Raw genomic sequence first — 217636 nt, forward strand, 5'->3', positions numbered from 1 at the left:
CGTGGTCGCCGATCCGCATCCGACCACGTTCGCGGCGATCTCTGAGCGCAAGAACGGCACTTATCTGTTGCCGGCCTGCACCCAGTTCGAAACCTCGGGCTCGCGCACCGCTTCCAACCGGTCGCTGCAATGGGGCGAGCAGATCGTCAAGCCGATCTTCGAATCCAAGGACGATTACGAGATCATCTACCTGCTTTCCAAGAAGCTCGGTTTCGCCGATCCGATGTTCAAGAACCTCAAGGTGGAGAACAACCGTCCGTCGCCGGAAGAGCTGCTGCGCGAAATCAACCGCGGCGGATTCTCGACCGGCTATTCCGGCCAGTCGCCGGAGCGGCTGAAGGCGCACATGAAGAACCAGGGTAAGTTCGACCTAGTGACCCTGCGCGCCAAGGCCGACGAGCCCGAAATCGGCGGCGACTATTACGGCCTGCCGTGGCCGTGCTGGGGCACGCCGGAGATCAAGCATCCGGGAACGCACACGCTCTACAACACCAACCTGCACGCCAAGGACGGCGGCGGCACGTTCCGGGCGCGCTTCGGCGTCGTCTATGAAGAGAAGCAGCCGGACGGTTCGGTGAAGAACGTCAACATGCTGTCGGAAGGCTCCTACAGCAAAGGCTCGGAACTCACCGACGGCTATCCGGAGTTTACCTACGGCGTGCTGAAGAAGCTCGGCTGGGACAAGGATCTCACCGCGGCCGAACTGGCGACGATCAACAAGATCGGCGGCAACAATCCCGACGGTGTCGGCTGGGCCGTCGACCTGTCGGGCGGCATCATCCGCGTCACGCTCGAACATGGCGTGATGGCCTATGGCAACGGCAAGGCCCGCGCGGTGGCGTGGAATCTGCCGGATCCGGTGCCGGTCCATCGCGAACCGATCTACACTTCTCGTCCCGAACTCGTCGCCAAATACCCGACGCGCCCGGATGGCCGCCAGTTCCGGATGGCCAATCTCGGCTTCTCGGTTCAAAAGGCCGCGGTGGACAAGGGGCTTGCCAAGCAATTCCCGATCATCCTCACGTCAGGACGTCTGGTCGAATATGAAGGCGGCGGCGAGGAAACCCGGTCGAACAAATGGCTTGCCGAGTTGCAGCAGGACATGTTCGTCGAGGTCAACACGTCAGATGCTGCCGAACGCGGCATCAAGGATGGCGGTTGGGTCTGGGTCTACGGCCCGGAGAACTCATCGAAGGCTCGGGTGAAGGCGCTGGTCACCGACCGCGTCGGCAAGGGCGTCGCCTTCATGCCGTTCCACTTCTCCGGCTGGTTCCAGGGTGTCGACCAGCGCAGCAAATATCCGAAGGGCGCCGATCCGATCGTACTCGGCGAAAGCGTGAACGGGATCACAAGCTATGGCTACGATCCGGTCACCGGCATGCACGAGGGCAAAGTGACCCTGTGCCAGATTCAATCGGCGTGAGGGGAGAATAGATCATGGCTCGCGTCAAATTTCTCTGTGATGCCGACCGTTGCATTGAGTGCAACGCCTGCGTGACGGCCTGCAAGAACGAACATGAAGTGCCGTGGGGCATCAATCGCCGCCGCGTCGTCACCATCAATGACGGCAAGCCCGGCGAACGCTCGGTGTCGATGGCCTGCATGCATTGCACCGATGCGCCATGCGCCGCGGTCTGTCCGGTGTCGTGCTTCTACACCACCGCCGACGGCGTGGTGCTGCACTCCAAGGACCTGTGCATCGGCTGCGGCTATTGCTTCTACGCGTGCCCGTTCGGCGCGCCGCAATATCCGAAGGTCGGCAATTTCGGCTCGCGCGGCAAGATGGACAAGTGCACCTATTGCGCGGGCGGCCCGGAAGCGGACTCCAGCCCGGCCGAATACGCCAAATACGGCGCCAATCGCCTGGCCGAAGGCAAGCTGCCGATTTGCGCCGAGATGTGCTCGACCAAGTCGCTGCTCGCCGGCGACGGCGCCATCATCGCCGAAATCTACAAGGAGCGCGTGATGAAGCGCGGTTACGGTTCGGGCATGTGGGGCTGGAAAACGGCTTACGCGGATTCACCGACCGGCTGATGCCTTGGCCGTCGCGCGGCGCGCGGCGGCGCACATGTCACGAGAAACGGGCGAGAAATTAGGAAGGTCACGGGCCTATGCCAAGCTCTCTTTCACACCTCCGGGCGCTATGCGCCGCCATCGCGCTGCTGTTTGTGTTCGCGCATCCCGCGGCCGCGCAGCTGACGTTCAAGCCGACCGCTGAAGCTGTTCAGGAAGACAAACTCCTGAACGCGCTGAAGGAGGGCGACAAGATCACCGGGCGGGTATCGATCCCGGATACCATGGCCTCCAGCCTGATCCAGCCTGCGGGCCGCGACTGGCGCGATTTCCAGCGCAGCACGCTGCCGATCATCGGCGGCATCGCCATTCTTGGAATGCTGGCGCTGCTGGCGATCTTCCTGATGGTGCGCGGCCGGATCCGCGTCGATCACGGTTTTTCCGGCACCAAGATTCTTCGCTTTGCGAGCTTCGAGCGCTTCACCCATTGGCTGACGGCGAGCTGCTTCATCGTGCTGGCGCTGTCGGGCCTCAACATCAGCTTCGGGCGGATCCTGATCATGCCGCTGTTCGGCGCCCAGGCATTTGCGACCATGTCGGGCTGGGCCAAGATCGCGCACGATTACCTGGCGTTCCCGTTCATGCTTGGCCTCGCGATCATGTTCCTGATCTGGATCAAGGATAACATTCCCGGCAAGCTCGACTGGCAATGGCTGAAACAGGGCGGCGGCATTCTGGCCAACGGCAAGCATCCGCCGGCTAAACGCTTCAATGCCGGACAGAAAGGCATTTTCTGGATCGTGATCATCGGCGGCACGCTGATGTCGGTCTCCGGCTGGTACATGCTGTTCCCGTATCTTCCGGGCAATGTCACGGCGTTGCAGTTCTGGACCGTGATCCATGCCGTGATCGCGATGCTGTTCATCGCGGCCATGCTGGCCCACATCTATATCGGTTCGGTCGGGATGGAGGGCGCGTTCGATGCGATGGGCACCGGCGAGGTCGATCTGAACTGGGCCAAGGAGCATCACGCGCTCTGGGTCGCGGAAGAGCAGGCCAAGGGCCGCGCCCCGTCGAAAGATGGCACGCACGCCGTGCCGGCCGAATGACGATGCGAGTACAGAACAGTTCGAGGGAAATGCGATGAAGAGCTTTCTGGCGGCTTTGGCGTTTGCGGCGATCGCCGCGTTTTGTGTGTCGTCCGTGCTCGACACCATTCAGCAGTCGAGTTCGGTTGCCTACACGACCAGCGGAGCGAGGGTCGGCGATCCCGGCAAGAATCTGATCGGACCGAACTGATTTTTGGATCGGATGTTGAACGCGCCCAAGGAGGTTAAGGCAGTTGCGGCGTGGCCGGTGGAAATCCGGCTGGTGAAGGACCGCCGCGCCCTTCACGTCACCTTTGACGACGGTGCGGATTTCAATCTGTCGGCGGAACTGCTCCGGGTGACCAGTCCGTCCGCTGAAGTGCAGGGGCATTCCGAAGCGCAACGCAAGACGGTCGGCGGCAAGCGCAACGTGACCATTCTCTCCGTCGATCCCGTCGGCAATTACGCCGTGCGGCTCGGCTTCGACGACATGCACAATACCGGCATCTACTCCTGGGCGTTCCTGCACGATCTCGGCAGCAACGCCGAGCGGCGTTTTCAGGATTATCTCGACGAGCTCCAGGCCAAGGCCCTCGACCGCGACAGACCGGGCATGCGCTGACCCCATTCAGCAATGCTTGCCTTGACGGCGACACGAACGGACGAAACGATCGCCGCGAATGCTCCGTGCTCTCACCATCCGCCGCCTCGTAGCGCTGACCTGGACTGCTTTGCTGGTCCTGCCGGCGCTTGGAACCAGCGCCGCCCACGCGCAGTTGCGCGGCCATGGCGGGCCGGTGCGCGCCTTGGCGATTTCTCCCGATGGTGCGAGCGTCATTTCAGGCAGCTTCGATTCAACCGCGATCCGCTGGTCGCTGACATCGAATGCGGCCGAGCAGGTGCTGCGTTTCCACGCCGACGCCGTCAATGCGGTGGTGTTGCTGCGGGATGGCCGGGCCGCGACGGCGGGCGCCGATGGCCGCATTGCGATCTGGACCGCCGGCAACACCCGGCCCGACGCGGTGCTGGAAGGCCATAGCGCGCCGATCGCAGCCCTTGCGGTTTCGCCCGATGGCGCAACATTGGCCTCCGTGTCGTGGGACCAAACGGTGCGCCTGTGGCCGCTCGCGGGCGGCGCGGCGCGCGTGCTGGAAGGGCATACCCAGAACGTCAACGGCGTCGCTTTTTCGCCCGACGGCCGCACGCTGGTCAGCGTCAGCTATGATCAGAGCGTTCGCATCTGGCCGCTGGCGGGCACGTCGCCGCCATCAGTCATTGCGATGCCGACCCCGCTCAACGCCGTCGCGATTGGCCGAGATGGCGAAATCGCGGTCGGAGGCGCCGACGGCAGACTGTATTTCTTGGGCAGCGACGGCGTGCGCGCCGGTGACGTTGAAGCCGGACCCAGGCCCGTGATCTCGATGGCGATCTCGCCCGACGGCGCGTGGGTCGCGGCCGCCGGTATTGGCGGCGCGGTCGCGGTGATCGATCGCAAGGCGCGCAATCTCGCGCGCACATTGGTAGGTCCGGGGCTGCCGGTCTGGTCGGTGGCGTTTCTGCCTGACAGTCGCACGCTGCTCACCGGCGGTGCTGACAGCACCATCCGCCGCTGGAACGCGGTGACCGGAGAACCCGTCGATCCCTTGCTGTTTGAACACACCGCGGACCCACTGGCCGCGTATGCCGGCGACCGCGGCGCGGATATTTTTCGTGCCTGCGTCGCCTGCCATACGCTTGGCGCCGATCAGGCCAACCGGGCAGGGCCGACGCTGGCCGGTCTGTTCGGCCGGCGCATCGCGACCTTGCCCGGATATGATTTCTCCGACGCGCTCAAGCGGCTCGATATCGTCTGGACGCCGGAGACGGTTTCGAAATTGTTCGAGATCGGGCCCGCGGCCTACACGCCGGGCACCAAGATGCCCGAGCAGCGCATCGGCTCCGAACAGGACCGTGCCGCTTTGGTGCAGTTCCTGGAGCGCGCCACGAAGCGCTAGGCGTCACGACTACCGGCTACGTGTATTCCGGGCCGGAGCTTCCGCTTTCGCTGCAATCGTTTCAAGCAACCAACCCTTGAACGACAGCATCGCAGGTGATGGTTGCCGGGAATGCAGCGACGTAATCCAGTAGTCGCCGAGCGTCACTTCGGTCTTGAACGGACGTACCAGCCGCCGCTCACGGACCTCGTCCCGAAACATCTCCGCCGGCAACAACGCAACGCCGGTACCGCGCGCTGCAACGCTTGCGATCGTGATCGATGAGTCGAACACCATTCCCTTGATGACGGGACTAAGCAGTCCTGCCGCGGCAAACCAGCGCGACCATTCGTCCTGTCGATAGGAACGCAACAGCACCTCGCGTTTGAGATCGGCCGGCCGGCTCAGCCTGCGGGCCAGCGCCGGCGCGCAGAACGGAGTAAACGACGCCCCCATCAGGCGGGTCGCGTCGGTACCGTGCCAGAGGCCGTCGCCAAACCTGATGGCGTAATCGAGGCCTTCGCCCGCTATGTCGACGCGATTGTTGTTGACGAACAGACGCAAATCGATCCGCGGATACGCCTTCCTGAAAGAGTCGAGTCGCGGCAGCAGCCATCCCGACGCGAAGGTGCCGACGACGCCGATCGTGATGACGTCCTGGTAGCGACCGTCTTCAAAACGATTGACCGCTTCGTTGAGCCGCCCGAAAGCCTCGACGATGCTGGGCAGCAGTGCTTGTCCTTCGTCGGTCAGTGCGACGCCGCGCGGTAACCGGCGAAACAGCTGCGCGCCAAGCCTGTCCTCCAGCGCTTTTACCTGCTGACTGACGGCGGCCTGCGTAACGCGGAGTTCAAGGCCGGCACGGGTGAAACTCAGGTTGCGCGCCGTCGCCTCGAAGGCCCGTAATGCATTCAGCGGAAGATGTGAAAGCTTCGTCCTGCGGCGCATCGTTCGACCCTAGTTTTTCTAATGCCTGCATTCAAAACTGATCGTTTGTCAAGGCAGCGCCTTCTGGGCACGTTCCCGCCCGCAACCCGGAGGGATTCGAAATGATCAGCAGGAGACAGTTTCACCTTGGTTTCGGCGCAGCACTGATAGCCGCTGATCTGACCGTCTTGCCAAAGGCGGCACGCGCAGCGGGCACGGATCAACGACTGATCGCCGAGATCAAGCGTCTGGAGAGCGAGAGCGGTGGCCGGCTCGGCGTTTGTGTGCTGGAGACGGCAACCGGTGCGCGTCATGTCCACCGGGGCGACGAGCGTTTCCCGATGTGCAGCACATTTAAAGCGCTGGCGACCGCGGCGGTGCTGGCGCGGGTGGATGCCGGGAAGGAGCAATTGACGCGGCGCATCACCTTCGACGCATCAGCCATCGTGGTGAATTCGCCGGTCACTGAAAAGCACACCGGGGACGATGGCATGACGCTCGCCGAAATTTGCGACGCGGCGATGACACGGAGCGATAACACGGCGGGCAACCTGCTGCTCGCCAGCATCGGCGGGCCCCCGGGGCTGACCGCCTTCGCGCGAGGGCTCGGCGATCAGGTCACGCGGCTGGACCGGAATGAACCTTCGCTCAACCAGGCACTGCCCGACGATCCCCGCGATACCACGACACCGAATGCGATGGCTTCGAACCTCGAGAAGCTCGTCCTTGGGACTGCGACGCTGTCGGCTTCGTCGCGCGAGCAATTGACGGCATGGCTGGTTGCCAACAAGACCGGCGATACACGATTGCGCGCAGGGTTTGCGAAAGGCTGGCGTGTCGGCGACAAGACCGGCGCCGGTGACCACGGCACGAACAATCACGTTGCCGTGGTGTGGCCTCCCGACGGCGCCCCTGTCATCGTCGCGGCCTATCTGACCGGCGCCAGCGTTCCCAGCGCGCAACAAAATGCCACCATCGCCTCGATCGCGCGCGCGGTCGCGGCGATGAGACCGGGCTAGGTGCGGAATGCCGGCAAATCTCTCAGCGAAAACGACCGGCGCGCTATCGATGACCGTCGTCGCCGTTTGCCTTGTGATGCCGAGTTCGGTTGCATCGCTTGCGTCGGACCGGATGTTCACCAAGCGGCCCGCGTTCTCGGAGGCGGACCAGCCTGCGCGGATGGCCGCCGAGTGCAGAGAGGTGAGGCCGATGTCGGATGGCGTTCCGGAACTCGACTACCGGATCGATCTTTCCGTAGCCGGCAGTCTCACGGCGGTGCAGACAGATGGAGTGTTGTGGTATCTCGTGCTGTGTTCTCCGCCCGATGTCCGGATCATGTGCGTGACCTACCAGTCCAATGGCATGGAGATCGGTGACAGGATTATCGTGAGAGGCGGATACCGACGACGCGATGCCGATCACGTCCTTCTGGATCCTTGTTTGGCAACTAGGCCGGAGCCTTGATCTCGCTCCTGAGTGGGGTTTCGAACGTGCCGCTTTGATACAGTTCCCCGAGCGCGCCACGAGGCGGTCGATAAAGCGTGAACGCTGTCTGTGATTCAGTTCACATCGGCGCTGCGGGCCTCACGCTAAGGGACAGACGGGGTGGGCTTCTCCGAACGGAGGTTTGCCATGAACCGTTTGATGCTCTCTGGAGTCATTGCAGTCGCTCTGCTTGCCGCTGCCATCACCATGTTGCCGTCGCACTCGCTTTGGGGCCATCGCGACACCGGGACAACCGGTCTGGCGTCGTCGCAGCAACGTTCCGTTTCGACTGCCGCGAGCAAACTCCCGATCGAGGAGTTCGAGGATATGTCGTTCGTCTTTTCGCACCCGCCCAAGCGCTGAAGCGCGTGGCGACGGCGAGTCTTACGGGCCGCTCTTCTTCTGCCGGGTGCTGGCGATCAGCACCAGCAGGAACGAGGCTGCGGTCATCAGTGTGCTGATCGCGGCAATGGTCGGGTCGATCTCGTCGCGCAACGCGGTGAACATCCGCTTTGTCAGCGGCTGATACTGGCCGCCTGATATGAACAGGCCGACCACCGTCTCGTCCATCGCCGAGATGAAGGCGAAGATGGCTCCCGTCAGCACGCTGGCCTTGATCTGCGGCAGCGTGACGGCAAAGAAACTGCGCAAGCGGTTCATGCCGAGGCTGCGCGCCACCATCTCCTGCGCCGGATCGAAGCTCTGCAGGCCGGCCACAACCGACGTGATGACATAGGGCAGGCCGAGCATGACGTTGGCCAGCACCAGCCCCGACATCGTCGCCACCAGCCCAACTTTGGCATAGACAAAGAAGATGCCGACCGCGGTGATGATGATCGGCACCACCAAAGGCAGCATCAGCATCATGTGAACGATCCGCATGATGCGCATTTTCGAATTGCTGATGGCGTAGGCGGCGGCGACGCCGAGCGGCGTTGCAATCAGGACGGTGAGGGCGGCGACTGCAAAGGTGACGCGGGTCGCCTGCATCCAGGCCGCATTGCCGATATATTCCTGGTACCAGCGCAGCGACAGCGACGGCGGCGGGAAGGTCAGGAAGCGCGTGCTCGAAAACGACATCGGCACGATGATCAGCACCGGCAGGATCAGATACAGCAGCACCAGCGCGCAGAACACGACGAAGACGATGCGGGGGAGCGAGAACGTTTTCATTTTTGCCCCAGGATCCGGTCGAGCGGAATGAACCGGCCGACGATGAGGAAAATGACGAGAACGCTGACCAGCAGCACCACGCCGACGGCGCTTGCGGCGCCCCATTGGTCGTAAAGTTCGACATTGCGGCTGACCAGCAGCGACACCATCACGGTACGGCCGCCGCCGAGCAGTTCGGGCGTGATGTAGAAGCCGAGACACAGCACGAACACCAAGGTCGTGCCCGCGAGCACACCGGGCAGCGACAGCGGCAGGAAGATCCGCCAGAACGTATGCGACGGACTGCCGCCGAGGCTGGCCCCCGCCTGCATCAAATCGTGCGGGATTTTCTGCATGGTGGCGTAGAGCGGTAGCACCATGAACGGCAGCAGGATATGCACGGTCGCCACCACAGTGCCGAACGTGTTGTGCACCAGCGCCAGCGGCTCGTCGATAATCCCGAGATATTGCAGGAACTGGTTGACCACCCCGGTCCGCTGCAGCAGCGCCAACCAGGCATAGGCGCGCACCAGGGCGCTGGTCCAGAACGGCAGGATCACGAGCGCGAGAATCAATACGCTCCATCCCTTCGGCACCACGCTGGCGGCATAGGCGATGGGATAGCCGAGCAGCAGCGCCAGCAGCGTCACCAGCAGGCTGATCTGGAAGGTCAGTGAGAAGCTGCGCCAGTAGATGGCTTCGCTGAGGATGCGGCGGTAGTTCTCCAGCGTGAAGCCGTCATGATAGATCGATTGCCAGGCGAGCCAGCCGACCGGGAGCACGATCAGCAGCAGGATCACCAGCAGCGCCGGCGACGCCAATGCCAGCATCAGGCCCTGTTCGCGGCGATGGTGACGCAACGAGAGGTCTGGTGTGGAATGGGTCAATGCCGTTTTCCTGTCATGGCCGGATGGCTGGAGCGGGGTGCGCCGGCCGAACCCCGCTCCGGATCATTTTCGCCTATTTCTGCACGAACGAGACCCAGCGCTTCTCGGCGGCTTCGCCGTCTGGCGACGCCCACCACGCATAGGACATCAGCGCCTGCTTCTTGGCATTGTCAGGCGCGCTCGGCAGCTGCGCGACGCGCTCCGGCTTGACCACGCCGGTATCGAACGCCTTCGGGTTCGCCGGGCCGTAATCGATGTGCAGCGGCAGGTTGGCCTGATGGACGGGATCGACGGCCTCGTTGAGGAATTTGACCGCTGTCGCCAGGTTCGGTGCGCCCTTGAGAATGCAGAGCGAGGTGCTCTGCAGGATGCCCTGATTATAGGTATAGGCGACTTTGGCACCTTCCTTGGTCAGTGCGCTGACGCGGCCGTTCCAGGCCATCACCATGTCGACCTCGCCGTCGTTCAGGAGTTGCGCGGATTGCGCGCCCGAGGTCCACCACACCGTGATGTTGGGCTTGATCTCCTCGAGCTTCTTGAAGGCGCGGTCGACGTCGAGCGGATAGAGCTTCTCGGGCGCGACGCCGTCGGCCATCAGCGCAGCTTCCAGCGTCGCGATTGGGTGGTTGCGCAGCGCGCGGCGGCCGGGGAATTTCTTCACGTCCCAGAAGTCGGCCCAACTGTTCGGCGTAGCGCCTTCCGGATATTTCTTCTGGCTGTAGGCGAGAACGCTGGAATAGAACTCGTACGCCACCGAATAGGCGTTGCGATAGGCTTCCGGCATCGCAGCCGCGTTGGGGATCTTGGAGAAATCGAGTTTTTCGATCAGTCCCTGTTCGCCGCCGCGCAGGCAATAGCCGGTCGGCACGTCGACCACGTCCCAGATCGGTTTGCCGCTCGCGACCTGCGATTTGATCACCGGCCAGGCATCGGGAATGCTGTCCTGGTTGATGGTGATGCCGAGCTTCTTGGCTGAGGGGTCGAGGATCGCAACTGTCTGCGCCTTTTGATAGGCGCCGCCCTGCGACACGAAGGTGATCTGCTCGGCGGCGTTGGCCGTGATGCTGGTTGACGCGAAGAGCCCGAGCGCTGCGCCGAACAACGCGCGTCCTAATCCTGTGTTGGAAGCAACTGCCATTTTACGTTCCCCTCCTGTTATGATCGGGCCTTTGCGTTGCTATTGCCCGATCGCGTCCAAAAACTGGTACCAGCCGGCCACCATTCGGACGGCCGGTTCACGCAGCGGATAAAATGGAATGATCTTGAGACGGCGTGCGTCGAGCAGGCCGACATCCGGCTGTTCGCCACGGACGAAGGCCGCGAGGTAACGCCCCATCAGGCTGGACATCGCGACCCCTGCGCCGTTGTAGCCCATCGAGAACAGGGTGTTGTCGTCGAGCCGGCCGATATGCGGCATGGAATCCAGCGTCATGCCGACGAGGCCCGACCATTTGAACCCCAGCGGCGTGTCGTTCAGTTCCGGGAAGATACCGACCATGGCCTTGCGCAGCGCGTCGAAGGCAGCTTCGGAATCCTGTTTACCGAAGGCGCCGCGGCCGCCGAAGATCACGCGATCGTCGACCATGCGGAACCAGCGCATCATGCGCTTGGTCTCGGTGTAGGTTCGCCCTGATGGCATCAGGCTGCCGGCGAGATTATGCGGCAGCCGGTCGGTGGCGATGATGGCGCTGCGGAACGGCACCAAAGTGTGCTGCATGTGACGCGTCGCGTCGGTCAGGTCGGAATAGCTGTTGGTGGCGATGATGACTTGCCGCGCCCGCACCGCGCCCTGCGGCGTCTCGGCAATGACGCGCCCGTTCTCGCGCCGTAGCCGCAGCGCCGGGCTTTCCTGATAGATCGCGACACCGCGCGCCGCGAGCCCTTCGGCTAGGCCATGCAGATAATTCAGCGGATGGATGCCGCCGGAGCCCGGATTGAGCACGCCGCCGACGAACGCCTGCGAGCCGGTTTCCTCGCGCACTTCATGGGCGTCGAGGATCCGGACATCGGCATCGCCCATCTCGCGTTTCATCCATTCGGCTTCGTCGATCGCAGCTTTCAGCGTCGCCTGGTTATGCGCGGCCTTGACCTGTCCGGTTCGCGTCAGCCGCGCGGCGGTGATGCCGAATTCCGAAACCAGTTCCTCGACGATTTCGGTCGACTCATACGCGATCTCGTACATGCGCTTGGCCATCGCGCGGCCGTGGGCCGCATCGATGCCACGGAAGGATTGCCGGAATTTTGCAGTGATGACGCCGCCATTGCGGCCGCTGGCGCCCCAGCCGGGACGGTTGGCTTCGAGCACAACAGGCACGATGCCGCTTTTGGCGATGTGATGCGCGGCGGAGAGCCCGGTATAGCCGGCGCCGATGATCACGACGTCGGCCTGAACCTCGCCTGACAGCACGGGAAATGTCCGCAACGGCGTCGCCGTGCTCGCCCATAGCGAGTTCGCCGACGCCATTAGGGTCCAGGCTTGTGCCATCGCCGTGCGCCCCTCAGTGCCCGACCGCCGCGTCGGCGAAGGCTTTCATGGTGGCGAAATGAAAATCGGGTTTCGTCAGTTCGGGCACTTCGGGCGTACCGCCGAATCCCGCCATGCCCTGGCGGCGCTCGATCCAGCACACTTTGTAGCCGAGTTTTCGCGCGATCCCGATATCATGATGCTGGCTCTGTGCCACATGCAGGATGTCGGACTGCTTGTAGCCGAAGGCCGATTGCCGCCCCTTATTGTAGGCGAAGAATTCCGGGTTCGGCTTGGCGACGCCGGTCTCGTCGGCGCAGACGCTGTCGTCGAAGGGGTCACCGAGCGCGTGGGCGTAGCAGGACAGCGCGACGCGATCGGCATTGGTCATCGCCACCAGCCGGAATTTGGTGCGCAGCCGCTTCAGCGCCTCGACCGAATCCGAAAACGGCTGCCAGCGCAGCACCGCCAGTTGGAAGGAATCGCAGGCCGCATCATCGGCCGGCAGGCCGAGTTCCTTGGCAAGATAGCGGTAGACGTCGAACATCACTTCGCTCGATCGCTCCGGATGCGCATCGCGGCCGCGCTTGTAGGAGGCAAAGATCTTGTCGTCGCTGAGTTCAGCGGCGCTCCTTCCGGATATCTTGCGGACGGCGTCGAGCACGCCGGTTTCGAAGTCGATCAGGGTGCCGACGACATCGAAAGTGAGGACTTTGAAATTGCTGAACGACATGGGCGTTTCTTCTCTGGTGTTGGAACTGCGTTGGTGGTGGACGTTCATTCCGCTGCTTTCGGTACGATGATCGTGTCCTCCGGGTGGAGGGTCACGGTGAGGGGGCCGCCGACGGGCGGGATGCGGCGATAGGCTTCGTGATGGCTCGGCTGGCGCAGGCTCAGCGCGGTGCCGTCGGGCAGCGCGATGAAAATGCGCAGGCTTTCGCCCTGGTAGACGACGTCGGTGACGGTGCCGGTCAGCCGATTGAGCGCGGCATTATCAGCGCCGTCATCGATCAGCAGCTTTTCGCTGTGCACCGCCAGGATCAGCCCGTCGCCGTTCGGGATCGGCCGGGCACTGCGCAGGGTGGCGGGGCCGAGCGCCACGCTGCCCGTATCGATGCGGCGGACCGGCAACAGGCTCGCCTCGCCGATGAAACTGGCGACAAAGGAATCCGCGGGATGATCGTGCAGCCGCGCGGGCTGGTCGATTTGGATCAGGCGGCCGTCCTTGAGAATGGCGACGCGGTCGCTCATCGTCAGCGCCTCGCGCTGGTCGTGGGTGACGTAGATGATGGTGGCGCCGATGCGCTTGTGGAGCTGGCGCAGCTCGATCTGCATCGATTCCCGCAGCTGCTTGTCGAGTGCGGAGAGCGGCTCGTCCATCAGGATCAAACGCGGCTCGAAGATCATTGCCCGCGCCAGCGCCACGCGCTGGCGCTGGCCGCCGGAGAGTTGCGCCACGCCGCGTTCTTCGTAACCGGCGAGGCCGACCATCGCGAGCGCGCCGCGCACTTTCGCAGGCCAATCGGCCTTCGGCAGCCGCCGCGCGCGTAGCGGGAAGGCGACGTTCTCGCCGACGCTCATATGCGGAAACAGCGCGTAGTTCTGGAACACGACGCCGATGTTGCGCTTGTGCGGCGGCTCCAGCGTGACGTCACGCTCGCCGAAGTGGATCGAACCTGATGTCGGCTGGATGAAGCCGCCGAGCAGGCCCAGGAGCGTGGTCTTGCCGGATCCGGATGGCCCGAGCAGCGAGACGAACTCGCGCGGCGCGACGTTCAGCGTGACATTGTCGAGCGCCACGACAGCACCATAGTGCTTGCTCGCGGATTTGATTTCGACGCTTTCGCCACCGCTGCCCAATGAACGACCTTCCTGTTGCGCTTCGCCGCTGGCCCGCATGAATGCGGCTTCCCGGCGCCCCTGCCGCAAGGCCAAGGGGGTTGAACTGGCATGATCTCAATTTATAGGCGGACGCTTCCCGCGCGACAGGGGCGATCCCCCCGACCGCAGTTTGCTCGGAATGCTCCGCTTCCCGGCAGGCCTCCTTGATCGGCAAGGCAATCAAAATTAGCGCGGCCGGGCAATTGCCAAATTATCACTTGCGTCATAATCTGAAGTTATGCCTGAGCTTCGCCGGATGCTGCCTTCGAGCAATGCGCTGTTCGTCTTCGACGCCGCCGCGCGCAACGGCAGCTTCACGGCGGCGGCGGCCGAGCTGAACGTGACCCAGCCGGCGGTGAGCCGGATGCTGGGACGTTTCGAGGATTACCTCGGGGTCCGCCTGTTCGACCGCACCGCCGGCGGCGCGACCCTGACGGAAGAGGGCGAGCTGCTTTATCGGCGCGTCACCGACGGTTTTCGCAGCATCGAGAGCGGCCTGGTCGAAATCGAGCGGCGGCGCCGGGGCACCGAAACCGTCACGTTGTCGGTCTCCTCGGCCTTCACCAACCATTGGCTGATGCCGCGCATCGACAAGCTGCAGCGCGCGTTTCCGAACGTCGACCTCCGGTTCCAGTTGATCTCGGGCTCGCTGCGCGGCGCCGTCGAGAACGTCGACGTCGGCATGCGGTTTCGCGATCAGGACGATCCTGAGACCAGCGGCGCCCTGGTCATGAAGGAAGTCATGCTGCCGATCTGCAGCCCCGGCTATCGCGACACCAATGTTTCGCGCAAACCGGCCGAAGGGCGCACCATCATCAAGCTGGCCGACACGCCCGAAGACTGGGTGCTGCAATATCCGGGCGCGCTCACCGGCGCATCCGGTCCGGCCAAGGCGTTGAGTTTTTCGGATTACGCGGTCGTGGTGCAGGCGGCGCTGCTCGGGCAGGGCGTGACGCTCGGCTGGATCACGGTCGTCGCGCATTGGCTGCTGACCGGCGCGCTGGTGCCGGCTTCGGCAAAACTCGTCAGCACGCGCCGGGTCTGCGAACTGGTCACGCCGCGCAACCGGCCGATCCGTCCCGTTGCCGTCGAGATCAGGGACTGGATCATCGCGCAAATGCGCAGCGACATCGTGGCGATCGACAAGCTTTATCCGCGCCTGAAATTGATGGCGGCGAGCTATTGATCATGTTGCCGGCCGTCAGAATGTCGGCGGCGTGCAGGCGCTGATCACTTCGCACGGCTTGTCGCCGACGCAGCGAAACCGATGCGGCCGGCGGCTCTCGAAATAATAGGCGTCGCCGGGCCCGAGAATGCGGCGTTCGCTATCGACGGTCACTTCGAGCCGGCCGGAGAGAATGATGCCGCCTTCCTCGCCGTCGTGCACCAGCGGAATGCGTCCAGTGTCGCCGCCGGGCTCATAGCGCTCTTTCAGGATCTGCAAGCTCCGGCCGAACAGATTGTCACCGACCTGGCGAAACGAGATCTTGCCCTTGCCGATCTCGCTCAATTCGTCGGCGCGGTAAAACGCCTTGCGCGGCTGGTCGGGTTCAAGGGCGAAAAACTCCGCCATCCCCATCGGAATGCCGTCGAGGATACGCTTGAGCGCGCCGACCGACGGGTTCATCTGGTTGGATTCGATCAGCGAGATCGTCGAGTTGGTCACCCCCGAACGCTTGGCGAGTTCACGCTGCGAAATCTTGTTGCGGGCGCGGACGAAGCGTAACCGTTCGCCGACATCTATGCTCATCGCAGCCTCGAGGGGTTGGTTTGGGGTGTTGAGTGTGTTGCGGATCGAACGAATGCTACCCAACACCCTCAGCAAATTCAATGGCTTGGATGGTATCAGAAAAGGACTTGCTGCACATCATCAACATGATGTCGGGTAGGGAAACCGCACAGGAGCGCCCCATGACGATTCACCAGATTCCGAACACCGTGAAGCTCGAATCGTTCTGGATGCCGTTCACGGCCAACCGGCAGTTCAAGGCCGAGCCGCGGCTGTTCGCCTCCGCCTCGGGCATGCATTACACCACCATCGACGGCCGCAAGGTGATCGACGGTTCCGCGGGCCTGTGGTGCGTCAATGCCGGCCACGGCCGCAAGGAAATCGCTGCCGCCGTCGAGCGCCAGCTGATGAACCTCGATTTTGCGCCCTCGTTCAATATGGGCCATCCCTTGGCATTCGACTTCGCCGAGCGCCTCGCCGAAATCGCCCCAACGGGACTTGATCGCATCTTCTTCACCAATTCCGGTTCTGAATCGGTCGATACCGCGCTGAAGATCGCGCTGGCCTATCAGCGCGCCGCCGGCCAGCCGACCCGTACGCGCCTGATCGGCCGCGAGCGCGGCTATCACGGCGTCGGCTTCGGCGGCATGTCGGTCGGCGGCATGGTGAACAACCGCCGCGCCTTCGCGACCCATCTGCCGGGTGTCGACCATATCAGCCACACCCATGATCTCGCCCGCAACGCCTTCGCCAAGGGTCAGCCCGAGCACGGCGCCGAACTCGCCGACGATGTCGAACGGCTGGTGGCGCTGCATGGCGCCGAGACCATCGCCGCCGTCATCGTCGAGCCGGTGCCTGGCTCGACCGCCGTGCTGCCGCCGCCGAAGAACTACCTGCAGCGGCTGCGCACCCTGTGCGACAAGCACGGCATCCTCTTGATCTTCGACGAAGTCATCACCGGTTTCGGCCGCCTCGGCGCGCCGTTCGCCGCCAATTATTTCGGCGTCACGCCTGACATGATGACGACCGCCAAGGGCATCACCAACGGCACGGTTCCCTGCGGCGCGGTGTTCGCCAGCCGCAAGATCCACGACACGCTGATGACGGGGCCGCAGGCCCAGATCGAGCTGTTCCACGGCTACACCTATTCGGCGCATCCGGTGGCCTGCGCGGCCGGTATCGCGACGCTCGACATCTACAAGGACGAGGGGCTGCTGACCCGCGGCGCCTCGATGGCCGATTACTGGGAACAGGGCCTGCATTCGCTCAAGGGCCTGCCGAACATGATCGACATCCGCAATGTCGGCCTGATGGGCGCCATCGAAGTCGCACCGCGCAAGGACGCGCCGGCCGCGCGCGGCTATGATCTGATGGTCGATTGCTTCAACAACGGCCTCTATTTGCGCCAGAGCGGCGACTCCCTTGCGGTGTCACCGCCGCTGATCGTGGAGAAGAGCCACATCGACGAGATGGTCTCGATCCTCGGCGACGCGATCAAGCGCGTGGCCTGATCCTTGCTCTAACTGCGGCATCGACTATCGTGCGGTGATCGAACGATGCCGCGGCAGAAGCATGAGGGATCGTGAAAGTCTTGATTCTCGGCAGTGGCGTCATCGGCGTCACGTCAGCCTACTATCTCGCCAAAGCCGGCCATGAGGTGACGGTCGTCGACCGTCAGCCGCATCCCGCGCTTGAAACCAGCTTTGCCAATGCGGGCGAGGTCTCGCCCGGCTATTCCTCGCCCTGGGCGGGGCCGGGCGTGCCGGTCAAGGCGATCAAATGGCTCCTGATGCGGCATGGCCCGCTGGTGATCTGGCCCAAGCTCGATCCTGTCATGTGGATCTGGGGCCTGAAGATGCTGCGCAACTGCACCGAAGAGCGGTACGCCATCAACAAGCGCCGGATGATCCCGATCGCCGAATACAGCCGCGACTGCCTGCGCGCGCTGCGCGCCGAGATCGGCATCAAATATGACGAGCGTAGCCTCGGCACGCTGCAACTGTTCCGCAAGCAGAAGCAGCTCGACAGCACCGGCGGCGATATCGCGGTGCTCAAGCAATACGGCGTTCCCTACGAGGTGCTGGATCGCAACGGCTGCATCGGTGCGGAGCCGGCGCTGTCGGCCGTCAAGGACAAGTTTGTCGGTGGCTTGCGGCTGCCGCAGGACGAGACCGGCGACTGCCACATGTTCACGCAGGCGCTCGCCGTGGAGGCCGCAAAGCTCGGCGTGCAGTTCAAATTCAACACCACCATCGAGCGGCTGGTCGCCGACGGCGGCAGGATCACCGGCGTCGTCACCAGCGCAGGCTTGTTGCAGGCCGACACCTATGTCGCCGCCCTCGGAAGCTGGTCGACGCGGATGCTCAAACCGCTCAGTATTTCCGTCCCGGTCTATCCCGTCAAAGGCTATTCGATCACGGTGCCGGTGGTCGATGCCGACGGCGCGCCGGTGTCGACCGTGATGGACGAGAGCTACAAGGTCGCGGTCACGCGGCTGGGAGACCGCATCCGCGTCGGCGGCACCGCGGAGATTTCAGGCTATTCCAATAAGCTCGACGCGGCGCGGCGGGCGACGCTCGATCATTCGCTGACCGATCTGTTCCCGCGCGGCGGCGATGTCGGCAAGGCAACCTTCTGGAGTGGGCTGCGGCCGATGACCCCCGACGGTCCGCCGGTGATCGGCCCGACGCGCTACGCCAACCTCCAGCTCAATACCGGCCACGGCACGCTCGGCTGGACCATGGCGTGCGGTTCGGGGCGGGTGCTCGCGGACATGCTCTCGGGCCGCAAACCGGACATCGATGTGAAGGAGCTGGCGCTCACGAGATACGATCACCGGTTTGGGTGATCTCCGAGCTTTCGTCATGGCCGGGCTTGTCCCGGCCATCCACGTCTTTCTTATCTAAGTGAAGCAAGGCGTGGATGCCCGGGACAAGCCCGGGCATGACGACGTCGAGCGCGTAGCCCGCATGAGCGTAGCGACATGCGGGGCCGTGCCGGGAAAAACCCGGATATCGCTCTGCTCATCTTGGCTACCGGCTGGAACTATCTCTGGCGCAGCAGGTTCTGGTAACCGAGGCCCAATCTGTTACTTGCGCAGCGTGGGGCCAGGAGTACTCTGCGGAGAGCCGCCGTCGAGGGAGGGGTTTTCCCGTGATGGAGCCCACTACCAGGGTAGGTAATCGACTGTTAGCTGCGTTGCCGGCGGCAGATTTCGATTTGCTCGCGCCTCACCTCCGCAAAGTGTCGTCCGAACGTGACGTCGTTCTGCTTCGATCGGGAGACCTGGTTGAACAGATATATTTCCCCCTCAGCGGGACGATCGCGTTCATCATGGACATGCCAAACGGACAAACGGTGGCAACCGCGCTCGTCGGGAATGAGGGCGCCGTGGGCATCCTGTCCGCATTGGGACCTACCCGTTCTCCGATCACGGCGGTCGTCCGCGTCGCCGGAACCTCGTTGCAAATTTCTCCGGCAAGATTTCAGGCGGCGCTCAGCCGCAGTTGCGCCATCAGAGACGCGGTCCAGATCCACACCAGGGCGCTCTTGGCGCAACTCCAGCATGTCGCGGCCTGCAACGCGCTGCACTCGGTCGAGGCCCGTTTGGCCCGGTGGTTGCTCCACATCCACGACCGAATTGACGGTGATTTCCTGCCGCTCACGCAAGAGGCGCTTGCGGAGTTGCTTGGCGTACGTCGAACGACCGTGACGCATGTCGTGCACAAGCTACGGACGTTGCGGGCTATCCGGTCCAATCGGCGCGGCCTGATCGAGATTGACAGGCCGCGGCTCGAAGCCGCGGCATGCGAGTGCTACGACGTCATGCGCCGCAGAATCGATCAAATCGTTTCGCCTGAAGGAATGAAGCCTCACATCCCGCCGGTACATAAAATCTTGCGCGCTACAGACCCGCTTTTGGCCAAGGTGGATGTCGCCCAGCGGCACCCGCGAACGCATGGGACTAGCCCGCGGCCAAGAGGCCATTGATGTCAGCCATCTCGCTTGGCTCGTAAACCCAGGCTTCCTTGACCCAGGCATCCCTGGCGAACCATTCGTGATTGGCTTTGCAGAGTGAGCAGAAGGCGCGCGCGAAGAACACCACGCTGCATCGAAATTTTTCAGGGTCCGCCTTGATGCCTGTCGGGATCTCGCGTCCCGTTTGAGGGCACTTGATCATGACGATACCCATCTTGTTTCTCCCTCGGCTGTTGTGAAGATATGGCGGACTAGCGCGGGCGCTTCCGTTCGCTTTCTGACTCTCACGTCGGATTTTTTCGCTACAGGCCGCGACCGCTTTTGCCCGACGGCACGGGCGCTCCATCCGCCATCATGTGCTGGCCCCTTCGTTCGACAATCAACCCGTAGGCATGGGGCTGCCGGTGGACGTCGAAGTTGAAGGTGGTGCGCTTGTAGGAGTTGCATAAATCCAGATCACAGCGCGCCAATGCGATTTCGTCACCTTTGGTCGTGCAAGCTGCGACGATTTCACCTGATGGCGCCACAATGCAGCTACCGCCGATCTGGTCGACGCCCTCTTCGATCCCAGCCTTGGCGACGCCGACGACCCAGGTCCCGTTCTGGTAGGCGCCGGACTGCATCACAAGACGATTGTGGAACAGCGAGAGGTCGTCGTGCTCCGGTGCCGGCGGATTATGCACCGGCGTGTTGTAGCCGATCAGAACCATTTCGACGCCCTGCAGTCCCATCACGCGATAGGTTTCGGGCCAGCGGCGATCATTGCAGATTGCCATGCCGATCGTGCCGTTGAATGCGTCGGCCACGCCAAAGCCGGAGCCGGGCTCGAAGTAACGCTTTTCCAGATGCTGAAATCGGCGCCAGGGCTCGTGTTCGGCGTGGCCGGGCAAATGCACTTTGCGATACCTGGAAATGGTATTGCCGCGCTTGTCAACGAGGATAGCGGTGTTGTGCCGATGGGTTTCGCCGTTCTCGACCGCCAGTTCGGCGTAACCCAGGCAGAATCCGATGCCCAGTTCCCGGGCCAGGTCGAACAGGGCACGCGTCTGCGGACCGGGCATCTCATGCTCGAAGAAGGAATCGATTTCCGCCTGATCCTCCATGTACCAGCGCGGAAAGAACGTCGTCAGCGCCAGTTCGGGATAGACGATGAGGTCGCATCCGTTGGCGTGCGCCTGGCGCATCAACGCCATCAGCCGCGCGACAACCTCGGTTCTCGTTTCGCTTCGGGCGACAGGACCCAACTGTCCCGCTGCGACGTTCACAAATCTTGCCACTGTGTTTCCCTTTGATCCGTTATCGCTCGATCCTCTGCATGCAGAACCCATGCCGCGACTGCGATCGGTGCCGCCTGAGTGCAAGCGCATTCTCGCAGCATGCGTGCGACAAAACAACCCGACGGGCAAATCACTTCCGATTTGCGGAAATCATGTCAAGTCCAAAATTTCCGAAAATCAAAAACATTTCTCTTCCCTTCGAACCAAATCACCGGCACATTCTCACCCATCCCGTCCCACTCAGAGGGACGTCGGCCGTCGTCATGACGAGGGGCGGGTTGCGGTGGACGCTGACGTTGCGATTGACGGTCGCGGCTGATGCGTACGGTGAAAGCGTGTGGTCCTGGCGCCCGTAACGGCGTCAAGCTCTGAGGAAGCTAACGCTTCCGAGGGGTGACGGTGGCAATAGAGGCCGTCTCACCGGGGAGAGCGCGCTATAAGCCGTAAAGCCACTGCGCAGGGAATGTCGGATGTTCTCCGCTGCCCTGTATGCTCATGTGCAGCATTCTTATGCACAATCGCACATGAGACCGCGGGTGCAGCGCGCATCCGGCATTCCCTGCGCCCTCTGAAATTTTGGGGGCGGGAGATTTTCAGCAAGACTCGGGCGCAATGCGTAGCGGGAATGCGAAGGCGTGTGTCACACCCACAATTGTCGTCCCCGCGAAGGCGGGGACCCAGTATCCCCGAGACAGTAGTGATTGAACCGAGAAGCCGCGGCGTACTGGATCCCCGCCTGCGCGGGGATGACAGCGTTGTTGGGGGCCGCACTCTCCCCGTCATTGCGAGCGAAGCGAAGCAATCCATGTCTCGGCAGGGCGGCGCGATGGATTGCTTCGCTGTGCTCGCAATGACGTGGATAGGCCGGTGGGTATGGGTCCGGCCCCCCGTGCGCAATTGCGCAACTAGGCCGGGACGACAGCTACTACGCCGAAACGCAATTCACCCACAGCACAACCGCCTTGGCCTTGTCGGACGGATTGCTGAAGCGGTGCGGGCGGCGGCTGGCGAAACGGAAACTGTCGCCGGTCTTGAGCGTCCAGCTTTCGGCATCGACGGTGAGGTTCATTTCGCCTTCGAGCACGAGACCGGCTTCCTCGCCGTCATGCGTATACAATTCGTCACCGGTGCTGCCGGCGGGTTCCATGTGGACCAGAAACAGATTGAGACGGCCTTCGGAGCCGGAAGGGCGGAGCAACTGCTTGGAGATGCCGGTGCGCCACAAGTTCAACTCGGCGCGCTGCGGTTCGCGGGTGACGATGGCTTCCGGGCCGCTTCCGGCGGTGTCCTTGGCGCCGAACAGTCCGGCGATGCCGACGCCCAGCACGTCGGCGATGGTCGCCAGCACGCGCAGCGAAGGCGAGGAGAGGCCGCGTTCGATCTGGCTGAGGAAGCCGATCGACAGATCGGTGCGGGCGGCGATCGTTTCGAGCGACAGCTTTCGGCTTCGCCGCAACTCGCGGAGGCGCTGCCCGACCGCGACGTCCACCGCGGGCTCGGCCTTGACGGCCTTCTTGTTCATGCGCTTGCCGCCGCTCACGTCAGACCGAGTCCTTCATGTGTATGAAAATCCCGCTTGCGCAATTCCGGGCAATGTGTCCATAATTTCATGGTTGTGAAAATAGGCTTGGACGGCGAAACCTGCAACTGGCTTGTTGAGAAGAGGCACATTCGCCGCCCGGTGCCCAAACAGTTGAGGGGTACGATGCTTTTCAAACGTCTCGTTCAGGCCGCGGCCGCGGCGCTCGTCCTTGCCGCCGCCACGCCTTTGTCGGCGCAGCAGGTGCTCAAGGTGGGCTCGACCCCGACGGGCGTGCCCTTCACCTTCCTCGAAACCAAGTCCAACAGCATTCAGGGCGTGATGGTCGACCTGATCACGGAGATCGGCAAGGACGCCGGCTTCCAGGTCCAGATCGAACCGATGCAATTCTCCGCGCTGGTGCCGTCGCTGACGTCGAACAAGATCGACATCATCTCGGCGGCGATGTTCGCCACCGCAGCGCGCAAGGAAGTGATCGATTTCTCGGAGGCCGTCTACACCTATGGCGAGGGTCTCGTGGTGCCGAAGACCGACGCCAAGAACTATGCCTCGCAGGAAGATCTGAAGGGCGAGGTGGTCGGCGCCCAGGTCGGAACGGCCTTCGTCGATGCGTTGAAGAAGACGGGATTGTTCAGCGAGGTCAAGGTCTACGACACCATTCCTGATATTTTGCGTGATGTGAACGCGGGCCGTCTCAAGGCCGGCTTCGCGGACTTTCCGATCCTCGCTTACAATCTGAAGCAGGGCGCGTTCGGCGAAGTCCGGCTGGTGGATTCCTACAAGCCGGTCACCGTCGGCACGGTCTCGATCGGGGTCCGCAAGACCGACGGGGAATTGCTCGGCAAGATCAACGCCTCGCTCGCCAAGCTCAAGGCCAATGGCGCGCTCGACAAGATTCTCGACAAATGGGGTCTGCAGCCCAAAGCGTCCTGATTGAGGCGCACTGAAGAAGGTATCTTGGACAGGCCTGGCCGGCAACGCGTGATGAACTGATGCAAAATTTCCTGCGCGATGCCGTCGAGTTCATGCCGATCCTGCTGCAGGGCGTCTGGCTGACGGTCGTCGTCACCATCGGCTCGCTGCTGCTGTCGACCGTTCTGGGCCTGCTATGGGCCCTGATGCGGGTCTCCGGCATTCGGGTCCTGTCGGGCCTCAGCGCCGGCCTGATCAACGTGATCCGCGGCATCCCGATCATCGTGCTGCTGTTCTACCTCTATTTCGTGATGCCCGACTTCGGCGTCGCGCTGACGGCGCTGCAGGCCTCGATCATCGGGCTCGGCATTGCCTATTCGGCCTACCAGGCCGAGAATTTCCGCGCCGGCATCGAGGCAATTGACAAGGGGCAGATCGAGGCGGCGCAGACCATCGGCATGGGCTGGTGGCTGACCATGCGCCGCGTGGTGCTGCCGCAGGCGGTCAGGATCGTGCTGCCGCCCTACGGCAACGTCATGATCATGATGCTGAAGGATTCCTCGCAGGCCTCCACCATCACGGTCGCCGAGCTGGCGTTGCAGGGCAAATTGATCGCTTCCTCGACCTTCAAGAACACCAGCGTGTTCACGCTGGTCGCGCTGATGTACCTGACCATGAGCATCCCGCTGATCCTGCTGGTTCGCCATTTCGAGAACAAGGCGAAGCGCAAATGATCGAGCTCAGCAACGTCCATAAGAGCTTTGGTTCCAACGAGGTACTCAAGGGCATTACAGCTTCGGTTGAGAAGAGCGAGGTGGTCTGCATCATCGGTCCGTCAGGCTCCGGCAAGTCGACCATCCTGCGCTGCATCAACGGCCTGGAAAGCTACGACTCCGGCGAGATCCTGGTGGAGGGGGCAAAGGTCGACAACAAGGCGCCGTCGATCGTGGCGATCCGGACCCAGGTGTCGATGGTGTTCCAGCGCTTCAACCTGTTTCCGCACCGCACCGCGCTGGAGAACGTGGTCGAAGGTCCGATCTATGTGAAAAAGGAACCGCCGGCCGAGGCGCTCGAGCGCGGCCGCGCGCTGCTGGCGCAGGTCGGCCTTGCCGAGAAGGCGGACGCCCATCCGGGTCAGCTTTCCGGCGGCCAGCAGCAGCGTGTCGCCATTGCCCGCGCGCTGGCGATGCAGCCCAAGGCGATCCTGTTCGACGAGCCGACCTCCGCGCTCGACCCTGAACTGGTCGGCGAGGTGCTCGGCGTGATGCGAAAACTTGCCGATGACGGCATGACCATGGTCGTGGTCACCCATGAGATGGGCTTTGCCCGGGACGTCGCCGACCGCGTGCTGTTCATCGACGGCGGCGTCATCGTCGAGCAGGGCGCGGCGAAGTCCGTGCTCAACGCGCCGCAGCACGCGCGGACCCAGGATTTTCTGCACCGCGTGCTGCATCCCCTGTGAAACGAATTTGCCGGACCTGATGAACTTGACCCATCAATCCCTTGCCCTGCCGCCGAGCCTCTACGCAGACACCGCCGTTGCGCCGGTCCCGACGCCGCTACTTGATGTCGATAAAAACGTGTCGGTCGCGATCATCGGCGGCGGCTTCGCCGGACTATCGACCGCGCTTCATTTGGCCGAGCAGGGCACCGACGCGATCGTGCTCGAAGCCCAGCAGCCCGGCTGGGGCGCATCGGGCAATAATGGCGGCCAGCTCAATCCCGGCCTGAAGCTCGACCCCGATACGATCGAGGCGACGTTCGGCGCGGATCTCGGCCGGCGCATGATCGCGTTCGGCTACAACACGCCGGTGTTCACGCTCGAGCTGATCCGCCGTCTCGGCATTGAATGCGAGGCGCGGCAGAACGGCACCTTGCGCGCGGCCTATCATCCGTCCAGCACGGCTGGTGTCGAGACCACCGCCGAGCAATGCATCCGGCGCGGCATGCCGGTCACGGTGCTCGGCCGCGACGCCGTCCGCGAAGCGACCGGGACGGATCGCTATCTGCTGGCGATGAAGGACGCACGCGGCGGCGACGTGCAGCCGCTGAGCTACGCGCGCGGTCTTGCGCGGGCGGCGATGGCTGCCGGTGCGGCCGTTCACGGCGAGACCCCGGCGACCTCGCTGCGGCGCGAGGGCGGACGATGGCGCATTGAAACCCCTCGCGCGGTGGTTCGCGCCGAAAAGGTCCTGATCGCCACCAACGGCTTCACCGACGACCTCTGGCCCGACCTGCGCCGCACCATCGTGCCGGTGTTCAGCTCGATCGCCGCGACCGAGCCTTTGCCCGATGAGGTCGCGCGAAAAATCATGCCGACGCGGTCGGTGCTGTACGAAAGCGGGCATATCACCGTCTATTATCGCATCGATGCGTCGAACCGCCTGTTGATGGGTGGCCGCGGTCCGATGCAGTGGATCAAGGATCCGGCGCCGGTCTCATACCTCATGCGTTACGCGGAGCGGCTTTGGCCTGGAATCCGCGGCGCGCGCTGGACGCACGGCTGGAACAGCCGACTCGCCATGACGCCGGATCATTACCCGCATGTGCACGAACCCGGCGTGGGCGCGCTGGCCTATCTCGGCTGCAATGGCCGCGGCGTCGCGCTTGCAACCGCCATGGGGCAACAGCTCGCGAAACGGTTGATCGGCGGCGAGAAGGCCGAGATCGACATGCCGATCACGGGCTTGAAACCCATTCGTTTTCACGCATTGTGGCCGGTGGCGGTCAAGAGCGTGGTGATGACGGGCCGGATCCGCGATCGCCTTGGGCTTTAGGACATGAAGAACATCACGATCGGCGTGATCGGCGCCGGGCTGATCGGGCGCAAACATCTGCGCAAGCTCGCCGAGCGCGAAGATTACGAGCTGGTCGGCATCGCGGACGTGAACGCCGATGCGGTCTCCGCCGAGCACCCCAGGACGCGCGTCTTCGCCGATTACCGCCAGCTGCTGGACGAAGCACGGCCGGAGGCCGTGATCATCGCCTCGCCCAACCAGCTTCATGCCGAGAATGGCATCGAATGCGCCCGGCGGGGCATCCATATCCTGATCGAGAAACCGGTCACAGATACGCTCGATACGGCGGCCACTCTGATAACGGAAGTGCGCAAGGGCGGCGTCAAATCGCTGGTCGGACATCACCGCCGCCATCATCTGCCGGTCAAGACGCTGCAAGCGCTGCTGCGGGATGGCCGGTTCGGGGATGTCGTCGGCGTATCGGCGATCTGGGCGACGCATAAGCCGGCGGATTACTTCAAGATCGCGCCGTGGCGGCGTGAGGCCGGCGGCGGCCCGATCCTGATCAACCTGATCCATGAGATCGATTTCCTGCGCTACACCGTCGGCGAAATCGTAGCCGTCGAAGCCATTGCGTCTAATCGCCAGCGCGGCTTTGCGGTCGAGGATAGCGCCGCCGCGCTGATCGAATTCGACAATGGCGCGCTCGGCACCTTTTTCATCAGCGACAGCGCCGTCTCGCCCTGGACGACGGAGCAGGGTCTGGGTGAGGCGCCGGAATTCCCGTTCAGCGGCGAAAGCAGCTACCGGTTCATGGGCCGCCGCGGCGCGATCGAGTTTCCGGAACTCGTGCAATGGACACAGGCGGGCGACGCGCAGGACTGGAACAAGCCGATCCAGGCCCAGCGCCTCCACGCGCCAACGATCGATCCCTATGTCGCGCAGCTCGATCATTTCCGCGACATTATCCGCGGCACCGCTTCCTCGTTGCAGCCGGTCGAGGATGGCGCGCGGTCCTTGCTCGCAACGCTTGCGATCGCCGAAGCCGCCACCGCCGGGCGGCGCATCGACTTGCGGGACCGGTATGCGGCGCTTTCGCCATAGGTCCGCTGTGAATCAGTGAAAGTTATCGAAGACCAGAGCTAACAATTGGTCCAAATGGTTGAAAACGAAGATGCTTTAGCTCTATCGTGCGGCCCTCGGGACGCGCCTGGGACCTTCCGGAGCTAATCGCATGACCAAACGCTCGATCGCCACGGTTTCGCTGAGCGGCTCGCTCGACGAAAAGCTGCGCGCCATTGCTGGCGCCGGTTTCGATGCCGTCGAGATTTTCGAGAATGACCTGCTGACGTTCAACGGCAGCCCGCGCGACGTCGGAAAACTCTGCCGCGACCTCGGCCTTGCAATTTGCGCGTTCCAGCCGTTTCGCGATTTCGAGGGCATGCCCGAACCGCAGCGCGCCCGCAACTTCGCGCGCGCGGCGCACAAGTTCGATCTGATGCAGGAATTGCGGACCGACTTGCTGCTGATCTGCAGCAACGTTTCACCGGCATCGCTTGGAGGCATCGACCGCGCCGCCGCGGATTTCCGCGCCCTTGGCGAACTCGCGGCTTCGCACGGCCTGCGCGTTGGTTTCGAGGCGCTGGCCTGGGGGCGTCATGTCAATGACTATCGCGACGCCTGGGAAATCGTGCGCCGCGCCGATCACAAATCGATCGGGGTCATTCTCGACAGTTTTCACGCGCTGGCGCCGGGATTTCCGGTGAGCGCGATCCAGTCGATTCCGGCGGACAGGATCTTCCTGGTTCAGCTTGCCGACGCGCCGAAGCTTGGTCTCGACGTATTGTCCTGGAGCCGGCACTTCCGTTGCTTCCCGGGGCAGGGCGACCTGCCGGTGGGGGCCTTCATGGACGCTGTGGCCGCGACCGGATACAGCGGCCCGCTGTCGCTGGAGATATTCAACGATCAGTTTCGCTCCGGCTCGCCGGTCCGCACCGCGACCGACGGGCTGCGTTCGCTCATTTTGCTGGAGGATGAGCTGGCCAAGAGCTCCTCCAAGGCATCGACGCGGAGGCTGCAGCCCAAAGCGCAGAGCCGCGGCGTCGGCTTCGTCGAATTCGCCGTCGATGAAGCCAAGGCGAGGAGCCTGTCGGCGTTGTTGAGCCAGCTCGGCTTTCGCAAGACCGGCTCCCATCGCAGTAAGGATGTCGAGCGCTGGTCGCAAGGCCACATCGAGCTGGTCATCAACTGCGAACCGGACGGCTTTGCGCATTCGCACTATGTCACGCACGGCCCGGGCGTCTGCGCCATCGCGATCGACATCGACGACGCCGGGAAAACCATGGCCCGCGCGGAAGCGCTGAAGGCCCACACCTTCTACCAGCCGGTTGGGCCCGGTGAACTCGAGATCCCCGCGATCCGGGGCGTCGGCGGCAGCCTGCTGTATTTTCTGCAAGCCGCGGGCAAGAACTGGGACACCGATTTCGAACCATTGCGCAGCGATGCCGCGAGCGACCGTCTCGACGCGGTCGACCATATCTCGCAGTCGATGCCTTATGACGAGATGCTGTCCTGGCTGTTGTTCTACACCGGCATACTTGATCTGCAGCGCCTGCCGCAGATGGAAATCGCCGATCCGGTCGGGCTGGTGCAGAGCCAGGCGCTGATCAACGGTAATCAGGGCTTGCGCGTGATCCTGAACGGCTCGTCGGCGACGCGGACACTGTCGGCCCGTTTCATCAACGAATTCTTCGGCTCCGGGGTCCAGCACATCGCATTTTCATGCAGCGATATTTTCACAGCTGTCGCTGATATGCGCTCGCGCGGTGCGGATTTCCTGAAGATCCCGGACAATTACTACGACGATATCGAAGCCAAATACGATCTCGATGCCGCGACGATGACGGCGCTGCGCGACAACCAGATTTTGTACGACCGCGAAGGCGACGGCGAATTCTTCCAGGTCTACACCCACACCTTCGATGACCGGTTCTTCTTCGAGATCGTCCAGCGGCGGGACTACCAGGGATTTGGTGCCGCCAATGCCGCGGTTCGCCTCGCGGCGCAGACGCGGGAGTCGCGGCCCTTGACCATTCCCCGCGCGTGAAAGAATCTAAAGCGCGATCGATCCGATGCTGGCGCCACCGCACACATAGAGCGCCTGGCCGGTGATGAAATCGGCATCGCGGCTCGAGAAGAACATCACGGCGCGCGCCACATCGCTCGGCCGGCCGATGCGGCCGACCGGTATAGAGCGGGCGAGTTGATCGACCTTCGGGCTGCCCTGCGGAATGACTTCGTGGAACATGTCGGTCTCGACCGGTCCAGGCGCCACCACATTGACGGTGATGCCGTGCGCGGCGGTTTCCAGCGCCCAGGTCCGCGCCATGCCGAGCATGCCGGATTTCGTCGCCGAATAGGCGGTGCGGGTGACAGCGCCGAGCGCGGCGCGCGAGGCGATCAGGACAATGCGTCCGAAATGCCGTTGCTTCATGCCTGGCAACGCGGCCTGCACCAGCGTCAAGGCCGCTCCGAGATGAAGCTGGCTGAGCGCTGCGATGTCGTCTGGCGTTACCTGTTCGATCAGATTGGGCCGGATGATCCCGGCATTGTGGACGATGTGCGAAACCTCATGCCGCGCAGCTACATCCCGGGCCGCATCCGCCGTCGCCTTCGGATCGAACAAATCCACCACAACCGGCTCCAGCTTGGCGTGCGTCCAGTCCGGCAAGCGCCGGTCGAGCGAGATGACCTGGTGACCGGCGGCCAGCATCGCCTCGGCGATGCCCCGGCCGATGCCGCCGCTCGCGCCCGTGATGATGGCAACGTTGCTCTCGCTCATGATGTCTCACCCGGCCTTCTGCACTGTCCGCCGCTTCAGCGGACGGGTATCAACACACATCTCGGAGCCGATCGTGGCAGTGACCAGCTCCTTGAGCGCGCCGCGCTGGATCTTCTGCGTCGAGGTCAGCGGCAGCGCCGACACGAACGCGACATAGCCGGGCGCCTTGTAATAGGCGAGGCGGCTGAGACTCCATGCGACGAGATCGGCCGCGATCCGGTTACGCGATGCGGCGTCGGGCAGGTCGCCCTCGCTGACCACGCAGGCGAAGACCTCGTCGCCCCGCACCGGGTCCGGGGCAGGCGCCACCGCAACCTGCCTCACGGCCGGATGCTGCATCAGCACGCTCTCGACTTCGACCGCCGAGATATTTTCGCCGGAGCGGCGGATCACGTTCTTCTTGCGGTCGACGAAATGAAACGCCCCATCCGGACCGCGCCGCACCACGTCGCCGGTGTGAAACCAGCCGCCGTCCCATGCCTCCGCGGTGGCCTCAGCGTCCTTGAGATATTCGCGGAAGAAGCCGTAGCGGGGCGCTGCGCCGGTGTGGCGGACGAGAAGTTCACCGGGCTCATCGACACCGGCGTCTGCGCCGCCTTCAACAACGATGCGGGCCTCGAGTTCGGATCCGAGGCGGCCGAAGCAGCTTGTGCCGGTGTGGCGCGGTTCCGCGGAGGCGACGACCACGGCGCCGGCTCCGGTTTCAGTCATCGCCCAGGCTTCGACCAGAGGAAAGCCGAACCGCGCCTCAAACGAATCGTGCAGCGCCTTGTCGACACCGGCGCCAAAACCGAAGCGAACGCCATGGCGCCTGTCGTCGGCGCTTTCGGGCGCGCCCATCAGCATCGGCGGCATCACGCCGAGATAGTGCACGATGGTGGCGCGGCTATCCCTGACGCTGGCCCACCAGCTCTTGGGGTGGAAACGGTCGAGCACGATCAGGCAGCCGCCGGTAGTCACCATCGCCATCGCGGAATAGGCCATCGCATTCATGTGGAATACCGGCAGCGGCGTCAGCATCCGCTCCGAGCCGTTGTTCAGCGCGATCAGACCGCCGACGGTGGCGTACCAATGTCCGGCATAGAGAAAGTATTCGTTCGGCAGCACGCAGCCTTTGGGCCGGCCGGTGGTACCGGACGTGTAGAGCAGGGCACACTCGCTGTCGCGATCGGGCGTGCCCGGCCGCGGCGCAGAGGCGTGGATTGCCGCCGGTTCGTCATCCGGCCCGACGACAGGAATGTCGCGGCCGATCGCCTTGGCTGCGGCCGCGACATCGTCCTGACGCGATGCAATCACGATCGCCGCGACGATCTCGGAATGGCCGATCAGATATTCCAGCTCCGCTGCACGCATGTCCGGATTGATCGGCACCAGCGACACGCCGATCGCATTGAGCGCAAACCAGTGCAGGAAGAAGCCCGGGCGATTCTCCATGAGGATGCCGACCCGGTGGCCTCGGCCGTAGGCCTTGGCCCGATAGGCGTCGGTCAGCGCTGTAATCCGTGCGAACGCCTCGCCATAGCTGATCTCGCCGGCCGCGATGCCATAGGCCTGCGCAGTCTCGGGCAGCACCGCGAGAAATGGCTGGTCGCCGTGGCTCGCCGCGGCGCGCGCGAAAGCCTCGAAGACGGTTGCCGGAGACTCGATCGGGAGCTGCATCACCGTCTCACATGAACAGCTGAATGTTGCCGAAGGCGGCATCGCAATTGACGATGTCGACCCGCTTCAGCTTGATCTTGAGCGCGCCGTCCACCATGGCCAGGGTGTGCGTGGCCCAGGCTGCGTAAAGGTCCTGCTGGTCGAGGCGCGTCTCGACATAATGCATCGGCGTCCATGTGACATATTCGTTGGCCGCCTCGTTGCGGCTATCGACCTGCGGCGTCTGCAGCACGTGATGACAACGGCTCTTGGGTTTTTGCGAGAAGGTGCGATTGCCCTTGAGCCGCTCGACGCGGATCTTGAGCAACAGCTTGTCCTCGTACATCAGCGACGTCGTCAGCCGCGGATCGGTCTGGCCCCATTCGAGCGGCATCCAGTAGAAGCCGTCCTCGGCGAACAGGTCGAGCCATTCCTCAAACCGGTGCTGGTCGATCAATCGGGTTTCGCGAATGACGAAATCGATCAGTTGCTGGTCGGTGGGCGCGGTCATGGCAGCACTCACATCGACATCGTCATGAATTTCGACCAGGCGCGGAACTGGTTCCGCATCTGCCATTCGGTGGTGCCGTTGGTGACGGCCGTCGTATCCGGTACTTCGGAAGGGTCGTAGAGCCTCTGCAGATTGACCCATTGGTTGGCGTCGACATGCAGGCCTTCCTGCGCGCGTTCGTACATTTCGAGATCGTCATGGCCGACCACAGAAGTGGGGGCGTTGATCAGCCGGTTATACATCAAGGTACGTTCCAGCAGCATGTCGGGCGCATCGACGAGGCGGAAGGTCCAGCTCTCCACCAGCGTCTTGTTGGCCGCGATCGGCTTGAACACGCGAACCAGCTGGATCGGTCCCTTGATCATGATGTTGGGGAAATACACCGTGTTGTGGCGGTTCTCATTGAGAATCGCCTTGGCGCGTTCCTCGCCATGGGCCGCCGCCATTTTCTCGAAATAGCCGGGCACCGCGGAATAGTCGGAATGGATCGAGTGGTGCACGCCGGTATGGCCGTGACCGTTGGGCCAGACGCGGATGCCCATATTCTCGAAGAACTCGTAAGGCGCCATGAAGGGCGCGTAGATCTCCACTGCCATCGGCTTCTTGGCGCCGGGAGGCGCGTTCTTCCACACCTCGATCGCGGTGCCGGCCGAGGATTCATGCGCGACCATGGGATGGCAGGTGTCGGTCTGGTTCTCGACCAGCATTTTCCAGTTGCAATTGTGCATGTAGCGCAGCACGCCGCCGGCGACTTCGAGCCGGCCGGCCGGGGAGCGGTCGACCATGTTGTCGAAGCTCGACAGGCTGTCGCCGAAAAATTCCTCGAAACCAGGACCGACATCGTTGAGCTTTGCAAATACGAAGCCGCGATAATTGTGCACGTGCTTGACCGGGCTCATGCCGCGCCCGGCGTGGCTCTGCTCGACGCCGGTGTTTTCATAGCCCTTCTTCAGGGGGATCGCGAGCAGCGAACCGTCGGTCTTGAAGCTCCAGGCGTGATAGGGACAGCGGAAGAATTTTCCGGTGTTGCCGCAGGATTCGGTGGTGATGCGGGTGCCCTTGTGCGGGCAGCGGTTGTGCAGCACCTTCACGGTGTTGTCGGTGTGGCGCACCATCAGGATCGGTTGGGTGCCGATGGTAGTGCCGTAATAGTCGCCCGGTTTCGCCACCTGGCTGTCATGGCCGACATAGGCCCAGGTGTTGGCGAAGACATGCTCCATCTCGAGCTGGAACACCTCTTCGTCGATATAGACGTCGCGATGCACCTCGGTCTCGCGCACGAGGCCTTTGATTGCTTCGAGATTTCCGCGATATCTGGCCATCAACACCTCCTCAGGAATCAAAGATCGAGCACGAGCCGCGGGCTTTTCGACCGCGAGACGCAGATTTGCATGAGTTTGCCGGCCGCTTTCTCGGCATCGGTCAGGATATAGTCGCGATGGTCGGGCGTGCCTTCGATCACGCTGACCTGGCAGATGCCGCAATCGCCGCGCTGGCAGTCGTGCATGGGATCTTCACCCGCTTCGATCAGCACGGCGAGAATGGTCTTGTCGGGCGGAATAAGGAAGGTCTTGCCGGAATTGTTCAGCACCACTTCGAACGGCTGATCGCCGGCAAGGGGGGCTGCGGTGGCAAAAATCTCGAACCGCAGGCGACCATCAGCCCAGCCGAGATCCTTGGCGCTTTGGATCGCCGCATCGATCATCGGCTTGGGTCCGCAGACGTACAGCGGTTCCTCATCGGTGAGCGAGCTCATCAAGCGCTTCACGTCGAAGATGCCGCTGGCGTCGTCGGTGTGAACGGTCAAATGTTTGCCGCACAACGCTTCCGCTTCGCCGAGAAAGGCGAGCTGGTCGCGCGAGCGGCCGGCATAGATGAAGCGGTAGGGATGCTTGCTGGCGGTGAGCGTCGTTGCCATCGAGAGCACGGGCGTCACCCCGATGCCGCCGGCAAGCAGCACGACCGGTTTCGAGGTCGGCTCCAGCGGAAAATTATTCCGTGGCGCGGCGACCGAGAGGACGTCGCCGACCTTGAGCGCATGCATGAATTGGGAACCGCCCTGGCTCGGCTGTTCCAGCCGCACGCCGAGCCGGTAGGCGTGCGGGCGCGTGGTCGCTGCCGGATCGAGCGAGGTGTTGATCAGCGAATAGGATCGTTCGCCGCCATCGGGCAGGCGCACTTTCACATGCGCGCCGGCTTCCCACGAGGGCAGCGGCTCGCCATGCGGACGGGCGAGCTTGATCGCGCGGATCAACGAGGTTTCTGCGTGGATATCGGTCACGGTGAGGTCGAACTGGTCCATCGTATCAATCACAGAAAGGTTTCAACCGTGGCAAGCGCGCCGTCGAGCGCCTTACCCTCTTCATCTGATAGTGCGGCCTTGCAAAGCCGGCGCAGCCACTCCGCACCGTCAGCGCGGCCGGCGAGACGTGGTGCAACCGCAATCACCCTGTCGAATTTCGAGGCGCCGCGCGCATGGGTGTCGGAATAGCCCTTCACCAGCCGGCGCGCTTCGAGAATGGCGACGGCAAGCTCGTAATCCTTTGCGGCGGTCGTGCGGGCGAGATCGAGCCAGGCATCGCGATGGGCGATTTCACGCTTATGACGCAGCGTGCCGCGGCGAAAACGCTTCAGGCCACCCAGCACGTACAGCGGCAGGAACCACCTGATGGTACCGGTCTGCACGCGTCGCCCGCGATTGACCACGCGATCGAGCGTCTTGCACAGGCCAGGCTTGCCTTCGAGCCAGAGGCCGAGGCCCGCGGGAAGCGTGCCCAAGACCTCTTCCATGCGCGGATGCATGAATTCGGTGGTGTAGACGAGCTGGTCGGGCTTTGCGAGAACCTCGCTGCGGACGCGTTCGAAACGGCTCGCGCGGGTCTTGAGGTCGGCGACGCGGATGACGTCATCATAGGCCATGGCCACGGCGACATGTTTTGCCGCCGCCCGCGTCAACGCAGGATCGCTGCCGCGTTCCAGGCGCATAAAGCCTGCGACGAGGTCGAGGTATTCCCGGCCATAGCCAACGTCCTGAAAATCGACGACCTTGCGCAAGCCTGCAGCGATCATGCCGTGCAGGGACGCGGGAAAAGCCGTGCTTGCGTCGGCGACGAGTGCATCGAAAGCGGCATCGCCGACCGGTGCGAGCGTTGGATAGAGCTTGCCGGCTGAAGCAGGCTTGGGCGGCGCGGGCGGTGTCGCGGATGCGGCATCAGCCTGCGTGCGCTCAAAACCCGCCGCGAACGCGCGCAGGCTCGGTTCGATGCCGATGCCGGCGGCGCGGATGGTTGCTTCATAAGCCTCGCGGCCGAACGGCAGCGCGCCGCTGCCGGCAAGCGCACCGAACAACACGGCCGAGATGGCGCTGCCGGTGCTGTCGGCGAGCGTGGCCATGTCGAAGGCGACGAAACGTTTTGCGGCGGCCCCTGCGGCCTCATAAACCCTGCTGGAATCGCTGATGCCATCGCCGGGCACCAGCTTTTCCTGGATCGCGAACGAACGATGCGACGAGGCGATCAATGTCGTCTTGTCTGGCGTGACGAGACCGCGCTGGATGGCGCGGCCGGCCTCCATCAGCTCGGCGCCGACCACGACGTCGACTTCGCCGGGCACCGGCATCAGCGACAGCACCGGGTAGGCGGCGTCCGCGCGGGCAGGGATCATCTCGAGATAATAGATGGTCGCGCCGGTGCGCTGGGCGACGCCCGGCACCGAGGTGGACTGCGCGATCCAGTTCTGGCTTTCCGCCAGCGCCACGATCCAGTCGACCAGCACGCCGCCGCCCTGGCCGCCCATCGCGAGCACGGCGATCGAAAGCGGGCGGGTCAGGTCGATGGCGGGGGGCTGCAGCATGATGTTCATCCGGCCAGCCCTCAAACCAGCGCGAGACGGCGACGGTCGCGGCGTCGCTGCAGGAAGCCGATGACGCCGCCACGAAGCTTTGCCATGAACTGATCGAAGCCGGTCGGGTTGTGGATGATGTCGGCGCGGTAGAATGACGGGCACAGCACGGCCGCCTCCGCCACTTCACCGCAATTGCCGCAACCGACGCAGCTATTGTCGATCGCGGCGACCGGATCGTCCTTCAGGGGATCGCTGGTGTGCTTCACCGAAAGCGAGGGACAGCCGGACAGGCGGATGCAGGCATGGTCGCCGGTGCAGACGTCCTCGTCGACACCGAAGCGCTCGCGCACGACGCGCTCGCCACCTTTTACGGCCTTGTTGAACAGCGGCTTGATCCGGCGCTGCTTGTTCAGCATGCATTCGGAGGAGGCGACGATGACCTTCGGCCCCTTGTCAGGGCTAGTCAGCGCTTCCTTCAACGTGTCGCGCATTTTGCCGACGTCGTAGGTGCGGTCGATCTGGCGCACCCATTTGGCGCCGATGCCTTTGACGGCTTCAGTGATCGGGTGGTTGGTCGAGCGCGATTTGTTGTCGGCGCGGGACGACAGGATGTCCTGGCCGCCGGTGGCCGACGTATAATGGTTGTCGACCACCAGGATGACGCCGTCATGCTGGTTGTAGACGGCATTGCCGATGCCGCTGCTCAGGCCATTGTGCCAGAAGCCGCCGTCACCCATGATCGAGATCGAGCGCTTGTCCGCCTTCACATTGAACGCGGACGCCGAGGCCGGGCCGAGGCCATAGCCCATGGTCGTCGCGCCGATGTTGAACGGCGGCAGGATCGAGAACAAATGACAGCCGATATCGGCGGCGACATGATGCGGTCCGAGCTCCTTTTCGACCAGCTTCATCGCCGCGAAGATCGGCCGCTCCGGGCAGCCGGTGCAGAATCCGGGCGGTCGCGCCGGCACCACTTCAGCCAGCGCCTTGATCTTGTCGTGCGTCAGGATCGACGGGTCGTTCGGCGCGCGGATATGGTCCGGCAGCACTTCGGGCGCGGCAGCGGTCAGGAATTTACGAACACCGGCCGCCATCACGGCCGCGGTATATTCGCCGCCGATCGGCAACTCGCCCTTGCCGTAGATTTTTGTGGGGACATCGGCCTTGCGCAGGACCTTGTGCAGGGCCTGTTCGATGTAGTCAGGCTGGCCTTCCTCGACCATCAGCACCGCGCGCTTCGACTGGCAGAAGGCGATCAGCTCATCGTCGATCAAGGGGTAGGTCACGTTCATGACGTAGAGCGGAATGCGGGTGTTGCCCCAGACGTCAGCGAGGCCAAGCCCCTGCAGCGCGCGGATCACGCCGTTGTACATGCCGCCCTGCAGGATGATGCCGACGTCGTCGATATCACCCTCGAACACCTCGTTGAGCTTGCGTTCCTTGATAAAGGAAACCGCGGCCGGCCAGCGCTGCTCGATCTTTTCCTTCTCGTGCATGTAGGAGGCCGGCGGCAGCACGATGCGGTTGGTATCACGCCGCGGATTTTCCAGCGCCTGCGCCATCGTGAATGCCGGGCGCTTGTTGTCCTTGGCGGCAAAGCGGCCGTGCACATGGCAGGATCGGATGCGCACTTCCAGCATCACGGGCGTGTTGGTCGCTTCCGACAGCTCAAATCCGTCCTCGACCGCCTTGACGATGGATTCGAGGTTGGGGCGGGGATCGAGCAGCCAGATCTGGGATTTCATCGCAAAGGCGTGGCTGCGCTCCTGCATGATGGAGGAGCCTTCGCCGTAGTCTTCGCCGATCACGATCAACGCGCCGCCGGTGACACCGCCGGAGGCGAGATTGGACAGCGCATCGGAGGCGACGTTGGTGCCGGCGGTCGATTTCCAGGTCACTGCGCCGCGGATCGGGTACATCACGGAAGCCGAAAGCATCGCGGCCGCCGCGGCCTCGTTCGCCGAAGTTTCGAAGTGCACGCCGAGATCGCCGAGAATGTCCTGCGCATCCGCCAACACGTCCATCAGATGCGAGATCGGAGCGCCCTGATAGCCGCCGACATAGCCGACGCCGGACTGCAGCAGCGCCTTGGTGATGGCCAGAATCCCCTCGCCATGGAAGACATCCCCGTTGCCTAGTTTGAGGTCCTGGACCTCTCGGGCGAAAGAGCGTTCAGCCATGACGCATTTCCTTCGGCTCAAGCGACGGCGGCAGATCGGTCAAAATGCTAAGCCGACATATTTTAAGTGTCAAATAATTATGCATTACACGGCACCCCGCTTCAGGCGGTAGCCGGCCGCTTCGCGATCCCAGGTCGATGCGGTCACGCCGCGTTCGCGCAACTCGTATTTCCGGAGCTTGCCGTTCTCAGTCCGTGGCAGGTCCGCGACAAAATCGACAAAGCGAGGCACCGCGAAATAGGGCAGCCGCAGCGCGCAGAATTGCATCAGCTCGACAGGCGGAATCGCCGCTCCCGGCCGCACCACGATCGCGGCCATCACTTCATCCTCGGCAAGTTCCGAGCGCACGGGAAAGACCGCCGTCATTTCGATGTCAGGGTGAGCCAGCAACACCTGCTCAACCTCATAGGACGAGATGTTCTCGCCGCGGCGGCGGATCGCGTCCTTGAGCCGGTCCACGAAGCGGAAATAGCCGTTCTCGTCACGGATAACCCGATCGCCGGTATGGAACCAGAGATTCCGCCAGGCTTCCACGGTCTTCTCGGCCATGCCGAAATAGCCGCTCGCGAGCGCAAACGGCTCGTCGGCGCGCAGGACGAGTTCACCGGCCTCGCCATCCGGCAATTCAACGTCATTGATATCGACCACGCGGGCCTGAAAGCCATCGACGATACGGCCCATGGTTCCCGGCTTCTGCGTTTCCGGCGATGCGCCGATCACGAAATTGGTTTCGGTCGAGCCGTATCCCTCGAGCAGCGCAACCCCGGTGCGTGCAGCAAACGCTGCGCCGAGACCCGCGGGAACGCCCGGTCCGAGTCCGGTGCGCACTCTGTGTCCGCGCTCCTCCGCTCGCGGTTCACCCGTCAGCAGGATCGGCACCATGGCGCCGAGCAGATAGATCACGGTTGCTTCGCTCTGGATCATGGCCGGCCAGAAGCCGGAGGCGGAGAAGCGCGGTTCGAGGACCATGCGCGCGCCGCTGAGAAGCGCCTGCGCAAACGTATTGAGGGCATTGATATGGAACAGCGGCAGGGTTGTGCAAAGCACGTCGTCTGCTGTCAGGCCAAAAATGCGGCCGGAGTGGATGCCCCACCAGTAATATTGCGCATGCGGGCACATCACGCCTTTGGATGGACCCGTGGTGCCGCTGGTATAGATGATGGCGAGCGTGTCGCCGGGGCTGACGGACGCAGCTGCAATCGGAGCGGCGCGCGGCGGCATGACCTCCATCGATGGCACGACACCGTCGGGCAGGGCATCGGCGCCGATCACCCAGATTGAGCCAAGCGATGCCATGCCTTCGGAGACATGGGCCAGGCGTTCGACGAATTGCGCCTCGATCGCGAACAGCCGCGCGCCGCTATTCGACAGGTAATAGCCGATCTGCGGTCCCATCGCGGCGGTGTTGATCGGGACCGCGATGGCGCCGATCCAGCCACAGCCCAAAACTATTTCCAGCATCTCCGGGCGATTGGAGCAGAGGATCGCGACCCGGTCACCGGCCGCAACGCCGGCCGCGCGTAACGTCGCGGCACGGCCGGCCGCGATGTCGCGCGCCTCGCGGAACGTCCATGAATCAGTTGCGCACGAGAGCAACGTCCGCTCGCCATGGCTGCCCGCCTGAATCTCGAGCATGCGCGGCAGCGTCCGGTCGTCCGGTGGTAGCCGAATCATCCCGGGCGCATGGAGGCTCATGGGCGAGACGCTCCTGCCTGACTTGAAGGCACCAGCGCCAGCACCCGCAACGGGCTGCCGCTGCCTTGCTGGATCTTCAGCGGAGGTGCGATCAGCGAGCTGCCGGTCGGCGGCAGCAGGTCGAGATTGGTCAGGCATTGCAGACCATAACGCCCGGCACCGTGCATGTAGTAGTGGCAGGGATAGGGAGGCAGGAAATGCGCCGCCTGACCCGCATCGGTGCCGATGGTTTCGGTGCCGAAGCCGAGCACGTCGCGCTCGTTCAGCAGGAAACGCACGGCGTCAGGATCGGGACCTGGCGTGTGCTGCCCGACCTCATCGAAATTCTGATAGGCCGCCGGATCGGTCTTCTTCGACCAGTCGGTGCGCATCAGCACCCAGCACCGCGGCGGGATCTTGCCGTGCACGGCTTCCCAGGCCTTGATGAAATCCGGCGTCAGCAGGAAGTCGGCATCTGCAGCGGATTCCTTCGAGCAGTCGATCACCACGGCGGGCGCAATGAAATCGGCGACCGGGATCGTATCGGTGGAGCTGTTGGGAAGGTCGCGGCCCGAGACCCAGTGGATCGGGGCGTCGAAATGTGTGCCGGTATGTTCGCCAAAGGACAGATTGTTCCAGTACCAGGCGCCACCGCGTTCGTCGTAACGCGAAATCTCTTCCATGCGGAAGGCGCGGCTCTGGCCTATTTCAGGCGGCATCACGATGCTCGGAAAATCCGGACCCAACGTCTGCGTCAGATCGATGATCCGAATCGCGCCGGTCGCGAGTGCTGCGGTGAAGCCCGCCAGGATTTCAGGGCCTGGCGCTGGATCGTTCGGTTTCATCGGCCAAGCTCCCGTTCCAATGCCTTGGGATTGTCGCGGAAACGGGCGAGCCAGTCCTGCGCGATATCGCCGGGATAGACGTCCTCGACCGATCCTTCGAGCGCGCCGACGATGGCGCGGGCGACTGCGGATGGCGCCAATTTCGGCGGCAGCAGCAGCTGATTCCATTCGTCGTCGATCGGTCCCGGAAAGATGTTGACGACCCTGATGCCGGCGACGCGCATTTCGGCGCGCAGCGCCTGCGCGACCGAGAGCGCCGCGGCCATCGACGCCGAATAGGTCGCGTGCTGCGGAAAATTGGATAGCGCATAGATCGACAGCAGATTGACCCAGGCCACCGCGCTGGTTTCGCCATCAGCGCCACGCGACTGCATGACCGGACCGAACGCTTGCGCCAGCCGCAACAGGCCGAAGCAGTTGGTCTCCATCTCCGCCCGCGCGGTTTCGACGCCGGCGCGGCCGAAAATGCCAAACGTGCGATGGTGCTCTGATGTGTTGATCACGATGTCGACCTTGAAGCCGAGTTCGGCCGCAAGCTCATTGACCGACTTGGTGTCGGTGACATCGAGCGGGACCAGCGTCACCTTGGGCAGTTGCGCAATCGCCGGCCAGCCCGGCGGGTTCTTCCAGGGTTCGCAATGGCCGGCCCAGACGAGGTCGGCGCCGGCCTCCAGCACCGCTTTCACGACAGCCTGGCCGACGGGTGACTTGGCGTCGGTGACCAGCACTTTGCGGAATCTTGGATCCGACGTGAAGTTGCGCAGTTTCGGCTCGTCGGCGAGGGCAGTATTGCCATCATCCGGCTTGGCGACGAGCGCGGCCTGGCCGGCGCGGTCGAGCACGGCCTCCACGATGACCGGCGACGGCGCCGGGCCGCAGCGGGCGTCGAGGTGGACGACGAGGCTGACACCTTCGGCGAGACGGACCAGTCCAAGCCGCCAGGGCATGCGTTCGCGAAAGAACAGTTCCTGGGAATGATGCAACGTGGTCTCGCTGACGAGTTCGCCGCGTCCGCTCATGACAGTCCATTCGAGTTCGGCCGACAGACAGCGAACGCAGGCCTCGCGCGGCGGATATTGCACGGCGCCGCAGGCCGCGCAGCATTGCAGTTCAAGCTTGCCCATCGCCGCGCCGCGAACGAGGCCGAGCGCGATCCGGCTGCGGCGGTCGGGCGGCAGCGTCGGCGCCCGCGTCTTCAGGATCGGGTTCTTGCGCTTCGGCCGTTTGATTGTTTCACTCATCATCAAGTCCCAATCATGTTGCGGCGAGAATGGCGGCACCGGTGCATAGGCCCCGGTCGAAGTTGATCATGCCGAATCCGGAGACCAGCGCATGACGCGCGTTCTCGACCCGGGCGCCGAGCGGCTGTCCGGTGACCTGCCGGAGCGCTTCGACGATCCCGAGCGTGCCGCCGGCGGCGCCGGCCTGGCCGACAGATAATTGGCCACCCGAGGTGTTGAAGGGAAAGCTGCCATTCGCCTCGAACGTGTTGCGTCGAATGAAGTCCGGCCCTTCGCCCTTGCCGCAGAATCCGAGATCCTCGATCTGCAGCACGCAGATCACAGGATAATCGTCATAGGCCTCGAGCAGGTCGATGTCTTCAGGCCCGATGCCTGCGCTTTCGTACAGGCGATCGCGGTCCATCGCCCAGCCGCCGCGGTGCTGCACGGGATCATCAGGGAATGCGTTGTGCCGCTCGATGGCACCTCGCAGCCGCGCGTGCGGCAATCCGAGGCGCCGGGCCCGATCCTCGCTCATGACAAGAAATGCCTCGGCGCCGGCGCAAGGCATCACGCAATCGAACAGCCGAAGCGGGTCGGCCACCGGCCGGGCGTTAAGATATTCGTCCAGCGTCAGCGGTTTCTTGAACAGCGCATGGGGGAACTGCAACGCGTTCGAGCGCTGCGCGACGCAGAGCTTGCCGAAATCCTCAGGCTTCGCGCCATAGGTGCGCATGTAATAGGCTGTGAGGAAGGCGAAACTGGTGTTCGGCCCGCCGGCGCCATAGGGATAGACCGCGTCCTGCGCGAACATGCTGAAGGTCGCCGTGCTGAGCCGGAAGCTGTCGACATGGTTGGTGTCGCCGGCGATGCAGGCAACGATCTCGGCGTCACCCGCCTGAACCGCGCGCGCGGCGCGGCGGAGGCTGACAATGCCGGAAGCGCCACCCATCGGCACGTGATCGAGCCAGCGTGGCGAGAGGCCGAGATGCTGGGTCAGGCCGACGGCGCTGTCGGGCGCCAATGTAAAACTCCCCACGCACAGGCCGTCGATTTCGTCCTTGGAAATGCCAGCGCCATCGACCAGGGCCTTGAGCGCGCGGGCGATGAACCAATGCGCGCCGCGGATGGAGAAGCGCTCATAGGGCACGGTGACGGGTACCGCGACGGCGACCCCGTCGTAATTTGCGATGCGGTTTGCCATGGCGGTCAATGCCCTCCGCCCAGATAAGTTGCCTGCACGCGGGTATCGCCGAGCAGGCTAGCGGCTTCACCATCCAGCACGATTTCGCCGGTTTCCAGCACATAGCCGTAGTCGGCGATTTCGAGCGCCGCCTTCGCATTCTGCTCAACCAGCAGGATCGAGACGCCGGCATCGCGCAGGCCAGCGACGATGCGCAGGATGTCGCGTACGATCAGCGGCGCGAGGCCGAGGCTGGGTTCGTCGAGCATCAGGAGACGTGGCGCCGACATCAGCGCGCGGCCAAGCGCCAGCATCTGGCGCTCGCCGCCGGAAAGCGTGTCGGCGCGTTGCGCGCGACGCTCGGCGAGGCGTGGAAAACGTCCATAGGTCTCCTCAAGCGCGCGGGCGACGAAGGCACGATCCGAACGGCGCGGGTAGGCGCCGAGCACGAGATTGTCATAGACCGTCAACTCTCCGAACAATTCCCGCGTCTCGGGTACCAGGCAGAAGCCGTGCTCGACGCGCGCCTCGACGTCCAGCTTCAACAGATCCTGGCCCTCGAAAATCAGCCGGCCGCGCGATGGCAAAAGGCCGATGGTGGCCGCAAGGAGCGTGGTCTTGCCCGCGCCGTTCGGCCCGATCACCGTGACGATCTGGCCTCTCTGCAGCGACAGCGACACGCCGCGCACGGCTTCGACCTTGCCGTAAGCCACATGAAGATCTGTTATTTCGAGCATCGCGCTCATAATACGCCTCCGAGATAGGCTTCCTGCACCTTCGGATCGGCGCGGACCGCTGCCGGATTTCCCTCGACCAGCTTGCAGCCGAACTCCATGACCACCAGCCGGTCGACCAGGCCCATGACGAAATCCATGTCATGCTCGACGATCAGGATCGTGACGCCTTCATCGCGGATCTGGCGCAAGACCTTGGCCAGCGCTTCCTTCTCGGGCGGCCGCAAGCCTGCGGCCGGTTCATCCAGCACCACCAGCACGGGATCGGCCGCCAGCGCGCGGGCAACTTCCAGGATGCGCTGTCCGCCGAGCGGAAGGTTACCGGCGAGTTCGTAAGATTTGTCGCCGAGGCCGACGCGCTGCAATTGCCGCTGGGTCTCGTGCAGCGTTCGCCGCTCTTCGGCGCGATCGAGGCGAAGCGCGCTCTTCAGGAAACCGGTCGCGGTGCGCGCATAGGCGCCGAGCGCGACGTTGTCGATCAGGCTCATGTTGGGCCGCAGCTTCACGTGCTGGAACGTGCGCGCGATGCCCATGCGTGCGATTTCCATCTGTGGACGGTAGGTGATGTCCTCGCCCAGGAAACTGATCCGGCCGGCGTTGGCCTGCAACGCGCCGGTCAGGAGGTTGAACATCGTGCTCTTGCCGGCGCCGTTCGGACCGATCAGGCCCAGGATCTCGCCGGCCTTGAGATCAAAACTCACCTTGTTGACGGCGGTCAGTCCGCCGAAGGTCCTCACGGCATTTTCGACGCTCAGAATCAGCGCGCCATTTTCCGGCAGCGCGCGGCGCGGCATCGCCTCGGCGGCCGCGGGTGCCGGGCGCGTTCCCTTGGGCAGGCGCTTGGCGATGAACGCGATGAGGCCACCCCGGGCGTTTTGCAGCAGCAGGACAAGCAGAACGCTGAAGGCGATGATCTCGAATTGCGCCGGGTTCTTCGTCACCAGCGGAAGTACATCCTGCAACCAGTTCTTGAGCAGCGTGATCAAGGCGGAGCCGGCAACCGCGCCCGCGATATGGCCGGCACCGCCCGCCATCGCCATCAGCAGGTATTCGATGCCGGGCTTGACGTCGAAGGGAGCCGGGCTGATGAACCGGTTCATGTGCGCATAGAGCCAGCCGGCCAGTCCGGCGAGCAGGGCAGCAATCACGAAGGTGACTAGGCGAATTCGGAAGATGTTGACGCCGAGGCTTGCGAGCAGAACCCCGCCGCCACGCAGGCTTCTGATGGCGCGGCCCTCGCGGGAATTGAGCAGATTGGCGCTCGCCAGCATCGCGAGGCCGACCATCAGCCAGATCAGATAGAAGATCATTTGCGAGGAAATCAGTGAGACCGACGCGATGGTGATCGGCGGGATGCCGGCCATGCCGGTGTTCTGCCCGAGGCCCGGGACGTTGCCGAACAGGAAATAGATCGAGATGCCCCAGGCGATTGTGCTGAGCGAGAGAAAATGCCCGCCGAGCCGCAGCGTCAGCGCGCCGATCGCCAGTGCCGCAAGCCCGGTCATTGCCAGCGCCAGCAGCAATCCGACCCACGGCGACAAATCGAGCGTCACGGTGGCCCAGGCCGTTGCATAGGCCGCGATGCCGACAAAGGCGGCTTGCCCGAACGACGTCATGCCGCCGATGCCGGTCAGCAGCACCAGCCCGAGCGCGACCAGCGCGGAGATGCCGATATAGTTGAGAAGCGTAATGGCGAAGCTGCCGAGCAGTGCAGGGGCGACCAGCAGGGCGATGACGGCGGCGCTGATCAGGCCGATGCGAAGCGGCGTGCTCAGCACGATCGCGTCGGGCATTTCCATTTCCTCGCCTTCCTCGTCGGCATGCCCGGCCGATTTCCAGGACTGCCAGAGCAGCACCGGGATCAAGAGGCCGAACACGATCACTTCCTTGTAGGAACTGCTCCAGAACGAGGCGAAGCTTTCCATGATGCCGACGAACACGGCGCCGAGCGCTGCGATCGGATAGCTGGTGAAGCCCCCGATGATGGCGCCGATAAAGGCTTTCAGCCCGATCATGAAACCGGAATCGTAATAGATCGTGGTAGTCGGGCCGATCAGGATGGCGGAGACGCCGGCGAGCAGCGAGGCAATGAAATAGGCGATGGTGCCGGTGCGTGCCGGCCGGATACCGACGAGCCGGGCGCCGATGCGGTTGACCGCGGTGGCGCGCAGCGCCCGGCCCGACATCGACCGCTCGAAGAACAGGAAGAACAGCAGGCTGAGCAGGGCGGCGGTGACCAGCATCAGCAGCACCTGCGCCGATACGATGACGCCGCCGAAGCTGTAGATGCCATTGACCAGTGGACGAATGCGGAATCCTTCCGCGCCGAAGGCCATCAGGCCGAGGCCACTGATCGCGAAATGAACTGCCAGCGCGATGATGAGCAGGACCAGCACGGAAGCATCGGCGGCGGGCCGGAACGCGATGCGGTCGAGCAGCGGGGCGATCGGCAGCACGAGCACCAGCGCAAGGACGATCTGCACCGCCTGGGGCAGGGCGTACGATGCGGCGACCCAGGCCAGCACGCAGGGAATAAGCGGCAGCAGGCCATACATGAAAAACGAACGCGGGATCCGCGCGTGTTCACCTGATCGGTAGTGACTGGCGGCATCGACTACGGTCGCGATGACGGCCAGGATCGCGACCACCCAGATCGTGCCCGGCACCCGGCCAAGTTCGAACGCGGCGATCGAGAGCACGCAGAACGCGGTGATATCGCCGAACGGCACGAACACGACGCGGGTGACCGAAAAGATCAGCACCAGGCCGAGGCCCGCCAGCAGGTAGATCGCGCCATTGGCGATCCCATCGAGCAGCAGAATGATGGCGATTTCAGTCGTCATGCGATCCAGCACCTTGATTAGTCAAGTTAATACATTAAATTGCTGTTTGAAATTGATATTTGAGGAGGCATTCTGTGGCCAAAAAACAAGCAAGTTCGGCGCAAATATCGGCAGTATTCACGGAGCCTGTCGCCGAAATTTCGCCGATCGAGCAGACCGTGAACGCGTTCGAATATGCCGCCTGGCATTTCGGTTCGGCGTTCGCGCGCTGGCGGCGCGACTGTCTCGGGGCCATGCCAACGAACGCGCTGGGCGGCACGGAGGCCTCGATCCTGCACGTGCTTCATCTCAATGGCACGCCGAAGGGCCTGAGCGATGTGGCGCGGCTTCTGCACCGCGATGACCTTGCCAATCTGCAATACGGACTGAAAAAGCTGCTTTCGCTGGGCTTTATCGAGAAAGCCAGCAATGGAGCCTCGCGCCGCAACACCACTTACGTGCCCACCGAGTCCGGGCGTGCGATCGTCGACGCTTATCTGCAGCACCGGCGCGATACTCTGGTGCGTCTCGTCGGCAGTATGTCCGGTACCCAGGATGCGCTGCAGCAGGCGACCTCGATCCTTCACGTGATGACCGGTCTCTACGATCAGGCCAGCACGATCCTGTCGAGCCAGATAGGCGACACCCTCGGCCTTCGGCCATAAGGCATGAATTGCAACTTTAATCGGTAAGTTGATCATGTGAATTGCCTCTTGACTGAGGCCATACTGCACGCTTTTATATTTTATGTCTAAAACAATTTTTGTCCGGAATGGCGGATGGCGCGGCTGTGAACAATAAATCAAGCCACGACGCGGGGATGAAGCGGCGGCCATGCCGCCGTCGGCCTGCCATCGCTCCGGTCTCTCACTTCTTCAGTAGCCCGGCCCCCGTCGACTGACCGGCGGCCCCAACAGGAGGTAGCGACGATGAGCAGACAGATGATTTCGCGCCGAAACGTTCTCGTCGGCGGTGCAGCACTCTCCGGTTTCGTCGCGGCTCCCGCGATCCTTCGGGCGCAGTCCGCCCCCATCTCCGTTGGCTTCGTGACGGGTCAGACCGGACCGGGCGCCTCCATCGGCATTCCCTATTCAAGGGGAATTGCCGCTGCGATGGCTTACCTCGACACCATCGAAGGCCATAAGATCAGGCTGGTCCAGATGGACGATGGCGGCGATCCATCGGCTTCCACGCGCAATGCCCGCAAGCTGGTCGAAGAAGAAAAGGTCGACCTGTTGATCGGAACGTCAGGCCTGCCTGGATCGGTCGCGATGGCGGCGGTCGCCGGCGAGCAGAAGGTGCCGTTCGTTTCCATCTCGCCGCTTCCGCCGACAGCGGGCAAGGGTGACGGCGGCTTCTGGGCGATTTCGATTCCGCAACCGCCGCCGCTGATGGTCGCGGCGGTGGTCGCGCAAATGCAAAAAGCCGGCATCAAGAGCCTCGGCTATATCGGCTTCAGCGACGCCTGGGGCGATCTTGTCTACAACGCGCTGTCCAAGACGGCCGCGCCCATTGGCATCAAGATCCTGACGGACGAACGCTATGCGCGTCCCGATACCACGGTGACCGCACAAACGCTCAAGATCATCGCCGCCCAGCCTGATGCCGTCATGACCGGCGGTTCGGGAACGCCGGGAGCGCTGCCGTTCCTGGCGCTGCGCGAGCGCGGCTTTCGCGGCCCGATCTATGGCACGCATGCCCTGATCAACCCTGACTTCATCCGGGTCGGCGGCGCAGCGGTCGAAGGCGTTCTGGCGCCAACCGGCCCCGTGATCGTCGCCGAACAATTGCCCGACAGCAACCCGGTGAAGAAGGTCGGTCTGGAATTCCGCGCCGCTCACCTCAAGGCCAACAACGTGGCCTCGACCGATGCCTTCTCGGCCTATTCCTTCGACGGCTGGCTGGTTTTCGCCGCCGCGGCCAAGCGCGCGCTCGCGTCGACACCGCCCGGGACGGCTGCCTTCCGGTCGGCGTTGCGCGATGAGCTCTACCGCACCAAGGACGTGGTGGGCTCGCATGGCGTCTACAACTATACCCAGAACGACAATTCCGGTGTCGACGAACGCGCACGCGTCATCGTCACGCTCGAGAAGGGGGCGTGGAAGCTGCTGGCCTGAGCCACGGGCCCGGCGATCGCGCCGCATTCATCAAACGCCGCGCCGTCCGCATGACGCGCGCGGAAGGAGACGCCTGCCATGAAGCCGATCCGCATCTGGTATCAGAGCTACGTCGATTACGAGAACGGCAAGACCTATTGGGATCGTTTGCGCAAACATCTCGATGACATTGTCGAGCCCGGTACCACGATCGACATCAAGGGCATTACGCCGCACGATTCCTATGCCCACGCGATCGTCGAATTTCGTTGTGCGCGCGAAGTGATCTGCAATGCGGTGCGGGCCGAGCGCGAGGGATACGGTGCCTTCGTGATCGGCCACTTCCAGGATGCCGGTCTCTACGAAGCGCGCTCGGTGGTCGATATTCCGGTGCTCGCACTTGGCGAATCGTCGATGCTCCATGGCTGCCAGCTCGGCCAGCGCAGCGGCATCATCACGATCAATCCGCGCTACATTCCCTGGTTTCACCACCAGATCACCAAATACGGACTGGAACGCCGGGTTGCGGGCACCCACGCCATGACGTTCGAGCCGGGGCAGATCCTGAAGGCCTATGAATCGGAAGCGCTGGCGCGTGAGGTCGAAGAGCTGTTTGCCGAACAGGCGCGGCCGCTGGTGGCCAAGGGTGTCGAAGTGCTGATCCCGGGTGGCGGCATTCCGATGCTGCTGTTTGCCGCGCTTCGCAATCACGAGATCGACGGCGCGCCTGTCATCAACGGCATACCGATCGTGGTGAAGATGGCTGAAATGGCGGTAAAACTTCGCCGTCTCACCGGCCTCGGCGTCAGCCGTGCGGGGGAATTCGTCAAGCCGCCCGCTGAAATCATCGAGGAGTTCATGACGCATCCGAAGCTGGGTTAGCGAGTTTCCCACACCGCGAATTCGGGGGCCTCGTGGTTCGAGACGCGCGGCTTTGCCGCGCTCCTCACCATGAGGGTTTAAGATCGCATGCTGAGCCGCCAGACCTCATCCCCGCGTGAGCGTAAGCTCATCGCTGGAGGAGCGCGAAGCGCGTCTCGAAGGATGAAGCCGCCGAACTGGAGTAACCTAAAGCTCCGTTCTTACTTTCCAAAGCTCCGGAAACAGTTCGACCTCGAGCATCTTGCGCAAATAGGATACGCCCGATGTGCCGCCGGTGCCGCGCTTCAGGCCGATAATGCGCTCGACCGTCGTGACGTGGTTGAAGCGCCAGCGACGAAAATAGTCTTCGAAATCGACCAGCTTTTCGGCCAGTTCGTACAGCATCCAGTGTTTGTCGGGAGATGCGTAGACGGTCTTCCAGGCTGCCAGCACCTTGTCATTCGCCGTCCGCGTCGTGCGCCAATCCGTTCGTTGCGCATCTTCGCCGATGTCGAAGCCATTGCGCGCCAGAAGAAGCAAGGCTTCGTCGTAGAGACCGGGCTCGCCGAGAATTTCTTCGAGTTTCGCGATGACGTCACTGCGGTGGGCATGAGGGCCGAGCATCGCAACATTGCGGTTGCCGGCGAGGAACTCGATCGCGCGGTACTGGTACGACTGGAATCCCGACGATTGACCGAGCTGACCGCGAAATTCGGTATACTCGCTCGGCGTCATCGTCCGCAAAACGTCCCAGGCGCCCGTGAGCTGTTCGAAGATTCGGGCGATGCGCGACAGCACCTTGAAGGCGTGCTGAAGCTCGTCGTTGTGGATCGCCTTGATGGCGGAGCGGATCTCGTGGATCGCCAGCTTCATCCAGAGTTCGGAGGTCTGATGCTGTATGATGAACAGAAGTTCGTCATGCGCACCCGAAAGCGGTTCCTGCGCGTCCAACACGCGTTCCAGATGCAGATAGTCGCTGTAGGACATCCGCCCGTCGAACGACATCTGGGCGCCCTCGCCGGAGGGGTCGTAAGGTTTTTCGGTCATGTCACGACAGCCATTTTGCGATACTCCGCGGCATCCCAGCGGCGATTGTTCACGACGTCCTCGATCGCATCGACCGCCGCGCGAACCTCGGCCTCACCGATATAGAGCGGCGTAAAGCCGAAGCGGATAGCGTCAGGAGCCCGAAAATCGCCGATCACGCCGCGCGCGATCAGCGCCTGCATGATCGCGTAGCCGTTGGCGTGGCGAAACGAAACCTGGCTGCCGCGCTTGTTGCCATCCCGCGGCGAGGCTAGCGTCAACTCCGGACAACGGCCTTCGACTTCGCGGATGAACAGGTCCGCCAGCGCAATCGACGCCTTGCGGACCTCGTTCATGCTGACGCCCTCCCAGACATCGAGCGCGGCGTCGAGTGCGGCCATCGCAATGACGGGAGGCGTTCCAACCCGCATCCGCTCTATGCCGGCGCCGGCCCGGTAATCGAGATCGAAGGCAAACGGCGCCTGGTGCCCCAGCCATCCGGAAAGGGCGGGCCGTGCCGTGTCGGCATGTCGAGGTGCGACATAGATGAAGGCCGGCGCGCCAGGGCCGCCATTGAGATATTTGTAGGTGCAGCCGACCGCAAAATCTGCCCTGGCGCCTGACACGTCGACCGGAATGGCGCCCGCGGAGTGGGCGAGGTCCCAAACCGTCAATGCGCCGGCGGCATGCGCTTTCTGCGTCAGTGTCTTCATGTCGTGCAAGCGGCCGGTGCGATAGTCGACCTCGGTCAACATCAGCACCGCAATCGTTGCGTCGATGGCGTCTTCGACTTCCTCGGGGGCGACAATTTTGAGCTGATATCCGCGGTCGAGCGATCTGAGCAGACCCTCTGCCATGTAGAGATCGGTCGGAAAGTTGCCGTTGTCGGACAGGACCACACGCCTGCTGGAATTGAGTTCGAGCGCTGCGGCAAGCGCCTGATAGACCTTGATCGACAGGGTGTCGCCGATCACCACGGTACCCTCGGGCGCGCCGATCAGCCGGCCGAGGCGGTCGCCGATACGGCGCGGCTGATCCATCCAGCCGGCGCTGTTCCAGCCCCTGATGAGCTGATTTCCCCATTGCTCGGACATCATGCCGCGGACGCGATCGGTCGCCGCAACGGGCAGGGGACCGAGCGAGTTGCCGTCGAGATAGATGATGCCATCAGGCATATGGAACAGGGATCGCGTTCGCGTGAAATCGGTCATCATCGGCCTCATTCGCTGAGCTAGATACTCGCATGGCGGCGAAACGTTTCAAGCGCAGAAGTTATATGCCTAAAATACTTTTGGACTTGTCCTGCGGGCGGCCGATGTGAGTAGATGTTGTCGAACAGAATCCTGATCGTAGGCGCCTGCGCCGGCTACTCAAGACCAAACGGAAAACCGACCCGCATGATCTTTCATCAGATTTCCGACTGGAACGACGCCTACGCCAACGGTCCCAACATCCCCGGTGGCGAACGCTGGCCGGCGGCCTGGGTGCAACCCGCCCAGACCTATCGCGATGAACTAGGGGCTAGTGGCCGCGCGACGCTTGATATCGGCTATGGCGAGCGGCCGCGAAACCGCTTCGATCTGTTCCGTCCCGAGGGCCAGCCCAAGGGTCTGGTCGTTTTCGTCCATGGCGGTTTCTGGCGCGCCCTTGACAAGAGCTTTTGGTCACACCTCGCGCGCGGCGCCGTCGAAAGCGGGTATGCGGTGGCGATGCCTTCCTACACGCTTTGTCCGTCGGTTCGCGTGGCCGATATTACGCGCGAAATTGCCGCCGCGATCGCGCAGGCGGCCTCGATGGTGGAAGGCCGGATTTTCCTGACAGGCCACTCCGCAGGCGGGCATCTGGTCACGCGCATGATTTCGGCGACTTCGCCGCTGTCGGAGCCCGCCCGCGCGCGCATCCGCAATACCGTCTCGATCTCGGGCGTCCATGACCTTCGCCCAATGCTGAAGACCGCAATGAATTCCGATCTGCGGATCGACGACGCCGAAGCGCAAACCGAAAGCCCCGTGCTGTTGCGGCCTTTGCCTGGCGCCCGGGTAACTTGCTGGGTGGGCAGCGCGGAGCGCCCGGAATTCGTCCGCCAGAACGCCTTGCTAGCCAATATCTGGACCGGGCTCGGCGCGCAGACCTGCACGATCGAAGAACCCGGCCGCCACCATTTCGACGTCATCGACGGCCTGGCCGACCGGAATCATCCGCTTCTCCGGACTCTCCTGGCCGATGCCGCGTAGCCTGCGCTTGGTGGGTTATCTGGTGCCGTAAGCGCGGTCGCCGGCGTCGCCGAGACCAGGCACGATGAAGGCATTGTCGTCCAGCCCCTGGTCGATCGCGGCGAGCCAGATCGGAACGTCCGGGTGTATGCCGCGCATGCGCTCGACGCCTTCCGGCGCGCCGATCAGGGACACCAGTCGGATGTCGTTGGCGCCGCGCTCTTTCAGCCGGTCGACCGCGGCGACGGCGGAGTTCGCCGTTGCCAGTATCGGTGAAATCACGATCACCAGTCGCTCGTGCAGATCGCTCGGGGCCTTGAAGAAATATTCGACGGCAACGAACGTTTCCGGCTCGCGGTAAAGGCCGATATGCGCGATACGCGCGGTCGGCACCAGATCGAGCATGCCGTCGGCAAAAGTAATGCCGGCGCGCAGTATCGGCGCGAACACCAGCTTCTTGCCCGCGATCTGCGGCGACTTCATGTGCGCGAGGGGTGTTTCGATTTCGACGTCGGCCAGCGGCAGGTCACGCGTGACCTCATAGCAGATCAGCATCCCGATCTCCTTGAGGAGTTCGCGAAACGACTTGGTCGAAATGTCTTTTCTCCGCAACAGCGTGAGCTTGTGCTGTACCAGCGGGTGACTAACGATCGTGACGCCGTCCATGTTGCTAATCCCAGATCTAGAAAACAGTGCCGTCGCTGATAATCTTCACCGGCGGCGAAGCGTCGGCGCGACGTTCGCGCGCCAGCAATCGACCCGCCGCCCAGGTGCCGCCCTCGAGAATTTTTGCCAATGGCATCGAGGTGGCATCGACTTTGAGCCGGTGCCGCAGCCCATCGGCGATGCGGTCAAGCAGCGCCACCGTCAGCGCACGCCATTCCACGACCAGCGGTGAGGCGACCTCGTGTTCCCTTTGCGCGGATTGCGGATCGCGAAACGCGAGCACGCCGATATCGATGAACAGTCCGCCATTGCGATATTCAGCGAGGCCGGTGAGGCCATCGATATCGGTCACGGTGATCCCAGCCGTTTGCAGCGGCTCGATCAGGGAGTAAGCCAGCCATTGCGAGAGCTTGTGCAGCGGCACGAGTCCATTAGTCGCATCAGCTGTCGTCAATGCCGGATGCTTCCAGCAGTCGCCGAGCGGGATTCCTCCCAGTGTCAGCCGCGATGGCCAGATTGGGCCGAGCTGTTGCAGCAACTCCGCAAGAATGGTTGGCGCGGGAAGCTGTCCGCCGTAGGCGAGTTTCGCCAACCGATCGAACAGGCCGCCGGGCCGCGGCGTGTCCTGGCTGCCGAACACATCCGGCTTCGAGACCACCAGCCGGCCCAGCCGGCGCAATAGCTCAGCGCGACCGTCCATCGCGACCATTGGATTGGCATCCGAGACCTGCATGCCACGCTCGAGGTCGGCGACATCAAGATTTGCAAGGATCTCGCCATCGGCGCGCAGCGGCTCCTGCGGATCGGCCGAGAAAGCGCCGCCGGCGAACATCGCGAGGCTGGCGAGCCCCAATCCTTCCGAACGGCCGATGTCAGATCCGGTTTTCGGATCGTGGTAGCGCCACGACGGTCCGGCGCCGGCATCGAGGAAGACGCTGACGATCGCCAGGTCGAATTCGGCCCGGGCGCGGGCCGCCCGACCGAGCCATTTGGTCCGGCCGGCGATATCGGCCCAGCGATTATCCCCATTGGCGACGAAGTGCCGCCAGCGCGAATGAAAGGGAACGTCGAAGGAGGGATAGGCCTTGCGCGTCGTCTCCAGCACCAGATCGACGGCGCTGTCCATGCGATCGAGGTGAACACGGAAATTCGGCAGCTTGTCGTCAAGGCCGATTGCGAGCATGCGATGCGCCCGCTCACGGACCGCGCTGGCGTTCAGCAATGACAATGCAGCCGAAATCTCCGGGTTTGCGGGGGACACTGCCGTCCTCAATATTTTTCGAGCGGGCGGCCGACCGGATTGTCCGGGCTTTCCTGCGGCTCGGGCGTGTAGTAGCCGGCGGCCTTCTTTGCCGCGATTTCCACATGCGCGTCGGCCGGGATCATGTCGTCGGGGATGGGCACACGCTCGACGATTTCGATGCCCTGGCCGGTCAACGCATCGTGCTTCATGTCGCTCATGGACACGAAGCGGTCGATCCGCTTCAGGCCGAGCCAATGCACCACATCCGGCATCAATTGCTGGAAACGGGCATCCTGCACGCCGGCGACGCATTCGGTGCGCTCGAAATACTGGGCCGCGGCATCGCCGCCCTCCTGGCGCTTGCGTGCATTATAGACCAGGAATTTTGTGACTTCGCCGAGCGCGCGGCCTTCCTTGCGATTGTAGATGATGATGCCGAGACCGCCGGTCTGGCCGGCGCGCGCGCATTCCTCGATGCCGTGAATGAGGTACGGGCGGCAGGTGCAGATATCAGAACCGAACACGTCAGAGCCGTTGCACTCGTCATGTACGCGGCAGGTAATCTTGGTGCGGTGGTCTGGCAGCTTGGTGACGTCCCCGAACAGATAGGCCGTGGTGCCGCCGATCGGCGGCAGAAAAACCTGCAGATCGGGCCGTGTCACCAGTTCCGGAAACATACCGGCGGTCTGCTCGAACAATTGCCGCCGCAGATTGTTTTCGGTGGTCGCGAAGCGCTCCGCCAGGCCCGGCAGATACCAGACCGGGTCGATCGCGATCTTGACCACGGAGACACTGCCGTTCTTGTGCACGAACTCGCCGTCGTGCTTGAGCCGTCCGGCTTTGATCGCGTCCTGCAGCTCGGGTAGATCGAGGCGCGCGCGCGTGATGGCGATGCTGGGGCGGATATCGATGCCCTCGGCGATTTCGGTTGCAAAGTTTTCGGCGGCGAGATGCCCCCATGGATCCAGCGAAACGATTTTCTGCGGATCCGACCATTGCGGAAACGGCCCGACGGTCTCGGCGGGGTGGGTGTTGGTAAGATCCGGACGCCGGATCGGGTCGAGCGCGCCGGAGGAAACGGCCAGTGCCCGATAGACTGAATAGGAGCCGCCATGGGTGCCGATGACGTTGCGGTCCTGCGGGCGCGACACGGTGCCGATGATTGGTCCGCGTTCACGCGCGCTGGCAGCCCCCCAGGCGATGGGGAAGTTGAGTTTGGCACCCGGTGCCGGGTGCGACGTAATGCGAATATGGTCAACCCGATTGGAACGAGTCATCGCTACGAACCCTGAAACGGCGACGGCCCGCCTAGAATAAGACGGGCCCGGTCACGCCAACGTTAAAATCAGCAGCGGTTGCAGCTGAGATAGCAATATAATCAAGTTTCGGCCGAATTCAACGGCGATCGGAAAGCGCAATGCAGGTCTGTACGCCCCGTTAACCTTTTGGGTGCGGTGCCGCGATGCCTGTTTTTATGCCCCCGCGGTATTGCAGGGCAGATATCGGCATCGGTCGATGCCTCCCGACTTTACGATCCCGTGTTTCGCGGCGAAGGTGACGTTCAATTGCGGACATCAGCAACGCCCAGGAGACCGCCATGCCAACCGTCGACCTCAATTCCGATCTTGGCGAAGGATTTGGGACTTATCGCTGCGGCGACGATGACGCCATGCTCGCTATCGTTACCTCGGCCAACGTGGCCTGCGGGCTTCATGCCGGCGACCCCGAGGTGATGGCGCGGACGTTCGCCATCGCGCGCAAGCGCGGCGTCGCGGTGGGGGCCCATCCCGGGTTTCCCGATCTGTGGGGTTTTGGCCGCCGCCGTCTCCCATTCTCGAATGGCGAGATCGAAAGGCTCATCGCCTACCAGATCGGGGCGGCCATGGCGCTTGCGGCTTACGCCGGCCATCGCATCACCTATGTGAAGACCCACGGCGCGCTCGGCAACATCGCCTGCGAGGAACGCGACGTTGCGGACGCGGTGGCGCGGGCGGTTCGGGCAGTCGATCCCAATCTGGCATTGCTGGCCATCGCAGTGACGGAACTGGTCGCGGCCGGTGAAGCCGCGGGTCTTGAAATCCATCAGGAGATCTATGCCGACCGCGGCTACACCGAAACCGGGCAATTGATCCCGCGCGGCCAGCCCGGCGCAATGATCGAAGGCGCGGAAGAAGCGGCCGCTCGCGTGCTCGCGATGGTGCAGGCCGGGGCGGTGATCACCGCAAGCGGCAAGCATTTGCCGACGCCGATCCGTTCGATTTGCGTTCATGGCGATTCCGACCATGCGGTTGCGACCGCCAGCCTCGTGCGCGAGCGATTGGAAAAGGCCGGTGTTACGCTGAAGCCGTTCAAGCCGATCGCCGCATGACGCTGCAGTTCGATCCACGCTTTCTCGACGCGGGGGAAGCCGCGCTTGTCGTCGAATTCGGTGACACCGTTGATCCCGTGATTAACGACAGGGTGCTCGCCCTCGACGCGGCCTTGCGTGCCGATCCTCCGACAGGAGCGCGTGAATTCGTGCCGACCTATCGCTCGCTGATGATTCACTATGATCCGCTTGGGATCGACAGGGAAACGCTGGTTGCGATCGTGCGCCGTATGATGACGGGTCTTACCGAATGGCGGGGCGAGGGCACTACCTGGACGTTGCCGTGTTGTTACGATCCCGCGCTGGCCGAGGATCTCGACGAGGCCGCCAAGATTCTCGGCCTCACGCGGGATGACGCCGTCGCCTTGCACACGAAGGCGACGTATCGCGTCTATATGTGTGGTTTCACACCTGGCCAGATCTATCTGGGCGACGTACCCGAGCAGCTGAAGATCTCGCGCCGCGCGACACCAAGACCGCCGCATCCGGCCGGCGCGGTGTCGATCGGCGGAGGTCTTGGTACCGTCGTGCCGTTCGTGATGCCGACCGGATGGTATGTCATCGGCCAAACGCCGGAGCGCCTCTTTGCCGCGGAACGCCAAGATGCCTTCCTGATCCAGGCCGGCGATCTCGTGCGGTTCGAACCAATCGATCTTTCGACCTTCCGCGATCTGGCGCAACGGGCCGCGAGCGGCGAAATCGTTGCCCGCAAGCGTGCCGCATGAGGACTGACGCTTCGGAGGCGATCCTTCGCATCCTGTCGGCCGGGCCGGGTGCGACGCTGCAGGACGCCGGCCGGCACGGCTATCTGCGCTTTGGTGTCACCGCCGCAGGCCCGATGGATCAACTGGCGCATGCCACGGCAAATCTTGCGGTCGGCAATCCCGCGGGCGCAACCGCGATCGAAGTATCCGTCGGTGGTATCGAACTGACCGCCGAGGGCGCCCCCCTCAGTATCGCCGTTGCCGGCGGCGAATTCTCGCTCCGCCTCGACGGCAAGCCGTTGCCGCCTGCGGTGCTACTCAATCTGGAGGCAGGCGCCGTGCTGAAAGTTCGCGCCGGCGGTCGCGGCTCCTGGTGCTACCTGGCGGTGGCGGGCCGCTTCATCGTGCCGACGGTGCTGGGCTCTCACGCCACCCACACGCGCACCGGCTTCGGCGGCCTGAACGGCCGCGCGCTTGCCGCGGGCGATCGTCTCGCCATCGAACGATCCGTTTCTCCGACACCGTCGCTGAGCGCCATCGCAGCACCGTGGCTAGACCGTCCCCTCGACGCTATTTGCGTGGTCCTTGGCCCTCAGCACGACTATTTCGCCGACGACCAGATCGCCGCCTTTCTTGCCGGGCCATGGACCGTCTCCGCCAAGGTCGATCGCATGGCGTATTACCTCGACGGACCGGGGCTGACGCACGCGCGTGGCTACAACATCGTGTCAGACGGAATTGCCATGGGGGCGATCCAGGTGCCGGGAGACGGCCGTCCGATCGTTCTGATGGCCGATCGTCAATCCACCGGCGGCTATCCGAAGATTGCCACCATCATCGGTCCCGATCTTGGCCGGCTGGCGCAGGCGCGACCGGGAGCGGTATTCCGATTCGAGGCGGTCACGATCGGGCAGGCGGTCGAAGCGCGCCGCAGCGAGGCGGCGTTGCTGGCGCGCGGCATTGTCGTCGAACCGCTGATGCGCACCGAGCTCAGCTCTGAATTCCTGCTCGGCCTCAATCTGATCGACGGTGTTGTCGGCGCTGAGGGTTCTGGATGACGCTCCAGCGATCAACGCGGTTCAATGCCTAAGCGCCGTCCCGGTCCAGGGCGCGGCTCGCCTGCCGGACTTCGTTCAGGAACGCCTTGGCCAGCCGCGATAGAGGCTCCGCCTCAGACCACAGCATATACGCCACGGCCACGGTCTTCGGCGTGAAAGGCCGCACGATAAGGCCCTGGCCGCCGCCCTGGCGTGGCGAAAAGGGATCGACGACCGCAGCGCCGACGCCGGCGGCCGCCAGCACGCAGGCGGTATTACAATATCGCACCTCGACGGTCGGCTGGAACGGCGCGCCGGCTTGCGCAAAACTCTCGCGCACGGCTTCACCCAATCGCGTACCGCGCTCCAGCCCGATGAAGGGCAAGCCAACGAGGTCGGTGGCTGAAATGACCGGCCGTTCGGCCAGCGGATGGTTTGGCGGCAACACGCAGACCATCTCGCCGGTGTGAACCACCTCGTGCGCGATGCCGGGATGATGTGACAGCCCGAGCGCGAAGCCGAGTTCTGCGACCCTGCTCGTGACGCCGTCGATGATTCCCTCGTAGCGCCGCACGTCGAAGAAGACACGCGTCTGCTGACGGCGGCGCAGGAAGTCCGATAGAGCGCGCGGAATGATGCTGTAGGCCAGTGGCGGCGTCGCCACGATCGATAGAAGGCCGGTGCGGCACTCCCGCAAATCGCGCACGCGATTTTCGAGCTTGGCATGGAGCGCAAAGATCGCTTCGCTTTCCTTGTAAAGCGTCATCGCCTCCGATGTCGGGAACAGCCGGTTGTTGACGCGCTCGAACAGGGCGAAACCCGCCTGTGCCTCCATTGCCTTCAGCGCATTGCTGATCGCTGGCTGCGACAGCGCCAGTTCGTCGGCCGCCGCGACCGTCGTCCGATGGCGGATGACCGCCCGCAGGATCTCCAATTGGCGCAGGTTCATATAACCACCGGTTATTGTCTCGGTGAAAATATCATAGCACGAGTGATTGCGTTTTGGCCCGCGCTTTCGCGTAATCACCTCTGCATCGGGGCGTTGCCGGAGCGGGCTTGTCCGCCTCCTGCGTAAGCAATCCGCTCAGATTGGAGGCACTGTTGGTTCGAGTTCTCCGCGCCGCCGCAGCTCAGATGGGGCCGACGCAAAAAGCGGATCCGCGAGAGCATACGCTTGGCCGGATGCTGGAACTGCTGGAGGCGGCAGCGGCGAGTGGCGCAACGCTGGTGGTTTTTCCCGAACTGGCGTTTACGACCTTCTTCCCGCGATGGCTGATCGAGGGCGAAGCGCTCGAGCATTATTTCGAGCGCGGCATGCCGAATCCCGCCGTGCAGCCCCTGTTCGATCGCGCCCGGGCGCTGCGCATCGGCTTCTATGTCGGTTACGCCGAGCTGACATCGGACGGTCAGCGCTTCAATTGCTCGATCCTGGTCGATGGCGACGGCGAGATTCTCGGCCGTTATCGCAAAGTGCATTTGCCGGGTTCGGTCGAGCCGCGGGCCGGCGCACGCTACCAGCAGCTCGAAAAGCGCTATTTCGAATATGGCGACCTCGGGTTTCCTGCCTTTCGGGCGGGCTCCGACTGGCGCCACGCCATCATGGGCATGATGATCTGCAACGATCGCCGCTGGCCGGAAGCCTGGCGCGTGCTCGGCCTGCAGGGCGTCGAGCTGGTCTGTATCGGCTACAATTCCGCGGCCTACGATCCCAACGGCGGTGTTTCCGAAGATGCGGCGCTGCGGACCTTCCATTCAAAGCTCGTAACCCAGGCCAACGCCTACATGAACGCGACCTGGGCGATCGCAGTCGCCAAGGCGGGGAACGAGGACGGCTCCGGACTGATCGGTGGCTCCTGCATCGTCGATCCGAATGGCCGGATTGTTGCAGAGGCGCAGACACTCGCGGATGAGATCATCGTCGCCGACCTTGACCTCGATCTCTGTCGCCAGGGCAAGGACAAGATGTTCAATTTCGCCGCGCATCGGCGCCCGGAGCAATACATGGCCATTACGGAGCGCGCCGGCGTCGTCGAACCGGTCGATCTCGATGCGATTTAACATGATGCGTCCAGTCGCGGCCGCGGGCCGAAGGAGCTGATATGACACGCCTCTGGTACACCGCTGGCTTCGCCGCTCTCCTTGCCATTACAACTGCACAGGCCGCCGAACTGCCTGAAACAATCAAGCAGGCGGGCACGTTGCGGCTGACGGTCAATTCGACCTACGCGCCCATGGAGTATCGTGATCCGACGACGAACCAGCTCGTCGGGCTCGACATCGATCTTGCGAACGAGCTTGCGAAACGCCTCGGCGTGAAGATCATCTGGAGCGAAACGCCGTTCGCCGAACTCATCCCCTCATTGCAGACCAAGCGCGCGGATTTCATTATCAGCGGCATTTCGGATCGCGCCTCGCGGCGCGAGACTGCTGATTTCATCGACTATCTGGCGACAGGTCCGCAGTTCTTCGTTCTGGCTGAAAATGCAGCGAAGACCGCCATTGATCTCTGTGGCAAGAAGGTCGGGACCACGCGCAGCACCAGTTTTCCGATCGAGATCGAGAAATGGAGCAAGCAGAACTGCGAAGCGGCCGGCAAGCCCGCCGTGCAATATGTTCCGGGCGAAAACAGCATCGATGTCCGCAACCAGCTCAAGCAGGGCCGCATCGACGCCGCGGTGCAAGGCAGCGAAACCTTGCCCTACGCCCAGGCACAGGAGGCCGGGAAATACCGTATTATCGGTGAGCCGTTCTCCACCGGCTATCAGGGCATCATGTTCCGGAAAGACGATGCGGCGCTGCGCGAGGTGGTGACGGAGCATCTCGCCGCGATGATGAAGGATGGTTCGTACAAGGCCATCCTCGACAAATGGGGCCTCGGTGCCAACGCAGTCGCCCAGCCGATGATGAACGCGGCCACGCAATGAGAACGGCGCCCGCGCTGGCCGGAGGCTTCCCCGACATTTCCGGCATGACGGTCGCGCGTCAGGCGCATTGGCAGCGCTGGCTCGCCGCGGCAGCTATTCTCGTGGTGCTGGCGGCGATCGGCCGCGCCTTCGTCAACGGTCAGATTGAATGGAGCTATGTCGGCCGCTTCCTGACTGCGAAGGCGATCCTCGAAGGCATCGTCAACACCATGGTGATGGCGGTGCTTGCGATGTCCCTCGGCATCGTGCTCGGCGTCGTCGCCGCGATCATGCGACTGTCGCCCAATCCAGTGCTCAAATCGGTCGCTGCCGGCTATACGTGGCTGTTCCGCGGCACGCCGCTGATCCTGCAGCTGCTGCTCTGGTTCAACATCGCGCTGGTGTTTCCGACGATCGGCATTCCCGGCCTGTGGGAGGCCCGGGCGGTCGACGTCATGACGCCGTTCCTTTCAGCCCTTCTCGGACTCGGAATCAATCAGGGCGCCTATACGTCCGAAGTGATGCGGGCGGGCATGCTGTCGGTCGACGTCGGACAATATGAGGCCGCGCAGGCGATCGGCATGGGACGATTGCGCGCGCTGCGCCGGATCATTCTGCCGCAGGCGATGCGGGTGGTGACCCCGCCGCTCGGCAATGAATTCATCGGCATGGTCAAAGCGACGTCGCTGGCGAGCGTCATTCAGTATCCGGAGGTGCTGCACGCCGCGGAGAATATCTATTACGCCAATTCGCGCGTGATCGAACTCCTGATCGTCGCCGGCTCGTGGTATCTGCTGGTCGTATCAATTCTGACGCCCCTGCAGATGCTGCTCGAGCGACGCTTTGCGCGTGGCGCATTGCAGATCACCCGATGACCCAGCCCCTCGTCGCCATACGATCGGTCAGCAAGAATTTCGGGGAGTTTCAGGCCCTGAACAAGGTCTCGCTGGACGTCCGGGCAGGCGAAGTGCTTTGCCTGATCGGTGCGTCGGGGTCGGGCAAGACGACGCTGCTGCGTTGCATCAACCAGCTTACGCCGGTCGACAGCGGCGGCATCTGGCTCGACGGTGAATTGCTGGGCGTGCGGGAAGAGGGCGGGCGATTGCATCGTCTCACCGAGCGGCAGATTGCGCGCCAGCGCCTGAAGACCGGCATGGTGTTTCAGCGCTTCAACCTGTTTCCGCACAAGACAGCGCTCGAAAACATCACCGAAGGTCCGGTGCAGGTGCAGGGCCGCAACCGGGCTGAGGTGCAGGCGGAGGCGATGGAGCTGCTGCGGCGCGTCGGGCTGGTGGCGAAAGCCGATGCCTATCCCTCACAGCTCTCCGGCGGGCAGCAGCAGCGGGTGGCGATTGCTCGTGCGCTTGCCATGAAGCCGATGCTGATGCTGTTCGACGAGCCCACCAGTGCGCTCGATCCCGAACTGGTCGGAGAGGTGCTCAGCGTCATGAAGGAGCTCGCCCGCAGCGGCATGACGATGATGGTGGTGACGCACGAACTCGGCTTCGCGCGCGAGGTCGCCGACACCGTCATCTATATGGACCATGGCGCGATCGTGGAGTCCGGGCCCGCCGCCGAAGTTCTCGGCGCGCCCCGTGAGGTGCGCACAAAATCGTTTCTTTCCGCGGTAATCTGATGGGGACATTTTCATGATCAAACGTATTCTTGCAGCGGCGTTCCTCTGTGCCGCCGATGGCTCAGCCATGGCGGTCGAGCTGCCTCCAGAAATCGCAAAGCAGGGCAGTATCAAGGTTGCTATTGTGCCGAACTATCCCCCGTTGGAATTCAAGGATCCGGCGACCAACACGCTGGCCGGTTTCGATGTCGAACTCGGCGAGGCGCTCGGCCGCAAGCTCGGGCTCAAGATCGTCTGGCAGGAAACCAGTTTTGACCAGATGATGCCCGCGATTGCGACGGGGAGGGTGGATGCGATCCTGTCCGGGATGACCGACATGGCAAGCCGGCAGGATACGGCGACCTTTGTCGACTACCTCCGCAACGGTCCGCGCTTCTTTGTGCAGCAATCGCGCGCAGCCGAGTTCAAGGACACGAAGGCGTTCTGCGGGAAAAAGGTCGGCGCCAGCCGCCGCACGTCGTTTCCGAAATTGATCGCCGCCTGGAGCGATGCGAATTGCGGCGGCAATCCGATCGTATATGTCGGCACCGAAGGCTCGGCCGATGCGCGGACCCAGCTCAGGCAGGGGCGGCTCGACGCGGCCGTTCAGGGCGGCGAGACGCTTCCCTACATCATGGACCTCGAGCCTGGGACTTATGTCCCGGTCGGCGAGGTTTTTGCGGTCCAGTTCACAGGACTTGCATTGGGCGTGAAGGAGACGGTGCTTCAGAAGGCGTTCGTGGAGGCCCTCGACGGCTTGATTGCCGACGGTTCCTACCGCGCGTTGCTGGCGAAATGGAAATTGACCGACTACGGCGTAGAAAAGGCGATGATCAATGCAGGACAGTAAAGCGCTCGCGAGCATTCCGCTGGTTCCGGCGAACACCGCGCCGATGGCGCCGGAGTATCCCTGGCCGAAACCCTATACCTCAGCGATGTTCCTCTCCTTCGACGTGGACGCGGAGAGCGCCTGGACCAGCAAGGATGCAGCCCATGCCCAGCGCCTGATCACGATGAGCTACGGCGGCTACGAGGCGCGCGTCGGCACGCCGAAACTGCTGGAACTGCTCGCTCAGCTTGATCTGAAGGCGACGTTCTTCATCACCGGCTGGTCTGTCGATGCGCATCCCGCGATGGCCGAGGCCATTCTCAAGGCCGGCCATGAGATCGGCCATCACGGTTATCATCATCTGCTGCCGGACCCGGGCGATCCCTGGATCGAGGAAGAACTGGAGCGGGGTTTTGAGGCGCTGAAGCGCCGGCTCGGCGTCAAGCCGACCGGCTATCGGGCGCCTTACGGCGAATTCACTGAAGAACTACGCGTGGCGCTGGTGCGCCACGGTATCGTCTACACCTCGTCATTTCGCGACGACGTGCGGCCTTACCGCCATCGCCTTGCGGATGGCAGGCCTGGCACGATCGAGCTGCCGGTGACCGCAAGCTATGACGACTGGATGCACGGGCTGTCCGCCCGGTTCAGCCCGCGGCCGATCTTTCCGAAGGAGCATGTGCTCTCGATCTGGAAGGATGAGCTCGACGAGGTCAGGGATTGGGGCGCGATGGTCACGACCGTGCTGCATCCGCAATGCAGCGGCCGCCCGATGCGGCTGCGTCTGCTGCGTGAATTTCTCACCTACGCCAAATCCTGCCCCGATCTGTGGATCACGACCGGAGAGGCGATCGCGACGAATTTCAGCCGTCACGAAGCCGCCGGTCGCTGAAACCTGCGGCGCCGATTGATTATTCCAGGAGTCCTCGATGATTGTTTCCCGCCGTTCACTGTTGAAGGCCGCCGCCGTAGCGCCGGCGCTCTCGCTGCCGGGGACCGTGCGGGCGCAGTCGCAGACCACACTGCGCTTCATTCCCGTGATCGATCTGACCTTCATCGACCCGATCTACTCCACGGCGCAGGTCTCCCGTAACCATGGCTTCATGGTCTACGACACCCTCTACGGCATGAACTCGGCGCTTGAGGTCTCGCCGCAGATGGTGTCCGGGCATGTCGTGTCCAACGACGACAAGCAGTGGGACCTCACATTGCGCGACGGCCTGCTATGGCATGACGGTGAGCGCGTGCTGGCGCGGGATTGCGTCGCCAGCATTCGCCGATGGGCGGCCCGCGACGGATTCGGCGCCGAGCTGATGGCGGCGACGGATGAACTGTCGGCACCGGACGACCGCACCATCCGTTTTCGGTTGAGCCGGCCTTTCCCGCTGTTATCAGCGGCGCTCGGCAAGGCCGCGATCCAGGCGCCGTTCATGATGCCCGAGCGGCTGGCGAGCCAGGATCCGTTCAAGCCGCTGACCGAGGTCGTGGGCAGCGGTCCCTTCCGTTTCGTGGTAGACGAGCGGGTGCAGGGCGCGCGCAACGTGTACGCCCGCTTCGATCGTTATCACCCCCGTCAGGATGGCAAGCCGGATTGGACCGCCGGTCCCAAGATCGTTCACTACGACCGCGTGGTCTGGACGACGATGCCGGACGCGGCGACAGGCGTTGCTGCGCTGCAAACGCGCGAACAGGACTGGCAGGAAACAACGCCGCACGATTTGCTGCCGGTGTTGAAGCGTAGCGGCGTCACCACGCGGATTCTCGACCCGCGAGGCTACACCTGCATGTTGCGGGTGAACCACCTGCAGCCGCCATTCGACAATCCGGCTATCCGTCGCGCGCTGCTCGGCGCGATCGACCAGTCCGCCTTCATGACGGCGGTTGCGGGCGAAGATCCCGTATATCAAACCGCGCCGATCGGCTTCTTTGCGCCGGGGACGCCGATGGCGAGCGATGTCGGCCTGAACGTGTTCCGCGGGCCGCGCGACATGGCGAAGGTCAAGGCCGATCTGAAAGCGGCCGGCTACAATGGCGAGAAGGTGGTGCTGCTCGTCCCAACCAATTCGCTGGCACAAAAGCCGCTCGGCGACATCGCCGCCGACATGCTGCAGCAAGCCGGCATGAACGTCGAATATGCCGGACTGGATTTCGGCATCGTGCTGCAGCGGCAGTTGAAAAAGGAGCCTGTCGCCCAGGGCGGCTGGAGCGCCGGCGTCGGCAACTGGCAGGGCATCGATTGGCTGAATCCGGCCGGCAATTCGAACCTGCGCGGCGACAGCAAAGTGGCCGGCTGGTACAAGAGCGAGAAGATGGGCGCGCTCCGAAGCCAATGGCTCGCCGCTCCCAACCTTGCCGAGCAACAGCGGATCTGCCGCGATATCCAGGCGTTGTCGTTCGAGGAAATTCCCTATTTCCCGATTGGCCAGTATAAACAACCGACCGCCTACCGCTCTGGTATCACCGGTATCCTCGACGGCACGGCCGTGTTCTGGAATGTGAAACCCGCATGAGCACGATCGCAATCTTCGGCAGCTATGTGTTGTCGCGCAAGGACGGTGCGCAGGAGGTGCTGCGCGATCATTGGGTGCTGCTCGAAGGTAAGCGGATCGCCGCCGTCACGCGCGACCGTCCGTCCGCTACCGAAGTGTTCGACCGCCCGGGCCGCTTCGTGCTGCCGGGGCTTTTGAATCTGCACAACCATTGCTTCAGCGAAGCTGTCGCCCGGACCCATACGGAGGACGGCAACGGTCGCAAGAACAACCAGAGCATCGTCTATACGGTGCTGCTGCCGCTGACCAAGCGCGGCGCCGACATGCTGTCGCCGTCGGAACGCCTTGCCATCGCACGGCTCGGTATCTTGCAATTGCTGAAGGGCGGCGCCACCACGGTCATGGAGCCGTTCCGCAACACCATCCCTGAAATGTTCGACGCCGCCGAGGAGATGGGCATCCGCTTCTATGGGGCGCCGTATCTGTTCTCCACTTCGGACGCCAAGGCCGGGCCGGACGGCGTGGTGCGCTACGCCGGCGATGACGGCCAGGCCGATATGGATACCTGGAATGCGCTGTACCATCGCTGGAATGGGCGCGGCGATGGGCGGATTGGCCTTGCGATGAGCCCGCACGCGACCGACACCTGTGGTCCGGACCTGCTGCGGGCATGTGCCGCCCGCGCACGCGAGCTCGGCGTTCCCATCACCACTCATCTCGCGCAAAGCCAGGCCGAAGTCGCGACGATCGGCAGCCGTCACGGTGGCCGCACGCCGGCCGAATACCTCGACTGGCTGGGCCTGCTGGCACCGGACCTACTGGCCGCGCATTGCATCGCGAGCAGCGATGGTGATTTGAAGCTGATGGCGGCGAGGGGCGCCACGGTGCTGAACTGCCCGCGCGTGTTTGCGCGCGCAGGCGTTACCGCGGCGTTCAGCCGGTTCGCCGAGCACGGCGTCCGGACGGTGGTCGGAACCGACGGCTACAACATGGACCTGCTCGGCGAACTCAACGCTGCGTCGATGATCTCGAAGATCGTGTCTGCTCGGCCCGACGTCGCCAATGCACCCGAATTGATCGAGTCGGTCACGGCAACCGCGGCCGCGGTCATCAAGCGACCGGATCTCGGGATCATCACGCCGGGCGCCACGGCCGACCTCACCGTCGTCGATTTGACCCATCCCCATCTGCAGCCGCTGTTCGATCCGCGGCGCGGGCTGGTGGCGCTTGGCAATCGCGCCAATATCGACCAGGTCATTGTTGACGGGCGTGTGCTGATCGATGGCGGCCAGTACATTCACGGCGACGAGGCCGCGACGATCTCGGCGGGAACCGCCGCGATCGGCAAAATCTGGGATTTGCCAGAAGCCCAGGCGGCCTTTAATGGCTGACGGTCAGCACACGCGCAGTGTTGGAAGGGCGTGACACGCTCCCGCCGCTTCCTTGACCGTCATATCAGGAGTTCGCAATGCCTTTCGATTTGATCTTGCGCGGCGGTCGGGTAATTGACCCATCCCAAAAACTCGACGCCGTGACGGATGTGGCCTTCGCCGGTGGCAAGGTGGCTATGGTCGGAAGCGAGCTCAAGGCCGATCCCGGCACCGACGTGCGCGACGTCTCAGGTTACATCGTCACGCCGGGCCTGATCGATCTGCATACCCATGTTTATTGGGGCGGCACTTCGCTCGGCATCGACGCGGAAGAGTTCTGCCGCACGTCTGGCGTCACGACGGCGGTCGATACCGGCAGCGCCGGCCCGGGGAATTTCGCGGGTTTCCGCAAGCATGTGATCGAGCCGAGCCAGGTCCGCATTCTCGCTTATCTGCACGTCTCGCACGCCGGCATCTTCGGCTTCTCGCATCGCATCATGGTCGGTGAGAGCGAAGAACTGCGGCTGATGAACCCGATCGATGCGGCAAAAGTGGCGGATGAAAACCGGGACCTCATCGTCGGCATCAAGGTGCGGGTCGGCCTCCATTCCTCCGGTACATCGGGGGTCGTGCCGCTCGATATCGCGCTCGAAGTCGCCGAACAGGTCGGCATGCCCTTGATGGCGCATATCGACCATCCGCCGCCGAGCTACGAGGAGGTGCTCGCCCGCCTGCGTCCGGGCGACGTCCTCACCCACGCATTCCGGCCGTTTCCCAATACGCCGGCCACGGCACAGGGCACGGTGAAGCGAGCGGTGCTGGAGGCGCGCGAACGCGGTGTGTTGTTCGACATCGGCCACGGCAAGGGCTCCTTCGCCTTCAAGACTGCACGGGCGATGCTCGCCAACGGTTTCTATCCCGACACCATCTCTTCGGATGTCCATCTGCTGTGCATCGACGGCCCAGCTTTCGATCAGGTGACGACCATGTCCAAGTTCCTGTGCATGGGAATGCCGCTCCCTGACGTGGTTGCCGCTTCAACCGTCAATGCCGCGATGGCGCTGCGGCGTCCCGAACTCGGAAGCCTCAAGCCGGGCAGCGCCGGAGACGCCACCCTGATCTCGATCGCGCAAGGCCAGTTTGACTATGTCGACGTCATCGGCGAGCATCTGATCGGCGACCGCAGGATCGTGTCCGAAGGTGTCGTCATTGGCGGTCGCTGGTGGCACCCGAAACCGTCGGAGAAGTTCAGGGAGCTCGCGGGCCAGAGCTAGCCATAAAAGGACATAATCGCTCAAAAATATGATCGCTTGAAAAGGCATTCTGCTTCATGCTGGGCGAGGGCCCGGCGACGGAATGAGCAGGCGTACTGGCACATCACTTGCAAGAATACAGGGACAGATCACAATCGGTTTGACCGGCCCATTTCACCTCACTTCTTCACCTCCTTTGCGCCGAACCCTCGGCCATTGAAACGGGCGGAATCACTACAAACAACGCCAGACTGGGAGAGCATGATGGATCGCAGGACTGTGTTGAAGGGATTGGCCGGGGTGGGCAGCCTGGCGGCGACGGGCGGCCTTTCGATGCCGGCTCTATCCCAAGGCGCTGCGGCGCGCACCTTGCGCTTCGTGCCGCAGGCCAACCTCGCCAATTTCGATCCGATCTGGGGGACCCAGTATGTGGTGCGCAATGCCGCTGCGATGGTGTGGGACACGCTCTACGGCGTCGACGCCAAACTGCAGCCGCAACGTCAGATGGTCGAGTCCGAGCAGGTGTCCGATGACGGGCTGGTCTGGACCTTCAAGCTTCGGCCGGGGCTGAAGTTCCACGACGGCGAGCCGGTGCGGGCCAAGGACGTGGTGGCGAGCCTGACGCGCTGGTCGGCGCGCGATCCGATGGGACTAATGCTCAAGGCCATCCAGAACGAACTGACCGCCGTCGACGACAAGACGTTCAAATGGTCGCTGAAGCAGCCTTATCCGAAGATGCTGCTGGCGCTGGCCAAGAACAACGCGCCTTGCTCATTCATTATGCCGGAGCGGCTGGCCCAGACCGATCCGTTCAAGCAGATCAACGACTATGTCGGCTCCGGACCGATGAAGTTCGTGAAGGGCGAATGGGTGCCCGGCGCCAAGGCGGTGTTCGAAAAGTTCACGGACTATGTGCCGCGGCAGGAGAAGGCGTCCTGGCTTGCCGGCGGCAAGCAGATGCTGATCGACCGCATCGAATGGGTTGTCATTCCGGATCCGGCCACGGCGGCGGCCGCGTTGCAGAATGGCGAGGTCGATTGGTGGGAAAATCCGCTCTCCGATCTGGTGCCGACGCTGAAGAAGAACCGCAATATCAGTGTCGACATCGCCGACCCGCTCGGCAATATCGGCTCGTTCCGGATGAATCATCTGCATCCGCCCTTCGATAATGTGAAGGCGCGGCGCGCCGTGCTGATGGCGATGAGCCAGGAAGACTACATGCGTGCGGTGGTCGGCGACGACACGGCGCTATGGAAGCCGATACCGGGCTTCTTCACGCCGGATACACCGCTCTATACCGAGCAGGGCGGAGAAATCCTGAAAGGCAAGCGGGATTTCGATGCGGCCAAGAAGCTTCTGGCCGAGAGCGGCTATTCCGGCCAGCCGGTGACATGCGTGGTGGCGCAGGATCAGCCGATCACCAAGGCACAGGGCGATGTCACCGCCGATTTGCTGAAGCGCCTCGGCATGAATGTCGACTTCGTCGCCACGGATTGGGGCACGGTCGGCTCGCGCCGTGCGCAGAAGACCCCTCCGGGACAGGGTGGCTGGCAGATGTTCCACTCCTGGCACGCCGGGGCGGACTGCATCAATCCCGCCGCCTATACGGCGATCCGCGCCAATGGCGAGAAAGCCTGGTTCGGCTGGCCGACAAGCCCGAACGTCGAAAAGGAGGTCGTGAACTGGTTCGAGGCCAAGAGCGTCGATGAAGAGAAGGCCGCGGTGGGCCGTCTCAATCAATCCGCGCTGGAGGACGTCGTGTATGCGCCGACCGGCTTCTTCCTCAGCTACACAGCGTGGCGCAAGAATGTCTCGGGGATTGCCAAGGGGCCGCTGCCGTTCTTCTGGGATGTGTCGAAGACCGCATGACGGCGCGGTAAATCGACATGCTCTCGTATATCCTGCGGCGTATTCTCTCGACCTTGCCCGTGATGGCGATCGTCGCGTTGTTCGTCTTCAGTCTGCTTTACATCGCGCCGGGCGATCCGGCTGCGGTGATCGCGGGCGATCAGGCGAGTCCAGCCGACGTCGAGCGGATACGCCAAAGCCTCGGCCTCGACCGGCCGTTCCTGGTCCAGTTCGGCAGCTGGGTATGGGACATTCTGCACGGGAATCTCGGCACCTCGATCTTCACCAATCTCCCGGTCTCGAAGATGATTGCGCAGCGGATCGAGCCGACGCTTTCGCTGATGGCGATTACGCTGGTGCTGACCATCCTTGTCGCGGTTCCGCTCGGCGTGGTGGCAGCATGGAAGGCGGGAAGCTGGATCGACCGCACCATCATGGCCTTCGCCGTGTTCGCGTTCTCGCTACCGGTGTTTGTGGTCGGATACGTGCTGGCCTACGTGTTCGCGTTGCAGTTCGAATGGCTTCCGGTGCAGGGCTACACGCCGCTGTCCAATGGCGTCTGGCCATGGTTCCAGAATTTGATCCTTCCATCGCTTGCGCTCGGCAGTGTCTACATCGCGCTGATCGCGCGCATTACCCGGGCTTCGATGCTCGAGGTGTTGCAGCAGGATTATGTCCGCACCGCCCGCGCCAAGGGCCTTGACCAGCGCAGCATCCTGTTCGTTCACGCGTTGAAAAACGCGGCCGTTCCGATCGTGACGGTGATCGGCATCGGCATCGCGCTCCTGATCGGCGGCGCTGTCGTGACCGAAAGCGTGTTCGCCATACCAGGCCTTGGCCGGCTGACCATCGATGCAATCCTGCGCCGCGACTATCCGGTCATCCAGGGAATCGTGCTGGTGTTCAGCTTCGTCTATGTGCTCGTCAATCTGATGGTCGACGTGACCTACACCCTGGTTGACCCGAGGATCCGCTATTGACCGTCCTGGACACCAACACAATGCGAGTGCCGCCGGGCCTCGTGGTCGCGCCGCAATTGCCGGATTTGATGGTGCCGGTCAAAATCCGGCGCGGTTTCCTCGGCTTTCTGCGCAATCACCCAACGGTGGCGATCGGCGGCGCATTGCTGATCTTGCTTGTACTGGTCGGAATCCTCGCGCCTTGGCTCTGGACCGTTGACCCGACCGCGATCGCGCCGGCCAGACGCACGCGCGTACCATCTGCGGATTACTGGTTCGGGACCGATCTGCTGGGCCGCGACATCTATTCGCGCGTGATCTACGGCGCGCGGGTCTCGCTCACGGTCGGTATTTCGGTGGCGGTGCTGGCCTCGCTGGCCGGTCTCGCCATCGGCCTCGTCTCCGGCTTCGTGCGATGGGCCGACGGCATCATCATGCGGTTCATGGACGGGCTGATGTCGATCCCGCCGATCCTGCTTGCGGTTGCACTGATGGCGTTGACGCGCGCCAGCGTCGGCAACGTGATCCTGGCGATCACGATAGCCGAAATCCCGCGCGTTTCCCGTCTGGTGCGCAGTGTCGTGCTGTCGCTACGCGAGCAGCCCTATGTCGACGCCGCGACGGCTTCCGGCACCCGAACGCCGATGATCATCCTGCGCCACATCCTGCCCAACACGCTGGCGCCGATGCTGGTGCAGGCGACCTATATCTGCGCCAGCGCCATGATCGTGGAGTCGATCCTGTCTTTTATCGGCGCCGGTACGCCGCCCACCATTCCGTCCTGGGGCAACATCATGGCCGAGGGCAGGGCGCTGTGGCAGATCAAGCCCTACATCGTATTCTTTCCCGCCGCGTTCCTGTCCGTCACCGTGCTTGCCGTCAACCTGCTCGGCGACGGCCTGCGTGACGCGCTCGATCCGCGCATGGCCAAGAGCTTGTAATCTGATGGCATTGCTCGAAGTCGAAAATCTGCAGACCCATTTCCGTACCCCCGAGGGCATCAACCGCGCCGTCGACGGTGTTTCCTTCCATGTCAATGAGGGCGAGACGCTGGCCATCGTCGGCGAATCCGGTTGCGGCAAGTCGGTCACCTCGATGTCGTTGATGCGCTTGATCCCCGAGCCCCCCGGCAAGATCGCAGGCTCGATCCGCTTCCAGGGCAAGGATCTGCTGCAACTCTCCGAGCGCGAAATGCGCGCCATCCGCGGCGACGACATTTCGATGATCTTCCAGGAGCCGATGACAAGCCTCAATCCGGTGCTGACCGTCGGCCGTCAGATCGGCGAGACGCTGCGCCTGCACCAGGGGCTCGACAAGCAGGCCGCAGAGGCCCGCGCCGTCGAGATGCTGAACCTGGTCGGCATCCCGGAGTCGGTGCGGCGCGTGCGCGAATATCCGCATCAGCTTTCCGGCGGCATGCGCCAGCGTGTGATGATCGCGATGGCGCTGGCCTGCAACCCCAAACTCCTGATCGCCGACGAGCCGACCACGGCGCTCGACGTCACGATCCAGGCGCAGATCCTGCAATTGATGCTGGACCTCAAGCGCCGGGTCGGTGCGGCGATCATTCTGGTCACCCATGATCTCGGCGTGGTCGCCGAAATCGCCGAGCGCGTCATGGTGATGTATGCCGGCCGCAAGGTCGAGGAGGCGCCGGTGGCCGAGCTGTTCCGCTCGCCGCGTCATCCCTATACGCAGGGCCTGCTCGGCGCGGTACCCAAGCTCGGCTCCTCGCTGACAGGGGCCGCGCGGCGTCTCGCCGAAATCCCGGGCCAGGTGCCCAGCCTCAAAGGACGGATCGAGGGCTGTGTGTTCGCGGGGCGGTGCGCGCTGGCGACCGATCTCTGCCGGCAGGTCGCGCCAGGTCTTGAAGAGAAGGGCCCCCGCCATATCGCAGCCTGTCACTATGCCGCCAAGGAGGCGGCTGCGGCATGAGTATCCCGTTGCTGCAGGTCAACGATCTCAAGAAGCATTTTCCGGTTCGCGGCGGTTTGTTCAGCCGCAAGTCCAAATGGGTCTATGCGGTGGACGGCGTGTCCTTTGAGGTCGCGCGCGGCGAGACGCTGTCGCTGGTCGGCGAGTCCGGTTGCGGCAAGTCGACGGTCGGACGCGCGATCCTGCGCCTGTTCGACATCACGGCAGGCCAGGTGGTGCTCGACGGGCAGCGTATCGACGACGCCTCACCCGCAGCCCTGCGCAGCATGCGCCGCCGCGTGCAGGTGGTGTTCCAGGATCCGTTCTCCAGCCTCAATCCGCGCATGCGCGTGCGCGATATCCTGGCCGAGCCGATCCGCAATTTTGGTCTCGCCAAATCTTCCGCCGAACTCGAGGCCAAGGTTGCGGCGCTGATGGACACCGTGCGCCTGCCGCGTGACGCGCTGGGCCGCCGGCCGCACGAATTCTCGGGCGGCCAGCGCCAGCGCATCGGCATCGCCCGTGCATTGGCGGCGGAGCCCGAACTGATTGTCTGCGACGAGGCGGTCTCGGCGCTCGACGTCTCGGTCAAGGCGCAGATCGTCAATCTGCTGCAGGACCTGCAGCGCGAGTTCGGCCTCGCGCTGCTCTTCATCAGCCACGATCTGGCGATCGTCGAGCACATGACGCACCGCGTCGCCGTGATGTATCTCGGCAAGATCGTCGAGATGGCGCCCCGGCAGCAGATCTTCACCGCGCCCAGGCATCCCTACACCAAGGCGTTGCTGTCGGCGGTGCCGGTGCCGGAGCCTGGGGCGATCCGCAACCCGATCATCCTGAAGGGCGACGTGCCGAGCCCGATCAATCCGCCGAGCGGTTGCCGATTCCACACCAGGTGTCCGTACGTGTTCGATCGCTGCCGGACCGAGGAGCCGAAACTGCGATCGGTTGCCGACGACCAGTGGGCCGCGTGTCATCTCGACGCACTGCCGGTCTGATCGCTTCGAAGGGCTTCATGAATCGTCTGGCAAATCTGAAGCGATTGGGGTTCTTCACGCGGCTGCTCGACGACGTGGGTCCGGCGGAACGATATCGCCTCGCGGCAGCGCAGATCGTCCACGCGGAAACAGCAGGTCTTGATTCCGCATGGATCGCGCAGCACCATTTTCATGAGGCTGAGGGCGGGCTTCCGGCGCCCTTTGCTTTTCTCGGCTTCGTCGCGGCACAGACGTCCCGTATTCGCCTCGGCACCGGCATCGTTACCCTGCCGCTGGAAAATCCCGTACGGGTGGCGGAGGACGCTGCGGTCCTCGACCTGTTATCGAACGGCCGTTTTGAGCTTGGTGTCGGCACCGGCGGAAACCCGTCGGCCTTTGCCGCCTTTGGGCTGGACAGCGCGCAACGCGCGGAGATTTTTGCCGACAACCTCGACGTCGTCCGCACCGCCCTGGCCGGCGCGGCGCTGGCCGGTGGCGATACGCTTTATCCACCGAGGCCGCAATTGTGCGACCGGATCTGGCAGGCGACCTTTTCTGTGAGCGGTGGGGCGAGGGCCGGCAAAGCGGGCGACGGCTTGCTGTTGTCGCGAACGCAGCCACGATCCAAGGAAGCTCCGCACGCGTCGCTTGCCGAGATTCAACACCCCATCATCGACGCCTATCTCGCCGCACTGCCGCCGGGGCGCGAGCCTCGGATCATGGCATCGCGCAGTATCTTCGCCGCTGACGATCGCGCCGAAGCGCTGCGGCTGGCCGACATCGGATTGCGGCGTGCGCGCGCGAGCTTCATCGCAGGCGGTCATGCCCCGCCGGGGGAAGCGTTGAGCGACATGATCACCGCATTCGATACCCATGTCGGGACGCCCAATGATGTCATCGCTTCGCTTCGCGCCGACAGCATTTTGGAGCGGGTGACTGATCTTGTGTTTCAGGCGCATTCGGTCGACCCGCCGCACCCGTTCATTCTGCGATCCATCGAGCTGGTCGCGGAAAGAGTTGCGCCGGCACTGGGGTGGACGAAAGGGACCATATCGAGCCCGGACACAGAATCGCGAAAACAACCCCATGCAAAGAAAGATCGTCCAGGGTTCGAGGTGTTATAACACCATTCGCGGTGCGGAAATCAGCAAGGCAGCGAACGTCCGTCAGGCGTCAACCGCCACCTTCAATGCCTCGGCTCGGATCTCCTCCACCAGCCGTTCCTTCAGCTGGACGAATTCGGGCGCGGTCTTGATCTTGTAGGATCGCGGGTGGGGCAGGTCGACCGCGATCTCGGTCTTGATGCGGCCCGGGCGGGCGCTCATGACGATGACGCGGCTGCCGAGGAAGATGGCCTCCTCGATATCATGGGTGACGAACAGTACGGTCTTCTGATCGCGCTCCCAGATGCCGAGCAGCATTTCCTGCATCAGCACGCGGGTCTGATTGTCGAGTGCGCCGAACGGCTCGTCGAGCAGCAGGATCTTCGGATCGTTGGCAAGCGCACGCGCGATCGCCGTGCGCTGCTGCATGCCGCCGGAGAGTTGCTTCGGCCAGTGATTTTCAAAGCCGGACAAGCCGACCCGTTGAATAAATCCATCGGCGATCTTGCCGCGTTCGGCCTCGGAAATTCCGCGCTCGCGCAGCCCGAACGCGATGTTCTCGCGCACCGTCAGCCACGGGAACAGCGTGTAGGACTGAAACACCATGCCGCGATCCGCGCCGGGGCCCGTTACCTCCTGCCCGTCGAGAACGACGCGGCCGCTGGTCGGCCGGTCGAGCCCGGCGATGATGCGCAGCAGCGTGGATTTTCCGCAGCCCGAGGGCCCAAGGATGGTGACGAAGTCGTTGTTGCCGACGTCGAGATTGGTCGGCTCCAGCGCCCGTGTCGGCGCATTGCCCTGGCGCGCAGGGAAGGTGCGCGAGACCTGATCGATCTTGAGCGTGGTCACGCCAGTCTCCACGGAAACAGCCAGGCGTTGAAGGCCTTGAACAGGAAGTCCGAGATGAGGCCGATTAGCCCGATGACGATGATGCCGAAGATGATCTGCCCGGTGTTGAGCAGCGCCTGGCTGTCGGTGATCATGTGGCCGATGCCCGAGGATGAGCCGATGAGTTCGGCGACAATGACGTAGGTCCACGCCCACCCCAGAACGAGCCGGAGTATTTCCGCGATCTCGGGAGCGGACGACGGCAGCAGGACGCGGCGGATGATACCGCTGTCGCCGGCACCCAGCGTATAGGCGGCTTCAACGAGATCGCGCCTCGTGTTGCCGACGTTGACGGCGATCATCAGGATGATCTGGAACACCGAGCCGATGAAAATCACCAGCAGCTTCTGCAGTTCGCCGATGCCCGCCCACAGGATCAACAGCGGGATGAAAGCCGAGGCGGGCAGGTAACGGGCGAACGAAACGAACGGCTCGAGAAAAGCCTCGATCGGCTTGTAAGCGCCCATCAGCACACCGAGCGGCACCGCGATGATGGCCGCGAGAACAAAACCGCCGATCACCCGCCATATCGTCATTCCGATATCGTACAGGAAGCCGTGCTTGATCAGCAGTTCCCAGCCTTCCTGCAACATGGTCAGCGGGTTGGCGAGAAACGTTTTCGAGACGTAGCCTCCAAACGTGGCCCATGCCCACAGGGCAACGAACAGCACGAAGAACGCCAAGCCATAGGCCACGCGCTGCTTCGATGTCACGGGATCGAGGGGTCTTATCAAAGGCTAATCCTCAAGGCGGAGCGCAGTGCGCGAAAGGTCCCGCTTCCAGATCGCGAAGCGGGACCGTCGCGGCGTCGCCTGGTCTACTTGATGAAGCTCGCGTCAAAGAGGTCTTCGGTCTTCGGGATCGCTTTGATGATACCGATCTCGAGCAGCAGCTCGCCGGCTTCCTTGGTGAAAACCTGGAACTCGCCTGCGAAGAATTTCTGGTTCGCAGCCTTGTCCTGCCAGCGCAGGTATTTTGCCGAATTGCCGAACTGCTCGCCGGACTGCTTCACGTCCGAGCCCATGATCTCGTACGACTTGGCCTGGTCTTTTTCGATCAGCGCCACGGCCTCGAAATAGCTGTCAGCCAGCGCTTGCGCGGCTTTCGGATTGTCGGTCAGGAATTTCGGCGTGCAGCCGAACGTGTCCATGATCATCGGATAGTCGAGCGTGGTGGCGATGATCTTGCCCTTGTCCGGCGCGGCACGCACCGTCGAGAGGTAAGGCTCATACGTCATCGCGGCATCGTTCTGGCCGGCCACGAAGGCTTGGGCGGCCGCGGCGGGCTCCAGGTTCACCACCGTCACGTCCTTGACCTTGAGACCATTCTTCTTGAGCATCCAGGCCAGGGTGAAATAGGGGGCGGTGCCGGGTGCGGACGCAGCGACCGTCTTGCCCTTCAGATCCTTGATCGCGGCGACGTCGTTTCGTGTGGCCATGCCGTCAGCGCCGTAGCTCTTGTCGAGCTGGAAGATCTGCTTGGTCGCGACGCCATTGGCATTCCAGGAAATCCAGGTTTCCACCGTGGTCGCCGCGCATTGGATGTCACCTGACGCAATGGCCAGGTGGCGATCTTTTTGCGGGATCTTCTTGATCGTCACGTCGAGGCCGTTCTTCTTGAAGATGCCCGCCTGGTTTGCGAGCGTGAGCGGTGCAAAGCCGGTCCATCCCGAGATGCCGATGCCGACCTTTACGTCCTGCGCGACGGCTGGTGCCGACACCAGGAGAGCGGCGGTGGCGGCGAATACTCTAAAACTAAGCATGGCTGTATCCCTTTTCTGGTTCATGGATGGCGTCTTGCTCGTCTGTGCAGCGTTGCTGCTTTGTTTATTGCTGTTGCATAAATTGTGCCGGACCCTATGCGCATTGATATCCCTCTCAGCCGCCCTTGAAGCGGGCAACCAGCTTGTGGGACTCGCCCGGATAAACGAGCCTCACGGCCGTTAGTGTCCGTGCACTGCGCCAGGTGTGGCGGTCGATCACGAGGCAGGGCGCACCGATCGCAATGTCCAGTGCGGCTGCGGCCTTGTCGTCGGCCACGATAGCGCTGATCGAATGCTCTGCTTCCGTCCATGGGACATGGTGAAGCAACCACGTGCCGGGCGGTTCGACCGCAAAATCGGCCGTGGCGGCTTCAGGCACCGCGTCGAGATCGATCAGCCTGTCCTCGATCGCGAACGGCACGCCATCGGCGCTGTGACGACAGGCAATCGCGATCACTTTCCCGGTTTTCCGCACACCGAGACGCGCGCGGTCGGCGGCATTTGCAGCGCGGCGCAAGCACTGGATCAGCTGATAGCCATAGCTGCGGCCGAGCGCGGTGATCTCCGCTCGGATGTCGGGAATCGTCAGGACTGCTGACAGAAATTTGGGACGGCGTACAAAGGTGCCGGCCCGCCGCCGCCGCTCGATGAGATCGGCTTGCGCCAGTTCCGACAGGGCCTTGCTCACGGTCATTCGCGCGCATCCATAGTGCGCCATGAGTTCGTGTTCGAACGGGATGCGGTGACCCGGCGGCCATTCACCGGTCAGGATGCGCCGTTCGATGTCGAGGCGTATCTGCTTGTACAGCGTCGGCTTGTCGGCTGTCTGGTGTTTGTCGCGATCGATCGAGAGGCTCATGCGACGAGCCTTCGCACGGCCGCATTGAAGGTCTCGCGCGCCTTCTGGCGAAGCCGGTGATGCCCGCCTTCAACGAGCTTGCTGCCGCCCGCCCAGACACAGTCGATGGCATCAGCATTGGCCGCAAAAATCCAACCGTCGAGGACGGCATCCCTGCGGCGCCCGGCGAGCGAGGGATGCGCGGTGTCGAGCGTGACGATATCGGCGCGCGCGCCTGCCAGAATTCCTGTGGTCGGTTGTGCGAGCGCCTGGGCGCCGCCGGCCAGCGCGGCGTCGAACAGCGCCCGTCCGGTCGAAATACCTGGACCGCCGGACAACACATTGCGCTCGCGGTGTTTGAGCCGCTGGCCATATTCGAGCTGGCGCAGTTCGTCGGCGACGCCGACGAGGACGTTGGAATCGGTGCCGACGCCGAAACGGCCGCCTGCGTCGAGGAATTCGCGCGCCGGAAAAATGCCGTCGCCAAGGCTTGCTTCGGTGATCGGGCAGAGCCCTGCGACGGCGCCGCTTTTGGCAAGCGCGGCGATCTCGGTCGCGGTGGTGTGCGTCGCATGGATCAGGCACCAGCGCCGATCAACGGCTGTATGTTCGAGCAGCCACTCGACCGGCCGCCGGCCCGACCACGCGATGCATTCCTCTACTTCTTTGGTCTGTTCGGCGGCGTGGATATGGACCGGCCCGCCCTCGGCCAACGGCACGATGGCCGCCAGTTCGTCCGGCGTCACGGCGCGCAGGCTGTGCGGAGCGATACCGACGTTGGCCCCGGGCAATTCGCGAAGGGCCCGCTTTGTAGCGTCAATCAGTTTGGCAAACTGGTCGACCGAACAGATGAACCGGCGCTGGCCGGCATGGGGCGGGGCGCCACCAAAGGAGCTGTGCGCGTAGAAACTCGGCAGCAGGGTGAGTCCGATGCCGGTGGCCTCGGCGGCTTGCGCAATTCGCGTCGTCATCTCGGCCGGATTGGAATAGGGCGTGCCGTCGTGGTCGTGATGGAGATAGTGGAATTCCCCGACGCGCGTAAAACCTTGCTCCAGCATCTCAACATAGAGCAACGTTGCGACGGCTTCGGCATCGTCGGGGGTCATATCAAGCGCAAAGCGATACATCGTCTCGCGCCATGTCCAGAAGGTATCGGCGGTATTGCCGCGTGTTTCGGCAAGGCCCGCCATGCCGCGCTGGAACGCGTGGCTATGCAGGCTCGCTATTCCCGGGATGGCCAGCTGGTGGCGTTCATCTTCGGCTTCCGGCGCCGCGCCGGCGGTAACCTTGGTGATGATCCCATTGCTCACAACGACTTGCACGTCATCGGCCCACCCGGATGGGAGCAGCGCTGACGCGAAATGCAGAGTGGACATGTTTTCCAAACCGGCTGGACAGAACACCGGCACGATAATATGTATAGACATATCGTCCCGTCAAGCTTCTGCCGTTGAGGGAATGCTGCATGGCCGAGCGCTTTGATCGAATTTGGAAGAATGCCCGGCTCGCCACCATCAGGGAGGATCTGCCCGACCTCGGCCTGATCGAGCAGGGCGTGATCGCCGCGCGGGATGGCCGCATCGTCTTTGCCGGCAGCCGTTCCGATTTTCCATCTGACGCCGATGCGGCTGAGCGGATCGATTGTGCGGGGCGCTGGATCACGCCGGGACTGATCGATTGTCATACCCATCTGGTGTTCGGTGGAAACCGCGCCCATGAGTTCGAGCTGCGGCTGCAGGGCGCAAGCTACGAAGAGATCGCGCGCGCGGGCGGCGGCATTGTCTCGACGGTCGCCGCGACGCGGGCGTCCAGCGAGGCTGAACTCGTTGCCGGTGCGCTACCGCGGTTAGATGCGCTGATCGGTGAGGGCGTGACGACGGTCGAAATCAAGTCCGGCTACGGGCTCAACACCGAAACCGAAATGCGGCAGCTGTCAGCTGCGCGTGCGGTAGGGCGCGACCGCCCAGTCAGCATCCGAACCACGTTTCTCGGCGCGCACGCACTGCCTCCGGAAGCCGATGGCGACAAGGATCGCTACATCGAGCTTGTTTGCCGTGAGATGCTGCCGGCGGTGGCGCAGGCCGGACTTGCGGACGCCGTCGACGCCTTCATGGAAGGCATCGCTTTTTCGGGCGAACAAACGGCGCGGGTGTTTCGTGCGGCCAAGGCGCTGGGACTGCCGGTCAAACTGCATGCCGATCAACTGTCGAACCTCGGCGGCGCGGCCCTTGCTGCGGAATTCTCCGCTCTGTCCGCCGATCATCTGGAGCACACGGATGAAGCCGGCGCCGCTGATATGGCGCGGGCTGGCACGGTGGCCGTCCTGCTGCCGGGCGCGTTCTATTTCATTCGCGAAATCACAAAACCGCCGGTCGAACTGTTCCGTGCCCACGGCGTCAACATGGCGCTCGCGACCGACTGCAATCCCGGCAGTTCGCCGCTGACCTCGCTCCTGCTGGCCATGAATATGGGCGCGACGCTGTTCCGGATGACTGTTGCCGAATGCCTCGCCGGTGTGACGCGGGAAGGGGCACGCGCACTCGGCATTCTCAATGAGACCGGCACGCTCGTAACAGGCAAATGGTGCGATCTGGCGATCTGGGATATCGAACGGCCCGCCGAGCTCGTCTACCGGATGGGCTTCAACCCGTTGCACACAAGGGTTTGGAGGGGACGATGAGCGACCGCGTCGCATCCATTGTTGTTTCGCCCGGCAGGGTTGGCCTCGACGATCTGGCGCAGGTGCTTGCTGGCGCGGCCGTCGTGCTCGAGCCATCGTTCTGGCCCCGCGTCGAGGCGGCTTCGGCCATCGTTGCGAAGGCCGCGGGCGCTGACGTTCCGGCGTACGGCATCAATACCGGGTTCGGAAAACTGGCGTCGAAGCGAATTCCTCCGGACCAGACGACGCTGCTGCAGCGAAACCTGATCGTATCGCATTGTTGTGGCGTAGGGGCGCCGACGCCGGAGCCGATCGTGCGCCTCATGATGGCGCTGAAGATCGTCTCTCTGGGTCGGGGAGCGTCAGGTGTTCGCCGCGACATCATCGAGCAACTGCAGGCCATGCTGGCGCGGGGCGTTTATCCGCTGGTGCCGCAGCAGGGATCGGTGGGCGCGTCGGGCGATCTGGCACCGCTGGCGCATATGACCGCCGTCATGATCGGTGAGGGGCAGGCACTCATGGATGGCAAGGTCGTGCCCGGCCTTGATGCGCTGACCGCCGCCGGCCTCTCGCCGGTGACGCTCGGGCCGAAGGAAGGGCTCGCTTTGATCAACGGCACGCAGTTTTCGACGGCCTATGCCATTTCCGGACTGTTGCGAGCCTATAGCCTGCTCTGCGCGACGCTGGTGACCGGCGCGTTGTCGGTCGATGCGGCGATGGCTTCGACGGCGCCGTTTCGCGCCGAGATCCAGCAATTGCGCGGACATGCCGGGCAAATCGCCGCCGGGGCGGCGCTGACAGCCTTGCTTGATGGCAGCGACATCAGGAACTCGCATCTGGAAGGCGACGAGCGGGTGCAGGATCCGTATTGCCTGCGCTGCCAGCCGCAAGTGGCCGGCGCCGCGCTTGATCTCCTGACGCAAGCCGCCCGCACATTGACGATTGAGGCCAACGCGGTCACCGACAATCCGCTGGTGCTGGTAGAGAGCGGAGAGATCGTCTCGGGTGGAAATTTTCACGCCGAGCCGGTCGCGTTCGCCGCTGACCAGATTGCGCTGGCCTTGTCGGAGATCGGCGCGATCAGTGAACGGCGCATCGCTACGCTGGTTGATCCTGCGCTGAACTTTGGTCTGCCGCCATTCCTTACCCCGGATCCCGGCATCAATTCCGGCTTCATGATTGCCGAAGTGACGGCGGCCGCACTTTATGCCGAGAACAAGCAACGTGCCGCGGCCTGCTCGATCGATTCGACACCGACCAGCGCCAACCAGGAAGACCATGTGTCGATGGCCGCGCACGCCGCGCGCCGGTTATCCGACATGGCGGATAATCTTGCGACCATTCTCGGCATTGAGCTGCTGGTGGCGGCGCAGGGCATCGGGCTGCGCGCGCCGCATACGACCAGCCCCGCACTTGCCGCGGTGATTGCTACGCTGCGCGAGCAAGTACCGGCGCTCGGTGGCGATCGCTACATGGCCGACGACATTGCGAAAGCAACGGCGCTGGTCGCAGCCGGTGCATTGCCACCAGCCGCGATTTCGATTCTCAACAACAACCCGTTTCCAATGCTTGCCTGAACAAGACTTACCTAAACAAGACTTGCCTCAACAAGACTTGCCGAGAAAGGTCATCTGTCATGAACCGCCGACTGGACAACGACCGCATCATCCGATCGCCGCAGGGGTCCGAGATCAGCGCCAAGAGCTGGCTCACCGAAGCGCCGCTGCGGATGCTGATGAACAATCTAGATCCTGACGTTGCTGAACGGCCGAGCGAACTCGTCGTCTATGGCGGCATTGGCCGCGCAGCCCGCGACTGGGACAGCTTTGACCGGATCGTTGCGTCACTGCGCAAGCTGGAAGGCGACCAGACGCTGGTCGTTCAATCGGGCAAGCCGGTTGGAATTTTCCGCACCCATGCTGATGCGCCGCGCGTGCTGATCGCGAATTCGAACATCGTGCCGCATTGGGCAACGCTCGATCATTTCAACGAACTCGACAAGCTGGGCTTGATGATGTTCGGCCAGATGACCGCCGGCTCCTGGATCTACATCGGCAGTCAGGGCATCGTGCAGGGGACGTACGAGACCTTTGTCGAGGTGGGCCGACGGCATTACGGCGGCAGCCTCGCCGGCAAGTGGATCCTGACCGCAGGGCTCGGTGGAATGGGCGGCGCCCAACCGCTTGCCGCGACGATGGCCGGTGCGTCGATGCTCGCGGTCGAATGCCAGCCGAGCCGCATCGAGATGCGGTTGCGCACGGGTTACCTCGACCGTCAGGCCGCCACGCTCGATGAGGCACTCGCGATCATGGCGGAGGCGGCGCAGAGCAAAAAGCCGGTCTCGGTCGGCTTGCTCGGCAATGCCGCGGATATTTTTCCCGAGCTGGTGCGCCGCGGCGTCAGGCCCGACATCGTCACCGACCAGACCAGCGCGCACGATCCGATCAACGGTTATCTGCCGAAGGGATGGACGCTCGCGGAGTGGGCGTCGAAGCGCGAGGCCGACCCGAAAGCGGTGGAGGCGGCGGCCAAAACCTCCATGGTCGGCCACGTCCAGGCCATGCTGGATTTCCACGCCCAGGGCATTCCGACGCTCGACTACGGCAACAACATCCGCCAGATGGCGAAGGACATGGGATTGAAGAACGCGTTCGATTTCCCCGGCTTCGTTCCGGCCTATATCCGTCCGCTGTTCTGCCGAGGCGTCGGACCATTCCGGTGGGCGGCGCTATCGGGGGATCCCGAAGACATTTTCCGCACCGATGCCAAGGTCAAGGAGCTGATGCCTAACGACAAGCATCTGCACAACTGGCTCGACATGGCCCGCGCGAGGATCAAGTTCCAGGGCCTCCCGGCGCGGATCTGCTGGGTCGGACTTGGCGATCGCCACCGGTTGGGTCTCGCGTTCAACGAAATGGTGGCAAGCGGCGAGCTGAAGGCGCCCATCGTGATCGGTCGCGATCATCTCGACAGCGGCTCGGTGGCGAGCCCGAACCGCGAAACCGAAGCGATGCGCGACGGCTCGGATGCGGTGTCCGACTGGCCGCTGCTCAATGCGCTGCTCAATTGTGCGAGCGGAGCCACGTGGGTCTCGCTGCATCATGGCGGCGGCGTCGGTATCGGCTATTCGCAGCACGCCGGCATGGTGATCGTCGCTGACGGTACGCCGGAAGCTGCGCGCCGCCTCGAGCGGGTGCTTTGGAATGACCCGGCGACGGGGGTCATGCGCCATGCCGATGCTGGATATGAGAGCGCGATCGAGTGTGCAGGGATCAACGGTCTCGATCTGCCTAGCCTGACGTCGTAGCTCGGAGTCCTCACTGAGGCACGATGCCCGCTTTCGGTAGCGAGCGGAAACCGGGACGATGCGGTCGACCGGAACAAGAAAGTCATACTAATATGATAATATGCTATACAAGGCCTGCAGGGTGTGGCATGGGGGACATCGCGCCAGCTTGATCTTGCCCGAAGAGGCGGGACGGTCCGCATAGGGAGCGAAACCAGCCATGACACTCAAAGACCTGTCATGAGGTCCGACCGGGTTGTGATTGCGCCAGGCCGCGGTCATTTCAGCCAGGTTGAAGTGACCCGGACGATCGGGATCGACATCATTGTCGGCCGCTATCCGGAAGGCGCCAGCTTGCCGCGGGATGCGGAGCTGACGGCCATGTTCGACGTCTCGCGCACCGTATTGCGTGAAAGCGTCAAGACGTTGTCCGCCAAGGGATTGCTCAACGCCAAGGCGGGCGTCGGCACGCGGGTCAGGGAACGTTCGGCCTGGAACATGTTCGATCCCGACGTGCTCGGCTGGCACCTCGAAGCCGGGATCGACAAGCGGTTTCTCCGTGATCTCGCCGACATTCGCCTCGCCGTCGAACCGCATGCCGCGGCCCTCGCCGCCGAGCGACGGGCGGATGATGCGATCGCTCAGCTGCGCGACAGCATTGCCAAAATGCGCAGCTTTGCTTCTGATTCAATTGAATTTGCTGACGCCGATCTTCGGCTGCACCTCGACATCGCGACCAGTTCGGCCAACCCGTTCATGCGATCGATCGGTGCCGTGATCGAGGCGGCATTGCGCGCGTCGTTTCGGCTGAGCGCGCCGACCGAGGAGCGGGAGCGCGAACTCACCATCGCAGCCCACGAACGAATTGTCGACGCAATCGCCGAGCGGAATGCCGAGGCGGCTTCCGCGGCGATGAAGGAAGTCATCTTCAACGGCCTGCGTCGTCACGGCGCGGCTGGCTAAGGAAAGCGGAGAATGGTTATGGCAGGTTCCACCGTCGAGCGAGCTTATAGAGGCGTGTTTCCGGTCGTCCCGACGGTGTTCGACGGCGACGGCCGGCTCGATCTCGACGGCCAGAAACGTGCCGTCGATTGCATGATCGATGCCGGCTCGCAGGGACTGTGCATCCTCGCCAACTTCTCCGAGCAGTTCGTGTTGACCGACGCCGAACGTGACACGGTGCTCGACGCCGTATTGAAGCATGTTGCGGGACGCGTCCCCGTCATCGTCACGACCACGCATTTTGCTTCGCACATCTGCGCCGAACGTTCGCGGCGAGCCCAGCAGGCGGGCGCCGCCATGGTGATGGTGATGCCGCCCTATCATGGCGCGACCATCCGGGTCGGGGAAAACGCCATCTATGAGTTTTTCCGCACCGTTTCGGATGCGATCTCGATTCCGATCATGATCCAGGATGCGCCGGTCGCCGGCACGGCACTGTCGGCGGCCTTTCTCGCCCGCATGGCGCGCGAGCTTGAGAACATCGCCTATTTCAAGATCGAGACGCCGCAGGCCGCCGCCAAGCTGCGCGATTTGATCGTGCTCGGTGGCGCGGCGATCGAAGGTCCGTGGGACGGCGAGGAGGCGATCACGCTGATGGCCGACCTCGATGCCGGTGCGACTGGCGCCATGACCGGCGGCGGTTATCCCGACGGCATTCGCCAGATCACCGATCCGTATTTCGCCGGCCGACGCGCCGAAGCGGTTGCAGCCTATGAACGTTGGCTCCCGCTGATCAATTATGAAAACCGTCAGTGCGGTCTGATCGCATGCAAGGCGCTGATGAAGGAAGGCGGCGTCATCCGACACGAAACCGTCCGGCTTCCGCTCCAGCCGCTGCATCCGGCCGTTCGGGCCGGGCTGATCGAAATCGCGCGCCCGCTGAATCCGCTCGTGCTGCGCTGGGGCAAGTGAGCCGCTGACATCGTTCCTCGAACGTCGAGAAGAGTTGACGTGACCACCATTCGCATTGCCATCGTCGGCCTCGGCAAGATCGCCAGGGATCAGCATATCCCGGCGATATCAGGCACCGACGGCATCGAACTTGCGGCGATCGCCAGCCGCAATGCTTCGATCGACGGGATCGTGCATTTTGCGACGCTCGACGAACTGCTGGGCGCCAAACTCGATATTGATGCCGTTGCGCTCTGCACGCCGCCCCAGGCGCGCCATGCGCAGGCGGCGGCTGCGTTGAAGGCCGGCAAGCATGTGCTGCTCGAGAAGCCGCCGGGCGCCACTATCAGTGAACTCGATCCGCTGGTCGCTGCGGCCAGGCAAACCGGACGAACGCTGTTTGCAACCTGGCATTCGCGTTTTGCGCCGGCCGTCGAACCCGCGCGCGCTTTCCTCGCTGGCCGCCAGATCAAATCCGTTGTTGTTGAATGGAAGGAGGATGTCAGAGTCTGGCATCCCGGCCAGGCCTGGATCTGGGAGCCGGGCGGACTTGGCGTGTTCGATCCCGGCATCAACGCGCTCTCGATCCTGACCCGCATCCTGCCGCGGCCGTTCTTTCTGACGGAGGCCGAGTTGTCCTTCCCGCGCAATCGCGCGGCGCCGATCGCGGCCGATCTCGTCTTTTCGGACGAGACGGGGCTTCCGATCCGGGCGGAGTTCGACTGGCGCCAGACCGGCCCGCAGACCTGGGACATCCGGGTCGAGACCGATGCCGGGCGGTTGACGCTCTCTTCCGGTGGCAGCCATCTCTCGCATGATGGCCATGTCCTGGTTGACGAAAAGCAGGCGGAGTATCGCGGCATCTATCGGCGTTTCGTCGAACTGATCGCAAGCGGTGCGTCCGATGTCGATCTGTCGCCGCTGGTCCATGTCGCTGATGGCTTCATGCTCGGCCGGCGCCGCGACGTCGAACCATTCATCGAGGTATGACGTGACGCAATCAGGCCAATCACAGACGGCGAAGATTGCTTGCGAGATATTCGGGCATCTTCCGGACGGCACCGCGATCGAAATGGTGCGGCTGCGCGGCGACGATGGCTTTGAGGTGCGTCTCATCACCTATGGCGCGGCGCTGCAGTCGATCTTCGTGCCTGACCGGGCCGGGCGCCTTGCCGATGTCGTCCTCGGCCGCGATGACCTTGCAGGCTATCTCGCGGTTCGGCGTTTCCTTGGCGCCACGGTCGGGCGCTATGCCAACCGGATCGCGGGCGGCACGTTCGAACTGGATGCCGAGCGCTTTCAGCTGCCCACCAATGACGGAGCCAATGCGCTTCATGGCGGGCTATCAGGCTTCGATCGCAAACCATGGACCATCACGGCGATGGGTGAAGACCCGTCGCCGTTCGTCACGCTGTCCTATGTCAGTCCTGATGGCGAGGAGGGTTATCCCGGCACGCTGAAGACCGAGATTACCTATCGCATTTCCGGTGGCAGCGAGCTTTCGCTCGAATTCTCAGGGGTGACCGACAAGCCGACCATCGTCAATCTGACCAACCACAGCTTCTTCAACCTCGCCGGCGTCGAGTCCGGTGGCGACGTGCTCGATCATCATCTGACCATCGCGGCGGACAAATATCTGCCGATTAGTGCCGCCGGCATTCCGTTGGGCGCGCCCGGCAAGGTCGATGCAACGCCGTTTGATTTTCGAAAATCCTGTCCTGTCGGCGCCCGCCTGCGCGATGCGACCGAACAGGTTCAGATCCGGCAAGGCTACGACCACAATTTCTGTCTGCCCGGCGGCGCGACCACCGAGCCGCGCTTTGCCGCCCGCGTGGAAGACCCGAGCTCGGGCCGGGTTCTCGAACTCTGGACCAACCAGCCCGGCGTCCAGTTCTATTCCGGCAATTTTCTCGACGGGTCCGTGACCGGCAAGTATGGCCGCGTTCACCGACAATATGACGCGCTCTGTTTGGAACCACAGGTCTATCCTGACACGCCAAACCGTCCCGATTTTCCATCGGCGCGGCTCGATCCCGGGCAGACCTATCGTCACACGTCGCTGTATCGATTTTCGGTGAGCAAGGTTGCAGGGGAATAAAGGAGCTCGCGTGGAAGAAGTCGGCACCAGCATCCTGAGCGATTGGCATTGCCATCTCGGCGAGGGCTGCACCTATGATGCGGCGACCGACACCGCATGGTGGTTCGATATCATCGAGCGCAAATTGTTTCAGGCCGACCTTGCATCTGGCGCGGTGACTTCGCACGCGCTTCCACTGATGGCCAGCGTCCTGGTGTTCATCGACGACCAGCGCCAATTGCTTGCGACCGAGAATGGGCTCTATGTTCGCGACATCGCGGATGGCCGCCTCACGCTTCATATGCCGCTCGAAGCGGACAATGCGGCAACCCGCTCCAACGACGGACGCGTTCATCCCTGCGGCTCGCTCTGGATCGGGACCATGGGCCGCAACGCAGAAAAGGGAGCCGGCGCGATCTATCGCTTCTTCCGCGGCGAACTGCTTCGGATCTATGCCGACATTAGCATCCCGAACGCAATCTGCTTTTCGCCCGACGGCGCCACGGCCTATTTCACCGACAGCAGCGAGGGGGTCCTTTACCGCGTCGCCATCGATCCGACGAATGCGGTGCCGATCGGAGACCCCGAGACACTCTATGATAACAGGGGCGGGCCAGGCGGCCTGGATGGCGCCGTGGTCGATGCTGAAGGGTTGATCTGGAATGCGCGCTGGGGCGGATCCTGCATCGACGTCTACACCCCAGGAGGCGATCGGGTTCGCACCATCGGGATTCCGGCGAAGCAGCCGAGCTGCCCGGTCTTTGTCGGCCGGAATTTCGCTTCGCTGCTGGTCACCACGGCCTGGGAAGGCATGGACGAGCATGCCAGGGCTGCCGACCCGCACCACGGCCAAACCTTCGTTCTCGACGTCGGCGCACGGGGGCGGCCGGAACCTCGCATCAGGCTCGGTTCGACATGATGGGTCGCTTTACGATACGGCGCATGAGCGCTGCATGTACTTGCGGAACCACAAGGTGTGACCGATCATCCGTTCACGTCTCCGCCGACCCGACGTTCCCCAATGATGCGCCGATACGTTACCGGCGCCAAAAGCAAACCGCTGATAACGCGGCGATTAACGCTCAACACCTGGGAGTGAAACATGAAACTACTCAAATCTGCCCTATCGGCCATCCTGCTCGGCGCGGTCGCCCTTGCGGAGCCCGCGCTCGCGCAAACCAAGCCCACTGTCGGCATCGCCATGCCCACCAAGGCTTCGGCGCGCTGGATCGATGACGGCAACAATATCGTCAAGGTGCTGAAGGAGCGCGGTTACAATACCGACCTGCAATACGCCGAAGACGATATTCCGAACCAGCTCTCTCAGATCGAGAACATGGTGACCAAGGGCGCCAAGGTCCTGGTGATCGCTTCGATCGACGGCACCACCCTGTCGGATGTGCTCAAGCAGGCCAAGGACAAGGGCATCACCGTGATCGCCTACGACCGGTTGATCCGCGACACCCCCAACGTCGACTACTATGCGACCTTCGACAATTTCCAGGTCGGCGTGCAGCAAGCGCAGTCGATCGAGGGAGGGCTGAAGCTGAAGGAAGGCAAAGGCCCGTTCAACATCGAGCTGTTCGGCGGCTCACCCGACGACAACAACGCCTATTTCTTCTACAACGGTGCGATGTCGGTGCTGCAGCCCTATATCGACAGCGGCAAGCTCGTGGTCGTGAGCAAGCAGATGGGAATGGACAAGGTCTCGACGCTGCGCTGGGACGGCGCCACGGCGCAGGCGAGGATGGATAATCTGCTCAGCGCGTTCTACACCACCAAGCGGGTCGATGCGGTGCTTTCGCCCTATGACGGCCTTTCGATCGGCATCCTGTCGTCGCTCAAGGGCGTCGGCTACGGTAGCGGCAATATGCCGATGCCGATCGTGAGCGGTCAGGACGCCGAAGTGCCTTCGATCAAATCGATGCTGCGCGGCGAGCAATACTCCACGATCTTCAAGGATACCCGCGACCTTGCCAAGGTCACCGCCGACATGGTGGACGCGGCGTTGAGCGGCAAGACCGTCACGGTCAACGACACCACCACCTACAAGAATGGTGTCAAGGTCGTGCCGTCCTATTTGCTCAAGCCTGTCGTCGTCGACAAGACCAATTGGGAGAAAATCCTGATCGACGGCGGTTATTACAAGAAGGCGCAAATCAACTAAGACGAGTTGTGACAAAGCGGATGGCCGTGGCAAAAGTGCGAAGCGCGTGCCCCGGCCATCCCTGTCTTACTGCCTGTTCCAGGGAATTTGAATGGCCACATTGCTTGAAATGCGCGGTATCGGCAAAGCCTTCGCCGGCGTCAAAGCGCTCGACGACGTCAATTTTACCGTGAGGCAAGGCGAGATCCACGCGCTGGTGGGCGAGAACGGCGCCGGCAAATCGACCTTGATGAAGGTGCTGAGCGGCGTCTATCCCGATGGCAGCTATGACGGCAGCATCATCTATGACGGCCAGGAGCGCCACTTCCGCGACATCAATGATTCCGAGGCGCTCGGCATCATCATCATTCATCAGGAGCTTGCGCTGATCCCGCTGCTCTCGATCGCGGAGAATATCTTCATTGCCAATCCGCCGTCGCGCTTCGGTATGATCGATCGCGACGCAGTCTACCGGCGGTCGCAGCAGCTGCTGGCGAAGGTGGGGCTCAATGAGGCGCCGGACACGCTGGTCACCGATATCGGCGTCGGCAAGCAGCAGCTGGTGGAGATCGCCAAGGCGCTGTCCAAGGAAGTGCGCCTTCTGATTCTCGACGAGCCGACCGCGAGCCTCAACGAAAGCGACAGCGCGGCGCTGCTGGACCTTCTGCTCGAGTTCCGCTCCCACGGCATGTCCGCGGTCCTGATCTCGCACAAGCTCAACGAGGTAGCCCGCGTCGCGGACCGCATTACGGTGCTGCGGGATGGCCGGACTGTCGATACGCTGGATTGTGAACTGGGCGCGGTCGAGGAAGATCGCATCATCCGCAAGATGGTGGACCGGGATCTGGAGCATCGTTTCCCCAAGCGGGAGCCTGCGATAGGCGAGGTGGTGTTCAAGGTCGAGAACTGGTCGGTCTATCATCCCCAGCATGCCGATCGGCAAGTCATCAAGAATGTGGACTTCCAGGTTCGGCGTGGCGAGATCGTCGGCATCGCCGGCTTGATGGGCGCAGGGCGCACCGAATTCGCCATGAGCCTGTTCGGCCGCTCCTGGGGCCGCAACATCACGGGCCGCGCTCTGCTGCATGGTCGCGAAATCGACCTCTCGACCGTGAGCCGCGCTATCGACGCCGGTCTGGCCTACGTCACCGAGGACCGCAAGCAGCTCGGCCTGCTGCTCGCCGAAGACGTGCGCAAGAACATCACGCTTGCCAATCTCGATAGTGTCGCAGCCGGCCGCATCATCGACGACATCAAGGAGTTGCAGGTGGCGAGCGATTATCGCAACCGGATGCGCATCCGCTGTTCTGATGTCTATCAGACGTCCGGCAACCTGTCCGGCGGCAACCAACAAAAGGTGGTGCTGTCGAAATGGCTGTTCACCGATCCGGAAATCCTGATCCTGGACGAGCCGACCCGCGGTATCGACATCGGCGCCAAATATGAGATCTATTGCATCATCAATGAGCTGGCCGATGCCGGCAAGGCGGTCATCGTGATCTCGTCGGAAATGCCGGAATTGCTCGGGATCTGTGACCGCATCTGCGTCATGAACGGAGGAGCCTTTGTCGGCGAGTTCGATCGCGCCGAGGCGACGCAGGAAAAAATCATGCGGGTCATCGTGCGCAAGGGCGAACAACTGGTCGACAGAGACCTGGAACGAAAGCTGGAAGAGAAGTTGTTGGGAGAGGCGCATCCATGAGCGATAACACCGTGATGCTTCCCGAGGCGCGCAAGCATGCGGGCTTTCTCAAGGCCAATCTGCGCGAATACGGCATGTTGTTGTCGCTGTTCGCGATCATGCTGTTCTTCGAGATCGTTACCGACGGCACGCTGCTGCGTCCGCTCAACCTCACCAATCTGGTGCTGCAGAACAGCTATATCGTGATCATGGCGCTCGGCATGCTCTTGGTCATCGTCACCGGCCACATCGATCTGTCGGTCGGATCGGTCGCGGGTTTCATCGGCGCGATCGCCGCGGTGCTGATGGTACGTTACGGCATGCATTTCATTCCAGCCGCGATCATCTGCCTCGCGCTCGGTGGACTGATCGGCGCGGCGCAGGGCTATTGGGTCGCCTATTTCAAGATTCCGTCCTTTATCGTCACGCTGGCCGGCATGCTGGTGTTCAAGGGGCTGGCGCTGGCGGTGTTGCAAGGTCAATCGGTCGGCCCGTTCTCACCGACGTTCCAGAAACTTTCCTCCGGTTTCATTCCTGAATTGTTTCCCGGCGCCGGCTCGCTTAACCCGACGTCGCTATTGATCGGCGCCGTGCTGGCGCTTTGCCTGGTGTATGTCAGCGTCACGACGCGCGCCCGGCGCGCAAGCCATGGCGTCGAGGTCGAGCCGACCGCGTTCTTTGTGCTCAAGAACGCAGTCCTGTTCGGCGTGGTGATGTATTTCACCTATCTGATCGCTTCGCATCGGGGTCTCCCCAACGTACTGGTGATCATGATCGCGCTGATCGCACTCTATGGTTTCGTCACCGCGCGAACCACCATTGGCCGGCAGATCTATGCCGTCGGCGGCAACGAAAAGGCGGCCAAGCTTTCCGGCATCAAGACTGAACGGCTGACCTTCCTCACCTTCGTCAACATGGGTGTGCTGGCCGCGCTCGCCGGCCTGGTGTTCGCGGCAAGGCTCAACACCGCCACACCAAAGGCCGGGGTCGGCTTCGAGCTCGACGTGATCGCCGCCTGCTTCATCGGTGGGGCCTCGGCCTATGGCGGTGTCGGGCGGGTCGCCGGCGCCGTGATCGGCGCGCTGATCATGGGAGTGATGAACAATGGCATGTCGATTCTCGGCATCGGGATCGACTACCAGCAGGTGATCAAGGGCCTCGTGTTGCTGGGCGCGGTATGTCTTGACGTCTACAACCAGCGACGCTGAGGTGGGGACAGTTCGCCCAGCCGGGCGCCTATCGCGCCAATCTGCGGTTTGATACCGTCCGCCATTCCGGTCTTGGGGAACATCGAGAAGTAACGCCATGTATGACGTCATTGTAGTCGGCGGCGGTTCTGCCGGTGCCGCCGTTGCGGCCCGGCTCTCCGAGGATACGGCGAGGCGCGTGCTGCTGCTGGAGGCTGGCCTCGACTGGCGCGCCGATGAGGCGCCCTGGGAAGTCCGGACGCCGAATCCGATTCCGATCATTCACCAGCGCGAATATCAGGAGAAATGGCAGTGGCCTAACTTGCTGACGCGCCGGGTGGCGGGGCAGGAGGCGCGCTTCTATTGGCGCGGCAAGGGTCTCGGCGGCAGTTCGATGATGAACGGCCAGATCGCCATCCGCGGTGTGGCTGACGCGTTCGACGAATGGGCGGCCGCCGGTTGCACGGGCTGGTCCGCAAAAGAGGTCATGCCGCTGTTCTCGGTCATCGAGGATGATTTCGAGTTCGGCGACCGCGCGGGCCATGGTCGCGGCGGGCCGTTGCCCGTCTACCGCGCGCCGCCGCAGATGTGGGGCCCGATCGATCGTGGGCTCCGCGACGCCGCGCTGGCATCGGGATATCCGTGGTGCGCCGATCTCAACGGACCTGACGGAGAGGGCGTCGCCTGCTATCCGATCAACAGCCGCGACAGCCGCCGCATCACCACCAATGAAGCCTATCTGGAGCCGGCGCGCGGCCGCGCCAATCTGGAAATCCGCGGGCACGCGCTGGTCGATCGCCTCTTGATCAAGGACGGCCAGGCCACCGGTGTACGGGTTCATATCGAAGGGCAGGGCAGTTCGGAGATCAACGCACGCGAAATCGTACTGTGCGCCGGCGCCATCCACAGCCCGGCGATCCTGCTGCGTTCGGGCATCGGTCCCGCCGATGAGCTGAAGGCGATGGGCATCGCGGTCGAGCGCGACCTGCCGGTAGGCAAGCATTTCTTCGACCATCCGCTGTTTCGCGCGACCATCAAGCTGCGCGACGAATTTCAGCCGACAGATCCGGATACGCGTCATACCAATTGCTGCGTGACGTATTCGTCCGGGCTTGCGGATGGCGGCAAGCGCGACATGATCCTGATTGCTTTCAACCATCGCGGCATCGGCAACCCCGGCGCCATCGGTGCGGGGCTGTTCAACGCCTATTCGCGCGGCACTCTGAAGCTGGCTTCGACTGATGCTTCGATCGACCCGATCGTCGAGGAAAACATGCTCGCCGATGACCGCGACCTGCTGCGCATGGTCGATGCGGTGAAGCGGCTGGCCGTGCTCACCACAAGGCCGGCGCTGGCTGACATCGCCGAATGGATTCGCTTGATCGACACCGACCTGACGCTGCCGCAGGCCGCGGCGCTGCCGAACGGGGAACTCGAAGCGCTGCTCCGCCGCGACACCGGCGATATCCAGCACGCCGCCGGTTCCTGCCGCATGGCTGATTTCAACGACGCCAACGGCGTGGTGAATCCGGATGGCACCGTGAAGGGCATCGCCGCGCTGCGTGTGGCGGACGCCTCGATCATGCCGTCCGATTGCCGCGCCAACACCCATTTCACCACGGTGGTGATTGGCGAGGCGATTGCCCGCTGATGATGCGGAAGACGGGCGTGTCGAACGCCGCCGCCATGGTGCTTTAAGAATTGGCGCTATAGGAATGGGCATTGTAAGAACCGAGAGCCGCTCCGTCCCCCAAAAGGAGGCAGGCCCGGCTCGATAGATTGCCACGAAGGAAATGCCATGCCCACCAGCACCGAAGCGCAGATCACCGAATGGATCGCGTCGCAGAAGCAATCGATGATCGATCTGCTGCGCGACGCCGTGAACATCGATTCCGGTTCCTACGACAAGGCGGGCGTCGATGCAGTGGGCGCACGATTCGAGCAGCATTTTGCGGTGCACGGTATCGAGGCGTGGCGCGAACCTCATGACGTGTTCGGCGATGCCGTCCATGCGCTGGTGACGAAGCCGGGGAGCAACGAGAAGCCGATTTTGCTGATGGGGCATCGCGACACGGTGTTTCCCAAGGGCGAGGTGGCGCGCCGGCCGTTCACCATCGAGGGTGACCGGGCGTATGGACCGGGGGTCGCCGACATGAAGGCCGGGCTGGTGATCAACGCCTTTGTCGCCACGGCATTCCACAAATTCGGCGGCGCGCCGTGTCCGATCAAGCTGCTGCTCACCGCCGACGAGGAGATCGCTTCCCCGTCGTCGCGGCCGGTGATCGAGCGTGAAGGCCGTGCGGCGCGTGCGGTGTACAATTCCGAGCCCGGCCGACCGACCGGCAACGTCGTCACCAGCCGCAAGGGCGGCGTGTTCATGCGCTTCGAGATATCAGGCAAGGCCGCGCATTCCGGCGGCAATTTTGCGGAAGGAATCAGCGCGATTGGCGAACTCGCGCACAAGATCGTGCAGATCCATGCTTTGACCGACCTTGCAAAAGGCATCACCCTCAATGTCGGGTTGGTCGCCGGCGGCCAGTCGGTCAACACCACTGCGCCGCATGCCGAGGGCCAGATCGACATGCGCTACATCGATCCCGCCGATCGTGCCACCACGCTGGCGGCGATCGAGGCCATTATCGCCACGCCGACGGTACCGGGCACGACGGCGAAGCTGCACATCAACGGCGAATTCCTGCCGGTGGTGCAGAGTGAGACGTCGAAAATCCTGTTTGATGGCTACCGCGCGGCGGCGAAGGATGCAGGCCTGCCCAACCTCGCAGGAGAATTCGCCGGCGGTTGCGCCGATTCCGGCTTCACCGCGAGCGTCGGCACTCCGACGATTTGCGGTGTCGGCCCGGTCGGCGGCAATGCCCACACCGCGCAGGAATATCTCGAGCTCGATAGCATTGTCCCCCGCGCCCAGGCGCTTGCGCTGGCGATCCTCAGGACTGGCGTCGATTAATCTGCCTGATCCGCGACCGCAATGGCACCGTGAGCGGCATTGCGGAGCTGAGCTTCATCGACTTCGCGGGCGCTCACTCCGACCGTGAGGGCGTGAAAGATTTGCGCGCGATTGCAGATTGCGCAGTAGGCTAAAAAGCACGCGCGCCGAGCCGGAAGACTGTGGGCTTCCTGTCGTCGCTGCCTGACGAACGAAAGCTATTTCTTTCTGGCGGCACCTGTCGAAGCCGTTTGCTGTGGCGCGCGGCTGAGTTCGTTGCCGGCGGCGATGGCCTTGCGCAAGAGTCGCATGAGTGTCGCGGCCTCGGCATTGGACAGGCCGGCCAATATGATCCGCTGCGCCGCTTCGACGGCCGGCTCTATCCCGTCGAGGGTCCGATGTCCTTCATCGGTGATCTGCAACGCGTGGGCGCGTCTGTCGGTGCGGCTGGCCTGCCGAACCAGCAAGCCTTTCTGCACCAGCCGATCAACAACGCCGGTGATGGTCGTCCGGTCATACGCGATCAACCCGGCAAGCGTCGCCTGATCGATTCCGGGCTGCGTCCCGATGGTGGTGAGCGCCGCGTATTGAACAGGGGTGAGGTCATAGCCGGCTTCCTCGACCGCGGCATGGAAGACCGCCACCGCAATCTGCTGGAACCGGCGCGCCAGGTGCCCCGGCTTGTCGTCGTTCTCGGTCACCCAAACCCTCCAGGTCGCTCGCTTGACAAGTATACTGATAATAAGCATACTGATTAAATTCAGCAACGGCTTTTTGGAGCCCCAGCAAGCTAACGGCCCGGAAGTCGCGTCAGGCGCGGGGAGGGTTTTGTGCAATTTCATCTGAACGGATTCGAACCGGGCGACCCCGAGATTCAAGATCCGGCACAACGGGTTGTTGCGTCAGGATCTGCCGGCGCCATTCCGGCGGAGGTCGACATCCTCATCGTCGGCTGCGGTCCGGCCGGGCTGACGCTGGCGGCTCAACTGTCCGCCTTTCCCGATATCAAGACCTGCATCGTCGAACAGAAGCCGGGCCCTTTGCTCCGCGGACAGGCGGATGGCGTTGCCTGCCGCACGATGGAAATGTTCGAAGCCTATGGCTTCAGCGAGCGTGTGCTGAAGGAAGCCTGCTGGATCAACGAGACCACCTTCTGGAAGCCCGACCCTGCGCAGCCCGACAACATCGTCCGCAGCGGACGGGTGCAGGACACCGAAGACGGGTTGTCGGAGTTTCCGCACGTGGTCCTGAACCAGGCGCGGGTGCATGATTTCTATCTCGAAATCATGCGCAAATCGCCGTCGCGGCTCGAGCCGTATTATGCACGGCGCCTGCTCGATCTTCAGCTCGACCCTGCGGTCACCTCCGGCGACGATGCCGGTCCTCATCAGGTGAGCGCGAGATTCGAACGGCTCGATTCCGCGCACAAAGGACAGATCGAGACCATCAGGGCGCGCTATGTGGTGGGCTGCGACGGCGCCCGCAGCACGGTGCGCGCGAGCATCGGGCGCACGCTGCACGGCGACTCCGCCAACCATGCCTGGGGCGTCATGGACGTGCTGGCCGTCACCGACTTTCCGGATGTCCGCTTCAAGTCATTGATACAGTCCGCCAACCACGGCAGCATCATCATCATCCCGCGGGAAGGCGGCTATCTTTTCCGGCTGTATATCGAACTCGACAAGCTCGATGCCGGGGAGCGGGTTTCCGATCGCAACATCACGTCCGACGACCTGATCGCGGCGGCGCGGCGCATTTTCAATCCATATTCGCTCGACGTGAAAGAGGTTCCGTGGTGGTCGGTCTATGAGATCGGCCAGCGCCTGTGCGACAAGTTCGATGACGTGCCGGAAGCAGACGTCGCAAACCGTCTGCCGCGCGTGTTCATCGCCGGCGACGCCTGCCACACCCACAGCCCGAAAGCGGGCCAGGGCATGAACGTGTCGATGCAGGACGGCTTCAATCTCGGATGGAAGCTGGCCTCGGTGTTGCGGCAACGCTGCGCACCCAGCCTCCTGCACAGCTATTCGGCGGAACGCCAGGCTATCGCCAAGGAACTGATCGACTTCGACCGCGAATGGGCCGCCTTGCTCGCGTCGAGCAAGGGGTTCGATCCTGCCGAGACGCAGAGCTATTTCGTGAGGCACGGCCGTTACACCGCGGGAACCGCGGCTCGTTACCGGCCCTCGATCCTGACCGGCGAGCCAACCCATCAACATCTGGCCGAGGGGCTGACGATCGGCATGCGCTTTCATTCCGCGCCGGTCATCCGCCTGGCCGACGCCAAGCCGGTTCACCTCGGCCACGCGGTCAAGGCCGACGGCCGCTGGCGCATTTTTGCGTTTGCCGGCGCGGAGGATCCCGCCGCGTCCAGCTCCGGCATCCGGGCCCTGTGCGACTTCCTCGCCGAGGAGCAGGACTCTCCGGTGCGGAAATACACTCCTGATGGCGAGGACATCGACTCGGTGATCGATGTCCGCGCGGTTTTCCAGCAGGATCATCATGTGCTCGCCATCGAGGCGATGCCGTCCTTCCTGCTGCCGGGGAAAGGACGATATGGACTTCGCGACTACGAAAAAATGTTCTGCGCCGACCTGACAGGTGGCCACGATATCTTCACGATGCGTGGCATCGATCGCGAACGGGGATGCATGGTGCTTGTGCGGCCGGACCAGTACGTGGCGCACGTTCTGCCGCTCGATGGCTATGGGCTGCTGACGACATTCTTCGACGGCTTCATGACCCAACCGGACTGAACGCAGCCGGCGCCGATGCGTGACGGCGCGCAGAAACGCAGAACTGACGTGCATCACGAGGACTGTCTCCGGAATTGACTTCGGGTGAACCAAAACTTTAACTGCTGGCTTCGATTGAGCCGGATAAGACTCCGGGCTTCACTGGCTGCTTCATTTTCATGCAAGCGCCGTCTTAAATGGAAGCGCCCAGAAAGGTATCATGCGCGTCATCAATGTTGCCGCCGCCCAGCTGGGTCCGATTCAGAAAGCCGACAGCCGCGAAACCGTCGTCAGGCGCATGATCGCGCTGATGGATGAAGCCAAGGCGAAGGGCGCCGATCTGATCGTCTATCCGGAGCTCGCCCTCACCACGTTCTTTCCACGCTGGTACATGGAGGACCAGGCCGAGGTCGACACCTGGTTCGAACGCGAGATGCCGAATGCGGCGACGAGGTCCTTGTTTGAAAGGGCGGCCCACCACAAGATCGCAATGAATTTTGGCTACGCCGAACTGACGCCGGATGGGCATCATTTCAACACCAGCATCCTCACCGACAAGTCCGGAAAAATTGTCGGCAAGTACCGCAAGGTTCATCTGCCCGGTCATTCGGAGTTCGATTCGAAACGCGCGTTCCAGCATCTGGAAAAGCGCTACTTCGAGCCCGGCGATCTCGGTTTCAACGTCTGGCGTGCGCTCGGCGGAATCTTCGGCATGGCCGTCTGCAACGACCGGCGCTGGCCGGAAACCTACCGCGTGATGGGTCTGCAGGGCGTCGAGATGGTGCTGATCGGCTACAACACGCCTTCGGTCAATGCCGAGAAGAGCGAGGAGGGGCCGGAAAAGCGGCTGTTCCACAACCGGCTGTCAGCGCAGGCCGGCGCCTACCAGAACTCGAGCTGGGTCGTCTGCGTCGCCAAGGCCGGGGTCGAGGATGGCCATCCCCTGATCGGCGGCAGCCTGATCGTCAATCCGGACGGAGAGATCGTCGTCGAGGCGAAAACCGAAGAGGACGAGTTGCTGGTGTATCCTTGCGACCTCGACGCCACCGATTTCGGCAAGAAAACCATCTTCAACTTCGCCAACCACCGCCGCATCGAGCATTACGGCCTGATCACCAGCCGCACCGGCGCGGTGCCGCCTCCGGAAAACTAAATGTCGGGCATCTCCGCGCAGTGGCTTGCACGCAGCGGTGCGCGTGAACCGTCGGGCGAAAGTCAGTGATGGGCGAACTGCACCGTACCCAATGCCATGGCCACGGCCGCCTGCGTCGGGTCGATCACGGGAATCCCGAGCGCCTGTTCCAGCGGCCTTCGGTGACGCGCCATGCCGGCACAGCCCATCACGATGGCGCCGGATCCGTCTTCGTCCTTGAGCGCGCGCCCGACCTCGATCATCTTGGCGAGCGTTCCTTCGCCCGACGCCGTCTCCGCCACGCTCATGTTGAGCGGCCGCTCCCGCGTCAGGCGATCCATCAATCCCATTTGCCTGAGATAACGGACGTGGCGGCGAATCGAGCGCTGCGCGATCGCAATGACGCCGAAGGTTTCGGCGCGCGCGAGCGCCGTCAGCACGCCGCATTCGGCGATGCCGAAAACGGGCCGGTCCGTCGCTTCGCGGCAGACATGCAGGCCCGGATCGCTGTAGCAGGCAATGACAAAGGCGGCCGAATGGTTGTCCCCTTCGACGAGACGGCGCAGCGGCATCGCCACGCCATCGACGTCGGCCTGGCTTTCGATCCCGTAGGGGCCGTCGGCCAGAGTTTCGCAGACGATCTCCGGTCCACCCTCAAAGCCGAGCGGCTTCAAGGCTTGCTCCAGCCCTTGTGTCACGAGCTGGTTGGAATTGGGATTGATGACGAGAATGCGGGGCCGGGACATGGTATTTTCCTGCGGGTGACGCGTCCGTTGATACTGCGAGATCGGCGCACAACGGGATGACAATGGAAGCAATGACCATGCCATCCAGTGATGCATGGTCTACTGCCTGCTGCGAAAGCGCAAGGGAGTGTGAAGGCACGATCTGTGCTTTCATGAGGTGAACGCAAGGCTTAGGATTTCAGAGACTTAATTGCTGGGGAGTTTGCCATGACCGAACCCGTCTATGATGTCCTCATCCGTGGCGGACGTGTCGCGACCGTCAGCGACGTGTTCGAAGCCGATGTCGCCATCTCCGGCGAGACGATCGTCGCGGTCGGCCGCGGGCTGCCGGCCGGGCGACGCGAGATCGACGCGCGCGGCAAGCTGGTGCTGCCCGGCGGCGTCGATAGCCACGCCCATATCGAACAGCTTTCAGCCGCGGGTATCATGAACGCCGATACGTTCGAGAGCGCGACGGTCTCGGCGGCCTTCGGCGGCACTACCAGCGTGATCTCGTTTGCGGCCCAGCACGTCGGCATGAAACTGCCACAGGTGCTGGAGGACTATCATGCGCTGGCTAGAAAGGGCGCGGTGATCGACTACGCCTTTCACATGATCATCGCCGACCCGACCAAGGAAACGCTGGAGACGGATCTGCCGGCATTGATCAAGCAGGGGCACGGCTCGATCAAGATCTTCATGACCTATGACCGCCTGAAGATCGATGACGAGCCGCTGCTCGACATTCTGCTGGCGGCGCGTGACGGCGGTGCGATGCTCTGCGCCCATGCCGAGAACCACGGAATCATTTCCTGGATGGTGAAGCGGCTGCTCGCGCGCGGCTATACCCATCCGAAATATCACGCCATCAGCCATGCCCGCGTTTCGGAAGCGGAGGCGTTCACGCGGTTGATTGGCATGGCTGCGCTGATCGACCAGCCGATCATGATCTTCCACGTCTCGACGGCGGAAGGCGCCAAGGTCATCCGCGATGCGCGCGGGCAGGGGCTGAAAGTGTTCGCGGAGACCTGCCCGCAATATCTCTTTCTCACCGCCGATGATCTCGACAAGCCCGGCGTGGAAGGCGCCAAATGGATGTGCAGCCCGCCGCCGCGCCGCGCCGCCGACCAGGAAGCGCTGTGGCAGGCGCTGGCGCTCGGCGATCTCCAGACCGTGTCCTCCGACCACGCGCCGTACCGGTTCGACGAAACCGGTAAACTGCGGGCCGGCCCCAATCCCAATTTCAAGCAGGTGGCGAACGGTTTGCCGGGCCTTGAAGTCCGGTTGCCGCTGCTGTTCGACGCCATGGTTTCCAGGGGGCGCCTGGGACTTGAGAAATTCGTCGAACTGACCGCAACGGCGCCTGCAAAGATCTACAATCTGCATCCACGGAAAGGCTCGATTGCGGTTGGCGCCGATGCGGATATCGCGATCTGGGATCCGGCGCGGGAGGTCACGCTGAGTGACGCGATGATGCACGACCTGACGGGCTATACGCCCTTTGCCGGCCGCAAGCTGCGCGGCTGGCCGGTCACCGTGCTGTCGCGCGGGCGCGTCATCGTGTCGGACGGCAAACGTTCGGTCGAAGCAGGCTCAGGGCGTTTCCTGGCGCGCACGGGCGGCGAGGCGGCGAAACCGACCGGGCGGCTGGTCGCGGATATGGACCCGGAACAGAATTTCGGGGCGAGGCTCTTGTGATCTGTCCGCGACCATCTGATCAGCCATGACCTCGGTCTCGCCGCTTGGCGTTCCATTCCGTAGGTCTTCTTTTTCGATGCGCAATGGCGGCCGAGTGCGGCAAATCAACCCGACGGGCAAATCAATTCTGATTGTCGGAAATCGTGTCAAGCCCCGAAATGAAAAATATTTCTGTTTACCAGAATAGAAATCAGGTGCATACATTCGGCCATCCCGTCCTACTCAGAAGGGCGTCGGCCGTCGTCACGGACGTTGGACGGGTTGCGGTGGACGCTGGTTTACGCCTCGACGACGGCGTGGATAAGCGTACGGCAAAACCGTGTGGTCCTGGCGCCCGTTGCTGGCGTCAAGCTGTCGGCTAGGCGCAAGCTGAACCGGTGGTGACGGAGTCAACCAAGAACTCGTCTCCGGGGAGATCACGGCATAAGCCGTAAAGCCATTGCGCAGGGAAGGCCGGGTGTTCTCCGCTGCCCTGTATGCTCGTGTGCAGCCTACTTAGTGCAAACCGCACACGGGACCGCGGGTGCAGCGCGCACCCGGTCTTCCCTGCGCCCTCTGTCTTCGAGAGGGCGGGAGTTACCTGCAAAACCTCGGGCGCAATACGCCGCGGGAATGCGAAGTCACGTTTTGAATGATTGCGCATCTACAATCACCGCTGTCGTCCCGGGCTTGACCACAGATGCGCAATTGCGCATCGGGGGGACCCATAGCCACAGGAAGAAGTTTTGCGGAAGGTCTCTGCTACCGAGCCTATATCGAGAGATCACGCGGTATGGGTCCCGACCCCCGTGCGCAATTGCGCACTAGGCCGGGACGACAAAACTCACGTCCCACAGGAATTCGCGGATATGGCGGTCGAATTATTCCTGCACGGGTTTGTGTCCGGAGTTTCGAGCCATTCAAATTTTGAAACGCAGGCGATAGCTTGATGGCGATCACATGAGGGCGTATCGATTGTCCGGCGCTGACGTTGGTCGCGCAGAGTGCGTTTCTCTGAGCACATTGTGGCCTGCGCGGCGGCCCGCCACGGCGCAAACGAGGAAAGAGGATGTGAGCAGTCATGCAATCAGACACGGATAGCGAATCTGCCAGCGTCGAGATGCATCGGTCCATCATGATCGCCTTCTGCGATGTCCTTCGCACCACCCAGCTGTCGCCGATGACGGTAATGAGTCTCGCTGCGTCCGCTCTCGGTGCCGTCTACAAGGAAGTCGCCGATCAGCATCGTTGTGACGGCGGATGCACCTGCGGCTGGAAACCGAATCTGCGTGCAGATGTCGAGGCGTTGCAGGCGGCGCTGGCAGCGAAAACACAGACTGTCCCGTCCAGTGACTTGCGCGTCATGGAAGCCGCCGGACGTGCATGAGTCATGCGCGACCCCGGCCGACCTTGTGCATAGCGGTTGGCTTTGAACGCCGCCGTCTACGCTGATCCCACCGTCTGCTTCGGAAATTTTGTCATGTTCACGACGGGGTCGGATCAAAGGCGTGCCCCAAGCCTGTGCTCGCCGGTATGCTTGCGGCGGGCGCCAAAATGGCAAATGACGGCATCGAGGCTTTCGCCGGGCATTCGCAACCTGCGCCCATGCTCGGCCAGCCACACCTCGATCGTTGCGATCGACGCCTTCCCAAGCCCAGGTATTTCCGAAAGCTCCTGCCTTGTGTGCAACGATAGAATTTCCGGCAGGAAAGCAGCGCGATCGGCCGTGTGCCGTACCACCAACAGTGCGTGCGGCGCATTTTCCGTCAACTGAATGATCCGATCCGGCAAAACTGATTCAGGTTTGACGGTCGTGCTCTTTGTCTTGGCCATATGAGACAGACTCACCTTTGACATGACGGGCAGGCTGAATTGGATCGCTTCTAAGTCTGCTCGCAAAAAAGCGCGGTTGCGTCAAATCTCACGGCGCATTCATGCGTGTGCGTTGCAGGAGAGGTTTGGAACATTTCTAATGGTGGCAGGACGTTCGGCTTGTTGCTCCAATGACTGGCTTTTTAAGAACGGCGAGCGAGCCGTCTGGATCGTTTTCGATGGTTCTTTCAAACTGTTCTAAGCCTGGTTCGGTGCCAAGTTTTGATCGATTCAAGATCGGCATCGTCAGATGCGATCGTCTTGATGTGCGTGACAACGATCGGGTTGCTGTCCTTGCGACTCGTTCCTGGTGCTATGTGATGTCATGATCAATGCCCGAACCTGGGCTTATTGAGCTGAACGTGATGAGCATGAGCATGAGCATGTTGTTGGCTGAGCGGGAATTGACGGAACTGATTGCGTGGCGGCAGGAGCTCCACAGCAAGCCTGAACTGTCAGGGCAGGAAGAGAAGACCGCGCAAGCCGTGCAGGCGCTTCTCCACGCAACTGGCGCCGACAAGGTCGTCACGGGACTTGGCGGGCATGGCCTGCTCGGGATCTACCAGGGAGATGCGCCCGGCCCGACGATCATGCTTCGCGCCGAGCTGGATGGATTGCCGATACAGGAGATCTCGGCTCTGCCGTATCGGTCGGCGGTACCGGGAAAAGCGCATCTTTGCGGTCACGACGGTCATATGACGATTTTGGCGGCGGTGGCGCGCGGCCTGGGTCGTCAACGCCCGCAACGAGGGCGGGCGATACTGCTGTTCCAGCCGGCGGAAGAGGATGGATCTGGCGCCGCTGCTGTCCTCGCCGACGAGAAGTTTGATCAGATCAAGCCCGATTTTGTGTTCTCTTTGCACAATTTGCCGGGACTTCCGCTTGGGCAGGTTTCGATCGCCGAGGGGCTGGTCAACTGTGCCTCTCGCGGCATGCAGATCAAACTGTCCGGGCGAACCTCGCACGCGTCGAGCCCCGAGCTTGGTGTATCGCCACAAGCCGCGATTGCGAGGCTGTTGAGCGAGATCGATGCGCTCGGACGGGGCGGGGCGCTCGACGAAGATTTCTCAATGGTGACGGTCACCCATGCGAGGTTGGGGGAACCGGCGTTCGGCATCTCGCCCGGTCATGCCGAGGTCTGGGCGACACTCAGGACGCTGACCGATTCGAAGATGGATGCCCTTCGCGCGCAGGCCGAAAGCCTGGTCCGGAGCGTGGCGGCAAGCGAAGAACTGAAGGCGGAGATTGTCTATCGCGATGTGTTCCATCATTGCATGAATGACGCGGAGGCCGTCGTCCATCTCCGGAACGCGCTGGACGCAGAAGGCGTGCCGTATTCCGGGCAGGGGCTGCCGATGCGGGGGTCGGAGGATTTTGGACGTTTCAACCACCGGTCAAAGGCCGCGATGTTTTTCCTGGGGGCGGGCACGCGGCATCCCGGCCTGCATCAGCCGGACTATGATTTTCCGGACGAACTGATTGAGATCGGCTCGCGGGTCTTCATCCGTGCGTTGCGTAACTTGTTGGGATGAGATGACGCGCGGTTTGGAGTTGACGTCGCGCATGTGATTCAATTTCGCGCGCAACTTGCAAATTTAGAACGCTTAAAAAATGTTAGTGCGATTGTTTAGAACGACTCGAAAGTATTCGGTGTTGCTCGATCGCCACTGATGCAATCTGTTGTTCGCACGGGCCGTTACCTTAGATAGCTTCTACTCGCTGTTTCCACTCGCGAAGATAGAACGGCCTCAGGGACCTGCTTATGGGCTTTGGGGTGGAAGTATGACGTATAAGATTGCGGCCAGAAATGTTGCGCGCGCTGTTTCGCTGGGGGCGGTGAGTTATCTTGCGCTCTCTCTTGATTTTGCCAGCGGTCAGAAAGCGTTCGCGCAGAGCTTGCCGCCCGTCACGGTGGATGCTCCGACGCAGCAGCGAGCGCGGCCCGCGGTACGGAGAACGCAAACGTCGACATCGCGCGTGCAACGCCGCGTCGCCGCGGCGCCGCTTCGCCGCGTCGAACCGGTTCCGTATCTGACACCTTCGACCGGAGCGCTCGGTGCGCCTCCGGCCCCCTATGCGGGCGGGCAGGTTGCGACGGGATCCCAGCTCGGATTTCTAGGCAATCGCGGCGTCATGAACACGCCGTTCAACCAGACCAGCTATACTGCGCAGACGATTCAGAACCAGCAGGCGCGGACCGTCGGCGATGTCCTGATGAACGATCCCTCGGTCCGGATGAAGACGCCCAGCGGCAACGGCATCGACGGCGCCTATATTCGCGGCTTCTACTACGACAGCGGCGACTATTCCATGAACGGCCTCTATGGCATGGCACCGTTCTATTCAACGTCGGCGAATTACCTCGAGCGGGTCGAGGTTCTGAAGGGGCCGGCCGTACTGCTGAACGGCATGCCGCCCGCAGGGGCCGTCGGGGGAAGCATTAATCTGGTAACGAAGAGCGCTCCCGACTACGACATCACGCAGCTTACCACTAGATATATATCCAAGTCTCAAGTCGGAGCGCTGGTCGATGTGGCGCGGCGCTACGGCGAGAACAAGGAGTTCGGAATCAGATTCAATGGCGGTGGAGGTGGCGGACAGACCGCGTTCGACCGGCAGACTGACCAGATCGGCAATGCCGTGCTCAATATGGACTACCGTGGCGAGCGTGTGCGCTTCTCCACGGATCTCGGTTATCAGGCCGAAAATCTGAACCCTCCGCTGCGGTTCCTGACGTTCACCACCAGCCCTCCGTTTGCGACCACCATTCCGGTTCCAGCCTTGCCGAAGCCCGGCACCAATTACATGCCGGACTGGGCGACATGGAAGCCCAGGGACGCGTTCGCGATGGCACGCGGCGAGGTCGATCTGACCGATTCGGTCACTGTATATGGCGCGGTCGGGTACCATAAGAGCGAGATCGACTACATCTACCCATCGCCACGCATCACGAACGCCAACGGCGCCTGGACGGCCGCGCCCTTCAATGGTCGCGACGTCTATGACAATTATGCGGGCGAGGTCGGGGTTCGTGCCTCGGTCGATACCGGCCCCGTCAACCACCTCGTGACGGTCAACTACTCCGCCTTCGAGCGCGACTACAGCTCGTTCGGCAGGGCGGGCGCTGCGGTCAATTCAAACCTGTATAACCCGGTCGCGATCCCGTACCCGAACTTCGCCACCATCGTCCAGAATCTCGAAAGCCAGACAAAGCTTAGCAGTGTCGGCATCGCCGACACGATGTCGATGTTCAACAATCGACTTCAGGTGATCGTTGGGGCCAGGCGACAGACGGCAGGCGCGGACAGTCTAAACCGCCTGACAGGCATCCCATCTAGCGTTGAAGTTCCGACGTGGAGTCCCGGCTATGCAGTCATCGTGAAGCCGCTGGACAACATCGCGCTTTACGCCAATTACATCGAAGGACTGAAGGCGCCGGAAGTCGTCGCCGGAGCCACGACGTACTCGAATATCGGAGAAATCCTCCCGCCCGCTCAGACCAAGCAGATGGAGGCCGGCGTCAAGATCGATATGGGCCGCATCACCGCCACGGCGAGCGTGTTCGATATCACCAGCCCGAACGCGATAGCGGTTGCCGTGCCGGGGCAGGTTCTGCCTGCGAGACGACTGTCCGGCGAGCAGCGCAATCGTGGCATGGAGCTGTACGTCTTCGGTGAGGTGACGCCCGCGATCCGGGTGCTGGGTGGTGTGACCTTGATCGATGGCGAAGTGGTCAGGCAATCGACCTCGGCCGGAGCATTGATTTTCAATTACAATGGCAAGACACCTGTCGGTGTGTCGGCGGTCAATATCAATTTCGGCACTGAATGGGACACGCCTTTCCTGAACGGGCTCACGCTGACGAGTCGGGTCATCTATACCAGCGAGAGCTACGCCAACGATGCGAATACGCAGGAGTTGCCGTCATGGACGCGGGTTGACCTCGGTGCGCGGTACACGTTCCTGTCTCCCTGGAACGGCAAGCCGATCGTCATTCGCGCTAGTGTCGAGAACGTCTTCAACGAGGCGTACTGGAACTCTTATCGCACGGTGAGCAGCGCCGTATCTCTCGGCGCTCCGCGTACCTATCTCCTGTCGACGACGTTCAACTTCTGAGCGCTGCGTCGCTCTTATTGCCAGCAAACATGTGCCGTCGCGGATATCATCCGCGACGGCATTTTCTTGTTTGGTCGTTGTCGTTGTTTCGTTTCAACGGAGTTGATGACAAGACGATGAAAAAAATCTGGAGTTGGTGCACGATTTTCGGGAACGAAAAATGTTCCAGCTCGGGCAATTAGAATTCGACAAAATAGGGATCGCTTTGCAAATCAGCCAGTTGTCGCACGCGCTCCATCGCTGCGCGGAGGTTGTAATCTTCTTCAACGCGCCAGTTTGGAGCTATTAAAAACTGCATCACCGATATTGCTTTGACCATCATTTGCTTCTGACCTAGTCAGACGCCGTTGCTTCGTTTTTCTGAAAGGTGCCGGCCATGATGGTTTTTGACAGAGACGACGTCACCTTCACCGTCGTCATCAATCACGAAGAGCAATATTCGATCTGGCCAACGTTCAAGGAGATTCCGAACGGCTGGACGGCGGTCGGCAAGACCGGCACCAAGAAGGAATGCCTCGATCACATCGAACAGGTGTGGACCGACATGCGTCCCCTGACGCTGCGCAAATTCATGGACGAAGGGGCTCCTTCGCCGAAATCGGCTTAGCAAACGGAGCCCGTCTTCCGATGCGGCTTTTTTGTCTGCCATACTCCGGCGGAAGCGCCATGTTCTATGCACGGTGGCGCAGGCTGCTGCCGGCGTGGATCGACGTCCAGCCGGTCGAGTGGCCCGGACGCGGCGCACGCATGGACGAGCCATTGGCGACCGATCCCCGCAAACTTGCCGCGCAACTCGCCGCGGAGATTCATGCGCGACTCGACGGTCCTTATGCGTTGTTTGGGCACAGCCTCGGCGCGCTGATCGGGTTTGAGGTTGCCCACAGTTTGCTCGATCGCGGTGCACCGGCGCCGGCCATTTTCTTCGGGTCGGGCACGGAGGCGCCGGCCGTTCGAGACGGAAGCAGATGGCGCCTACCGCTGAGCGACGAAGCGCTGCTGCATGAACTGCGCAACCTTCAGGGGACGCCTGACGAAGCACTGGCGAATGCGGAACTCATGCGATCGGCGTTGCCGGTGCTGCGCGCCGATTTCCTGATGTGCGGCGCCTATAACTATCGGCCGCGTCACCCGTTGCCGTGTCCCGTCCACATCTTCGGCGGTATCGACGACGAGACGAGCCGCGCATCGCTGGAAGCCTGGCAGCAGGAGGCCGCAGCCGAGTTCGCGCTCGACATGCTGCCGGGACATCACTTCTTCATTCACACGCAGCAAGCCGAACTGCTCGACCTGGTCGGATCGGCCCTGGCCCGGCAATCGGGACGGTCGATGGGTTCGCATTGGAGCAAGGATCATGAGCGTATTCTCCGTCCAGCCACTCGTTGAGGGCAAGAGCCTTCCGTTGTTGTTCAAAGCCGACAAGGCCGGGCAGCCGCTCGGCGCGGCGCTTCCGATGCTGCGCGATACCGTCGACCGGCACTTGACCGATTGCGGTGGCATCGTGTTTCGCGACTTCACCCTCGATGGCCCCGACGCATTTCGGGCGTTCGCGGCCGATTTCGGCCATCCGCTGCTCAGCTACGAGTTCGGATCGACGCCACGCTCGCAGGTCACTTCCGGCGTCTACACGTCCACCGAATACCCGCCGCACCAGCATATCCCGCTGCATAACGAGCAGGCCTATACGAGGGATTGGCCGATGAAGATCTGGTTCTATTGCATGCAGCCGGCACAAGAGGGCGGCGAGACGCCGATCGCCGACAGCCGCGCGATCTATCGCGACATGCCGTCAACCATTCGGGAGCGTTTCGCCGAGAAGGGCGTGATGTATGTCCGCAATTACGGCAACGGCCTAGATGTCGACTGGCAGCAGGTGTTCGGCACCGATTCCAGGCCGGAGGTCGAGGCCTATTGCGCCCGCCATGACATCGACTGTGAATGGAAAGAAGACGGCGAGCTGCGGACGCGCCAGATCTGCCAGGGCACGGCGCGTCACCCCGTAACGGGCGACTGGGTCTGGTTCAATCAGGCGCATCTGTTTCATGTCTCGAATCTCGAGCCGGAGGTGCGTGAGAGCTTGCTCGACGTCGTCGGCGACGAGGTCGAGCTGCCGCGTAACGTGTTCTACGGCGACGGGTCGCGGATCGACGACGAGACGTTGACCACCGTGCGCAACGTGCTGGAGGCGCACAAGATTAGTTTTCCCTGGCAGGCCGGCGATGTCGTCATGCTCGACAACATGCTGACCGCGCATGCGCGCGCGCCGTTCAAGGGCCCGCGCAAGGTGATCGTCGCCATGGCTGAGGCACATCGGCAGAGCTGATTGCCCCTTGCTGACCGCGAGGCGAGGATTTCCGGACTGGATTTCGAGAAAATGTATCAAGACAATCTCGTCGAACGACTGCGCGGCCACGCAGCATTGCGTCCGGATCGGGTGGCGTTGCGCTTCCTCGAAGGAGATGATGTCGCCGGCGAATTGACATTCGCCGCTCTCGATACGAGGGTTCGCGCCGTCGCGTCCCGGTTGCAACAGTTGGGCTGCGCGGGCGAGCGGGCGGTCATCCTGCTGCCCAGCGGGCTCGACTATGCCGTGGCATTCTATGCGTGCCTGTATGCGGGTGTGATCGCGGTTCCGGCGTATCCACCCGAGGGTGCTGCCGATCGCTATGCGGGCCGTTTCAACGGCATTATGCGCGATGCGGCGCCACGCTTCATTCTGACAGAATCGAATTTGAGTGCTGTCGTGGAAGCAGCGCTTCCCGGACTGACCAATGTCCGGATGATCGAGGTTGACGCGATTTCGTCTGAACTTGCTGCGGATTGGCGAGAGACAAGTCCCGCGGCGAATGCCGTCGCTTTCCTGCAATACACGTCTGGGTCGACGTCGCAACCGAAGGGGGTTTGCGTCTCGCACGCCAATTTGACGGCTAACGAGAAGGCCATCCAGGCGGTCGCCGGAGGAACGCTCGACGATGTTTTCGTCAGCTGGCTGCCGCTCTATCACGACATGGGACTGATCGGTGGATTGTTGAATCCGCTGTTCACCGGGTTTACCGCCGTCCTGATGTCGCCGCGCAATTTTCTTGAGCGGCCGCGACGCTGGCTTGAGGCGATCCATCGTCACGGCGGAACGTTGAGCGGTGGACCTGATTTCGCCTACGCGCTGTGTGCCGACCGCGTTTCCGATGAAACGATCGGAGGGCTTGACCTGAGTCGTTGGAGATTCGCATTCTCCGGCTCGGAGTTTGTCCGCAAAGCCACGCTTCAGAGATTCGGCGAGCGATTTGAGCCGGCCGGTTTTGATCGACGCGCGCTGACCGCCTGCTACGGTCTGGCTGAGGCGACGCTGCTGGTGACGGCAGGCAACCCGGCGACCAAAGCCGTCAGCTATACGCTCGATACAGCGGAGCTCGCGGCGGGCCGCATTGCGAACGCCGGTGAAGGCACCGACCTGGTGGGCTGCGGTCAAACGATTGCCGGTCATGCCACGCGCATCATGCGCACCGATGGATCGACGGCTGCAAGGGCAGACGAGGTCGGCGAGATCTGGTTCGCCGGCCCCAGTGTCGCGCTTGGATATTGGAATAACCCGGAAGCCACGCAGAAGGCATTCGTCGAACGCGATGGCATGCGCTGGCTGCGCACCGGAGATCTCGGCTTCGTTCGGGACGGCACACTGATCGTCACCGGCCGGCTCAAGGATTTGCTGATCGTCCGGGGTCAGAACGTCTATCCGACAGATGTCGAGCAGGCGGTGGAGGCCGACGTCAAATTGGTTCGCAGCGGCCGGGTGGCCGCTTTTGCGGTCGAGATCGACGGACGGGAAAGCATTGGAGTCGCGGCCGAGTTCAGCCGCGTTGTTCTCAAGCGCAGCGATCCCGAGGCTCTTGCTCAAGCCATCGGCGAGGCTGTGCTTCGGCAGGCTCAGGAATATCCGGCTGTCATCATCCTGTTGAATCCGCAGGGGATGCCGCTGACGACCAGCGGGAAGCTGCAGCGTTCGGCCTGTAGCGGGCGTTGGGCCGACAACACGCTCGACAGTTTCATGGTCTTCGAAAGAGGGCGTCGTCGCGATGGCGTCGCATTGACGGCGCCTTCGAGCGATACCGAGCACGCTCTGGCGTCGATCTGGCGCGACGCGCTCGGCTTGCAGGCTGTCCACCGGGAAGACGATTTCTTCGTATTGGGCGGAAACTCGATTGCGGCCGGACAGACCGCCGCCGCGATCCGCGAACGGTTCGGCGTCGAGCTGGAACTGCGCAGCTTCTTCGACGCGCCGACGCTTGCAGCCTTCGCAGGCCGGATCGATACCCTGGTGGGTGAGGGCGCAGGACGGGCGCTTCCGCCGATCCAGCGGGCGGCGCCGGCAAGTCGCATGATCTTGTCCCATGCCCAGGAACGGCTGTGGTTTCTCTGGAACATGGACCCTGGCGGAACGGCCTACACGGTTGCCAGCACGGTCCGTTTGAAAGGAAAGCTCGATCATGCCGCCTTGTCGCGGGCGATTGCGGAAACCGTCCAGCGCCATGAGGTGTTGCGCACCACGTTCGTCGCGCAAGAAGGCCGCGCAGGGCAGGTGGTTCACGACTCGCTTAGTGTTGGCATCCGGCACGAGGATCTCCGCTCATATCCCGCACACGCCCGTGCCGAACAGGCCGCGGGGCTTGGTCAGTCCGAACTCGCCAAACCGTTCGATCTCGTCATCGGGCCGTTGTTGCGGGCGACCCTGTTGCAGTTCGCTGACGACGAGCACGAATTGTTGCTGCTGGCCCATCACATTGTCGTCGATGGCTGGTCGCTCGACGTGATGCTCCAGGAGTTGGCTGGACTTTATCGCAGCTTCATACGGGGCGACGTCGGTCCGCCGCCGGTGCCGATGGTTCAATATGTGGATTTCGCAACCTGGCAACGCGATTGGCTCGCGGGAGGTGAGGCAGACCGGCAGCTTGCATACTGGCGTTCAAAGCTGGGTGACACGCACCCGGTGCTGGCTCTGCCCCATGACCGGCCGCGTCTGGCGGCGCAAAGCCATGGTGGAGATACGATCGGGCTTGCGATCGAAGGCACGCTGGCCGCCCGGCTTCGGGAAACTGCCGGAAAACATCGCGCGAGCGTATTCATGCTGCTGCTCGCGGCCTATCAGGCGTTGCTGTACCGCTATACGGGCCAGAGCGATCTGCGCGTCGGTGTGCCCGTAGCCGGGCGTCGTCACGCGCAGCTCGAACGATTGATCGGTTGCTTCGTCAATACGCTGGTGTTGCGTGCCGAGATCGTCGATGGAACGACGTTCCCGAGCCTGCTCCGGCAGGTCAAGGAAGCGGTGATCGAAGCGCTGTCCCATCAGGATCTTCCGTTCGAGATGCTGGTCGATGGTCTGCGGCCCGAACGCAGCGGCGGTCACAACCCGCTGTTCCAGGCCAAGTTCAACTATATGAAGGCGCCCCGTGGATTTGAGGGCGTCGAAGGACTTGTGGCCGAAATCGACATCCTGGACCTCGCGGGCTCGCACTTCGATCTCGCGCTTGATATTGTCGATGGCGCCGAAGGCATGAAGGTGACCTTCAACTACGCGACCGACCTGTTCGACTCCGCGACGATCTCGCGGCTGGCGACACAGTTCGGCTCGCTGCTCCGCCAGATCGCGGAAGACGCAGAACGCCTTGTGTCGGACTTCGTCATCGACGATGCGAACCGGCAGGTGGTGCCAAGCCAGTCTGCTGCGTTCCGATTCAATGATGTGGTCAGCCTTTATCGCGCATCGACAGCCGATCGGCAGACCGCGGTTGCCGTCCAATGCGGCAGCGACAGATTGACCTTCGCGGAGTTCGAGCGGAAGTCGGAGGGTATCGCGCGCATGCTCGCGGCCAGGGGCGTGACACGGGAAACGCCGGTTGGACTCTGGATCGAGCGATCGCCGGCCTTCGTGACGGCGTTGCTTGGCGTGCTCAAGGCCGGCGGCGCCTATGTGCCGCTCGATCCGAAATGGCCGGTGGAACGGGTCCGAAGCATACTGGCGGATGGCGGCATCGAGATCGTGCTGGCGTCCGGTGAGAAGTTGGCCGAGGCGCTTACGCTTGATTGCCTTGTGCTCGATGCGGACACCGACACCACCTCCGAAGAGTTGGTGAGCGTGCTTCCGGACAGCACGATCCATCCAGCGCAGACCGCTTATGTGATCTACACGTCGGGATCGACAGGGGCGCCCAAGGGCGTCGCCGTGTCGCACGGTGCGCTGGCCAATTATGTCCAGGCCCTGCTGCAGCGCGTGCAGCCGTCGCCGAGCGCGAGCATGGCGATGGTTTCTACCGTCGCGGCCGATCTCGGCCACACCGTGCTGTTCGGCGCACTTGCCTCCGGGGCGACGCTGAATCTATTGGCCCCGGAAGCCGTCCTCGATGCGGATTTGTTTGCGACGGCGATGCGGGATGGCAACGTCGGCATTCTCAAGATCGTGCCCAGTCATTTGCGCGGCCTGTTGCAGGCGTCACGCTCGGCCGATCTCTTGCCCCGCGATGTCCTGATTCTCGGCGGGGAGGCCTGCGATCCGGCGCTGCTAAACGAAGTCCGTCAGTTGCGGCCGCACTGCCGAATTCTCAATCACTATGGCCCTACGGAAACGACGGTCGGGGCGGTTACGCATGAATGGGAGCCTGCAGGTGAGGCACGTCCGGTTCCGATCGGCTTGCCACTCGCTAATCTGCGCGCCCATGTGCTGGACGATGCGCTAAACGAGGTGCCGATCGGCGTCATCGGTGAACTCTATATCGGAGGCGCCGGGCTGGCGCGGGGCTATCGTGGCCAACCCGGCCTGACCGCGGAACGCTTTGTCCCGAATCCGTTCGGACCGGCTGGGGAACGGCTGTACAGGACGGGCGATCGGGTTCGTTGCGATCAGTCGGGGCGGTTGGTGTTCCTCGGCCGTGGCGACGATCAGATCAAGTTGCGTGGCTATCGCATCGAGCTTGACGAGGTGGCGCGCGCGATCAAGGCGTTGCAGGAGATCGTTGACGCGGTGGTGATGGCCCGCGCCATCGGAGCGGGTGCCGAACGGCAGGAACTCGTTGCGTATTGTGTTCCCCGCTCCGGCATGACGCCGACGGCGGACGCGATCAAGCAGCAACTGGCTGCCGTCCTGCCGGAATACATGGTGCCGTCGCGGGTCGTTCTGCTGGAGCGTCTGCCGCTGACGCCAAACGGCAAGGTGGATCGCAAGGCGCTGCCGGAGCCGGACCAAGACACGGTCGTCGTGAAATACGCAGCGCCCGAGGGAGCGACCGAGGAGGCGATCGCCGCGGTCTGGCGCGAGGTGCTCGGCCGGGAGCGAATTGGCCGCAACGACAATTTCTTCGAACTCGGCGGCGATTCGATTCTCAGCCTGCAGATCATCGCGCGGCTGCGCAAGCGCGGCATTCGCCTGACGCCGAAACAGGTCTTTGGACAGCAAACCGTGGCCCGCCTGGCAACGGTAGCGACGATCACAGCGGTGCCTGTCGCAAGGAAAGAGGGGTCAAAGGCGGAGACCAGCGCCGGAAGCGACCGGGTGACCGGTGGGCATCGCCTGCTGCCGATCCAGACCCGCTTCTTCGATGAGGACGCCGGCAACCGGAATCACTGGAATCAGGCCGTGCTGCTGGTCCCGCAGTCGCGCCTGGACTGGGAGGCGCTGCGACGTGCGCTCGTTGCGGTCGTGGATCACCACGATGCGTTGCGCTTACGCTTCGAGCAGGTCGACGGCAAATGGCGGGCAGAATATGGCGCCACGCCGGCGCCGTCAGACTTGTTGTTGGTTCGCACGGATGTGGGCGACGCGGCGCAGGTCACTGCGATTGCTTCCGCGGCGCAGGCGAGCCTGTCGCTGTCATCCGGTCCCTTGTTGCGCGCGACAGCCATGGATCTTGCCGATGGCAGTCAACGACTGCTGATCGCGATTCATCATCTGGCGGTTGACGGCGTGTCGTGGCGGGTTCTGCTGGAAGATCTGGCCGCAGCTTACGGCGAGCTGAAGCAGGGAGCGGCCACCGTTTCGCTGCCGCCGAAGAGCGAATCCTATGCGTCGTGGGGAGCGCGACTGCACGCCTATGCGGCCGCCCCGGCGCTTGCAGGTGAAATGCCGTTCTGGCTGATGAGCGGAGCGGGTGCAGATCTTCCATGCGACAACGAGCACGGTGATCCGGATCTCGTCGGGGACGGCGAAGAGGTGCCGCTGGTACTCGATACCGACCTGACGTCGAGGCTGCTGCAGGAAGCGCCATCCGCCTATCGGACGCAGGTCAATGATCTGTTGCTGGCGAGCCTGGTGCGCGCTGTCTCGCGCTGGTGCGGGGTCGAAGATTTGACGATCGAACTCGAGGGGCATGGCCGTGAGGACATTTTTCCCGGGACGGATATTTCCCGTACGGTGGGCTGGTTTACAGCAGCGTTCCCGGTGCGGCTCCATGGTGGATCAGGCGACGACGCATCACTGATCAAATCGGTCAAAGAAGAACTCCGCGCCGTCCCGAACCGCGGACTTGGCTACGGCGTGTTGCGCTATCTCGGTTCCGAGGAGCAACGCAGTGCGTTGGCGCGACTGGCGGAACCGCAGATCGTGTTCAACTATCTCGGCCGGTTTGATGGCAGCGTGGGTGCTTCCTCGCTTTTCGACTTCGCACCTGAGAGTTCAGGCCCATCACGAAGTGATGCCGCTCGCCTGAGGGGCTGGCTGAACATCACGGGGCAGGTGCGTGAGGGACGTCTGCTTCTATCCTTTGGATATGGGCGCAAGCGCTATCGGCGAGAGACGGTCGAGCGGCTGGCGCACATGTACGAGACCGCCCTGCGCGAACTGGTGATGCATTGCTGCAGCAGCGCGTCCGGCATGACGCCGTCGGACGTTGCGTTGTCCGGCCTCGGCCAGGCCGATCTCGACCGGCTGGGGACGGCTCTGGACCTGCGCGGCATCGAGGACATCTATCCGCTTTCGCCGATGCAGCAGGGCATGCTGTTCCACGCGCTCCGGGATGGTGCTGACGATGTCTACGTCAACCAGGTCGGACTCGAAGTGTTCGGCTTCGGTGCCGGCAAGCTGAAGGCGGCGTGGCAGGCGGTGAGCGATCGGCACGCCGCGTTGCGGACCGGCTTCGTATGGGAGCATCTAGCGGGGGCGACGCAGCAGGTGGTGTATCGTCATGTGGCGGTGCCCTTCGTCGAGGAGGATTGGCGCGATCGCGCGGCGGCGCTGGAACGCAGCGGCGGGCTGAAAACCGCGCTGGCCGATGCGTCACGTCGGGAGCGCGAAAGCGGTTTTGACGTCTCCCGTCCACCGTTGCAGCGGGTGCGGTTGATCCGGCTCGATGACACCAGGCACTGGCTGATCTGGACCCATCATCACATTTTTGGCGATGGCTGGAGCTCGGCGCGGCTGCTTGCGGAGGTGCTGCAGCACGTGAATGGTGGCACGCTGCCGACGGTGCAGGGCAGCTATCGCGACTACATCGCGTGGCTGCAGGGTCGCGATCATGCGGGAGCCGCCACGTTCTGGCGCGATGCGCTGGCAAAGCTTGATACGCCGACCTTGCTGGCGAATGCCCTGCCATCGAGCGACAGGGCGCCGGAGGACGCAGGTCACGCCAGCATCGCGCTAGCGGTGAGCGCGGAGTTGACCGAACGGTTGAAGTCATTTGCAAAGCGGGAGCGGGTGACGCTCAATACGCTCCTTCAAGGGGCGTGGGCGCAGTTGCTGCGGCGGCATTCGGGGCAGGGCGCGGTCTGTTTCGGGGTGACCGTATCGGGCCGGCCGGCGGAACTGGCAGGCTCCGAGGAGATGGTCGGCCTGTTCATCAACACGTTGCCGATCGTCGATGCTCCGAACCCGGAAGCCGCTGTCGGCGATTGGTTGCGCCAGTTGCAGGAGCAGAACCTGGCCTTGCGCGAGCACGGCTGGACGCCGCTGTACGAGATCCAGCGTCTTGCCGGTCATGCCGGGCAGACGCTGTTCGACACAATCCTGGTGTTCGAAAATTATCCGATCGATGAAGCGTTGCGGAAAACAGGGGAAGATGGTCCTCGCCTCGGGCGTGTGGAGCACGTCACGCCCACCAACTATGCGCTGGCGGTCGCCGTGTTTGCCGGAGCGGATGCGCTCAATCTGGAGTTTAATTACGACCGGGCTCGTTTCGACGGAGCCGCGATCCTGCGCCTACGCGACGCCTTATACGGATTGCTGCAGCAGGTCGTGGCCGATACCGAGCGACCGGTGGGTGATATCGGATTGCCCGACAACGATGAAGCAAGGCGGCTGCTGGACTGGAGCGGCGCTAGGAACTTGGCGGTATCGCGATCGCTTCATGTCGGCGTCGTCGCGCATATCGAGGTGCGGGCCGCAGAGGCGCCTTCGTCGGTTGCGCTGGTGTGGGGCGAGACATCCGTCAGCTATGGTGAGTTGAACGCCAGGTCGAACCGGCTGGCGCGGCGGCTTCGCCGGTGGGGCATTGGTCCGGATCGCCTGGTCGGCCTGGCGCTGGCGCGCAGCCCGGACATGATGGTCGCGCTGTTAGCTGTCTTGAAGGCCGGCGGCGCCTATCTACCACTCGATCCGGACTATCCGGACGATCGCCTCGCCCTCATGCTGCGCGACAGTGGGACGAAGTTGGTATTGACGGAAGGCGCGCTGCTCAAACGCTTTGCGCCAGTGTTCCGCGACACCGGGGTCGAGGCCTTGCGCCTGGACGAGCCGCAGCAGTGGCGCGCCGGTGACGATGCCAGCAACCTCGATGTCGAAATCCATCCGGACAGCCTGGCCTATGTGATCTACACGTCGGGTTCGACGGGAACACCGAAGGGCGTGACGGTCTCGCACGGTCCGCTCGCCATGCATTGTGAGGCGATCGGCCGGCTGTACGGCATGAACTCGGGCGATCGGGAGTTTCAGTCGGCTTCGATCAACTTCGACATTGCCCACGAGCGTTGGCTGGTGCCGCTGATGACAGGTGGATCGCTGATCCTGCCGTCCAGGCCGGGTCTGCTGATCGATGACCTCGTGCGCGAAATCGAAGGCAATTCGGTCACGGTGCTCTTCCTGCCTCCAGCCTATGCCGACCAGTTGGGTGAAGCGCTGCGGCACAGCGGCCGACGCCTTTCGCTGAGGGTTTGCATCGTGGGCGGCGAGGCCTGGTCCGATACCTCCATCAAGGCGTTTCGCCGGGCAGCCAATGTCGGCGTTCTGATCAACGCCTATGGCCCGACCGAGACGGTGATCGCGCCGACGGCATGGACGGTCGACGAGGCTGCGCTAAGGCCGGGTCAATACGCGCCGATCGGACGGCCCGTTGGTCTCAGGTCCGCCTACATTCTCGACGCTGAACTCAACATGGTCCCGGCCGGCGTAACGGGCGAGTTGTTCATCGGTGGTGTTGGGCTGGCGCGGGGGTATCTGAAACGCGGCGCGCTGACGGCGGAACGGTTCATTCCGGATCCGTTCGGCGGCGACGGCGGGCGTCTCTACCGGACCGGCGATCTGGCGCGGTGGCGGGCTGACGGCGTAATCGAATATGTCGGGCGCGCGGACCATCAAGTGAAGATTCGCGGTTTCCGGATCGAATTGGGAGAGATCGAATCGCGTTTGCTGGAGCAGCGCGGCGTAAGCGCCGCCGTCGTGGTGGCACGCGAGGCGAGGGCCGGACGTCAGCTGATCGCCTACGCCAGCGGCGAGCGGACGCTCGACGGCCAGGCGCTGCGCCAGGCGTTGTCGGCCATGCTGCCGGATTACATGGTTCCGGCGACAATCGTGATGCTCGAACAACTGCCGCTGACGCCGAATGGCAAGATCGACCGGCGGGCATTGCCGCAGCCAGATGAGGACGCTGCGTCGCGTCGCACCTATGCGGCGCCCGAGGACGAGATCGAGATCGCGCTGGCGAATATCTGGACCGAGTTGCTGGGCGTCGAGCGGATCGGACGCAACGATCATTTCTTCGAGCTCCGCGGACACTCATTGCTCGCGGTGCGGCTGCTCAGCCGGGTGTCGCAGGATCTCGGCGTGTCGATCCAGATTTCGGATCTGTTCGTTCATCCGGAGCTCGCCCAGTTCGCCCGGATCGTTTCGATCAGGCTGATCGAACGCGAGTTCGATGCGGAAGAACTTCACGATCTGATCGCATCGGGACTGTGACAATGGCGGATTCATTGAAACCCGATTTGCGGGAACTGGATGCTGGAGAGTTGAGAAAACTCCTGGCGCTGGCCAAGGACCGGGGCCGAAGCGCCGGCAGGGGCGAACCGGCCTCCATACCAGTAGTGCCGCGCGACGGGCCGCTGGCATTGTCCTTTGCGCAGCAGCGGCTTTGGTTGCTGGCGCAGCTCGACGGCAGCAGCACCAACTATCACATTCGCGGCGCGCTGCGCCTCTCGGGCGACCTCGATGTCACCGCCTGGCGCCGCAGTCTGGATCAGCTGTTTGCGCGTCACGAATCCCTGCGCAGCATTTTTCGTGCGGCCGATGGACAGCCTTGCGTCGAGCTGTTGCCGGCCGGTCAGGGTCTGCCTTTGCTTGTGCATGATTTGCGGGCCGAACCGGCGCGCGAGCAGGTACTCAAGCGTCTATGCAGCGAAGAGAAGGATACACCCTTCGATCTCACTCAGGGGCCGTTGATCCGCGGGCGCCTCATCCGGATTGCGGAGAGCGAGTATCTGTTCCTGCTGACCCAGCACCATATCGTTTCGGACGGCTGGTCCATCGGTGTGCTCGTGCGCGAGCTGGGCGCCCTGTATCGCGCCTTCATGGCCGGCGAGGGCGATCCGCTACCGGCGCTGCCGATTCAGTATCCGGACTATGCCGCCTGGCAACGCCAGTGGCTTGCGGGCGAACGGTTGCAGCGGCAGGTCGACCATTGGCGGCAGACGCTGGCGGGTGCGCCAGCGTTGCTCGAACTGCCGACGGATCGGCCGCGGCAGCCGGTCAGGTCTCTCGCCGGTGCGTCAGTTCCGATCGAGATCGACGCCGAGCTTGCACGCGGCATCAAACAGCTAAGCCAATCTCATCGCACGACCGCATTCATGACGGTGCTGGCGGCGTGGGCGGCCGTGCTGTCGAGGCTGTCAGGTCAGAGCGATGTCGTGATCGGTACGCCGACGGCCAATCGCAACCGGCGTGAAATCGAGGGTCTGGTCGGCTTCTTCGTCAATATGCTGGCGCTTCGCGTTGATTTGTCGGGCGAACCTGACGTGGCGGAGCTACTGAGCCGCGTGCGCGGTGCTGCGCTGGCGGCTCAGGACCATCAGGATTTGCCGTTCGAGCAACTCGTGGAGATCATTCAGCCGCCGCGGCGTCTGGACCATGCCCCGGTGTTTCAGGTCGTATTCGCCTGGCAGAACAACGAGGCGGCGACGTTTGAATTGCCGGGCCTGAAGGCCGAGATCACGGACACGGCTCTGAGCGAGATCAAGTTCGATCTTGAACTCAACCTGGGCGAGGCCGATGGCCGCATCGTCGGAGCCCTGAACTACGCAACAGCGCTGTTTGACGAAGCAACCATCGAGCGTCATCGGGACTATCTGCTTGCCGTGCTGCGAGCCATGGTCGCCGATGCTGAGCAGGTCATCGACCGGATCGATGTGGCTGATGTCGGAGAGCGCGAACTTGTTCTGAAAACGTGGAACCAGACCGCTACGCCGTACCCGTCCGAATATTGCATCCATGAACTGTTTGCGGAGCAGGTCCGAAGGTCACCCGATGCCACTGCGCTGGTGCGCGAGGATATTCGCCTGAGTTACGGCGAACTGGATGCAAGGGCCAACCAACTCGCGCACTATCTGATCGAACGGGGCGCGGGCCCGGACCAGCCGGTCGCGATCTGCCTGGAACGCAGCATCGCCATGGTCGTCAGCCTGCTGGCGGTACTCAAGGCCGGCGGCGCCTATCTGCCGCTGGATCCCGCCTATCCAGCCGAACGGTTGCGGCAGATCGTCGATGACGCAAAGCCAAAATTGTTGATTTGCGATGATGCCGGGCGCGCGGCGCTCGCGGGAACGGCGTGCGAGATCGTTGATCTGGAAGCCGCCGCGCCTGTCGTCGCCGGGTTGGCGAAGTCAAGTCCGGAGGTCGCGGGCCTGACATCGCGTCATCTGGCCTACATTATCTATACGTCGGGTTCTACCGGCACGCCAAAGGGCGTGATGGTCGAGCATCGCGGCGTGGTGAACCTGGCGCTGGCCCAACGGGCGCTGTTTGAAGTTTCCGCGCGCAGCCGCGTCGTACAGTTCGCTTCCTTCAGCTTTGACGCCAGCACCTGGGAAATCGTCATGGCCCTGTGCTCCGGGGCCGAACTGTTTCTGCTCGGCCCGCGAGAGCATCGCAACGCGGCGGAGCTGCTGGATTATCTGGCACACAACGGCATTACGCACGCGACCCTGCCGCCCGCCTTGCTCCAGGGGCGCACGGACCTTGATCGCTTGGCATCGCTGCAGGTGCTTGTCCTCGCCGGTGAACTGCCCAAGGCCGAGTTGATCAAGGGCGTGCCTTCGGGCGTGGCCGTTTTCAACGGCTACGGTCCCACGGAGACAACCGTCTGCGCCACCACCTGGCTGCGGCCGATGGGCTTTCAAGGCGGCGTCGTCCCGATCGGTCGTCCACTACCCAACACGCGGATTTACCTGCTGGATGGATTTGGCGCCCCGGTTCCGCTCAGGGCGATCGGCGAGATCTATGTCGGCGGAGCGGGGGTCGCGCGAGGGTATCTCAATCGCGCCGATCTGACGGCGGAACGGTTCGTGTTCGATCCCTCCAGCGGCGACGCAGGCGCGCGGATGTATCGCACCGGCGATCTCGGGCGCTATTTGCCGGATGGCAATATCGAATTCCTCGGCCGCAATGACCATCAGGTCAAGATCCGCGGCTTCCGCATCGAGTTGGGCGAGATCGAATTTCACCTGAACGAGCACGCCGGCGTTGCCGATGCGGTGGTGCTGGCCCGCCAGGGTCGCGACGGTGACCCGCGGTTGGTTGCCTATGTTGTGCCGTCGGCGCCGGATGACGACGGCGGTGGTCTAGCGGCTGCACTGCGCAGCCACCTCCGGGCCTGCTTGCCGGAATATATGGTGCCGTCGGCGTTCGTGCGCTTGAAAGCGTTGCCGCTCACGCCGAACGGCAAAGTCGATCGAAAGGCGTTGCCGTCGCCCGAGGACGATGCCTTCGTGCGCCGGGACTATGAAGCGCCGCAAGGCGAACGCGAAGAGACGGTTGCCAAGGTCTGGACCGAGCTGCTTGGCGTCGAGCGCATCGGGCGTAACGATCACTTCTTTGAACTCGGCGGCCACTCGCTGCTCGCAGTCCGCATGCTGGAGCGGTTGCAGCGGCATTCGCTCAGCGCGGACGTGCGCACGCTGTTTGCCAAGCCGGTGCTGGCTGATTTCGCGGTGAGCCTTGATGGCGGCGGCGTGGCTGACGTGCCGGCCAACTTGATCCCGATGCAGGCGACGGCGATTACACCTGGGATGTTGCCGCTGATCGCGCTCGAGCAATCCGATATCGACAGCATCGCGGCAAAAGTTCCCGGTGGCGTTGCCAACATCCAGGATATCTATGGATTATCGCCGCTTCAGGACGGTATCCTGTTTCACCACCTGCTGGCAGCAGAGGGCGACCCTTATCTGCTGGTCGGGCAGATGGCGTTTGCAAGCCGCGATTTGCTCGACCGCTATCTCGCCGCCGTGCGGCAGGTGATCGATCGCCACGACATTCTCCGCACCTCGATTGAATGGGAGGGCCTGTCCACCCCGGCGCAAGTGGTGTGGCGACAGGCTCCGTTGATCGTCACCGAGGTCGAGCTGGACCGCGAAAGCCCGGCGCACGAACAGCTTGCGCAGCGTTTTGATCCGCGAGGGAACAGGATCGATCTTGGTCAGGCGCCGCTGTTGCGCTTTGCGGTGGCCCGCGATCCCGGCAAGGATCGCTGGCTGCTGCTGGTCTTGCTGCATCACCTGATCGGCGATCATTCCACCCTTGAGGTGATGCATGACGAAGTCCGGAACATATTGTCCGGGCATGGTCATGAACTGCCGGCTCCGTATCCGTTCCGGAACCTCGTGGCCCAGACGCGGGGAGCGGAAGCTACGGCCGGGCACGAGCGCTTTTTCCGCAGCATGCTGTCTGACATCGATGAACCGACCACGCCGTTTGGTCTGGACAGGGTGCATGGCGACGGCCGTGGCGTGGCGGAAGCCCGGCGAACGCTGTCGCAATCGCTCAACGGACGGCTGCGGGTTCAGGCGCGTCGTCTGGGAGTGAGTCTCGCCAGTCTCTGCCATCTCGCCTGGGGTCAGGTGGTGGCGCGGAGCAGCGGACGCGAGCGCATCGTGTTCGGCACGGTGCTGTTCGGCCGCATGCAGGCCGGCGCTGGTGGCGACCGCACCATGGGCCTGTTCATCAATACATTGCCGCTGCGGCTCGACCTCGATGGCACCGCGGTCGAAGACAGCGTTCGCCTTGCGCACGCCCGGCTCGCCGAACTGATGGCGCATGAGCATGCCTCGCTGGCGCTTGCGCAACGCTGCAGCAAGGTTGCGGCGCCGGCGCCATTGTTCAGTTCGATCCTGAACTACCGCCATAACGCCATGCCGGCCAGCTCGACCGCGGGTGAGACCGCCGCGGGCGTCAACGGCATCGAGTGGCTCGGCGGCGAAGAGCGTACCAATTACCCCTTGATGCTGTCGGTCGAGGATTACGGTCAGGCATTGGGTCTGACGGCGCAAGCGATCCATCCGATCTCGCCCGAACGCGTCTGCGCGTTGATGCAGCATGCGCTCGAGCAACTGGCCGATAATCTGGAGCGACGGCCGCAGATTCCCGTCCGGCAACTGGATATTTTGCCGCCTGACGAGCGCGAGCTTCTGCTCGAGACGTGGAATCGAACGGATGCCCGGTATCCGCGAGATCGCTGCCTTGTCGCGCAGTTCGAAGAGCAGGTCCGCCGGTCTCTGGATGCGATCGCGCTGGTGTTTGGCGATGCGGCGTTGAGCTATGGCGAGCTGAACACGCGGGCCAACCGGCTGGCGCGGGGCTTGCGGGATTACGGTGTTGGGACGGATTCGGTGGTCGGTCTGGCGCTGGAGCGCGGCGTCGCGATGATGGTGGCGCTGCTGGCGGTGCTTAAGGCGGGCGGCGCGTATCTGCCGCTCGATCCGGATTATCCGCCGGAGCGGCTTTCCCACATGCTGCGGGACAGTGGCGCGGGACTGGTGCTGACGCAGACGACATTGCTGGAGCAGTTTGCGCCAGTGCTGAAGGAGACCGGCGCCGAGGCGTGGCTGCTCGATGAGGTGGATAGCGGTGACGGCGGTGATGCCGGTAATCTTGATCTCGCGATCCACCCCGAGAGCCTGGCCTATGTGATCTACACCTCGGGCTCGACCGGGATGCCCAAGGGCGTGATGGTCCGCCATGACGCGGTGACGAACTTTTTGGCGACGATGGCGGAACAGCCGGGAATGACGCCACAGGACCGGGTGCTCGGCCTGACCTCGCTGTCGTTCGACATTGCTGTGCTGGAACTGTGGCTGCCGCTTACGCTGGGAGCGCGCGTGGTGCTGGCGGATCGCGCCGCGGTGCATGATCCGGGCCAGCTCCAGGCGATGGTAGCAGCGCAAGGCGTGACGATGATCCAGGCAACGCCGTCGACCTGGCGGATGCTGCTCGATCACGATGGCCAATCGCTTCCGCGAAGCTGCCGGGTGCTGTGCGGCGGCGAGGCGTTGCCACCGGACCTTTCGCGGCGGCTGGTAGCGCAGGCCGGCGAGGTCTGGAACCTGTACGGCCCGACCGAAACCACCGTGTGGTCGGCCCGCCATCGCCTTGATGCACAGGACGATCGTCCAGTGCTGGGTGGCCCGATCGGTAACACCACGCTGCACATCCTGGACAACGATCTCAACCTGGCGCCGGTCGGGGTTGCCGGCGAGCTCTATATCGGTGGCGAGGGACTGGCGCGCGGCTATTGGCAGCGCGGCGCACTGACGGCGGAACGTTTTATTCCCGATCCGTTTGGCCCTGCCGGTGCGCGGCTGTACCGCACTGGCGACGTGGCGCGGTGGCGCGCCGACGGCGTGATCGAATATATCGGACGTTCCGATCACCAGGTGAAGATCCGCGGCTTCCGGATCGAGCTTGGCGAGATCGAGGCTCGCTTGATGGAACAGGCCGCGGTGCGCTCAGCCGTGGTGGTGGCGCGCGAGGTCGGCGCTGGCCGCCAGCTGGTGGGCTATGTCAGCGGCGACGCGTCGCTGGATGGGTCGGTACTCAAGGCAGCGCTGTCGTCGGTGCTGCCGGATTACATGGTTCCCGCTCGCATCGTCGTGCTGGATCGATTGCCGCTGACGCCGAACGGCAAGATCGACCGCAAGGCGCTGCCGGCGCCGGATCAGCTTGCCACTGCCGAGCATGTCGCGCCGCGTACGCCAACCGAGGCGGCGCTGGCCGCGATCTGGGCCGACCTGCTGCGCCAGCCCAATATCGGCGTCACCGACAATTTCTTTGAGCTCGGCGGGGATTCTCTCACCGCCGTCCAGCTCATCAGCCGCATCAAGCGCGATCTCGGCCATGATCTGCCGCTGAACCGCCTTTTTGAAATGACGACCGTTGAGACGATGGCGGCTGGCCTCGCCCCGGAGATTCAGGTCGACAAGCGCGGCGATGACATCGCCGCGATGCTCGACATGTTGAAGGAAGTCGAATTTTCCGATGAGTGACACCGCCACCACGCAGAAACAGCAGCTTCGCGACATCTCACGGCGATTGATGCGCCTTGATGCGAACAAGCAGCATGCGTTCCTGACGCAGCTGGCGGACAAGGGCGTCAACCTGGCCATGCTGCCGATTGCGCGGCTGGAACGGACGCGTGCGCCGCTTTCCTTTGCCCAGTCGCGCCTCTGGTTCCTGTGGCGAATGGATCCTGATAGCGCAGCTTACAACATCTCGGCGACCGTTCGGGTGCGCGGCCAACTCGATGTGCACGCGATGCAGCAGGCCTTCGACAGGCTGGTTATCAGGCACAGCGCGCTTCGCACGGTGTTTCGGCAAGAGGGCAGGGATGCCGAGCAGATCCTGCTCGATCCGCAACCCGTCGAGATCAGGCACGTCAAGCTGGATGGCCATGATCGCGAACAGCAGGCCCACCTGCTGGCGCGCGAGGAAGCCACACGACCCTTCGATCTCGAGGCCGGCCCGCTCATGCGGGTCGCAGTGCTGACGCTGGAGCAAGGCGACAGGTTTGTCGTGGTCAGCCTGCACCATATCGTGGCCGACGGCTGGTCGATGGCGGTGCTGGTCGAGGAGTTCTGGCAGCTGTATGCGGCTGTAGCGCGGGGTGAGGCGGCAGCGCTGCCCGAACTTGATGTTGAATATATCGACTATGCTGAATGGCAGCGGCTCTGGATGAGCGCGGTCGACGGCGAGCGGCAGATCGACTATTGGACGACCCGGCTGAACGATCCGGCGGTGCTGCAGCTTCCCATTGATCGGGCGCGGCCGGCGGAACCCGACCTCGCCGGCGCCGCGGTTCGCATGGAGCTTGATCCGGGGCTTGCCGATGCGCTGCGCGCCTTGGCGCGCACGCACAAGACGACGCTGTTCGCCGTCCTGCTGGCGAGCTTCAAACTGCTGCTCTATCGCTACACCGGCCAATCCGATATCGGCGTCGGCGTGCCTGTCGCCAATCGCCACCGGGACGAGACCCGGGGGATGATCGGACTGTTCGTCAACACCCAGGTGCTGCGCACGCAGCTCGACAGACGAGCGACGATCGCCGACTTCATCGCAACCGTCCATGCAGCCACGATCGAAGCCCAGGAGAACCAGGATCTTCCGTTCGAGCGGCTGTTGGAGGTACTGCAACCCAAGCGCAGCCTGAGCCAGAATCCGCTCTTCCAGGTGCTGTACAACCACCAGCGCCGCCGGACATCGGACAATTCGCTCGGCCTGACCGGCCTGCAAATCGAAAAAATCGAACCCAACGTCGACACCGTCAAATTCGATCTGGCGCTCGACAGCGAAGAGGGGCCGTCAGGAGAGATACGGGCGATCTTCACCTACGCGACGGCTCTGTTCGAAGCGGCGACGATCGAACGCCTTGCGGCGCATTGGATCACGCTCCTCAAGACGATGGCTCAGGATTCGTCACAGTCGATCGCCGGTATCGCGCTGCTTTCCGAGCAGGAGTTGACCAGCATCCGGAGCTGGAACGAAGCCGGCGCCGGTTCGGCGACGCCGTTCACACCCGTGCATCAGACGGTGGCCGGCTTTGCCGCGCAAACACCCGATGCGTCGGCGCTCGTCTTCGGCGACGACGTTATCTCGTATGAGGAGCTCAACCGTCGCGCCAACCGCCTTGCGCATCGCCTGATCCGTCTGGGTGTCACCAGTTCCGACCTGGTCGGCCTGTCGGCGCAACGTTCGCCGTCTCTCGTCGTGGCGCTGCTGGCTGTGCTGAAGACGGGCGCCGCCTATCTGCCGCTCGATCCCGACCATCCCGTCAAGCGGCAGCTCGCCACCATGCGCGACGCGGGCGTGCGTTTTCTGCTGACGGATGCGGCCGGTGAAGCGCTGATCCCGAAAAAATCCGGAGTCAAAGTTGTTCTGCTCGACGCTGTTGATCTTGACCAGGAGCCCGAGCGCGATCCCGCGATCGCCGTGGGAACGCAAAGCCTCGCCTATGTGATCTACACGTCGGGTTCGACCGGAATGCCGAAAGGTGTCGCGGTTGAGCATGGACCGTTCGCGATGCATTGCGACGTGACCGCCGGGATCTACGATATGGACCGGCATTCCCGCGAACTGCATTTCCTGTCCTTTACTTTCGACGGCGCGCATGAACGGCTCTGGACTGCGCTGACCTGCGGCGCCGCGCTGGTGATGCGAGACGAGAATCTGTGGTCGGCCGAGCAGACGCTGGAGGTCATGCGCAAGCAGCGCGTCACCAACGCGGGCTTCCCGCCGGCTTACCTGCAGCAGCTCGCCGACTTTGCTGAGTGGCGCGGCGATCCACCGCCGGTCTCGCTCTATTCTTTCGGCGGCGAGGCGATGCCGAAGGCCGGCTTCGACAAGGTCAAGCGCGCGCTCAAGCCGAGGACCTTGATCAACGGTTACGGCCCGACTGAAACCGTGGTGACGCCGCTGGTCTGGAAGGTCGATGCCAACGAAGAGATCGATGGCAATTATGCGCCGATTGGTCGCCCGGTCGGCCGGCGATCGGCCTATGTCCTCGATGCCGATCTGAACATCGTACCAATCGGCGTGATCGGCGAATTGTTCATCGGCGGGGAAGGGGTGGCGCGGGGCTATTGGCGGCGCGGCGCGCTGACGGCGGAGCGATTCATCCCCGACCCCTTTGGTGCGCCGGGCATGCGGCTATACCGCACCGGCGATCTGGCCCGATGGCGCTCGGATGGCGTGATCGAATATCTCGGCCGCTCCGATCATCAGGTCAAGATCCGCGGTTTCCGGATTGAGCTCGGCGAAATCGAGGCGTGGCTGATGCGTCAACCCGGCGTGCAGTCGGCGGTCGTTATCGCCCGCGACGCCGGGGCAACCCACCAGCTGGTGGGGTATGTCTGTGGCGAAGGCGCGTTCGACGAGACAGCCATGCGCGCCGCACTCGCGGACGGGCTGCCGGACTACATGGTGCCGGCCCGCATTGTCAGGCTTGAAAGCCTGCCGCTCACCGCTCATGGCAAGGTGGATCGGGAAGCCTTGCCGGTCCCCGACATGCACGCTGCCGCTGCACACGTCACGCCGCGCACGGCGACGGAGACGACGCTTGCCGCGATCTGGGCGGAGCTCCTTGGCCAGCCTCTGATTGGCGTCGACGACAACTTCTTCGAACTTGGCGGCGATTCGATCATCTCGCTGCAGATGGTGGGCCGCGCCCGGCAGGTCGGCCTGCTGATCGAGCCGCGTGACGTTTTCCGGCACCAGACATTGCAGGAACTGGCGCTGGCGGCGCGCACGGAACAGACCATGACGGCCACCGAGCCCGAGAAGGATCTGGCGGGCAGCGAGCATCCGCTGTTGCCTATTCAAGCTCGGTTCTTCGGCGAGGATGCTGGCGAACGCCATCACTGGAACCAGGCCGTATTGTTGATGCCGCAGTCGCGGCTGGATTGGGCGGTCGTGGAGCGCACGGTCGCTGCTATCGTCGCGCATCACGATGCGCTGCGCCTTCGCTTCGAACAGATCGACGGTGTCTGGCAGGCGACTTATGGCGCCGCGCCTCCGGTCTCGGAGTTATTCTGGAGTCGGAGCGGTGTACGCGATGCGGCCGAGTTGACCGCGTTGGCGTCAGCGGCCCAGGCCAGCCTGTCATTGCAAGGACCGCTGTTACGCGTAGTCGGAATGGACCTGACCGACGGCACCCAGCGGCTGCTGATATCGGTGCACCATCTCGTCATCGATGGCGTATCATGGCGGGTGCTGCTGGAAGACGTCGCATCGGTTTACGGTCAGATGGCACAGGGCGCGGCCTCGGCTGCGTTGACGCCAAAGAGCCAATCCTATTCGTCCTGGGCCGCGCGCTTGAAAGCGCATGCAGACAGCGCCGAACTGGCGGCCGAGCTGCCGTATTGGATCGAACGCAAGCCCAACGCCGATCTGCCCTGCGACAACGATCATGGCGATGTCGATCGGGTTGCCGAGGGCGAGGAAATCTCGCTGACATTCGACGCGGGCCTGACGACGCGGCTACTCAAGGAGGCGCCGTCCGCCTACCGCACCCAGGTCAACGATCTGCTGCTGGCGGCGTTGGCGCGCGCGGTATCGTGCTGGAGCGGGATTGACGATGTTCTTGTCGAACTCGAAGGCCATGGCCGGGAAGACATCTTCCCGGGTACGGAAATTTCACGCACGGTGGGCTGGTTCACCACCGCGTTTCCTGTCCGCCTGCCGGGCGGTTCGGGAGGTGACGCTGCGCTGATCAAGGCGGTCAAGGAAGAGCTGCGGGCGATCCCCGCGCGCGGGCTGGGCTATGGCATTTTGCGTTACCTCGGCACCGAAGAGCAGCGCCAAGGGCTTTCGGCAATCCCCGAGCCGCGTATCGTTTTCAATTATCTCGGCCAGTTCGATGCCAGCCTGGGTGAGGAGGCTTCGTTCAAGGTTGCGCCCGAGAGCGCCGGCGCTGCGCGCAGCGCAAGCGCACCCCTTGGCCGCTGGCTGAGCATCAACGTTCAGGTGCGCGACGGTCTGCTGCGGCTGTCGTTCAGTTTCGGTAGCCGGCGCTACCGGCGCGCGACGGTGGAACGTCTCGCAGAGCACTATGCGGCGGCCTTGCGTGGGCTGGTGGACCATTGCACCGGCGGTGCGCACGGGATTACGCCGTCGGACGTTGAACTCTCCCGTTTGAGCCAAGCTGACCTCGATGTCCTGACTGCAACGATCGATTGCCGAGAGATCGAGGACATCTATCCGCTGTCGCCGATGCAGCAGGGCATGTTGTTCCATGCGTTGCGCGATGGCGAAAGCGGAAATTATGTCAATCAGGTTGGCCTGGAAATCCGTGGCATCGATCCCGGCAGGTTGCGGGCGGCCTGGCAGGAAGTAAGCGCACGGCATGCTGTATTGCGGACCGGCTTCGCCTGGCGCGAACTATCGGGCGCGGCCCAGCAGGTGGTGTATCGTCATGTGACGTTGCCGTTCGTCGAAGAAGACTGGCGCGAACGGGCGGCCAGCATGGACCGCGGCGAACTCGAGGCCGCGCTCGCGCAGGCGTCGCAAGCCGAGCGGGCCGAAGGTTTCGATCTGTCGCATGCGCCCCTGCAGCGGGTGCGGCTGATCAGACTTGGGGAAGACCGCTACTGGCTGATCTGGACGCATCATCACATTCTGCTCGACGGCTGGAGTTCGGCGCGACTGGTAGCCGAGATATTGCAGCACGAGCGCGGCAACCGATTGCCCGCCGTTCGCGGCCGTTACCGTGACTATATCGGCTGGCTGCAAAGGCAGGATCGCGACGTGTCGGCGGCGTTCTGGCGCACCGCCTTGGCCGAGCTGGACGAGCCGAGCTTCCTTGCGGATGTGCTGGGCGGACCTGCAAGCACAGGCACATCCGGTCACGGTTCGCTGGATCTGCTCCTTACGCCTGGTCTGACCGCAAGATTGCAGGCGTTTGCCAGGCGCGAGCGCGTGACGTTGAACACGCTCCTGCAGGGCGCGTGGGCGCAGTTGTTGCGGCGTCATACCGGGCAGCGCGTTGTGAGTTTCGGAGCGACGGTGTCGGGCAGGCCCGCTGAGATCGCCGGGTCCGAGGACATGGTCGGCCTGTTCATCAACACCCTGCCGGTGGTTGATCAGGAAAATCCGCAAACCGAAACCGGTGCATGGCTTCGCGACCTGCAGGCGCGCAACATTGATCTGCGCGACCATGGCTGGATGCCGCTCTACGAGATCCAGCGCCTGGCCGGACGATCCGGCCGGCCGCTGTTCGACAGCATCCTGGTGTTCGAGAACTATCCGATCGATGAGGCCCTGCGAGGAGAGAACGAGAGCGGCTCCCGCTTTGGACGGGTCGAGCAGGTCTCGATTACCAATTATGCGCTCACGGTCGCGGTATTCGCCAAGACCGACGGCATCAATCTCGGTTTCCGCTATGACCGCGGCCGGTTCGATCAGGACCAGATAAGATATCTGCAAGCCTGCCTGTCGCGCCTGCTCGCGCAGATCGTGACGGATGCCGCCGCGCCGCTTGGCGAACTCACTGGGCTCGACGTCGATGAGGTCAGGCAAGTGCACGCCTGGAGTGGCGGCGCAATCGAGTTCGACAGGATCCCGGTTTTTGGTGGCGGAATCGTCGCCCGGATCGAGGCGCAGGCCGCTAATTCGCCGTCCTCGATCGCGTTGGTCTTCGGCGATCAACAGGTCAGCTATGGCGAGTTGAACGCTCGCGCCAATCGTCTCGCGCAACAGCTACGTGAGCGCGGTATTGGTCGCGACCAACTGGTCGGTGTCGCGCTGGAGCGCAGCGTCGAACTGATCGTCGGCGTCCTCGCGGTGCTGAAGGCGGGGGGAGGCTATCTGCCGCTCGATCCGGATTATCCTGCCGACCGGCTGCTGCATATGCTGCGCGACAGCGGAACCAGGCTGGTGCTGACTCAAAGCCGGCTGCTAGAACGCCTTGCGCCCGTGATTGCTGAAGCGGCGGCGGAAGCTTGGACCATCGACGTGGAGAATGAGGCCGGGGTAGCAGAGCCGGGCAGCAATCTCGACATCGCGCTTGATGCGGAGAGTCTCGCCTATGTGATGTACACGTCGGGATCGACCGGCATGCCAAAGGGCGTTGCCTGCTCGCATGGCGCACTGGCCGCACGGCTCGGCTGGATGCAGGCGGAATATCGCCTCGATGCCGGCGAAACCTTGCTGCAGAAAACCCCGTTCAGTTTCGACGTGTCGGTGTGGGAAATCCTGTGGCCGCTTGCCGTCGGCGCACGCCTTGCGATCGCCGCGCCGGGTGCGCATCGCGAACCGCGGCTTCTCATTGACGCCGTCGTTGCCTACGATGTGACGACGCTGCATTTCGTGCCGCCGATGCTTGAGCATTTTATTGCTGAGCCGGAGGTGCAACGCTGCGTGACGCTCAAGCGGCTGTTTGCCGGCGGTGAAGCCTTGTCGGCGGAGCTGAAGGCGCGCGTGCTCGCGGCCTTCCCCAAAATTCGGTTCGACAACCGCTACGGTCCGACCGAGGCCCTGATCAACGCGACGTTCTGGAATTGCCGCGACGACGGCGTGGTGCGTGTGCCGATCGGACGACCGATTCCGGGAACAGCCATTCGCATCCTCGACGCCGCGCTGAACCTGGTTCCGGCCGGGGTGACGGGCGAACTGTTCATCGGCGGCGTCGGGCTGGCGCGCGGCTATTGGCAGCGCCAGGGCCTGACGGCGGAGCGGTTCATCCCGGATCCCTTTGGCGGTCCCGGCGAGCGGCTGTACCGGACGGGGGATCTGGCGCGCTGGCGCCCCGACGGCGCCATCGAGTATGTCGGGCGATCCGATCATCAGATCAAGATCCGCGGCTTCCGCATCGAGCTCGGAGAGATCGAAGCGCGGCTGCTGGAGCAGCCCAGTGTGCGCTCCGCGGTGGTGGTTGCGCGCGAGGTGGGTCTTGCACGTCAGCTCTTCGGTTATGTTTGCGGGACGGACGAACTCGACGGGACGGGCTTACGCGCGGCGCTGTCATCTGTTCTCCCCGACTATATGGTGCCGTCGCGGATCGTGACGCTGGAACGGCTGCCGCTGGCGCCGAACGGCAAGGTAGACCGCCGTGCGCTCCCGGCGCCGGACGCGATAGATACCGGCGCGGAGCACCAGGCGCCGCGTACCCCGGTGGAAATGGCGCTCGCGGCGATCTGGGCCGAACTGCTCGGCCGACCTGTCGTTGGCCTTGCCGACAATTTCTTCGAACTCGGCGGCGATTCGATTATCTCGCTGCAAATGGTGAGCCGCGCCCGACGCGCCGGTTATCTGATCGAACCGCGCGATGTGTTCCAGCATCAGACGCTGGAAGCCCTGGCGTTTGCGGCACGTACCGAGGAACTGAACGAGATTCGCGCCGAGCAAGGGTTGATTGTCGGCTCACATCGCTTGCTGCCGATACAGGCCCGGTTCTTCGCAGAGGATGTCGGAGAACGCGATCACTGGAACCAGGCGGTGCTGTTGCGGCCGAAAGACCGGCTTGATTGGCAGGTCATGGGACGCGCGATAGCGGCCGTGCTCGTTCATCACGACGCGTTGCGGCTTCGCTTCGAAGCGAAGGACGGCGTGTGGCGCGCGGAGCATGGCGCTGCGCCTGACATGGCTGAGTTGTTGTGGGTCCGAAGTGCGGTTGACGGCGAAGCCGTCACGGCGCTTGCAGCGTCGGCGCAGGAAAGCCTGTCGCTGGCCAATGGTCTGTTGCTGCGTGCGGCCGGCATCGATGTCGCCGACGGTAGTCAGCGTCTGCTGATCGTAATCCATCATCTGGTGGTCGACGGCGTGTCGTGGCGGGTGCTGCTGGAGGACGTCGCAGCGGCGTACAGCCAGTTGACGCGAAGCGACATGGTCGCGCTTCCGCCGAAGAGCCATGCCTATTCCCTGTGGGGAGCCCGGCTCGACGCTTATGCGGCGTCGTCCGAACTCGCGGCAGAACTGCGTTATTGGGTGGAGCGCTGCGGAGTTACGGATTTTCCGTGCGACGACGATCATGGCGGCGTCGACACCATCGCCGACGCCGATGAAATCTCGCTGTCGTTCGACGCAGAACTGACGCAACGGCTGCTCACGGATGCTCCTTCCGCCTACCGCACGCAAATCAACGACCTTCTCCTCGCCGGCCTGGCGCGTGCCGTTTCGCGATGGAGCGGCCAGGACGATGTCCTGGTTGAGCTGGAAGGTCACGGCCGCGAGGATCTGTTCGGCGATATCGACATTTCGCGTACGGTCGGCTGGTTTACGACCGCATTTCCCGTGCGTCTGGTCGGCGGCTCGCAGGATCCGTCGTCGTTGATCAAGACCGTGAAGGAAGAACTTCGCGCCATTCCCGGCCGCGGGCTGGGCTACGGCGTGTTGCGTTATCTCGGCTCGGAAGACCAGCGCTCGGTGCTGTCGAAAGCGGCCGAGCCGAAGATCACGTTCAACTATCTCGGCCAGATCGACGGCGGCGCCGGAGAGGCGTTTGCCATGGCGCCGGAAAGCGCGGGGCCCTCGCGGAGCGCATCGAGCCCTCTGCGGCGCTGGCTCAGCGTCAACGGGACCGTGCGCGAGGGGCAGTTGCGACTGTCGTTCGGCTTCGGCCGCAGACGCTATCGGCGCGAGACGGTCGAACGGCTGGCCGCATCGTATGAGGCGGCGCTGCGGGAGCTGGTCGATCACTGCACCAGCGGTGTTTGCGGAATCACGCCATCGGATGTGGCGTTGTCCGGGCTCGGCCAGACCGATCTCGACCGGCTCGAGCTCGACTGGCGGCAGATTGAGGATGTCTATCCGTTGTCGCCGATGCAGCAGGGCATGCTGTTCCATGCGATGCACGACGGCGAGAGTGGGCTCTATGTTAATCAGGTTGCCGCCGAGATACATGGCCTTGATGCCGGCAAGCTTCGTCTGGCCTGGCAGGCGGTCAGCGACCGCCATGCCGTGCTGCGAACCGGGTTTGTCTGGCGCGACCTGTCGGGTTCGGCGCAACAGGTGGTCTATCGCCACGCCGAGGTGCCGTTCGTCGAGGAGGATTGGCGGGCGCGGGTTGCGCTATTGGAGCAATCGGAACTGGATGCTGCGCTTACCGACGTCTCGCGGCAGGAGCGGCTTGAAGGCTTTGACCTGTCGCGGCCGCCCTTGCAGCGGGTGCGGCTGATTCGCTTGGGAGAAGACCGTCACTGGCTGATCTGGACCCATCACCACATCCTGCTCGATGGATGGAGTTCGGCGCAGCTGATCGCCGAGGTGTTGCAATACAGCAGCGATGGCCGGTTGCCTGCCTTGCAGCGCCGCTATCGGGATTACATCGGCTGGCTGCAGAGCAGGGATCGCGACGCCGCAGCCGCGTTCTGGCGCACGGCGATGGCGGAACGGGGGGAGCCGGGTCTGCTCTCGGATGGCTCGGCGGAACGGTCGGGTGGAGAAAAGCCGGGTCACGGTGCGTTGGCGCTGGAGATGGACGCCGCGCTGACCGCGCGGCTGCAGCAATTTGCAGCGCGGGAGCGTGTGACGCTCAACACATTGGTGCAGGCAGCATGGGCGCAATTGCTGCGTCAGCATACCGGGCAGGGCACGGTCTGCTTCGGCGTCACCGTGTCGGGGCGGCCGTCGGAACTGGCGGGCTCCGAAGACATGGTGGGTCTGTTCATCAACACCTTGCCGGTGGTCGACAGCGTCGGTCCGCAGCAGACAATCGGCGCATGGCTGCGTGAGCTGCAGGACCGCAATCTGACCATGCGCGAATTCGGCTGGACGCCGCTCTATGAAATCCAGCGCCTGGCGGGACGTCCCGGACGGCCGCTGTTCGACAGCATCCTGGTGTTCGAGAATTACCCGGTCGACAGCGCGCTGAAGGAGAAGAACCAGCGTGTCCGTGTCGGCGAGACAAGGATCACCGAGACCAGCAACTATCCGCTGTTTGCTAGCGTCGGTCTCGATGATCGGCTGCGGCTGGTGCTCAACTATCAGCGCAAGCATTTTGACGAGGCGCAGGTAGCGCGGCTGCAGGCCGCGTTCGTGCGGTTGTTGGAGGCGTTGAGCGCCGATGCTGATCGGCCGGTCGGCATGATCGCGGCAAACGATCCTGCTGACGAGGCGCTGCTCTTGCGCATGAACAGTACCGGTCGCGATGAGCCGCGCCGGGGAATTATCGCGCAGTTCGAAGAACAGGTCCGCCGGTCCCCGGATGCGATCGCGCTGGTGTTTGGAGGTGCGGAGCTGAGCTATGGCGAACTGAACAAGCGAGCCAACCGGCTGGCGAGAGGTCTGCGGGATCACGGCGTCGGGACGGACGTTGTGGTCGGTCTGGCGCTGGAGCGCGGCGTCGCGATGATGGTGGCGCTGCTGGCGGTGCTTAAGGCGGGCGGCGCGTATCTGCCGCTCGATCCGGATTATCCGCCGGAGCGGCTTTCCCACATGCTGCGCGACAGCGGCGCGGGATTGGTGCTGACGCAGACTTCATTGCTGGAGCAGTTTGCCTCGGTGCTTAAGGAGACCGGCGCCGAGGCGTGGCTGCTCGACGAGGCGGATAGAGGCGGGGATCATGACGTCGGCAATCTCGACGTCGCCATTCACCCCGAAAGCCTGGCCTACGTGATCTACACCTCGGGTTCGACCGGATTGCCCAAGGGCGTGATGGTCCGCCACGACGCAGTGACAAGCTTCCTGGCGACGATGGCGCAACAGCCGGGAATGACGCCGCAGGACCGCGTGCTGGGCCTGACCTCGCTGTCGTTCGACATTGCGGTGCTGGAACTGTGGCTGCCGCTTACGCTGGGCGCGCGCGTGGTGCTGGCGGATCGCGCCGCGGCGCATGATCCGGGCCAGCTCCAGGCGATGGTAGCAGCGCAAGGCGTGACGATGATCCAGGCGACGCCGTCGACCTGGCGGATGCTGCTCGATCACGATGGCAAATCGCTTCCGCGAAGCTGCCGCGTGCTATGCGGCGGCGAGGCGTTGCCGCCGGATCTTTCGCGGCGGCTGGTGGCGCAGGCCGGCGAGGTCTGGAATCTGTACGGCCCGACCGAAACCACCGTGTGGTCGGCCCGCCATCGCCTTGATGCGCAGGACGATCGTCCAGTGCTGGGCGGCCCGATCGGCAACACCACGCTGCACATCCTGGACAATGATCTCAACCTGGCGCCAGTCGGGGTTGCCGGCGAGCTCTATATCGGTGGCGAGGGACTGGCGCGCGGTTATTGGCAGCGCGGCGCGTTGACGGCGGAACGTTTTATTCCCGATCCGTTTGGCCCCTCTGGGACGCGGCTGTACCGCACCGGCGATGTGGCGCGGTGGCGCGACGACGGCGTGATCGAATATATCGGCCGCTCCGATCACCAGGTGAAGATCCGCGGCTTCCGGATCGAGCTTGGCGAGATCGAGGCGCGGCTGATGGAGCAGGCCGCGGTGCGCTCGGCGGTGGTGGTGGCGCGCGAGGTCGGCGCGGGCCGCCAGCTGGTGGGCTATGTTAGCGGCGAGGCGTCGCTGGATGGGTCGGTGCTCAAGACCGCGCTGTCGTCGGTGCTGCCGCATTACATGGTGCCGGCGCGGATCGTGGTGCTGGACCGATTGCCGCTGACGCCGAACGGCAAGATCGACCGCAAGGCGCTGCCGGCGCCGGATCAGCTTGCCACTGCCGAGCATGTCGCGCCGCGCACGCCAACCGAGGCGGCGCTGGCCGCGATCTGGTCCGATCTGCTGCGCCAGCCCAATGTGGGCGTCACCGACAATTTCTTTGAGCTCGGTGGGGACTCGATCATTTCGCTGCAAATGGTCAGCCGCGCACGCCGCGAAGGTGTCTTGATCGAGCCGCGTGACTGCTTTCAGCATCAAACGATCGAGACGCTTGCAGCAGTCTCCCGGCAAGTCCGGCCACCAGAGCAAACGCCGACGGCAGTCCGGGGCTCGCTCTCGGGCCTGACCAGCGAACAGCTCGAAAAGCTCGGTCTCGACTGGAGCAGCATCGAGGACATCTACCCGTTGTCGCCGATGCAGCAGGGCATGCTGTTCCATAGCCTGCGTGATGCCGGCAGTGGCGTTTACGTCAATCAGGTCAGCGTTGAAATCCGTGGGCTCAATCCCGAACGCTTCCGGTCTGCATGGCGCGAGGTGACCGCGCGTCATCCGATGCTCCGAACCGGATTCCTGTGGCGCGAGCTGTCCGGATCGCCGCTGCAAGCCGTCTATCGCGACGCCGCCGCGCCCTTCGAACAGGAAGACTGGCGCGGGCAAATCGTCAACGACGACCGCATCGCGGCGGCTCTGGCCGGCGAGCGGGCCGCCGAATTCGATCTTTCGGCGCCGCCCCTGCAAAGGGTTCGGCTGCTGCGTCTCGGGGATGATTTCTATCGCCTGATCTGGACCTATCATCACATCCTGATGGACGGCTGGAGTTCGGCGCGCTTTGTCGGCGAAGTCCTGGAGCGTTATTACGGCGTCTCGCCTGCAGCGAACCCGACGCATTACCGCGACTATATCGCGTGGCTGGTGGCGCAGGACGCGCAAGCGGCTGAACGCTTCTGGCGCGAACAGCTCAAGTCCTTTGACGAGCCGACGCAACTCGCCGATGCCTTCGGTTCTCGTCGTCATCCGGCTTCCGGTCATGCGCGCTGTTACACGCGGCTCGGCGAGACGGCGACCGCGGCGTTGAAGGCGTTCGCTCGCCGCGAGCGGATCACCCTCAATACCATTGTCCAGGGCGTGTGGGCATTGTTGCTGCAGCGTTATACGGGTCAGCAGGCCGTGACTTTCGGCGTCACCGTCGCCGGTCGCCCGGCCGGCCTCGATGGATCGCAGCAAATGCTCGGCCTCTTCATCAACACGTTACCCGTGATCGAATCGCCGTCGCTTGCAAGCACGGTCGGAGAATGGTTGCGGGCGCTTCAGGACCGTAACCTAGCGATCCGGGATTATGAACACTCGCCGCTCTATGACATTCAGAGCTGGGCCGGCCGCGGCGGCCAGACGATGTTCGACAGCATCATTGTGTTCGAAAACTATCCGATTGAACGCGGCATGCTGCAAAAGGGGGACGGCTCGCTGCAGTTCGGAGGCTTGAAGAATGTCGACGTCACGAACTATCCGATGGATCTGTCGGTGCTCGTCGAGGACACGCTCCAGGTCGAATACACCTATATGCCGAGCCATTTTACACCAGCGCAGGCCGAGCAGATCAAGATACAGTTCGAGCATCTGCTGGCGGCATCGACGCGGGACGCTTCGGTGCTGCTTGGCGGCATCGATCCGGTCACCGCGGTCGACGCCGGTCTTGCCGATAAATGCAATCGCCACGCGGTGCCTGCCGTCGCATTGCCGCTGGTGCATGAGGCGATCAGCTTACATGCGAGGCGTCAGCCGGAACGAACGGCTCTTACCATCGGCGGTAATGTACTTTCGTTCGGAGCGCTCGACGCCAAAGCCAATCGTCTTGCCCATCACCTGATCGACCGTGGGCTCAAGCCCGAGCAGCGGGTCGGCGTCGTGGTCGAACGAACCGAAGCCACGATGATCGCGCTGCTCGCCGTCCTCAAGGCGGGCGGGGCGTACGTTCCGCTCGATCCGGAGCTTCCACCCGAGCGACGCAAGTTTGTCATGCGCGATGCCGGGATTTCGTTCCTGCTGACGGGGCAGATCGAAGAGGACCTGGATGATGTCCAAAGAATCTCGCTTCTCACGTTCGATTTCGATGCCGGTCCGGACCATGCGCCGCAGCCGGACGTGGAGTCCGAGAACCTCGCTTATCTGATCTACACCTCCGGTTCGACCGGGACACCAAAAGGTGTGGCGGTTGCTCACGGGCCGCTTGCGATGCATTGCCACGTTACCGGAAGCCTCTACGAGATCGACGAGCACTCGTGCGAATTGCATTTCCTGTCGCTTGCTTTCGATGGCGCGCACGAACGCTGGTTGACGGTGCTGTCGCACGGTGCGCGGCTCTTGATGCGCGATGCGGAGCTGTGGACGCCGGAACAAACGGTCGAAGCTTTGCACGCCCATGGCGTCAGCCATATCGGCCTGCCGCCCGCCTACCTTCAGCAAGTCGCGGAATGGGTCGAGCAGGCAGGCAGCCCGCCGCCGGTCAAACTGTATTCGTTCGGCGGCGAGGCGATGCCGAAGGCGGGATTCGACAAGGTCAAGCGCGTCCTGAAACCGCGCATCCTGATCAATGGTTATGGTCCGACCGAAACCGTGGTCACGCCCCTGGTCTGGAAGGTCGATGGCGCCGCCGAATGCGATACGCCCTACGCGCCGATCGGTCTGCCGGTTGGTGATCGCAGCGCCTACATTCTCGATAGCTCGCTCAACATCATTCCTGCCGGCGTCGCCGGTGAGCTCTATCTCGGAGGCTTTGGGCTGGCGCGCGGCTATCACGGCAAGGCGGGCATGACGGCCGAGCGTTTCGTGCCCGACCCGTTCGCGGCGGAGCCGGGTGCGCGACTCTACCGCACCGGTGACCTGGCGCGATGGTGCGAAGACGGTACCATTGAGTATCTCGGCCGCAGCGATGATCAGGTCAAGATCAACGGCTTCCGGATCGAACTTGGCGAGATCCAGACCTCCCTGCTTCGTCACGAGGAGATCGAGCAGGCGGCGGTGGTGGCGTTGCCAGGCGCTGCCGGAAGCCAGCTCGTTGCCTATGTCGCGCCGAAGGCGGCAAAGGACGCGTCGGGAGCGTTGGCCGAAGCGCTGGTCGACAGATCGACCGATTTCCTGAAGCAGACATTGCCGGTCTACATGGTGCCGTCGCGGATCATGGTGCTTGATCGCCTGCCGGTCATGTCGAGCGGAAAGATCGACCGGCGCGCACTGCCGGCTCCCGACACCGCGGCGCGAACCTTCGTTGCCCCGCAGGGACCCGCGGAAACCGCGATGGCGCGTCTGTGGGTCGACATACTCAAGCTGCCGCAAGTTGGCGTCACCGACAATTTCTTCGAACTTGGCGGCAACTCGATCCTCAGTCTCAAGGTCGTTGCCCGGCTCCGTCAGGACAAGAGTTTTGGCATCGAGATCAAGCTTCGTGATCTCCTGCAGAAGCCGACGATCCGTGCGCTGCTGGCAGATGCAGGTGACGTGGCTCCCGCCGCTGCAGCGGTGCCGTCGGCGTTGTTGCCGCTGAACGTTGCGGTTCCTGGAACTCACCCGGTGTTCTGTGTGCATGGTGGTTTCGGCACCGTCTTTGATTATGGACCCTTGGCGCGACGCCTCCAGGGGCGCCGGCAGGTGATCGGGCTGCAATCCCGGATGCTTGTCGACAGTTCGTGGAGCGACCGGTCGCTCGAGGCGATGGCGGCGGATTATGCGCGCGAGATCAGACAGGTGCAGCCCCGCGGTCCGTACAGCCTGATCGGTTGGTCGCTGGGAGGACTTCTCGTCACGCTCGTTGCGGCCGAACTCGAACGAAGCGGTGAGCGTGTGGATCGTCTTGCCTTGGTTGACAGCTTCGTGCTGCGGACGCACGGCGGATCGAATCGGCAGGAAGACGTTGCCCACTGGGCCGATGATCTCGCGGGATTACTGTCGGCCCTTGTTCCGAACGCGGCATCGGGCCGCATCCATCCGCATGTGGAAGCCGCAAAACGCGACGGCGTGCCGGAGACGTCTGCGAGTGTCCGGCGTCTGGCCGCACAGGTATTGGGGGCGGTGCAGGGCCCATTGCCGGACGAGAGACTGCTGGGCGTCGACGACCTTTCCAGCGCCTTCGCGGTCGGGCGGCATCTGAGAACCCTGACACAGAACGCTGCGCCGCCGCGCCTTCTTACGGCCGCGCCGCTGTGTTGGTGGACGTCAGGCCGGCTGACGCAGCGTGATCGGCTGGAGACGCAGCTCCCGAATGCCGTTGACCGCGGCATTGTTGGGGACGACCATTTTACGATCCTCAGGGATGCCGATTTTCTTGATGAGATCTGCGCGCTGCTGGCTCCGGAGGCGACATCGACAACGTCGCAGGACCAGGTGCCGGAACCGGCGGAGTGAACGATCGTATGAGCCTTGATCCCGATATCGCCGCGCTGCTCGAGATGATCCAGCTCGGGACCGAGAGCGGTGCCCGCATCCCGTTTCCGCAGCTGACGGCCACGCAGGCACGCACAGATTTCGACGCTTCTTCGCCGTTGCTCGACGTCGATCCTCCGGCGCTGGCATTCGAACGCGAGTTCTCTCTGCCGACGCGGGATGGGGATGCCATCGCCGCGCGGCTCTACGCCGCGCAAAAGCCGAACGCGCAAAATCCCGCGCCGGTTCTGCTCTACATGCACGGCGGCGGCTTTGTCGTCGGAAGTCTCGATTCGCACCAACCCTTGTGCCGCGGCCTCGCCAACGATAGCGGCGCAGCCGTGCTGTCGATTGGTTATCGGCTTGCCCCGGAACATAAATTTCCGACGGCGTTCGAGGATGCCGTCGATGCGCTGTCCTGGATCGGTCGCGAGGGGGAGGCGGCCGGGCTGGACGCGAGCCGCGTAGCTGTCGGCGGCGACAGCGCTGGCGGAACGCTTGCTGCGGCCCTTGCGATCGAAGCCAAGGCTGACCCAAGCTTGCCGCAGCCCGTTCTGCAGGTTCTCGCCTATCCTGGCCTGAGCTCGCGGCAAAATACGGATTCCTATAACCGGTATGGCTCGGGCTTTCTGCTCGAGCGGGACACCGTCGATTGGTTCTTCCGGCAATATCTCCGCGACGATGCCGACCGCGACGATTGGCGCTTTGCGCCGCTGGCCACGCACGATCTGTCAGGGCTGGCGCCGGCGCTTTTTGTGCTTGCCGAATATGATCCGCTGGTGGACGAGGGGCGTGACTATGCGGCACGGCTTCGCGCCGCCGGCGTTGCCGTCGACCTCCAGATCTATCCGGGCATGATCCATGAATTCTTGCGGATGGGGAATGTCGTAGCCGATGCCTTGCAGGCGCAGGCGGCGATCGGGCAGGCCCTGGCAAACGCCTTCCGAGCCTCCAGCGGCGGGGCTTGGACGGACACGAGGATTGAAGGTATGTCATAATGGCCTTCCGTCCCCTGGCTTCGGCCGCAAGAGCTCTCTGAGCCAATTCCCATGAGCAAGAATCCCGTCATTGTCTCCGATCGCTGGCCGTCACGCCGCGCCGTTCTCACGGCTGGCGTGAGCCTTGGCGGGGGCGTGCTGCTCGGCAACTGGCCGCTGCGCGCAACACAGGCCGCCACATCACAGCCCGGGCCGCGCATTGCTGCGCTCGGTTGGGCCTGTGCGCAGAGCCTGCTGGCGCTCGGGGTCGTGCCATTGGTGGTTCCGGAGATCGAGCGCTACGGCAGGCTCGTCGTCGAGCCGGCTATCCCGTCCAGCGTTCAGGAAATCGGTCTGCGTTCGGAGCCCAATCTCGAACTGCTGCAGAGTTTCGCGCCTGACATCATCATCATCGATCCCAGTATCACTGCCGCAATACCCCGGCTCAAATTGATCGCCCCGGTCGAGATTTTCACGATTTTCAAGCCTGGCCGGCATCCACTGGAGACGGCGCGCAGTTCGACGATGGAGCTCGCACAGCGGGTCGGCATGCAGGCCGCATGCGAAGCCTATCTTGCGCGCTTCGATACGGCGATGACAGGGTATCGTGAGCAGCTTCGCAATCGCGGCGGAAAACCGCTCTATCTTGTCAGCGAGATCGCACGCAATCGTGCGCTCGTGTTCGGTCCGAACAGCCTCTATCAGGAGGTGCTCAACCAGTTCGGATTGAAGAACGCATGGACCGGGCAGAGCGGTCCGTGGGGACATACCAGCGTCGGCCTTGAGGTGCTCGCGGCCGTTCCGGACGCGCGGTTGATCCTGATGAGTTCGCGGGTCGCGGATATCGAAGCGCTGCTGACGTCGAGTCCAGTGTTGCGAACCCTGCCGTTCCTTCGGTCGGGGCGGCTCACGGTGCTGGGAAATCAATTCTTCTATGGCGGCGTGCCGGCAGCTGAGCGCTTCGCCCGTCTTCTCGCCGAACGTCTGCCGCAGGAAAAAAATGAGCAAGGTTGAGGCGCTGCCCGCCCGCTCCGGGATCGCGATGCATCCGGCGGTGCTGATCGGCTTGCTGTTTGCAGCAGCGGCCGCGCTGACGTGGCGACATCTGTCGGGATTTCTGCCGGCGGACGCATGGTTGCCAGTGCTGTGGCGTCCCGAAATCAACGATCCGCAACAGATGCTGGTGCATTACACGGTGTTTCCGCGCATAGCGGTGGCGCTGCTGGCCGGCGCAGCGCTGGGCCTCGCAGGAACGGTCTGTCAGCAGGTGCTGCGCAATCCGCTTGCTGAACCGAGCACCCTCGGTGTCCTGAATGGCGCCTATCTCGCGCTGTCTGTGACCACGCTTTGGGCGCCGTCGCTGCTTACCTTCGGCCGCGAGTGGATTGCGTTGCTGGGCGGATTCGCTGCGTTTCTGTGCGTGTTCGGTCTCACCTGGCGCCGTGCGCTATCGCCGGTCGTGCTGGTGCTTGCCGGGCTGATCGTTGCCTATTATTGCGCCGTGACCACCCAGGCCCTGATATTGCTGAACCACGAATATTTGATCGGCCTGTTCATCTGGGGCGCGGGTTTCCTCAATCAGCAGGACTGGAACAACGTCCTATTCCTTGCGCCGCGTTTTATCGTTTCCTTCGCACTGATCGCGGCGATGGTCCGCCCGCTGACCTTGCTCGGTTTCGACGACGAGACTGCGCGCAATCTCGGCCTCGGATTGACCGGCGCGCGGGTCTGCGCGCTGGGCATCGCGATCGCGCTCAGCGCTTCCGTTGTCAGCGTGGTCGGCGTGATGGGCTTTGTGGGCCTTTCCGCGCCGGCTATCGTCATGCTGTCAGGCGCGCGCCGATTTCGTGACCGGTTGATCTGGGCGCCACTTTGCGGCGCGCTGCTCCTGTGGCTGACCGACGAACTCGTGCTGCTGATCCCGCCCGGCTATCGCGAAATGCCGGCTGGCGCCGCCACCGCGCTGATCGGCGCACCGATGTTGCTGCTGTTGCTGCCACGGCTTCGGGCCACCGCGCCGGTCGGGAACCTGACGCCATCCGTTCCACCACGTCTCGACCATCCCTGGCGGGTGATCCTGTTCGGTCTGGCCTTGCTGCTGCTCGTGGTCTGGATCGCGCTTGCCGTCGGGGTCGGTTCAGAGGGCTGGAGCTGGAGCGGTCTGGCCGGCATCCAGGAGTTTCTGCCGTGGCGCTGGCCGCGTGTGGTGTCGGCCTTGGCTGCGGGAGCCACGCTGGCGGTCGCCGGCACGCTGCTGCAACGCATGACCGGAAACCCAATGGCGGCTCCGGAAGTGATGGGGATCAGTTATGGCGCCGCGATGGGTGTGCTCGTGCTGCTGTACGCGTTGCCCTCTCACACGCGGGTGGAGCAGATTGCAGCCGCCGCGATCGGCGCCTTCGTCGTGCTCGGACTGGTTCTGCTGTTCAGCCGGCGGTCCGAGTTCAGTCCGGAGCGTGTGCTGCTGGCGGGCGTCGCCATGAGCGCGGCCTTCGGCGCGATCATGGCCATGGTGCTGGCGACCGGTGACCCCCGCATCGGCATGCTACTGTCGTTGCTGGCGGGATCGCTTTATCAGATCGGTCCGACAGAGGCTGCGATACTGGCCGTCGCCGCGATCATCCTGCTGGCGATCGTGCCGATGTTGTCGCGCTGGCTCGATATCCTGCCGCTCGGTCAGGCGGCCTCGCGTTCGGTGGGCGTATCCATGGCGCGAAGCCGAATCGTCATCATGCTGCTGACCGCGCTGTTGACCGCGACCGCGACCCTGATGGTCGGGCTCCTAAGCCTGGTCGGCTTTATCGCGCCGCACATGGCGCGGATGATGGGGGCGCAACGCGCGCTGCATCAGGTAGCACTGGCCGCGCTGATTGGCGGCACCCTGATGGTGTTCGCGGACTGGGCAGGGCGGATGGTGATATTCCCGTTCCAGATGCCGGCCGGCATCTTCGCGATGATGCTCGCCGGCCCATATCTGGTGTGGCTATTGCGCCCGCGGCGCGCGTGATCCGCCGCGATGGAGGCGGATGATCTGGCCCTTCACCGCGCAAAGCTGATGAGGTGGCTTTGATCCGGAGACGGCATCACCCCCATGGGGATGCCGTAGATGGTTTCAAGTTCGGCCGGCGTCATGATCTTGTCAGGCGTGCCCCGGGTTATCAACTTGCCCGAATGCAGCGCGATGATCTCGTCGCAGAAGCGGGCGGCCATGTTGACGTCGTGGAGAACGACGACAATTCCGAGGTTGCGCTCGCGGGCGAGCTGCTGCACCAGCGACAGAACCTCGATCTGATGGGCGATGTCGAGCGCTGAAATCGGCTCGTCGAGCAGCAGGCATTCGGCGTCCTGCGCCACCAGCATGGCGATCCAGACCCGCTGGCGCTCGCCGCCAGATAACGTGTCGACGAGCCGGTCCGCAAACGGCTCGATGTGGGTGAGCGCCATGGCTTCCGCGACCTTGTTGCGGTCGGTATCGCCAAATCGGCCGAGCGCGCCATGCCACGGATAGCGGCCCAGCGCGACCAGCTCCTTGACCAGCATGCCGGCGGCAGGCGGGGTCTGCTGCGGCAGGTACGCTACCTTTCGCGCGTATTCCCGATCGCTCCATTCCCGCAATGGACGCCCTTCAAAGCGGATCGTACCGGAGGAATTCGGCTGCTGCCGTGCCAGCATCTTCAGCAAGGTCGATTTGCCGGAGCCATTGTGTCCGATCAGGCCGACGACGCTGCGCGCGGGAAGGGTCAGGGTCAGCGGCTCTAGCAATGCGCGGCCTGCCACCGCGAAGCTGACCTGGTCCAGTTCGAACAAGGGCATAGCCGCATCGCGCGTCGCCGGGGCGGTTTCGGTTGGCAGAACTGCGTGCATGGGAAGCGCCCGGTGGAAACTATGTGATGCAAGGAGAACGCAGCCCGGACGGTCCACGTATCGGACGCCGGGACGTCATGGCTGACGCAGGCTCCAATACGCGACTGCAAGATGCTGCTCGCGGGAAAGTTTTCGCTCATCGCGCAAATGGTTTCGCAGCGCCTTCAGCGCCTGTGCTTCGCAAGCAACCCATGCAAAGATCTCGCGGTGATCGGGCCATCGCAGGGCCTTGACGGCATCGACCAGCAATTGCGTCGTGCCGGCCGGACGGTCGCCGCGATGCAGCCACCGAACCGACATACCGGCCGGCGCGACCAGCGGAACTTCCTCGAATTGGTCGGCGACTTCGATGAAGACCTCGCCTGTTGCCGTCGCCGGCAATGTTTCGAGAATGCGCGCGATAGCGGGCAGGGCGGTTTCGTCGCCTGCCAGCAGAAACCAGCGCGCCGGGCGAATACCTCGCCCGAGCGGACCGGCCATGCCGCAGATGGCGCCGGCTCGCGCGTTGAGCCCGAATGCGGAGCCAGGTCCGGCATGGTCATGAACCACGAAATCGATGTCGATCTCGCGGGTCTGCAGATCGATGCGACGGATCGTGTAGTAGCGGGTGAGAGGCCTGCGGTCCGGTTCGGGCCACATGATACGTCCGTCCGCGGCAGGCCACGGCCATTCAGGCTTTGCGAGGCCCTCCGGGGGAAAATACAGCCGGACGTGCAGGTCATCATCGTCCAGGAACCGCGCGATGTCGTCCCCGGTGAACGTCAGCCGGCGCATGCGGGGCGTGAGATCGATCGCCGCCTTCAGCCGCACTTCACGGAAATTGGCCAACGTGCCGCCATCGGATTCATGACCGGACCAGACGATCGTCGGTGCCTCGTTGCCTGCGAACTCGATGACGTGGGATGCTACGACCGAACGCAGCATTTCGAGGTGCCCCTTGTCGTTGGCCTCGACACGAATCCTGAGTGTCTCGGCCTCGACGGCGAGCGAGCTGGTTCCAAACGGCAGTTTCGCCACCATCAGGCCGCCCTGATCCTCGAAGGCGATGTCATGCTCGGCCAGATGATCGATCATTCGGGCAGCAAGACCGGCGGCATCGGCAAGCTGGATGCGGGTTTCGGAAACGAGCGAATCCAAAGTCATTCTCCAGTCGGGCCTGCTCCAGTCGGGCCTGTCCGATGCTGGCCTGCGAGCGCTTCGATTTCCGGGTCTCGCGGTCCGATACAGCGGCCGGATTCATGTCCTACGCGCTCTTCGGCTGCGATGCAAAGGCGATACTACCCGACCTTCTATTAAACGCGTTGCCGATCACAAATTAGAATCGATCGAAAAAGACCGGAAAATAAGCACTGGAATAGCGGTGCTGCCATCATGTATTCGCATCACTCGGGCACGGCTGTCCGTGCCACCACGGGCCGTGTAGGTTCGCTCCAGCATTCAATCCAGCGCGGCACTCATGATGATCCCACGAAGCGGCCTGACCGCTCAGATATTGCATCTCCTGCGGCCGTATTGGCCGACCGTGCTCGGAGGCGTCGTCCTCGGTATTGTCGGCGGCGCCAGTGTTGCGGGGCTGCTAGCGGTCGTCAATCGTGGCCTCTATGCGTCGCAGAGCGATGTCGTGACGCTGCTTTTTGCCTTTGCCGGCCTGTGCTCGCTGATCCTGATTGGTTCGATTGGTTCCGATATAAGCGCCAATTATGTCGGACAGCGGATCATTGCCGAGCTGCGGAAGTCGCTTGCGGCCAAGATTCTGGCGGCGCCGATCGACCAACTCGAGATTTACCGCACCCATCGCCTGATCCCGGTTCTCACCCAGGACGTCGATACGATCAGCGATTTCGCGTTCTTCTTCTCGTCCTTCTTCGTGTCCGTCGTCATCACTTTCGGCTGCATGGTTTACCTGGCGGTATTGTCGTGGCCGCTGTTTCTGATCACGGGATTGGTCATCATCCTGGGTTCGCTGGCGCATGCCTTTGCGCGAACGCGGGGGGTTCGGGGCTTCAATGCCGCCCGCGACTCGGAAGATGAGTTGCAGAAGCACTACCGGGCGATCGCGGAGGGCGCGAAGGAATTGCGCCTGAACCGCATCCGCCGGCAGCGCGTGTACGTCGACAAGCTACAGCGTACCGTCGACCAGATCAGCACGGTGCAGACCAAGTCGATCAATCTCTTCGTCACCGCACGGGCGTTCGGTACGATGCTGTTCTTCGTGGTGATCGGCGTAGCGCTGACCCTGCGGCCGTTCCTTTGGCCGGACAGTCCGGCCTCGGTCTCCAGCGGCTTTGTGCTGGTGCTGCTCTATATGCGGGGTCCTATCGACCAGGTGATAGGCATTCTGCCCGCGCTCGGCCGCGCACAGGTGGCGATGCGCCGCATCGCCGAGCTCTCGGAACAGTTCTCCACGCCTGAACAGGATTTGCTGGCTGCGCCTTCGACCGCGCCGGAAGCATCGGCCAGGATCGAATCGATCGAGCTCCGCGGGGTGTCTTATGCCTTCCGCACCGTGCCCGGCAGCAATCCCTTCGTGCTTGGCCCGATTGACCTGCACATCCGCCAAGGAGACATCGTTTTCATTGTCGGCGAAAATGGCAGCGGAAAAACCACGCTCATCAAGCTGCTGCTCGGCCTTTATGCCCCGCAGAGTGGCGCGGTGCTTCGCGATGGCCTGTCGGTCGTAACGGAAACCCGCGATGACTATCGGCAGCTCTTCACGACAATCTTTTCCGACTACTACCTGTTTGAAGATCTTCTGCAGGGAGCGGGAATGGTGCCCGATATCGCGGAGCGGTACCTTGAGCGATTGGAGGTCGCGCACAAGGTTTCGGTTGAAAATGGCGTATTCACGACAACGGATCTGTCCACCGGCCAGCGCAAGCGCCTGGCTCTGATGAATGCCTGGCTCGAGGAGCGGCCGGTCCTGGTGTTCGATGAGTGGGCGGCGGATCAGGATCCGGCGTTCCGGCACATCTTCTACACCGAATTGCTGCCCGACCTGAAGCGCCTGGGCAAAACGATCATCGTGATCTCACACGACGATCGCTATTTTGGCGCTGCGGACCACCTTGTGCGGCTCCGGCATGGCAAGATTGTCGCTGGCGAGGCGGGGGCGCATAACGTCATGGAGCCGTCATCTGTTCCGACCGGTGCGCCTCTTTAGACCTATTTTATTCTCCCGGAAAATTTGAGTCTAAGTTCCGGCACCACCGGCGCTGGCGTTGAACACGGCATGCAACGTCCCGGCCTGGTCATTCATTGGTTTTGTAAGGAATCTAAACTGGGTGCGTTGGCATTCCTTGTCATCCTGCACGGGAGTGATTTACATCGCGTGCGTGAGCGAAGATCGCGTCTTGTTTGAAGCAATCACGTCAATACGAGTGCCGGATGAACAAAGCGTCGAGCTCCGCGAAAGATCCCCATGCGTTTCCGGTCGGGCCGCGCGCCGCCGCGACGGTCCTTCAAGACGGTGCGGAGCTGCGGGTCGTTGCAGGTGGCGCCACGATGATGCGTCTGCGTCTCGATGAGCAGCTGGATCATCTGAAGATGCTCGATGCTCCCGACGATCCGCGGCTTGCGGTGCGGGCGGTTTCAGCGGCTGCAGAGGCAATGTTCGGATGGCGCCCGGGTCTCGATCGGATTTTTCTGGATTCGGTCCGGGAGCCGATTACCCGCGAATTGCTGGACGATGGCCTCGCTGTCATGGCCGGAAGCAACCTCGTGCTGCTTCCGGATTTGGTCATGCAGCGTCGTGACAACTGGCTGGTCGATGCCGAGCGGCCGCCAATGCCGCAACTGCACGTCATGACGGACGGCAAACGGCATCCGCGACGTCCGCAAAAGCCGGTGGGGATGGTGTATGCCCGCTTCATCCCCTGGCTCGCCGAGGTGATCTCGTTCCGTGTCGCGGATGTGAATGATGATCTTCATCTGCTGCACCGGTGGATGAACGATCCTCGCGTCGATGCCTTCTGGGACGAAGCCGGCGATCTCGAAAAGCATCGCAAGTATCTGTCCACTATTCTGGCCGATCCGCACATGCTGCCGCTGATCGGTTGCTTCGGCGACGCGCCGTTCGGCTATTTCGAGATCTACTGGGCCAAGGAGAACCGTATCGCCCCGTTTTACGATGCCGATGATTACGATCGCGGCTGGCACGTTGTCGTCGGAGAGGACGCCTATCGTGGACGCAACTACATCAGCGCATGGCTGCCGTCGCTGATGCACTACATGTTCCTGGATGATTGCCGAACGCAGCGGATCGTCGGCGAGCCGGCGGCGGCGCATTCGCAGCAACTCCGCAACCTCGAACTCTCGGGATTCGCGAAGGTCAAGAATTTCGATTTCCCACACAAGCGGGCCACCCTGGTCATGCTGTTGCGCGAGCGCTTCTTTGGTGACCGGCTGTGGCTACCGGCTACGGCCGGTCCGGCACCCACAGCCTAACGCGCGAACGGAGCGGAGCTTTATGTCTCACCAGCTTGCCATCGAGCACGACGTCATTGGCGTCGGATTCGGTCCGTCCAACCTCGCGCTTGCGATCGCGCTGGACGAGTGCGCCAGAAGGTCACGCTTGAAATGCGCTCCGCTTTTCGTCGAGAGGCAGCGCCAATTTACCTGGCATGGCGGCATGCTTTTGCCGGGCAGCGATATGCAGATCTCGTTTCTCAAGGATCTGGTTTCGTTGCGTGATCCGACCAGTCCGTTCACCTTTGTGAACTATCTGCACAAGCACGGCCGCTTGCAGGATTTCATCAACTGCCGGACGTTCTATCCGAGCAGGACGGAATTTAACGATTATCTGCGGTGGGTGGCAGCTCAGTTCAAGTCACAAGCGGCTTATGGCGAAACTGTCGTTGCCATCGAACCCGTAACAGCGGGGCAGTCGGTGAATTCGTTGCGGGTCTATTCGCGCAATTTCGCCGGCGGTGAAACGGTGCGGCTGGCGAAGAACCTGGTCGTCGCGGCGGGAGGTAAGCCCAATATTCCGCAGGTTTTCGCGAAAATCGCCGATGATTCCAGATTGTTTCACTCAAGCCGCTACCTCGATACGGTCGAGTCCGCCGGCCTCGGCGGCAAGGCGGCATGCGTGGCCGTTATCGGGGGAGGGCAGAGCGCGGTCGAGGTGACGGTCGATCTTCGAAACCGTTTTCCGCACGCGAACATTGACCTGATCTTTCGCGGCCATGCGTTAAAGCCGTCCGACAGCAGCCCGTTCGTCAACGAAATCTTCAATCCGGATTACACAGATTTTATTTATGCTCAGCCGGACGAGCGCCGGAATGCGATCGTTCGCAATTTTCGAAATACCAACTATGCCGTGGTCGATTCCGATCTGCTAGATCAGTTGTATCGGTTGCTCTACCAGCAACGCGTCAGCGGCACGACGGGCATCGAATTGCATCCGCGCAGCGAAATCACGAAGGTGCTCGCGGCCGTCGAAGGCATTGAGATTCGAACAGTTGATAAATTCGACGGTCAAGACCGCCGCTCCTGCTACGATGCCGTTATCCTCGCGACCGGCTATGACAGGGAAACACCACACGCGTTTCTGGAGCCGATACGGCGCTATATTCAGGACGATGTTGTCGACCGCAATTACAGGCTCGCCACGGGCCCTGCGTTTCGGCCGCAAATCCATCTCCAGGGGTATTCCGAGGCCTCTCACGGCCTGAGCGACACCTTGCTCTCCGTTCTGGCCAGCCGTTCGCAGGAAATCGCCGAGTCGCTGCTTTTGACGATCTCGCGCCGCGAACTGATAGCTTAGCCCTCAGGCGGCGGGAGCTATCAGCCGCCATTGCGAGACAGGCCCGAGCGCTGCTGGCAGCGAAAGAACGGCGGGTGAGGGGCCTGCGTCGATGATCACCGAATGCGGTGGAATGATGAATCCAAGCGCGGCTGCCTTAAGTATGGCTTCCTTGAGGGTCCAGTAGCGAAGAAACAGCCGCGACCGCAATGCGGCAGGGGTGCTCCACAGGATCTCACGCTCTTCGCGGGCAAGGACGATCTCACTCACGGAATCCAGATCGGGGATTTCTCGCAAGGGCTCGACATCGACACCAACAGGCGAACGCGCAGCAGCGACAGCGACCACACCTCTTGCGTGACTGAGGCTGAAGTCGATGTTCGGCGAATCTGTGACAAGCATCGGCTTGCCGTGCTCGGACGGTCGAAACCGCAAGGTGTCGGCCGCGTGCCCCACAATGCTTCCCAGCAAAAGGCGGGCGCCGGCATGTGCGGCGAGGTAGCTGTTTCGATCCTCAATGTGCACGAAGCGCACCATGCGGCTGGCTTCCTCGCCGTCGAGCACCGCCGCAGCTTGCTCGAAGCTGAGCGTGCCCGGTCGTTCGGTGCCTTGGTCATGAGAGGGATGGACTGCCGCTAGCCAGAAGGCGATGTCCTTCGGCCTTAACTGCTCGGTCAGGCCTGGGATGCCTGGACTGGTCAGCCATCGCACACCCAGTTCTTCCTGCGGAATGTTACATTTGGTTGCGATAGACCACGCGACGGTATCTCGTGCATTGGCTGTCGTTAGCGATATTGCGAGTTTGTCCTTTCCAGCGTCGTCGGATAGCGCCATGTCCATCGGCCATTTGGAGAAATTTTGAAGAGTAATGTAAGCTGTCGCGAAATCAAAATTATCCCTTTTCCGGCGCCCCCATGATGGATGGAGCGACAAGGTGCTGACGCCAACCGTCGGACAGATTGCCTGGGCCAACGGGGTCATTGAAGCGATGGCGGTGGCCGCCGCGAAGGGCGCGGGGCGCTCAAGGACAAGAGCGGCGAGATGGTCGCTCTCATGCAGATCAAGTTGTCCAGGAAACTGCTCGACCGGGCAGCCAGCATCGGGAGAAAGCCGTGAGCGCACTTGAGGGGATCCGGGTCCTCGACCTCGGGACGTTCATCGCGGGGCCGCATTGCGCCACCATTCTCGGTGAATTCGGCGCGGAGGTTATCAAGGTCGAGCCGCCAAAGACCGGCGACTCGCTTCGGCGTCTTGGAACCAATACCGAATGCGGCGATACGCTGGTTTGGCTCTCCGAAGCTCGCAACAAAAAATGCGTAACGCTGGATCTGGGGACCGAGCGCGGGCGGGAACTGCTGAAGCGCCTCGCTGCGAAATGCGACATTATCGTCGAGAATTTTCGGCCCGGCACGTTGGAAAAATGGGGGCTCGGCTATGAGGAGCTCAAGAAGATCAATCCCGGTGCGATCCTGGTGCGCATCTCGGCCTACGGGCAGGATGGACCGATGCGGACGCAGCCGGGCTTTGCCCGCATCGCGCACGCGTTTTCCGGCCTGACCTATCTTGCCGGCGAGCCCGGCGGTATTCCCGTTGTTCCAGGTTCGACTTCGCTGGCCGATTACATGTCGGGCATGTATGGCGCCATCGGCGCACTGGTCGCGCTGCAGGCCCGCAAAACGACCGGCGAGGGGCAATGCGTCGATCTCGCACTGTACGAATCGGTGTTTCGCGTGCTCGACGAGATCGCGCCTGCTTATCAGAAGTTCGGCTATGTGCGCGAGCGAATGGGCGCCGACGCGGTCAATGTTTGCCCGCACAGCCACTACCAGACCAGGGACGGCAACTGGATCGCGATCGCCTGCACCAGTGATCAGATGTTCGCGCGGCTGGCGGAAGCGATGGGGCAACCGGAACTGGCCTCGGCGGAACGGTATGGTCCGCAGACGCTGCGGCTGGCCGCCCGCGACGAGGTCAACCGCATCGTCGCCGAATGGGTCGCCTCGCTCGACCTCGACAGCGTCCTTGCGCTTTGTTCGAGGGGAGGCGTGCCGGCCAGTCTGATCTTCAGCATCGCGGATATTTTCAAAGACCCGCAATACCGCGCCCGGGGTAACATCCAAATGACGGACTCGCGCGCCGGCGAGATCGCGGTTCCCGGCGTCGTGCCGCGGCTGTCGGAAACGCCCGGCGAGATCCGCTGGCTTGGCGCGGGGCTGGGTGCCCAAAACGAGGATATCTACAAAGGTCTGCTCGAACTAAGCAGCGCAGAGATCGAAGATTTACGGATCGCCGGTGTGATTTAAGTGATCCCCACGGCTTGGTATCTTCGGAGTGCGCGCTTGACCGTCACGTCATAGAGCCGGGCTGCAGCCTTGCTCCGCCGGCAGTTCCTCGGCATTCGGGTCGCCCGGTGCCGTCGCCCAGGCTAGTTCGACGAGCGTCACGATCCGCCGACCTGCACCGTCAAGCTGGCAAACGATGAGGCCCTGCTCCTCGATGTAGGTCAGCAGGCGCCGCGCACGGCGCAACGAATGTGAGCCATAGGCGCGGGCAATCGCTGCATCGCCCGGGCAGGGCCAACCTTCCTTCGCGGCGCGGGCGATCATCATGAAGACGCCCTGCATGTCCTCCGGCAGAAGGGAGGCGCGGACCGAGACATCCTGCCACCCGTCATCGTCAGCCATATCGGAGCCGAGCCCGGCGCGGGCGCGCGTCAGCATGCGACGGAAGTCACCCAGGTCCGGCACATCAGAACCGAGGCCCTCTATTCGGCAACGGACAACGAACTCCTGATAGAGGACGCCGATGGCACGGAACCCAGCATCGGGTTCGGCCATGACGGCGCGCAGAATGCGGTCCACGCGCTCATGCCGCTCCGCCAGTGCCTCGGCGCTAAGCGGCTGCTCCACCGATTCGGGACGGATCTCCAGCGCCGCCGACTTCGCCGCCATGAGCTGGCCGAGGAGGTCGGGCGGCGACCGGCGCTGGGGCCGATTATTGTCGGGCGGCGGTGCTGCCAGGATGATGGCGTGTGCGTCCGACGTCGATTCCGGCAGAGGCATCAGGCGCGGGGTCGCGTTGCGCGGCGTGGTATCCGTCGGACCAATGCGTAGCCCCAGCGGACGTCGGGACAGGGCCGGTCCCAGTGCCATGAATTGGCCGCGCTCCAGATCCCGGAAGGCCTCCGCCTGTCGCCGCTCCATGCCCAGCAGGTCAGCGGCGCGCGCCATGTCGATATCCAGAAAGGTTCGCCCCATGAGGAAATTGGACGCCTCGGCCGCGACGTTCTTGGCGAGTTTTGCCAGTCGCTGGGTGGCGATGATTCCCGCAAGCCCGCGTTTGCGGCCACGGCACATCAGGTTCGTCATGGCGCCGAGCGAGAGTTTGCGCGCCTCGTCCGAAACCTCGCCGGCGACGGCCGGCGCGAACAGCTGCGCTTCGTCCACCACCACCAGCATCGGATACCAGTGGTCGCGGGCGGCCTCGAAAAGCCCGCCGAGGAAGGCGGCGGCGCGCCGCATCTGGTTCTCGGCGTCGAGCCCCTCGAGATTGAGCACCGTGGAGACGCGATGTATGCGCGCTCGCTCGCCGGCGACCTGCAGGCCCCGCTCGGTATGGTCCTCAGCATCGATCAGAAGGTGGCCGAAACGGTCGGCAAGCGCAACAAAGTCGCCTTCGGGGTCGATGATGGTCTGCTGTACCCAGGGGGCGCTCTGTTCCAGCAGCCGGCGCAGCAGATGGGATTTGCCGGAGCCCGAATTGCCCTGCACCAGCAGGCGCGTGGCCAGCAGTTCCTCAAGGTCCAGGTTAGCCGGGGCGCCTGCCGTTGTGTGGCCCATCTCGATCGCAACGGTCATGTCTCGACTCAAAGTCTCCCTGCGGAGGCGGGCTTAACAACCCGACCGCAGCGCGTCGAGCGCCCAATGGCCGGTTACTCCTGTTCTCCACGGCTGGTCGGACGCTTGCATGGTCGCGCATCATTGGAAAAAGTCATGACCCTCATCATGGCCCGCGCGAATCGACGTCGCTCTTGACAACGCAAAATGCCGTGCAGCGTCAGCCATTGTTCCCAGGTACCCGGGCGCGTCGCGGTTGCCGCTTTGTGCGCCGGATTGACTTCCAATCACGGTTTGTCGGTGGCAAAATCAGTATCCAGCCAGGGCTATCCCACTCAACGGGCGGGCCCCAACGGCAAGCAAGGTAAAGGCGCATCCCCGCGACTGGGCGATGGGCCGAAAAGAGCCGGTCAATATGAAGCCAGTATTTGCGGTGCCGCGTCGTGCTCTTGGTGGGACGCGGCTTCAGGTTTCGGTTCTGGGATTCGGAACGGCGCCGCTTGGTGATCTCTACGTGCAACTGGATGACGGCACGGCCATTGATACGGTGAAACGTGCCTTCGATCTGGGCATCAATCTCCTCGACACTTCTCCGCTCTATGGCAACGGCCTTGCCGAACATCGTTGCGGCGCCGCCATCAGGCGCGTGCCGCGCCAGGATATCGTCGTTTGCACCAAAGTCGGTCGCTGGACGGATCCGTTTCGCGGTCGAGGCGACCGTGCCGGTTTTGCGGGAGGGTTGCCGCACCGGGCGGTGGTTGATTATTCCTATGACGGCACGATGCGTTCGGTGGAACAGTCGCTGTTGCGGTTAGGGGTCGATCGGCTGGACCTGTTGCTGATTCATGACGTCGACGTTTGGACTCATGGCGCCGACGCGATCGAGGAGCGGTTTCGCGAAGCGATGGCTGGCGCGTACGTGGCGCTGGACCGGCTGCGCGGAGAGGGCGTTGTTGCGGGCATCGGGATCGGCGTGAACGAGGCCGAGATGTGCGTGCGTTTCGCGCAAGCCGGATCATTCGATACCATGCTGCTCGCGGGGCGCTATTCCCTGCTGGAGCAACCGGCGCTGGCGGAGTTTCTGCCGCTTGCGCAACAACAGGGAATCGGCGTGTTGCTCGGCGGCGTATTCAATTCAGGTATTCTGGCAACCGGCGCGGTGAGCGGCGCCAAATACAATTACAGGGATGCGCCACCTGAGATCCTGGCAAGGGTGGCTCGGATCGAAAGCATCTGTGATGCGCATGGGGTTGCCCTGCCAACCGCGGCGTTGCATTTTGCCCTGGGCCATCCGGCAGTGGCGAGCGTTGTGCTGGGGGGCCAGAGTCCGCAGGAAGTCGAACGCAACGTAGCCGCGCTGTCCTGCGACGTGCCGGCGGCGCTTTGGTCCGATCTGAAGGCCGAGTGCCTGCTGGCTGCGGAAGCGCCTGTTCCGCTGCCGGTAGCCGGCTGATGCGGATCGATGCGCATCATCATCTGTGGACTCTCGCGCGCGGCGATTATGGCTGGCTCACTCCCGCGCTCGCGCCGATCCACCGCGACTTTTCCCTTTCGGATCTGGCGCCTCACCTCGCTGCCGCGAACATCGGGGGGACGATCCTGGTGCAGGCTGCACCGACCGAGGCGGAGACCATGTTTCTGCTCGACATCGCGGCGAAGGCACAGGTGGTGCGGGGTGTGGTCGGCTGGACGGACTTCGACGCAGCCGACGGCGGGGCGCGCATTGATGCGCTCGCCGTGCACAAACTCCTGGTTGGATTGCGGCCGATGGTGCAGGACATGCCCGATGACGATTGGCTGCTCCGCCCTGGCCTAGCGCCGCTATTGGCAGCGATGGCCCGAAGCAACCTGGCGTTCGACGCGCTGGTGCTGCCGCGCCATTTAACGCGACTGCTGCGGCTGGTCGATGAACATCCCGATCTGCAGTTTGTGCTTGACCATTGCGCCAAGCCCCGGCTTGCAACAGGCGAGACAGCAGATTGGTACCGCGACGTCGCGCTGCTTGCCGAACGTCCCAACATCGTCTGCAAGCTATCGGGATTGGCGACGGAGGCCGCACCGGATTGGCAAATTGCGGATCTGCGGAAAGCGGTGGATCATGTCGTTGCGTGTTTCGGGCCCCATCGCCTGCTATGGGGAAGCGACTGGCCGGTGGTCAATCTGGCCGGCGGTTATGAAAAATGGATTGCCGCCGCCGAAACCCTGCTCGCCGGTCTGTCACCGGATGAAAAGGCGGCTATCTTCGGCGGCAACGCGGCTCGCATCTACCTCTCAAGCCGGGGACGGAATGTTGAAGCCAGTTGATGACGAGAAAAGACATCGCGTTCAGAATGCGCCTGCGGACGCGGAGGGGCGGCCGGCTGGTCGCCGACCTTCGGCCTCGATTTCGTTGCGGATGGCGAACAGCTTGAGATAGGTCGAATAGGCGGCATCGTTGGCCGCCGCCCATATCGGGTCGGCCTGGTGGACCGTCTGCTCCGGCGCCATCGCGTCGAGCGCCGCGAACAGATCCGGATACAGCCCGGCCGCGACGGCGGCGACCATCGCGGTGCCGAGTAGCACCGGTTCGGGCGAGTGGGAGATGACGAGGTCGGCGCCAAGCGCATCACGATAAAGGCGCACCATCAGCGGATTCCTGGTGTGTCCGCCGGAGAGACAGGCGCGGTCGATCGCATAGCCACGCGTGTTGAGATGCTCAAGGATATGGCGGCTTTGCAGCGCGAGCGCGCGGGCCGTCGCGTAGTAATGTTCGAGGAACGAGCGTGGGCTCGTCTCCAGGCCAAGGCCGCTGACGAGCGCGCGCACCGCACCGTCGCCATGGGGCGCGCGGTTTCCGAGCCAGTCGGGGACGATATGCCGCCGCGCGCCGAAGGCGGGGCCTTCGAGATCGAGCAGCGCGAGAATATCGCGCGCGGTTTCCGCATGCAGCGCTGCCGACGCCTTGCCGGGGCTGGCGGGATGCTGGTCCAGCACGGCGTCGAGCGCCGCGCCCGAAATGCTCATCCCGGCCTCGTGCATCCAGTAGCCGGGAAACACCGCGTCCTTGAAGGGACCCCAGACCCCGGAGATGTGCCGTTCATCCTCGGCCCAGCACATATAGCAGCTCGAGGTGCCGCCGATCAGCGCCAGCGTGCGGTTCATCTTGTCGCGAAATCCGTGGCCCATGACGCCGAGAGCGCCTGCTTCCGCGTCGATCAATCCGATCGCGACCGGCGCACCCGGCGCGATGCCGAGCGCCTTCGCCGCATCCGCGGAGACCGTTCCGTGAACCTGCCCGACCATGCCTGGCGGCTCGGCGAGCTTGCCGCGCCGCGGCAGATCGGAGAGATCAAGTGCAGCGAGCAGGTCGCGGCGCCACGGATCAGGCTCGGCAGGCAAATAGGGAAACTTGCAGGCAAGCCCGCAGACGGAGTGCCGATCGATGCCGGTCATGCGGCGAGCGACTTCGTCCGAGAGGTCGCGCACGGCGGTGACGCGCGCCCACGCCTCCGGCGTGTGCCGCTTTACCCAGAGGATCTTTGGGAGATACATCTCCGGCGAGACCGTACCGCCGACATGATCCAGATAACGGTCGCCGGATGCTCCAATCTCCTCTGCCTCGCATTCGCCGCGATGGTCCATCCAGCAGACCACGTCCGCATCGCCTTGCAGCGGCGGCCCGCCTTTGGCCTCGAAATAGGTGGAGGACGTCGCGTCGACGGCGACGCCCGCGATCGCAGCTGCCGCACCCGGCGCATCGGCAATGGCGGCGCGGATGGCGGCACATACCGCCGCCCAGATTTCGTCCATCCGATAAACAGCGTGGTTTTCCGCGGGCCGCAGCAGTTCGAACGGATGACTGCGCGCGGTCACCAGCCCGCCCGACGCGTCGAACAGCCCGGCGCGGGCCGACAACGTACCGACATCGATGGCGAGCAGCAGGCTCATTGCAGCAGCGCCGCTGCCGCCGACTCGTCCGTGACGAGGCATCGCACATAGCGCGCGTTCAGAATGCCGCGGATCACCGGCGCCTTGGGTAACCCGCCCGAGGCCAGGATGGAGATCGGATACGCCTTAAGCTCCTGCGGGCTCAGCGCCATGACTCGGGAATTGAGAGGGTGGTCGACCGGGCGGCCGTATTCGTCCAGATACGTTCCGAGCAGGTCGCCGACCGCGCCCGCCTTGCGCAGTCCGTCCAGTGATTCATTCACAATATGGGTCGCCGCGAGCAGCGAGCGTGGTGTCAGGTCGCCGCAGGATACCAGCGCGATCTGGCCTTCGCGAGCCCGGCGCATCACGTCCGCGAGTCCGTAGTGCGTCAGGAGTGTGGAACGGCTCTCGACCGAAGGGCAATAGATCGGTGCCGCGACGTAGTAGCATTCGGCGCCTATCAGCCGAGCAAACTCGGTCGCGACCTCGAACGTGTTGGTGCCGGCGCCGCGCGTCATGCCGCCCATCAGGGAGGTCACCCAGCTGCGGGCGAATCGTCGCTGCTTGAGCGTGCGCGCGGCGGCTCGGAGCGTGCGGCCCCAGCCGACGCCGAGGCCAATGCCATCCTTCAGCAGGGGGTGAAGCATCGTGCTCGCGGCTTCGCCGATCACCTGTTGCAGCGCATCGGGATCGGGCAGGCTGGGTACCACCGAAACATCGTCGAGCGCGAAGCGCGCCTTCAGCTTCTCTTCCAGCGCAACGCAGTTGGCGAGCGGCAGCTTGATCTCGACGCTGACGAGCCCGTCCTGCCGTGCCTGCCCCAGCAGCTTGTTGACCTTGAGCCGCGTCAACCCGAGCCGATCGGCAATCTCCTGCTGCGTCATCGCGCCGACGTAGTAATACCAGCAGGCTCGAGCCTGGATTTGCGCTTCGGCCAGGTCCTCGGCGTTGATACGCATTGTCGTCGTTTCGCTGTCTGATGTGTCGCTCACAACCTCACCTCACGCATACACCGGCTTCATCGTGATGCTCCCATTTGCTAGTGGCGGCCAGGTGCCATTCGGGCGTCGGTTCAACTCCCCTTGAGATCGACGAGGACCTTGACGTAGCCGGGCGCATTGCCGGCCAGCGCCGTGAACACGCCAGGCGCTTCCTCAAGCGCGACGCGGTGGGTGACGATCGAGCGTACGTCGATCTTCCCCGCTGCGAGGAACTCAATGGCGCGCGGATAGACGTCGCCCATCCGCCGCGCGAACTTGATATTCAGGCCGCGGCGGCGGGCGTCCGCGGCCGGCAAGGTGTAAATGTCGCCGTCGGGAATGCCGACCAGCACGATCCGCCCCCCGATGCGCGTCGCGGTTACGGCGTCGCGGAAGCCAAACGGCGAATTCGTCGCTTCCAGTACAAGGGGGCAGCCGCCCTTGGACCATTCTGCAATGTCGGCGGCGCTTTCCCCGACGCGATCGGCGCCGATCTTTTCGGCCGTTGCGCGGCGATGCGGCAGCGGATCGCAGGCGAGGACCTCACCGGCGCCGGCAGCTTTCAACACCTGGACGATGAGCAGGCCGATCGGGCCGCAGCCCAGCACGGCCACGCGTTCGAGCATGCGTGGCTTGGCGAGCCCGACGGCGTGAATGGCGACGCCGAGCGGCTCCAGCATGACGGCATCCAGCGCGTCGAAGCCATTCGGTAGCGCGACGAGCTGCGACCTTGGTGCCCAGATGCGCTCCGTCATCGCGCCGTCGAAGGGAGGAGCTCCAATGAATTCAACGTTGGGGCAGAGGTTGGGATGGCCCTCATGGCACCAGTCGCACCGACCGCATGCCTTGTTCGGATCGACGGCAACGAGCTGGCCGCGCATGAGACCGAGCTCCTCGACGTCCTGACAGAGATAGCCGCCGAACTCATGCCCGGGGACAAAGGGTTCGTTGATAAGCGCGCTGCCGATACCGCCGTCCTTGAAATAATGCAGATCGCTGCCGCAGACGCCGACCGAGGCGACATCCATCAGGACTTCGTCCTCGCGGCCCTCGCGTAGATTGAACTGCGCTACCCGCGCTTTGTTGGCCCCGTCGATGAAGAGAGCTCGGCTCATAAACCCTGCACCCGGCTTGTCCGGGTCCCCTCGTGGGACATTCCTATCTTGCTCTATTACATTCGTGTTTTAGAAGATGCAACATATGAAAAATTTAAAAAACATTTGTTTGACGATCGAAATCCAGTTTCGCTGCGATCTTTAGAAATCTAGTTATCTCAATCGCTTAGGAGAGGTTTGGAGCGCGATCTGCTTTCACGAAGATCAGTGTTTGCGGTCGGCAGCGGACCTGCTGCACGGTGCGAACGTGGAGCTGTCCTCATCCCAAAACCGGAGCGATGCGCCATCCACAAGCTCAATGTCGAATCCCCGCCGGAGGCACGATCAACCGCCGAGGCGATGATCGCGAACCGGCGCATGCAGATATTGCCTCTGCTTTCACGGAAGTCTGGGCCCGCGCCGATCACTGGAGGGCGTCGATCCGCACAAGCATCGCGATCCATTGAAGACGACTTCCAGGGTCCGATCCAAACTGCGCGTGCGTATCACGGCAGCGCGCTGAACATCGCGATGCAAAGCAAACGCCGGCCTGCTGGAGTTTGGCCTCACCGCCTGTCGCCGCGTGCTGTCGCGGGAAGAGCCTAACGAACTGGTGGAGCACCTGCGGGCGGCGCTGCGCGAAATCGAGGCGCGGCCTCCGGTCGAGCAGGCTCCTGGAGGTGCGTCAGTTGCGGATGCATCCCGGCGTTCCGCATGATAGGCTGACTGACATAAAGATAAGCAAACCTTGGGAGGAGAGCGATCATGCATCCGACTGGTGCGCAAACGTCTTCGCCGCAATCGCTGGCGTTGGAGAGCGGGGAACTCAAGGCGGTATTCTCGAAGGTTAGCTGGCGCCTCATCCCGCTGTTGCTGATCGCTTACATGATCGCCTATCTCGATCGCATCAACATCGGCTACGCGCAGCTGCAAATGAAGCAGACTCTGCCGTTCGACGATGCCGTCTACGGCCTGGGCGCGGGAATATTTTTCATCGGATACTTTTTGTTTGAAGTGCCGAGCAACCTTCTCCTGGAGAGGATCGGTGCGCGCAAGACGCTGTTGCGTATCATGGTGCTCTGGGGGCTGACCGCATCGGCCATGATGTTCGTGTCCACGCCGCTGCAGTTCTACGTGTTGCGATTCCTGCTCGGTGTCTTCGAGGCAGGTTTTTTCCCAGGTGTCATTCTGTATTTCACCTATTGGTATCCATCGGTGCGGCGCGGCCAGGTCATTGCGATCTTTATGTCCGCTACCACGATCATTTCCGTGCTTGCCGGACCGCTTTGCGGCGCTACCTTGAAATATTTCGACGGGGTCGGCGGGCTTTACGGTTGGCAATGGCTGTTCCTGGTGCAGGGACTGCCGGCGGTTTTTCTTGGGTTCCTGGTGTATTTCCTGCTGGAGGACAAGCCAGCGCATGCCAGCTGGCTCTCGAAGGACGAGAAGAAGCTGCTCGAAGACAGCCTTGCGCGTAACGTGAAGGGTGTCGAAAGGGAGCCTGCCGGCACGTTCGGCAGCCTGCTGCGGGATCCGAAAGTATATGCCCTCTCGCTCGTTTATCTGCTCCTGCTGGGTGCTACCTATACGATGGTGTTCTGGCTGCCGACCTTGATTCAAAGTTGGGGGATCAAGGATCTGTTGCTGGTCGGGATCTACGCGGCCATCCCTAACGCAGTCGGTGTCATCGGCATGATCCTGATCGGCCGGCATTCCGACAAGTGGCGCGAGCGGCGCTGGCATTTTGCAGCATGTGTGGTGATTGCTGCGATCGGCCTCTTCGCGACGACGCTGCTGCAGGGCAACCTGGTCGGATCGCTCCTGGCGCTGTCGTTCGCCGTGATCGGGATAGCGTCTGCCACGCCTCTGTTCTTTGCGTTGATCAGCGAATACCTCTCGGTCGGAGCTGCCGCCGGCGGCCTCGCGCTCATCAGCAGTCTCGGCAACCTCGGTCCGGCGATAAGTCCGACCATCAACGGGCTCATTGTCAGGAGCACAGGTGACAATACCTACAGCATGTATTTCGTGATTGCGCTCTACCTTCTGTCCGGGCTGCTCCTGCTCCTGACGATCCGGCCGACTTCAATCGCGGCTGTGCCGGCGCCGGCGGCTGCGCACTGACGGAACCTGACAGGATGCCTGTTGAGTTGGGCGACTGCGACGCGTCGCGCCGGTAAAAGCGAGGGAGGTGAGCACGTGAGAGGCTTAGGTCGGGCCCTTTGATCTATGCTCATTTGCGGGCCCGCGTCTTCAAGATTTCCGACACCCCGATCGACGAAAGCCGGGAGGCCGGCCGGAAATGCGATGATGTCGGAAGCGGCGCGTTCATTGGCGATTTCCATTCAATCCACGTCGAACTTGACGCCTTGGGCCAGCGGCAGCGTGCGGCCATAGTTGATCGTGTTGGTAGCGCGGCGCATGTAGGCCTTCCAGGCATCGGACCCGGACTCACGTCCGCCGCCGGTTTCCTTCTCGCCGCCGAATGCGCCGCCGATCTCGGCGCCGGAGGGGCCGATGTTCACGTTGGCGATACCGCAATCGGAGCCGCGCGCCGACAAGAAGGCTTCAGCCTCGCGCAGATCGTTGGTGAAGATCGAAGACGACAGCCCTTGCGGAACGGCATTGTGCAATTCGATCACCGCATCGAAGTCGCTGTATTTGATGACATAGAGGATCGGCGCAAAAGTCTCGCGCTCGACCGTTCCGGTCTGTCCAGAGATCTCGACCAGCGCCGGGCGGACATAGAAGGCCGCGTCTGCGCCTGCCGCGGCGACGCGGTCGCCGCCGACAATGGCCGCACCGGCGGCCCTGGCTTCGCCGAGGGCGCGCTGCATCGATTCATACGCGTGTCCGTCGATCAGAGGGCCGACCAGATTGCCGGTGAGGGGATTGCCGACGGAAACGGACTGATAGACCTTCTTGAGGCGCGGTACGAAGCTGTCATAGATGCTCTCGTGAACGAAAAGGCGGCGCAGTGTGGTGCAGCGCTGGCCGGCAGTGCCCATGGCCGCGAAGGCGACGCCGCGCAGCGTCAGGTCGAGATCGGCGGTCGGCGTGACGACCGCCGCGTTATTGCCGCCGAGTTCCAGAATGGCGCGGGCAAAGCGCTGCGCGAGCTTCGGCGCGACGGCGCGTCCCATCGCGGTCGAACCGGTCGCCGAGACCAGGGGAACCCTGGTGTTGTTCACGAGGGCCTCACCGATCTCGCGCCCTCCGACCAGCACGGCAGACAATCCGTCGGGCGCTGCACCGCCATCGGCCTTGAAGCGCTTCAGGGCGCGGGCGAACAGCGCGTCCGTCGCCAAGGCGGTGAGGGGTGTTTTTTCCGACGGCTTCCAGACGATGCTGTTGCCGCAGACCAATGCCAGCGCGGCATTCCATGACCAGACCGCGACCGGGAAATTGAACGCCGAGATGATGCCGGTGACACCGAGCGGATGCCAGGTCTCCGCCATCCGGTGCTCGTGGCGCTCGGTCGCGATCGTCAAGCCGTAGAGCTGCCGGGAAAGCCCAACGGCGTAGTCGCAAATGTCGATCATCTCCTGCACTTCGCCGAGACCTTCGGACTCGATCTTGCCGGTCTCGATGGAAACCAGCCGACCAAGCGCGCGCTTGCTGGCGCGCAACTCTTCGCCGAGCAGCCGCACCAGTTCACCGCGCTTGGGAGCAGGGATCAGGCGCCATTGCAGGAAAGCCGCATGGGCTTTTTCGATCGCCGAGGTCGCGCCGGCGGCGTCGATCTCCCTGACATGGGCCACGGTTTCACCGGTGATCGGGGTTCTCGCGACCAGCCTGCCACCGCTATAGCTGACGGGTTCGACACCGAGCTCAACCAGAAGCGCGTCGACCTCGGCCTTCAGCGAGAGGTCTTTGATTTTGACGGATTGTTTGTCTGACATGAGGGGTTCTTTCCGAGGGCTCGCGTTGATTTCAGAGAAGGCGGCTGTCAGCGATTCTCGCCGCGCTCCCGGTCGATTGCGCCATACCCCACCATACACTGACCAGCCGGGCCTGAGCAGGCGTGCTCCCCGCAACAAAATCCGTGTATCCGGCCCCCTTTCATCAAGGCGACACATATGTCATTATAGAAATACAAATGATCGAAGCCGGGGTTTGAACCGCCGGCTCACTGGACCGCTGAGGGAGGATCACCCGTGAAGAAGATGGCATTCATTGCGGCTTTGTTCGGGGTTTTGGCGTTGGCTGCGCCCGCTCAGGCGGCGCGTGTCGAGGTGCAATGGTGGCACGCCATGAGCGGCGTACTGGGTGAACGGCTCAACGAGCTGGTCGAGAAATTCAACGCATCGCAGGATAAATATACCGTCGTGGCGGTCGCCAAAGGCAATTACGACGAAGTGACCAATGGCGTGATCGCGGCCTATCGTGCCAAGCGGCCGCCGGAAATGGTGCAGATCGCCGAACGTGGCTACATGACCATGCTGCTGTCGGGCGCCGTGGTGCCGGTGCAGGAACTTCTGGACCAGAAGGGCTACAAGGTCGACTTCTCCGACTTCATCAAGCCGGTGGCGAGTTTCTGGAGCTACAAGGGCCGCATGTCGGCGATGCCCTTCAACTCCTCGACGCCGATCTTCTGGTACAACAAGGACCACTTCCAGAAAGCCGGCTTCGACAAGCCGGCTGCAACCTGGCAGGAGCTGGAGATGCAGCTCTACGCCATCAAGGCCAAGGGCGTCAGTGAGTGTGGCACGGTGCTGCCGGGCGACTTCTTCTGGAGCCTGCTGGAAAACTACAGCGCCATCAACAACCAGCCCTACGGTACGCTCGCCAACGGCTTCGACGGACTCGGCACCGAATTCGTCTACAACAAGACCAAGGTGGTCTCGCAGGTCGCGCGCCTGAAAAAATGGCTCGATGATGGCGTCATGCAGATCGCTGGCCAGGGCTTTAGCCCGGAACAATTGTTCACCTCCGGACGCTGCTCGACCTTCGTCAATTCGACCGCGTCGCACGGCAATATCGAGCGCAACGCCAAGATCAACTGGAGCGCCACCTTCCTGCCGCACGAGAACGATATCAATCCGCCGCTCAACAGCACCATTGGCGGTGGCGCCATCTGGGTGATGAAGGGGCACACGCCGGAACGCTACGACGCGGTCGCTGCCTTCCTCGATTTCGTTGCCCAGGCGGAGACGCAGGTGTGGTGGCATGGCGTGACCGGATATGTCCCGGCGACCAACAAGGCCTATGGGCTGGCGCGCGAGCGCGGCTATTATAAGGACCATCCGACCCGCGAGATTGCGGTGCTGCAACTCTCGCGCGGCACGCCCAACGACAATTCGCGCGGCTTCCGCTTTGGCAATTTCGTGCAGACGATGCTGGCGCAGCGCAGCGAGGTGGAAGCGGTGTTCACCAGCCAGAAGCAGCCGCAGCAGGCGATGGATGACGCCGTCAAGCGCGGCAACGAGATCCTGCGCCAGTTCGAGAAGCTCAACGCCGGAAAAGGCACCGAGTGGGCCCCCGAGGCGAAATGAAGGCAGGTAGCCCGATCGCAACGTCGTCGATCTGGCCGGAAGCGCCGGCAGCCCCACCTTCCGGCCTGGCCAGATCGCAGCACAAGTCGCCCGGCGAAACTGTCGCCGGTCGTAGCGCGGTGACGGAACGGGCCGGTCGGGCGCGGACGACCAAGCGCGGCCAGCCTGATCGGGAACCCGGACTGAAGCGAGCGAATTTCGGCCGCGGCGCCGGCCTTCCGACGCTGTTGCTGCTGCCGCAGGTGTTGATCCTGGTGTTCTTCTTCTTCATCCCATCGCTGCGGGCACTCACGCAGTCGGTCCTGTTGAGCGATCCGTTCGGCACCACCGTCCATTTCGTGTGGTTCGACAACTTCAAGGCGCTGTTTGCGAGCGGCGAGTATCGCCAATCGCTCGTGACGACGGCCTGGTTCACGGTGGCGCAGAACGTCATCACGCTGGCGATTGCCGTCGTTCTGGCATTCGCCACCGACCGGGTGGTGCGCGCACGATCGGTCTACCGGACGCTCATCCTGCTGCCCTATGCGATCGCGCCCGCGATCGCCGGCATCCTGTGGGCGTTCCTGTTCAACCCGGTCGTTGGCCCGCTCGCACACATGTTGCACGGGCTCGGGATTTCCTGGGATCCCAATCGCAATCCGAACGACGCGCTGTGGCTCGTGATCATGGCGGCGTCATGGAAGCACATCTGCTACGACTACATCTTCCTGGTGGTCGGCCTGTTGGCGGTGCCGGTCTCGTTGATGGAAGCCGCCGCCGTCGACGGCGCCGGACCGGTCCGGCGGTTCTTTCTCATCGCGCTGCCGATGCTCGGACCGACCATCTTCTTTCTCGCCGTGATGAATTTTATCTACGGCTTCTTCGAAACCTTCGCAATCATCGATGCCGTCACCCATGGCGGGCCGGCCGGCGCGACCAACATCCTGGTCTACAAGGTCTTCGTCGATGGTTTCATCAACCTCGACCTCGGCTCCTCGGCGGCGCAGTCGGTGCTGTTGATGAGCTTCGCGCTGATATGCACGCTGCTGCAATTCCGCTATTTCGACCACAAGGTCAATTACGGGGTCTGACCGCATGGTGGAGCGCGCACCCATCCTCGATATGATCTGCCACGCGATCCTGATCGCCGGAGCGATGTTGGTGTGCGTGCCGCTCTACTTCGCGTTCGTCGCGGGCTCGCTGACGATCGCCGAGGTGCAGAAGGTGCCGCTGCCGTGGCTGCCGGGCGACCAGTTTCTTGCCAATCTGCAGACGGCCTGGGTCAAGGCCGACTTCAGCCGCAGCTTTCTCAATTCCATTGTGGTGGCACTCGGCATCACTGCCGGAAAGATCGTGGTGTCCTTGCTCTCCGCCTTCGCGATCACCTATTTCCGCTTCCGTTACCGGATGCTGGCGTTCTGGTTGATCTTCATGTCGCTGATGCTGCCGATCGAGGTGCGGATCGTGCCGACCTTCGAGGCGGTGGCCAACGCCGCGCTGCCGCTGCAGTGGCTCGCCGACCTGCTGCATGTTGCCGATCTCTGGAAATGGATCAGCGGCCACGATGTGGCGATTGCGCTGGAATGGAACATGGTCAACACCTATCCGGGGCTGATCCTGCCATTGATCGCGTCCGCCACTGCGACCTTCCTGTTCCGACAGTTCTTCCTCACCGTGCCGGATGAGTTGTGTGAGGCGGCAAGGCTCGATGGCGCGTCGCCGCTGCGATTCTTCTGGAGCATCCTGCTGCCGCTGTCGGTCTCGAACATCGTGGCACTCTCGATCATCCTGTTCCTGTTCGGCTGGAACCAGTATCTGTGGCCGCTGCTGTTCACCACCGACAAGGACATGGCGACCGCCGTGATCGCGCTGAAGAATTTGATCCCGCGCTCCGACAGCGAGCCGGCCTGGAACATCGCCATGAGCGGCGCGCTGCTCGCGATGCTGCCGCCGACGCTGGTGATCCTGCTGCTGCAGCGCTGGTTCCTCAAAGGGCTCGTTGACAGCAGTAAATAGGGGGACCCATCATGGTTTTTATCGCCGGACACCGCGGCGCCCGCGACCTTTGGCCGGAGAACAGCCTGCTCGGCTTTCGCAATCTGCGCGGACTTGGCGTTGACGCGGTCGAGTTCGATATTCATCAGAGCGTCGATGGTTCGCTGGTCGTCATCCACGATCCGCTGCTCGATCGGACCGCGCATGACACCGGGCCGGTCGGCGTTCGGACGCTGAAACAATTGACCGCCATCCGTCTGCGCGAAGCCGGCGAAGAATGCATCCCAACGCTCGATGCCGTGCTCGACGTGTACAGCGATTCACCGCTCGAGCTTCACATCGAAATCAAGACCGACGCCTTCGGCAATCCCTATCCGGGAATCGAAGGGCGGCTCATCGAGGCGGTCAAGCGGCGTGGGCTGGAGCGGCGCGCGGTGCTCACCTGCTTTGTCCCTGACGTGCTCGCGACGTTGCGGAGATTATCGCCGCAGGCGCGGGTGCTGGCCTCGCTGGACCGCAGGTCGGCGGAAATGATGGGCGGCATCTCGCCGGCGTTCGACCGTCTCGCCGCGATACCCGATTGCATCGTGGCGGTCGAGAAGTCGCTGCTGACGCTGACACTGCCGCTGGCGCTGAAGGTCTTCGGTCGCGAACGGCTCGGTGCCTGGGTGACGAACGAGCCGCAGGATATCGCCCACTGGCTCGCCCAGCCGGTGCGGCAGATCACCACCGACCGGCCCGATCTCGCCGTGAAAATCAGGCGCGAACTGACGTCCACGTCTGTGCCGTCATGAGCCGCATCACGATCCCGCGCCGGCGATTCCTCGCAGGCTCATTGGCCAGTGCCGCGATGGCCGCGCCATTCGGGATCGTGCGCGGTGCGCCGGTGGCGTTCAACGCGGACCCATACACGCTCGGTGTAGCCTCCGGCTGCCCGCGCGAGGACCGCGTCATCCTGTGGACACGGCTCGCGCCCCGACCGCTCGAAGAGGGCGGCATGCCGCCTGCGCCGGTCGAGGTCGAGTGGCAGGTTGCGGAAGATGAAGGATTTGCGCGCATCGCCGCGAAGGGCGTCGTGCAGGCGACGGCGGAGCTCGCGCATTCGGTGCATGCCGAGGCAACAGGCCTGCGGCCGGGCCGCGTCTACTGGTACCGGTTTCGCGCCGGTGCGGCGGTGAGTCCGGTCGGGCGTACTCGCACCGCGCCGGCCGCGGGCAACAGCCGCTTCCGCTTTGCCTTTGCCTCCTGCCAGCAGTACGAGCAGGGCTATTTCGCCGCGTATCGCGACATGGCGGCGCGCGATCTCGATCTGGTCGTGCATCTCGGCGACTACATCTACGAAAAGTCCTGGGGCTCGCGCCACGTCCGCCGGCACGGCGTCGGGATTCCGACGTCGCTTGCCGAGTTCCGCAATCGCTACGCGCTGTACAAATCCGACGCCGACCTGCAGGCGGCGCACGCAGCCTTCCCGTGGCTTTCGATCTGGGACGACCATGAGGTAGCGGATGACTACGCCAATGACCGCTCCTACACGACGCGCGAGCCGGAGCAGTTCCTGAAGATGCGGGCCGCTGCCTATCAGGCCTATTACGAGCATATGCCGCTGCCGCCATCTGCCCGCCCGCTTGGACCGAATGCGACCATCTACGAGCATTATCGTTTCGGCGACATGCTGGACATCATGCTGCTCGACGACCGGCAGTACCGCTCCGCGCCCGCCTGCGTGAAGGGAGGGCGCCCGACCACGGTGCCGGACTGTCCGGAGCGAACCGAGGAGGAACGCTCCATGCTCGGCCGGCCGCAGGAGCAGTGGCTCGACGCACGATTGCGCGACAGCCGCGGGCGCTGGACCGTCGTGGCGCAGCAGACTCTGATGGCCGAAAGCAAGCGCGAGGCGGACGATGGCAACCGCTTCTGGATGGACGGCTGGGACGGCTACCCCAATGCCCGCCGCCGGCTGCTCGATTCGATCGTATCGCACAAATTGCGCAACCCGGTCGTGATCGGCGGCGACCGCCACGCTTACTTTGCCGCCGACCTCAAGCGCGATTATTCGCAGCCACATGAAGCGACCGTGGCGAGCGAATTCGTCGGCACCTCGATCTCTTCCGAGGGGCCGAGCGAGAGCAGCGTGGCCAAGGCGCTCGCCGACAATCCGGGCCTGACCTATGCGCGGGGCGACAAGCGTGGCTATGCGACCGTCGAACTCGATGCGCGATCCTGTACGGTCGCTTTCGAGGCGCTCGACGACGTCAAGGACGTGAACAGCGGTGTGCGCCGGCTCGCGACCTTCGTGGTCGAGGATGGTGCGCCCGGCGTGAAGGCAGCCTGATGCCGATATCCGCCAGGACGGATTTGATGGCGCTAATGCGTGGCGCCGAGCCGGTGGTGGCGGAGGCGGCCGCGACGCTGGTTGCGATGCAGCGCGCGCCGCTTGCGACCGCACGCAAGGAACTACGTGACATCGTGACCGACGCCGACCTTGCCGCGGAAAGGATCGTGATCGATGGACTGAGGTCGCTGACACCAGGGGCGGCGATCCTGTCGGAGGAGCGGGGTTTTAGCGGCAACGCAAGCGGACCGCGCTGGATCATCGATCCGCTCGACGGCACCGTGAATTACGCCTCCGGGCTGCCGTGGTATTCGGTCAGTGCGGCCTACCATGATGGCGATGAGGCGCTGGTCGGCCTGGTTCAATCGCCGCTGGCCGATGTCAGCGCCCGCTACGTTCAGGGCGTGCTTGCCACCGTGAACGGTGAACCCGTGCGGGTGTCGAGTACGCGGTCGCTTTCCGATGCGGTGGTATCGGTGATCCTGACCTCGCATTATCAACCCGACGAGGTGCGGATGGCTGCTGCCATCATCGAGCGGCTCGGTTCGGCGGTTCGCGGCGTCCGCATCGTGGTCTCGGGCGCGCTCGAGATGACATGGATCGCGGCCGGCCGGCTCGACGCCTTCGTGTCGATCAAGGCCGATCTGGTCTCGCACGCCGCCGCGATGCCGCTGGTGCGCGCAGCAGGCGGACGCGTGACCACGATTGCGGGCGAGGCTTCGCAGTTTGACGATCTGCAAAAGATCGCTTCAAATGGGCACATTCATGACGAGCTTTTGCGGTTGCTCGAGGAGATTGCGCTTTGAGTGACCAGACCATCCTGCGGGTCGCCTGGCTCTATTACATGGAGAACCTGACCCAGGCCGAGATAGGCGAGCGGCTCGGACTGACGCGGGCGCGCGTCAACCGCATGCTCTCGGAGGCGCGGCACAGCGGCATCGTGAGTATCCGGCTGAACTCGGCGTTCGCAAGCTGTACCGAGCTCGAACATCAGTTGCGGCAGCAATGTGGGCTCGACGACGCGGTGGTGGTTCCGAGCCCGGAAAATCCCGAACTGGTGGCAAGCCTGATCGGCATGGCCGCGGGAGCCTATTTGTCGAAATTCCTGGAAGAGAAGAAGCCGCGCACCATCGGCATCGGCTGGGGCGCGACCTTGCGCGAAACCATCCGCCACGTGACACCAGCGGAGTATCCGGATCTCTGGATCGTCTCGATGATGGGCGGGCTCTCGCGCGGGCTCGAACTCAATACTTTCGAGATCGCAGGCGAGTTGGCGCGCCGGCTGCACGCCAAATGCAGCTATTTGGCCGCCCCGATCTATGCCAGCAGCCGGCGCTCGCGCGACACCTTCATGGCGCAGGAGGTCTATGCGGAGGTGTTGGAGCGCGTCGAGCGGATCGATCTTGCGCTGCTCAGCATGGGCGACCTCTCGCCGCGTTCGCTCCTGGTGCGGCACGGGCTGCCGCCCGATGTCGGCATCGAGGATCTGCGCGCTGCCGGCGCCGTCGGTGACGTGCTCGGCCAATATCTCGAACAGTCCGGCCGGCAGATCAACCACGGCATCAATTCGCGCGCCATCGCCTTGCCGATCGAGAAGCTGGCACGGGCGCCGACCGTGATGCTGATCGCGGGCGGCACCAACAAGGTGCCGGTCATCGCGGCGGCGCTGCAGGGTCGGATCGGCAAGGTGCTGGTGACGGATGAGAAGGCCGCCGCCGGCGCGCTCAAGCTGATCGGCAAGCGGCGGTGAGCATGTTGCTCGGGCTCCAAAGGCCGTAGCCGAGCTTGGTTCCAAGCTCGCCGAAGCCACCATTGTGTCTGTCCGATTTCCCGGACCGGATCTGACGATCTTTTCCATTTTTCAGCTGACTGCACGGCCGAATGCCGTGGAGCGCGAAATATCTCCAGCAGATTCAAGCGGATCCCTTCGGGATCGAAGCTCGCTTTGGCTGGCATGCGAAATGCACCTCTTGAAGCAAACAGGCCGTCACCAGTCAGTTTGACGGCAGGAAGGTGCGCAAAAGCATCTCCACAAGGGGAGAGAAACATTGGACCAGGATCGCGATCCCACTGAAACACGTGAATGGCTGGATGCGCTCGACTCCGTTGAGGCCTTTGAAGGCGTCGGCCGGGTCGATGAATTATTGGAGGGCGTTATTCAGGCCGCCCGGCGCAAGGGTGCAAAGCTGTGCTTTGCGGCCAACACGGCCTATGTGAACACCATCGCGCCACATCACGAGCCGGCTCATCCCGGCGATCGGGTCCTCGAGCACAAGATCCGTTCGATTATTCGCTGGAACGCCGCGGCCATCGTGCTGCGCGCCAACAAGACGTCTTCCGAACTCGGCGGGCATATCGCCAGTTTCCAATCCGCCGCGACGCTTTACGATACCGGGTTCATGCATTTCTGGCACGCGCCGACCGAAGCGCATGGTGGCGACCTGATTTATTACCAGGGTCATTGCTCGCCCGGCATCTATGCCCGCGCCTTTCTCGAGGGCCGGCTCAGCGAGGAGCAGCTTCTCAATTTCCGTCAGGAAGTCGATGGCAAGGGTCTGTCGTCCTATCCGCACCCTTGGTTGCTGCCGGATTTCTGGCAGTTCCCCACCGTGTCGATGGGACTTGGCCCGTTGATGGCGATCTACCAGGCACGATTTCTGAAATACCTCGATTGCCGAGGTCTTGCGGATACCAAGCCGCGCAAGGTCTGGGCTTTCATGGGCGACGGCGAGATGGACGAGCCGGAGTCGCTCGGCGCGATATCGTTGGGCGGTCGCGAGCATCTCGACAATCTGGTGTTTGTGATCAATTGCAATTTGCAGCGCCTCGACGGACCGGTGCGCGGCAACGGCAAGATCGTGCAGGAACTGGAAGCCGATTTCCGTGGCGCCGGCTGGAACGTCATCAAGGTGCTGTGGGGCTCGGGCTGGGATCAATTGCTGGCCGCCGACGTCACCGGCATTCTTAGAAAGCGCATGGAAGAGTGCGTCGACGGCGAATACCAGGACTACAAATCGAAAAACGGAGCCTATGTCCGCGAACACTTCTTTGGAAAATATCCCGAACTAAAAAGCATGGTCGCCCATATGAGCGACGACGAAATCTGGGGAATGACCCGCGGGGGTCACGATCCCCTGAAGGTTTACGCCGCCTACAAGGCAGCTTCCGAGCACAAGGGGCAGCCGACGGTCATTCTGGCAAAGACCGTCAAGGGCTATGGCATGGGTGAATCCGGCGAAGGCCAGATGATCTCGCATCAGGCCAAGAAGATGAACGAGGAGGCCCTTCGCCAGTTCCGTGACCGATTCCAGATTCCGGTCTCCGACGAAGAGCTGAAGGACGTGCCGTTCGTCCGCCTGGCCGCCGATTCGCCCGAGATGAAATACCTCGCCGAGCGCCGTGCCGCGCTTGGCGGACACTTGCCCGCACGCCGTACCAAGTCCGAGACGATTGCAATTCCGGCGTTGTCGGCATTTGGCCCGCAACTGAAGTCGACGGAAGGTCGTGAGATCTCCACCACCATGGCCTTTGTGCGCATTCTCAATGCGTTGTTGCGTGACAAGGAAATCGGAAAGCGCATCGTTCCCATCGTTCCGGATGAGAGCCGCACCTTCGGCATGGAGGGTATGTTCCGTCAGTTCGGAATCTTCTCGCAGGTCGGACAGCTCTATCGGCCTCAGGATGCCGATCAGATGATGTTCTATCGCGAGGACAAGACCGGTCAGATTCTTCAGGAGGGCATCAACGAGGCCGGCGCCATGGCCTCATGGATCGCCGCCGCGACGTCCTATTCGACGTCGAATACGCCGGTGATCCCGTTCTACATCTATTATTCGATGTTCGGATTCCAGCGCGTCGGCGATCTGGCATGGGCGGCCGGAGACATGCGTGCTCGCGGCTTCCTGATCGGCGGAACGTCTGGCCGAACCACGCTGAACGGCGAGGGGCTTCAGCACGAGGATGGCCACAGCCACCTGATCGCTGCAACCATTCCGAACTGCGTTTGCTACGACCCGACCTATTCCTACGAACTCGCCGTCATCGTTCAGGATGGGTTGCGCCGGATGTACGGTGAAAACGAGGATGTCTTCTATTACATCACTACGTTGAACGAGAACTATCCGCACGGCGACATGCCCGAAGGAGCCGAGGAGGGCATCCGCAAGGGTATATACAGACTGAGATCGGTGGAAACGAAGAAAAAGGCTGCACGCGTTCAACTGCTCGGCTCGGGCGCCATTCTGCGGGAAGTCGAAGCCGGCGCTGCGTTGCTGGCGGATGATTTCGGTATCGCATCCGACATCTGGAGCGTGACCAGTTTCATGGAGCTGCGCCGCGACGGTCTCGATGCCGATCGCTGGAACATGCTGCACCCGACCGCGACGCCCAAGCGCTCTCATGTCGAGACCTGTCTCAACAAGGCCGGCGGTCCCGTCATTGCGTCAACCGACTACATGAAGCTGCTCGCCGACCAGATTCGGCCCTTCGTTCCAGGGCGCTATCGGGTGCTGGGAACCGACGGATTTGGCCGTTCCGATTACCGACGGAAGTTGCGCAGCTTCTTCGAGGTCGATCGTTTCCATGTGGTCGTCGCCGCTCTCAAGGCGTTGTCGGAAGAAGGAACGCTCCCGGCTTCGGTCGTTGCCGACGCGCTCCGCAAATACGGCATCGATCCCGACAAGCCAAATCCGGCAACGGTCTGAGGCCGGCCACGCTCGCTTTCTCATCAGAAAACTGCCGCAGGCCAAAGCGCCGCGCACAAGAGTCCAGGGGAGGTTGATTTGACCAACATTGTTGATGTGAAGGTACCTGACATCGGCGACTTCAAGGACGTTCCGATCATCGAGATCGCGGTCAAGCCCGGTGACGTCGTCAAGATCGACGATCCGCTGCTGACGCTTGAATCTGACAAGGCTTCGATGGAAGTGCCGTCGCCGTCCGCAGGCACGGTCAAGGAAGTGCTGGTGAAGGTCGGCGATCGCGTCGGTAAGGACAAGCTGATTGTCCGTCTTGAAGGCGGTGACGTGCCGTCGACGGCCCAAGCTGCGCCAGCCGTGATGCATCAGCAGGAAGCGGCCGAGCCGCCTCCGAGCGCCGCGCCCGTAGCCGCGCCGCAAAAATCCGGAGGTCCGGCGATCGCGGACTTTTCCGGCGCACATGCGAGCCCGGCGATCCGTCGTCTGGCGCGCGAACTCGATATCGATCTCAATGCAATCAAGGGAACGGGCGAGAAGGGCCGTGTCACCAAGGAAGATCTGAAGGCCTCGCTGGGGGGCGGAGCCAAGGGCTCGTCCGCCGGCGCGCCTGCGGGCGGCATGGGTATCCCCGAAATTCCCGCTGTCGACTTCTCGAAGTTCGGCCCCGTCGAGATCAAGCCGATGGTACGCATCAAGCGCATCTCGGGACCGTTTCTGCATCGGGCGTGGCTCAACATTCCGCATGTCACCCACAACGACGATGCCGACATTTCGGAGATCGAGAAGTATCGCAAGGAACTCGACGATGCCGGCAAGGCCGACAAGAAGAAGCCTTACCGCGTATCGCTACTGCCTTTCCTGATGAAGGCATCGGTCAATGCCTTGAAGGCGTTTCCCGACTTCAACACGTCGCTTACACCGGAGAAGGACGCTCTGGTTTACAAGAAATTCTACAACATCGGCATCGCGGTCGACACACCGGAAGGTCTGGTCGTCCCGGTCGTGAAGGACGTCGATCGGAAGGGGATTATCGAGATCTGCCGCGAACTCGGTGACATCTCAGCCAAGGCGCGCGACGGCAAGCTGACACCCGCAGAGATGCAGGGCGCGACATTCACGATTTCATCGCTTGGCGGCATTGGCGGTAGCGCCTTCACGCCAATCGTCAATGCGCCGGAGGTCGCTATTCTCGGTGTCGTACGCTCCAAAATGGCGCCGGTGTGGAATGGCGAAAGCTTCGTGCCGCGGCTGATGCTGCCGCTGTGCCTTTCCTACGATCACCGGGTGATCGATGGCGCTGCGGCTGCCCGCTTCGCGCGGCATCTCGCGACGGTTCTTGAAGATGTGCGGCGGCTCGTCCTCTGACGGACAGGAACGGGAGAGAGACGATGACTGATACGATCAAGGTGCCCGATATCGGTGACTTCAAGGATGTCCCTGTCATCGAGGTGCACGTGAAGCCGGGGCAGGTTATTGCGGCCGAAGACACGCTGGTTACGCTCGAGTCCGACAAGGCGACGATGGACGTTCCTGCGCCCGCGGGAGGGACCATTGGTGAAGTCAAAGTCAAGATCGGCGACAAGGTCAGCGCCGGAACTGTGATTGCGACGTTTACCGGTACGGCTGCCGCAAGCGTCGCCCCGGCCGCCGCGTCGCCGGCGGCTTCGCCTTCGACGGCAAAGGGCGATCTCCATGCCGAGGTGCTTGTGATCGGTGCCGGTCCTGGCGGCTATTCGGCGGCGTTCCGGGCCGCCGATCTGGGCAAGAAGGTCGTGCTGGTCGACAAGGGCCCGACCCTTGGTGGCGTCTGCCTGAATGTCGGCTGCATTCCATCGAAAGCCCTTCTGCACGCCGCCAAGGTGATCGACGAAACCAGGGAGATGAGCGATCACGGCATCTCCTTCGCGGCCCCTTCGGTTGACATCGACAAGCTGCGCGGCTGGAAGGATGGCATCATCAAGAAGCTGACGGGCGGTCTGTCGGGTCTGGCGAAGCAGCGCAAGGTCACGGTGGTCAACGGCGTTGCGAAATTTGCCTCGCCCAAATCGGTGCAGGTCCAAACGGGTGAGGGTGGCAAGACAATTTCGTTCGACCAGGCAATCATTGCCTGCGGCTCGGAACCGGTGACGCTGCCCTTCATCCCGCACGACGACCCGCGCGTGATCGATTCAACCGGCGCGCTTGAACTCGATGGTTTGCCGGAGCGGCTGCTGGTGCTTGGTGGGGGAATTATCGGGCTCGAAATGGCCACGGTCTATCATTCGCTTGGCGTCAAGGTGACGGTCGTCGAATTGATGGACCAGATCATACCCGGCGTCGACAAGGATATCGTGACCCCGCTGATGAAGCGGATCGACAAGCGTTACGAGAAGATCCTGCTGAAGACCAAAGTGACGGCGGTCGCAGCCAAGGCGGATGGCCTCCACGTGACTTTCGAGGGACCGAGCGGTACTTCGAGCGGCCTGTTCGATCGCCTGCTCGTTGCCGTCGGTCGTCGTCCGAACGGCAAGATGATTGGCGCGGAAGCCGCCGGCGTAACAGTCGATGAGCGTGGCTTCATCGCGGTCGACAAACAGATGCGCACGAATGTTTCGCATATCTTTGCCATCGGCGATGTGGTGGGCCAGCCGATGCTGGCTCACAAGGCTGTGCACGAGGCCAAGGTCGCGGCCGAGGTGGCGGCTGGCCAGAAGAGCGTCTTCGACGCCAAGGTCATTCCGTCGGTTGCCTACACCGATCCCGAAGTGGCCTGGGTTGGCCTCACCGAGATCGAAGCCAAGGCCAAAGGCATCAAATACGGCAAGGGCGTTTTCCCCTGGGCGGCAAGCGGGCGCTCACTGTCACTTGGTCGCGACGAAGGCATCACCAAGGTCCTGTTCGACGAGGAACACGAGCGGATTATCGGTTGCGGCATCGTTGGGCCTTCGGCGGGCGATCTGATCGCTGAGGCCGCGCTTGCGATCGAAATGGGCGCCGATGCCGCTGACATCGGCCTCACGATCCACCCCCATCCGACGCTGTCCGAAACGATCGGCATGGCGGCGGAAGCCTTCGAGGGGACCATCACGGATCTCTACATGCCAAAGAAGAAATAGCGCCTCGTCGGCAGGTGTGTGCGTCAGAAGACAGAAAACTGTCCGAAATTCAAAGAGGGAAAATAACTGTGTCAGATCATCTGGACGAAAGCGCGCTGGACTATCATCGGCATCCGTCGGCAGGGAAGATCTCCGTCGTTCCGACCAAGAGTATGACCAACCAGCATGATCTTGCGTTGGCCTATTCGCCCGGTGTGGCCGTGCCGTGCATGGCGATTGCCGCAAATCCCGATCAGGCACGTAATCTGACGTCGCGCGGCAACCTCGTTGCGGTTATTACGAACGGAACGGCCGTTCTCGGTCTTGGCAATATCGGCGCCCTGGCGAGCAAGCCAGTGATGGAGGGCAAGGCGTGCCTGTTCAAGAAATTCGCCGATATCGACGTCTTTGACATCGAACTTGACGAAATCGATCCGGACAAGATCGTCGATATCGTCGCGGCCATGGAGCCGACATTCGGCGGCATCAACCTGGAAGACATCAAGGCGCCCGAGTGCTTCTACATCGAAAGGAAGCTCCGCGAGCGCATGAAGATCCCGGTCTTTCACGACGACCAGCACGGCACGGCGATCGTGGCCGGCGCAGCCGTCATCAACGGGCTCGAGATCGTCGGAAAGAAGATCGAAGACATCAAGATCGTGGCGTCGGGCGCGGGCGCGGCCGCGATTGCCTGTCTTGATCTGCTGGTCGGACTCGGCGCGAAGCGCGAGAACATCTTCGCCTCGGACTCCAAGGGCGTCGTCTATGCCGGCCGAGTTGAATACATGGACGATCAGAAGGCGAAATACGCTCAGCCAACCTCTGCGCGAACGCTGGGCGAGATTATTCCTGGCGCCGATCTCTTTCTCGGCCTGTCCGCGGGCGGTGTCCTGAAACCGGAAATGCTCGCCAAAATGGCGGATCGCCCCCTTATTCTTGCACTTGCCAATCCGGATCCGGAGATATCGCCGGAACTCGCCAAGGCGACGCGTGCGGACGCGATCATCGCTACCGGCCGCTCCGACTATCCCAATCAGGTCAATAACGTCCTGTGTTTTCCGTTCATTTTTCGCGGCGCGCTTGATGTCGGGGCCACCACCATCAACGAGGAAATGAAGTTCGCTGCTGTGCATGCCATTGCGGCACTCGCGCGGGCTGAGCAATCGGACATCGTTGCCTCTGCCTATGGACAGCAGGAAACCCGTTTTGGACCTGACTTCCTGATTCCCCGTCCGTTCGATCCGCGTCTGATCAGCGTGGTCGCTCCGGCCGTCGCCGAAGCCGCGATGAAAAGCGGTGTCGCCACCCGTCCCATCAAGGACATGCCGGCCTATCGTCGTTCCATGGAGCGATTTGTCTACAAGTCCGGCAATACCATGAGGCCGGTGTTCGAAGCTGCCGCCCAGACGAGCCAGCGCGTGATCTTCGCTGAAGGCGAGGAGTCACGCGTCCTGCGGGCGGTGCAGATCGCCGTGGATGAAAAACTGGCCCGGCCGGTGCTCGTCGGGCGCGGCGACGTCGTGCACGCGAAAATAAAGAACATCGGTCTCAGGCTTGAGCAGGGACGGGACTTTGATCTGATCGATGTTCATGACGAGGCGTTGATCAGGTCGGCGGTCGAGGACCACTATCAATTGACGCGGCGCAAGGGGGGCTCACGCGAGCGGATTGACCGGGCAATGCGTTCCAACAACACGCTGCTGGCGGCCACGATGCTTCGGCTGGGGCGTGCGGACGGCATGTTGTGCGGCACCCATGGCGACTATTCCGAGCACCTGGAATGTGTGTCGAAGGCGATCGGCTTTGGTTCGGGCAGGCGCATTTTCGCGGCCATGAACTTGCTGATGCTTCCACAACATACGGTTTTCATTTGCGACACCTACATCAACGCCGATCCGACGGCGGAGGAATTGGCCGACATTACCATCCTGGCGACCGACGAAATGTGCCGGTTTGGAATCAATCCGCGCGTGGCTCTGCTCTCCCATTCCAGCTTCGGCAGCTCCGATGCAGGATCGGCGAGAAAAATGCGGGCGACGCTCGATCTGGTCCTCGAAGCGAAACCGGACCTCGAAATCGAAGGCGAAATGCGCGGCGACATGGCGCTGTCCAAGCGCATTCTGGACGCCGCATTTCCGGACTCTCGCCTGCGTACCGAGGCCAATCTCCTGATCATGCCCAATCTCGATGCGGCCAACATCACCTACAACGTTTTGAAGACCGTGGCTGGCGAAGGCGTGACGGTGGGTCCCATCCTGCTCGGCGCGGCCAAACCCGTCCATATCCTTACGCCGACCAGTACCGTGCGAGGCATCGTGAACATGACGGCGCTCGCTTCCGTTGATGCGTCGATAAAGAGCTGACTTAAAATCGAGGGGAGATCGTTATGACGAGTCATGCAGGCACTGCCAGTAATGTTTCAACCACCGATGTTTCACAGAAAAAGCCCTGGTACACGGTTCTCTATGTCCAGGTCCTGATCGCGATCCTGCTCGGCGCGGTGGTCGGCTGGCTGTGGCCGGCATTTGCGACCAACGACTGGATCAAGGCGCTCGGCGACGGCTTCATCAAGCTGATCAAGATGGTGATCGCGCCGATCATCTTCTGCACGGTGGTTTCCGGAATTGCCCATATCCAGGATGCAAAGAAGGTTGGCCGCATCGGGATCAAGGCGCTGATCTATTTCGAGGTCGTCTCGACATTTGCGCTTGTGATCGGACTGGTCGTCGGGAATCTGGTGCGTCCCGGCGCCGGCTTCGGCGGCGGCATGGCCGATGCGGCGAAAGTCGCCGGCTTCGCCAAGCAGGCGGAGGCCCAGAAGAGCGTCGATTTCTTCCTGCACATCATTCCCGACACGGTGGTCGGGGCCTTCGCCCAGGGCGAGATTCTGCAGGTGCTGCTGTTCTCGATTCTGTTCGGCTTTGCCCTGATGGGGCTTGGCGAGCGCGGCCACACGCTGCGTTCCTTCATCGACGATGCGGCGCATGGGGTTTTCGGCGTCATCGCCATTGTCATGAAGGCGGCCCCAATCGGCGCGTTCGGAGCCATGGCCTTTACCATCGGCAAGTTCGGCACCGGCGCGATCCTGAATCTGATCGGGCTGATTGCGACGTTCTATGTCACGGCCGCTCTCTTCGTGTTCGTGGTGCTCGGGATCATCGCAAAAATGGTCGGGTTCTCGATCTTCAAGTTCCTGGCCTACATCAAGGACGAGCTGCTGATCGTGCTCGGCACGTCGTCCTCGGAAAGCGCGTTGCCTTCCCTGATGGAAAAACTGGAACGGCTCGGTTGTTCCAAATCGGTCGTGGGGCTGGTGGTGCCGACCGGATATTCGTTCAATCTCGACGGCACCAATATCTACATGACGTTGGCGACCCTGTTCATCGCGCAGGCGCTGGGCTTCGAACTCTCGATGAGCCAGCAGATCACCATCCTGTTGGTCGCCATGCTGACGTCGAAGGGGGCCTCCGGCATTACCGGGGCAGGTTTCATCACGCTGGCGGCGACGCTGGCCGTGGTCGATCCGCGCCTGGTGCCCGGCATGGCCATCGTACTCGGGATCGACAAGTTCATGAGTGAATGCCGTGCTCTCACAAACCTGTGCGGCAACGGCATCGCGTGCGTGGTTGTGGCCTGGTGGGAGGGTGAGCTCGATCGCACGGCGCTCAATAAGAACCTGAGCAAGCAGATCGATCCGGCTGATTTGGAAACGGCACTCACCACGGGCTAGTGCTTGGGAGCGTACCCGCAACCGGTGTCAGCTCCGGATTCCGCCGCGTCAAAGCGAGGCGATTGATGGTGCTGCCCGGTTGCACGGCGAGGGAAACAATGGCGATGTCAGACAAGAGCGATCTGCACCATATTGTGGTCGTGGGCGGGGGAGCCGGGGGTCTGGAGCTCGTAACGCGGCTTGGTGACCGTCTGGCGGCCAAGGGCAAGGCGCGGGTCACGCTGGTCGAGCGCTCCCGAACCCATCTCTGGAAGCCGCTGCTTCATGAAATCGCCGCCGGCAGCATGGATGCCGCCCAGCATGAGGTCGACTATCTGGCGCATGCCCACTGGCATAATTTTCGGTTTCGCTTTGGCGAAATGATCGGGCTCGACCGCAAGAACCGTGAAATTCACCTCGCGGCCACGTTTGACGACGAGGGCGAGGAGATCACCCCGAAACGATCCTTTACGTACGACACGCTTGTGATCGCGGTGGGAAGCGTGTCGAACGATTTTGGAACGCCGGGCGTCAGAGAGCACGCCATCATGCTCGAGACCCCGGAACACGCGGCGCGCTTCAATCGAAAGATAGTCAATGCGTGCTTCCGCGCGCATACGCAGGAGCAGCCCGTCCAGCCGGGCCAGCTCCACGTGACGATCATCGGCGCAGGCGCCACCGGCACCGAACTTTCGGCGGAGTTGCACCAAACGACACGGGCGGTCGTCGCCTATGGTCTGGATAAGATCAATCCATCCAGGGATATTCGTATTACGCTTGTGGAAGCCGCCGATCGGATCCTGCCCGCGCTTCCCGAGAGTGTGTCGCATTCGACAGCGCTGCTCTTGAAAGGACTGGATGTCGATGTCCGCACCGGGGCCAAGGTGAACGAAGTATCCGGTGAGGGTGTCCATCTGGATTCCGGCGAACTCGTTCCCTCTAAATTCGTCGTTTGGGCCGCGGGGGTCAGGGGACCCGATTTTCTCGGCCATCTTGATGGGCTCGAGGTCTCGCGCAGCAACCAGCTCGTCGTGTTGCCAACGCTTCAGACCACTCAGGATCCGGACATTTTCGCGATCGGTGACTGCGCAAGCTGCCTGAATTCCGCTTCCGGCCAGCCTGTTCCGCCCCGCGCCCAGGCGGCTCACCAGCAGGCGTCCCATGTCTTCAAGCAGATCAGCCGCCGCCTCGAGAACAAGCTGCTGCAACCGTACTTCTACCGGGATTTTGGCTCGCTGGTATCGCTCGGCAAGTATGCCACCGTCGGCAGTCTCATGGGCTTGGGGAAGGGGAGGAAGCTCCAAATCGAGGGCTATTTTGCACTGTTGATGTATCGATCCCTCTACAAGATGCACCAGGTCGCCTTGCATGGCGGGAGCAAGGTATTTCTGGACACGCTCGGCCGGCTCATCTCGCGCCGCACCGTGCCGCAGATCAAACTTCATTGAGGCGGCAATGATAAATTCCGTGCGTTTCTTGCCGGGCGTTGTGTAAGGTCATCACGCCGGTGACTGGCGGTGGGACACCATATGCTGAATCCGTGATCGACATTGTCGGGGTCTCATGGAGCCGAGTGCCAACAAAATCGAGTCGCCTTCCAGGATCGCCTGGACGGCCGGTATTGTGGGCGCGGTTTTGCTCGCGGCGGTAGCCGTGATCCTCGCCGGAGACGTTGCATTTCGCCTGAGATCAGAACGGACCATCGAACGGGGGCGAATTGAACTTGATCGATACGCTACATTGCTCGCAACGGAGCTGCACAGGTTCGACTATCTTCCCGACTTGCTTCAAAATCATCCGGTCGTGATGGATGTGTTGAAGCAGCCTGGTGATCCAAAACGTGTCGATGACGCCAATCGCTACCTGCAGGCCGTCAATGATGCGGCGGGGACGACGACACTCTATCTTCTGGATCTTAATGGAAAGGCGATGGCCGCAAGCAACTGGAACGAGCCGGCCAGCTTTGTCGGTGTCGACCTGTCGTACAGACCCTACTTTGCTCGTTCCTTGCGTGATGGGTCCGGGCGTTTCTATGGCATCGGCACCACCAGTGGGACGCCGGGTTATTATTTCGCCACCACACTTCCGCGCGGGAAGGCGCCACTCGGCATCGGTGTCGTCAAGGTCAACCTTGAAGGACTGCAAGTGCGTCCGTCGTCCGCCATCGGCGATGTGATCGTCATAGACGAGCAGGGGGTGATTGTCCTGGCGTCGCGGCCGGCCTGGCAGTACCGTACCATGACGCAACTGGCGCCTGAAGCCCTGGCGTCGCTGCGCGACGCGCGCCAGTACGAAAATGTCGAACTTGCACCGATCGGAATAAAGACCGAAGAAGCCTTCGGAGGGGAAGGCGCGATCATATCGCTGCCTGGCGGGAAGCCCGGTGAGGAGCGAAGCCGCTTTCTGGCGCAGGAAAAGAAGCTCGACGGTTCCGACTGGAAGATTGTGATCCTTTCCGAACTTTCAGACGTCAAACTCTATCAGCGATGGGCCCAGGTCGCCGCAGCACTGCTCGCGACTTCAATCGTGTTCTTTGTTCTTTTCGTCCTGCAACGGAGACGCGCTGTCCGCCTTCAGCTCGCCGGCAGGGAGGCGCTTGCACGCGCCAATGTCGAGCTGGAGCATCAGGTGGCGCAACGTACCCAGGCCTTGGTCGATACCAACCAACAGCTGCGCGATACCCAGGATGAACTCGTTCATTCGGCCAAACTTGCCGCGATCGGGCAGCTCGCGGCAGGTGTTACGCACGAGCTCAATCAGCCTTTGGCAGCAATCCGCACGCTTTCGGAAAATGCAGACGTTCTGATCGAGCGATCTCAAATCGATATTGCGCGCGGCAACATGCGGGACATCACCGACCTGGTCGACAGGCTGAGCGGGATCACCGCTCAATTGAAGCAGTTTGCCCGGAAAAGCTCGGTCAACCTGCAGCGTGTTCCGATCAGTCGCAGCATCCGGAACTGCATGCAGATTGTCGCGCACAGAATCAAGAAAGCCGAAGTGGCGGTTGATATCGAAATTGCCGATGAGAACCTGTGCGTTCACGCCGATGCGCCGCGGCTCGAACAGGTGCTGATCAACCTGTTGTCGAACGCAATCGACGCAACCGCGGGAATAGAGAAACCAGCCGTCAGGATCGCCGCATCGCGTGCCGGTGACATGGTTCTGATTTCCGTTCAGGACAACGGTGTCGGATTGTCGGAAGAAGTCATCTCGCATCTTTTCGAGCCGTTTTTCACGACAAAGGAAGCGGGATCGGGGCTGGGGCTTGGATTGGCAATTTCGACCGGTATAATCAATCAATTCGGTGGGACACTTACGGCTTCCGGTGAAGCGCAACGCGGAGCGATATTTTTGATCAAGCTACCTTTGTATCGGAATGAACCCGATGTCCGCGATGTATGACGGTCTTCGGGTCATGTTCGTCGAGGACGATCCCGCTGTGCGTGCCGCAACGGCGCAGACGCTCGATCTTGCCGGTTTTGAAGTTGAGCGGCATGCTTCCGCAGAGTCGGCCCTGAAAAGCCTGAAGGAATACTTCCCCGGTGTGTTGTTGGTTGACTTTCAGTTGACCGGAATGAACGGGATTGCGTTACTTGAACGCGCGATGACGATCGATCGGAACCTGCCAGTCATCATCGTCACGGGGCACGGCGACATTTCGATCGCCGTCAAGGCAATGCATGCCGGAGCATATGATTTTCTCGAGAAACCCGTCTCCAACGACCTGCTCATCGGCGTCGTCACGCGAGCGCTCGAAAAGCGAAGGCTGACCTTTGAAGTCAGCGACCTGCGCAGGCGCCTCGAGCAGAAGACAGGCATCGACAGTATGCTTATCGGCGACTCCCTGGCGATGGTCGCGTTGCGCAACAGCATTCTCAAATTGTCCGACGTCACGCCGGATGTTCTGATTCATGGAGAAACCGGCTCTGGTAAGGAACTGGTCGCGCGCGCCTTGCACGAATGCTCCCCGTTGCGCGATGGCCCGTTCGTTGCGATCAACTGTGGCGCCATTCCCGAGTCGATGTTTGAAAGCGAGCTGTTCGGCCACGAGAAGGGTGCCTTTACGGGAGCACAAGCTCTGCGCATTGGAAAAATTGAGCATGCGTCGGGTGGAACGCTGTTTCTTGATGAAGTCGAAGCCATGCCGATGGCATTGCAGGTCAAGTTGTTGCGCGTCCTGCAGTTTCGCCAACTTGAACGCCTCGGCTCCAACAAGTTGATCGAAATACCGGTTCGTGTTGTCGCGGCGACGAAGCTGGACCTGAAATCGCAGCGCGATACGGGGCGGTTCAGAAGCGATCTCTACTTCCGGTTCAACGTGGTTACCCTGTCCATACCGCCGCTTCGGGAGCGGCGCGAAGATATTCCACAGCTGTTCGAGCATCATGTCCTGCTGGCAGCCGCCCGCTACAAGCGCGAAGCGCCGATTGTCACGGATCAACTGATGCGCGACCTGGTGTCGTTCGACTGGCCCGGAAATGTTCGCGAACTCGGGAATGTCGCGGACCGTTTCGTTCTGGGCTTGCTGGGCGGACGGTTCAATTCCGATGCCGCCAATGACAGCGCGGACAGATCGCTGAAGGACGTCGTCGGTGATTTCGAACGAGGTCTGATCATTGAGACCTTGCGCAGGCATCATGGCGACGTTCTCGCCGTCAGCGAGAGTCTTGGCATACCCAAGAAGACACTGTACGACAAAATGCGGCGTTACGCACTGTCCGGCGACGAATTTAGATAGCATTATCAATTGGTTGTGCGTGTGGGCGCCGCCCGGGCGTTGAGGTCAGGACGCGCGCTTCACGTAGCTGCCCGGCGCATCTTCAATGGCTGATCCATATTCTCCCGGCTGGCGGGCCGGAACCGGATCACCAGCGTGATTGAGCAACCAATCCCGCCAATGCACCCACCACGAGCCGGGAGAGTGCTGGGCTTCCGCGAGCCATTCTTCGGGTGTGCTGCGTAGCGCCGGATTGGTCCAGTATCCGTATTTTTTCGACGTCGCCGGATTGACGACTCCGCCAACGTGCCCCGAACCAGCGAGTACGAAGGCGGTATCGCCGCCATAGATTTGGGTTGCCGCATAGGTCGATCGCCATGGCGCGATGTGATCTTCGCGCGTCGACAGGATGTAGCTTGGGGTCCGGATCTGTCCGAGATCGACAGGCACACCGTCAACGACGATGCCGCCGGCCTGGACGAGGCGGTTGTCGCGATACATGTCACGCAAATACGACATGTGAAGCCCGCCGGGCATCCGCGTCGCGTCGGCATTCCAGAACAGCAGATCGAACGGCGGCGGTTCCTGCCCCAAGAAGTAACTCTTGATGGCGACCGACCAAACCAGATCGTTGGCGCGTAACATGCTGAACGTCTCGGCCATCACGCTGGCATCGAGATAGCCATTCTTCGCCGTCTCGCGTTCGAGCTCTTCGAGATGGGCATCACTCGTGAACACCGCCATATCGCCGGGGTCGGAAAAATCGACCAGGGTCGCGAGATAGGTCACCGAAGCAATGCGTTGATCGTTGCGCGCCGCCATCACCGCAAGCGTTGTGGCGAGCAGGGTGCCGCCGATGCAATAGCCTGCAGTGTTGACCGAGGTCTCGCCGGTCAGGGCTGTGATTTGGTCGATCGCGGCGAGTGGCCCCATCTTCATATAGTCGCCGAAGGTCCTGTCGGCGTGGCGCTTGTCAGGGTTGACCCATGAGATGATGAAAACGGTATATCCCTCGCTTATCAGCCATCGCACGAGGGAATTCTTTTCGCTCAGGTCGAGGATATAGAACTTGTTGATCCACGATGGCACGATGAGAATAGGGCGCTGCCTGACTGTTTCCGTCGAGGGCGCATACTGTATCAGCTGCATGATGTCGTTCTGGTAGACCACCTTGCCAGGAGTCATCGCGAGATTGCGGCCGACGTCGAAGGCGGAACGGTCGGTGAGCTCGGGGTTCAGCCGGCCGTTGCCCCGGACGAAGTCATCCGCCACGTGTTGCGCGCCCTTGATCAGGTTGGCGCCCTTTGAATCGATCGTGGCGCGTATTACCTCGGGATTCATCAGGGGAAAGTTTGTCGGCGAAAGCGCGTCCGACATCTGCCGCAGGTTGAACTCGATGCGCCGGCGGGTTTCGTCGTCGAGGCCGTTCAGTTCCCCAAGCATTCGGCGGGCGTGCGAGACCGCCGAAAGATAACTTTGCTTGATGGTGTCGAATGCCGGATTCTCCGTCCATTCGGCGTCCTTGAAGCGCTTGTCGTCGTGGGCCGGGACGGCAACCTGCTTTGCTGGCCGGCCCTGTGCCCTCAACGAGAAGTTCTCGAGGAGATTGACCTGGTCCGTCCAATAGCCGGTCTGCATCTGGATCAACGCGTTTGGCTGTTTGGCGATGGCCAGAACAAGCTTTACATAGTCCTTCATCGTCTCGGCTTGAACGGCGTGATCGGTATGAAGCGCGCCCATGGACCCTTCAAACAGATCGATTGGGCTGTTCGGGTTCGGCGTGATATCCGGTTTCTTGTCCGTCATGGAACTCGTCCTCCTGTAAAGTGTGGAACGCCGCGCGTTTGTTTTCAACGCCGTCAATGGTAGCCGTCTGCGTCGGTCACTTTGCCTCTGAACACCCAGTAGGAATGCGCCGTGTAGCCAAGAATGAGCGGCAGCAGTCCGATTACCCCGATCAGCAGGAAGCCCTGCGACTTCTCCGGCGCGGCGGCGTCGTGAACCGTCAAAATGTGCGGGACGATATACGGCCAGACGCTGATTCCGAGGCCGGCGAAGGAAAGGATGAATATCGCGATCGCTGACAGAAACGGTGCGGTCTCGCGGCGAAGCGCCAGCGACCGCATCATGTTCACCCAGCAAAAGCCTGCGGCCAGCGGTATCGGCGCAAGGAACAGAAAGTTTGGAAATGAGAACCAGCGCTCTGCGACGCGCGGATGTGCCAGCGGCGTCCAGATGCTGATCATCGCAAGGTAAGCCGCGAGCACGATGCCCAGCGTGAAGGCCAGCGCAAAGCAGCGTTCGCGCAGCCTGCCGTCGGTTTTCAGAATGAGCCAGCAGGCCCCGAGCAGTGCGTAGCCGGCCACCAGGCCGATGCCGCATATCACGTTGAAGACCGTGAGAAAGGCGAAGCTGCCGTCCTGCGATGAAACGATGGTTTCGGGAAAGCCGGTGATGAATGCACCGAGAGCCATGCCCTGTGCGAGGGTCGCGACCACGGAGCCGAGCCAGAATCCCAAATCCCAGAACCGGCGAGAATCGCGCGCGTTTGGCCTGAACTCGAAGGCGACGCCGCGAAACACGAGCCCGAACAGCATGAGCATCATTGGAACGTAAAGCGCGGGCAACAGTATGGAATAGGCGGCTGGAAAAGCTGCGAGCAGGCCGCCGCCGCCGAGCACCAGCCAGGTCTCGTTGCCGTCCCAGATCGGCGCGATGCTTGCGATCATCTTGTCGCGATCGGCCTCGTCGCGAGTGATCGCGAACAGGATGCCGATCCCGAGATCGAAACCATCGAGGACCACATACATCAGGACGGCCAGCGCGATGATGCCGCCCCAGATCATCGCCAGGTCTATCGTCAAATCGTGCGGCACGATGAACCCCTGACTAATGAGCGGCGATCTGCGGATATTGCTGTTCGACGTCGTGTGGACCGTGGGCGATGACTCGCGCCAGGTAGAACAGGAAGGCGACCATCAGAATTCCGTAAACCAGGACGAACAACCCTAGCGACGTTGCCACGACCTCGCGTCCGACCAGGGAAGTGCTGTCGCGCGTGCGAAGCAGGCCATGGACGGTCCACGGCTGTCGTCCGACCTCGGTCACGACCCAGCCCGCCAGGATCGCCACGAAGCCGGCGGGTGTGCCAAGCACGCAAAGCCGGTGAAATAGCCTGGAGCTTTGCAGTTTGCCGCGCAGCCGGAGGAAGAGACCTGTGAACGCAAGCAGGACCATGAAGACGCCGAGGCCAATCATGAGCCGGAATGAGTAAAATACGATCGCGACCGGCGGCCGGTCTTCCGGAGCAACCTGATCGAGGCCGGGAACTTCGCCGTCGAGATCGTGTTTCAGAATGAAACTCCCCAATCGTGGAATGCCGATCTCGAAATGGTTTTTGGCGCTGTCCTGGTCGGGAATCGCGAAAAGCATAAGCGGCATGCCGCGCATCGTCGTCCAGTTGCCTTCCATCGCTGCGACCTTCATCGGCTGATGTTTGAGCGTGTTCAAACCATGCAGGTCACCAATGAAAACCTGGCTCGGCGCAGCCACGAGAAGCATCCACATGGCCAGCGAAAGACCACGAGAGGCGAAGTCGGTATGACGGTTGTGCAGCAGATACCAGGCCGATACGCCGGACACGAACATCGCCGACGACAGGAACGTGGCCGTCGCCATATGCGCCAGCCGGTAGGGAAACGACGGATTGAAGATCACCGTCCACCAATCCATGACGATGAATTTTCCGTTCGACAGCGCGTAACCCGCAGGCGTGTGCATCCAGCTGTTGGCGGACAGGATCCAGAACATGGAAACGAGGGTGCCGAGGCTCACCATCGCGGTCGCGAACAGGTGAGGGTACTTGCCGACGCGATTGATGCCGAAAATCATGACGCCGAGGAAGCCGGCCTCCAGGAAGAAGGCGCTGAGCACTTCGTAGCCCATCAATGGGCCGATCACGTTGCCGGTCATGGCCGAGAAGCGTCCCCAGTTGGTGCCGATCTCGTAGGACAGCACCAGCCCGGTGACGACGCCGAGGCCGAAGGCGAGGGCGAACAGTTTCAGCCAGAAGCGATAGAGCTGCTCGTAGACGCGGTCTCCGGTTGCAATCCAGCGCACCTCGAGAACCAGCAGAAACGAGGCCAGCCCGATCGTCAGCGACGGAAACAGAATATGGAATGCAACCGTGAAGGCGAATTGCAGCCGGGAAAGCAAAAGAGCGTCGAATTCCACTCTAGGTCTCCGCAGGTCATTTGGGAGAGATGAGGGAGGCGACCGGCGGAGCTTTACCTGCGCCGGTCGAAACCGCTATGTCATGTACTGGCCGCCGTTGGCCGACAGTGTCGATCCCGTGATGAACCCGGCTTCATCTGAAGCCAGAAAAACAACACAGCGGGCGATTTCCTCGGGCTGGCCGAGTCGCCGCACGGGGATCTGCGGCAGAATCGACTTCTCGAGAACCTCCTGCGGCACGGCCATCACCATTTCGGTCGCGATATAGCCGGGGCAGATCACATTCACCGTGACGCCCTTGTTGGCGTTTTCCTGGGCCAACGCTTTTGTGAACCCGATATCGCCGGCCTTTGCCGCAGAGTAGTTGGCTTGTCCCATCTGGCCTTTCTGGCCGTTGATCGACGAAATACTGATGATCCGGCCGAAGCCGCGCTCGCGCATGCCCTCGATCACGGGCCGCGTCATATTGAACAGCGAGTTCAGGTTGGTGTTGATGACTGCATACCATTGATCTGAAGTCATCTTGTGCAGCATGCCGTCGCGGGTGATGCCGGCATTGTTGACGAGAACGTCGACGGGGCCGAGGTCTTTCGTCACTTGCGCCAGACCGGTAGAGCAGGCCTCGAAACTCGACACGTCCCATTTGTAGACCGGGATGCCGGTTTCGGCCTTGAACTTCGCCGCGGCTTCGTCGTTGCCGGCGTAGTTGGCTGCGACGCTGTAGCCGGCAGCCTTTAACGCCTTGCTGATGGCTGCGCCAATTCCGCGTGACCCGCCGGTAACAACTGCGATGCGTGCCATGTTGGCATCTCCTCCTGTTTGGGTTTCCGTGCCATGCGCCGGATTCTTTCGATCCTGACGTTCGTTTTCGATGCGGCGGATACTTGAATCCGCCGCATTTGAAATTCTATAGAGCTGCTGTTGCCGGCTAGCTTTCGGTCAGCGTTCGACCGTGAGCGCGATCCCCATGCCGCCGCCGATGCACAGCGTTGCGAGACCTTTCTTGGCCCCGCGGCGCGCCATTTCGTGAAGAAGCGTCACCAGAACGCGATTCCCGGAGGCGCCGATCGGATGGCCAAGTGAAATGGCTCCACCGTTGACGTTCACGCGTGCGGGGTCCCAGCCCATGTCCTTGTTGACAGCGCATGCCTGCGCGGCAAAAGCCTCATTGGCCTCGATCAGATCAAGCTCATCGACGTTCCATCCGGCTTTCTGTAGCGCGAGGCGGCTGGCGGGGATCGGACCTGTTCCCATGATCTTGGGATCGACACCTGCCGTCGCCCAGGAAGCGATGCGCGCGAGCGGCGTCAATCCGCGTCGCTTGGCCTCGTCGGCGCTCATGATGATAGTTACCGACGCACCGTCGTTGAGGCCGGATGCATTGCCTGCGGTGACCGAGCCGGTCTTGCTGAATGCGGGGCGCAGCTTCGCCAGGCTGTCGGCCGTGGTCGAGGCTTTCGGATGTTCGTCGGTGTCGACGATAATGTCGCCCTTGCGGGAGTGAACGGTGACCGGAACGATCTCGTCCTTGAATTTTCCGGATGCCTGGGCAGCTGCCGCCTTCTGTTGTGACGCGACGGCAAAAGAATCCTGATCGGCGCGGGAGATCTGAAAAAGCTCGGCGACGTTCTCCGCGGTCGTACCCATGTGATAACCGTTGAAGGCATCCCAAAGGCCGTCCTTGATCATGGTATCGGTGAATTCCAGTCCACCCATTTTCGTTCCGTTGCGCAGATGTGCGCAGTGTGCGGACGCGCTCATGTTCTCCTGGCCGCCTGCAACGACGATCGTTGCGTCCCCGGCCTTGATGGCCTGGTAACCGAGCGTCACCGCACGCAGGCCGGAGCCGCAGACCTGATTGATGGTGAGCGCCGCTTTTTCCATGGGGATGCCGGCGCGCATCGCCGCCTGACGAGCGGTGTTCTGGCCTTGGCCTGCGGTGAGGACGTGGCCCAGCACGACATCGGAAACGTCGGCTGCGTCGATCGCGGCTCGGTCCAGCGCCGCGCGGATGACAGTCGCCCCCAACTCATGGGCGGCGATGCTGGACAGTGCTCCCCCAAACGATCCGATGGCGGTGCGTGCGGCCGAAACGATAACAACATCTGTCATTGATATGCCTCCCCTGAGTTCGCTTCTTTTGCATCGCTATCGATGCACGAGCGTTTGCATGAGCTTTTGCACGAAGCATGCCAGAGCGGCTGCCGGGTGGTTGGTGCTGCAAGGCATTGAATTTGCTTCGATGAACGATGGCCCGAAGCCGTTCGGCAATTGGGGCGTGTGCGATTTTCCGGCCTGCCGGCTGAAGCGAGGCTGGAAAATTGCCGGGCGAAAGTTCGGGAATGGCGCGATGGGTTTTCAGCTACAGGCAGAAGTCAACGATGGCTTGTCGCCGTTCACGCGCGAGTCTACGAATGATCGGTCCAGCACGGGTGTTAACATGGTCGTTCTCGTCGATACCGTCTCGTCCAACCAGGTGCGCCCGCGCCACCCCGAAAAGGTGAACCGGCCGGATGCGCTGTCGCCGCCGAAGCCGGACTGGATCAGGGTGCGCGCGCCGAACACGCGCGGCTACGCCGACACCCGAAAGATCGTCAAGGAAAATGGCCTCGTCACGGTGTGCGAGGAGGCCGGCTGCCCGAATATCGGCGAGTGCTGGGACAAGAAGCACGCCACCTTCATGATCATGGGGGACACCTGCACCCGGGCCTGCGCGTTCTGCAACGTCAAGACCGGGATGCCCGGGGCGCTCGATGCCGCCGAGCCGGAACATGTCGCGGAGGCTACTTTCAAGCTCGGGCTCGCCCATATCGTCGTGACGTCAGTCGATCGCGACGATCTCGCCGATGGTGGCGCCGAGCATTTTGCGCAAACCATCCGCGCGATCCGCGCCCGCTGTCCAACGACGACCATCGAGATCCTGACGCCGGATTTCCTGCGCAAGGAAGGAGCGCTGGAGATCGTCGCGGCCGCAAAGCCCGACGTGTTCAACCACAATCTGGAAACCGTGCCGTCGCGCTATCTCACGGTGCGGCCGGGCGCCCGCTATTTCCATTCGATCCGGCTGCTGCAGCGGGTCAAGGAAATCGATCCGACCATCTTCACCAAGTCCGGCATCATGGTGGGCCTTGGCGAGGAACGCCACGAGGTGCTGCAGGTGATGGACGATCTGCGCTCGGCGGATGTCGACTTCCTCACCATCGGGCAATATTTGCAGCCGACCCGCAAGCACCACGCCGTGATGCGCTACGTCACCCCGGACGAGTTCGCAGGATACGAGAAGGTCGCCTACACCAAGCGGTTCCTGATGGTGTCGGCGAGCCCGCTGACCCGCTCTTCGCATCACGCCGGCGATGATTTCGCCAAGCTGCAGGCGGCGCGAAGCAAATTAGACACGGATGGCCGAAGCTGATTTTTTGCTGAGCGGCGATCTGTTCCCAAGAAGCTGATCGCGTGCAGGCGGCCTGATCGTGCATCGGGCTGCCGGATTTACTCGATCGGTTTCTCGACGATCGCGCCCCGAGCCGGGCGAACCCGAACCGCAACCGACGCGGGGATGGACGGGCAGGTTGAAATAGCCACCTTGTGGGTTGCCACGGTGTGCACTCGGGTTCTCGTGTGCATCAGGATGCAGAAAGCGACGATTTGGCTTCCAACGCATCTCCGCGATTCATCTCGGCATCCCAATGGATGGTTAATAAACCGTCACCGCGCTGTAATTAACGCCAGTTTATATTCCGGCCGCTGACGCGCCCCGCGCGACAACACGCGATTCCCTACCTTCAACGCTGCGCGAGCCCCTCGTGCCGCCGCGGCCTGCTTTTGCCTTTTTCATAATGGAGATTATCGATGGCTCTCGGTCCCGGTTCGATCGCTTTCGTCGGTTTCAATGCGGACGGAAATGACGGATTCGCTTTCATTGTCGTCGATCCGATCGCTGCCGGATCGGTTATCCGCTTCAGCGACAACGAATGGAACGGTCAGGCAATCGGATCTGGTGGCGCCTTCAACACCGGTGAGGGCGGTCTGACATGGACCAATGGCGCAAGCGACCTGGCTCCGGGCACCGTTGTCGAATTCCTCAACACCTCCGTGGCCGCTACCCGCAGCGCCAATATTGGCACCATCTCCGGCGGAACGATCGCGCTCGGTAACTCCGGCGAGTCGATCTATGCATTCGACGGGACCTCCGAGAGTGTCCCGACCATCTTCCTCGCTGCGGTCACAAACACAAATGGTGGCTTCACCACTGCAACCGGCAGCGGCTTGCTCGGCGGTACGGGGCTGACGGCAGGTTCGACGGCTCTTGTGCTGCCTTTGACCGACGGCGCCGACGTCGCCGCTTACAATCCGACGATCGGCGGCTTCTCCTTCGCAAGCCGCGACGCCGCCCTCGTTGCGTTCAATACGACCACCAATTTTGTCGCGCAAAGCGGTAGCGGCGATCAGGACGGTGACGGCACGACACCCGATGCACCGTTCCTCACCGATGCGCAGTCTCCGCTCGCGGGTGTGACCTTCACCATCCAGTCAGGCATACCGCCGCAGCTGGTCGCCTTCGCCGCAGGTTCTGTTTCGGTCTCGCAGGTCGAAGGCAATGCCGGAACGACGGCCTTCAGCTTCACGGTTGAGCGCACCGGCGGCACCGTCGGTGACGTCAACTTCAGCGGCCAACTGACCTCAGCGGCGGCCGATGCCGCCGATTTCAATGGCGCGACGCCTCCTCCGTTCGCCTTCGACGGCACGATTGCCGCCGACCAGAACTCGACGGTCGTAACGGTCCAGGTCAACGGCGACACGACGTTCGAGCCGACTGAGAACTTCAACTTGACACTTCAGACGGTCGTCAACAGCGACGCGACCGTTTCGACTTCGCTCGGCGCGCAAACGACGGCGACCGGAACGATCGAAAACGACGATGCTGCTGGCCCCGGAAACGTGATCGAGGGCATCACGATCCTCGATCAGGCGCCGTCGCTGCAGGGCGACGCCGTAACGCCGACCGCCACCAATGCGGTTCAGCTGGTTCGCCTCGGCAACTACGTACCCGCCGCCGGCACCAACGCCGAAGTGGTCTCATTCGATCCGTCGACCGGTCGGGCCTACGTGCTCAACACCATCGGCAACACCATTGACATCGTTTCGATCAGCGCCAGCGGCGCCGTGAACCTCGTGTCCTCGATCGACCTGACCGCACTCGACGGCTTCAACGGGGCAAACTCGGTCGCGATCAAGAATGGCGTGCTTGCCGTCGCCTGCGCCAGCGATCTGCCGGGCGCCAACGGTTTTATCGCGTTGTTCGACGCCAATGGGGTGCTCGTCAACACTGTGGAAGTCGGTGCCGGTCCCGACCAGGTGGTATTCACTGCCGACGGTTCGAAACTGCTGGTCGCCAATGAAGGCGAGCCCACAGAGATCACATTGCCCGGCGGCGGCTCGCAGCTGATCAATCCGCAAGGCAGCGTTTCGATTCTCGATCTGTCCGGCGGCGCTGCAGCTGCCACGGTTTCCACAACGGTTGCGTTCGATCTGCTCGACGGCTACGAGACCGTGCTGAAGCAGGCCGGCGTCGCCCTGTTGACCGGCCAGACGGCATCGGCAGATATCGAGCCGGAATACATTTCGGTGTCGCCGGACGGCACCCGCGCTTACGTTACGCTGCAGGAGGTCAACGCGGTCGCCGTGATCGATTTGACCGATCCGGCGGCAACCAAACCGCTTGCGATCCTGCCGCTGGGCAGCGTCGACCATACCCTGGTGGGCAACAAATTCGATGCAAGCGACCGCGATGGCCCGTCGAACGGCCAGGCCATCAATCTTCGCAACGCCGACGTCATCAGCCTGCTGCAACCGGATGCCATCGCCACCTTCAAGGTCGGCAACGACACCTACTTCGTCACCGCCAATGAAGGCGATGCCCGCGTGCTGCTCGACGACGAGGCGACGCTCGCGGAACAGAGCGGCGGCGTATTCACCATCGATCTCGACAATACGGCCTATCCCGATGAGGCCGCGATGAGGGCCAACGCCGACCTCGGCCGCCTGCGAATCCGAAAGGATCTCGGCGACACCGATGGTGACGGCGACATCGACCAGATCTACGCCTATGGCGGCCGCAGCCTGTCGATCTTCAAGCAGAATGCCGACGGCACCATCACCAAGGTGCGCGACACCGGCGGCGAATTCGAAGCGATCATCGCGCGGGACTTTGCGACGCGACACAACATCGACACCGCCGAAGGCGGCGGCTTCGACACCCGGTCCGACAACAAGGGGCCGGAGCCGGAGGGCGTCGATATCGGCGTCATCGATGGACGGACTTATGCGTTCGTCAGCCTCGAGCGCGCCGGCGGCGTGATGATCTACGACATCACCGACCCCGCCAACGCATCGTTCGTTGGGTACAAGCCGCCGGGCGTGGGCGAAGGCAATGCGCCCGAGCTAACCAAGTTCATCAGCGCCGCGGATTCGCCGACCGGGACGGCGCTCGTGCTCACCGCCAACGAGGGGAACTCGACAGGAGGCGCCTATACTGGCTCGGGCCTGACGGTCTATGCGGCGCTGCCGGACGACTATACCCAGGAGGTCCGCGTCGCATCGCCTTCGATCAGCGTGTCACATGTTGAAGGCAACAGCGGCACAACCGCCTATTCATTCGTGATCGAGCGCACCAATGGCACCATCGGTGCGGTCGACGTGTCACTGCAGCTCGCATCCGCCGTGGCCAATACCGGTGACTTCTTGGGTGTTGCGGCGCTGCCGAAGACCATCAACGCCACCATTCCGGCCGGCGAGTCGTCGGTGACGGTGACGGTGGATGTCAGCGGCGATACCGGCTTCGAGGCCAACGAGACCTTCACCTTGACCGTGACCGGCGCGTCGACGACGCAGGCCGGCGTCACCGCTGCCGTGAGCGCCACCCAGACCGTCGCCACCGGCACGATCCAGAACGACGACGCCATGCATATCTACGACGTTCAGGGCGCCGGACATCGCTCGGAATTCGTCGGCCAGCAGGTGACGGTGCGCGGCATCGTCACGGCGATTGACGCCTCCGGCACGGAGAACAACGGCAACAACCCGGTCGGCTACTACATTCAGGACGCGGTCGGCGACGGCGACTACCGGACTTCGGACGGCGTCTTTGTGTTCCTGGGTACCGGTGCCGGCGCGACGATCCCGGCCGGGATCGTCGTTGGCGCGGAAGTGCAATTGACCGCAACCGTCAGCGAGTTCGCCAGCACCAACCAGCTCTCGACGACGCAGCTCAACCCGGTGGCAGGCACGACGAGCGTATTGTCGACAGGCAACGCGCTGCCGACCGCCGTGCGGGTCGGCGATGTCGACAACCTCGTAACCGGCCTCGAGCGCAAGCCGGCTTTGGTCTCGCTCGGTGACGATGACGTCGACACCACCGCTCCCGGTGGCACTTATGACCCGGTGAACCAGGGGTCGGATTTCTGGGAATCCCTGGAAGGCATGCGCGTCACGCTGGAAGACGTGCGCGTCACCAGCCCGTTCCACTCGGCCTTTGACGAGCAGTTCGTCACCCCGAATGTCGGCGCCAACCCCTCGAGCAATCCGCGGGGCGGCCTCACCATCAGCGACACCACGCCGGGAACGGCGCAGCCCGCCGACAAGGTGTTCGACTTCAACCCGGAGCGTATCCAGCTGGACGACGAAGCGGGCGTGGCGCTGCCGACCAACCTTCAGACCGGCGACCGCCTGGGTGACGTGACCGGCGTCGTCAACTACGCCAACGGCCAGTACGAGGTGAACACGACCGAGGCCTATGGCCCGGTGACCGCTGCGAACCTGCAGAAGGAAACCACCACGATCGTGGAGAATCTGGACCGGATTCGCGTGGCGACCTTCAACGTCGAGAACCTGGCGCCGGTTGGTCAACCGGTGGATGGCGTGCCGACGCCGGCGAGCAAGTTTGCCGGTCTTGCGGCCGCTATCGTCAGCAACCTCAAGGCGCCCGAGATCATTGCGCTGCAGGAGGTGCTGGACAATGACGGCGCCACCAGCTCGAGCACCACGAGCGCTTCGGTGACCCTGTCGCAGCTGATCGACGCCATCGTCGCTGCCGGCGGACCACGCTATGTGGCGATCGACTCCGCGCCGATCGACAACATCGGCGGCATCCCGGGCGGCAATCAGCGCGTCGCCTATCTCTACGACCCGCTGGCGGTATCTCCGACCGCGCGCAACGGCCTGAGCGACATCGTCAGCGACGGCAATGGCGTGAAGGTGCAGCATTTCGCCAGCGCCGGCCAGATCGGGCAGGGCAACACCGACTTCACCGCCACGCGCAAATCGCTGCCGATGGAATGGTCGCCGGTTGGCTACACCGACGACCAGGGCGGCACGTTCTGGACCGTCAACAACCATCTCTCCTCGAAGGGTGGTTCGGCGCCGCTTTACACCACGCTGCTGGATCTGCCGCTCTATGCCGACCCGATCAACGGGTCTGCGCAACAGACTGGTTCGTCAAACGAGCGTGAGGGACAGGCGGAAACCATCAACGCGTTTGTCGATGGCCTGCTAGCCAACGGCTCGGCTACCGATGACCGCATCGTGGTGCTCGGCGATCTGAACGACTTCCAGTTCTTCCCGGTCGTTGACCTCGTCACCGGCGCGCTCACCCGCACCACCGCGAATCCTGACGGGACCCCCAGCGTGTTCGCGCCCGGTACCGCGGTGCTTTCGGAGCTGATCAGCAAGCTCCCGGAAAACGAGCGCTATTCCTACAATTTCGACGGCAATGCCCAGGCGCTGGATCACATCCTGGTTTCGAACAGCCTGTATGACAGCGCCCAGTTCGATATCGTGCACATGAATTCGGAGTTCATCGACCAGCTTTCCGACCACGATCCGTCGGTGTCGTCGCTGGTGATGTCCCGTTCGGCGGCGATCGCCACCGCCGGCAACGACGTGTTCGACCAGGCCGCCTACACGGCGAAGTTTGGCGTGCGCGGCAGCCTCGCCGGCAACGACACGATCGACGGCCTTGGCGGCGATGATCGCATTGCCGCTGGTGGCGGCAATGACGCCATCGATGGTGGCGCCAACGGTGCGGCCGGCGACGTCGCCGTCTACACCGGCGCGCGCAGCAACTACACGATCACCCAGCAGGGTGGCTCGTTCGTCATCACCGATAACCGCGCGGGCTCGTCGGACGGTGTCGACACCGTTGCGAATGTCGAACGGTTCGAGTTCACGGACCGCACGCTTACCGCGGCGCAATTGCTCGATGCGACGGGCCCGGTGCTGACCGCAGGCACGCCTGCCGACAACGCGACCGATGTCGCCGCCGGCAACAACATCGTGCTGACATTCGACGAAGCCGTTGCGGCGGGGACCGGAAACATCGTCATCAGCAACGGCGCGGGCGACACCCGCACCATCGCGATCGGCGATGCGTCGCAGGTCACGATCGCCGGCAACATTGTCACCATCAATCCGACCGCCGATCTCGCGGCTGGAACCACCTACGACGTCACGCTGGACTCCGGCGTGATCACCGACGTCGCCGGCAACGCGTTCGGCGGCATCGCGCAGAACGATCTCGACTTCACCGTCGCGGCGCCGCAGAACTTCCGCCTGCAGCTCCTGCACTTCTCGGACGGCGAAGCCAGCCTGCTGGCGACCAAGACCGCCAAGAACCTTGCGGCCCTGGTGGATGCCTTTGAGGACCAGTACGCCAACACCCTGGTTCTCTCCGGCGGCGACAACTTCCTGGCCGGCCCGTTCCTCTCGGCCGGTACCGACCCATCGGTCCGCGCTGCGATCAACGCAGCGTCAGGCTCGACGATTGCTGCCGGTGTCAACGTGCCGATTGCCGCCGCCGACATCTCCATCCTGAATGCGATCGGCGTGGAGGCCTCGACCATCGGCAACCACGAGTTCGATCTCGGTTCGCGTGTTCTGCGTGACGCGTTCACGCCGGGCAGCGTTGCCGGCTGGTCGGGCGCGAACTTCACCTACCTGTCCTCGAATCTCGACTTCTCGGGGGATGCCGACCTCAACCCGCGCTTCACCAACACGGTGGGCAACGGGGCGGCCACGCTGACGCCGGAAGCCAATACGTTGAAGGGCCGGATCGCTCCGGCGGTGGTGATCACGGAGGGCGGCGAGAAAATCGGCCTGGTCGGCGCGACCACGCAGATCCTCGAATCGATCTCCTCGCCGACCGGCACCGAAGTGAAGGGTTTCCCGACCGGCCCCGGCGCCAATGGCGAAGTCAACGACATGGTGCAGCTCGCTGCCCTGTTGCAGCCGATCATCGACGAACTCATCGCCGAGGGCGTCAACAAGATCATCGTCCAGTCGCATCTGCAGCAGATCCAGTTCGAAAAGCAGCTGGCGACCCTGCTGAAAGGCGTGGACATCATCCTGTCAGCCGGCTCGGATACCCGCCTTGCCGACGCCGACGATGAGCTGGTTGCGTTCCCGGGGCACAGCCCGACTGCCGACGATACCTATCCGCTCGTCACCACGGGCGCTGACGGCGGCACCACGCTGATCGTCAACACCGACAACGAGTACACCTATCTCGGCCGCCTGGTCGTCGACTTCGACAGCCAGGGCCGGATCGTGCTCCCGAGTCTGGCGGCAAACCAGTCGGTCAACGGCGCTTACGCCTCGACGGCCGAGAATGTGGCGGAAGCGTTCAACACCACGGTCGACAACCTCGAAAACACGGCGTTCGCGGAGGGTACCCGCGGCGACAAGGTCCGCGACGTCACCGACGCCGTTCAATCCGTCATCAACGTCAAGGACGGCAATCTGTTCGGCTACTCGAACGTCTACCTGGAGGGCGAGCGCGCCATCATCCGCAACGAGGAAACCAACCTCGGCGACATCACCGCGGATGCGAACGCGGCCGCGTTGCGCGATGCGATCGGCGACGTACCGTTCGTGATCTCGCTCAAGAACGGCGGCGGCATCCGCTCGGCGATCGGTACGGTGTCCGAACCCGATCCGGTCACCGGTGCGATCACCAAGCTGCCGACTGAGGCCAATCCGGATGCCAACAAGCCCACCGGGGCGATCTCGCAGCTCGACATCGAGAATGCGCTGCGCTTCGATAACAAGCTGATGGCGTTCGACACCACCGTGCAGGGGCTGCTCAACATCCTCAACTGGGGTGCGGGTCTCAGTGCCAACAATGGCGGCTTCCCGCAGATCGGCGGCGTGGCCTACTCCTACGATCCGACACGGCCGGGCAATGTCGGCACCACGCCGGGCTCGCGTATCCGCGACCTTTCGCTGATCGACGAAAACGGTAACGTCATCGTCAAGCTGGTAGACAACGGCGTCATCCTGCAGGATGTGCCCTCGACCATCACGGTGGTGACATTGAACTTCACCGCCAATGGCGGCGATGGCTACCCGACCAAGGCGAACGGCGAGAATTTCCGCTATCTGCTCTCGGATGGGACGCTGTCGTCTGCTGTGAACGAGGCGCTCGACTTCACCTCCGCGGCCGGATTTGCCGGCGGCGGAACCACCGCGGCCAACGTGCTGGGCGAACAGAAGGCGTTCTCGGACTATATTTCCGAGAACTTCAACACCCCGGCGACGGCCTACAACACGGCCGACACCACCCAGGCCGGCGATCTGCGCATCCAGAACCAGGCGGTACGTACCGACACCGTTCTCGACGCTCAGGCTGTGGTTCTCAACGGCGACGCTGGTGACAATACCCTGACCGGTTCGGCGCTCGGTGACGTGCTGAGCGGCAACGGCGGCAACGACACGCTGTTCGGCTATGGCGGCAACGACACGCTGCGCGGCGGAGGCGGTAACGACAGACTGTACGGCGGACCGGGAAGCGATGTCCTGCTCGGCGGATCCGGCGACGATCTGCTTGACGGCGGCGAGCAGAACGATCAGCTCGAAGGCGGCCGTGGCGCCGACGCCCTCACGGGCGGAGCGGGTTCCGATCAATACTCCTATGAGTCCGGAGACGGTTCGGACGCGATCACCGAAGCAGCCGGTACACCAGCAGACACCGATACGCTGGTGTTCCAGGATATCGTCGCCTCGGAGGTCACGTTCCAGAAGCACGGCAACGACACTGAGATCGTGCTGGCGGACGGCAGCGTCATCACGCTGAAGGGGCAGCAGGCCGGCGGTGGCGTCGAGCAGGTGGTCTTCGCGGATGGTCAGGAGCTCGACCGCACGGGTATCGACGCAGCGCAGGTCAATCGCGGGCCGGTGGCCGTCGATGACACGGCTGCGACAGTGGTCGAAGACGATGCGGCGTTCATCATCCCGTTCGCCAGCATCCTCGGCAACGACACCGATGCCGACCTCGACACGCTCGCGATCAGCGCCGTATCGAACGCGCTCGGCGGCACCGTCGAGCTCGTCGCCAATGGCGTGAAGTTCACCCCGGCGGCCAACTTCAACGGCCCGGCGTCGTTCGAATACACCCTCAGCGATGGCCGCGGCGGATCGGATACCGGCAAGGTCAGCTTCTCCGTTACCGCGGTGAACGATGCGCCGGTTGCCGCGACCCCGGTCGCGGCCCAGACCGACGAGGATACCCAGCTCGTTGGCCAGGTCGGGGCGACCGACGCGGAGGGCGACACGCTGACCTACGTGGTCGGCACCAACGCCCAGCATGGCACGGTGAGCGTCAACGCCCAGGGCCAGTACACCTACGCGCCGGCGCTGAACTTCAACGGCAACGACAGCTTCGTCATCAAGGTCAGCGACGGCATCGCGCCGGCCGTCGACGTGGTGGTGAACGTGACCGTTGCGCCGGTGAACGATGCGCCGACGGTGACGTCGCCGGTGGCGGCGGCGACCAATGAAGATACCCAGCTGGTAGGCCAGATCGCCGCCAGCGATGTTGACGGCAACGCGCTGACCTACCAGGCGGGCGCCGCCCAGCACGGTACGGTCAGTGTCAATGCCCAGGGCCAGTACACCTACACGCCGGATCAGAACTTCAACGGCAGCGACAGCTTCATCATCAAGGTCAGCGACGGCATCGCGCCGGCGGTTGACGCGGTGGTGAACGTGGCGGTGGCTTCCGTGAACGATGCGCCGGTCACGGTGAACGATGTCGCGACCGTGGGCGAGAACCAGTCGACGGCCTTCGACCTGACGGCCAACGACACCGACGTCGAGGATGGCGTATCCCCGACCTTGTCGGCCTTCGAGGTGACCGGCGTCTCGGGCATCAATCTGAGCAACGCGAACGCCCAGACGGCTTTCTCGATAAATCAGAGCGGCCAGCTGCAGTTCAATCCGGGTAACCTGTTCGACAGCCTGAACACCGGCGAAAGCGCCATCGTCTCGATCAGCTATACGGCGCAGGACAGTGCCCACGCCGCGTCGACCGGAACCTTCACGTTGACGGTCACCGGAGACACCGATGCCAACGTGATCAATGGTACCAACGGCACCAACCTGTTGTTTGGTACCGATGGCGTCGATCTCATCAATGCACGTGGCTCGGTTGACTTTGTCTTCGCCCAAGGCGGAGACGACATCGTCAATGGAGGGGCCGGCGACGACTTCGCGTTTGGCGGTCTTGGCAACGACATCCTGCGCGGTGAAGCCGGTCGGGATCTCCTGTTCGGTGAGGACGGCAACGACACGCTGGCCGGCGGCCGGGGCAATGACCAGCTGTTCGGCGGTCTGGGCAACGACACCTTCATATTCCAGCAAGGCGACGGACGCGATCTCGCGTTCGACTTCAAGTCCGGAGCCGGGTCGGACGATGTGCTCCAGCTGGATGCCAGCGCATTCGCCGACTTCAACGCGTTGATGGCGTCGGGCGCGGTAACGAACAGCCAGATCGGTACCGAGATCGAGTACACCGACGGGTCCAGCATCACCCTGATCGGGGTCAACAAGGCGACGTTGACGGTGGATGACTTCCGCTTCGCCTGACGATCGATGCCGAACTGATCATACGAGTGGGGGCGCATGCGCCCCCATTTCGTTTTGTCAGATAACTGTAACAATTCTCGGCTACCGCCAAGACTGTACGAGCAAAGGCTGTACGAGCAAGGCTGCACGAGTGAGCGCGACCATTGACCACCAACCGGCAACAACCCGGAGATGCTGCCCGCGGCGAGTTGGATAAGACGCTCGCGCATTGTCGCTCGGCGTTTCTTGCGATCGCCGGATTCAGCGCCATCCTCAACATTCTGGCCCTGACAGGCTCCCTCTTCATGATGGAAGTCTACGACCGGGTGCTGCCCAGCCGGAGCGTGCCGACGCTGCTCGGCCTGCTGGCGCTGGTGCTGATCCTCTACGTCTTTCAGGGGTTTATGGACGCGTTGCGCGGCCGATTGCTGGTTCGGATCGGCCTCCGTCTCGATCAGGAAATGTCGGATCGCGTCTATGCGACGGTGATGCGGTTGCCGATCCAGGCGCCGAAGCGCGGCGAGTCGATCCAGCCGCTGCGTGACCTCGATACCGTCCGCGGCTATCTGTCCGGCCCGGGGCCAACGGCTTTCTTCGATCTGCCCTGGGTACCGCTCTATCTCGCGATCTGCTTTGCCTTCCATTTCTGGATTGGCGTCACGGTGCTGGCGGGCGCGTTGGTGCTGGTTTCGCTGACGCTGCTCTCGGAACTGCTTGCAAGGAAATCGGCGCTCGACGCCAATCGCATCGGCAATCAACGCGCGCGGCTCGCGGAGACCAGCCGTCGCAACGCCGAGGCTCTGACGGCGCTCGGCATGACCGGATGGATTTCGCGCCGCTGGCAGTCGTTGAACCGCAAATTCCTGTCCGGGCAGGTCGATTCGAGTGATCTGGCCGCGGGCCTTGGCGCCATGGGGCGAGCATTCCGGATGATGCTGCAGTCCGGCGTGCTTGCCGTCGGCGCGTATCTGGTGATCAACCAGCAGGCCACCGCGGGTGTCATTATTGCATCGTCGATCTTGTCGGCGCGGGCGCTCGCCCCGGTCGATCTTGCGATTTCCCACTGGCGCAGCTTCGTCGGCGCCAGACAGGCGCGCCAGCGCCTGCACAAGCTGCTCGTCTTGCTGCCGGAACTGAGAACACCGACCTCGTTGCCGAAGCCGCAACGTGGTCTCAGCGTCGAGAATATCAGCGCGGCGCCGCCGGACGTTCAGCGTGCGGTCGTGCACGAGGTGACGTTCGCGCTGAAGGCCGGCAACGGGCTCGGTGTAATCGGCCCCAGCGCGTCGGGAAAATCGTCGCTGGCCCGGGTTCTGGTTGGACTGTGGGCGCCCGCGCGCGGCGCCGTCCGGCTTGACGGCGCGACGCTGGATCATTGGGTGCCCGATGAACTCGGGCGCCACATCGGCTATCTGCCGCAGGACGTCGAATTGATCGAAGGCACCGTTGCCGAGAATATTTCCCGGTTTGATCCCGAGGCCTCGTCGGAGGCGATCATCGCGGCGGCGAAAGCCGCAGGCGTGAACGAACTCGTGCTGTCGCTGCCGCAAGGTTACGACACCGAGATCGGCGAGCAGGGCTCCGCGCTGTCGGCCGGCCAGCAGCAGCGCGTCGCGCTGGCACGGGCGCTCTACGGCGACCCGTTCCTGGTCGTGCTGGATGAACCGAATTCCAACCTTGACGCCGAAGGCGACGAGGCATTGACGCAGGCGATCCTGGGCGTCCGCGCCCGCGGCGCGATCGTGATCGTGGTCGCGCACCGGCCGAGCGCGTTGTCGGGCGTCGATCACGTGCTCGCGATGAACAGCGGACGACAACAGGCCTTCGGCCCCAAGGACGAGGTGCTGGCCAAGGTGCTGCGGCGCGAGGGACCTGTCAGCGCGCCCAAAGTTGTTCAAGCCGTCCAGGGATGAGCGATGCCGGACACTGATTTGATTGACCCTCGTTCGTCGATTCGCGGACATATCGCGGTGGGGCTGGCGGCCATCATGCTCGTCACCGGCGGCATCGGCGGATGGGCTGCAACCACCGAAATTTCGGGAGCCTTGATTGCGCCGGGAAGTGTCGTGGTCGAATCCAACGCACGGAAGGTTCAGCATCCGACCGGCGGCGTCGTTGGGCAAATCGCGGTGACCAATGGCAAGGCCGTGACGGCTGGTGACCTCCTGGTCCGGCTCGACGAAACCATGACGCGGGCCAATCTGCTGATCGTGTCGAAGACGCTGGATGAAATGACGACGCGCCGCGCGCGGTTGCGGGCCGAACGCGACGGCGCAGCGGAAGTGTCTTGGCCCTCGGCGTTCAAGGACCGGCGGCAGGAGGAAAGCGTTGTCGAGTTGATGACCGACGAGCAGCGTCTGTTCGAACTGCGTAACACCACGCGGCTCGGCCAAAAGCGCCAGCTGCGCGAGCGGATCGCCCAGCTCAACGAGGAAGCCGTCGGCATCACTGCCCAGCAGGCGGCCAAATCGCAGGAACTGGATCTGGTCAACCGTGAACTGGAAGGGGTGCGGCAACTCTGGAGCAAGCAGCTGATCCAGATCAACCGCCTGACGGCGCTCGAGCGCGAAGCGGCGCGGCTCGACGGCGAACGGGCGCAGCTGATCGCGGCGGCAGCGCAAGGCCGGGGCAAGGTATCCGAGATCGAACTTCAGATCACCCAGATAGATCGCGAACTGGCCAGCGAGGTCGGCCGTGAAATGCGCGAGATCGACGGCAAGGCGGGTGAATACGCCGAGCGGAAGGTGGCGGCCGAAGACCAGTTGCGGCGGATTGACATCCGGGCCCCGATCTCAGGCACCGTGCACGAAATGACCGTCCATACGATCGGCGGCGTCGTCAGTGCCGGCGAGCAGTTGATGCTGATCGTCCCGGACTCCGAGCGTTTGACGGTCGAGGCGAGGGTGGCGCCGCAGGACATCGATCAGGTGCGGGTCGGGCAGGCCGCCGCGCTGCGGTTCTCTGCCTTCAGCCAACGCACGACGCCGGAGATCAATGGGGTCGTCAGCCGGGTATCGGCCGACGTGACCACGGAGCAGCGCACCGGCGTCACCTATTACACCGCGCGCATTGCCATCGCGCCTGATGAGCTGGCGCGTCTCGGCGAGGTCAAGCTCGTGCCCGGCATGCCGGTTGAAGCGTTCATCAAGACGGCAGACCGGACGGTTGGCTCCTACCTGACCAAGCCGATGTTCGATCAGGTTGCTCGCGCCTTTCGTGAGCGATAGTATCTTTGCCGGACTTCTCCTTTAGACCGCGTGCCAGTCGATGGAGTGCGACCCGACGGTCAGGTTCGCGGCGATATCATCGCCATCCATCTGCCACTGCGCGACATTGCCGCTGGCGTTCTGCCACAGCACGTCGGCCTTGCCGTCATGGTTGTAGTCGCCGGTGCTGATCACGCTCCAGCCGGGGGCCGATCCGACCGTGGTGTTGGAGGCGATGTGGTCGCCGTCCATCTGCCACATCGCGACACCACCCTGGTCGTTCTGCCACAGCACGTCAGCCTTGCCGTCGCCGTTGAAGTCGCCGGTGCCGGCGACGTGCCAATCGCTTCCGACCGATCCGACCGAGGTGTTGGAGGCGATATGGTCGCCGTCCATCTGCCACATCGCGACCTTGCCCGGGCTGTTCTCCCAGAGGATGTCAGCCTTGCCGTCACCGTCGAAGTCGTCGGTGCCGATCACGTGCCAGTCGGTTCCGACCGATCCGACCGTGGTGTTGGAGGCGATGTGATCGCCGTCCATCTGCCACATCGCGACCTGACCCTGGCTGTTCTCCCACAGGATGTCGGCCTTGCCGTCACCTGAGAAGTCGGCGACGTCGACGATCTTCCAATCGGAGCTGGCAGATCCGACCGTGGTGTTGGAGGCAATGTGGTTGCCGTCGAGCTGCCACATGGCAACACCACCCTGGTCGCTCCGCCACAGCAGATCGGCCTTGCCGTCGCCGTTGAAGTCACCGATGCCGGCCTCATGCCAGTTGCTTCCGGCCGATCCGACGGTGGCGTTCAGGTCGATATGGTTGCCGTTGAGCTCCCAGACCGCGACACTGCCGCTGCTGTTGCGGAACAGGACATCGCTGATGCCGTCGCCATTGAAATCGTTAGGGACATGACGGGTCGCGGCTGTGACGTCGTTGTTGGTGATCGTGCCGACGCCCTGGCCGTCAGAGATGGTGGCGCCGTTGGTCGCGCCCGAGAGATTGACCTTGAAGGTTTCATCGGTCTCGACCTTGGTGTCGCCATTGACGACGATCGAGATCGTCTGGGTGTTGACCCCAGCGTCGAAATGCACACTGCCGGTATTCGCAACATAATCGCCGTCCTCCGTGGTCGCGGAGTCATCGGCCGTCGCGAAGTCGACGTCAAAGGCGGCACTGCCGCCGGTGCGGGTCACCGTGAAGGTTTCGATATGAGAGCCGTTATCGCCTTCGGTGATTGTGGCGTCACTGATCGATACCGAACCGGCAACTGGCGCGACGTCGTCGTTGACGATGGTGCCGACGCCCTGGGCGTTGGCAATCGTGGCGCCGTTGGTGGCCGCGGAGAGGTTGACGTTGAAGGTCTCGTTGGCCTCGACCTTGGTGTCGCCATTGACGACGATCGAAACCGTCTGGGTGTTGACCCCGGCGTCGAAATGCACCTTCCCGGTATTCGCATCATAATCGCCGTCCGCCGCGGTCGCGGAGCCGTCGGCCGTCGTGAAGTCGACGTCGAAGGCGGCGCTGCCGCCGGTGCGGGTCACCGTGAAGGTTTCGATATGAGAGCCGTTGTTACCCTCCGTGATGACTTTATCGCCGATCGATACCGAGCCGGCGACCGGCACCGGCGTGGTCTTGAGGTCGCCGTAATTGACCGTGCCATCGGCAAACTTGACGTGTTCGATGTTCGTGATGGTGTCTTTGCCGTCGGGTTGGCCGGCGCGCAGATCGGTAATGATCGCGGTCTTTCCGTCGACGATGGTGATCTGGTAGTCCGACCGATTGCCGCTGAAGACCGCGGTGTCGTCTCCGGCGCCGCCGTCGAGCTTGTTGTTCTGGGAATCCCCCTTGAGGCTATCGCTGCCGGAACCGCCGGCGAGATTCTCGACGCCGTCCCACGTCACGCGGTACAAGCCGGCGAAACCGCCACCCCCAAGTCCATTCGGGTCGACCCACGAGCCGCCCTCGGTGTACGTAGTGCTGCCGGCAGCCAGATCGAGAACCAGGTCTGTGGTGACTATGGCGAATGACAGCGTGTCGTTGTCGGCGCCGCCATGGACTTCCTTGCCGCCGAACATCACGTTGATCGTGTCGTCGCCGGCATCGCCGAAGATCACGTCGCTGCCGTCATTGCCCTTCGATTCGGTGCGAGATGCAAAACCACCCGAGATGATGTCGTTGCCGTCGCCGCCATGGATGACGTCGTCGCCGCCGCGGCCGATGATCGTGTCGTCGCCGCTCAATCCGGATAAGGTCTCGGCCGCGTCCGCGCCGGAGATCGTGTCGGCGAACGTCGAGCCATTCACGGCCTCGATGTCCTTGTAGGTATCGCCGGCCGCCTCGCCGCCGGTGCCGCCCGATACGAGGTCGACCGCGACGCCGGCGGCCGCCTGACTGTAGTCAGCCGTATCGAAGTCGGCGCCGCCGTACAGCGAGTCGGCGCCGAGGCCGCCACGCAGCGTGTCGTTACCGCCGTTGCCGTAGATGAAGTCGTCTTCGGCGCCGCCATCGAGCAGGTCGCCCTGCGCCGCATTGCTGCCGCCGAGCACGTCCTTGCCGTCCATGCCGTAGAACTCGAAGCCCTTGCCGTCCGCACCGGTGTGGAAGTCCTGAGCTCGGATATAATTGCCCAACTCATTACCCTTGCCGACCATGACGTCGGCGTTGAGTTCGTTGCTGACCAAAAGATCTTCGACGTTTGCGCCCAGCGTATAGCCGGAGGCCCGCGTCATGACGTTATCCTTGCCTTCGTTTGCGTTCTCCACGACGGTGTCCGCGATGTCGACGTACCAGTAATGGTCGTCGTCAGCACCGCCATTCAGTGTGTCGGCTCCCAGGCCACCGGTGAGGGAATCGTTACCCGCGCCGCCGTCGAGAACGTCTTTTCCCTGGCCGCCATTTAGGGTGTCGCTTCCGCCGCCGCCGCTGAGCGTGTCTGCATCGCGGCCGCCGGTGATGACGTTGTCGAGATAGTTGCCGGTTCCGGTGAAACTGCCGCTGCCCGTGTAGGTGAGGTTCTCGACGAACCTGGTATCGTTCAGCGAGTACTCGGCCAGCGAGGTCTTCACCTCGTCGATGCCGCCGGGATCGATGGTGCGAACGACCCGCCTCATGATCCATGGTTGGAACGGATCGCGCTCCATCGTGATCCGAATGTCGGCTTCCCCGACGTAGTCGTTCCTGTCGTCAACGATATAGATGTCGTTGCCGGCGCCGCCGTGCATTGAGTCGGCGCCGATCCCGCCGTCCAGCGTGTCGTGTCCGTTGCCGCCATAGAGCGCGTCATCGTTGGCGCCGCCGTTGAGCAAATTGTTGGCATCGTTGCCGTAGATCGTGTCTTTGCCGCCGCCACCGACTGCATTCTCGATCACGGCGTTGGGGTTGAAGTTGGCGTTACCTTCCGGTCCAGTCGTCTGGTTGTACGCCATGGAGACGTTGTTCTTGAGCCCGCCGATCGATGAGAAATGCCCGGCATTCAGGTCGATGACCTGGTCCATGTTGAAGCCGGAGACGTCGAGTGTATCGTTACCGCCGGCGTCGTAGATCGTCATCACGGGCAGCTTGTTGACATTGAAGTTGAAGACCGCGCCGACACCGCTGGTGGGGAACGAGCTGTTGAAGCCGTAGACCGTATCGCCGCTGCGCGTATTCATGTCCGCGCCGTACATCGCCTGGATCGCCGCGACGTCATGCAACATCGGCGTCTGCGGCTCGATCAGGACGCCATTGACCACGCCGTCTTTCCAGAAATTGCCGCCACCTTCGACATACCAGTCCGGCTTGAAGTAGGACATGATGGTGTACTGGACCGTGTCCTGAGCATGCGACCCGACCTTTGCATAAGTCAGGTCTTCGTCGCGCGTCGTGCCGGAATCATAGTTCCCGGAGTGCTCGAGGCCGAGCGTATGTCCGATTTCGTGGACCGCCGTGCTGAATGCGTGCGTCCCATAGCCAAGGTCGTGGTAGTCGACGATGACGGTATTTCCGTTGCTGTCCTTTCCGCTTGAAGCGTTCGGAATCCAGATCTCCTCGCGATTGATCGTCCTGCCGCTTCGATCGGCCGACGCGTGCGGATTGTTCGGGAGGCAGTGGTACATCAGCGTAATGTCTGCTTCCGGATCGTTCGTCTGCCTCAACTGTGGTGCGATCAGATCGTCCCAAAGCTCGAACGCCTCTACGAATCTCGCCTGTTCGGCTGCGGTGACCGGCACATAGGATTCCGCGGTGTGGTCATCGATCGGGTCCTCTCGCGGGGCATCCGGCATCGAATATGTAATCACCTGGGTCCTGGTTACAGAGCCAGTGATTGGATTGATGATCGTGAGTGAGTCGGGATGCCGGAACTCGGCATCGACGCCGTCGAGTTGATCGATCGCCTGCGACAGATTCCAAACTGGCTTATCGGTCATAACGTCACTCCATCCATGCCCGTGCCTGATTGCGAGCTTCCGGAGAGTCATTATTATTCTGGCGTTGACCTCGTGACCGTGATGCCCGTCACGTCATGCGCGATCTGATCAAGTTCAACGGTCGGACCTTGTCCGACCGACGAGCTGTCGAGATGGATATTGCCGCCGCAGTTCATGCAAGAGACCTCATGAATGCTCGCGCATGTGGCGCCATCGTCGCAGGACATTCCGCCGCCGGACGTCGGGGCGCATTGCGACATTGCGTCGGACAACTTGATCCGGGCTTCGTGCAGTTGGACAGGATCATGGATCATGAGTCCTCCGAAAAGGGGGAGGCGCTTCAGAGAAGATGATGGCCCGGCTGAAAGCTCAACCTGGGGTGCTTCGCTTTGCGGCGCGATCGAAGACGCCGTGCCAAGGAAAGCGTGTGTCCACCATGGTCCAAAGGTGCTTGCGAACTGGGACCACGCAATGGGTGAGGGGAGGGTTTTGTTCCTCCCGCCACTTGCCGAAGCCAGCCCTTCGCCCGGGCGGCTAGATTGCGTGCCAGTCGATGGAGTGCGACCCGACGGTCAGGTTCGCGGCGATATCATCGCCGTCCATCTGCCACTGCGCGACATTGCCGCTGGCGTTCTGCCACAGCACGTCGGCCTTGCCGTCCTGGTTGTAGTCGCCGGTGCTGATCACGCTCCAGCCGGGGGCCGATCC

The 217636-nt window shown here is 62.9% G+C and carries 150 protein-coding genes and 1 pseudogene (1 of these 151 running past the window's edge); 96 read left to right on the forward strand and 55 right to left on the reverse strand.

The features are described 5' to 3' along the window. The 6 genes from JQ641_RS16345 to JQ641_RS16370 form a co-directional block, all read left to right on the forward strand. Positions 1-1423, forward strand: the final stretch of a protein-coding gene (locus JQ641_RS16345; RefSeq protein ID WP_211997000.1) for a formate dehydrogenase subunit alpha. It extends 1544 nt beyond the left edge of the window; only the last 1423 of its 2967 coding nucleotides appear in the window; its start codon lies off the left edge, out of view; it ends in the stop codon at positions 1421-1423. Between the two features lie 14 nt (positions 1424-1437). Next, entirely contained in the window at positions 1438-2034 is a 597-nt protein-coding gene (gene fdh3B / locus JQ641_RS16350) for a formate dehydrogenase FDH3 subunit beta (RefSeq protein ID WP_192734407.1), read from the forward strand. Between the two features lie 77 nt (positions 2035-2111). Beyond that, positions 2112-3122, forward strand: coding sequence for a formate dehydrogenase subunit gamma (locus JQ641_RS16355; RefSeq protein ID WP_211997001.1), 1011 nt, complete (start codon positions 2112-2114; stop codon positions 3120-3122). A gap of 34 nt (positions 3123-3156) precedes the next feature. Beyond that, the gene (locus JQ641_RS16360) at positions 3157-3312 is read left to right on the forward strand and encodes a hypothetical protein (RefSeq protein ID WP_192734409.1); all 156 of its coding nucleotides are present in this window, start codon (positions 3157-3159) and stop codon (positions 3310-3312) included. 15 nt (positions 3313-3327) lie between these two features. After that, positions 3328-3723 (forward strand): gamma-butyrobetaine hydroxylase family protein, encoded by a 396-nt coding sequence (locus tag JQ641_RS16365; protein ID WP_249150480.1) that lies wholly within the window; start codon positions 3328-3330, stop codon positions 3721-3723. A 58-nt stretch (positions 3724-3781) separates the two neighbouring features. Further along, complete coding sequence (locus tag JQ641_RS16370; RefSeq protein WP_211997005.1) at positions 3782-5095, forward strand: c-type cytochrome; 1314 nt, start codon at positions 3782-3784, stop codon at positions 5093-5095. Positions 5096-5104: 9 nt separating this feature from the next. Here the strand turns inward: JQ641_RS16370 and JQ641_RS16375 are convergent, their stop codons facing one another. Then, a complete protein-coding gene (locus JQ641_RS16375; protein ID WP_211997007.1) occupies positions 5105-6022 on the reverse strand; it encodes a LysR family transcriptional regulator in 918 nt (305 codons plus the stop codon). A 101-nt stretch (positions 6023-6123) separates the two neighbouring features. Here JQ641_RS16375 and bla point away from each other — a divergent pair, with 101 nt between their 5' ends. The 3 genes from bla to JQ641_RS16390 all read left to right on the forward strand — a co-directional run bounded on the left by bla (position 6124) and on the right by JQ641_RS16390 (position 7849). Further along, positions 6124-7020, forward strand: a complete 897-nt coding sequence (gene bla, locus JQ641_RS16380; protein WP_211997009.1) for a class A beta-lactamase — start codon at positions 6124-6126, stop codon at positions 7018-7020. A 49-nt stretch (positions 7021-7069) separates the two neighbouring features. Continuing rightward, the gene (locus JQ641_RS16385; RefSeq protein ID WP_211997011.1) at positions 7070-7465 is read left to right on the forward strand and encodes a hypothetical protein; all 396 of its coding nucleotides are present in this window, start codon (positions 7070-7072) and stop codon (positions 7463-7465) included. Between the two features lie 168 nt (positions 7466-7633). Then, positions 7634-7849, forward strand: coding sequence for a hypothetical protein (locus JQ641_RS16390; protein ID WP_211997013.1), 216 nt, complete (start codon positions 7634-7636; stop codon positions 7847-7849). A gap of 21 nt (positions 7850-7870) precedes the next feature. Here the strand turns inward: JQ641_RS16390 and JQ641_RS16395 are convergent, their stop codons facing one another. The 6 genes from JQ641_RS16395 to JQ641_RS16420 form a co-directional block, all read right to left on the reverse strand. Further along, on the reverse strand, positions 7871-8659 hold the full coding sequence (locus tag JQ641_RS16395; RefSeq protein WP_211997015.1) for an ABC transporter permease: 789 nt from the start codon (positions 8657-8659) through the stop codon (positions 7871-7873). Beyond that, positions 8656-9468 (reverse strand): ABC transporter permease, encoded by an 813-nt coding sequence (locus JQ641_RS16400; protein ID WP_211997144.1) that lies wholly within the window; start codon positions 9466-9468, stop codon positions 8656-8658. Before JQ641_RS16400 ends, JQ641_RS16395 begins: the two co-directional genes overlap by 4 nt. Positions 9469-9598: 130 nt before the next feature. After that, complete coding sequence (locus JQ641_RS16405; protein WP_211997016.1) at positions 9599-10663, reverse strand: ABC transporter substrate-binding protein; 1065 nt, start codon at positions 10661-10663, stop codon at positions 9599-9601. A 39-nt stretch (positions 10664-10702) separates the two neighbouring features. Continuing rightward, complete coding sequence (locus JQ641_RS16410; RefSeq protein ID WP_211997025.1) at positions 10703-12010, reverse strand: NAD(P)/FAD-dependent oxidoreductase; 1308 nt, start codon at positions 12008-12010, stop codon at positions 10703-10705. 13 nt (positions 12011-12023) lie between these two features. Next, positions 12024-12722, reverse strand: a complete 699-nt coding sequence (locus JQ641_RS16415) for an HAD family hydrolase (RefSeq protein WP_211997026.1) — start codon at positions 12720-12722, stop codon at positions 12024-12026. Positions 12723-12766: 44 nt separating this feature from the next. Next, positions 12767-13888: an ABC transporter ATP-binding protein gene (locus tag JQ641_RS16420; protein WP_211997027.1), complete on the reverse strand. Its 1122-nt coding sequence runs from the start codon at positions 13886-13888 to the stop codon at positions 12767-12769. A 220-nt stretch (positions 13889-14108) separates the two neighbouring features. On the opposite strand from JQ641_RS16420, the gene JQ641_RS16425 reads away from it, so the two are divergent. Further along, complete coding sequence (locus tag JQ641_RS16425) at positions 14109-15056, forward strand: LysR family transcriptional regulator (protein WP_211997028.1); 948 nt, start codon at positions 14109-14111, stop codon at positions 15054-15056. Between the two features lie 15 nt (positions 15057-15071). Here JQ641_RS16425 and JQ641_RS16430 read toward each other — a convergent pair whose 3' ends face one another. Then, on the reverse strand, positions 15072-15620 hold the full coding sequence (locus JQ641_RS16430; protein WP_211997029.1) for a cupin domain-containing protein: 549 nt from the start codon (positions 15618-15620) through the stop codon (positions 15072-15074). Between the two features lie 161 nt (positions 15621-15781). Here JQ641_RS16430 and aptA point away from each other — a divergent pair, with 161 nt between their 5' ends. From aptA to JQ641_RS16445, 3 genes are all read left to right on the forward strand, one after another. After that, positions 15782-17110 carry an omega-aminotransferase AptA gene (gene aptA, locus JQ641_RS16435; protein ID WP_211997031.1) on the forward strand — a complete coding sequence of 443 codons (1329 nt, stop codon included), beginning with the start codon at positions 15782-15784 and terminating at the stop codon, positions 17108-17110. 71 nt (positions 17111-17181) lie between these two features. Beyond that, on the forward strand, positions 17182-18447 hold the full coding sequence (locus JQ641_RS16440) for a D-amino acid dehydrogenase (RefSeq protein ID WP_211997032.1): 1266 nt from the start codon (positions 17182-17184) through the stop codon (positions 18445-18447). A gap of 308 nt (positions 18448-18755) precedes the next feature. Continuing rightward, positions 18756-19589: a Crp/Fnr family transcriptional regulator gene (locus JQ641_RS16445; protein WP_211997145.1), complete on the forward strand. Its 834-nt coding sequence runs from the start codon at positions 18756-18758 to the stop codon at positions 19587-19589. On the opposite strand, the gene JQ641_RS16450 is transcribed toward JQ641_RS16445, so the two are convergent. The 3 genes from JQ641_RS16450 to JQ641_RS16460 all read right to left on the reverse strand — a co-directional run bounded on the left by JQ641_RS16450 (position 19564) and on the right by JQ641_RS16460 (position 22376). Continuing rightward, positions 19564-19791, reverse strand: a complete 228-nt coding sequence (locus tag JQ641_RS16450) for a hypothetical protein (RefSeq protein WP_211997033.1) — start codon at positions 19789-19791, stop codon at positions 19564-19566. The two genes, JQ641_RS16445 and JQ641_RS16450, sit on opposite strands and share 26 nt — an antisense overlap. Positions 19792-19879: 88 nt before the next feature. Then, positions 19880-20854 (reverse strand): N-carbamoyl-D-amino-acid hydrolase, encoded by a 975-nt coding sequence (locus JQ641_RS16455; protein ID WP_211997034.1) that lies wholly within the window; start codon positions 20852-20854, stop codon positions 19880-19882. A 925-nt stretch (positions 20855-21779) separates the two neighbouring features. Then, on the reverse strand, positions 21780-22376 hold the full coding sequence (locus JQ641_RS16460; RefSeq protein WP_211997035.1) for a cupin domain-containing protein: 597 nt from the start codon (positions 22374-22376) through the stop codon (positions 21780-21782). A 183-nt stretch (positions 22377-22559) separates the two neighbouring features. Here JQ641_RS16460 and JQ641_RS16465 point away from each other — a divergent pair, with 183 nt between their 5' ends. From JQ641_RS16465 to JQ641_RS16490, 6 genes are all read left to right on the forward strand, one after another. After that, positions 22560-23327 carry an ABC transporter substrate-binding protein gene (locus JQ641_RS16465; RefSeq protein ID WP_211997036.1) on the forward strand — a complete coding sequence of 256 codons (768 nt, stop codon included), beginning with the start codon at positions 22560-22562 and terminating at the stop codon, positions 23325-23327. A 59-nt stretch (positions 23328-23386) separates the two neighbouring features. Next, a complete protein-coding gene (locus JQ641_RS16470) occupies positions 23387-24040 on the forward strand; it encodes an amino acid ABC transporter permease (RefSeq protein ID WP_211997037.1) in 654 nt (217 codons plus the stop codon). After that, positions 24037-24768, forward strand: coding sequence for an amino acid ABC transporter ATP-binding protein (locus JQ641_RS16475; RefSeq protein ID WP_192734428.1), 732 nt, complete (start codon positions 24037-24039; stop codon positions 24766-24768). Before JQ641_RS16470 ends, JQ641_RS16475 begins: the two co-directional genes overlap by 4 nt. A gap of 25 nt (positions 24769-24793) precedes the next feature. Beyond that, the gene (locus tag JQ641_RS16480) at positions 24794-26083 is read left to right on the forward strand and encodes an NAD(P)/FAD-dependent oxidoreductase (RefSeq protein WP_502754966.1); all 1290 of its coding nucleotides are present in this window, start codon (positions 24794-24796) and stop codon (positions 26081-26083) included. Positions 26084-26086: 3 nt separating this feature from the next. Next, positions 26087-27148, forward strand: coding sequence for a Gfo/Idh/MocA family protein (locus JQ641_RS16485; RefSeq protein WP_211997039.1), 1062 nt, complete (start codon positions 26087-26089; stop codon positions 27146-27148). A 130-nt stretch (positions 27149-27278) separates the two neighbouring features. Beyond that, complete coding sequence (locus JQ641_RS16490; protein ID WP_211997041.1) at positions 27279-29150, forward strand: bifunctional sugar phosphate isomerase/epimerase/4-hydroxyphenylpyruvate dioxygenase family protein; 1872 nt, start codon at positions 27279-27281, stop codon at positions 29148-29150. A gap of 6 nt (positions 29151-29156) precedes the next feature. Here the strand turns inward: JQ641_RS16490 and JQ641_RS16495 are convergent, their stop codons facing one another. The 13 genes from JQ641_RS16495 to JQ641_RS38705 form a co-directional block, all read right to left on the reverse strand. Then, positions 29157-29885 (reverse strand): SDR family oxidoreductase, encoded by a 729-nt coding sequence (locus JQ641_RS16495; RefSeq protein WP_211997042.1) that lies wholly within the window; start codon positions 29883-29885, stop codon positions 29157-29159. A 6-nt stretch (positions 29886-29891) separates the two neighbouring features. Then, positions 29892-31544: an AMP-binding protein gene (locus JQ641_RS16500; protein ID WP_211997043.1), complete on the reverse strand. Its 1653-nt coding sequence runs from the start codon at positions 31542-31544 to the stop codon at positions 29892-29894. Positions 31545-31551: 7 nt separating this feature from the next. Beyond that, positions 31552-32034: an aromatic-ring-hydroxylating dioxygenase subunit beta gene (locus tag JQ641_RS16505; RefSeq protein WP_211997044.1), complete on the reverse strand. Its 483-nt coding sequence runs from the start codon at positions 32032-32034 to the stop codon at positions 31552-31554. 8 nt (positions 32035-32042) lie between these two features. After that, a complete protein-coding gene (locus JQ641_RS16510; protein ID WP_211997045.1) occupies positions 32043-33356 on the reverse strand; it encodes an aromatic ring-hydroxylating dioxygenase subunit alpha in 1314 nt (437 codons plus the stop codon). A 17-nt stretch (positions 33357-33373) separates the two neighbouring features. Further along, a complete protein-coding gene (locus JQ641_RS16515) occupies positions 33374-34348 on the reverse strand; it encodes a PDR/VanB family oxidoreductase (RefSeq protein WP_349628572.1) in 975 nt (324 codons plus the stop codon). Beyond that, entirely contained in the window at positions 34345-35886 is a 1542-nt protein-coding gene (locus JQ641_RS16520; protein WP_249150481.1) for an indolepyruvate oxidoreductase subunit beta family protein, read from the reverse strand. Before JQ641_RS16520 ends, JQ641_RS16515 begins: the two co-directional genes overlap by 4 nt. A gap of 20 nt (positions 35887-35906) precedes the next feature. Further along, the gene (locus JQ641_RS16525) at positions 35907-38057 is read right to left on the reverse strand and encodes a thiamine pyrophosphate-dependent enzyme (RefSeq protein ID WP_211997047.1); all 2151 of its coding nucleotides are present in this window, start codon (positions 38055-38057) and stop codon (positions 35907-35909) included. A gap of 84 nt (positions 38058-38141) precedes the next feature. Continuing rightward, the gene (locus tag JQ641_RS16530; RefSeq protein ID WP_211997048.1) at positions 38142-39752 is read right to left on the reverse strand and encodes an ATP-dependent acyl-CoA ligase; all 1611 of its coding nucleotides are present in this window, start codon (positions 39750-39752) and stop codon (positions 38142-38144) included. After that, positions 39749-40576 (reverse strand): cyclase family protein, encoded by an 828-nt coding sequence (locus tag JQ641_RS16535; RefSeq protein WP_211997049.1) that lies wholly within the window; start codon positions 40574-40576, stop codon positions 39749-39751. Before JQ641_RS16535 ends, JQ641_RS16530 begins: the two co-directional genes overlap by 4 nt. Further along, positions 40573-41817, reverse strand: coding sequence for an SDR family NAD(P)-dependent oxidoreductase (locus JQ641_RS16540; RefSeq protein WP_211997050.1), 1245 nt, complete (start codon positions 41815-41817; stop codon positions 40573-40575). The genes JQ641_RS16535 and JQ641_RS16540 overlap by 4 nt, the downstream gene beginning before the upstream one ends. A 13-nt stretch (positions 41818-41830) precedes the next feature. Beyond that, positions 41831-43000, reverse strand: coding sequence for a thiolase family protein (locus JQ641_RS16545; RefSeq protein ID WP_211997051.1), 1170 nt, complete (start codon positions 42998-43000; stop codon positions 41831-41833). A 5-nt stretch (positions 43001-43005) separates the two neighbouring features. Next, a complete protein-coding gene (locus JQ641_RS16550) occupies positions 43006-43725 on the reverse strand; it encodes an ABC transporter ATP-binding protein (RefSeq protein ID WP_211997052.1) in 720 nt (239 codons plus the stop codon). After that, the gene (locus tag JQ641_RS38705) at positions 43722-46556 is read right to left on the reverse strand and encodes an ABC transporter permease subunit (protein ID WP_349628573.1); all 2835 of its coding nucleotides are present in this window, start codon (positions 46554-46556) and stop codon (positions 43722-43724) included. The genes JQ641_RS16550 and JQ641_RS38705 overlap by 4 nt, the downstream gene beginning before the upstream one ends. Positions 46557-46630: 74 nt before the next feature. Between JQ641_RS38705 and JQ641_RS16565 the strand changes: the two genes are divergently transcribed. The 3 genes from JQ641_RS16565 to JQ641_RS16575 all read left to right on the forward strand — a co-directional run bounded on the left by JQ641_RS16565 (position 46631) and on the right by JQ641_RS16575 (position 49513). Continuing rightward, complete coding sequence (locus JQ641_RS16565; RefSeq protein ID WP_211997053.1) at positions 46631-47200, forward strand: winged helix DNA-binding protein; 570 nt, start codon at positions 46631-46633, stop codon at positions 47198-47200. Positions 47201-47464: 264 nt separating this feature from the next. Further along, positions 47465-48652 carry an ABC transporter substrate-binding protein gene (locus tag JQ641_RS16570; RefSeq protein ID WP_249150482.1) on the forward strand — a complete coding sequence of 396 codons (1188 nt, stop codon included), beginning with the start codon at positions 47465-47467 and terminating at the stop codon, positions 48650-48652. Positions 48653-48730: 78 nt separating this feature from the next. Beyond that, on the forward strand, positions 48731-49513 hold the full coding sequence (locus tag JQ641_RS16575) for an aspartate/glutamate racemase family protein (RefSeq protein ID WP_249150483.1): 783 nt from the start codon (positions 48731-48733) through the stop codon (positions 49511-49513). Positions 49514-49699: 186 nt separating this feature from the next. Here JQ641_RS16575 and kynA read toward each other — a convergent pair whose 3' ends face one another. After that, positions 49700-50539, reverse strand: a complete 840-nt coding sequence (kynA, locus tag JQ641_RS16580; protein WP_211997054.1) for a tryptophan 2,3-dioxygenase — start codon at positions 50537-50539, stop codon at positions 49700-49702. Then, entirely contained in the window at positions 50536-51729 is a 1194-nt protein-coding gene (gene kynU, locus JQ641_RS16585; protein ID WP_211997055.1) for a kynureninase, read from the reverse strand. Before kynU ends, kynA begins: the two co-directional genes overlap by 4 nt. A 186-nt stretch (positions 51730-51915) precedes the next feature. Here kynU and JQ641_RS16590 point away from each other — a divergent pair, with 186 nt between their 5' ends. After that, positions 51916-52752 carry a hormone-sensitive lipase gene (locus tag JQ641_RS16590; RefSeq protein WP_211997056.1) on the forward strand — a complete coding sequence of 279 codons (837 nt, stop codon included), beginning with the start codon at positions 51916-51918 and terminating at the stop codon, positions 52750-52752. 15 nt (positions 52753-52767) lie between these two features. Here the strand turns inward: JQ641_RS16590 and upp are convergent, their stop codons facing one another. The 3 genes from upp to JQ641_RS16605 are packed head-to-tail and all read right to left on the reverse strand — an operon-like array spanning position 52768 to position 55917. Next, on the reverse strand, positions 52768-53397 hold the full coding sequence (upp, locus tag JQ641_RS16595; RefSeq protein ID WP_211997057.1) for a uracil phosphoribosyltransferase: 630 nt from the start codon (positions 53395-53397) through the stop codon (positions 52768-52770). A 16-nt stretch (positions 53398-53413) separates the two neighbouring features. Beyond that, positions 53414-54637 carry a URC4/urg3 family protein gene (locus JQ641_RS16600; RefSeq protein WP_211997150.1) on the reverse strand — a complete coding sequence of 408 codons (1224 nt, stop codon included), beginning with the start codon at positions 54635-54637 and terminating at the stop codon, positions 53414-53416. Between the two features lie 29 nt (positions 54638-54666). After that, positions 54667-55917 carry a GTP cyclohydrolase II gene (locus JQ641_RS16605; protein WP_211997058.1) on the reverse strand — a complete coding sequence of 417 codons (1251 nt, stop codon included), beginning with the start codon at positions 55915-55917 and terminating at the stop codon, positions 54667-54669. A 320-nt stretch (positions 55918-56237) separates the two neighbouring features. Between JQ641_RS16605 and JQ641_RS16610 the strand changes: the two genes are divergently transcribed. From JQ641_RS16610 to JQ641_RS16620, 3 genes are read left to right on the forward strand one after another with little or no spacing between them, the layout of a single operon-like run. Then, positions 56238-57008, forward strand: a complete 771-nt coding sequence (locus tag JQ641_RS16610) for a 5-oxoprolinase subunit PxpA (protein WP_211997059.1) — start codon at positions 56238-56240, stop codon at positions 57006-57008. Beyond that, positions 57005-57733 carry a 5-oxoprolinase subunit B family protein gene (locus JQ641_RS16615; RefSeq protein ID WP_211997060.1) on the forward strand — a complete coding sequence of 243 codons (729 nt, stop codon included), beginning with the start codon at positions 57005-57007 and terminating at the stop codon, positions 57731-57733. The genes JQ641_RS16610 and JQ641_RS16615 overlap by 4 nt, the downstream gene beginning before the upstream one ends. Then, positions 57730-58770: a 5-oxoprolinase subunit C family protein gene (locus JQ641_RS16620; RefSeq protein WP_211997061.1), complete on the forward strand. Its 1041-nt coding sequence runs from the start codon at positions 57730-57732 to the stop codon at positions 58768-58770. Before JQ641_RS16615 ends, JQ641_RS16620 begins: the two co-directional genes overlap by 4 nt. Before the next feature lie 28 nt (positions 58771-58798). Here the strand turns inward: JQ641_RS16620 and JQ641_RS16625 are convergent, their stop codons facing one another. Then, complete coding sequence (locus tag JQ641_RS16625) at positions 58799-59698, reverse strand: LysR family transcriptional regulator (RefSeq protein ID WP_211997062.1); 900 nt, start codon at positions 59696-59698, stop codon at positions 58799-58801. A 152-nt stretch (positions 59699-59850) separates the two neighbouring features. Between JQ641_RS16625 and JQ641_RS16630 the strand changes: the two genes are divergently transcribed. The 15 genes from JQ641_RS16630 (at position 59851) to JQ641_RS16700 (ending at position 76030) form a co-directional block, all read left to right on the forward strand. After that, on the forward strand, positions 59851-60807 hold the full coding sequence (locus JQ641_RS16630; protein WP_211997063.1) for an N-carbamoyl-D-amino-acid hydrolase: 957 nt from the start codon (positions 59851-59853) through the stop codon (positions 60805-60807). Positions 60808-60848: 41 nt separating this feature from the next. Further along, positions 60849-61673, forward strand: a complete 825-nt coding sequence (locus tag JQ641_RS16635; protein ID WP_211997064.1) for an ABC transporter substrate-binding protein — start codon at positions 60849-60851, stop codon at positions 61671-61673. Then, on the forward strand, positions 61670-62527 hold the full coding sequence (locus tag JQ641_RS16640; RefSeq protein WP_192734456.1) for an amino acid ABC transporter permease: 858 nt from the start codon (positions 61670-61672) through the stop codon (positions 62525-62527). The genes JQ641_RS16635 and JQ641_RS16640 overlap by 4 nt, the downstream gene beginning before the upstream one ends. Then, entirely contained in the window at positions 62524-63288 is a 765-nt protein-coding gene (locus JQ641_RS16645) for an amino acid ABC transporter ATP-binding protein (protein ID WP_211997065.1), read from the forward strand. The genes JQ641_RS16640 and JQ641_RS16645 overlap by 4 nt, the downstream gene beginning before the upstream one ends. Positions 63289-63304: 16 nt before the next feature. After that, complete coding sequence (locus tag JQ641_RS16650) at positions 63305-64117, forward strand: ABC transporter substrate-binding protein (RefSeq protein WP_502754969.1); 813 nt, start codon at positions 63305-63307, stop codon at positions 64115-64117. Then, a complete protein-coding gene (locus JQ641_RS16655; RefSeq protein ID WP_211997067.1) occupies positions 64104-64988 on the forward strand; it encodes a polysaccharide deacetylase family protein in 885 nt (294 codons plus the stop codon). Before JQ641_RS16650 ends, JQ641_RS16655 begins: the two co-directional genes overlap by 14 nt. Before the next feature lie 37 nt (positions 64989-65025). After that, positions 65026-66606, forward strand: a complete 1581-nt coding sequence (locus tag JQ641_RS16660) for an ABC transporter substrate-binding protein (RefSeq protein ID WP_211997068.1) — start codon at positions 65026-65028, stop codon at positions 66604-66606. Further along, entirely contained in the window at positions 66603-67976 is a 1374-nt protein-coding gene (locus JQ641_RS16665) for an amidohydrolase family protein (protein ID WP_211997069.1), read from the forward strand. Before JQ641_RS16660 ends, JQ641_RS16665 begins: the two co-directional genes overlap by 4 nt. Before the next feature lie 77 nt (positions 67977-68053). Beyond that, positions 68054-69229 (forward strand): amidohydrolase/deacetylase family metallohydrolase, encoded by a 1176-nt coding sequence (locus JQ641_RS16670; protein WP_211997070.1) that lies wholly within the window; start codon positions 68054-68056, stop codon positions 69227-69229. 243 nt (positions 69230-69472) lie between these two features. Continuing rightward, positions 69473-71077: an ABC transporter substrate-binding protein gene (locus JQ641_RS16675; RefSeq protein ID WP_211997071.1), complete on the forward strand. Its 1605-nt coding sequence runs from the start codon at positions 69473-69475 to the stop codon at positions 71075-71077. A 17-nt stretch (positions 71078-71094) separates the two neighbouring features. Beyond that, entirely contained in the window at positions 71095-72036 is a 942-nt protein-coding gene (locus JQ641_RS16680; RefSeq protein ID WP_211997072.1) for an ABC transporter permease, read from the forward strand. 20 nt (positions 72037-72056) lie between these two features. Continuing rightward, the gene (locus JQ641_RS16685) at positions 72057-72956 is read left to right on the forward strand and encodes an ABC transporter permease (RefSeq protein ID WP_211997073.1); all 900 of its coding nucleotides are present in this window, start codon (positions 72057-72059) and stop codon (positions 72954-72956) included. Between the two features lie 4 nt (positions 72957-72960). After that, entirely contained in the window at positions 72961-73950 is a 990-nt protein-coding gene (locus JQ641_RS16690) for an ABC transporter ATP-binding protein (RefSeq protein WP_211997074.1), read from the forward strand. After that, a complete protein-coding gene (locus JQ641_RS16695; protein ID WP_211997075.1) occupies positions 73947-74927 on the forward strand; it encodes an ABC transporter ATP-binding protein in 981 nt (326 codons plus the stop codon). The genes JQ641_RS16690 and JQ641_RS16695 overlap by 4 nt, the downstream gene beginning before the upstream one ends. Before the next feature lie 17 nt (positions 74928-74944). Continuing rightward, positions 74945-76030, forward strand: coding sequence for a putative FMN-dependent luciferase-like monooxygenase (locus JQ641_RS16700; RefSeq protein ID WP_211997151.1), 1086 nt, complete (start codon positions 74945-74947; stop codon positions 76028-76030). Between the two features lie 42 nt (positions 76031-76072). Here the strand turns inward: JQ641_RS16700 and JQ641_RS16705 are convergent, their stop codons facing one another. From JQ641_RS16705 to JQ641_RS16725, 5 genes are all read right to left on the reverse strand, one after another. Continuing rightward, the gene (locus tag JQ641_RS16705; protein ID WP_211997076.1) at positions 76073-76858 is read right to left on the reverse strand and encodes an ABC transporter ATP-binding protein; all 786 of its coding nucleotides are present in this window, start codon (positions 76856-76858) and stop codon (positions 76073-76075) included. Further along, positions 76855-77628 (reverse strand): ABC transporter permease, encoded by a 774-nt coding sequence (locus JQ641_RS16710; protein WP_211997152.1) that lies wholly within the window; start codon positions 77626-77628, stop codon positions 76855-76857. Before JQ641_RS16710 ends, JQ641_RS16705 begins: the two co-directional genes overlap by 4 nt. Before the next feature lie 86 nt (positions 77629-77714). Then, complete coding sequence (locus JQ641_RS16715; RefSeq protein WP_211997077.1) at positions 77715-78659, reverse strand: ABC transporter substrate-binding protein; 945 nt, start codon at positions 78657-78659, stop codon at positions 77715-77717. 115 nt (positions 78660-78774) lie between these two features. After that, the gene (gene hutC, locus JQ641_RS16720; protein WP_211997078.1) at positions 78775-79518 is read right to left on the reverse strand and encodes a histidine utilization transcriptional repressor HutC; all 744 of its coding nucleotides are present in this window, start codon (positions 79516-79518) and stop codon (positions 78775-78777) included. Then, positions 79515-80873 (reverse strand): formimidoylglutamate deiminase, encoded by a 1359-nt coding sequence (locus JQ641_RS16725; RefSeq protein ID WP_211997079.1) that lies wholly within the window; start codon positions 80871-80873, stop codon positions 79515-79517. Before JQ641_RS16725 ends, hutC begins: the two co-directional genes overlap by 4 nt. A gap of 89 nt (positions 80874-80962) precedes the next feature. Here JQ641_RS16725 and hutI point away from each other — a divergent pair, with 89 nt between their 5' ends. The 13 genes from hutI to JQ641_RS16790 all read left to right on the forward strand — a co-directional run bounded on the left by hutI (position 80963) and on the right by JQ641_RS16790 (position 97391). Continuing rightward, positions 80963-82177 carry an imidazolonepropionase gene (gene hutI, locus JQ641_RS16730; RefSeq protein WP_211997080.1) on the forward strand — a complete coding sequence of 405 codons (1215 nt, stop codon included), beginning with the start codon at positions 80963-80965 and terminating at the stop codon, positions 82175-82177. Continuing rightward, on the forward strand, positions 82174-83733 hold the full coding sequence (hutH, locus tag JQ641_RS16735; RefSeq protein WP_211997081.1) for a histidine ammonia-lyase: 1560 nt from the start codon (positions 82174-82176) through the stop codon (positions 83731-83733). Before hutI ends, hutH begins: the two co-directional genes overlap by 4 nt. 59 nt (positions 83734-83792) lie before the next feature. Further along, on the forward strand, positions 83793-85463 hold the full coding sequence (hutU, locus tag JQ641_RS16740; protein ID WP_211997082.1) for a urocanate hydratase: 1671 nt from the start codon (positions 83793-83795) through the stop codon (positions 85461-85463). A 219-nt stretch (positions 85464-85682) separates the two neighbouring features. Next, entirely contained in the window at positions 85683-86405 is a 723-nt protein-coding gene (locus tag JQ641_RS16745) for a FadR/GntR family transcriptional regulator (protein ID WP_211997083.1), read from the forward strand. 18 nt (positions 86406-86423) lie between these two features. Continuing rightward, entirely contained in the window at positions 86424-87356 is a 933-nt protein-coding gene (locus JQ641_RS16750; protein WP_211997084.1) for a dihydrodipicolinate synthase family protein, read from the forward strand. Positions 87357-87395: 39 nt separating this feature from the next. After that, the gene (locus JQ641_RS16755; protein ID WP_211997085.1) at positions 87396-88325 is read left to right on the forward strand and encodes a Gfo/Idh/MocA family protein; all 930 of its coding nucleotides are present in this window, start codon (positions 87396-87398) and stop codon (positions 88323-88325) included. A 1-nt stretch (position 88326) separates the two neighbouring features. Further along, positions 88327-89433: an aldose epimerase family protein gene (locus JQ641_RS16760; protein WP_349628574.1), complete on the forward strand. Its 1107-nt coding sequence runs from the start codon at positions 88327-88329 to the stop codon at positions 89431-89433. A 10-nt stretch (positions 89434-89443) separates the two neighbouring features. Next, positions 89444-90331, forward strand: a complete 888-nt coding sequence (locus JQ641_RS16765; protein WP_211997086.1) for an SMP-30/gluconolactonase/LRE family protein — start codon at positions 89444-89446, stop codon at positions 90329-90331. Positions 90332-90514: 183 nt separating this feature from the next. After that, the gene (gene chvE / locus JQ641_RS16770; protein ID WP_211997087.1) at positions 90515-91579 is read left to right on the forward strand and encodes a multiple monosaccharide ABC transporter substrate-binding protein; all 1065 of its coding nucleotides are present in this window, start codon (positions 90515-90517) and stop codon (positions 91577-91579) included. A 91-nt stretch (positions 91580-91670) separates the two neighbouring features. Beyond that, entirely contained in the window at positions 91671-93260 is a 1590-nt protein-coding gene (mmsA, locus tag JQ641_RS16775) for a multiple monosaccharide ABC transporter ATP-binding protein (protein ID WP_211997088.1), read from the forward strand. Continuing rightward, complete coding sequence (gene mmsB / locus JQ641_RS16780) at positions 93257-94447, forward strand: multiple monosaccharide ABC transporter permease (RefSeq protein ID WP_211997089.1); 1191 nt, start codon at positions 93257-93259, stop codon at positions 94445-94447. The genes mmsA and mmsB overlap by 4 nt, the downstream gene beginning before the upstream one ends. A 97-nt stretch (positions 94448-94544) precedes the next feature. Further along, entirely contained in the window at positions 94545-96077 is a 1533-nt protein-coding gene (locus tag JQ641_RS16785; protein WP_211997090.1) for a GMC family oxidoreductase, read from the forward strand. 147 nt (positions 96078-96224) lie between these two features. Then, positions 96225-97391, forward strand: coding sequence for a M20 family metallopeptidase (locus tag JQ641_RS16790; RefSeq protein WP_249150485.1), 1167 nt, complete (start codon positions 96225-96227; stop codon positions 97389-97391). A 197-nt stretch (positions 97392-97588) separates the two neighbouring features. On the opposite strand, the gene JQ641_RS16795 is transcribed toward JQ641_RS16790, so the two are convergent. Further along, positions 97589-98071 (reverse strand): MarR family winged helix-turn-helix transcriptional regulator, encoded by a 483-nt coding sequence (locus tag JQ641_RS16795; protein ID WP_211997091.1) that lies wholly within the window; start codon positions 98069-98071, stop codon positions 97589-97591. Between the two features lie 129 nt (positions 98072-98200). On the opposite strand from JQ641_RS16795, the gene JQ641_RS16800 reads away from it, so the two are divergent. Together JQ641_RS16800 and JQ641_RS16805 are read left to right on the forward strand one after the other, a co-directional pair. After that, positions 98201-100126: an FAD-binding monooxygenase gene (locus JQ641_RS16800; protein WP_211997092.1), complete on the forward strand. Its 1926-nt coding sequence runs from the start codon at positions 98201-98203 to the stop codon at positions 100124-100126. A gap of 199 nt (positions 100127-100325) precedes the next feature. After that, positions 100326-101258 carry an N-carbamoyl-D-amino-acid hydrolase gene (locus JQ641_RS16805; protein ID WP_211997093.1) on the forward strand — a complete coding sequence of 311 codons (933 nt, stop codon included), beginning with the start codon at positions 100326-100328 and terminating at the stop codon, positions 101256-101258. Positions 101259-101320: 62 nt separating this feature from the next. Here the strand turns inward: JQ641_RS16805 and JQ641_RS16810 are convergent, their stop codons facing one another. Continuing rightward, on the reverse strand, positions 101321-101983 hold the full coding sequence (locus tag JQ641_RS16810) for an aspartate/glutamate racemase family protein (RefSeq protein WP_211997094.1): 663 nt from the start codon (positions 101981-101983) through the stop codon (positions 101321-101323). 207 nt (positions 101984-102190) lie between these two features. On the opposite strand from JQ641_RS16810, the gene hydA reads away from it, so the two are divergent. After that, positions 102191-103660, forward strand: a complete 1470-nt coding sequence (gene hydA / locus JQ641_RS16815; RefSeq protein WP_211997095.1) for a dihydropyrimidinase — start codon at positions 102191-102193, stop codon at positions 103658-103660. Between the two features lie 1060 nt (positions 103661-104720). Further along, a complete protein-coding gene (locus JQ641_RS16820) occupies positions 104721-105026 on the forward strand; it encodes a hypothetical protein (RefSeq protein WP_211997096.1) in 306 nt (101 codons plus the stop codon). Positions 105027-105139: 113 nt separating this feature from the next. Here the strand turns inward: JQ641_RS16820 and JQ641_RS16825 are convergent, their stop codons facing one another. Further along, positions 105140-105472 (reverse strand): hypothetical protein, encoded by a 333-nt coding sequence (locus tag JQ641_RS16825; RefSeq protein WP_211997097.1) that lies wholly within the window; start codon positions 105470-105472, stop codon positions 105140-105142. A gap of 422 nt (positions 105473-105894) precedes the next feature. On the opposite strand from JQ641_RS16825, the gene JQ641_RS16830 reads away from it, so the two are divergent. Beyond that, the gene (locus JQ641_RS16830; protein WP_211997155.1) at positions 105895-107043 is read left to right on the forward strand and encodes an amidohydrolase; all 1149 of its coding nucleotides are present in this window, start codon (positions 105895-105897) and stop codon (positions 107041-107043) included. A 250-nt stretch (positions 107044-107293) separates the two neighbouring features. Continuing rightward, positions 107294-109627 (forward strand): TonB-dependent receptor, encoded by a 2334-nt coding sequence (locus JQ641_RS16835; protein WP_211997098.1) that lies wholly within the window; start codon positions 107294-107296, stop codon positions 109625-109627. Between the two features lie 178 nt (positions 109628-109805). On the opposite strand, the gene JQ641_RS16840 is transcribed toward JQ641_RS16835, so the two are convergent. Beyond that, entirely contained in the window at positions 109806-109949 is a 144-nt protein-coding gene (locus tag JQ641_RS16840) for a hypothetical protein (protein WP_211997099.1), read from the reverse strand. A gap of 54 nt (positions 109950-110003) precedes the next feature. On the opposite strand from JQ641_RS16840, the gene JQ641_RS16845 reads away from it, so the two are divergent. Genes JQ641_RS16845 through fhuB form a run of 9 tightly spaced genes read left to right on the forward strand, consistent with a single transcriptional unit; the run spans position 110004 to position 148775 of the window. Beyond that, entirely contained in the window at positions 110004-110234 is a 231-nt protein-coding gene (locus tag JQ641_RS16845) for an MbtH family protein (protein WP_211997100.1), read from the forward strand. A 20-nt stretch (positions 110235-110254) separates the two neighbouring features. Beyond that, positions 110255-111010 (forward strand): thioesterase II family protein, encoded by a 756-nt coding sequence (locus tag JQ641_RS16850; protein ID WP_211997156.1) that lies wholly within the window; start codon positions 110255-110257, stop codon positions 111008-111010. Continuing rightward, the gene (locus JQ641_RS16855) at positions 110979-111947 is read left to right on the forward strand and encodes a TauD/TfdA family dioxygenase (RefSeq protein ID WP_211997101.1); all 969 of its coding nucleotides are present in this window, start codon (positions 110979-110981) and stop codon (positions 111945-111947) included. Before JQ641_RS16850 ends, JQ641_RS16855 begins: the two co-directional genes overlap by 32 nt. Before the next feature lie 51 nt (positions 111948-111998). Continuing rightward, entirely contained in the window at positions 111999-121772 is a 9774-nt protein-coding gene (locus tag JQ641_RS16860) for a non-ribosomal peptide synthetase (RefSeq protein ID WP_211997157.1), read from the forward strand. A gap of 2 nt (positions 121773-121774) precedes the next feature. Next, positions 121775-128341, forward strand: coding sequence for a non-ribosomal peptide synthetase (locus JQ641_RS16865; RefSeq protein WP_211997102.1), 6567 nt, complete (start codon positions 121775-121777; stop codon positions 128339-128341). Continuing rightward, positions 128334-144773, forward strand: a complete 16440-nt coding sequence (locus tag JQ641_RS16870) for a non-ribosomal peptide synthase/polyketide synthase (protein ID WP_211997103.1) — start codon at positions 128334-128336, stop codon at positions 144771-144773. Before JQ641_RS16865 ends, JQ641_RS16870 begins: the two co-directional genes overlap by 8 nt. Beyond that, positions 144770-145789, forward strand: coding sequence for an alpha/beta hydrolase (locus JQ641_RS16875; protein ID WP_349628575.1), 1020 nt, complete (start codon positions 144770-144772; stop codon positions 145787-145789). The genes JQ641_RS16870 and JQ641_RS16875 overlap by 4 nt, the downstream gene beginning before the upstream one ends. Before the next feature lie 51 nt (positions 145790-145840). Next, positions 145841-146782, forward strand: a complete 942-nt coding sequence (locus JQ641_RS16880) for an ABC transporter substrate-binding protein (protein WP_211997104.1) — start codon at positions 145841-145843, stop codon at positions 146780-146782. Then, the gene (fhuB, locus tag JQ641_RS16885) at positions 146769-148775 is read left to right on the forward strand and encodes a Fe(3+)-hydroxamate ABC transporter permease FhuB (RefSeq protein WP_211997105.1); all 2007 of its coding nucleotides are present in this window, start codon (positions 146769-146771) and stop codon (positions 148773-148775) included. The genes JQ641_RS16880 and fhuB overlap by 14 nt, the downstream gene beginning before the upstream one ends. A 32-nt stretch (positions 148776-148807) precedes the next feature. Here fhuB and JQ641_RS16890 read toward each other — a convergent pair whose 3' ends face one another. Both JQ641_RS16890 and JQ641_RS16895 read right to left on the reverse strand, forming a co-directional pair. After that, complete coding sequence (locus tag JQ641_RS16890; protein WP_249150488.1) at positions 148808-149632, reverse strand: ATP-binding cassette domain-containing protein; 825 nt, start codon at positions 149630-149632, stop codon at positions 148808-148810. A 75-nt stretch (positions 149633-149707) separates the two neighbouring features. Beyond that, positions 149708-150769 carry a siderophore-interacting protein gene (locus JQ641_RS16895; RefSeq protein ID WP_211997106.1) on the reverse strand — a complete coding sequence of 354 codons (1062 nt, stop codon included), beginning with the start codon at positions 150767-150769 and terminating at the stop codon, positions 149708-149710. Positions 150770-151091: 322 nt separating this feature from the next. Here JQ641_RS16895 and JQ641_RS16900 point away from each other — a divergent pair, with 322 nt between their 5' ends. Next, the gene (locus JQ641_RS16900; protein ID WP_283815202.1) at positions 151092-152792 is read left to right on the forward strand and encodes a cyclic peptide export ABC transporter; all 1701 of its coding nucleotides are present in this window, start codon (positions 151092-151094) and stop codon (positions 152790-152792) included. A gap of 203 nt (positions 152793-152995) precedes the next feature. Here the strand turns inward: JQ641_RS16900 and JQ641_RS37960 are convergent, their stop codons facing one another. Then, the gene (locus JQ641_RS37960) at positions 152996-153169 is read right to left on the reverse strand and encodes a hypothetical protein (protein ID WP_249150511.1); all 174 of its coding nucleotides are present in this window, start codon (positions 153167-153169) and stop codon (positions 152996-152998) included. Between the two features lie 138 nt (positions 153170-153307). Here JQ641_RS37960 and JQ641_RS16905 point away from each other — a divergent pair, with 138 nt between their 5' ends. Further along, positions 153308-154075 (forward strand): GNAT family N-acetyltransferase, encoded by a 768-nt coding sequence (locus tag JQ641_RS16905; RefSeq protein WP_349628576.1) that lies wholly within the window; start codon positions 153308-153310, stop codon positions 154073-154075. Between the two features lie 22 nt (positions 154076-154097). Then, positions 154098-155396 (forward strand): lysine N(6)-hydroxylase/L-ornithine N(5)-oxygenase family protein, encoded by a 1299-nt coding sequence (locus JQ641_RS16910; protein WP_211997109.1) that lies wholly within the window; start codon positions 154098-154100, stop codon positions 155394-155396. A 3-nt stretch (positions 155397-155399) separates the two neighbouring features. On the opposite strand, the gene JQ641_RS38710 is transcribed toward JQ641_RS16910, so the two are convergent. Then, on the reverse strand, positions 155400-156497 hold the full coding sequence (locus tag JQ641_RS38710) for a 4'-phosphopantetheinyl transferase family protein (RefSeq protein WP_211997110.1): 1098 nt from the start codon (positions 156495-156497) through the stop codon (positions 155400-155402). Between JQ641_RS38710 and JQ641_RS16920 the strand changes: the two genes are divergently transcribed. After that, positions 156488-157678, forward strand: a complete 1191-nt coding sequence (locus JQ641_RS16920; protein WP_211997111.1) for a CaiB/BaiF CoA transferase family protein — start codon at positions 156488-156490, stop codon at positions 157676-157678. The genes JQ641_RS38710 and JQ641_RS16920 overlap by 10 nt on opposite strands. 48 nt (positions 157679-157726) lie before the next feature. On the opposite strand, the gene JQ641_RS16925 is transcribed toward JQ641_RS16920, so the two are convergent. Continuing rightward, complete coding sequence (locus JQ641_RS16925; RefSeq protein ID WP_211997112.1) at positions 157727-159232, reverse strand: helicase HerA domain-containing protein; 1506 nt, start codon at positions 159230-159232, stop codon at positions 157727-157729. Positions 159233-159602: 370 nt separating this feature from the next. Here JQ641_RS16925 and JQ641_RS16930 point away from each other — a divergent pair, with 370 nt between their 5' ends. After that, positions 159603-160664 carry an aldo/keto reductase gene (locus JQ641_RS16930; protein WP_211997113.1) on the forward strand — a complete coding sequence of 354 codons (1062 nt, stop codon included), beginning with the start codon at positions 159603-159605 and terminating at the stop codon, positions 160662-160664. Continuing rightward, on the forward strand, positions 160664-161515 hold the full coding sequence (locus JQ641_RS16935; protein ID WP_249150490.1) for an amidohydrolase family protein: 852 nt from the start codon (positions 160664-160666) through the stop codon (positions 161513-161515). Before JQ641_RS16930 ends, JQ641_RS16935 begins: the two co-directional genes overlap by 1 nt. A gap of 21 nt (positions 161516-161536) precedes the next feature. On the opposite strand, the gene JQ641_RS16940 is transcribed toward JQ641_RS16935, so the two are convergent. The 3 genes from JQ641_RS16940 to JQ641_RS16950 form a co-directional block, all read right to left on the reverse strand. After that, positions 161537-163138 carry an FGGY-family carbohydrate kinase gene (locus tag JQ641_RS16940; protein ID WP_211997114.1) on the reverse strand — a complete coding sequence of 534 codons (1602 nt, stop codon included), beginning with the start codon at positions 163136-163138 and terminating at the stop codon, positions 161537-161539. Next, positions 163135-164079 (reverse strand): sugar-binding transcriptional regulator, encoded by a 945-nt coding sequence (locus JQ641_RS16945; protein ID WP_211997115.1) that lies wholly within the window; start codon positions 164077-164079, stop codon positions 163135-163137. Before JQ641_RS16945 ends, JQ641_RS16940 begins: the two co-directional genes overlap by 4 nt. A gap of 113 nt (positions 164080-164192) precedes the next feature. Continuing rightward, the gene (locus JQ641_RS16950; protein ID WP_211997116.1) at positions 164193-165215 is read right to left on the reverse strand and encodes a zinc-dependent alcohol dehydrogenase; all 1023 of its coding nucleotides are present in this window, start codon (positions 165213-165215) and stop codon (positions 164193-164195) included. 744 nt (positions 165216-165959) lie between these two features. Here JQ641_RS16950 and JQ641_RS16955 point away from each other — a divergent pair. Continuing rightward, a complete protein-coding gene (locus JQ641_RS16955) occupies positions 165960-167315 on the forward strand; it encodes an MFS transporter (protein ID WP_211997117.1) in 1356 nt (451 codons plus the stop codon). Positions 167316-167536: 221 nt separating this feature from the next. Here JQ641_RS16955 and amaB read toward each other — a convergent pair whose 3' ends face one another. Continuing rightward, the gene (amaB, locus tag JQ641_RS16960; protein ID WP_211997118.1) at positions 167537-169093 is read right to left on the reverse strand and encodes an L-piperidine-6-carboxylate dehydrogenase; all 1557 of its coding nucleotides are present in this window, start codon (positions 169091-169093) and stop codon (positions 167537-167539) included. Between the two features lie 264 nt (positions 169094-169357). Between amaB and JQ641_RS16965 the strand changes: the two genes are divergently transcribed. The 15 genes and pseudogenes from JQ641_RS16965 (at position 169358) to JQ641_RS17035 (ending at position 191213) form a co-directional block, all read left to right on the forward strand. Next, complete coding sequence (locus tag JQ641_RS16965; RefSeq protein WP_211997161.1) at positions 169358-170686, forward strand: extracellular solute-binding protein; 1329 nt, start codon at positions 169358-169360, stop codon at positions 170684-170686. Then, the gene (locus JQ641_RS16970) at positions 170683-171756 is read left to right on the forward strand and encodes an ABC transporter permease subunit (protein WP_211997119.1); all 1074 of its coding nucleotides are present in this window, start codon (positions 170683-170685) and stop codon (positions 171754-171756) included. The genes JQ641_RS16965 and JQ641_RS16970 overlap by 4 nt, the downstream gene beginning before the upstream one ends. Before the next feature lie 4 nt (positions 171757-171760). Beyond that, positions 171761-172681 (forward strand): ABC transporter permease subunit, encoded by a 921-nt coding sequence (locus JQ641_RS16975; RefSeq protein WP_211997120.1) that lies wholly within the window; start codon positions 171761-171763, stop codon positions 172679-172681. A gap of 11 nt (positions 172682-172692) precedes the next feature. After that, positions 172693-173454 (forward strand): glycerophosphodiester phosphodiesterase family protein, encoded by a 762-nt coding sequence (locus tag JQ641_RS16980; RefSeq protein ID WP_211997121.1) that lies wholly within the window; start codon positions 172693-172695, stop codon positions 173452-173454. After that, a complete protein-coding gene (locus JQ641_RS16985; RefSeq protein WP_211997122.1) occupies positions 173451-174992 on the forward strand; it encodes an alkaline phosphatase D family protein in 1542 nt (513 codons plus the stop codon). Before JQ641_RS16980 ends, JQ641_RS16985 begins: the two co-directional genes overlap by 4 nt. Positions 174993-175018: 26 nt before the next feature. Further along, on the forward strand, positions 175019-175798 hold the full coding sequence (locus JQ641_RS16990; RefSeq protein ID WP_211997123.1) for an inositol monophosphatase family protein: 780 nt from the start codon (positions 175019-175021) through the stop codon (positions 175796-175798). Continuing rightward, entirely contained in the window at positions 175795-176742 is a 948-nt protein-coding gene (locus JQ641_RS16995; RefSeq protein ID WP_211997124.1) for a sugar-binding transcriptional regulator, read from the forward strand. The genes JQ641_RS16990 and JQ641_RS16995 overlap by 4 nt, the downstream gene beginning before the upstream one ends. Before the next feature lie 298 nt (positions 176743-177040). Continuing rightward, positions 177041-179695, forward strand: coding sequence for a pyruvate dehydrogenase (acetyl-transferring), homodimeric type (gene aceE, locus JQ641_RS17000; RefSeq protein ID WP_211997125.1), 2655 nt, complete (start codon positions 177041-177043; stop codon positions 179693-179695). Positions 179696-179734: 39 nt separating this feature from the next. After that, positions 179735-181054: pseudogene (gene aceF / locus JQ641_RS17005) on the forward strand (dihydrolipoyllysine-residue acetyltransferase); the annotation flags it as partial. A 23-nt stretch (positions 181055-181077) separates the two neighbouring features. Continuing rightward, positions 181078-182784, forward strand: coding sequence for a dihydrolipoyl dehydrogenase (gene lpdA / locus JQ641_RS17010; RefSeq protein WP_211997126.1), 1707 nt, complete (start codon positions 181078-181080; stop codon positions 182782-182784). A gap of 68 nt (positions 182785-182852) precedes the next feature. Then, the gene (locus tag JQ641_RS17015) at positions 182853-185126 is read left to right on the forward strand and encodes an NADP-dependent malic enzyme (RefSeq protein WP_211997127.1); all 2274 of its coding nucleotides are present in this window, start codon (positions 182853-182855) and stop codon (positions 185124-185126) included. Between the two features lie 23 nt (positions 185127-185149). Next, on the forward strand, positions 185150-186493 hold the full coding sequence (locus JQ641_RS17020) for a dicarboxylate/amino acid:cation symporter (RefSeq protein WP_211997128.1): 1344 nt from the start codon (positions 185150-185152) through the stop codon (positions 186491-186493). 104 nt (positions 186494-186597) lie between these two features. Then, complete coding sequence (locus tag JQ641_RS17025; protein WP_211997129.1) at positions 186598-187920, forward strand: NAD(P)/FAD-dependent oxidoreductase; 1323 nt, start codon at positions 186598-186600, stop codon at positions 187918-187920. 115 nt (positions 187921-188035) lie between these two features. Beyond that, positions 188036-189877: a sensor histidine kinase gene (locus JQ641_RS17030; protein ID WP_211997130.1), complete on the forward strand. Its 1842-nt coding sequence runs from the start codon at positions 188036-188038 to the stop codon at positions 189875-189877. Beyond that, positions 189861-191213 (forward strand): sigma-54-dependent transcriptional regulator, encoded by a 1353-nt coding sequence (locus JQ641_RS17035; RefSeq protein WP_349628577.1) that lies wholly within the window; start codon positions 189861-189863, stop codon positions 191211-191213. The genes JQ641_RS17030 and JQ641_RS17035 overlap by 17 nt, the downstream gene beginning before the upstream one ends. A 45-nt stretch (positions 191214-191258) precedes the next feature. On the opposite strand, the gene JQ641_RS17040 is transcribed toward JQ641_RS17035, so the two are convergent. The 5 genes from JQ641_RS17040 to JQ641_RS17060 form a co-directional block, all read right to left on the reverse strand. Continuing rightward, the gene (locus JQ641_RS17040) at positions 191259-192998 is read right to left on the reverse strand and encodes a PHA/PHB synthase family protein (protein WP_211997131.1); all 1740 of its coding nucleotides are present in this window, start codon (positions 192996-192998) and stop codon (positions 191259-191261) included. 53 nt (positions 192999-193051) lie between these two features. Further along, positions 193052-194038, reverse strand: coding sequence for a cytochrome d ubiquinol oxidase subunit II (gene cydB / locus JQ641_RS17045; protein ID WP_283815203.1), 987 nt, complete (start codon positions 194036-194038; stop codon positions 193052-193054). Positions 194039-194081: 43 nt separating this feature from the next. Then, the gene (locus JQ641_RS17050) at positions 194082-195425 is read right to left on the reverse strand and encodes a cytochrome ubiquinol oxidase subunit I (RefSeq protein ID WP_211997132.1); all 1344 of its coding nucleotides are present in this window, start codon (positions 195423-195425) and stop codon (positions 194082-194084) included. Positions 195426-195500: 75 nt separating this feature from the next. Further along, on the reverse strand, positions 195501-196226 hold the full coding sequence (locus JQ641_RS17055; protein WP_211997133.1) for a beta-ketoacyl-ACP reductase: 726 nt from the start codon (positions 196224-196226) through the stop codon (positions 195501-195503). Between the two features lie 138 nt (positions 196227-196364). After that, entirely contained in the window at positions 196365-197537 is a 1173-nt protein-coding gene (locus tag JQ641_RS17060) for an acetyl-CoA C-acetyltransferase (RefSeq protein ID WP_211997134.1), read from the reverse strand. 328 nt (positions 197538-197865) lie between these two features. Here JQ641_RS17060 and lipA point away from each other — a divergent pair, with 328 nt between their 5' ends. From lipA to JQ641_RS17080, 4 genes are all read left to right on the forward strand, one after another. After that, on the forward strand, positions 197866-198837 hold the full coding sequence (gene lipA, locus JQ641_RS17065) for a lipoyl synthase (protein WP_211997164.1): 972 nt from the start codon (positions 197866-197868) through the stop codon (positions 198835-198837). Positions 198838-199274: 437 nt separating this feature from the next. Continuing rightward, complete coding sequence (locus tag JQ641_RS17070) at positions 199275-209339, forward strand: choice-of-anchor I family protein (protein ID WP_211997135.1); 10065 nt, start codon at positions 199275-199277, stop codon at positions 209337-209339. Between the two features lie 143 nt (positions 209340-209482). Continuing rightward, positions 209483-211231, forward strand: coding sequence for a type I secretion system permease/ATPase (locus JQ641_RS17075; protein ID WP_502754967.1), 1749 nt, complete (start codon positions 209483-209485; stop codon positions 211229-211231). A gap of 3 nt (positions 211232-211234) precedes the next feature. After that, complete coding sequence (locus JQ641_RS17080) at positions 211235-212545, forward strand: HlyD family type I secretion periplasmic adaptor subunit (RefSeq protein ID WP_211997136.1); 1311 nt, start codon at positions 211235-211237, stop codon at positions 212543-212545. A gap of 21 nt (positions 212546-212566) precedes the next feature. On the opposite strand, the gene JQ641_RS38480 is transcribed toward JQ641_RS17080, so the two are convergent. After that, the gene (locus JQ641_RS38480; protein WP_211997137.1) at positions 212567-216928 is read right to left on the reverse strand and encodes an FG-GAP-like repeat-containing protein; all 4362 of its coding nucleotides are present in this window, start codon (positions 216926-216928) and stop codon (positions 212567-212569) included. Between the two features lie 95 nt (positions 216929-217023). On the opposite strand from JQ641_RS38480, the gene JQ641_RS17090 reads away from it, so the two are divergent. Further along, positions 217024-217281 (forward strand): hypothetical protein, encoded by a 258-nt coding sequence (locus JQ641_RS17090; protein WP_211997138.1) that lies wholly within the window; start codon positions 217024-217026, stop codon positions 217279-217281. 181 nt (positions 217282-217462) lie between these two features. On the opposite strand, the gene JQ641_RS38870 is transcribed toward JQ641_RS17090, so the two are convergent. Next, positions 217463-217636 (reverse strand): FG-GAP repeat protein (locus JQ641_RS38870; RefSeq protein WP_211997166.1); only part of this gene is annotated, 174 nt, incomplete at its 5' end.

Origin of the sequence: Bradyrhizobium sp. JYMT SZCCT0180 (assembly GCF_018130165.1) — a bacterium.
GTDB lineage: Bacteria > Pseudomonadota > Alphaproteobacteria > Rhizobiales > Xanthobacteraceae > Bradyrhizobium.

What these genes read in the sequence shown, in the direction of transcription:
- fdh3B (WP_192734407.1), top strand. Translation starts at nt 1,438, where the DNA reads ATGGCTCGCGTCAAATTTCTCTGTGATGCCGACCGTTGCATTGAGTGC.
- JQ641_RS16355 (WP_211997001.1), top strand. Translation starts at nt 2,112, where the DNA reads ATGCCAAGCTCTCTTTCACACCTCCGGGCGCTATGCGCCGCCATCGCG.
- JQ641_RS16360 (WP_192734409.1), top strand. Translation starts at nt 3,157, where the DNA reads ATGAAGAGCTTTCTGGCGGCTTTGGCGTTTGCGGCGATCGCCGCGTTT.
- JQ641_RS16370 (WP_211997005.1), top strand. Translation starts at nt 3,782, where the DNA reads ATGCTCCGTGCTCTCACCATCCGCCGCCTCGTAGCGCTGACCTGGACT.
- JQ641_RS16375 (WP_211997007.1), bottom strand. Translation starts at nt 6,022, where the DNA reads ATGCGCCGCAGGACGAAGCTTTCACATCTTCCGCTGAATGCATTACGG.
- bla (WP_211997009.1), top strand. Translation starts at nt 6,124, where the DNA reads ATGATCAGCAGGAGACAGTTTCACCTTGGTTTCGGCGCAGCACTGATA.
- JQ641_RS16385 (WP_211997011.1), top strand. Translation starts at nt 7,070, where the DNA reads ATGACCGTCGTCGCCGTTTGCCTTGTGATGCCGAGTTCGGTTGCATCG.
- JQ641_RS16390 (WP_211997013.1), top strand. Translation starts at nt 7,634, where the DNA reads ATGAACCGTTTGATGCTCTCTGGAGTCATTGCAGTCGCTCTGCTTGCC.
- JQ641_RS16395 (WP_211997015.1), bottom strand. Translation starts at nt 8,659, where the DNA reads ATGAAAACGTTCTCGCTCCCCCGCATCGTCTTCGTCGTGTTCTGCGCG.
- JQ641_RS16400 (WP_211997144.1), bottom strand. Translation starts at nt 9,468, where the DNA reads ATGCTGGCATTGGCGTCGCCGGCGCTGCTGGTGATCCTGCTGCTGATC.
- JQ641_RS16405 (WP_211997016.1), bottom strand. Translation starts at nt 10,663, where the DNA reads ATGGCAGTTGCTTCCAACACAGGATTAGGACGCGCGTTGTTCGGCGCA.
- JQ641_RS16410 (WP_211997025.1), bottom strand. Translation starts at nt 12,010, where the DNA reads ATGGCACAAGCCTGGACCCTAATGGCGTCGGCGAACTCGCTATGGGCG.
- JQ641_RS16415 (WP_211997026.1), bottom strand. Translation starts at nt 12,722, where the DNA reads ATGTCGTTCAGCAATTTCAAAGTCCTCACTTTCGATGTCGTCGGCACC.
- JQ641_RS16420 (WP_211997027.1), bottom strand. Translation starts at nt 13,888, where the DNA reads ATGCGGGCCAGCGGCGAAGCGCAACAGGAAGGTCGTTCATTGGGCAGC.
- JQ641_RS16425 (WP_211997028.1), top strand. Translation starts at nt 14,109, where the DNA reads ATGCCTGAGCTTCGCCGGATGCTGCCTTCGAGCAATGCGCTGTTCGTC.
- JQ641_RS16430 (WP_211997029.1), bottom strand. Translation starts at nt 15,620, where the DNA reads ATGAGCATAGATGTCGGCGAACGGTTACGCTTCGTCCGCGCCCGCAAC.
- aptA (WP_211997031.1), top strand. Translation starts at nt 15,782, where the DNA reads ATGACGATTCACCAGATTCCGAACACCGTGAAGCTCGAATCGTTCTGG.
- JQ641_RS16445 (WP_211997145.1), top strand. Translation starts at nt 18,756, where the DNA reads ATGGAGCCCACTACCAGGGTAGGTAATCGACTGTTAGCTGCGTTGCCG.
- JQ641_RS16450 (WP_211997033.1), bottom strand. Translation starts at nt 19,791, where the DNA reads ATGGGTATCGTCATGATCAAGTGCCCTCAAACGGGACGCGAGATCCCG.
- JQ641_RS16460 (WP_211997035.1), bottom strand. Translation starts at nt 22,376, where the DNA reads ATGAACAAGAAGGCCGTCAAGGCCGAGCCCGCGGTGGACGTCGCGGTC.
- JQ641_RS16465 (WP_211997036.1), top strand. Translation starts at nt 22,560, where the DNA reads ATGCTTTTCAAACGTCTCGTTCAGGCCGCGGCCGCGGCGCTCGTCCTT.
- JQ641_RS16470 (WP_211997037.1), top strand. Translation starts at nt 23,387, where the DNA reads ATGCAAAATTTCCTGCGCGATGCCGTCGAGTTCATGCCGATCCTGCTG.
- JQ641_RS16475 (WP_192734428.1), top strand. Translation starts at nt 24,037, where the DNA reads ATGATCGAGCTCAGCAACGTCCATAAGAGCTTTGGTTCCAACGAGGTA.
- JQ641_RS16485 (WP_211997039.1), top strand. Translation starts at nt 26,087, where the DNA reads ATGAAGAACATCACGATCGGCGTGATCGGCGCCGGGCTGATCGGGCGC.
- JQ641_RS16490 (WP_211997041.1), top strand. Translation starts at nt 27,279, where the DNA reads ATGACCAAACGCTCGATCGCCACGGTTTCGCTGAGCGGCTCGCTCGAC.
- JQ641_RS16495 (WP_211997042.1), bottom strand. Translation starts at nt 29,885, where the DNA reads ATGAGCGAGAGCAACGTTGCCATCATCACGGGCGCGAGCGGCGGCATC.
- JQ641_RS16500 (WP_211997043.1), bottom strand. Translation starts at nt 31,544, where the DNA reads ATGCAGCTCCCGATCGAGTCTCCGGCAACCGTCTTCGAGGCTTTCGCG.
- JQ641_RS16505 (WP_211997044.1), bottom strand. Translation starts at nt 32,034, where the DNA reads ATGACCGCGCCCACCGACCAGCAACTGATCGATTTCGTCATTCGCGAA.
- JQ641_RS16510 (WP_211997045.1), bottom strand. Translation starts at nt 33,356, where the DNA reads ATGGCCAGATATCGCGGAAATCTCGAAGCAATCAAAGGCCTCGTGCGC.
- JQ641_RS16520 (WP_249150481.1), bottom strand. Translation starts at nt 35,886, where the DNA reads ATGCTGCAGCCCCCCGCCATCGACCTGACCCGCCCGCTTTCGATCGCC.
- JQ641_RS16525 (WP_211997047.1), bottom strand. Translation starts at nt 38,057, where the DNA reads ATGGCTGAACGCTCTTTCGCCCGAGAGGTCCAGGACCTCAAACTAGGC.
- JQ641_RS16530 (WP_211997048.1), bottom strand. Translation starts at nt 39,752, where the DNA reads ATGAGCCTCCATGCGCCCGGGATGATTCGGCTACCACCGGACGACCGG.
- JQ641_RS16535 (WP_211997049.1), bottom strand. Translation starts at nt 40,576, where the DNA reads ATGAAACCGAACGATCCAGCGCCAGGCCCTGAAATCCTGGCGGGCTTC.
- JQ641_RS16540 (WP_211997050.1), bottom strand. Translation starts at nt 41,817, where the DNA reads ATGAGTGAAACAATCAAACGGCCGAAGCGCAAGAACCCGATCCTGAAG.
- JQ641_RS16545 (WP_211997051.1), bottom strand. Translation starts at nt 43,000, where the DNA reads ATGGCAAACCGCATCGCAAATTACGACGGGGTCGCCGTCGCGGTACCC.
- JQ641_RS16550 (WP_211997052.1), bottom strand. Translation starts at nt 43,725, where the DNA reads ATGAGCGCGATGCTCGAAATAACAGATCTTCATGTGGCTTACGGCAAG.
- JQ641_RS38705 (WP_349628573.1), bottom strand. Translation starts at nt 46,556, where the DNA reads ATGACGACTGAAATCGCCATCATTCTGCTGCTCGATGGGATCGCCAAT.
- JQ641_RS16570 (WP_249150482.1), top strand. Translation starts at nt 47,465, where the DNA reads ATGAGCAGACAGATGATTTCGCGCCGAAACGTTCTCGTCGGCGGTGCA.
- JQ641_RS16575 (WP_249150483.1), top strand. Translation starts at nt 48,731, where the DNA reads ATGAAGCCGATCCGCATCTGGTATCAGAGCTACGTCGATTACGAGAAC.
- kynA (WP_211997054.1), bottom strand. Translation starts at nt 50,539, where the DNA reads ATGACCGAAAAACCTTACGACCCCTCCGGCGAGGGCGCCCAGATGTCG.
- kynU (WP_211997055.1), bottom strand. Translation starts at nt 51,729, where the DNA reads ATGACCGATTTCACGCGAACGCGATCCCTGTTCCATATGCCTGATGGC.
- JQ641_RS16590 (WP_211997056.1), top strand. Translation starts at nt 51,916, where the DNA reads ATGATCTTTCATCAGATTTCCGACTGGAACGACGCCTACGCCAACGGT.
- upp (WP_211997057.1), bottom strand. Translation starts at nt 53,397, where the DNA reads ATGGACGGCGTCACGATCGTTAGTCACCCGCTGGTACAGCACAAGCTC.
- JQ641_RS16605 (WP_211997058.1), bottom strand. Translation starts at nt 55,917, where the DNA reads ATGACTCGTTCCAATCGGGTTGACCATATTCGCATTACGTCGCACCCG.
- JQ641_RS16610 (WP_211997059.1), top strand. Translation starts at nt 56,238, where the DNA reads ATGCCAACCGTCGACCTCAATTCCGATCTTGGCGAAGGATTTGGGACT.
- JQ641_RS16615 (WP_211997060.1), top strand. Translation starts at nt 57,005, where the DNA reads ATGACGCTGCAGTTCGATCCACGCTTTCTCGACGCGGGGGAAGCCGCG.
- JQ641_RS16620 (WP_211997061.1), top strand. Translation starts at nt 57,730, where the DNA reads ATGAGGACTGACGCTTCGGAGGCGATCCTTCGCATCCTGTCGGCCGGG.
- JQ641_RS16625 (WP_211997062.1), bottom strand. Translation starts at nt 59,698, where the DNA reads ATGAACCTGCGCCAATTGGAGATCCTGCGGGCGGTCATCCGCCATCGG.
- JQ641_RS16635 (WP_211997064.1), top strand. Translation starts at nt 60,849, where the DNA reads ATGACACGCCTCTGGTACACCGCTGGCTTCGCCGCTCTCCTTGCCATT.
- JQ641_RS16640 (WP_192734456.1), top strand. Translation starts at nt 61,670, where the DNA reads ATGAGAACGGCGCCCGCGCTGGCCGGAGGCTTCCCCGACATTTCCGGC.
- JQ641_RS16645 (WP_211997065.1), top strand. Translation starts at nt 62,524, where the DNA reads ATGACCCAGCCCCTCGTCGCCATACGATCGGTCAGCAAGAATTTCGGG.
- JQ641_RS16655 (WP_211997067.1), top strand. Translation starts at nt 64,104, where the DNA reads ATGCAGGACAGTAAAGCGCTCGCGAGCATTCCGCTGGTTCCGGCGAAC.
- JQ641_RS16660 (WP_211997068.1), top strand. Translation starts at nt 65,026, where the DNA reads ATGATTGTTTCCCGCCGTTCACTGTTGAAGGCCGCCGCCGTAGCGCCG.
- JQ641_RS16665 (WP_211997069.1), top strand. Translation starts at nt 66,603, where the DNA reads ATGAGCACGATCGCAATCTTCGGCAGCTATGTGTTGTCGCGCAAGGAC.
- JQ641_RS16670 (WP_211997070.1), top strand. Translation starts at nt 68,054, where the DNA reads ATGCCTTTCGATTTGATCTTGCGCGGCGGTCGGGTAATTGACCCATCC.
- JQ641_RS16675 (WP_211997071.1), top strand. Translation starts at nt 69,473, where the DNA reads ATGGATCGCAGGACTGTGTTGAAGGGATTGGCCGGGGTGGGCAGCCTG.
- JQ641_RS16680 (WP_211997072.1), top strand. Translation starts at nt 71,095, where the DNA reads ATGCTCTCGTATATCCTGCGGCGTATTCTCTCGACCTTGCCCGTGATG.
- JQ641_RS16685 (WP_211997073.1), top strand. Translation starts at nt 72,057, where the DNA reads ATGCGAGTGCCGCCGGGCCTCGTGGTCGCGCCGCAATTGCCGGATTTG.
- JQ641_RS16690 (WP_211997074.1), top strand. Translation starts at nt 72,961, where the DNA reads ATGGCATTGCTCGAAGTCGAAAATCTGCAGACCCATTTCCGTACCCCC.
- JQ641_RS16695 (WP_211997075.1), top strand. Translation starts at nt 73,947, where the DNA reads ATGAGTATCCCGTTGCTGCAGGTCAACGATCTCAAGAAGCATTTTCCG.
- JQ641_RS16700 (WP_211997151.1), top strand. Translation starts at nt 74,945, where the DNA reads ATGAATCGTCTGGCAAATCTGAAGCGATTGGGGTTCTTCACGCGGCTG.
- JQ641_RS16715 (WP_211997077.1), bottom strand. Translation starts at nt 78,659, where the DNA reads ATGCTTAGTTTTAGAGTATTCGCCGCCACCGCCGCTCTCCTGGTGTCG.
- hutC (WP_211997078.1), bottom strand. Translation starts at nt 79,518, where the DNA reads ATGAGCCTCTCGATCGATCGCGACAAACACCAGACAGCCGACAAGCCG.
- JQ641_RS16725 (WP_211997079.1), bottom strand. Translation starts at nt 80,873, where the DNA reads ATGTCCACTCTGCATTTCGCGTCAGCGCTGCTCCCATCCGGGTGGGCC.
- hutI (WP_211997080.1), top strand. Translation starts at nt 80,963, where the DNA reads ATGGCCGAGCGCTTTGATCGAATTTGGAAGAATGCCCGGCTCGCCACC.
- hutH (WP_211997081.1), top strand. Translation starts at nt 82,174, where the DNA reads ATGAGCGACCGCGTCGCATCCATTGTTGTTTCGCCCGGCAGGGTTGGC.
- hutU (WP_211997082.1), top strand. Translation starts at nt 83,793, where the DNA reads ATGAACCGCCGACTGGACAACGACCGCATCATCCGATCGCCGCAGGGG.
- JQ641_RS16745 (WP_211997083.1), top strand. Translation starts at nt 85,683, where the DNA reads ATGAGGTCCGACCGGGTTGTGATTGCGCCAGGCCGCGGTCATTTCAGC.
- JQ641_RS16750 (WP_211997084.1), top strand. Translation starts at nt 86,424, where the DNA reads ATGGCAGGTTCCACCGTCGAGCGAGCTTATAGAGGCGTGTTTCCGGTC.
- chvE (WP_211997087.1), top strand. Translation starts at nt 90,515, where the DNA reads ATGAAACTACTCAAATCTGCCCTATCGGCCATCCTGCTCGGCGCGGTC.
- mmsA (WP_211997088.1), top strand. Translation starts at nt 91,671, where the DNA reads ATGGCCACATTGCTTGAAATGCGCGGTATCGGCAAAGCCTTCGCCGGC.
- mmsB (WP_211997089.1), top strand. Translation starts at nt 93,257, where the DNA reads ATGAGCGATAACACCGTGATGCTTCCCGAGGCGCGCAAGCATGCGGGC.
- JQ641_RS16785 (WP_211997090.1), top strand. Translation starts at nt 94,545, where the DNA reads ATGTATGACGTCATTGTAGTCGGCGGCGGTTCTGCCGGTGCCGCCGTT.
- JQ641_RS16790 (WP_249150485.1), top strand. Translation starts at nt 96,225, where the DNA reads ATGCCCACCAGCACCGAAGCGCAGATCACCGAATGGATCGCGTCGCAG.
- JQ641_RS16805 (WP_211997093.1), top strand. Translation starts at nt 100,326, where the DNA reads ATGCGCGTCATCAATGTTGCCGCCGCCCAGCTGGGTCCGATTCAGAAA.
- JQ641_RS16810 (WP_211997094.1), bottom strand. Translation starts at nt 101,983, where the DNA reads ATGTCCCGGCCCCGCATTCTCGTCATCAATCCCAATTCCAACCAGCTC.
- hydA (WP_211997095.1), top strand. Translation starts at nt 102,191, where the DNA reads ATGACCGAACCCGTCTATGATGTCCTCATCCGTGGCGGACGTGTCGCG.
- JQ641_RS16820 (WP_211997096.1), top strand. Translation starts at nt 104,721, where the DNA reads ATGCAATCAGACACGGATAGCGAATCTGCCAGCGTCGAGATGCATCGG.
- JQ641_RS16825 (WP_211997097.1), bottom strand. Translation starts at nt 105,472, where the DNA reads ATGGCCAAGACAAAGAGCACGACCGTCAAACCTGAATCAGTTTTGCCG.
- JQ641_RS16830 (WP_211997155.1), top strand. Translation starts at nt 105,895, where the DNA reads ATGTTGTTGGCTGAGCGGGAATTGACGGAACTGATTGCGTGGCGGCAG.
- JQ641_RS16835 (WP_211997098.1), top strand. Translation starts at nt 107,294, where the DNA reads ATGACGTATAAGATTGCGGCCAGAAATGTTGCGCGCGCTGTTTCGCTG.
- JQ641_RS16840 (WP_211997099.1), bottom strand. Translation starts at nt 109,949, where the DNA reads ATGATGGTCAAAGCAATATCGGTGATGCAGTTTTTAATAGCTCCAAAC.
- JQ641_RS16845 (WP_211997100.1), top strand. Translation starts at nt 110,004, where the DNA reads ATGATGGTTTTTGACAGAGACGACGTCACCTTCACCGTCGTCATCAAT.
- JQ641_RS16850 (WP_211997156.1), top strand. Translation starts at nt 110,255, where the DNA reads ATGCGGCTTTTTTGTCTGCCATACTCCGGCGGAAGCGCCATGTTCTAT.
- JQ641_RS16855 (WP_211997101.1), top strand. Translation starts at nt 110,979, where the DNA reads ATGAGCGTATTCTCCGTCCAGCCACTCGTTGAGGGCAAGAGCCTTCCG.
- JQ641_RS16860 (WP_211997157.1), top strand. Translation starts at nt 111,999, where the DNA reads ATGTATCAAGACAATCTCGTCGAACGACTGCGCGGCCACGCAGCATTG.
- JQ641_RS16865 (WP_211997102.1), top strand. Translation starts at nt 121,775, where the DNA reads ATGGCGGATTCATTGAAACCCGATTTGCGGGAACTGGATGCTGGAGAG.
- JQ641_RS16870 (WP_211997103.1), top strand. Translation starts at nt 128,334, where the DNA reads ATGAGTGACACCGCCACCACGCAGAAACAGCAGCTTCGCGACATCTCA.
- JQ641_RS16880 (WP_211997104.1), top strand. Translation starts at nt 145,841, where the DNA reads ATGAGCAAGAATCCCGTCATTGTCTCCGATCGCTGGCCGTCACGCCGC.
- fhuB (WP_211997105.1), top strand. Translation starts at nt 146,769, where the DNA reads ATGAGCAAGGTTGAGGCGCTGCCCGCCCGCTCCGGGATCGCGATGCAT.
- JQ641_RS16890 (WP_249150488.1), bottom strand. Translation starts at nt 149,632, where the DNA reads ATGCACGCAGTTCTGCCAACCGAAACCGCCCCGGCGACGCGCGATGCG.
- JQ641_RS16900 (WP_283815202.1), top strand. Translation starts at nt 151,092, where the DNA reads ATGATCCCACGAAGCGGCCTGACCGCTCAGATATTGCATCTCCTGCGG.
- JQ641_RS37960 (WP_249150511.1), bottom strand. Translation starts at nt 153,169, where the DNA reads ATGATCCAGCTGCTCATCGAGACGCAGACGCATCATCGTGGCGCCACC.
- JQ641_RS16910 (WP_211997109.1), top strand. Translation starts at nt 154,098, where the DNA reads ATGTCTCACCAGCTTGCCATCGAGCACGACGTCATTGGCGTCGGATTC.
- JQ641_RS16925 (WP_211997112.1), bottom strand. Translation starts at nt 159,232, where the DNA reads ATGACCGTTGCGATCGAGATGGGCCACACAACGGCAGGCGCCCCGGCT.
- JQ641_RS16930 (WP_211997113.1), top strand. Translation starts at nt 159,603, where the DNA reads ATGGGCCGAAAAGAGCCGGTCAATATGAAGCCAGTATTTGCGGTGCCG.
- JQ641_RS16935 (WP_249150490.1), top strand. Translation starts at nt 160,664, where the DNA reads ATGCGGATCGATGCGCATCATCATCTGTGGACTCTCGCGCGCGGCGAT.
- JQ641_RS16940 (WP_211997114.1), bottom strand. Translation starts at nt 163,138, where the DNA reads ATGAGCCTGCTGCTCGCCATCGATGTCGGTACGTTGTCGGCCCGCGCC.
- JQ641_RS16945 (WP_211997115.1), bottom strand. Translation starts at nt 164,079, where the DNA reads ATGCGTATCAACGCCGAGGACCTGGCCGAAGCGCAAATCCAGGCTCGA.
- JQ641_RS16950 (WP_211997116.1), bottom strand. Translation starts at nt 165,215, where the DNA reads ATGAGCCGAGCTCTCTTCATCGACGGGGCCAACAAAGCGCGGGTAGCG.
- JQ641_RS16955 (WP_211997117.1), top strand. Translation starts at nt 165,960, where the DNA reads ATGCATCCGACTGGTGCGCAAACGTCTTCGCCGCAATCGCTGGCGTTG.
- amaB (WP_211997118.1), bottom strand. Translation starts at nt 169,093, where the DNA reads ATGTCAGACAAACAATCCGTCAAAATCAAAGACCTCTCGCTGAAGGCC.
- JQ641_RS16965 (WP_211997161.1), top strand. Translation starts at nt 169,358, where the DNA reads ATGGCATTCATTGCGGCTTTGTTCGGGGTTTTGGCGTTGGCTGCGCCC.
- JQ641_RS16970 (WP_211997119.1), top strand. Translation starts at nt 170,683, where the DNA reads ATGAAGGCAGGTAGCCCGATCGCAACGTCGTCGATCTGGCCGGAAGCG.
- JQ641_RS16975 (WP_211997120.1), top strand. Translation starts at nt 171,761, where the DNA reads ATGGTGGAGCGCGCACCCATCCTCGATATGATCTGCCACGCGATCCTG.
- JQ641_RS16980 (WP_211997121.1), top strand. Translation starts at nt 172,693, where the DNA reads ATGGTTTTTATCGCCGGACACCGCGGCGCCCGCGACCTTTGGCCGGAG.
- JQ641_RS16985 (WP_211997122.1), top strand. Translation starts at nt 173,451, where the DNA reads ATGAGCCGCATCACGATCCCGCGCCGGCGATTCCTCGCAGGCTCATTG.
- JQ641_RS16990 (WP_211997123.1), top strand. Translation starts at nt 175,019, where the DNA reads ATGGCGCTAATGCGTGGCGCCGAGCCGGTGGTGGCGGAGGCGGCCGCG.
- lpdA (WP_211997126.1), top strand. Translation starts at nt 181,078, where the DNA reads ATGACTGATACGATCAAGGTGCCCGATATCGGTGACTTCAAGGATGTC.
- JQ641_RS17020 (WP_211997128.1), top strand. Translation starts at nt 185,150, where the DNA reads ATGACGAGTCATGCAGGCACTGCCAGTAATGTTTCAACCACCGATGTT.
- JQ641_RS17025 (WP_211997129.1), top strand. Translation starts at nt 186,598, where the DNA reads ATGTCAGACAAGAGCGATCTGCACCATATTGTGGTCGTGGGCGGGGGA.
- JQ641_RS17030 (WP_211997130.1), top strand. Translation starts at nt 188,036, where the DNA reads ATGGAGCCGAGTGCCAACAAAATCGAGTCGCCTTCCAGGATCGCCTGG.
- JQ641_RS17035 (WP_349628577.1), top strand. Translation starts at nt 189,861, where the DNA reads ATGTCCGCGATGTATGACGGTCTTCGGGTCATGTTCGTCGAGGACGAT.
- JQ641_RS17040 (WP_211997131.1), bottom strand. Translation starts at nt 192,998, where the DNA reads ATGACGGACAAGAAACCGGATATCACGCCGAACCCGAACAGCCCAATC.
- cydB (WP_283815203.1), bottom strand. Translation starts at nt 194,038, where the DNA reads ATGATCTGGGGCGGCATCATCGCGCTGGCCGTCCTGATGTATGTGGTC.
- JQ641_RS17055 (WP_211997133.1), bottom strand. Translation starts at nt 196,226, where the DNA reads ATGGCACGCATCGCAGTTGTTACCGGCGGGTCACGCGGAATTGGCGCA.
- JQ641_RS17060 (WP_211997134.1), bottom strand. Translation starts at nt 197,537, where the DNA reads ATGACAGATGTTGTTATCGTTTCGGCCGCACGCACCGCCATCGGATCG.
- lipA (WP_211997164.1), top strand. Translation starts at nt 197,866, where the DNA reads ATGGTCGTTCTCGTCGATACCGTCTCGTCCAACCAGGTGCGCCCGCGC.
- JQ641_RS17070 (WP_211997135.1), top strand. Translation starts at nt 199,275, where the DNA reads ATGGCTCTCGGTCCCGGTTCGATCGCTTTCGTCGGTTTCAATGCGGAC.
- JQ641_RS17080 (WP_211997136.1), top strand. Translation starts at nt 211,235, where the DNA reads ATGCCGGACACTGATTTGATTGACCCTCGTTCGTCGATTCGCGGACAT.
- JQ641_RS38480 (WP_211997137.1), bottom strand. Translation starts at nt 216,928, where the DNA reads ATGACCGATAAGCCAGTTTGGAATCTGTCGCAGGCGATCGATCAACTC.
- JQ641_RS17090 (WP_211997138.1), top strand. Translation starts at nt 217,024, where the DNA reads ATGCGCGATCTGATCAAGTTCAACGGTCGGACCTTGTCCGACCGACGA.